The 228,336-nt window shown below is 64.1% G+C and carries 222 protein-coding genes, 1 tRNA gene and 6 pseudogenes; 110 read left to right on the top strand and 119 right to left on the bottom strand.

Annotation, left to right across the window (positions count from 1 at the left end):
• From IPF85_RS25625 to IPF85_RS25695, 15 genes and pseudogenes are all read left to right on the top strand, one after another.
• Nucleotides 1-536, top strand: a pseudogene (locus tag IPF85_RS25625) (hypothetical protein); the annotation flags it as partial.
• Nucleotides 537-564: 28 nt separating this feature from the next.
• The gene (locus IPF85_RS25630; RefSeq protein WP_343410888.1) at nt 565-1,350 is read left to right on the top strand and encodes a hypothetical protein; all 786 of its coding nucleotides are present in this window, start codon (nt 565-567) and stop codon (nt 1,348-1,350) included.
• 69 nt (nt 1,351-1,419) lie between these two features.
• Nucleotides 1,420-1,776 carry a hypothetical protein gene (locus tag IPF85_RS25635; RefSeq protein WP_343410889.1) on the top strand — a complete coding sequence of 119 codons (357 nt, stop codon included), beginning with the start codon at nt 1,420-1,422 and terminating at the stop codon, nt 1,774-1,776.
• A 505-nt stretch (nt 1,777-2,281) separates the two neighbouring features.
• Nucleotides 2,282-2,683 (top strand): hypothetical protein, encoded by a 402-nt coding sequence (locus IPF85_RS25640; protein WP_343410890.1) that lies wholly within the window; start codon nt 2,282-2,284, stop codon nt 2,681-2,683.
• 1,161 nt (nt 2,684-3,844) lie between these two features.
• Complete coding sequence (locus IPF85_RS25645) at nt 3,845-4,174, top strand: hypothetical protein (protein WP_343410891.1); 330 nt, start codon at nt 3,845-3,847, stop codon at nt 4,172-4,174.
• A gap of 11 nt (nt 4,175-4,185) precedes the next feature.
• Entirely contained in the window at nt 4,186-5,088 is a 903-nt protein-coding gene (locus IPF85_RS25650; protein WP_343410892.1) for a site-specific DNA-methyltransferase, read from the top strand.
• A gap of 747 nt (nt 5,089-5,835) precedes the next feature.
• On the top strand, nt 5,836-6,078 hold the full coding sequence (locus IPF85_RS25655) for a hypothetical protein (RefSeq protein WP_343410893.1): 243 nt from the start codon (nt 5,836-5,838) through the stop codon (nt 6,076-6,078).
• A gap of 47 nt (nt 6,079-6,125) precedes the next feature.
• The gene (locus tag IPF85_RS25660; protein ID WP_343410894.1) at nt 6,126-6,599 is read left to right on the top strand and encodes a hypothetical protein; all 474 of its coding nucleotides are present in this window, start codon (nt 6,126-6,128) and stop codon (nt 6,597-6,599) included.
• Nucleotides 6,600-6,713: 114 nt separating this feature from the next.
• Entirely contained in the window at nt 6,714-7,028 is a 315-nt protein-coding gene (locus tag IPF85_RS25665) for a hypothetical protein (RefSeq protein ID WP_343410895.1), read from the top strand.
• Between the two features lie 41 nt (nt 7,029-7,069).
• Nucleotides 7,070-7,990, top strand: coding sequence for a DEAD/DEAH box helicase family protein (locus IPF85_RS25670; RefSeq protein WP_343410896.1), 921 nt, complete (start codon nt 7,070-7,072; stop codon nt 7,988-7,990).
• Nucleotides 7,991-8,019: 29 nt separating this feature from the next.
• The gene (locus IPF85_RS25675; protein WP_343410897.1) at nt 8,020-8,877 is read left to right on the top strand and encodes a hypothetical protein; all 858 of its coding nucleotides are present in this window, start codon (nt 8,020-8,022) and stop codon (nt 8,875-8,877) included.
• Nucleotides 8,878-9,077: 200 nt separating this feature from the next.
• A complete protein-coding gene (locus tag IPF85_RS25680) occupies nt 9,078-10,013 on the top strand; it encodes a hypothetical protein (RefSeq protein WP_343410898.1) in 936 nt (311 codons plus the stop codon).
• Between the two features lie 324 nt (nt 10,014-10,337).
• The gene (locus IPF85_RS25685) at nt 10,338-11,462 is read left to right on the top strand and encodes an HNH endonuclease domain-containing protein (RefSeq protein ID WP_343410899.1); all 1,125 of its coding nucleotides are present in this window, start codon (nt 10,338-10,340) and stop codon (nt 11,460-11,462) included.
• Nucleotides 11,459-12,277: a bifunctional class I SAM-dependent methyltransferase/HIT family protein gene (locus IPF85_RS25690; RefSeq protein WP_343410900.1), complete on the top strand. Its 819-nt coding sequence runs from the start codon at nt 11,459-11,461 to the stop codon at nt 12,275-12,277. Before IPF85_RS25685 ends, IPF85_RS25690 begins: the two co-directional genes overlap by 4 nt.
• 164 nt (nt 12,278-12,441) lie before the next feature.
• Nucleotides 12,442-12,684, top strand: coding sequence for a hypothetical protein (locus IPF85_RS25695; RefSeq protein WP_343410901.1), 243 nt, complete (start codon nt 12,442-12,444; stop codon nt 12,682-12,684).
• Nucleotides 12,685-12,844: 160 nt separating this feature from the next.
• Here the strand turns inward: IPF85_RS25695 and IPF85_RS25700 are convergent, their stop codons facing one another.
• From IPF85_RS25700 to IPF85_RS25710, 3 genes are read right to left on the bottom strand one after another with little or no spacing between them, the layout of a single operon-like run.
• Nucleotides 12,845-13,225, bottom strand: a complete 381-nt coding sequence (locus tag IPF85_RS25700) for a hypothetical protein (RefSeq protein WP_343410902.1) — start codon at nt 13,223-13,225, stop codon at nt 12,845-12,847.
• A complete protein-coding gene (locus IPF85_RS25705) occupies nt 13,222-13,578 on the bottom strand; it encodes a hypothetical protein (RefSeq protein WP_343410903.1) in 357 nt (118 codons plus the stop codon). The genes IPF85_RS25700 and IPF85_RS25705 overlap by 4 nt, the downstream gene beginning before the upstream one ends.
• Complete coding sequence (locus tag IPF85_RS25710) at nt 13,511-14,536, bottom strand: TIGR04255 family protein (protein WP_343410904.1); 1,026 nt, start codon at nt 14,534-14,536, stop codon at nt 13,511-13,513. Before IPF85_RS25710 ends, IPF85_RS25705 begins: the two co-directional genes overlap by 68 nt.
• Before the next feature lie 244 nt (nt 14,537-14,780).
• On the opposite strand from IPF85_RS25710, the gene IPF85_RS25715 reads away from it, so the two are divergent.
• From IPF85_RS25715 to IPF85_RS25750, 8 genes are all read left to right on the top strand, one after another.
• The gene (locus IPF85_RS25715; protein ID WP_343410905.1) at nt 14,781-15,083 is read left to right on the top strand and encodes a hypothetical protein; all 303 of its coding nucleotides are present in this window, start codon (nt 14,781-14,783) and stop codon (nt 15,081-15,083) included.
• Nucleotides 15,084-15,141: 58 nt separating this feature from the next.
• Entirely contained in the window at nt 15,142-16,542 is a 1,401-nt protein-coding gene (locus IPF85_RS25720; protein WP_343410906.1) for an AAA family ATPase, read from the top strand.
• On the top strand, nt 16,529-17,242 hold the full coding sequence (locus IPF85_RS25725) for an HNH endonuclease signature motif containing protein (RefSeq protein ID WP_343410907.1): 714 nt from the start codon (nt 16,529-16,531) through the stop codon (nt 17,240-17,242). The genes IPF85_RS25720 and IPF85_RS25725 overlap by 14 nt, the downstream gene beginning before the upstream one ends.
• 351 nt (nt 17,243-17,593) lie before the next feature.
• Entirely contained in the window at nt 17,594-17,845 is a 252-nt protein-coding gene (locus IPF85_RS25730) for a hypothetical protein (RefSeq protein ID WP_343410908.1), read from the top strand.
• A 40-nt stretch (nt 17,846-17,885) separates the two neighbouring features.
• Nucleotides 17,886-18,113, top strand: a complete 228-nt coding sequence (locus tag IPF85_RS25735; RefSeq protein WP_343410909.1) for a hypothetical protein — start codon at nt 17,886-17,888, stop codon at nt 18,111-18,113.
• Between the two features lie 188 nt (nt 18,114-18,301).
• Nucleotides 18,302-19,573 carry an AAA family ATPase gene (locus IPF85_RS25740; protein WP_343410910.1) on the top strand — a complete coding sequence of 424 codons (1,272 nt, stop codon included), beginning with the start codon at nt 18,302-18,304 and terminating at the stop codon, nt 19,571-19,573.
• Nucleotides 19,574-19,688: 115 nt separating this feature from the next.
• Nucleotides 19,689-20,516, top strand: coding sequence for a ribonuclease III (gene rnc, locus IPF85_RS25745; protein ID WP_343410911.1), 828 nt, complete (start codon nt 19,689-19,691; stop codon nt 20,514-20,516).
• Between the two features lie 54 nt (nt 20,517-20,570).
• The gene (locus tag IPF85_RS25750) at nt 20,571-21,455 is read left to right on the top strand and encodes a sugar nucleotide-binding protein (RefSeq protein WP_343410912.1); all 885 of its coding nucleotides are present in this window, start codon (nt 20,571-20,573) and stop codon (nt 21,453-21,455) included.
• On the opposite strand, the gene IPF85_RS25755 is transcribed toward IPF85_RS25750, so the two are convergent.
• Together IPF85_RS25755 and IPF85_RS25760 are read right to left on the bottom strand one after the other, a co-directional pair.
• Nucleotides 21,443-22,027, bottom strand: coding sequence for a cytochrome c oxidase subunit 3 (locus IPF85_RS25755; protein WP_343410913.1), 585 nt, complete (start codon nt 22,025-22,027; stop codon nt 21,443-21,445). The two genes, IPF85_RS25750 and IPF85_RS25755, sit on opposite strands and share 13 nt — an antisense overlap.
• Before the next feature lie 1,407 nt (nt 22,028-23,434).
• A complete protein-coding gene (locus IPF85_RS25760; protein WP_343410914.1) occupies nt 23,435-23,965 on the bottom strand; it encodes a dihydrofolate reductase family protein in 531 nt (176 codons plus the stop codon).
• A 315-nt stretch (nt 23,966-24,280) separates the two neighbouring features.
• On the opposite strand from IPF85_RS25760, the gene IPF85_RS25765 reads away from it, so the two are divergent.
• Nucleotides 24,281-26,059 carry a glycerol-3-phosphate dehydrogenase/oxidase gene (locus IPF85_RS25765; protein WP_343410915.1) on the top strand — a complete coding sequence of 593 codons (1,779 nt, stop codon included), beginning with the start codon at nt 24,281-24,283 and terminating at the stop codon, nt 26,057-26,059.
• The gene (locus IPF85_RS25770; RefSeq protein WP_343410916.1) at nt 26,056-26,643 is read left to right on the top strand and encodes a nitroreductase family deazaflavin-dependent oxidoreductase; all 588 of its coding nucleotides are present in this window, start codon (nt 26,056-26,058) and stop codon (nt 26,641-26,643) included. Before IPF85_RS25765 ends, IPF85_RS25770 begins: the two co-directional genes overlap by 4 nt.
• 41 nt (nt 26,644-26,684) lie before the next feature.
• Here IPF85_RS25770 and IPF85_RS25775 read toward each other — a convergent pair whose 3' ends face one another.
• From IPF85_RS25775 to IPF85_RS25790, 4 genes are read right to left on the bottom strand one after another with little or no spacing between them, the layout of a single operon-like run.
• Nucleotides 26,685-28,073, bottom strand: a complete 1,389-nt coding sequence (locus IPF85_RS25775) for a glycerate kinase (protein WP_343410917.1) — start codon at nt 28,071-28,073, stop codon at nt 26,685-26,687.
• 41 nt (nt 28,074-28,114) lie between these two features.
• Nucleotides 28,115-31,207 carry an MBL fold metallo-hydrolase gene (locus IPF85_RS25780; protein WP_343410918.1) on the bottom strand — a complete coding sequence of 1,031 codons (3,093 nt, stop codon included), beginning with the start codon at nt 31,205-31,207 and terminating at the stop codon, nt 28,115-28,117.
• A gap of 4 nt (nt 31,208-31,211) precedes the next feature.
• A complete protein-coding gene (locus tag IPF85_RS25785) occupies nt 31,212-32,960 on the bottom strand; it encodes an alpha-amylase family glycosyl hydrolase (protein ID WP_343410919.1) in 1,749 nt (582 codons plus the stop codon).
• 23 nt (nt 32,961-32,983) lie between these two features.
• Nucleotides 32,984-33,652 (bottom strand): plasmid pRiA4b ORF-3 family protein, encoded by a 669-nt coding sequence (locus IPF85_RS25790; protein ID WP_343410920.1) that lies wholly within the window; start codon nt 33,650-33,652, stop codon nt 32,984-32,986.
• Nucleotides 33,653-33,856: 204 nt separating this feature from the next.
• Between IPF85_RS25790 and IPF85_RS25795 the strand changes: the two genes are divergently transcribed.
• Both IPF85_RS25795 and IPF85_RS25800 read left to right on the top strand, forming a co-directional pair.
• Nucleotides 33,857-34,882 carry a DUF2270 domain-containing protein gene (locus tag IPF85_RS25795; protein WP_343410921.1) on the top strand — a complete coding sequence of 342 codons (1,026 nt, stop codon included), beginning with the start codon at nt 33,857-33,859 and terminating at the stop codon, nt 34,880-34,882.
• Between the two features lie 105 nt (nt 34,883-34,987).
• Nucleotides 34,988-35,776, top strand: a complete 789-nt coding sequence (locus IPF85_RS25800; RefSeq protein WP_343410922.1) for a hypothetical protein — start codon at nt 34,988-34,990, stop codon at nt 35,774-35,776.
• A gap of 21 nt (nt 35,777-35,797) precedes the next feature.
• Here the strand turns inward: IPF85_RS25800 and IPF85_RS25805 are convergent, their stop codons facing one another.
• The 22 genes from IPF85_RS25805 to IPF85_RS25910 form a co-directional block, all read right to left on the bottom strand.
• Nucleotides 35,798-36,652 carry a deoxyribonuclease IV gene (locus tag IPF85_RS25805; RefSeq protein WP_343411100.1) on the bottom strand — a complete coding sequence of 285 codons (855 nt, stop codon included), beginning with the start codon at nt 36,650-36,652 and terminating at the stop codon, nt 35,798-35,800.
• A 56-nt stretch (nt 36,653-36,708) separates the two neighbouring features.
• Entirely contained in the window at nt 36,709-37,290 is a 582-nt protein-coding gene (locus IPF85_RS25810) for a cob(I)yrinic acid a,c-diamide adenosyltransferase (protein ID WP_343410923.1), read from the bottom strand.
• 22 nt (nt 37,291-37,312) lie between these two features.
• Nucleotides 37,313-37,762: a DUF2231 domain-containing protein gene (locus tag IPF85_RS25815; protein WP_343410924.1), complete on the bottom strand. Its 450-nt coding sequence runs from the start codon at nt 37,760-37,762 to the stop codon at nt 37,313-37,315.
• Between the two features lie 29 nt (nt 37,763-37,791).
• On the bottom strand, nt 37,792-39,318 hold the full coding sequence (locus tag IPF85_RS25820; RefSeq protein ID WP_343411101.1) for a GAF domain-containing SpoIIE family protein phosphatase: 1,527 nt from the start codon (nt 39,316-39,318) through the stop codon (nt 37,792-37,794).
• Complete coding sequence (locus tag IPF85_RS25825) at nt 39,213-40,136, bottom strand: GAF domain-containing protein (protein WP_343410925.1); 924 nt, start codon at nt 40,134-40,136, stop codon at nt 39,213-39,215. Before IPF85_RS25825 ends, IPF85_RS25820 begins: the two co-directional genes overlap by 106 nt.
• 3 nt (nt 40,137-40,139) lie before the next feature.
• Nucleotides 40,140-40,583: an ATP-binding protein gene (locus IPF85_RS25830; protein ID WP_343410926.1), complete on the bottom strand. Its 444-nt coding sequence runs from the start codon at nt 40,581-40,583 to the stop codon at nt 40,140-40,142.
• A gap of 78 nt (nt 40,584-40,661) precedes the next feature.
• A complete protein-coding gene (locus tag IPF85_RS25835) occupies nt 40,662-40,997 on the bottom strand; it encodes an STAS domain-containing protein (protein ID WP_343410927.1) in 336 nt (111 codons plus the stop codon).
• A 187-nt stretch (nt 40,998-41,184) separates the two neighbouring features.
• Complete coding sequence (locus tag IPF85_RS25840; protein WP_343410928.1) at nt 41,185-42,663, bottom strand: hypothetical protein; 1,479 nt, start codon at nt 42,661-42,663, stop codon at nt 41,185-41,187.
• Between the two features lie 128 nt (nt 42,664-42,791).
• A complete protein-coding gene (locus tag IPF85_RS25845) occupies nt 42,792-44,207 on the bottom strand; it encodes a sugar transferase (protein ID WP_343410929.1) in 1,416 nt (471 codons plus the stop codon).
• A gap of 48 nt (nt 44,208-44,255) precedes the next feature.
• On the bottom strand, nt 44,256-45,386 hold the full coding sequence (locus IPF85_RS25850) for a glycosyltransferase (protein WP_343410930.1): 1,131 nt from the start codon (nt 45,384-45,386) through the stop codon (nt 44,256-44,258).
• Nucleotides 45,387-45,486: 100 nt separating this feature from the next.
• On the bottom strand, nt 45,487-47,508 hold the full coding sequence (locus IPF85_RS25855; RefSeq protein ID WP_343410931.1) for a CehA/McbA family metallohydrolase: 2,022 nt from the start codon (nt 47,506-47,508) through the stop codon (nt 45,487-45,489).
• 6 nt (nt 47,509-47,514) lie between these two features.
• Complete coding sequence (locus IPF85_RS25860; protein ID WP_343410932.1) at nt 47,515-48,627, bottom strand: glycosyltransferase family 1 protein; 1,113 nt, start codon at nt 48,625-48,627, stop codon at nt 47,515-47,517.
• A 92-nt stretch (nt 48,628-48,719) separates the two neighbouring features.
• A complete protein-coding gene (locus IPF85_RS25865) occupies nt 48,720-50,405 on the bottom strand; it encodes an alkaline phosphatase family protein (RefSeq protein WP_343410933.1) in 1,686 nt (561 codons plus the stop codon).
• A gap of 144 nt (nt 50,406-50,549) precedes the next feature.
• Nucleotides 50,550-51,221: a Uma2 family endonuclease gene (locus IPF85_RS25870; protein ID WP_343411102.1), complete on the bottom strand. Its 672-nt coding sequence runs from the start codon at nt 51,219-51,221 to the stop codon at nt 50,550-50,552.
• Nucleotides 51,222-51,381: 160 nt separating this feature from the next.
• Complete coding sequence (locus IPF85_RS25875; RefSeq protein ID WP_343410934.1) at nt 51,382-52,284, bottom strand: glycosyltransferase family 2 protein; 903 nt, start codon at nt 52,282-52,284, stop codon at nt 51,382-51,384.
• A gap of 8 nt (nt 52,285-52,292) precedes the next feature.
• On the bottom strand, nt 52,293-53,852 hold the full coding sequence (locus tag IPF85_RS25880) for an O-antigen ligase family protein (protein ID WP_343410935.1): 1,560 nt from the start codon (nt 53,850-53,852) through the stop codon (nt 52,293-52,295).
• 61 nt (nt 53,853-53,913) lie between these two features.
• Nucleotides 53,914-55,662: an alkaline phosphatase family protein gene (locus IPF85_RS25885; RefSeq protein WP_343410936.1), complete on the bottom strand. Its 1,749-nt coding sequence runs from the start codon at nt 55,660-55,662 to the stop codon at nt 53,914-53,916.
• A 48-nt stretch (nt 55,663-55,710) separates the two neighbouring features.
• Entirely contained in the window at nt 55,711-56,031 is a 321-nt protein-coding gene (locus IPF85_RS25890) for a hypothetical protein (protein WP_343410937.1), read from the bottom strand.
• A gap of 34 nt (nt 56,032-56,065) precedes the next feature.
• The gene (locus IPF85_RS25895; RefSeq protein WP_343410938.1) at nt 56,066-56,455 is read right to left on the bottom strand and encodes a class I SAM-dependent methyltransferase; all 390 of its coding nucleotides are present in this window, start codon (nt 56,453-56,455) and stop codon (nt 56,066-56,068) included.
• Complete coding sequence (locus tag IPF85_RS25900; protein ID WP_343410939.1) at nt 56,442-56,777, bottom strand: DUF2442 domain-containing protein; 336 nt, start codon at nt 56,775-56,777, stop codon at nt 56,442-56,444. The genes IPF85_RS25895 and IPF85_RS25900 overlap by 14 nt, the downstream gene beginning before the upstream one ends.
• A gap of 14 nt (nt 56,778-56,791) precedes the next feature.
• Nucleotides 56,792-58,372, bottom strand: a complete 1,581-nt coding sequence (locus tag IPF85_RS25905; RefSeq protein WP_343410940.1) for an alkaline phosphatase family protein — start codon at nt 58,370-58,372, stop codon at nt 56,792-56,794.
• Nucleotides 58,314-59,765, bottom strand: coding sequence for a polysaccharide biosynthesis C-terminal domain-containing protein (locus IPF85_RS25910; RefSeq protein ID WP_343410941.1), 1,452 nt, complete (start codon nt 59,763-59,765; stop codon nt 58,314-58,316). The genes IPF85_RS25905 and IPF85_RS25910 overlap by 59 nt, the downstream gene beginning before the upstream one ends.
• Nucleotide 59,766: 1 nt before the next feature.
• Here IPF85_RS25910 and IPF85_RS25915 point away from each other — a divergent pair, with 1 nt between their 5' ends.
• Nucleotides 59,767-60,054 (top strand): hypothetical protein, encoded by a 288-nt coding sequence (locus IPF85_RS25915; protein ID WP_343410942.1) that lies wholly within the window; start codon nt 59,767-59,769, stop codon nt 60,052-60,054.
• Between the two features lie 93 nt (nt 60,055-60,147).
• Here IPF85_RS25915 and IPF85_RS25920 read toward each other — a convergent pair whose 3' ends face one another.
• The 3 genes from IPF85_RS25920 to IPF85_RS25930 form a co-directional block, all read right to left on the bottom strand.
• Nucleotides 60,148-61,932, bottom strand: a complete 1,785-nt coding sequence (locus IPF85_RS25920; protein WP_343410943.1) for a DUF2142 domain-containing protein — start codon at nt 61,930-61,932, stop codon at nt 60,148-60,150.
• On the bottom strand, nt 61,889-63,082 hold the full coding sequence (locus IPF85_RS25925; protein WP_343410944.1) for a Wzz/FepE/Etk N-terminal domain-containing protein: 1,194 nt from the start codon (nt 63,080-63,082) through the stop codon (nt 61,889-61,891). The genes IPF85_RS25920 and IPF85_RS25925 overlap by 44 nt, the downstream gene beginning before the upstream one ends.
• Nucleotides 63,083-63,379: 297 nt before the next feature.
• Nucleotides 63,380-63,991, bottom strand: coding sequence for a glycosyltransferase (locus tag IPF85_RS25930; protein ID WP_343410945.1), 612 nt, complete (start codon nt 63,989-63,991; stop codon nt 63,380-63,382).
• A 199-nt stretch (nt 63,992-64,190) separates the two neighbouring features.
• On the opposite strand from IPF85_RS25930, the gene IPF85_RS25935 reads away from it, so the two are divergent.
• The gene (locus IPF85_RS25935) at nt 64,191-64,694 is read left to right on the top strand and encodes a hypothetical protein (RefSeq protein ID WP_343410946.1); all 504 of its coding nucleotides are present in this window, start codon (nt 64,191-64,193) and stop codon (nt 64,692-64,694) included.
• 20 nt (nt 64,695-64,714) lie between these two features.
• On the opposite strand, the gene IPF85_RS25940 is transcribed toward IPF85_RS25935, so the two are convergent.
• From IPF85_RS25940 to IPF85_RS25965, 6 genes are all read right to left on the bottom strand, one after another.
• The gene (locus IPF85_RS25940; RefSeq protein ID WP_343410947.1) at nt 64,715-65,416 is read right to left on the bottom strand and encodes a glycosyltransferase family 2 protein; all 702 of its coding nucleotides are present in this window, start codon (nt 65,414-65,416) and stop codon (nt 64,715-64,717) included.
• Nucleotides 65,417-65,605: 189 nt separating this feature from the next.
• Complete coding sequence (locus tag IPF85_RS25945; RefSeq protein ID WP_343410948.1) at nt 65,606-66,571, bottom strand: prephenate dehydrogenase/arogenate dehydrogenase family protein; 966 nt, start codon at nt 66,569-66,571, stop codon at nt 65,606-65,608.
• A gap of 104 nt (nt 66,572-66,675) precedes the next feature.
• Entirely contained in the window at nt 66,676-67,284 is a 609-nt protein-coding gene (locus IPF85_RS25950) for a hypothetical protein (protein WP_343410949.1), read from the bottom strand.
• Complete coding sequence (locus tag IPF85_RS25955; RefSeq protein ID WP_343410950.1) at nt 67,262-67,951, bottom strand: site-2 protease family protein; 690 nt, start codon at nt 67,949-67,951, stop codon at nt 67,262-67,264. Before IPF85_RS25955 ends, IPF85_RS25950 begins: the two co-directional genes overlap by 23 nt.
• Nucleotides 67,952-67,996: 45 nt before the next feature.
• Nucleotides 67,997-68,503: a hypothetical protein gene (locus tag IPF85_RS25960; RefSeq protein WP_343410951.1), complete on the bottom strand. Its 507-nt coding sequence runs from the start codon at nt 68,501-68,503 to the stop codon at nt 67,997-67,999.
• A 62-nt stretch (nt 68,504-68,565) separates the two neighbouring features.
• On the bottom strand, nt 68,566-70,521 hold the full coding sequence (locus IPF85_RS25965) for a DUF4012 domain-containing protein (protein ID WP_343410952.1): 1,956 nt from the start codon (nt 70,519-70,521) through the stop codon (nt 68,566-68,568).
• A gap of 315 nt (nt 70,522-70,836) precedes the next feature.
• Here IPF85_RS25965 and IPF85_RS25970 point away from each other — a divergent pair, with 315 nt between their 5' ends.
• Entirely contained in the window at nt 70,837-72,477 is a 1,641-nt protein-coding gene (locus tag IPF85_RS25970) for an NAD(P)/FAD-dependent oxidoreductase (RefSeq protein WP_343410953.1), read from the top strand.
• Nucleotides 72,478-72,484: 7 nt separating this feature from the next.
• On the opposite strand, the gene IPF85_RS25975 is transcribed toward IPF85_RS25970, so the two are convergent.
• The 3 genes from IPF85_RS25975 to IPF85_RS25985 all read right to left on the bottom strand — a co-directional run bounded on the left by IPF85_RS25975 (nt 72,485) and on the right by IPF85_RS25985 (nt 76,760).
• Nucleotides 72,485-73,705: an AAA family ATPase gene (locus IPF85_RS25975; protein ID WP_343410954.1), complete on the bottom strand. Its 1,221-nt coding sequence runs from the start codon at nt 73,703-73,705 to the stop codon at nt 72,485-72,487.
• Between the two features lie 79 nt (nt 73,706-73,784).
• A complete protein-coding gene (locus IPF85_RS25980) occupies nt 73,785-76,088 on the bottom strand; it encodes an ExeM/NucH family extracellular endonuclease (protein ID WP_343411103.1) in 2,304 nt (767 codons plus the stop codon).
• Nucleotides 76,089-76,304: 216 nt separating this feature from the next.
• On the bottom strand, nt 76,305-76,760 hold the full coding sequence (locus IPF85_RS25985) for a lamin tail domain-containing protein (protein ID WP_343410955.1): 456 nt from the start codon (nt 76,758-76,760) through the stop codon (nt 76,305-76,307).
• A 201-nt stretch (nt 76,761-76,961) separates the two neighbouring features.
• Between IPF85_RS25985 and IPF85_RS25990 the strand changes: the two genes are divergently transcribed.
• Together IPF85_RS25990 and IPF85_RS25995 are read left to right on the top strand one after the other, a co-directional pair.
• Entirely contained in the window at nt 76,962-77,750 is a 789-nt protein-coding gene (locus IPF85_RS25990) for a helix-turn-helix domain-containing protein (RefSeq protein WP_343410956.1), read from the top strand.
• A 47-nt stretch (nt 77,751-77,797) separates the two neighbouring features.
• A complete protein-coding gene (locus tag IPF85_RS25995; RefSeq protein WP_343410957.1) occupies nt 77,798-78,514 on the top strand; it encodes a VIT1/CCC1 transporter family protein in 717 nt (238 codons plus the stop codon).
• A 160-nt stretch (nt 78,515-78,674) separates the two neighbouring features.
• On the opposite strand, the gene IPF85_RS26000 is transcribed toward IPF85_RS25995, so the two are convergent.
• From IPF85_RS26000 to IPF85_RS26015, 4 genes are all read right to left on the bottom strand, one after another.
• Nucleotides 78,675-79,343: a DUF5666 domain-containing protein gene (locus IPF85_RS26000; protein ID WP_343410958.1), complete on the bottom strand. Its 669-nt coding sequence runs from the start codon at nt 79,341-79,343 to the stop codon at nt 78,675-78,677.
• A gap of 337 nt (nt 79,344-79,680) precedes the next feature.
• On the bottom strand, nt 79,681-81,102 hold the full coding sequence (locus IPF85_RS26005) for a DUF5667 domain-containing protein (protein ID WP_343410959.1): 1,422 nt from the start codon (nt 81,100-81,102) through the stop codon (nt 79,681-79,683).
• Nucleotides 81,099-81,698, bottom strand: coding sequence for an RNA polymerase sigma factor (locus tag IPF85_RS26010; RefSeq protein WP_343410960.1), 600 nt, complete (start codon nt 81,696-81,698; stop codon nt 81,099-81,101). The genes IPF85_RS26005 and IPF85_RS26010 overlap by 4 nt, the downstream gene beginning before the upstream one ends.
• A gap of 122 nt (nt 81,699-81,820) precedes the next feature.
• Nucleotides 81,821-82,156, bottom strand: coding sequence for a DUF971 domain-containing protein (locus IPF85_RS26015; RefSeq protein WP_343410961.1), 336 nt, complete (start codon nt 82,154-82,156; stop codon nt 81,821-81,823).
• A gap of 86 nt (nt 82,157-82,242) precedes the next feature.
• On the opposite strand from IPF85_RS26015, the gene IPF85_RS26020 reads away from it, so the two are divergent.
• Nucleotides 82,243-83,286: a histone deacetylase gene (locus IPF85_RS26020; RefSeq protein WP_343410962.1), complete on the top strand. Its 1,044-nt coding sequence runs from the start codon at nt 82,243-82,245 to the stop codon at nt 83,284-83,286.
• A gap of 168 nt (nt 83,287-83,454) precedes the next feature.
• On the opposite strand, the gene IPF85_RS26025 is transcribed toward IPF85_RS26020, so the two are convergent.
• From IPF85_RS26025 to IPF85_RS26050, 6 genes are all read right to left on the bottom strand, one after another.
• Nucleotides 83,455-84,315, bottom strand: a complete 861-nt coding sequence (locus IPF85_RS26025; RefSeq protein ID WP_343410963.1) for a hypothetical protein — start codon at nt 84,313-84,315, stop codon at nt 83,455-83,457.
• Nucleotides 84,293-85,819, bottom strand: a complete 1,527-nt coding sequence (locus IPF85_RS26030) for an amidase (RefSeq protein WP_343410964.1) — start codon at nt 85,817-85,819, stop codon at nt 84,293-84,295. Before IPF85_RS26030 ends, IPF85_RS26025 begins: the two co-directional genes overlap by 23 nt.
• Nucleotides 85,820-85,836: 17 nt before the next feature.
• On the bottom strand, nt 85,837-87,222 hold the full coding sequence (locus IPF85_RS26035) for an ATP-binding protein (protein WP_343410965.1): 1,386 nt from the start codon (nt 87,220-87,222) through the stop codon (nt 85,837-85,839).
• 36 nt (nt 87,223-87,258) lie between these two features.
• Complete coding sequence (locus tag IPF85_RS26040) at nt 87,259-87,960, bottom strand: response regulator transcription factor (RefSeq protein ID WP_343410966.1); 702 nt, start codon at nt 87,958-87,960, stop codon at nt 87,259-87,261.
• A 346-nt stretch (nt 87,961-88,306) separates the two neighbouring features.
• Nucleotides 88,307-88,450 (bottom strand): hypothetical protein, encoded by a 144-nt coding sequence (locus IPF85_RS26045; protein ID WP_343410967.1) that lies wholly within the window; start codon nt 88,448-88,450, stop codon nt 88,307-88,309.
• Complete coding sequence (locus tag IPF85_RS26050; protein WP_343410968.1) at nt 88,434-88,871, bottom strand: hypothetical protein; 438 nt, start codon at nt 88,869-88,871, stop codon at nt 88,434-88,436. Before IPF85_RS26050 ends, IPF85_RS26045 begins: the two co-directional genes overlap by 17 nt.
• A 278-nt stretch (nt 88,872-89,149) precedes the next feature.
• On the opposite strand from IPF85_RS26050, the gene IPF85_RS26055 reads away from it, so the two are divergent.
• Nucleotides 89,150-91,444, top strand: a complete 2,295-nt coding sequence (locus tag IPF85_RS26055) for an AAA family ATPase (RefSeq protein ID WP_343410969.1) — start codon at nt 89,150-89,152, stop codon at nt 91,442-91,444.
• A 97-nt stretch (nt 91,445-91,541) separates the two neighbouring features.
• On the opposite strand, the gene IPF85_RS26060 is transcribed toward IPF85_RS26055, so the two are convergent.
• The 9 genes from IPF85_RS26060 to IPF85_RS26100 form a co-directional block, all read right to left on the bottom strand.
• Nucleotides 91,542-92,222 carry an NAD(P)/FAD-dependent oxidoreductase gene (locus tag IPF85_RS26060; protein ID WP_343410970.1) on the bottom strand — a complete coding sequence of 227 codons (681 nt, stop codon included), beginning with the start codon at nt 92,220-92,222 and terminating at the stop codon, nt 91,542-91,544.
• Nucleotides 92,223-92,290: 68 nt separating this feature from the next.
• On the bottom strand, nt 92,291-93,052 hold the full coding sequence (locus tag IPF85_RS26065; protein WP_343410971.1) for a hypothetical protein: 762 nt from the start codon (nt 93,050-93,052) through the stop codon (nt 92,291-92,293).
• Nucleotides 92,985-93,470: a hypothetical protein gene (locus IPF85_RS26070; RefSeq protein ID WP_343410972.1), complete on the bottom strand. Its 486-nt coding sequence runs from the start codon at nt 93,468-93,470 to the stop codon at nt 92,985-92,987. The genes IPF85_RS26065 and IPF85_RS26070 overlap by 68 nt, the downstream gene beginning before the upstream one ends.
• Nucleotides 93,471-93,505: 35 nt before the next feature.
• On the bottom strand, nt 93,506-93,859 hold the full coding sequence (locus IPF85_RS26075) for an STAS domain-containing protein (RefSeq protein ID WP_343410973.1): 354 nt from the start codon (nt 93,857-93,859) through the stop codon (nt 93,506-93,508).
• A gap of 113 nt (nt 93,860-93,972) precedes the next feature.
• Nucleotides 93,973-94,323, bottom strand: a complete 351-nt coding sequence (locus tag IPF85_RS26080) for an STAS domain-containing protein (RefSeq protein WP_343391767.1) — start codon at nt 94,321-94,323, stop codon at nt 93,973-93,975.
• On the bottom strand, nt 94,298-94,486 hold the full coding sequence (locus tag IPF85_RS26085) for a hypothetical protein (protein WP_343410974.1): 189 nt from the start codon (nt 94,484-94,486) through the stop codon (nt 94,298-94,300). Before IPF85_RS26085 ends, IPF85_RS26080 begins: the two co-directional genes overlap by 26 nt.
• Complete coding sequence (locus IPF85_RS26090; RefSeq protein ID WP_343410975.1) at nt 94,483-95,925, bottom strand: SpoIIE family protein phosphatase; 1,443 nt, start codon at nt 95,923-95,925, stop codon at nt 94,483-94,485. Before IPF85_RS26090 ends, IPF85_RS26085 begins: the two co-directional genes overlap by 4 nt.
• Before the next feature lie 22 nt (nt 95,926-95,947).
• Nucleotides 95,948-96,496 carry a VOC family protein gene (locus IPF85_RS26095; protein WP_343410976.1) on the bottom strand — a complete coding sequence of 183 codons (549 nt, stop codon included), beginning with the start codon at nt 96,494-96,496 and terminating at the stop codon, nt 95,948-95,950.
• Nucleotides 96,497-96,617: 121 nt separating this feature from the next.
• Nucleotides 96,618-96,938, bottom strand: coding sequence for a hypothetical protein (locus tag IPF85_RS26100; protein WP_343410977.1), 321 nt, complete (start codon nt 96,936-96,938; stop codon nt 96,618-96,620).
• Nucleotides 96,939-96,953: 15 nt separating this feature from the next.
• On the opposite strand from IPF85_RS26100, the gene IPF85_RS26105 reads away from it, so the two are divergent.
• On the top strand, nt 96,954-97,136 hold the full coding sequence (locus tag IPF85_RS26105) for a hypothetical protein (protein WP_343410978.1): 183 nt from the start codon (nt 96,954-96,956) through the stop codon (nt 97,134-97,136).
• Nucleotides 97,133-97,417, top strand: a complete 285-nt coding sequence (locus IPF85_RS26110) for a DUF5647 family protein (RefSeq protein WP_343410979.1) — start codon at nt 97,133-97,135, stop codon at nt 97,415-97,417. The genes IPF85_RS26105 and IPF85_RS26110 overlap by 4 nt, the downstream gene beginning before the upstream one ends.
• A gap of 40 nt (nt 97,418-97,457) precedes the next feature.
• Here IPF85_RS26110 and IPF85_RS26115 read toward each other — a convergent pair whose 3' ends face one another.
• The 5 genes from IPF85_RS26115 to IPF85_RS26135 are packed head-to-tail and all read right to left on the bottom strand — an operon-like array spanning nt 97,458 to nt 102,665.
• Nucleotides 97,458-98,669 carry a hypothetical protein gene (locus tag IPF85_RS26115; RefSeq protein WP_343410980.1) on the bottom strand — a complete coding sequence of 404 codons (1,212 nt, stop codon included), beginning with the start codon at nt 98,667-98,669 and terminating at the stop codon, nt 97,458-97,460.
• Nucleotides 98,670-98,671: 2 nt separating this feature from the next.
• The gene (locus IPF85_RS26120; protein WP_343410981.1) at nt 98,672-99,925 is read right to left on the bottom strand and encodes a hypothetical protein; all 1,254 of its coding nucleotides are present in this window, start codon (nt 99,923-99,925) and stop codon (nt 98,672-98,674) included.
• Complete coding sequence (locus tag IPF85_RS26125; protein ID WP_343410982.1) at nt 99,915-100,367, bottom strand: hypothetical protein; 453 nt, start codon at nt 100,365-100,367, stop codon at nt 99,915-99,917. Before IPF85_RS26125 ends, IPF85_RS26120 begins: the two co-directional genes overlap by 11 nt.
• Before the next feature lie 44 nt (nt 100,368-100,411).
• A complete protein-coding gene (locus IPF85_RS26130; protein ID WP_343410983.1) occupies nt 100,412-101,230 on the bottom strand; it encodes a hypothetical protein in 819 nt (272 codons plus the stop codon).
• Nucleotides 101,223-102,665, bottom strand: a complete 1,443-nt coding sequence (locus tag IPF85_RS26135) for a cytochrome P450 (RefSeq protein ID WP_343410984.1) — start codon at nt 102,663-102,665, stop codon at nt 101,223-101,225. The genes IPF85_RS26130 and IPF85_RS26135 overlap by 8 nt, the downstream gene beginning before the upstream one ends.
• Before the next feature lie 247 nt (nt 102,666-102,912).
• On the opposite strand from IPF85_RS26135, the gene IPF85_RS26140 reads away from it, so the two are divergent.
• The 3 genes from IPF85_RS26140 (at nt 102,913) to IPF85_RS26150 (ending at nt 104,261) form a co-directional block, all read left to right on the top strand.
• Complete coding sequence (locus IPF85_RS26140; RefSeq protein ID WP_343410985.1) at nt 102,913-103,167, top strand: hypothetical protein; 255 nt, start codon at nt 102,913-102,915, stop codon at nt 103,165-103,167.
• A complete protein-coding gene (locus IPF85_RS26145) occupies nt 103,148-103,651 on the top strand; it encodes a type II toxin-antitoxin system PemK/MazF family toxin (protein WP_343410986.1) in 504 nt (167 codons plus the stop codon). Before IPF85_RS26140 ends, IPF85_RS26145 begins: the two co-directional genes overlap by 20 nt.
• A 295-nt stretch (nt 103,652-103,946) precedes the next feature.
• Nucleotides 103,947-104,261 carry a hypothetical protein gene (locus IPF85_RS26150; RefSeq protein WP_343410987.1) on the top strand — a complete coding sequence of 105 codons (315 nt, stop codon included), beginning with the start codon at nt 103,947-103,949 and terminating at the stop codon, nt 104,259-104,261.
• Nucleotides 104,262-104,476: 215 nt separating this feature from the next.
• On the opposite strand, the gene IPF85_RS26155 is transcribed toward IPF85_RS26150, so the two are convergent.
• The 10 genes from IPF85_RS26155 to IPF85_RS26200 all read right to left on the bottom strand — a co-directional run bounded on the left by IPF85_RS26155 (nt 104,477) and on the right by IPF85_RS26200 (nt 112,443).
• A complete protein-coding gene (locus tag IPF85_RS26155; protein WP_343410988.1) occupies nt 104,477-105,079 on the bottom strand; it encodes a hypothetical protein in 603 nt (200 codons plus the stop codon).
• The gene (locus IPF85_RS26160) at nt 105,072-105,227 is read right to left on the bottom strand and encodes a hypothetical protein (protein WP_343410989.1); all 156 of its coding nucleotides are present in this window, start codon (nt 105,225-105,227) and stop codon (nt 105,072-105,074) included. Before IPF85_RS26160 ends, IPF85_RS26155 begins: the two co-directional genes overlap by 8 nt.
• 324 nt (nt 105,228-105,551) lie before the next feature.
• Nucleotides 105,552-105,923, bottom strand: a complete 372-nt coding sequence (locus tag IPF85_RS26165; protein ID WP_343410990.1) for a DUF5678 domain-containing protein — start codon at nt 105,921-105,923, stop codon at nt 105,552-105,554.
• 176 nt (nt 105,924-106,099) lie between these two features.
• Nucleotides 106,100-106,909 (bottom strand): class I SAM-dependent methyltransferase, encoded by an 810-nt coding sequence (locus tag IPF85_RS26170; RefSeq protein WP_343410991.1) that lies wholly within the window; start codon nt 106,907-106,909, stop codon nt 106,100-106,102.
• 17 nt (nt 106,910-106,926) lie between these two features.
• Nucleotides 106,927-107,535 (bottom strand): hypothetical protein, encoded by a 609-nt coding sequence (locus IPF85_RS26175; protein WP_343410992.1) that lies wholly within the window; start codon nt 107,533-107,535, stop codon nt 106,927-106,929.
• The gene (locus IPF85_RS26180) at nt 107,532-107,948 is read right to left on the bottom strand and encodes a hypothetical protein (protein ID WP_343410993.1); all 417 of its coding nucleotides are present in this window, start codon (nt 107,946-107,948) and stop codon (nt 107,532-107,534) included. The genes IPF85_RS26175 and IPF85_RS26180 overlap by 4 nt, the downstream gene beginning before the upstream one ends.
• A gap of 110 nt (nt 107,949-108,058) precedes the next feature.
• Nucleotides 108,059-108,466, bottom strand: coding sequence for a DUF6855 family protein (locus IPF85_RS26185; RefSeq protein ID WP_343410994.1), 408 nt, complete (start codon nt 108,464-108,466; stop codon nt 108,059-108,061).
• Nucleotides 108,467-108,543: 77 nt separating this feature from the next.
• Nucleotides 108,544-109,788 (bottom strand): hypothetical protein, encoded by a 1,245-nt coding sequence (locus IPF85_RS26190; RefSeq protein WP_343410995.1) that lies wholly within the window; start codon nt 109,786-109,788, stop codon nt 108,544-108,546.
• 150 nt (nt 109,789-109,938) lie between these two features.
• Nucleotides 109,939-111,444, bottom strand: coding sequence for a nucleoside hydrolase (locus IPF85_RS26195; protein ID WP_343410996.1), 1,506 nt, complete (start codon nt 111,442-111,444; stop codon nt 109,939-109,941).
• 453 nt (nt 111,445-111,897) lie between these two features.
• A complete protein-coding gene (locus tag IPF85_RS26200) occupies nt 111,898-112,443 on the bottom strand; it encodes a hypothetical protein (RefSeq protein WP_343410997.1) in 546 nt (181 codons plus the stop codon).
• A gap of 291 nt (nt 112,444-112,734) precedes the next feature.
• On the opposite strand from IPF85_RS26200, the gene IPF85_RS26205 reads away from it, so the two are divergent.
• Nucleotides 112,735-115,686: an AAA family ATPase gene (locus IPF85_RS26205; protein WP_343410998.1), complete on the top strand. Its 2,952-nt coding sequence runs from the start codon at nt 112,735-112,737 to the stop codon at nt 115,684-115,686.
• A gap of 30 nt (nt 115,687-115,716) precedes the next feature.
• Here IPF85_RS26205 and IPF85_RS26210 read toward each other — a convergent pair whose 3' ends face one another.
• Nucleotides 115,717-118,143: a DNA internalization-related competence protein ComEC/Rec2 gene (locus IPF85_RS26210; protein ID WP_343410999.1), complete on the bottom strand. Its 2,427-nt coding sequence runs from the start codon at nt 118,141-118,143 to the stop codon at nt 115,717-115,719.
• 641 nt (nt 118,144-118,784) lie between these two features.
• Here IPF85_RS26210 and IPF85_RS26215 point away from each other — a divergent pair.
• From IPF85_RS26215 to IPF85_RS26415, 41 genes are all read left to right on the top strand, one after another.
• A complete protein-coding gene (locus tag IPF85_RS26215) occupies nt 118,785-119,540 on the top strand; it encodes an acyltransferase (protein ID WP_343411000.1) in 756 nt (251 codons plus the stop codon).
• Between the two features lie 27 nt (nt 119,541-119,567).
• Nucleotides 119,568-120,791 (top strand): glycosyltransferase family 2 protein, encoded by a 1,224-nt coding sequence (locus IPF85_RS26220; RefSeq protein WP_343411001.1) that lies wholly within the window; start codon nt 119,568-119,570, stop codon nt 120,789-120,791.
• Nucleotides 120,792-120,813: 22 nt separating this feature from the next.
• A complete protein-coding gene (locus IPF85_RS26225) occupies nt 120,814-122,538 on the top strand; it encodes a radical SAM protein (RefSeq protein ID WP_343411002.1) in 1,725 nt (574 codons plus the stop codon).
• Between the two features lie 5 nt (nt 122,539-122,543).
• The gene (locus tag IPF85_RS26230) at nt 122,544-124,280 is read left to right on the top strand and encodes an O-antigen ligase family protein (RefSeq protein ID WP_343411003.1); all 1,737 of its coding nucleotides are present in this window, start codon (nt 122,544-122,546) and stop codon (nt 124,278-124,280) included.
• Nucleotides 124,281-124,483: 203 nt separating this feature from the next.
• The gene (locus IPF85_RS26235) at nt 124,484-125,710 is read left to right on the top strand and encodes a sialidase family protein (protein WP_343411004.1); all 1,227 of its coding nucleotides are present in this window, start codon (nt 124,484-124,486) and stop codon (nt 125,708-125,710) included.
• On the top strand, nt 125,685-125,915 hold the full coding sequence (locus IPF85_RS26240; RefSeq protein WP_343411005.1) for a hypothetical protein: 231 nt from the start codon (nt 125,685-125,687) through the stop codon (nt 125,913-125,915). Before IPF85_RS26235 ends, IPF85_RS26240 begins: the two co-directional genes overlap by 26 nt.
• A 16-nt stretch (nt 125,916-125,931) precedes the next feature.
• Nucleotides 125,932-126,843: an ABC transporter permease gene (locus IPF85_RS26245; protein WP_343411006.1), complete on the top strand. Its 912-nt coding sequence runs from the start codon at nt 125,932-125,934 to the stop codon at nt 126,841-126,843.
• A 228-nt stretch (nt 126,844-127,071) separates the two neighbouring features.
• The gene (locus IPF85_RS26250) at nt 127,072-128,739 is read left to right on the top strand and encodes a calcium-binding protein (protein WP_343411007.1); all 1,668 of its coding nucleotides are present in this window, start codon (nt 127,072-127,074) and stop codon (nt 128,737-128,739) included.
• Nucleotides 128,740-128,928: 189 nt separating this feature from the next.
• Complete coding sequence (locus tag IPF85_RS26255) at nt 128,929-130,230, top strand: ABC transporter ATP-binding protein (protein WP_343411008.1); 1,302 nt, start codon at nt 128,929-128,931, stop codon at nt 130,228-130,230.
• Nucleotides 130,227-131,075, top strand: a complete 849-nt coding sequence (locus tag IPF85_RS26260) for a sulfotransferase domain-containing protein (protein WP_343411009.1) — start codon at nt 130,227-130,229, stop codon at nt 131,073-131,075. Before IPF85_RS26255 ends, IPF85_RS26260 begins: the two co-directional genes overlap by 4 nt.
• Nucleotides 131,053-131,976, top strand: coding sequence for a hypothetical protein (locus IPF85_RS26265; RefSeq protein WP_343411010.1), 924 nt, complete (start codon nt 131,053-131,055; stop codon nt 131,974-131,976). The genes IPF85_RS26260 and IPF85_RS26265 overlap by 23 nt, the downstream gene beginning before the upstream one ends.
• Nucleotides 131,966-132,991, top strand: coding sequence for a sulfotransferase (locus IPF85_RS26270; RefSeq protein WP_343411011.1), 1,026 nt, complete (start codon nt 131,966-131,968; stop codon nt 132,989-132,991). Before IPF85_RS26265 ends, IPF85_RS26270 begins: the two co-directional genes overlap by 11 nt.
• 24 nt (nt 132,992-133,015) lie before the next feature.
• Nucleotides 133,016-134,212: a glycosyltransferase gene (locus IPF85_RS26275; protein WP_343411012.1), complete on the top strand. Its 1,197-nt coding sequence runs from the start codon at nt 133,016-133,018 to the stop codon at nt 134,210-134,212.
• Entirely contained in the window at nt 134,209-135,870 is a 1,662-nt protein-coding gene (locus IPF85_RS26280) for an alkaline phosphatase family protein (protein WP_343411013.1), read from the top strand. The genes IPF85_RS26275 and IPF85_RS26280 overlap by 4 nt, the downstream gene beginning before the upstream one ends.
• Nucleotides 135,871-135,872: 2 nt before the next feature.
• Entirely contained in the window at nt 135,873-137,645 is a 1,773-nt protein-coding gene (locus IPF85_RS26285) for a sulfotransferase domain-containing protein (protein WP_343411014.1), read from the top strand.
• On the top strand, nt 137,642-138,976 hold the full coding sequence (locus IPF85_RS26290; protein ID WP_343411015.1) for a glycosyltransferase family 4 protein: 1,335 nt from the start codon (nt 137,642-137,644) through the stop codon (nt 138,974-138,976). Before IPF85_RS26285 ends, IPF85_RS26290 begins: the two co-directional genes overlap by 4 nt.
• The gene (locus IPF85_RS26295; protein ID WP_343411016.1) at nt 138,973-139,998 is read left to right on the top strand and encodes a sulfatase; all 1,026 of its coding nucleotides are present in this window, start codon (nt 138,973-138,975) and stop codon (nt 139,996-139,998) included. Before IPF85_RS26290 ends, IPF85_RS26295 begins: the two co-directional genes overlap by 4 nt.
• Nucleotides 139,999-140,116: 118 nt before the next feature.
• The gene (locus tag IPF85_RS26300; RefSeq protein ID WP_343411017.1) at nt 140,117-140,431 is read left to right on the top strand and encodes a hypothetical protein; all 315 of its coding nucleotides are present in this window, start codon (nt 140,117-140,119) and stop codon (nt 140,429-140,431) included.
• 20 nt (nt 140,432-140,451) lie between these two features.
• Nucleotides 140,452-141,756, top strand: coding sequence for a glycosyltransferase (locus tag IPF85_RS26305; RefSeq protein WP_343411018.1), 1,305 nt, complete (start codon nt 140,452-140,454; stop codon nt 141,754-141,756).
• A complete protein-coding gene (locus tag IPF85_RS26310; protein WP_343411019.1) occupies nt 141,753-142,499 on the top strand; it encodes a sulfotransferase family 2 domain-containing protein in 747 nt (248 codons plus the stop codon). Before IPF85_RS26305 ends, IPF85_RS26310 begins: the two co-directional genes overlap by 4 nt.
• 4 nt (nt 142,500-142,503) lie before the next feature.
• Nucleotides 142,504-143,787, top strand: a complete 1,284-nt coding sequence (locus IPF85_RS26315) for a glycosyltransferase (protein ID WP_343411020.1) — start codon at nt 142,504-142,506, stop codon at nt 143,785-143,787.
• On the top strand, nt 143,784-144,668 hold the full coding sequence (locus IPF85_RS26320; RefSeq protein WP_343411021.1) for a glycosyltransferase: 885 nt from the start codon (nt 143,784-143,786) through the stop codon (nt 144,666-144,668). The genes IPF85_RS26315 and IPF85_RS26320 overlap by 4 nt, the downstream gene beginning before the upstream one ends.
• Nucleotides 144,669-144,672: 4 nt before the next feature.
• On the top strand, nt 144,673-145,437 hold the full coding sequence (locus IPF85_RS26325) for a hypothetical protein (RefSeq protein WP_343411022.1): 765 nt from the start codon (nt 144,673-144,675) through the stop codon (nt 145,435-145,437).
• A complete protein-coding gene (locus IPF85_RS26330) occupies nt 145,434-146,288 on the top strand; it encodes a sulfotransferase (RefSeq protein WP_343411023.1) in 855 nt (284 codons plus the stop codon). The genes IPF85_RS26325 and IPF85_RS26330 overlap by 4 nt, the downstream gene beginning before the upstream one ends.
• 9 nt (nt 146,289-146,297) lie before the next feature.
• Nucleotides 146,298-147,503 (top strand): glycosyltransferase family A protein, encoded by a 1,206-nt coding sequence (locus tag IPF85_RS26335; RefSeq protein WP_343411024.1) that lies wholly within the window; start codon nt 146,298-146,300, stop codon nt 147,501-147,503.
• Nucleotides 147,500-148,846 (top strand): glycosyltransferase family 4 protein, encoded by a 1,347-nt coding sequence (locus IPF85_RS26340; RefSeq protein WP_343411025.1) that lies wholly within the window; start codon nt 147,500-147,502, stop codon nt 148,844-148,846. The genes IPF85_RS26335 and IPF85_RS26340 overlap by 4 nt, the downstream gene beginning before the upstream one ends.
• Before the next feature lie 4 nt (nt 148,847-148,850).
• On the top strand, nt 148,851-149,771 hold the full coding sequence (locus IPF85_RS26345; protein ID WP_343411026.1) for a glycosyltransferase family 2 protein: 921 nt from the start codon (nt 148,851-148,853) through the stop codon (nt 149,769-149,771).
• Nucleotides 149,768-150,670 carry a sulfotransferase gene (locus tag IPF85_RS26350; RefSeq protein ID WP_343411027.1) on the top strand — a complete coding sequence of 301 codons (903 nt, stop codon included), beginning with the start codon at nt 149,768-149,770 and terminating at the stop codon, nt 150,668-150,670. The genes IPF85_RS26345 and IPF85_RS26350 overlap by 4 nt, the downstream gene beginning before the upstream one ends.
• Nucleotides 150,651-151,655 carry a glycosyltransferase family 2 protein gene (locus IPF85_RS26355; RefSeq protein ID WP_343411028.1) on the top strand — a complete coding sequence of 335 codons (1,005 nt, stop codon included), beginning with the start codon at nt 150,651-150,653 and terminating at the stop codon, nt 151,653-151,655. The genes IPF85_RS26350 and IPF85_RS26355 overlap by 20 nt, the downstream gene beginning before the upstream one ends.
• Complete coding sequence (locus IPF85_RS26360) at nt 151,652-153,088, top strand: O-antigen ligase family protein (protein ID WP_343411029.1); 1,437 nt, start codon at nt 151,652-151,654, stop codon at nt 153,086-153,088. Before IPF85_RS26355 ends, IPF85_RS26360 begins: the two co-directional genes overlap by 4 nt.
• Nucleotides 153,089-153,100: 12 nt before the next feature.
• Complete coding sequence (locus tag IPF85_RS26365) at nt 153,101-154,042, top strand: glycosyltransferase family 2 protein (RefSeq protein ID WP_343411030.1); 942 nt, start codon at nt 153,101-153,103, stop codon at nt 154,040-154,042.
• The gene (locus IPF85_RS26370) at nt 154,039-157,146 is read left to right on the top strand and encodes an AMP-binding protein (RefSeq protein ID WP_343411031.1); all 3,108 of its coding nucleotides are present in this window, start codon (nt 154,039-154,041) and stop codon (nt 157,144-157,146) included. Before IPF85_RS26365 ends, IPF85_RS26370 begins: the two co-directional genes overlap by 4 nt.
• 15 nt (nt 157,147-157,161) lie before the next feature.
• Nucleotides 157,162-158,106: a glycosyltransferase family 2 protein gene (locus IPF85_RS26375; RefSeq protein WP_343411032.1), complete on the top strand. Its 945-nt coding sequence runs from the start codon at nt 157,162-157,164 to the stop codon at nt 158,104-158,106.
• 58 nt (nt 158,107-158,164) lie between these two features.
• Nucleotides 158,165-159,193 carry a glycosyltransferase gene (locus IPF85_RS26380; RefSeq protein ID WP_343411033.1) on the top strand — a complete coding sequence of 343 codons (1,029 nt, stop codon included), beginning with the start codon at nt 158,165-158,167 and terminating at the stop codon, nt 159,191-159,193.
• A gap of 2 nt (nt 159,194-159,195) precedes the next feature.
• The gene (locus IPF85_RS26385; protein ID WP_343411034.1) at nt 159,196-160,431 is read left to right on the top strand and encodes a glycosyltransferase; all 1,236 of its coding nucleotides are present in this window, start codon (nt 159,196-159,198) and stop codon (nt 160,429-160,431) included.
• Nucleotides 160,432-160,631: 200 nt separating this feature from the next.
• Nucleotides 160,632-161,849 carry a glycosyltransferase family 39 protein gene (locus IPF85_RS26390; RefSeq protein WP_343411035.1) on the top strand — a complete coding sequence of 406 codons (1,218 nt, stop codon included), beginning with the start codon at nt 160,632-160,634 and terminating at the stop codon, nt 161,847-161,849.
• Nucleotides 161,846-163,093, top strand: coding sequence for a glycosyltransferase (locus IPF85_RS26395; protein ID WP_343411036.1), 1,248 nt, complete (start codon nt 161,846-161,848; stop codon nt 163,091-163,093). Before IPF85_RS26390 ends, IPF85_RS26395 begins: the two co-directional genes overlap by 4 nt.
• Nucleotides 163,094-163,147: 54 nt before the next feature.
• Entirely contained in the window at nt 163,148-164,641 is a 1,494-nt protein-coding gene (locus tag IPF85_RS26400; protein WP_343411037.1) for a sugar transferase, read from the top strand.
• A gap of 136 nt (nt 164,642-164,777) precedes the next feature.
• A complete protein-coding gene (locus tag IPF85_RS26405; RefSeq protein ID WP_343411038.1) occupies nt 164,778-166,874 on the top strand; it encodes a hypothetical protein in 2,097 nt (698 codons plus the stop codon).
• Nucleotides 166,875-166,986: 112 nt separating this feature from the next.
• A complete protein-coding gene (locus IPF85_RS26410) occupies nt 166,987-168,663 on the top strand; it encodes a polysaccharide biosynthesis tyrosine autokinase (RefSeq protein WP_343411039.1) in 1,677 nt (558 codons plus the stop codon).
• 432 nt (nt 168,664-169,095) lie between these two features.
• Complete coding sequence (locus IPF85_RS26415) at nt 169,096-169,491, top strand: DUF4332 domain-containing protein (protein WP_343411040.1); 396 nt, start codon at nt 169,096-169,098, stop codon at nt 169,489-169,491.
• A gap of 107 nt (nt 169,492-169,598) precedes the next feature.
• On the opposite strand, the gene IPF85_RS26420 is transcribed toward IPF85_RS26415, so the two are convergent.
• From IPF85_RS26420 to ugpC, 4 genes are read right to left on the bottom strand one after another with little or no spacing between them, the layout of a single operon-like run.
• The gene (locus IPF85_RS26420; protein WP_343411041.1) at nt 169,599-170,987 is read right to left on the bottom strand and encodes an undecaprenyl-phosphate glucose phosphotransferase; all 1,389 of its coding nucleotides are present in this window, start codon (nt 170,985-170,987) and stop codon (nt 169,599-169,601) included.
• A gap of 50 nt (nt 170,988-171,037) precedes the next feature.
• Complete coding sequence (locus tag IPF85_RS26425; protein ID WP_343411042.1) at nt 171,038-171,985, bottom strand: glycosyltransferase family 2 protein; 948 nt, start codon at nt 171,983-171,985, stop codon at nt 171,038-171,040.
• A gap of 44 nt (nt 171,986-172,029) precedes the next feature.
• Nucleotides 172,030-173,103, bottom strand: a complete 1,074-nt coding sequence (locus tag IPF85_RS26430) for a glycosyltransferase (RefSeq protein WP_343411043.1) — start codon at nt 173,101-173,103, stop codon at nt 172,030-172,032.
• Nucleotides 173,104-173,162: 59 nt separating this feature from the next.
• Nucleotides 173,163-174,263, bottom strand: coding sequence for a sn-glycerol-3-phosphate ABC transporter ATP-binding protein UgpC (ugpC, locus tag IPF85_RS26435; RefSeq protein WP_343411044.1), 1,101 nt, complete (start codon nt 174,261-174,263; stop codon nt 173,163-173,165).
• Between the two features lie 445 nt (nt 174,264-174,708).
• Between ugpC and IPF85_RS26440 the strand changes: the two genes are divergently transcribed.
• The 10 genes and pseudogenes from IPF85_RS26440 (at nt 174,709) to IPF85_RS26485 (ending at nt 186,978) form a co-directional block, all read left to right on the top strand.
• The gene (locus IPF85_RS26440; RefSeq protein ID WP_343411045.1) at nt 174,709-175,932 is read left to right on the top strand and encodes an HRDC domain-containing protein; all 1,224 of its coding nucleotides are present in this window, start codon (nt 174,709-174,711) and stop codon (nt 175,930-175,932) included.
• Between the two features lie 132 nt (nt 175,933-176,064).
• Nucleotides 176,065-177,471 carry an MBL fold metallo-hydrolase gene (locus tag IPF85_RS26445; protein WP_343411046.1) on the top strand — a complete coding sequence of 469 codons (1,407 nt, stop codon included), beginning with the start codon at nt 176,065-176,067 and terminating at the stop codon, nt 177,469-177,471.
• 113 nt (nt 177,472-177,584) lie between these two features.
• Complete coding sequence (locus IPF85_RS26450; protein ID WP_343411047.1) at nt 177,585-180,857, top strand: transglycosylase domain-containing protein; 3,273 nt, start codon at nt 177,585-177,587, stop codon at nt 180,855-180,857.
• Nucleotides 180,854-181,615, top strand: a complete 762-nt coding sequence (surE, locus tag IPF85_RS26455) for a 5'/3'-nucleotidase SurE (protein WP_343411048.1) — start codon at nt 180,854-180,856, stop codon at nt 181,613-181,615. Before IPF85_RS26450 ends, surE begins: the two co-directional genes overlap by 4 nt.
• A 74-nt stretch (nt 181,616-181,689) precedes the next feature.
• Complete coding sequence (locus IPF85_RS26460; RefSeq protein WP_343411049.1) at nt 181,690-182,604, top strand: branched-chain amino acid transaminase; 915 nt, start codon at nt 181,690-181,692, stop codon at nt 182,602-182,604.
• A 6-nt stretch (nt 182,605-182,610) separates the two neighbouring features.
• Nucleotides 182,611-183,519: a DUF1648 domain-containing protein gene (locus IPF85_RS26465; RefSeq protein WP_343411050.1), complete on the top strand. Its 909-nt coding sequence runs from the start codon at nt 182,611-182,613 to the stop codon at nt 183,517-183,519.
• Nucleotides 183,520-183,571: 52 nt separating this feature from the next.
• The gene (locus IPF85_RS26470; protein WP_343411051.1) at nt 183,572-184,342 is read left to right on the top strand and encodes a dolichyl-phosphate beta-glucosyltransferase; all 771 of its coding nucleotides are present in this window, start codon (nt 183,572-183,574) and stop codon (nt 184,340-184,342) included.
• A gap of 2 nt (nt 184,343-184,344) precedes the next feature.
• Nucleotides 184,345-185,348: pseudogene (locus IPF85_RS26475) on the top strand (ATP-binding cassette domain-containing protein).
• 7 nt (nt 185,349-185,355) lie between these two features.
• Nucleotides 185,356-186,180 (top strand): ABC-2 family transporter protein, encoded by an 825-nt coding sequence (locus IPF85_RS26480; RefSeq protein ID WP_343411052.1) that lies wholly within the window; start codon nt 185,356-185,358, stop codon nt 186,178-186,180.
• A 9-nt stretch (nt 186,181-186,189) separates the two neighbouring features.
• Nucleotides 186,190-186,978 carry an ABC-2 family transporter protein gene (locus IPF85_RS26485; protein WP_343411053.1) on the top strand — a complete coding sequence of 263 codons (789 nt, stop codon included), beginning with the start codon at nt 186,190-186,192 and terminating at the stop codon, nt 186,976-186,978.
• A gap of 142 nt (nt 186,979-187,120) precedes the next feature.
• On the opposite strand, the gene IPF85_RS26490 is transcribed toward IPF85_RS26485, so the two are convergent.
• Nucleotides 187,121-188,191, bottom strand: coding sequence for a polyprenyl synthetase family protein (locus tag IPF85_RS26490; RefSeq protein WP_343411054.1), 1,071 nt, complete (start codon nt 188,189-188,191; stop codon nt 187,121-187,123).
• Nucleotides 188,192-188,237: 46 nt separating this feature from the next.
• Nucleotides 188,238-189,281 carry a type 2 isopentenyl-diphosphate Delta-isomerase gene (gene fni / locus IPF85_RS26495; protein ID WP_343411104.1) on the bottom strand — a complete coding sequence of 348 codons (1,044 nt, stop codon included), beginning with the start codon at nt 189,279-189,281 and terminating at the stop codon, nt 188,238-188,240.
• 222 nt (nt 189,282-189,503) lie between these two features.
• Between fni and IPF85_RS26500 the strand changes: the two genes are divergently transcribed.
• The 9 genes from IPF85_RS26500 to IPF85_RS26540 all read left to right on the top strand — a co-directional run bounded on the left by IPF85_RS26500 (nt 189,504) and on the right by IPF85_RS26540 (nt 194,382).
• Nucleotides 189,504-189,737 carry an acyl carrier protein gene (locus IPF85_RS26500; protein ID WP_343411055.1) on the top strand — a complete coding sequence of 78 codons (234 nt, stop codon included), beginning with the start codon at nt 189,504-189,506 and terminating at the stop codon, nt 189,735-189,737.
• Nucleotides 189,738-189,913: 176 nt separating this feature from the next.
• Nucleotides 189,914-190,531, top strand: a complete 618-nt coding sequence (locus IPF85_RS26505) for a molybdenum cofactor guanylyltransferase (protein WP_343411056.1) — start codon at nt 189,914-189,916, stop codon at nt 190,529-190,531.
• A complete protein-coding gene (locus IPF85_RS26510; RefSeq protein ID WP_343411057.1) occupies nt 190,498-191,694 on the top strand; it encodes a nitrilase-related carbon-nitrogen hydrolase in 1,197 nt (398 codons plus the stop codon). The genes IPF85_RS26505 and IPF85_RS26510 overlap by 34 nt, the downstream gene beginning before the upstream one ends.
• Nucleotides 191,695-191,721: 27 nt before the next feature.
• Nucleotides 191,722-192,756 (top strand): low-specificity L-threonine aldolase, encoded by a 1,035-nt coding sequence (ltaE, locus tag IPF85_RS26515; protein WP_343411058.1) that lies wholly within the window; start codon nt 191,722-191,724, stop codon nt 192,754-192,756.
• 95 nt (nt 192,757-192,851) lie between these two features.
• Nucleotides 192,852-192,924 (top strand) — tRNA-Asp (locus IPF85_RS26520).
• A gap of 212 nt (nt 192,925-193,136) precedes the next feature.
• Entirely contained in the window at nt 193,137-193,403 is a 267-nt protein-coding gene (locus tag IPF85_RS26525; RefSeq protein ID WP_343411059.1) for an AbrB/MazE/SpoVT family DNA-binding domain-containing protein, read from the top strand.
• A complete protein-coding gene (locus IPF85_RS26530) occupies nt 193,391-193,729 on the top strand; it encodes a type II toxin-antitoxin system PemK/MazF family toxin (protein ID WP_343411060.1) in 339 nt (112 codons plus the stop codon). The genes IPF85_RS26525 and IPF85_RS26530 overlap by 13 nt, the downstream gene beginning before the upstream one ends.
• 76 nt (nt 193,730-193,805) lie before the next feature.
• Nucleotides 193,806-194,039, top strand: a complete 234-nt coding sequence (locus IPF85_RS26535; RefSeq protein ID WP_343411061.1) for a type II toxin-antitoxin system RelE/ParE family toxin — start codon at nt 193,806-193,808, stop codon at nt 194,037-194,039.
• A 40-nt stretch (nt 194,040-194,079) separates the two neighbouring features.
• On the top strand, nt 194,080-194,382 hold the full coding sequence (locus tag IPF85_RS26540; RefSeq protein WP_343411062.1) for a HigA family addiction module antitoxin: 303 nt from the start codon (nt 194,080-194,082) through the stop codon (nt 194,380-194,382).
• 27 nt (nt 194,383-194,409) lie between these two features.
• On the opposite strand, the gene IPF85_RS26545 is transcribed toward IPF85_RS26540, so the two are convergent.
• From IPF85_RS26545 to IPF85_RS26565, 5 genes are all read right to left on the bottom strand, one after another.
• A complete protein-coding gene (locus tag IPF85_RS26545) occupies nt 194,410-194,910 on the bottom strand; it encodes a hypothetical protein (RefSeq protein WP_343411063.1) in 501 nt (166 codons plus the stop codon).
• A gap of 59 nt (nt 194,911-194,969) precedes the next feature.
• Nucleotides 194,970-196,181 (bottom strand): hypothetical protein, encoded by a 1,212-nt coding sequence (locus tag IPF85_RS26550; protein WP_343411064.1) that lies wholly within the window; start codon nt 196,179-196,181, stop codon nt 194,970-194,972.
• The gene (locus tag IPF85_RS26555) at nt 196,178-196,417 is read right to left on the bottom strand and encodes a hypothetical protein (protein WP_343411065.1); all 240 of its coding nucleotides are present in this window, start codon (nt 196,415-196,417) and stop codon (nt 196,178-196,180) included. The genes IPF85_RS26550 and IPF85_RS26555 overlap by 4 nt, the downstream gene beginning before the upstream one ends.
• 28 nt (nt 196,418-196,445) lie before the next feature.
• The gene (locus IPF85_RS26560; protein WP_343411066.1) at nt 196,446-197,462 is read right to left on the bottom strand and encodes a methyltransferase; all 1,017 of its coding nucleotides are present in this window, start codon (nt 197,460-197,462) and stop codon (nt 196,446-196,448) included.
• A gap of 153 nt (nt 197,463-197,615) precedes the next feature.
• Nucleotides 197,616-197,864, bottom strand: a complete 249-nt coding sequence (locus IPF85_RS26565; protein ID WP_343411067.1) for a hypothetical protein — start codon at nt 197,862-197,864, stop codon at nt 197,616-197,618.
• A gap of 85 nt (nt 197,865-197,949) precedes the next feature.
• On the opposite strand from IPF85_RS26565, the gene IPF85_RS26570 reads away from it, so the two are divergent.
• The 3 genes from IPF85_RS26570 (at nt 197,950) to IPF85_RS26580 (ending at nt 200,703) form a co-directional block, all read left to right on the top strand.
• Nucleotides 197,950-198,636 (top strand): hypothetical protein, encoded by a 687-nt coding sequence (locus IPF85_RS26570; protein ID WP_343411068.1) that lies wholly within the window; start codon nt 197,950-197,952, stop codon nt 198,634-198,636.
• Nucleotides 198,637-198,839: 203 nt separating this feature from the next.
• Nucleotides 198,840-200,123, top strand: coding sequence for an AAA family ATPase (locus tag IPF85_RS26575; protein ID WP_343411069.1), 1,284 nt, complete (start codon nt 198,840-198,842; stop codon nt 200,121-200,123).
• A 1-nt stretch (nt 200,124) separates the two neighbouring features.
• Entirely contained in the window at nt 200,125-200,703 is a 579-nt protein-coding gene (locus IPF85_RS26580; protein ID WP_343411070.1) for a hypothetical protein, read from the top strand.
• Between the two features lie 98 nt (nt 200,704-200,801).
• Here IPF85_RS26580 and IPF85_RS26585 read toward each other — a convergent pair whose 3' ends face one another.
• Complete coding sequence (locus IPF85_RS26585; protein WP_343411071.1) at nt 200,802-202,322, bottom strand: WD40 repeat domain-containing protein; 1,521 nt, start codon at nt 202,320-202,322, stop codon at nt 200,802-200,804.
• Between the two features lie 211 nt (nt 202,323-202,533).
• Between IPF85_RS26585 and IPF85_RS26590 the strand changes: the two genes are divergently transcribed.
• Nucleotides 202,534-202,842 (top strand): hypothetical protein, encoded by a 309-nt coding sequence (locus IPF85_RS26590; protein WP_343411072.1) that lies wholly within the window; start codon nt 202,534-202,536, stop codon nt 202,840-202,842.
• 40 nt (nt 202,843-202,882) lie between these two features.
• Here the strand turns inward: IPF85_RS26590 and IPF85_RS26595 are convergent, their stop codons facing one another.
• The gene (locus IPF85_RS26595) at nt 202,883-203,998 is read right to left on the bottom strand and encodes an NB-ARC domain-containing protein (RefSeq protein ID WP_343411073.1); all 1,116 of its coding nucleotides are present in this window, start codon (nt 203,996-203,998) and stop codon (nt 202,883-202,885) included.
• 148 nt (nt 203,999-204,146) lie between these two features.
• Here IPF85_RS26595 and IPF85_RS26600 point away from each other — a divergent pair, with 148 nt between their 5' ends.
• Nucleotides 204,147-204,335 (top strand): hypothetical protein, encoded by a 189-nt coding sequence (locus IPF85_RS26600; protein WP_343411074.1) that lies wholly within the window; start codon nt 204,147-204,149, stop codon nt 204,333-204,335.
• Nucleotides 204,336-204,507: 172 nt separating this feature from the next.
• On the opposite strand, the pseudogene IPF85_RS26605 reads toward IPF85_RS26600, so the two are convergent.
• Nucleotides 204,508-204,827 (bottom strand): annotated as a pseudogene (locus tag IPF85_RS26605) (HigA family addiction module antitoxin).
• 146 nt (nt 204,828-204,973) lie between these two features.
• Between IPF85_RS26605 and IPF85_RS26610 the strand changes: the two are divergent.
• The gene (locus tag IPF85_RS26610; protein ID WP_343411075.1) at nt 204,974-205,267 is read left to right on the top strand and encodes a DUF3800 domain-containing protein; all 294 of its coding nucleotides are present in this window, start codon (nt 204,974-204,976) and stop codon (nt 205,265-205,267) included.
• 210 nt (nt 205,268-205,477) lie between these two features.
• Here the strand turns inward: IPF85_RS26610 and IPF85_RS26615 are convergent, their stop codons facing one another.
• From IPF85_RS26615 to IPF85_RS26670, 12 genes are all read right to left on the bottom strand, one after another.
• Entirely contained in the window at nt 205,478-205,735 is a 258-nt protein-coding gene (locus IPF85_RS26615; RefSeq protein WP_343411076.1) for a hypothetical protein, read from the bottom strand.
• A gap of 42 nt (nt 205,736-205,777) precedes the next feature.
• Nucleotides 205,778-206,284: a hypothetical protein gene (locus IPF85_RS26620; protein WP_343411077.1), complete on the bottom strand. Its 507-nt coding sequence runs from the start codon at nt 206,282-206,284 to the stop codon at nt 205,778-205,780.
• Nucleotides 206,281-207,063: an NAD(P)-binding domain-containing protein gene (locus tag IPF85_RS26625; protein ID WP_343411078.1), complete on the bottom strand. Its 783-nt coding sequence runs from the start codon at nt 207,061-207,063 to the stop codon at nt 206,281-206,283. Before IPF85_RS26625 ends, IPF85_RS26620 begins: the two co-directional genes overlap by 4 nt.
• A gap of 36 nt (nt 207,064-207,099) precedes the next feature.
• A complete protein-coding gene (locus tag IPF85_RS26630) occupies nt 207,100-207,372 on the bottom strand; it encodes a hypothetical protein (RefSeq protein ID WP_343411079.1) in 273 nt (90 codons plus the stop codon).
• A gap of 2 nt (nt 207,373-207,374) precedes the next feature.
• The gene (locus tag IPF85_RS26635; RefSeq protein WP_343411080.1) at nt 207,375-207,677 is read right to left on the bottom strand and encodes a hypothetical protein; all 303 of its coding nucleotides are present in this window, start codon (nt 207,675-207,677) and stop codon (nt 207,375-207,377) included.
• An 86-nt stretch (nt 207,678-207,763) separates the two neighbouring features.
• The gene (locus IPF85_RS26640; protein WP_343411081.1) at nt 207,764-208,141 is read right to left on the bottom strand and encodes a cupin domain-containing protein; all 378 of its coding nucleotides are present in this window, start codon (nt 208,139-208,141) and stop codon (nt 207,764-207,766) included.
• 613 nt (nt 208,142-208,754) lie between these two features.
• Entirely contained in the window at nt 208,755-209,096 is a 342-nt protein-coding gene (locus IPF85_RS26645) for an ester cyclase (RefSeq protein ID WP_343411082.1), read from the bottom strand.
• 207 nt (nt 209,097-209,303) lie between these two features.
• The gene (locus tag IPF85_RS26650) at nt 209,304-209,738 is read right to left on the bottom strand and encodes an ester cyclase (RefSeq protein WP_343411083.1); all 435 of its coding nucleotides are present in this window, start codon (nt 209,736-209,738) and stop codon (nt 209,304-209,306) included.
• Between the two features lie 204 nt (nt 209,739-209,942).
• On the bottom strand, nt 209,943-210,377 hold the full coding sequence (locus IPF85_RS26655) for an ester cyclase (RefSeq protein ID WP_343411084.1): 435 nt from the start codon (nt 210,375-210,377) through the stop codon (nt 209,943-209,945).
• Between the two features lie 19 nt (nt 210,378-210,396).
• Entirely contained in the window at nt 210,397-212,481 is a 2,085-nt protein-coding gene (locus tag IPF85_RS26660) for an ATP-binding protein (protein ID WP_343411085.1), read from the bottom strand.
• A gap of 136 nt (nt 212,482-212,617) precedes the next feature.
• Entirely contained in the window at nt 212,618-214,093 is a 1,476-nt protein-coding gene (locus IPF85_RS26665) for a radical SAM protein (protein ID WP_343411086.1), read from the bottom strand.
• Nucleotides 214,094-214,127: 34 nt separating this feature from the next.
• The gene (locus IPF85_RS26670) at nt 214,128-215,111 is read right to left on the bottom strand and encodes a lysylphosphatidylglycerol synthase transmembrane domain-containing protein (protein ID WP_343411087.1); all 984 of its coding nucleotides are present in this window, start codon (nt 215,109-215,111) and stop codon (nt 214,128-214,130) included.
• Nucleotides 215,112-215,648: 537 nt separating this feature from the next.
• On the opposite strand from IPF85_RS26670, the gene IPF85_RS26675 reads away from it, so the two are divergent.
• On the top strand, nt 215,649-216,143 hold the full coding sequence (locus tag IPF85_RS26675; protein WP_343411088.1) for a peroxiredoxin family protein: 495 nt from the start codon (nt 215,649-215,651) through the stop codon (nt 216,141-216,143).
• A gap of 127 nt (nt 216,144-216,270) precedes the next feature.
• Here IPF85_RS26675 and IPF85_RS26680 read toward each other — a convergent pair whose 3' ends face one another.
• From IPF85_RS26680 to IPF85_RS26705, 6 genes and pseudogenes are all read right to left on the bottom strand, one after another.
• Complete coding sequence (locus tag IPF85_RS26680; RefSeq protein WP_343411107.1) at nt 216,271-216,447, bottom strand: hypothetical protein; 177 nt, start codon at nt 216,445-216,447, stop codon at nt 216,271-216,273.
• 81 nt (nt 216,448-216,528) lie between these two features.
• Nucleotides 216,529-217,032, bottom strand: coding sequence for an FAD-dependent oxidoreductase (locus tag IPF85_RS26685; RefSeq protein WP_343411105.1), 504 nt, complete (start codon nt 217,030-217,032; stop codon nt 216,529-216,531).
• Nucleotides 217,007-217,261 (bottom strand): annotated as a pseudogene (locus IPF85_RS26690) (FAD-dependent oxidoreductase); the annotation flags it as partial. The pseudogene IPF85_RS26690 and the gene IPF85_RS26685, both read right to left, overlap by 26 nt.
• 1,634 nt (nt 217,262-218,895) lie before the next feature.
• On the bottom strand, nt 218,896-219,138 hold the full coding sequence (locus IPF85_RS26695) for a nucleotidyl transferase AbiEii/AbiGii toxin family protein (protein WP_343411089.1): 243 nt from the start codon (nt 219,136-219,138) through the stop codon (nt 218,896-218,898).
• Entirely contained in the window at nt 219,108-219,260 is a 153-nt protein-coding gene (locus IPF85_RS26700; protein WP_343411090.1) for a hypothetical protein, read from the bottom strand. Before IPF85_RS26700 ends, IPF85_RS26695 begins: the two co-directional genes overlap by 31 nt.
• Nucleotides 219,257-219,857: pseudogene (locus IPF85_RS26705) on the bottom strand (type IV toxin-antitoxin system AbiEi family antitoxin domain-containing protein). The gene IPF85_RS26700 and the pseudogene IPF85_RS26705 overlap by 4 nt, the downstream one beginning before the upstream one ends.
• A 119-nt stretch (nt 219,858-219,976) precedes the next feature.
• Here IPF85_RS26705 and IPF85_RS26710 point away from each other — a divergent pair.
• A pseudogene (locus IPF85_RS26710) lies at nt 219,977-220,075 on the top strand (deiodinase-related protein); the annotation flags it as partial.
• Nucleotides 220,076-220,082: 7 nt separating this feature from the next.
• Here IPF85_RS26710 and IPF85_RS26715 read toward each other — a convergent pair.
• From IPF85_RS26715 to IPF85_RS26725, 3 genes are all read right to left on the bottom strand, one after another.
• A complete protein-coding gene (locus IPF85_RS26715) occupies nt 220,083-220,769 on the bottom strand; it encodes an NAD(P)H-hydrate epimerase (RefSeq protein ID WP_343411091.1) in 687 nt (228 codons plus the stop codon).
• A 73-nt stretch (nt 220,770-220,842) separates the two neighbouring features.
• Complete coding sequence (locus IPF85_RS26720; protein WP_343410676.1) at nt 220,843-221,139, bottom strand: HigA family addiction module antitoxin; 297 nt, start codon at nt 221,137-221,139, stop codon at nt 220,843-220,845.
• A gap of 12 nt (nt 221,140-221,151) precedes the next feature.
• The gene (locus IPF85_RS26725; protein ID WP_343411092.1) at nt 221,152-221,433 is read right to left on the bottom strand and encodes a type II toxin-antitoxin system RelE/ParE family toxin; all 282 of its coding nucleotides are present in this window, start codon (nt 221,431-221,433) and stop codon (nt 221,152-221,154) included.
• A 300-nt stretch (nt 221,434-221,733) separates the two neighbouring features.
• On the opposite strand from IPF85_RS26725, the gene IPF85_RS26730 reads away from it, so the two are divergent.
• A complete protein-coding gene (locus IPF85_RS26730; RefSeq protein ID WP_343411093.1) occupies nt 221,734-222,330 on the top strand; it encodes a hypothetical protein in 597 nt (198 codons plus the stop codon).
• A 101-nt stretch (nt 222,331-222,431) separates the two neighbouring features.
• Here IPF85_RS26730 and IPF85_RS26735 read toward each other — a convergent pair whose 3' ends face one another.
• The 6 genes from IPF85_RS26735 to IPF85_RS26760 form a co-directional block, all read right to left on the bottom strand.
• The gene (locus IPF85_RS26735) at nt 222,432-222,986 is read right to left on the bottom strand and encodes a hypothetical protein (RefSeq protein WP_343411094.1); all 555 of its coding nucleotides are present in this window, start codon (nt 222,984-222,986) and stop codon (nt 222,432-222,434) included.
• A gap of 453 nt (nt 222,987-223,439) precedes the next feature.
• Nucleotides 223,440-224,159, bottom strand: a complete 720-nt coding sequence (locus tag IPF85_RS26740; RefSeq protein ID WP_343411106.1) for a phage Gp37/Gp68 family protein — start codon at nt 224,157-224,159, stop codon at nt 223,440-223,442.
• A gap of 211 nt (nt 224,160-224,370) precedes the next feature.
• Nucleotides 224,371-224,706 carry a hypothetical protein gene (locus IPF85_RS26745; protein ID WP_343411095.1) on the bottom strand — a complete coding sequence of 112 codons (336 nt, stop codon included), beginning with the start codon at nt 224,704-224,706 and terminating at the stop codon, nt 224,371-224,373.
• Nucleotides 224,707-225,857: 1,151 nt separating this feature from the next.
• Nucleotides 225,858-226,019 carry a hypothetical protein gene (locus tag IPF85_RS26750; RefSeq protein ID WP_343411096.1) on the bottom strand — a complete coding sequence of 54 codons (162 nt, stop codon included), beginning with the start codon at nt 226,017-226,019 and terminating at the stop codon, nt 225,858-225,860.
• A gap of 30 nt (nt 226,020-226,049) precedes the next feature.
• A complete protein-coding gene (locus IPF85_RS26755; protein ID WP_343411097.1) occupies nt 226,050-226,268 on the bottom strand; it encodes a hypothetical protein in 219 nt (72 codons plus the stop codon).
• Nucleotides 226,269-227,951: 1,683 nt separating this feature from the next.
• Nucleotides 227,952-228,149 (bottom strand): hypothetical protein, encoded by a 198-nt coding sequence (locus IPF85_RS26760; RefSeq protein ID WP_343411098.1) that lies wholly within the window; start codon nt 228,147-228,149, stop codon nt 227,952-227,954.
• A 28-nt stretch (nt 228,150-228,177) separates the two neighbouring features.
• Between IPF85_RS26760 and IPF85_RS26765 the strand changes: the two genes are divergently transcribed.
• Nucleotides 228,178-228,321, top strand: coding sequence for a hypothetical protein (locus IPF85_RS26765; protein ID WP_343411099.1), 144 nt, complete (start codon nt 228,178-228,180; stop codon nt 228,319-228,321).
• The last annotated feature ends 15 nt before the right edge of the window (nt 228,322-228,336 follow it).

Here is a 228,336-nt window from a genome sequence, read left to right on the forward strand (position 1 = left end):
TGCGGGAGGACGAGCGCGTGGTGATGTACGATATAAAGACGCACGAGACGGAGGCGATCCGGGCGAATATCGAGGACTACGAGCGGCAGTTGAACGTGTACGCGCATATCTGGCAGAACCTGCGGGGACAGCGGCTGGACGAGACGGCCGTGATCTGCACGCAACTGCCGGAGGCGCTGAAGCAGGCGGCCAACGTGCGGGATGAGCGCCGGATGGCGTATGAGTTGGGCCGCTGGGAGCCGGTGATCCCGATTCCGTTCGAGCCGGGGCACGTGGCGGAGACGGTGCGCGAGTTCGGGGAGACGGTGGATGAGATCGAGGACGGCTGCTTTGCGCCGCCGGACCTGACGACGCTGCAAGCTCGGCTGCCGGGGACAACGCACCTTTGCGACCGATATCTGTCGCTATTGCGACGCCCGCTTCTCGTGCGCGTCGTACCGGCAATGCGCACGCGGCGAGCCGTGGGGTCGAAGCACGCTTCCGGCAGTACTTCGATGATTTTGGCGACGAGACGACCCAGGCCGACCGCCTGGTGACCGGACTGACGGAATAGGGAGCGCCCGAATGGCGAACACCGCACCGACCAATCCCTTCTTCTACGGCGCCGCATCAGTGGACCCGCCGCGGTTCGTTGGCCGTACCCAAGATCCGTTTCATCATCCAGCGGATGTCCGGCGCGCAGATGACGAGCGTGGGCGTGGTGGGGCCGCCGCGCATCGGGAAGAGCTCGCTGCTCTACCACCTCTACCAGACTTACCCAGGCGGGTGCAGGCATCGCAGTGGTTCCTGGTGAGCTACGTGAGTCTGCAGGATGCACGGGTGCGCAACCTGGCCGGATTCTTGCAGACGGTGGGAAACGCACTCGCGACGGCCCGCAGATGGCACCCTAAAGGATCCCTGCTCCCAGCCTGGCCGACCCCGTGCCGCGACCTGCCGACGTTTCGCCAGGGCCTGCAGACGATGGCCGAGGCGGGGCTGCGCTGCGTCCTGTGTTTGGACGAGTTCGAGGCGCTCCTGGATGCACCGACCGAGTTCGACGACCACTTCTTCGACGCGTTGCGCGCGGCGATGGATGACCAGGTGCTGATGCTGATCATTGCCTCGGCCCGTCCCCTCAGCTTTTACGGCAGCCGGGTGCGCTCGGTTTCACGCTTCTTCAACCTGGGCAACACCCGTTACCTGGAAGAACTGTCCGAAGATGAGGCGAGTGCGCTGGTGCGTCTCCCCTCGACGGCGGTTGCGAGCCAACCTGCGTTGGGCGGCATGACCAGGCGTTGGCCCGCAAGCTTGGCGGTCGCCACCCATTTCTCCTGCAGATGGCCGCGTACACCGTTTTCGAGGCGCAGGTGAACGGGCCAGGATGAGGCATGGATCCGGACGCAGTTTGAGCGCGAGGCCGCGGGCTACCGCGGCGTCAGGGTGCGAGTCAGGCAGTGGCTTGCGCACTCCCTGTGGACGACGCCCGCGGCGGTGGGACGGCTGGCCGGCTGGCTCGGCGCGCGGCAGGATGAAGCGAGGAACTGGGTCGTGGGGATGGTGATCGTGCTCCTCGTGATCCTGGCGGTGACGGGCGTGCTCCCGGTGCGGGAGTTCTTGCGCTGGCTGATGGCGGTGTTGGGACTGGGCGGGGGCAACCGTGACGCCGTCACGCTGGTCCGAGTGGATCACCTGGTGGCGAAGTGGCTGCGCCCGCCTGCTGTACTGGACCTACTTCAAAGCCCTTTACGCTGGCCGACCACCTGCGACGGATCCATCCCGATCTGCGCTATATACTAATCCCTTCCATCTGCGCAAGGAGTTCGCGGCCAACGCCGCGCTGGCTCGCTATGCCTGCCAAACGATCTCCTTGTTGCAGATCATACCACTTCTCGCCGTACTGCTGGTTGGCGGCCTTGACCCTGATCAGCCAACCTTTCGTATGGGTGTATGTTCTTCCGTTTACCCTTCCGTTTGCCTTAGGCTTGCGGCTGAGCAACCCGACGCGATGATGGAACGCACCTAGTGCAACCGGTAACGTTGATAATGGTCCTATTCACCGCGTTCCTGATGTTCTTTCCGCTTTGAAACGCCTGGCACTAACATTATCGAGGGTGTCTTGTCGCGCCTGCCGTTTGATTTGGTTCCCTGGTTTCCTACTATGCAACGGGTGACGATCTGCGTGCTGCTCGGTAATCTTGTCGGTACGATATGGAGCATCGGCTCGGCGTGATGTCCGAGGTGGCGTAATATCTGTGACCGTGGTCGCCCAAGCCCCGGCATACCTGTCAACGTGGAGTTCGGCATGTTAGCCGTCTACATAGGCATGATGTTCGGCATGATGTTCGGCATGACGGTCGGCATTCCGTTCCGCATGGCATCCTACCGTATGCGCATGATAATGTCAATGATGCCCGTGGGGTTCGGCGTGGTGCTCGGCGCGGGGATCAGCGTTGCGTTCGGCGTAGGGTTCGGCGTGGCGTGGGTGGTGACATGGGCAGTGGTGATCCTGCGGCTCTTGGTTTGGCCGATCGAAGCATTGTGGATGTTGGTTCTGCAAAGAGTTGCACCAAGTGCGCGCAGGACAGGTGCTGCACTGGCTGCCGATCTACTACGACGAGGTCATTGTCCTGCCGCTGCCAGGTTTGGGCCGTTTCCTGGCCGATGCCTACCGTTACAACGAGGCGGGCGCGCGACAGGCAATTGACTACCTGACGACCCACTCGCCAGCAAGCAGCGGCGCAGCATGCGCAAACCCTCATTGCTGTGGATCGCCTCGCCCGCTGCGGAAACCGACGAGATTGCGGCAGCGCGTGACGAGCTGCGCTGGTTGAGCGAGCCACCTCCGCCAGCCCGCGGGCGCCACTCTGCCGGCGTTGCTCGATGTGAGCCAGGGTGTCCAAGCTGCACAGCAGGCATCCACGCGCTACCGGCAACAGGAGGACTGAACCGGCAGCGAGACCGCCTGCGCGACCTGCGGGAAGCGTTGGTTACCGGCGGAACCGAGGCCGGCCTCGCAGTTCGGACAGATCATTGACCAATGGCTGCGCGTGCTAACCGGCGCGCTACGGGCGATTGAAGCGCAGCACGGCACCGAAACGGAGATTGCACCGGTTTACCTGGCCGGACCACACCTACGTCCGATTGACGCTGGACGCCTCTTCAAAGGTCGCGACGACCTGTTCCGGGAGATTGAGACATCTCTACGCACACCGCGGCCGTTGATGCTCGTCCTGACCGGGCAGCGCCGCACGGGTAAGACATCGCTGATCGCCTACTTGCCCGTGCGCCTGCCAGCCGAGGTAGTGCCTCTGTCGGCCAACATGCAGGGCGTTGCAGCCGCTAAGACCGAAGCTGGCGTTGCCTACGGACTGATGCACGTTGTCACCAGCGCCCAGCTCCGGACGGAACCTGATCCTGTCGGGTCCTCGTTGGCGGATTTTCAGCCTGACCCGTGGGTAACGCTCGCCAGTGGCACGGACTGGTGGAACGCACCGCACCCAAACGGCGGTTTCTCCTGTGCCTGGACGAATTCCAACGGCTGGAGGAGGTTGTGGCTGGTACCGGGAGCAACGGCGCTGAATTTTTGCGCACGATCTGCTCGAACACAGCCAACGCTGGTCGCCTACTGCTGGCTCGGTCGGCTCCGGTGGAGAGATGGCTCGCTACTGGAGCGACTACTTGATCAATGCCCGCCGTCTGCTGATCAGCTACCTCGGGCGGACGAGGCGAAGGGACTCATCAAAGAACCCGCTGCCCGGTTTCGCGGAACAGATGCAGTATGAACGGGACCGCGGCATTGATCCTTGAACTCACGCACGGCCAACCATACCTGCCGTGCAACTGATCTGCGCCGGAACTGGTGGACTTGTTGAATCGTGAGCATCGCCGCGTCGCCACAAGAGCCGATGTAGAGGCCGTGGTTAGCCCAGCATTTGAACATGGCGGCAACTACTTCGATGAGTTATGGGAATATGCGTCCGTAGTAGAACGGAAGGTTCTTTCCCAAGTTGCAGCCGGCACATTGGAGACTAGCAACGAGCACGCTCTGGCCATTCTCTGCCGCCGCGAGCTACTGGAAGTGGTCAACGGCGTTCCCCGCTTCCAGGTGCCGCTGATCGCCCGTTGGGTACGCGAACGCTCGCCATTCTCCGCAGAACTGCGCGACGAGGACACCCGGTCCGGAAAAACTCTTTGAGGCAAGTGAAAATGACGATCACCAAACTGCGCCCTACCTTCACCTTCGACGAGGAACGCCTGGATGCGCTGGCTGCCATTGCACCTGAAGCCTTCGCCGACGGGAAGATTAACTGGGACGCGCTGCGCGAGGCGCTGGGCGACCACGTGGAAGAAGACGGTCGCGACGCCGAGCACTTCGGGCTGTTCTGGCCGGGAAAGCGGGCGGCTCGGCGGTTGGCGAGTACGCCGAGCGCAGGGACGCTGAAGCCGGCGCCCGGGGAAGGGGTGAACGAGGCGACGACGCGGCACCTCTTCATCGAAGGCGATAACCTGGAGGTGCTGAAGCTGCTGCAGAAGAGCTACGCCGGCCGCGTGAAGATGATCTATATTGATCCGCCGTACAACACCGGCAACGACTTCATCTACAGCGACAACTTCACCCAGCCACTGGACGAGTACCTGCGGGCGACCGGTCAGACCGACGAGGCCGGCCGCGTCCTTGTAACAAATACTCAAGCGGGTGGGCGGTATCACTCGAACTGGTTAAGTATGATGTACCCGCGGCTGAAGTTAGCGCGCACCTTGTTGCAGGACGATGGTGTGATCTTCGTGAGTATCGACGACAACGAGTTGTATCACCTGCGGATGCTGATGAACGAAGTGTTCGGAGAAGAGAGCTTCTTCGCCGCCGTGATCGTGCAATCGAACAAGCGTGGCCAGACCTACAAGCAAATCTCCAAGACCCACGAGTACGTGCTTGTTTACACCAACAACCCTGAGACAGAAATCAACGAGCTTGAGAAAGCAGGTGATAGCGACGATCTGAACTTGGCTGATGAGATCGGACGCTTCAATGTTCGAGAGTTTGCGGAATCGGAATCCCAAATTCGGAAGGTTCAACCGGCCCAACCTATTCTATCCCATCTACGTTGATCCTGCGGTAGTAGACAGAGATGGTTTTTGTCCGGTCTCACTGGAAAGAAAAAGTGATCCCGAGATTGAGGTCTTGCCCTTTGATAGCCGAGGCAGGGAGAGTTGCTGGAGGTGGGGGCAGAAACTAACGAGAGAGAACATCAAAACAACCACGTCTACCAGCAATGTGGTCGCGCGCCGAAAACAGAGCGGTGAGTACGGGATCTACGAGAAATATCGAAAAACCACTTTCAAGGCCAAGTCTATTTGGTTTGAGAACGAGGTCATATCCGAAAAAGGCACGGTTGAACTAGGAGAGCTAGGACTTTCAGAGTGCTTTGACTTTCCGAAACCCGCGTTTCTGGTGAAAAAGGTATTGCAGCTTGCCACCGATGGCACTGCAGAAGACACGATTGTAGATTTTTTTGCGGGATCATGCACTACTGCCCAAGCTGTCTTTGATCTGAACCGTGAAGACGGAGGCAATCGGCGCTTCATCATGGTGCAACTACCTGAACCTACACCTGATGAATCACCTGCACAACGCACTGGATTCGGAACCATTGCCGAAATCGGCAGGACAGATCCGCCGCGTCATCAAGCGTATGCAGACCGAAGGGGGCTGCAAGCTGCCGCTCGGCGAGACGCCGGAGGATCGGGTTTCAGGTCTTCAGGCTCGACCGCTCGAACTACAAGGCGTGGCGCGACTTCGAGGGCGGCGATGCGGCCGGGCTGCAGACGCTGTTCGACCGCTTCGAGTCGCCGCTGGTGGAGGGGTGGAAGGCGGAAGATGTCCTGGTGGAGGTGATGCTGATGGAGGGCTTCCCGCTCGACAGCACGACTGAGCCGCTGCCGGCGTTCACGCGCAACCACGTGCAGGTAGTGAGATCGGACCTGGTGGCGCATCGGCTCTTCGTGTGCCTGGATGCGGCGGTGAACGAGGAGACGATCGGCGCTGGCGATGGGCGAGGACGATGTCTTCATCTGCCTCGACGCCGCGCTGACGGATGAGGCGAAGGTGCGGCTCGAAGACGGCCGGCGGGTGAAGGTGATTTGAGATGGAGAACGAGCGAGGCCCAAGAACGATTCGCCTGCTTACCCTCAACCTGCGCCAGGGTGGCAGGAGCCGCATCGAGGGGGTCGTCCGGACGGTGCTCGGTCATCGCCCTGACATTGCCGTGTTGACCGAGTACCGCGCGACGCCCGGTCCCGCACTGGGCGCCCAATTGGCAGCGGGCGGGCTGGTTCACCAGGCTTCGAGCGAACCGGAGCGGCCGAAGAACGGGGTCTTTGTTGCGGCTCGCCTGCCCTTCAGGGTGTTCCCCGATGCATGCCACCCTTCGCCAAGCCCGCGGCACTGGCTCCAGGTGCGATTCGCGCATTTCGACCTGGGCGCCATCTACGCGGTCTATGGGGTGAGGAAATGCGGCGTTCGCGCAGTGGCTGGAAGGTGTGATGTTGCGGAACCGCCGGCGGAGCCTCATCCTGGCGGGCGATCTGAATTGGCTGGAGGTTGGCGACGGCGGGAATGAAAGCCCCGGGATGGGTCGAATGGCTGCGGGATCTGGGTTACAGCGATGCCTGGCGCAGGCTCAACCCGTCTGGGCGAGAGTACTCGTGGGCCAATCACAACGGCACGCACCCGCGTGGACTATGTGTTTCTTTCACGCCGTATCGCCCCGTACCTGACCGACGCCCGCTATGACCATGACAGACAGAATGGCAACGTGTCCGATCATGACCCGCTGATCGTGGAAATGATGGCGCCTGCACCCAGCCTCATGCACCGTGTCCTGCGCAGGTTAGGTTTCGCGAAATCAAACCGTTTCAACGGGTTTGGCGCATCAGACGTCGAATTCATTCGATGGCTCGGTGAGTGGTCTGGCGAGAACCCCATGAATGAATTCATGGTCTGGGCAAAGCAAACCTGCTATCAGATGCTCGACGATTCACCGTTTTAGCCGTCGCGAAGGTTGAGGTAACCTGTGCCTGCAAACTGCAATTGAAATTCGGCGCAAACCAGGAGCACCTGCTCCAGGCGGTGGAGAGCATCGTGCGCCTCTTCGAGGGGATGACGCGGTACGATGCGGGCTTCCAACTCGGTGATGAGATCGTTGCGAACCTGCCGCGGTATGAGGATCTGGCGGAGACGTGGCTGCGTGACAATCTGCACGCGGTGCAGGAGAAGAACGGCTTGCCCCAGTCCATGCTGCTCGACTGGGATACCGGCATCGGCCTCGAAGGGATCGCCGACGAGAGCCACCGCTTCCCCCATTTCACGATCGAGATGGAGACGGGCACGGGGAAGACCTACGTCTACCTGCGGACGATCTTCGAGCTGCGCCGGCGCTTCGGCTGGAGTAAGTTCGTGATCGTGGTGCCGGGTATCGCGATCTACGAAGGCGTGATGAAGAACGTGCAGGTGACGCGTAACCACTTCCGGGCGCTGTACGGGAATGAGCCGTTCGACCTGATCGCGTACGACGGGAGCCAGTTGAGCCGCTTGCGTCATTTCGCGACGGCCAATACGACGACGGTGCTGCTGATCACCCTGGACGCGTTCAATAAGGCGAGCAATAATCTCTACAAGGCGTCGGAGGAGCTGCCGGGCGAGCGCCGGCCTTTCCAGTTCATCCAGGAGACCCGCCCGATCCTGATCCTGGACGAGCCGCAGAATATGGAGAGCGAGAAGGCGAAGCAGGCGCTGCGCACACTGAAGCCGATCCTGGCCCTGCGCTTCCAGCGACGCACCGCACAAGCCCGAACCTGGTCTACCGCCTCACCCCCTTCGACGTACGCGCAGCCTGGTGAAACGCATCGAAGTGTACGGCGTGACCGAGCGCGACAACGCGAATATCGCGTTCCTGGCCCTGACGGAGATCACACCGCCGCCGCATCACGGCCAAAGTGCGCACACGGGTGAGCGACCGCGGCGGCACGCGGGAGGCCGAGGTGGTGCTGCATCAGGGCGACGATCTGAAGCAGAAGACGGGCCGGCCGGAGCACGACGGGTTCGTGGTGGAGAATATTGACTTGGGCGCGGGCTATGTCGAGTTCAGGAACGGCGAGCGTTTGTATCTGCTCGCGGGAATGGCGCCGTCACGTCCAGCCGTCTTTCGCGAGCAGATTCGGCAGACGATCCTGCGTCACATGCGCTGGCAGGCGGAGGTGGCCCCCCACGACGTGAAGGTGCTTTCGCTCTTCTTCATTGACCGTGTCGCGAACTATACGGCGAGCGATGGCCTGATCCGCCGTCTCTTCGACGAGGAGTTCGAACGCCTGAAGGACGACTATGGCGCGTTCAAGCACTTGACGGCCGCGCAGGTGCGCCAGGCCTACTTTGCGAAGAAGAAGCAGAAGGATGGCCGCGAAGAAGAAGTGGACACTGAAAGCCGCAACGCCGGCGAGCGTGAAATGGAGAAGCAGGCGTTCGCGCTGATCATGCGCGACAAAGAGCGCCTGCTCTCGTTCGACGAGCCGGTGAGCTTCATCTTTGCGCACTCGGCGCTGAAGGAGGGCTGGGATAACCCCAACGTCTTCCAGATATGCACCCTGAACCAGACCGTTTCCGAGATCAAGAAGCGGCAGGAGATCGGGCGCGGGCTGCGCCTGGCCGTGAATCAAGTGGGCGAGCGCGTCCACGACGAGGAAGTGAATGTCCTGACGGTGGTAGCGAACGAGCTATCAGAACTACGTCGGTCGCTTGCAGAGCGAGTACGTCGCGGACGGCGACGCGCCGCCGCCGGTGCCCACGAACGCCCATCTGAAACGGGATGCGATCCGCAACGACCGGATCTTCTTCCAGAATGAGCACTTCGAGGCGTTCTGGGGAAAGCTGAACCAGCGCCTGCGCTACCGAATGCATATCGAGACGCCGGCCCTGATCGAGGCGTGCGTGATGCGCCTGAACCGCCAGACTTTCCCCGGTCATGTGCTTGTGGTGGAGAGAGGAAAGGTGACGCTGGGCGTTCAGGATCAACGTCAAGCGCGTCACCGCGAACAAGGCCGAGGTGACGCTCAGTCTCTTCGACGCCGAGGGCGAGCCAGAGACGATCACCCGCACCTTCAAGCCAGGCGCCGATATCGCCAGGGAGACCCACAACGAGCACCTGCGCAACCTGGGCACGTTGGCGATCGAGCCGGACGGGAGTGCGTACCGCGTGATCTTCACGAACGTATCGTGGCGGCTGGCCGAAGGTGAGGAGGTGGAGTACACGCCCGTGGGATTCGGCGGTCGCGTCGCGGTGCGCGAGGTGCAAGTGCGCGCCGACCGTTACCCGGTCTTCAACCTGATGGACCGCGCCGTGAAGCAAACCGGCCTGACCCGGCCGACGATCAATGCCATCTTCCGAAGGATGCGCGACGACCAGAAGCAGCGTCTGCTCGAAAACCCGGAAGGCTTCGCGACCGTCTTTATTGGCGAGGTGCGCAGCGCCCTGGCCGATCACATCACCGCGCGCCTCGAGTTTCTGCCCGACGAGGGCGCGCCGCCGTACGATCTGGGCGAAATCTTCCCGCCGAAACGCAGCTTCCCGCAGAAAGAACTGCTGGAGGCTGGCCCGCGTGGTCTCTACAACCTGGTGCAGAAGGACTCCGACGTCGAGAAGCACTACGTCGACGCGATCCGGCAAGAAGGCGACGCGATCGTCTTCTACTTCAAGTTCCCACCTGGCTTCAAGGTGCATCTGCCGGCCATCATCGGCAACTATAATCCAGACTGGGGTGTTGCCCGCGTTGACCGCGCGGGCCGGACAGAAGTGCGGACGTTCGTGCATGAGACGAAGGGCACCACCGAACTGAGCAAGCTCCAGTTCCCGAACGAACGCCGCAAGATCCTGTGTGCGCAGAAGTTCTTCGCGGTGATCGGGGTGACTTACCTGACGATTGATCCGAAGAAGGTGAGCGGGTGGTGGGAGCCGGTGACCGAGCAGTCACAGATCGAATGATGAGGGCCGCGTCCCGGCCACGGATGGTCAGGACGATGCGCGACGCGCATACTGATTATTGCCAACTCCGTATTTGTGAGGTGTTATGACCACATCATTCAATTCCGCTGCGTTGCGTGAGCTGTTGCTCACGGCCTTGAGCGACGACCTGTGCAGATTGATGCTTCCAGTCTTGCCAACGTATCGAATCAGTGCGAGACGTATGACCGGATTGACTGGAAAACATGCCATGTCGGCCCTGGCTGCGCCTGCAATGGGTGAGAGAACTATGAGACATGTTCCATAACCCGCGTTGCGAATTTCCATCTTCACGCAAGGGCTAATATGATCAACTTGCCCGGTTCGAACAATCTGAATACTGCACCGCTGGCGGCCAGTTTCAGCCATGTCACCAATTCCTACAAGTTCTACTGGCTGCTCGCCATTTTGGAAAGCGTGAAGCTATTGCCAGGTGCGGTTATTCCTGTTGACGTCTTGTTGGCGCGTATGATCGCCGCGGTTTGGTATCCCCTGCACTATTTTCACCTTTCCTTGGGCAAACAGGATCGGCTGGAGGCAGTGGCGAGGCAGATCAAGGTCTATGACAGCCGGCTGCAGGCCAATGCCAGCCAGGCCGATGTGGTAGACGCGGTGGTCACGCACCTTTCCACCCAATCCCCGCTGGCTCAGGAAATTCGCACGATCGGCAATTATGTCCCGCAGCGTTTCTTGCGTCCGTTCTTTCAGCGCGAACTGAGCGGGATCGAGGATTGGAGAGTCAACGCAGCGATTGAAAGCCTGGCCGAGAGCGCCTTCCACGCACAGGTAGCGCCTTGCCTGTATCGTTTTGTCACCCTGCCTGAGCGCGGCATTGAAATTCAACCGGCCTGGTTGGAATACCTGCAGCAACACTTGTATATCCTGACGGGTTTTTGCCTCTGGCATTTGGTCAACTACATCCAGAAAAACAATCCCAACGCTCCGAACGTCACCGGCAAACTGTTTCGCCCCGAACAACGAGACTTGAAACAGGGCCACGCATTCTGGAAGCTTGTCATTGACGAAATCGGCCCGTTCCAGTGCATCTACTCACAGCAACTGATCTCCTCAGACGATTTTTCGCTGGATCATTTCCTGCCGTGGAGCTTCGTTGCCCATGATTTGCTCTGGAACCTTGTGCCGACGCCCAAAGCGGTCAACGCGCGCAAGGGTGATCAACTACCCGATATTTCACTTTATTTCGGCACATTCGCCCAGCTGCAATACGAGGCGGTGCAGGCCGTTGCCCGCTCAAACCATGCCAGACTGCTGGAAGACTACGCGCTGCTCTACAAGCAGGATTCTGTAACCGCTTTGCGAAGTCTACCCTTTGCGCACTTCCGCCAAATTCTGTTCGACACCATCACCCCGCAGGTCCAAATTGCCCGCAACATGGGCTTTGCAGCCAACTGGAGTTATCGTGCATCATGATTTTTCAATCTCCCAAGAACCCCAATAGCCATCTCACGGTCAAGGAGCGCCAGTGGCCCTCTTTCCCGACCAAACAACTGTTGGCGCGCCGTTTGATTACCGGCAAGGTGCTCGATTTTGGCGCTGGCCTCGGGGTTGACGGCAAATTCCTCCGCAGCAAGGGCCTGGATGTCACCGATTATGACCCCTATTACGCCCCGGCTTACCCTACTCAGCGATTCGACACGATCCTCTGCAATTACGTCTTGAACATCTTGCTGCCGGAGGAGCAGCCGTATGTATTGATGGCGGTCTCTGAACTGCTGCGGCCAACCGGAAGAGCCTTTTTCAGCGTGCGGCGCGACATCACGCAGAACGGGTTTCGCACCCATCTGAAACACGGTTGCCAGGTCTATCAGTGCAACGTGATTCTGCCCTATCGGAGCATTATCAAAGCCGAACATTGTGAAGTGTATGAGTATCGCCACTTCAACCAGATGAACCATGCATCCGTCTGTCCCTTGTGCGCGCCTGATCCCGCTGGTGAGCTAGTTACTGAATCGGCCACGATCTATGCGATGTTAGATACATCCGCCGGTCATCCTGGCCAGGCTCTGATTGTGCCAAAACAACACGTCGCCGACTATTTTGAACTGGCAGAGCGCAGCAAGCAGGCCTGTTGGCTGGTGGTAGATCGAGTGCAGAAGTTGCTGACTCAGCGATGGCAGCCTGATGGTTTCAACATTGGCGTCAACATCAACGCGGCCGCGGGTCAGACCGTGCCGCATGCTCACATTCACCTGATTTCGCGCTTTGTGGGCGACGCGGCCAATTAGGCGGGAGACGCACTGGTCGGATAGGATCGCGATGAACTATGGGACGAGGCGGCAACGCTGCCAGCAGTTCCGGCGGCCAGGAGGTCTAAACGATTTAGGTATTCGTACCACGTTACTGTACGGCAAAGCAAATCACGTATGACGTTGGCATCTGTCACACAGAAATGACAGCTCTAGTTGGCCTGGTGCCGTTGGCTCAGATCGCGTATGTCACCCACGGTCTGCCTGACGAGCAGCTAGGAGTGGCCTGGCCCTCCATGCGTGCGGACATCGCGTTGCCGCGGATCGCGCTGGGCATGCTGCTCGTGGCGTCCGCCAGAGGGTATCTCACTATGAGCTTCTCCAGCATTCGCATCATGGCGTGGCTGGGTGACGGCGGGCCGCTGGTCGCGAACTATGCGGCGTAGCTCTCTTCGGGCTAACCCCTGGCGCCGTCGTGGTGGGCGATCGCTCCGCTCGGCGCGGTCGTCTGCCGGAACGCGTGCTGCAGGAGGACGCCGATCTGCTGATGTACTACGATAACGCGATGCTGCGGATGGGGGTGGAGTAAGCGGAAGGTGAACCCGGCTACAGGGAACCGAGGGCGGTGAGGACGTTACGGGCGAGAGTCACTGAAGATTGAGCTGTGGCGGCTGGCCGACCACTGAGGACATCATCGTAGTCAGCCTTGTTCCGGTTGCCGCGCAAGCGGCTCAGACCCGCGCCGATCTTCTGCCGCGCCGGATCGGCCGCATACCGGAAATGGTTGATCACCAGCCCATGATCGCTCGCCAGTCCGGCCGGTACGAGCTCCCCGCGGCTGGCGGCCAGGTTCGAGGCGCTCCGGTAGGCGGCGTAGTATGCGCGGCTGATCGCGGTCCGCAACGACGCTTCTTCTGGCCCCGGAGAACTTGGGTCACGCGTGAGGGCTTCGGCCAGCTTCAAGTAATCGGCCCAATCGAAGCTCATACGAACTCCAGGTTGAAATTCAGACGGCCGCCAGCCCGAGTGAGTTGAGCCAGAAACCATTCGTCATCGAACTGGCTGAGTTGATCGAGCGCCTCCTCGACAGGTAAGGAGGTCCGAATGTTGCCGAACAACTCCTCCGAATCCCGTAGGCTTTCGGAGTCGGGATCGAAAGTAACTTCCAGTGCGGCACGTGTGTTTGATCCGAAGATCCTCTCGATGTGCGGACGTGCCTCGATCAGGACATCCGCGGCGTCGGGATACACCCGCAGGAAACGACGCACCTCATCAGCATTTACCAGGGTGTAGAACCCCTGAAGCAAGCGCAGCCTGGCTTCGTTCTCCTCGATAGGCAACCAGTTGGCGCCTGTCCGCCAGCCAAACAACCGCTGTGATGCCAGTGTGGTCAGAAAGATGGACGTATCCGCCGGCGTCGGCGCCGTTGTCGTGTAATCTCGTCCATGACGCCGCGGCGCAGGCATCCCGCCCGTCTGACCGGCCAGCAGCATGCGAACATCCCTCGGAGCGTACGAGTATGAAGACAGGCGCGACATGGCTCACCCCCGCTGCTAACTGAACAGGCTGCGCAGACCGTCCGTCAGACAGTTTTCGAACACGCTTTGGACTCTTGTGTGGGCACGTTCCAGCCAGTCGAAGGTCGTTTCGAGCGCGACACCTTCCGGGCTGAGCGAGATAGTAATCCATATCGAGGAGCAATGTGGAAGCGCCCGCTGCCTTCGCCTCGATGGTCGTAAGTTGCAGGCGCAGCATGTCTCGCTCCTCATCGTAAGGCGTCTGAATGCCCAAGATGAATCCATGGAAGAGTTGCGGCAGACCTGGCCCTACGAAAGGGCGAAAGTTCAGATACTGGTCGAGGTCAACTGACTCGCCAGGGATCTCGAGCTGGTTGATGTAGCGCAGCCCAATGCGATGCAAGCCCCTGGGTTGGGCCACCGCAGCATAAGCCCCCAACGCGTTCTGGACGAGCGGTAGGAAGCCTTCCCATGTCGGATACGGCGCAAGGTGGTTCACGGCCAGAAGATCAGGCCCCACCTGGACATAAGCCTTCTCGTCCTCGCGCAGGAACTGCATCCGGTCGGCCAGTCGAAACTCCTGGCGAATCCCGGTTGCTTCCGCCGCGGCTTCACCTTCCAAGACCTTGAGCAACCGCTTGCGGGGGAATTGCCCCCGAAGACGATCGTAGACGAGGCCGGGAACCGTCAGGTCCCATGGCTCAGCGGGCACGAAGCGGAACTCGGCGACCACCTCGACAATCGGCGGGTTGCCATATTTGATCTCGCGATAGGGATCCATGTTTCTCCCAGTGATGCCGGGTATGCGCAAGTGGTGCAGCAGGTAACTTCTGACGTATCCGAACTTCATTGTATACGGATCGCGACATACGTCAACTAAAGCAGCCGGCCTGTGATGATGGTCCGCTTTGCCGAAACAGCCGTTGACGGGTTACAATGGACACAACCGGCCTGGTCGTCAACATCCCGTCGTCAATCGGTGACCTGGCGCCTTCCGGGTTGCTCTGATATGGATCTCCATCGGCGTGGTTGTCTTCGGGCTAACCCCTGGCGCCGTCGTGGTGGGCGCTGGCTCCGCTCGGCGCGGTCGCCTGCCAATACGGGCGCTGCTCAACGCCCCGCCACGAGCGCGGGTCACGCACAAGTTCGCCTGGCCCGAGGCGGAGGCGTTGCAGCACATGCGGCTGGCGTTCTTCGATGAGTTGGCGGCGCCCGCGGAGGAAGATCCAGCCGTGCCCGGCTACATGCAAATGTCATTTGGAGTGAGACGCTGCGATGATGAGACAGCGGACGAAGGCGATCACTTCGCCGAAGCAACAGATGGATGATATAATAGGCCGCGTTGTCATCGGCTGCCAATACGGAACTTCCCAGGAGGCGACTTGCATGTATCTGAAAAGAGTGGTCATCGAGAATATCAAGTGCTTCGGCCGTGCCGAACTGAATCTGGTGCGCGACGATGGACAAGTCAAGCGCTGGAGCGTTATCCTGGGCGAGAACGGCACCGGCAAGAGCACGCTGCTTCAGGCAATCGCGATGGCGCTGATGGGACCTGATCCCTCCAATCGCCTGGCCCGGCTCGACGGCTGGGTCCGTTTCGGTCAAACCAAGGGCAGACTTGTTGCCGAAGTCATTGCTGGACAAAATGATCAGTTGACCGAAAGAGGTAGGCCACGCCGGGAGCCGTATACCGCCTCCTACGCCGTCACTGGTGACGCCGAAGTGAGCATTAGCGGCGTGCTTTACGACCGTCCTACGCTGGTCTTCGAGGGCACGAAGGATCAACTCAACGCCCTGAAACGCGGCCTGCTGTCTGAGAAGTCGGCCGGCTGGTTTGCGGCGGGATACGGGCCTTTTCGGCGCCTGCTCGGCGGCGCGCCGGACACCATCCGGCTCATGTACCCCGGACAGAAGGAAGCCCGGTTTATTACGCTGTTCAGGGAGGATGCAGCCCTGGAAGACCTGACCGACTGGCTCACACGACTGGATCATCGCAGCCGTGAGGATACCGAAGCCGGGCGGCGGGCCCAGCGTATCAAGGCCGTCGTCAAAGATGTGGTAGACCATTTGCTGCCTGCTGGCGTCACACTTTCCCGGATTGGCCCTGACGGCGCCTTCTTCGATACTCCCTATCGCACCGATACCGCGATGTCGGATCTCAGCGACGGCTATCGGAGCATGCTTGCTCTGGCCGCCGACCTGCTCCGACGTCTGGATGAAACATACGACAGGATCGAGGATTGGATCAGCGAGGACGGGAAGATCACGGTGGAAGGTGTCGTCCTGATAGACGAGCTGGATGCGCATCTACATCCTGTTTGGCAACGGCAGATCGGCTTCTGGTTGCCCACACAGTTCCCAGGGCTTCAGTTCATCGTTGCGACACACAGCCCTTTCATTCCACAGGCGGCCGACGAAAATGCAGTATTCGTCCTCCGCCCGGATGCCATGACACCAGACCGCGTGAGCGCTCATCAAGACCCGCCTTCGGTCAAGGGCTGGCGCGCGGACCAGATTCTTCACGTGCTGTTCAGCGTCTCTGACCTGCGCGATCCTGAAACCGAAGACAAAATCAGACGGCATGCGCAGCTCCAGGCACGAGCCAGCACTGACCAACTTGACCTCAAAGAGCGACCTGAATTGGATGACCTCAGCCGATGGTTGGATCAACACCTCTCACCGCCAGGAGATAGCGCCGACGAAATGAGCAGGTATGCGGCCATCAAGAACCAGGTAGATACATTCCTCCGTACCAAGAAAAAGCCAAAGAATTATGCTCAAGGTTGAATGTCCTCCGTTGCCGACCAATCTGCGGGCCTACCTTGATCGCCAGCAGGCCCGCGCGAACCCGTGGAAAAGCCTTGCCGGTTCAAAACCAGCGCGGGAAGTCAAGCACGCATTGGTGGAAGCTTTTCACCACAAGTGCGGCTACTGCGAGCGGATCGAGGCACAAACGGTGGATCATTTCGTCCCGCAGACGGATCTGCAGGCACGCTGGGACTGGGAGAACTTCGTCCTGGCCTGTGATGTGTGCCAATCGAAAAAGCTGGGGCGTCAACCTCAGGACGTCCAGGGACGACAGATGGTTAATCCTCGCCACGACGAGCCGCTCCATTTCCTCTATTTCGACTTTGAAACCGGCGCAGTCACGCCCATGCCCACTTCTGAGGAAACGCTGGCGCGCGGTAGGATCACCACCCAGTTGCTCGGCTTTGATCAACGTGCTGCACTGCAAGATGAACGGCGTCGTAGATTCTTGGAAGTCATCGGTTGCATCCTCCGCATCGTGCAGCCGCAGTCGCCACAAGATGCCGCGATTGCATGGGATCAGTTGGTGGATCATCTGAAGGCGGAAGCGCCTTATCTGGGCATGATTCGCCAGTTTGTCTTGAAACCCAACCGGTACACACCGCTCCTGGAAACCTTGCGGGAGGCACGACCCGACTTCGATGCCTTGATCGCCTATTGGTGCCTGCCTCTCGACTAGCGGAGAACGAGCCGTGTCTGTATCGCTCTTGCGCGACTACCCTTTCCGCATCTACTACGGCCCGGCGGACGATCCGCTGGCTAACTTCTACATCCCCGCGCTGTCAGCCAGGTCCTGTTGATCTACCTCGCGTTTTTCTCCCTCGGTCTGCCTGACGGGCTGCCGGGGATGGCATGACCCTCGATGCGCGCGGTCTTCGTACTGCCGCTGGATGCACTGGGCATGCTGCTCGTGGCATCCACCACCGGCTATCTCACCTCGAGCTAAGGTGGACGCCAGAGGAGGTGGCTGAGTGGCGCGAGGTGCCCAATGCATTTATCACCGCAGCCTTGAGCGAAGGGGTTGTCCTTTATGAACAATGAAAGTGAACTGAACGATGAATTGCGGCCCGAATACGATTTGCGTGCGCTTCTCAAGGGCGGCATTCGGGGCAAGTATGTGGCGCGCTATCGCGCGGGCGCCAACCTGGTGTTGCTCGATCCCGATGTCGCCAGGGCTTTTCCAGACGAAGCCGCGGTGAATGAGGCGCTGCGCCTGGTGATCCGTTTAGGCGAGATTCAGCACGGCCAAAAACGCGATGCGGCCAGAGCGCAAGTGAGCTGATCCAAAAATCACTCGGCACGCGCAAAGGAGTCAACCACCCATGACGATGACCAGCATCCCAAGCGGACTGCGTCTACACTTCCAGGAATACGATTTGCAGAACCTCGACCTGGACCGGGACGCTGATCTCATCATCCAACGCGCGCTCGAATACGGCGCCTGGGACGAAATCCGCTGGCTGGTTGTCAGCTATGGCGCTGATCACGTTCGAACCTTCGTGCGCGTGCGGGGTGAGCGCATGCTCTCACGTGTGACCTTCAATTATTAGCGCAAACTGCTGGGCATTCGTCGTTGGCGGCACTCGCCGTTCGCCAGAGAAGCGAGGAAAGTTTCGCGTCCTTGCGACTTTGCGTTGAATAACGATCTTTACACATGGTTGAACTGGTGCGGCGAAGTGTGGTACAATGCCACTTAAACTGGCCATCCTTAAGTGGCGCTCGGTGAAAGGACGTAGCTATGATTGCGCGTGTCGAAGCCCTCTCTTATCGATGCTTACGCTATGTGCGACAGCATCTCGGCCCATTTCAGGTGCTGATCGGCCCCAACGCCAGTGGCAAGTCCACGTTCCTGGATGTGATCGCCTTCCTGGCTGACGTGGTTCGAGAAAAGGAGGGGCTGGCGGCTGCCATCGCCAGCCGCGCACCCGACCTGCGTGACCTGTGCTGGATGCGTCGCAACGACGTGTTCGAACTTGCCATCGAGTCCGCCATTCCAGAGGCGCTGCGCGCGCGCAAGAACGGCAACTACTCCCATGTCCGCTATGAAGTACGCGTCGGATCACACCCAGAAACGCATGAAGTCAGCCTCCTGGCCGAAGCTTTGTGGCTCAAATCAGAGGCCGCCGCCGAGGAAAACGGTCACCTTAGGCAGCGAACCCTCTTTCCCGAGGATGTGACGCCCCCGGACTCCGTGGTAACCCCCACTCGCAAACACGCGCCAGCGGGTTGGCGTCGCGTGCTCAACAAAGTAACTGAATCAGGCAACGACTATTTTCGCTCTGAGACTTCCGAATGGAACAACCTGTTTCGCCTGGGCCCCCGGCGCTCGGCCCTGGCGAACCTGCCGGAAGACGAAGAGAAGTTCCCGGTTTCCATTTGGTTTCGGCGTTCGCTCCTGGAAGGTGTCCAACGGCTAGCGCTCAACAGCGAGTCATTGCGCCGGCCCAGCCGCCTCGGCAGCCCCCGGCACTTCCAGCCCGACGGCTCCAACCTGCCGTGGGTCGTCAACGATCTGCACGAACGCGCGCCCGATCGCCTCAAGGAATGGGTCGCCCATGTGCGCACTGCCCTGCCCGACCTGCGAGACATCCGGACGGTCGAGCGGTCGGAAGACCGTCACCGCTACATCGTGTTGGACTACGAATCCGGATTGCAGGCGCCTTCCTGGCTGGTGTCTGATGGCACGCTGCGTATGCTGGCGCTTACCATCCTGGCCTACATCCCGAGCCTGGAGGGCGTCTATCTGATCGAAGAACCGGAGAACGGCATCCACCCGCGCGCCGTGGAGACGGTGCTGCAATCGCTGTCTTCTGTTTACAGTGCGCAAGTCCTGCTGGCGACGCACTCACCCGTCATCTTGAGCCTGGTTCAGCCAGAACTGGTGTTGTGTTTCAGCAGGACATCCCAGGGCGCCACTGACATTGTGCTCGGCTCGGATCATCCGCGACTGCGCCAATGGCGCGGCGAGACCGATCTGGGCACGCTCTTTGCCAGCGGGGTGCTGGGATGAACGCAACGCCCGAACCTTTGCGCAAAGACCTCGTGGTTCTGGTTGCGGACAAGAACATGGAATTTGGCCCCTAACGGCCTCCACCCGGTTGCACAAAGGGCCAGCCGTTGGTATAATGCCCGGCGTGATGATTTCGGTTGGTGCCATGCCAGCACCCGCTCACGTCAACCTTTGCAGCCCCCGCACCGCCGCCGGTTACCACGAGATGCCTATGACAATGATGGATTTGATTACCGCCTTCGAAGCACAGATCGGCCTGGTGTTCCAGGACAAAACTTTATTGCATCGCGCCTTGACCCATCGTTCCTACCTGAACGAGTTCCCCGACTTTCCTCTCTCTGACAACGAACGCCTGGAGTTCCTGGGAGATGCCGTTCTCGGCTTCGTCGTTGGCGCCCTGCTCTATCATCGGTTTCCCGAACAGGCTGAGGGGTATCTGACCAATATCCGTGCCGCGCTGGTGCGTCGCGATACCCTGGCCGCTTTCGCACGCCAGTTGAACTTGGGACCGTTTCTCTTCATGGGGCATGGTGAGGCTGAATCGGGCGGACGCGAACGCTCGGCCACCTTGTGCGCTGCGTTCGAAGCCCTTATCGGCGCCGTCTACCTCGATGCCGGCCTCGCGGGCGTGGATCATCTCTTGCTGCCGCTGATCGCCCCCTTCCTCAACCAATTGCAACAAGAGGCCAATTACAAGGACGCCAAGAGCCTCTTGCAGGAGCGTGTACAGAGCACCCGGCAAATCACGCCGCGTTACCAAACGGTCAACACCGAAGGCCCTGACCATATGAAGAAATTCACGGTACAGGTCATTCTGGCAGACACGGTGTACGGCGTAGGCAGCGGCACCAACAAGCGCCAGGCTGAACAGATTGCCGCATTCATGGCGCTCGCACGGTTGGAGCAAGAGGAACTCGATGAGCTGCGTGGGCAGACCGGTTGACGCGGCGCGGCGCCAGGGCCAATGCCGCCTGGCAGCCACCAGAATGCGCTGCGCATGACCAGAATGGCACGACCTACCCTTCTCATCACCGGGCTGTCGGGCTACGTGGGGCAAGGACTGGCCCGCCATCCGGCCCTGGCAACTTGGGGGGGCCGCGTGGTCGGCACCTATCTCAACCAGCCGGTATCATTCCCCGGCCTGCCAACCTGCCGCCTGGACATAACCGATGCGCAGGCGGTGCGCGATCTCTGGGATGATCTGCACCCCGCTGTCGTTATCCACACCGCGGCCAACTTTGCGCAGCCGGCCCACCTGGCAGCCAGTATCGTGGCCGGCACGCAGCACGTGGTGACCGCCACGGCACAACACCATGCGCGCTTGATACACCTCTCGTCTGACGTCATTTTCGATGGCGAACACCCACCCTATGCCGAAGACGCGCCGCCCGCGCCGCTCACGCCTTACGCTCATGCCAAAGCGCAGGCGGAAGTGATCGTGCGCGCCGCAGGGCTGGCAGATTTCGTCATCGTGCGCACCTCACTGGTCACCGGCCTGGCCCCGGTTGACCCGCGCACGCGCTGGGTGTGGGACAGCGTGCGCCAGGGCCGGCCGATCACCCTCTTCACCGATGAATACCGCTGCCCGGTGTGGGTGGATGACCTGGCCGGCGCGCTGCTGGAACTGGCGTCGCTCGATTCTGATTTCAGGGGGAGCGTGCTGCACGTTGCCGGGCCGCAACGCCTCAGCCGCCACGCGTTCGGCGTCAAGCTCTGCACCTTTGCCGGTCTTGACCCCGCGGCCATCACCGCGGATGTGGTCGCGGCCAGCGGCCTGCTGCGCCCACGCGACTGCACGCTGGACATTCGCCTGGCGCAGGCCACGCTGCGCACGCGTCTGCGCAGCGTGGATGAGGGATTGCTATCTGCTCAGAGCAGATAGAGGACGATAAAAAAGGGCAGCCACATCAGATCGAGGAAATGCCAGACGGTGGCCGCCGCGGGCGTGGCGGAAAGCGTAGCGGCGCTGGCCGGCGCACGGCGCAGGTCATTCAGCAGGCGCACCAGCAGCGCGAGGCCAATGATGATATGCACAGCGTGGAAACCAGCCATCGTGAAGAAGACGGCGCCGTAGGCGCCGCTCTGAATCGTCATGCCGGCGGTGGCGAACTGGTAGATTTGACCGACCAAAAAGAGCAGGCCGAGCAACACGGTGACGAGTAACAGACGCTGGGCGCGTGGCTGGTTGCCCTGGCGGGCTGCGTGCAGCGTCACGTGCAGCGTCAAGCTGCTGACCAGCAGGATCAACGTGACCAGCGCGCCTTTCCAGAGCGCCAGCGGCGGCACCCCGGCCGGCGGCCAGTCAAAGCTGACGCGGCGCAGGTTGATGACGACGATCGCGAGGGTGACAAAGACGAGCGCATAGGAGCCAAGAAAGATGAACAGGGCAAAGCGGCTGTTGCCGGTTCCCCCTGGTTCCCGCCCGTTCGAACTGCGTATCACACGATTTTGCATAGCCATTTGTTCTCCTGACGCAATGAGTCTAACCTTGATGATACAACAGGTATGCCGTTTTTCCCAATAACAGCCTCTTCTTCTCGAAAGGGTCATCACACATGACCGATCACCGTGTCAACTGGCAAGAAGTGGCCGGGCTGACTTTTGCGCCGGCCACCGATCAACTCTGGCGGCAGACGCCCACACCCTTCGTCGCGCGTTATCAGCCGTTGGGGGTGCCGCTGGAGTTCGCCACCAATGCTTCTGTGCTGGCCGAGATGGCCGCCGACTCCTTTGGGCCGTGGGGCACGCCCGCCCCGCACGCGCCGGCCCTGCGCCTCAATTTCTTCCTGCATACCGCGCCGGCCGCGCCTGACGCCCCCGGGCGCCCAACACCCGTCTTTCGGGCGCAGGACGACTACTTCATGCTCAGCGTGGGCAGCAGCCTGGGCCTGGCCGACCGCGCCCGTGGCTTTGGCATGGCCTTCATCACCCCAGACCTGCTGGCCGACCGCCTCTTCGTGCAGGAAGGCTTCCTGGAATGCCTGGGCCTGTTCCTCACCACCCGTCACCGCCGCGCCGTGCTGCACGCGGCCGGTCTGATTCACAACGGGCGCGCGGTGCTGCTGACCGGTCACAGCGGCGCGGGCAAGTCCACCCTGGCCTTTGCCTGCCTGCGCGCCGGGTTTCAACTGCTGGCCGAAGACGTGATCTACCTGGATGAGACGAGCAGTCCGCTGCAAGCCTGGGGCGCACCCTGGCGCCTGCACCTCCTGCCCGACGGCGAGCGCTTCTTCCCCGAACTGGCCGCCTGGCCGCTGGTGACACAGTTGAATGGGGAGACCAAGCGTCGCGTCGAGGTCAATCAGCAGTGGCCTGGCGCGGCCGTGCCCCTCGCGCCGGTGATGGGCGTGATTGCGCTGGCGCGCGCGCCAGGCGTTGCCAGCGCGTGGCAGGCCGTTGATCCGGCCGCGCTGCGCAATTCCCTCATCGGCTTCGGCGATCAGATGGGCGCCGACTCCCTGACCGCCATGCACGCGGCCACCGATCGCCTGCTCGCCGGCCGCGTCGCAACCCTGGCCGTCGGCAGCGACCTGGCGCCGTCCGGAGGTAGGGAGGGGAGGGAGGGGAAGGGGAGAGGGGGGAGAAGGGGAGAAGGGGAGAAGGGGAGAAGGGGAGAAGGGGAGAAGGGGAGAAGGGGAGAAGGGGAGAAGGGGAGAAGGGAGAAGGGGAGAAGGGGAGAGGGGAGAAGGGGAGAAGGGGAGAAGGAGACCGGAGAAGGGGAGAAGGGGAGAAGGGGAGAAGGGGAGAAGGGGAGAAGGGGAGAAGGGGAGACCGGAGAAGGGGAGAAGGGGAGAAGGGGAGAAGGGGAGAAGGGGAGAAGCGGAGAAGGGGAGAAGGGGAGAAGGGGAGAAGGGGAGAAGGCTACGCGGGGCGGCGATAGCGGAGCTGCATCAGGCCGTTGGCGTAGGACTGGCTGCCGGTCAGTTGCAGGCGCTCTTCGCTCACGGCGCCCTGGAACAAGGGGATGCCGTCGCCCAGGATGAGCGGGATGATGGTGATGATGTATTCGTCAATCAGGTGTTGATCGGCAAACGCGGTCACCAACTGGCCGCCGCCCACCAGCCAGATGTCCTGGTCCGTCGTTTGTCGAATCTGCGCGACCAGGTCGGCCACGTCGCCGGCAAAGGTCTTGATGTTGGCGTCGGGTGGATTCTGCAAGGGCTGGGTCGTAACCACATAGGTGGTCTTGCCGGGATACGGCCATGTCCCAAAGCCCAGCACCTGCCGGTAGGTCTTGCCGCCCAGGATGACGGCGCCCAAGGACGCGTAGAACGCAGCATAACCATAGTCCTCATCCTTATCGTCGAAGGCGGTCAGCCAGGAGATGTCGTCATCGCGGCGTGCGATGAAGCCATCGAGACTGATGGCGATGTACAAGATGACGTTTCCCATCCGTGTTCTTTCCCTCACATCAGCGCAATTCAGTCTGCGGCGCTCACTCAGACGCCGCACTGACAACATCATACCCCGTTTGCCCAAACCATACAAGCCAGAATCAAATGCCTCACAATGTGGTCGCTGAAGACACCTGGAATGGAGGCTTTAGCCGGTTATTGGGCACTTGAGAACCCTGTGGCAGACCGGCTGAAGCCTCGACTCCGGGTACATTTGGAATTAGACCGGCTGAAGCCTCGACTCCGGGTACATTTGGAATTCCTGGTCTTGGCGTCTTTGTGTGAGAGTCTCTTGCTGTGCTAAAATACGGGTATGTGGACAAGCAACTGGCGTGAAGAAACCTGGGCGCACCTCGATCAGGCGTGGGATATCATCGTCGTCGGCGGCGGCATCACCGGCGCGGGCATCCTGCGCGAGGCCACGCGCCTGGGGCTGCGGGTGTTACTGCTGGAACAGCGCGACTTCGCCTGGGGCACCTCCAGCCGCTCGTCCAAGCTGGTGCATGGCGGTCTGCGCTATCTCAAAGAGGGCAAAATCGGCCTGACGCGGGCGTCGGTGCATGAGCGTGAGCGCCTGCTGGATGAAGGCCCTGGCCTGATTGACCCCCTGGGCTTCTTGCTCGCCACCTACCGCGGCGATCACCCCGGCCGCTGGATGTACCAGGCCGGGCTAACTGTCTACGACCTGTTGGCTTTGCAGTGGAGCCACCGGCGCTACAGTGCAGCCGACTTCCAAAAGCTGGCGCCGAACATCTTGCAGGAGGGGCTGAAGGGCGGTTTCCGCTACGGCGATGCCCAGACCGATGATGCCCGCCTGGTGCTGCGCGTCATTCGCGAGGCCGTCGCGGCCGGCGGCAGCGCGCTCAACTATGTGACCGTCGAGTCCCTGCTGCGCAACGACCGCCAGGTCTGTGGCGTGCAGGTGCGCGATGAGGTGACCGGCGCCACTGCCACCGTGACCGCGCGCGTTGTCATCAACGCCACCGGCGTCTGGGCCGACGTCCTGCGCGGCCAGGTCGGCGGCGTTCCGCGCATTCGCCCGCTGCGCGGCAGCCACCTGATCTTCTCCGCTCAACGCTTTCCCCTGGGACAGGCCGTCAGTTTCTTGCACCCGTTCGACCGCCGCCCTGTCTTCATCTTCCCCTGGGAAGGCGTCACCCTGGTTGGCACGACCGACGTGGATCATGACGAGGCGCTCACGCACCCCCTCGTTGAACCGGCCATCTCCGCGCACGAGGTGACTTATCTGATGGCGGCGGCCGCTGCGCAATTTCCCTCGCTGCGCCTGACGCTGGCGGATGTCATCGCCACCTATGCCGGGGTGCGGCCGGTCATCGGCACCGGTCAGGCCGATCCTTCCAAAGAAGCACGCGACCATGTGGTGTGGGAAGAAAGCGGCTTGCTGACCGTCACCGGGGGCAAGTTGACCACTTTTCGCCTGATTGCCCTGGACGCGCTGCGTGCGGTGCGCCATCGCCTGCCCGCCCTGCCCGTGCTGGACGAGCAGCAGCCGGTGTTGAACCCGGTTGACATGGACCTGCCGGCGGCGCTGAGCGAAACCCTGCGCCGGCGCCTGTTGGGTCGCTACGGCGCCGATGCCGTGGCCGTTGTCAAGGCCGCACAGCCCGGCGAATTGGAACCGTTGCCCGGCACGCTGACCGTGTGGGCGGAGCTGCGCTTTGCCGCGGCCAGCGAAGGGGTCATCCACCTGGACGATCTGCTGCTGCGTCGCGTGCGCGTGGGCCTGCTGCTGCCGCAGGGCGGCGCGGCCCTTCTGCCCCGGGTGCGCGCCATCTGCCAGCCTGAATTGGGCTGGGACGATGAACGCTGGCAGGCGGAAGAGCGGGCCTACCGGGCGCTCTGGCAACGCTGTTACAGCATTCCCGCGCCGGCCACGATCCCCGATTGGCGGCCACGGCTGCAGGCGGCTCATGCCCAACGCCTGCAGAGGATGGCTGCACGCCAGGAACGCCGGCGCCTGATAGGCCTCCTCGTCAGCATGGCGTTGAGCGTGACCGCAGTCGGCTTGCTCTGGCTGCTGCGCCGCAAGAAGGTGCGGCTTTCGTCTGCAAACAGGAGTAGAACAACATGACAACGACAAGTGTGTCAACAACCGAAGAAGCGCTGCGTCAGGCGTTCAAGGTCCTGAATCGGCGCTTGATGGTCCCGCTGTGGCGGCTGGGCCTGGGGCAGTGGCTCAACGCCTGGCCGACGATGAGCGGACGCATCATGGTGCTGGTCCACACCGGGCGCAAGAGCGGCCGGCGGCGCTTCACGCCGGTCAACTATGCGCAGGTGGATGGCGAGGTCTATTGTACGGCCGGCTTTGGCGCCGGCTCCGATTGGTACAAGAACATCATCGCCAACCCGGCGGTGGAGGTTTGGCTGCCGGACGGCTGGTGGGCCGGCGTTGCTGAAGACATCACCGGTGCGCCGACCGCGCTGCCCCTGCTGCGCAGCGTGCTCATCGCCAGCGGCGCTGTGGCTCCGCTGGCAGGGGTGGACCCCAGGAAGCTGAGCGATGCGGAGTTGGCCCAGGTGACGGCCCCCTACCGCCTGCTGCACATCAAACGCACCGAAGCGCGCACCGGCCCTGGCGGCCCTGGCGAGCTTGCCTGGGTCTGGCCGCTGACCACCCTGCTGCTGCTTCCACTGCTGTTACGCCGCAAGCGCTGAGATAACCAGGAACCCGTTTTCTCCAGGAAAACGGGTTCTTTTTACACGTTCGGCATGTCCCCGACCAGGATGAGCACCACGTCGTTGACATTGGTGCCGGTCGGCCCGGTGATAATCAGGTCGCCCAGGGCGGCAAAGAAGGGGTAGGCGTCATTGTTGGCCAGGGCTGCCAGCGGATCAAGCCCCAGGGCTTGGGCGCGGGCCACTGTGGTGTTGTCCACCCAGGCCCCCGCTGCATCCGTCGGGCCGTCAATGCCGTCAGTGCCAAAGCTGAGCAGACCCACCGGCCGGCCGGCGTCCCCAATTGAAAGCGCGGCGGCCAGCGCCAGTTCCTGGCTGCGCCCGCCGCGGCCGCGGCCGCGCACGGTGACGGTGGTCTCGCCGCCGGCCACCAGGCACGCGGGTTGGCGCTGCGGCCGCCCATGCCGGACCACCTCGCCCGCGATGGCCGCCAGCACGCGCCCCACCTCACGCGCCTCGCCTGCCAACTGGGTGGCAAGGATCAACGGCGCCAGGCCGCGGTCAGCCGCCGCTTGCGCCACCGCCTCCACGGCCAGACGGTTGGAGCCAATCACCTGGTGCTGTAAGGGCAGCGCACGCGCGGCTTCCGGCTTCAGCGTCTCCGGCAGCTCGCCGCGCCGGCCGGCTTGCAGACGCTGACGCACCGCCGCCGGAACCTGCGCCTCCCCCTGCACTCTTTCGATAACCGCCCAGGCATCAGCAAAGGTGCTGGGATCGGGCGCGGTCGGGCCGGAGGCGATCACATCCAACCGGTCGCCCGGCACATCCGACAGAATCAGGCTGCAGAGCCTGGCGTCACCAGCCGCCAGCGCCAGCCCTCCGCCCTTCACCTGGTCGAGATGCTTGCGCACCGCGTTGAGTTCGTGGATGGTGGCGCCGCCGCGCAGCAGAAGTTGAGTCGTGGCCTGCAGATCGGCCAGGCTGAGGCCAGGCGCCGGCGCAGTCAACAAGGCCGAGCCGCCGCCGCTGAGCAGACAGATGACCAGATCGGCCGGGGTCGCCTGTTGCAGCAGTTCCAGGGCTGCCTGGCCGGCCACCACACTGCCCGCCGAGGGCAGCGGATGCCCGGCGCCGATGATGCGCAAGTCGCTGGCTGCTGCCCCGCGCCAGGCCTGCGCCGCCCCGACCAGCGCCTCCGGCAGCACGATCAAGCCGCCGCCGAGTTTGCGCTGCGCCCACGGCCCCAGGCAGGTCAGCAGCGCCGCGGCCATGCCCAGGCTGGCCTTGCCGACGCTGAGCAGGAAAAGTCGTCCTGTGGTGCTGAGGTCGTAGCCCTGGTCGCCTACCGTCAGCAGCGGCCCGTCGCGCCGCACATGCCGCGCCACCGCACGTCCGGGATCGGCCGCCTGCAGCGCGGCCTGCTGTAGTTCAGCGGCGATCACACGGGCTGTTTTCCACCTGGTTGGCATCGCATCCTCGCTCTCGGCCGCGCTCAAGCCGGAGGCTTGAGTTACAGAGGGCCTTCGACAATTTCTACCGGCACCCGTGTCAACCCCAGGCTTTGCGCCGCGCGCAGGCGGTAGAGACCGTCCACCAGTGCATAGCCGAAGCGCGTGCGCCGCACTTGCAGCGGTGGTTGCACACCCTGGCGGCGGATACGTTCGATGATCCGGTTCAGCTTCTCAGGGTTCAGTATCACTCCCTGCTGGATGGCATTCAGGTGAATCAGTCCGGGCGCCAGTTGCAGCACGTTGGCGGCCGGCCGAACCTCTGGCGCAGGCCGAGGCTCAGGTCGCGGCATCTGCAGCCACAGGTGGAAGCCGGTTTCTCGCTCGAAGGTACTCAGCAGGCGCTGACGGTTCTCGTCGTCCAACGCGGCCGCCAGCGTCACGCGGACATCGTTGTGCCGGGGGTGAATGCTCGGCCCTTTTAGCATCGTCGCCCCTTCATGCGTCAGCAGCCGCCGCGCGATCTCCAGGATGGCGTCCTGGTTCGCTTGCGGGTTGATGACGAGCTGCCAGCCGCAGCGTTGCTCCAGTTCGCTGATCTGCGCCCGGTACCGTTCACCCACCGCCGCCGAAATGAAGGAGAGCATGATCCCATTGACTGCCTGATCGCGCAAACCCACCCGATACAGGGTGCTGTCGGCCAGCGCAGAGCGGATGGCCGCGTAGGTAGCATTGATCTCCAGCGGCTCTGATGCCTTCTCCCCGGGCTGACTGACCTGGAGCGCGGGGACACTGGCAGCCGGCGCCATCAGCGTTATCTCCAACGTATACCCGGTTGTCTCAGCATAACGGGCGCACAGCGCGGCCGTGGCGTCTGCGTCTGTCTCAGCATCAGACGTCACCGTCGCCGTTACGCGGCGCTGCTCGCGATGAATCGAAGGCCCCTTGCTCACCTTCCAGCCGGCCGGCAACACCTCACTCACCATCGTGCTCAGCGCTCCCTGGTTGGCTTCCGCCGCCACTTCAACCACCCAGCCGGACTTGTTCTCGATGTCCGTTATGATGCTGGCGAAGGCCACGCGCGCCACCTCAGGAAAATCGAACGTCAACACCAGCACCCGCTCCACCAGGCGATAGCCCGTCTTGCGCAAACGCGCCGCGGCCGGGAACTGCTGCCGGGCAAAGATCAAGGCTTGGTTCGATTCCATCGTCACCTCCTGCGCTGTGCGGGGCAGCTTATTCAACAACTGCGCAACCACGCCCGCCGGCGGCACAGGCTCCCTATCTCCATCACCAGGCCCCAGCAGGCCCAGCACATCCTCGGGCCAGGTCGTGTGCAGCTCGCTGTCATCGTTCCAGCGCGCCTGGTCCTCCGCCAGCGCGGCCACCTGCAGATGGTCCGCCGCACAGGCCAGGCAACGTACCACCGCGGCCTGCCCATCCGGCGCCTTGATCAGCAACCACTGATTGACTGCGTCCGCGTAGGTCGTCATCTGCTCACGTCGCCGCTCTTGCAGCTCTACCTGGCCGGCCGGGCGCACCCGGTAGACCTGCTCACGTTGCGCGTCAGCTACGAAATACAAACTGTCCTGCGTCAGGGCCATCGTCAGCGTCTGCAGATGCTGTGGCGCCGGATTTTCACCCCACCAGGCCTGCGCCAGCTCGTCCCGCGTCAGGTAAAATGGCGCATGAAGCGTCTCAGCGTCAGCGGCCTGCGTGATGGCTTCCCACAGCCGCCGCAGGTGCAGCGGGCGCTTCGCGCCGACGCCTCGCAGAGCCGCCGCAGTCGAAGCCGCGGCAAAACGCAACTCGTACGATTGGCCGGCGCGCGGTTGATGCACCAGGCGGCCGCGGCTGCGCAGCGCATTGGCCAGGCTCAGGCGTGCGCCTGCGCTGCCATGCACCAGGAAAATCTGCGCGGGGTCAAGGGCTTCCACCAGGCTCACCAACTGCCCTTCGTCGGCATGGGCCGAAAGCGCATAAGTTCCCAGGCGGCAATGAACAACCGCACGATCCTGATCCAATTGCAGCGAGCCGTGTCCACGTGCCGCAACTTCCTGTAAGCGGCGCCCCGGCGACTCCTCATCCTGGTAGCCGGTGAGCAGGATCGCATGCTGCGCATGAGTCATCAGGCCGCGCGCATAGTGCAGCGCAGGCCCCCCGGCCAACATGCCGGAACTCGCCACAATGACCAGCGGGTCCGGCTGCCACAGCAAATCGTTGCGTTGGGCCGCGCGTTCGATGGGGCGAATGGTGTCGTTGAAGAACTGCGCGTCGCGCGCCTGCAGCGCCACCGGCAGCGTTTCAGGGAAGCTGCTATAGGCCTGACAGACCGCGCGCACCATGCCGTCGGCCCAGATGGGGATGGGCGCCAGCTCCCCGCGGCGTTGAAATTCAGCCAGCGTCAGCAGAATCTCCTGCGCGCGACCGAGCGCAAAGGCCGGAATCAGCACCTTGCCCCCGGCCCCTGTCACCTCCGTGATGGTCGTGACCAGGCGACGTTCTTCCGCCGCCCGGTTCGCATGCAGCCGACCGCCATAAGTGCTTTCCATGATGACCACATCCGGCTTGAAGGCCGGCGGCCGCGCGCCGTCCACCGTGCGCTGCGCCGAGATGGAAACGTCGCCGGTAATCAGCACTCGGCCCTCGTCGCTCTCCAGGCCGATCATCGCCGCGCCCGCGATGTGGCCGGCCGGGAAGAACGTTGCGGCCAGACCTGGCGCCAGGCTCACGCGCTGGCGAAACGTGACCGGTACGAAGGACGCCAGCAAGCGGCCGACCGCCACCTCGTCGAACAGCGGCAGCTCGCCCTCTGCATCCCGCTTTGCCAGCATGATGCGCCGGGCATCCTCATGCAGCACCCGCGTCAGCGCGATAGTCACGCCCGTCGCGTAGATCGGCGCGTGTGGATAGCGCTCACAGACCAGCTCCAGCGCGCCCGTGTGATCGGTGTGCGCATGGGTGACCAGAATGGCGTCAATGCCGCCCGCATCGTCAATCAGGCTCAGGTCCGGCAACTGATCGCCCGCCAGCTCCCAATGCGTCTTGGGTGACGGGCGGATACCGGCATCAACCAGCAGCCGCCGGCCACCGATCTCGATCAGGATACTGCTGGCGCCCACTTCATCGGCGCCACCGAGAAATGATATTTTCATGGCCCTACCACCTAATGATGTATGCGGTTTGCGCCGCCAGTTCAGCCAACGGACGGTATTCGCTGACGCCGCCGGCCGGCTGCGGCAAGGGGAGTGGGGACAGCGGCGCCTGCGTGAGCAGTTCCACCGGAGCGCGCGCGCCAAGCAGATCACTCTGTTCCAGCATCAGCCGGTAATCGGTGATGGGGGTATCGCCCAGGACGATGAGCACGAGCACAGTTTCTTGGGCGCTGCGACGCCAGAACGCGTAGAGCTTGTTGTTACCCGCGTCGAGTTTGGTGTAATCGCCCACGCGCAGCGCCTCGTGCTCGTTGCGCAGGTGGATCAACGTGCGATAGTAGGTCAGCAGCGACGCGGGCGCGGCGCTCTCGGTTGCCACATTGCTGGTTGTGTAGTTGGGTTTGACCTCGATCCACGGCTTGCCCGTGCTGAAACCGGCGTTTTCTGCGTCCGCCCACTGCATGGGAGTGCGAATCTGCTCGTCGGGTTTGGCGCCGATCATGCCAATCTCTTCGCCGTAGTACAGGAAGGGTACGCCCGGCGCGGTCAACAACAGCGCGGCGGCCACGCGCGCCTTCGCCACGTCGTCGCCCAGGACGCTCATCACCCGATTTTGGTCGTGATTGGTCAGGAAGGTGGCAAACTGGTTGGGTGGGTACGATTTCCAGACAAAGTTCTGTATCGTGCCCACCGACATGCCAAAGCCGGTGCGAGCCGTATCCACCAGCGTGCTGGCCAGATCGAACTCGAAATTCATGTCGAGTTCGCCGTTCTTGACATACTCGGCCACCTCTTTGGTGCCGGTCCACACCTCACCCACCAGCAGCGCTTCCGGCTTGATCGCTTTCATCGCCGCGTCGTAGCGCTTCCACCACTGGTGGGTCTCCGGGGTACTGGCCTGTTCCTGTTCATTTTCCAGGAGGTAGCGCGCCGCGTCCAGCCGGAAGCCGTCCACGCCCATCTCCTGCAGCCAGAAGGCGCCGATCTTGTCCATCTCCGCAACCACCTCAGGGTTGCGGTAGTTGAGATCCGGCATGCCCTCCCAAAAGATGCCGTAGTAGTAGCGATCACCGAACCGGTGCCACACCGTCTGGCTCCACGGCCCCGCATAATTTGGCCGTTCGCTCGCCCAGATGTACCAGTTTTCACGCGGTGAAGCGGGCTTCTGCGCCTCCAGGAACCAGGGGTGCTCGTTGGACGTGTGGTTGAGGACCATGTCAATCACGATGCGGATGCCCCGCCGATGGGCCTCGGCCAACAGGCGTTTGAAGTCGTCGTTGCTGCCGTAAGCCGGGTTGACCTGGTAGTAATCGGTTACGTCATAGCCGTGGTAGCTGGGCGAAGCCATGATCGGCATCAACCACAGGCCCGTCACGCCCAGGTCACTGGTGGTGGCAGGATTGCCATCGTTGAGATAGTCCAACTTGGCGATGAGGCCGTTCAGGTCGCCAATGCCGTCGCCGTTGGCGTCATAGAAGGAGCGCACGAACAGTTCGTAGAACACCGTATTGTTCCACCAGCCCAGGCCGTCACTGGCCTGCGGCAGCCCGCTGATGGGCGCCACCGCCCCGCCGGGAGGCTCCGGGGTGGGCGTCGGTGCGACGGGGGTCTCCGTTAGCGGGGTCATGGTTGGCGCCGGCGCCGGCGTCTGCGTCTGACAGGCGCTCAGCCCAACGACCGCCAGCAGCAGGGCGCTGAACAGGATCAGCCTCGCAGCGCCGGGATGACAACACAGTCTGTTCTTGCTTTTCATGCCAACTTCTTTCTCAGTGCGACTCACCAATTCATGACCCGCAGTTGACGGTTGATTTCGACGCGATCGAAGGTGTCGGCGTCGAAATCATCCCCATACCATTCCAACATCTCTTCATATTCTGGATCTTCAGGATTAGCCATGATTTCCAGGAATCTGACATATCCCCACGGGCCGCCAATATCCTCCGGCGGGCAGGCGCGCCGGCCGGTGATGCAGACCGGGTGCCTGAATTCGGCGTCGGGCGGCAGCACTTTCTCCACCACAATGTCGTGCTCCCAGCTATCGCCAAAATCGTACTCGTATCTGATCTTGTCTTTCTCATTCGGCGCCACCTCAGTCAGGATGACGCCACGCGAATCTTGCATGTCGAGATCATCATTTTCATTTGGCAGACTGTAGCTGATGCCGTCCACCTCGAAGCAGTGCAGATGAGAATCGGTCCAGCCCATGACAACCTGAATCAGGGTATGCAGCTTGGCCAGGGTGATGTGGCCGGACACCTGCACGCGGCGCCAGATGGGGGGCTTGATGTGGCGCAGCGTGATCTTGAGTTGATAGATGGGGGCCGGCTCAGGCTGCGCACGCGGCCGGCCGCGCTGCAGCGCATGGGGCGCATAGATCTGCGCCATGTCGTCCAGGTGGGCTTGCAGGGTCGCAAAATCGAAACCTGCGTGTTGAGGCTTGACCATGTGAATACCTCTCGCAACATTTGATCGTCGCCACGGGAAAACAGGAAGGGGAATTTCTGCTCCCATTATGCCACAAGACAGCCTGACCTGAAAATAGCCGCGGTTGAGGTGATGCCGCGGCCTTGCCCTTTGGCTTACGCCGCATGATCGTGCTATGATGTGATCTGATCCTACACGCCAGGCGTCACAACAGGGAGGTTTACCATGAGCACAGAGGATGTTCCGCGGGAAGCACCGGCGTCGAGTACGGCTGGCGAGCACGACGCCTGGAGTTTTCGAGGCTACCACATGCGCGCCGGTGAATTTACGGCCGCCATGTCTCACTTCTATCGCGGCGAGTTGGGCCGTTCCAACACCTGGCGCTTACGCCTGGACACAACCACCAACTGGGCCGTGGTCACCACCGGCGCGACCCTGAGCCTGGCGTTTGGGGGAAGCGGGCTGCCCCATGCCGTCATTCTACTGGACATGATCCTGGTCGGGCTATTTTGGTGGATGGAAGCCCGCCGCTACCGCTATTATGAGCTGTGGGCGTCGCGGGTGCGCCTGATGGAGACCGACTTCTTCGCGGCGATGCTCATTCCGCCTTTTGCGCCTGGTCCCCATTGGGCCGACAAGTTAGCCAGCAGTCTGCTCACGCCTGAGTTTCCCATCACGATCCTGGAGGCGTTGGGGCGTCGCTTTCGGCGCAACTACCAGTGGATTTTCATCCTGCTGGGCCTGGCCTGGCTGGCCAATCTGGCCCTGTTTCCCGTGGCCGCAACCGATGCTGCCACCCTGGTGGCACGGGCAAGCATCGGCAGCGTGGACGGCAGCCTCGTCATGCTGAGCAGTGGACTGGCCTTTGTACTGATTTTCCTGGTGGGCTGGCTCACGCTGGGACTGCGCCAGACCACCAGCGAAGTGCTGCCGCACGGCGTTCCCCTGTTGGGCCTGGACAATGTGCCTCTGCGCCTGCACCGGCGCGAACGCCTGGCCATCATCATCACCAGTCAGGGCGATGCGGTGGCACGTGGCTTGATGGGCGATCTGCACCGCGGCGTCACCAGCCTGACGGGTACCGGCATGTTCACCGGCGAGGCGCGCCAGGTGCTCCTGTGCGCCCTCACCCCACGCCAGACCAACGAACTGCAACGCCTGGTGCGCCACATTGATCCCTCTGCCTTCATCATCATCAATCAAGTCCATGAGATCCTGGGCAAGGGTTTTGAGTCATTCACTAGAAAATAGACCATGGATCGTGCAATTCGTCAGCAGCGCGTCTATCGAGTATAATGCAGGACGATAGCGGCCAATAAGATCGGCAGGCAAGGCGCTGAGGTGGGACACAAAGACATGGATACGACGGGACACAAGACGAATGCGGTGACTCTCCAGCGCGTCCTGCGCCAGGTGGCGCATTTCTACGAAGCAGAGGTTGACTGGGAAACCCACATCGAGCGTCGCTATATCGAAGGCTTTCTGCAGATGCTGGCCAACCACGGCGCCGATGCTGAGGCGTTCGAAGCTCATTGGGAAACGATTCGGTTCCTGGTGTGGTATCTCGATCATCTTGGCCCGGAGATCAGCGGGCTGGAGACGCTGCGCGCCTATCATTTGAGCGAACTGGTCACCGATTTTACCGATCGCAAGGTGCTGGGCAGGATCGGCATCACCGAACGGGTGGCGATGGCTACGACGGTGCATGATTTCTTTGCCTACCTAACCCAAGTCGGCGGCCTGAGCGCTGCACAGGGCGCCCTGCTGATCGAGGCCCTCAGGGTCATGACCGCCACGCCAGGGCAGATCACGCGCATCGAACGGCCGGAGCCGGTGGGCGGCGAAACCTTTTCCGCGACCATCAATCGCGGCCAGGAGATCATCTACACCTACAACGATTACTGGCTCACCCTGGTCTGCCTGCGCGATTTCGACGGGCGCTGGGATGCGCTGAAAGAGGCTGCTGGGTCGGCGCCAGATCACTCCACCAAGCTGCACCTGATCGAGCGCCTGCTCAGCCTGGAACAACAGCGCGTGGAGGGTCTGCGTAATCTGCTTGCCCTGCGCCAACCCGCCCCCGCCGAACTACAGCGCGCGCGCCGTCTCTTCCGTAAGGATCATGTCAACCTGGACCGCGCCTGGTAATTGCCGATTTTCAATTTTCGCTTATTCCCTCTCAATCAACTCGCGCAGCCGCGCCAGGTTGATGACGTCATCGGCCATGTCCTCTTCCTTGGGCGTTTCCAGGATCATCGGCAGCGCCTGAAAACGCGCATCATTCACCAGCAGGCGAAACGGCGTCAATCCGAGGAAGCCTTCGCCGATGTGAGTGTGGCGATCCACGTGACTACCCAGGTCCTTCTTAGAATCATTGAGGTGAAAGACCTTGAGCCGCGCCAGCCCCAGGGTCTTGTCGAACGCATCCCACATGCGTTGATAATCGTCGGCCTGGCGGAACTCATAGCCGGCGGCCAGGGCGTGACAGGTGTCGAAACAGATGCCCACGCGGCCCGGCGCGTCGAGCGCGGCGATGATGGTGGCTAACTGCTCGAAGCGGTAGCCCAGGTGATTGCCCTGACCGGCCGTGATTTCCAGCAGGGTCAGCGTGCGCGCCGCGGGCGTGGCCGCGTGGACGCGATCCAGCCCCTGCGCGATGCGGCGCATACCAGTCTCCTCACCGGCGCCCATGTGCGAGCCTGGGTGCAGAACGACGCCCTCGATGTCCAACTGATCGGCGCGTTCGATTTCGATCCCAAAGGCCTCGACCGATTTTTCCCACAGGTCATCCGCGGACGTGCCGAGGTTGATGAGATAGGATGCGTGCGCCACCACCGGCTTGATGCCCGTGGTACGCGCCAGTTCCTGATAGCGTGCGATCTCCGCCGTCTCCAATGGCTTACATTTCCACTGGTTTTGATTGCGCGTGAAAATCTGCATGGACGTGCAGCCGATGGATTGGCCGCGTTCGAACGCCCGGCTCACGCCGCCGGCCACAGACATATGCGCGCCAAGATTCACCATCTCAAGCTCCATCTCAAGCTCCTTTTTGCTGCCCACGCGGGCGCTTGCTGCCAAACTCAACTGAGTCGGGCCAGGGTGAAGGTCTCCACACCGGCTGCCTTGTCCTCCAGGCGCGCCAGCAGAAAGAGCAGGCTGCTCAGCCGGTTGAGGTAGCGCAGCGGCTCATCGGTGCGCAGCTTGCCTTCGTGCAGCAGGCGTGCCACGATGCGCTCTGCCCGGCGGGTGATCGTGCGCGCCAGATCGAGGTGGGCGCCGGCCACGCTGTCGCCGGAAACGATGAACGCCGGCGGCAGGTCAACTGTGGATTCCAGGCGGGCGATCAAGGCTTCCAGGCATTCGGTGCTCTGCGCGTGCAGCCAGGGAGGGCGCGTGGTGGCTTCCGGCAGGGTTGCCAGGTCGGCCATCATGGCGTACAGGTCGCGTTGAATACCCAGAATCACCTCGGCGGTGTGCGGGTCTCCGACGGTGGCACGGGCCAGTCCCAGCGCGGCGGAGGCCTCATCTACGGTGCCATAGGCTTCAGGCCGAATGTCATATTTGGGCACTCGATCTCTCCCCAACAGGCCGGTATAACCTGCGTCGCCGACGCCGGTGTACAGTTTAGTGCGCGGTTTGCCCGCGGCCGTTTCTTTTTGCATCGTGATTCCTTTGTGAGCGGTTTCAACCGCCAGTGGCGCCCACGCCGAACTCGTACACCAGGCGGCCGCCCAATTCACCGGCGATCACCAGGGCTGCCAGCCCGATCAGGAGCAGGGCCAGGAGAACCCAGCGCGTCGGCGCCTGTTCCCATGGGCTGCGCGGGCGCAGCCGCAGGTAGATGGCTGCAGCAAACGCCACCGCGGTCACGAAAACTGCGCTGATGTGACTGTTGGACAGCGCCCGCGCGGGCGCATCGAGGGCAATGGCGTTCTGGTCGGCCAAACCGCTGACGACCGCCGGCAGGATGGTCAGCCAGCCGAGCAGAAGACAGGCCAGGCTGAGGCGTTCCCAGCGCATCCCTTGCCAGCCCTGCGGCCGCCAGCCGTGCAGCAGGTGCAGCGCCACGCCCAGCACCAAGAGCGCCACCGGAAAATGCACCAAACGGGGATGTAGGGGTAAAGCAAAGTTCATGGATCATCCGCGTCATCTGTAGTCTGTTGTCAAATCAGCCGCTTGACCACAATCAACGTCAAATCGTCAAACTGTGGCGCCGAACCGACGAACTCACGCACGGCAGCCTTGATGGCCTCGGCGATGGCGGCCGCGCTCTGCGTCTGGTGGGCCAGCACCACGTCTTGCAGACGGGTCATCTCGAACGACTCCTCGCCCAGGTTGATGGCGTCGGTGACGCCGTCGGTATACAAAATCAGGATATCACCGGGCGCCAGGGCCACACGGTCATCTTCCAGGGCCACGGCGGGGAGAATTCCCAGGATCAGGCCGTGCTTGCGCAGCAGGCGAATCTTGCCGGTGGCCGCGCTGAGCAGCAGGGGCGGGTTGTGGCCGGCATTGGCAAAGAGCAAATCGTGCTGCACGGGGTCCAGCACACCGTACCAAAGGGTGATGAACATGTCCGAGCGGCTGTTTTCCAGCAGCAGCTCGTTGACTCGCCGCAGCACGCGCGCCGGTGAGCGCCGGTCGGCCGCGATGACGCGCATCAGGATGCGGGCCAGGGCCATGAAGAGCGCGGCCGGCACGCCTTTGTCTGACACATCGGCAATGACTAGCCCCAAACGCCGCGCGGTCAGGGGAATGAAGTCAAAGAAATCGCCGGCCACTTCGCGTGCGGCCAGCCACACATGCGCAATGTCATAGCCTGGCAGTGACGGGCTGGCCTCCGGCAGGAAACTGGCCTGAATTTCGTGCGCGACGCGCAACTCTTCACCCATGCGCGCACGCTCGGTCTCTTGCAGGGCCAGGCGGGCGCTTTCGATGGCCACGGCCAACTGGCTGGCGACGCCGCGCACCATTTCTACCTGACGGCTGCTGAAAATGTGCGGCGCATCCACCTCATCCACCAGCAGGACGCCCAGGACTTCATTCTGTACGATGAGCGGAACGCCCAGGATGGCCTGCATGCCGTAGCGACGCACGATCTCCGGCGGCACCAGGTCGTCCGCGCTGACATCTTCCACCCACAAGGGCCGGCGCTCGCGACAGACTTGATCGAGCAGCGGAAAATCGCGCGCCGCCACCCGCAGCCCCGTTTGCACCGGCTTGACATGCCGGGCCGATGGCTGGCATTGGCTGGCAAGCACTTCATAGGTTGCCTGTTCATGGTCCCAAATCATCACTGTGCAGCGATCAACCCCGGCCAGCGATGGCGTCAGGCGGGCCACGGTATTGGCCATCTCCGGCACACGGTACGGTCGCGCCATCGCGTTGGCCACATCGAGCAGGGCGCTGGAAATGGCCGCTTCATCTTTGGCCGCCTGGTAAAGGCGTGTATCCTCAATCGCCACGGCGATTTGATCGGCCAGCGCCGTCAAGATGAACAAGTCTTCGGAGGTGAACGCGTTCAGTTCACGCGCCTGCACGTCGAGCACACCGAGCACTCGATCCTCGACCATCAACGGCACCCCTAATTCGGCCTGCGTATCAGGCAGGAGGCGCGGGTCGTCTGGAAAGTAGCGCGACTCCAGCGAGACATCGTTGCCAGCAAGGGTTGTCCATGCTGCGCCACCCAGCCGATGATGCCTTCGCTGCCGATGCGCACGAAACGGCCATGGCGCAGCCACATCTTGTTGAGGTTGTGACCGCTGCTGGCGCGGAAATAGGCGCGTCCGGTGCCCTGGGCCACCACGAAAATCTGGACGTGATAGTAGCCGAAGCGGTCACGAATCAGCTCCACGACCTGGTTGAGGAGCTGGTCCAGGTCGAGGATGGCGGCCACCTTGCGGCTGACTTGCGCCACGGTTTGCAGTTGGCGCGCCCGGCGTTCGACCACCTGGTAGAGCCGGGCATTGACCAGGGCCACGCCGGCCTGATTGGCGATGATGAAGAGGATGCGCAGGCCTTCTTCGCTGAAGGCGCCCGGTTCATCGCTCTGCACGGCCAAACTGCCAATGGCCTGTTCACCGGCAAGGATGGGGACAAAGACGGCCGAGCGCGGGGGGTGTTCATCGTCGTAGCGCGGGCGCGCGGGGAGGTCTTGCATCTCAGTCTCGAAATCGTGGACGAGCAGGGGCTGGCGGTTGCGACGCAGCCAACCCACGATGCCATCGTTGGCGCCGCCGACAAAGCGGGCGCCGGGCAGGCGTTGACCGTGGCGCATCCAGACCTTGATGACAAAGTCGTCCCTATCGAACAGGCCCAGGTGAAAGCTGGAGGCGTCCATCAGGCGGGTTGCATGTTGGAAGATCAACTCACACAGTTGGTCTTCGTCCATGCGCGCCTGCACGATGGCTTGACCGGCCTCGGCCAGGGCGCGCAATTCGTCGAGATGGAGAGGCGCCCGTCCCACAGGCGGCAAAGCATCGCGGTTGACCGATGGCATGTCGGCCATGTGCTAGGTGTCCTCGGGCGCAGAAATCGGTACCACCTGGCGTTTGATCATCGTCAGGTGGTTGCCAAACTGCGTATCGAAGCGGTATTCGACGACATCCATGAGCTTGCGCATGAGGTGGATACCCAGGCCACCGACAGGTGTGTTAGCCCGCCGGCGTAGATGATGGAGGGGGCGCGCAATGGGAGGCTCGAACGGGCGTCCCTGGTCTTGAATCTGGATGATGAAGTCTGCCTGGCGTACGGAACAGGCGATGTGCAGAGGACCGGCCGCGTCGCGATAGGCATGTTCGATCACGTTGTTGCACGCTTCGTCGCAGGCCAACTCGATGGCGAAGAGGGCGTCATCGTTCAGGCCGGCAGCGCGGCCAGCGTTACGCACAAACTGGGCGATCAGCGGCAGGTTATGCAGGTCGCTTGCAATCGTCAATTGCCAGTCATTGTTCATGGGCATCAGCGTTGCGGCAAAGGTCCGTGCGCCGAACGCGATGGCGCGCGGCGCACAGCACAGCAGGCTGTGGGCATATTAGAAGCTGCCAACCGCTTCGACGTTGCTGCTGAACTGGGCGAAGTGATCGTTCAGGCCGGTCAGGTCGAGCACCTCGCTGATGCGGGGCGGCACATTGGCCAGGCGCAGGTCGCCGCGGTTGAAACGGCGCACGGTTTTCCAGGTGCTGACCAGGACGCGGATGCCGGCGCTGCTCAAGAAGGTGACGCCGCCGATGTCCAGCACAAGACGATAGTGGCCTGAGTCCATGAGCGCTTTCAACGCCTGTTCCATTTCAGGCGCCGAACTACCATCAATCCGGCCGTTGATGTTGACAAGGACACAACGCTTTAATTCTGATGACGTGATTTCCATGGATACGCATCCTCCTGTGGCAAATGAGTACGGATCGAACGCGGAAATTATACCACAGGGTCAGGGTTCGCAAAAGTACCAGTTCGGAGAGCGTCACATCTGTTTGGCGTGCAGGCAAAAAAGAAAGAGCTGCCGATCAATCGGCAGCTCTTTTTCAATTAACGGAACAGGGGCTTCGGATCCAGGCTTAGCGGCTGTAGCCGTTGTAGGCAGCGAGCTTGCTCAGGCCCCACAGGTTTTCCACCACAACGGCCAGCGGCTGGTTGGAGCTGATATGCACACCGCCGGACCAGTTGCCACCGAGGTTGATGGGAGCGTCGGTGCGCAGGTTGAAGTTGTAGGACTTCTCACCGGCGATGCTGATGTTCTGCGTAGCCGCGTTGACGACGGTGCCGTCACGGTTGATGAAACGAACCTGCACGGTTGCGCTGTTGCCAGAAACGTTCTGCAGACGCAGCAGGGACCAGAGGGTGCGGGCATCGCCGCTGCCGCCAATCTGGTACACTTCGGGCAGGAAGGTGTTGCTGCCGGCGTTGGACGCATCGGCGCCGGTGTAGGCGCCCGCTTCGTTGTCACGTGGGCGGATGGAGTAGGAGATGGCCGCCACGTCCTGCGTGGTGGATTCGACGATGACCGAGCCGACCCAGGCAGCGCCCAGGGTGTTGTAAGTGGCGGCTGCGGTACAACCAGCGCCACCGGAACGGGTGTTACAACCGACGGCCACGCCAGGGCCGAGCGTGATCGGGCCAACCGTCAGGTCAATGTTCTGTGTGTCTTTGTTGACGTACTTGAGCGTCACGGCGGTGTTGGTGGAGCCCAGATTTTGGATGGTGGTAATGCTGAAGCCCAGCCAACCAGCATCGGTGTTCGGGTTGGTGTAGCGACGCTCAACCGAGGGCACGAACAGCTTGCGGGCGCCGCGGTTGGAGGCATTGTAGGCGATGCTGTAGCGAGGCCAGAAGTTGTTGGCCACGGCTGCAATCTTCTGGTCAGCGCTGGCTGTTTCGATCACAAGCGCGCCGGTCCAGTTGCCATTGGTCTGGAAGTAGGGGATATTGGCCCACACCGGAACCTTGGCGCCGGGCACGTGCAGGTCGTACATCTTCTGGCCGTTGGGCGGAATCGAATCGGTGATGGTGGCATCGAGATTGCCGGCGCGGTTGTAGTACTTCATGGTGATGTTGGCCGTCGTCGCGCTTTCGGTGTTCTGGATGGAGAAAACCGTGTACTGCGCGTTGGGCGCATACACGGCATACGGCACGTTCATGCGGACGGAGCCGCTGGCAAAACCGGAGTACGAGTCGGCCTCGACGCCGTCACCTGCGGAGCCACCGCTCCACTGAATGGTGGCCGTCGCGGCCAGTTCGGTGCTGGCCGAAAGAACCATGGCGCCCACCCAATTGTCCGGCAAGCCAGAGTCAGCGGCGCGGAACTGATAGGAACCGAGCGCATTGACATTTTGCTGCCGCGTGTTGGAAAGGGTGCCGGCCTGGCTGTAATACTGCGCCAGAACGGTGGCTGCACCGCCGCCCGCAGTGTCGGCGTTCATGACGGTGACGTCGGCGCTGCCCGAACCGGGGTTGGGATCGGCCGCAAAGGCTGGCGTCGCCACCAGGGCCAGGGTCAGAATCAGGCTAAAGAACATGAGCAATCGAGAGCGTTTCATTGATTATTTTCCTCCAGGACAACTATGTGCGCAACATGGTGAAAGGTCTTGCGCTTACAGTGTCCAAAATAACACAATCAGTCGGGGATAGCAATACTTCGTTTGGGTAGTCCTGCGGCACAAGCCCCTCAGTAGGCGCCGTGACCGCGCAAAATAACCCCAATGGTACGCCAGAGAATCTGCAAATCAAGCAATGGCGAGTAGTTGCGGATGTAGTACAGGTCGTCCTCCGTGTGCAGGTGCATCAGCTTGTCGCTGCGGCCGTTGATCTGCCACCAGCCGGTCATCCCCGGCGGGACGGCGAAGCGCTGGCGCTGCCAACGTTCATAGCGCTCCACCAGGAAGGGCAGTTCGGGGCGCGGGCCTACCAGGCTCATGTCGCCCTTGAGCACGTTGAACAACTGGGGCAGCTCGTCCAGACTGGTGCGGCGAATGAAGTGGCCCACACGCGTAATGCGTGGATCATCGGCGGTCTTGTGTAAGACGGCTCCGGCGTCCGTGGTTTTGAGCACTTCGGCCTGGCGTTTCTCAGCGTCCACGACCATCGAGCGGAATTTAATCATGGTGAACAGGCGCGCATTTTCGCCGACACGCGACTGCTTGAAGAAGACCGGACCAGGCGAATCGAGCTTGACAGCCACCGCCAGCAGCAGCATGAGCGGCCAGATGACCAGAAGGCCGAGCGTGGCGATCAGCAGGTCGAAGAAACGCTTGATCGTGCGGTTGTAGCCGTCAATGGCAGGGTCGCGCAGACCGATCAGCGGGATGCCGCCGAAGTCCTCGATAGTGGCGCGGAAAATCGCCAGGTCGAAGAAATCGGGCACCACGCGCACCCGCACCGGCAGCGTTTGCAGGGCCAGGACCAGGTCCTCCAACGGGCCGTGGGCGCGCAACGGCAGCGCGAGGATGACCTCATCAATGCGCTGACTCTGCACCAGGCGGTTAGCGGCCGTCAATGGCCCCAGCACCGGCGCGCCCTCACGCATGCTGACCTGCTTGGCCGGGTCGTCATCGAGATAGCCGATGAGGGTCAGGCCGGTCCAGCTTTGAGCCTGTATTTCTTGCGCCACCTGGCAGCCCACCTTGCCGGCGCCCACGATCAGCACGCGCACTTCCTGCATGCGCCGCGCCCCGGCCAGGCGAAAACCGACGCGTAAGGTGATGCGCAACATGAGCAGGAAGAAGACGTCGAGTACGACAAAGTAGACAAACAGCAGGCGTGGCACATCGCGATAGGTGAGGTAGAGCAGACCGGCCAGCACCAGGTTCGACATGGCGACAGCCGCGGTCACCATCTGGGCCTCGTCCAAGAAGCGCAGCAAACGCCGCCGGTCGTAGACAGAGAACAGCACAAAATTGATTCCCCAGATGATTACGGCAGCCGCGTAGACCAACAGAGGCAGCATGACCATTTTTTCGGTCAAGAGCACTCCGTAGGGTAGAATCAGGCGAGCCTGGCTGGCAAGAAACAACGAAATGCAGGTCAAAATCAGGTCCGCAGCGGCGAGGAACAGGACATAGTTCGATTGATAGTATCTACGCATAGTGTCTCCATGTAACAAACGGATTTGTGAAAAGCCTTTTGGCGATTACTATTCAGGACGACCGGCGACCGAGGTCGCAACCACAGGCCGGAGTCTCTTGAATAAGGCTTCGTAGTCGTCTGTCACCTTTTCCCAACTGTAATAGGCCGCAGCCCGCGCGGCGGCTTTCTGCCGATAGACTGCGACCAACGCCGGATCATCCAACAGTTGTTGCAGGCGCGGCGCCAACGCTGACGCGCCGCTGGCTCCATCGTAGACGATGCCGGCTTCGTCTATCGTCTCCTGGTTTTCCGCGGTGTCGTGGGCCACGACGCAGTTGCCAAAGGCCATGGCCTCCACCAACGCCGGATGGGTGCCGCCGACGCCGGAGGTCTCGACAAAGAGGTAGGCGTTGGACGTCAGTTCCCAATAGCCTTCACCAAAGCAGTAGCCGGTGAAAATGATGCGTGGGTCACGCACCGCCTTGAGGCGCGTAATGTACTCTGCGGCGTACGGTGCATCGCCCACGATGACGCACTTCATGTCGGTGTTCAGGGCCTGGAAGGCCTGCACCAGGTGATCGGCGCAGTTTTCTGGCACCAGACGGCCGACGAACAGCACATAACGCCGCGCCTCCAGACCCCACTGGGCCAACTGCGCCCCGGCCGGCCGGATGGGCAGCTCTGCGCCATAAGCAATGTAGGGCGAGTCGGCGTGATAGGTGTCGCGATAGAACTGCTGCACCACCCGGCTATCGGTCAGAAAGGCGTTGGGCAGCACGGTGGCCATGCGCTCAGCAAACTGGATATAGCGCTTGGCCAGCGGCGGCCATTTGGCGCGCTTCCAATCCAGGCCGTCCACGTTGAGAATGCTGGTCTGCCCGGCCAGGCGTGGAATCCAGGAGACCAGGCTGTTGCCGGCAATGAAGTAGAGCACGATGTCATACCCCTGTCCGAGCGCATGCAGGCTGGAAAGGAAGGAGTGGACGATCGTGTCCAGGTATTTGTTTTTGACGGTCGGCAACTTGACGAGACGCATGCCCTTGTAGGTCGGCTGGTCATAGGCCACATGATGGCTGCGGCAGTAGACCGTGACCTCATGGCCCCGTTCTACCAGGCGACTGCCAAGTTGCTCGACGCACGTCTCGAAGCCACTGTAGCTTGCCGGCACGCCGCGCGTGCCCAGCATAGCAATTTTCATGCCAACAACACCTTTTTCTCGTCCGGCAGCAGATGCCGGGTAATCGGTTGGACGGGTGAAAACACAGACGTCGCTATTTTGCCATTAGCTTGACACTTCGTCAAAGTCTGATACCGCGCCTGATCCAAATCGGCCCCGCCCAAGCCATATGACCATCTATTTGTGTCAACCGGACATAATAGGAGTGGGCGCTCCCCGTCGGTTCATCGTCCGCTGCTTCCAGCACGGCGCTCAGCGCGCCTTCCACCGCGGCTTCATGGATGGTGACGGCGTCGCGCAGCAGTTCGAAACGCGCCAACGGCGCCGTACCCCAGGCGCGGGCCACGAAACGCGGCGACGGGGCTGTAGCCAGGATGTCGAATTCCTCGCCCACCCCATGCCCGTCGGCCTGAAAATCGAGCACGATGCGCGGCCCGGTCGTGCCGATGACCCGCCGCGACTGCAAGGCTTCCCAGATCGCCGCGCGCGTATTGGCCCGCGCCAGGACGCCCAGCAGACCGGCCGGCTCGCCATGCGCTCCAGGCCCAAAGCCCGGATGCCCGCTGTGATCGTCACCAGAGGCCATCAGGCCGAGATGCAAGCCCTGACGCAGGGCATCCTGGACAAAACCCTTGCGCCCGATGAAATCCGGGCCGGCCAGTTCTTCATTTTCGCAGTGCCCATGAATCGAATAGGTCTCCACCAGGCGTTCCAGGTCAGGCGGCGGCGGGAACGCGTGCCAGTCAATCTCAGCCTGGCCGCCATTGAAGGCGCCGCGCAGGCCGCGCGTATGATGGGCGATGGTCATCACGGCCGCGCCGCTGCGCCGCAGCGCCGCCCACAGGCCGGCCGGGGTGTCCGTTGGCGGTGTGGTGCGCCGAAAAATGGGCGCGTCGTCGCCCGCGAAGTAGACACAGCGATGCCCATGAACCCAGTGCGTCCACTCGTAGGCCAGCAAGGTCGAAAAGCGCCCAGGTTCATCGAAGCTGTTGGTCACGCGCTTGGACTCAGCCCATTCGGCATCGTCCAGCATGTCGTCATGATCGGTCAAGGCGGCGAAGTCCAGGCCCGCTACGTCACGCGCGTAGCGATAATAAGCGGCCGGCACGCCGCCGCCATCCGAGCGGGCGGTGTGGCCGTGAATGTCGCCCCAGAGTAAGGTGAAGGCCGGCTTCTCATCATGTATCAGGGTCGGATTGCCTGCGCCGGCGAGCGCCGCGGCCGTTTGCGCGTCGAACGAAAGCACGCCGGCCTGACGCGGCGTCACGCTGAAGGTCTTGCTGCCGCCATCCGCCGGCGTCAGCGTGATGGTTGCCGGCGCCGTAACCTGCGGGCCGCGGCTGCGCAGCCTGATGGCGCCCTGAAAATCGCTGACCGCGTTCCTGTAGAAATCGAGCACGGCCACGCGCACGGTGAACGGCTGACCGGTGCGCGCCTGCGAAGGCGCGGCCAGGTAGATCTCGACCGGCGCGCCCGGCACGGTGGTGATGGTGGGTACGGCGCTGAGCAGGCGAAATTTATCGTTGCCATCCACATCGGACGCCACGTGGAAGGCCACGCCCGCGGCGGCTGTGCGCTGTACCCGCGCGCCCGGTGAACCGCGCCGCGTATCGCCGTAGGTCAGCGTGATCGTGTCGTTGGCTTGCAGCTCACCAGCAGCCAACAGGATGTGCAGCCCGCGTGAGATCTGTTCCAGTTTGACCCGCGCCGGCGCGTGGCTCTGCCAACTGACCGTCGTGAAGCCAGCCCCTTGCGGCTCGTTCACCTGCGGGGGTGACCACCAGGCATTGGCGGGCAAGCCAGGCGGGATGACGAAGCGAAAACGGCCCCCGGCTTTCATGCCGTGCGGCCCGATGATGAACGTGATGCGCAGGGTGTAGTGGTGCATGACTACCAGGCCCTGGTTTGGCTCGATCGTGATGCGACCCTCGCCATCGAAGTTGGGCAGCGGGGTAGGTGAGGGCGGCGGCGCGGGCGTGGGCGTGGGCGTGGCATCCAGCGGCAGCGCCAGCACGCGCGCGGCGGCAAACAGCCGCCCCAGCAGCAGGCTGTCCACCGCCACCACCGCGCCCAGCTTGAGAAAGTCACGCCGCGTCACGGCGGCCAGGCCACAGGCCGAATGTTGATTCCTGTCATCGTCCATGGTTCGTTAGCCCGTCCTGGCCCGCCGGTAGATTTCCAGCGTCTCCTGCGCGCAGCGGCGCCAGGTAAACTGCGCGGCGCGTGCGTGTCCCCGCTGGCGCAACTGCTGGCGCAGCTCAGGCGCACCGGCGACCTGGCGCAGCGCGTGCGCCAGCGCGCCCACATCCGTCGGGGGGACGGTCAGCGCGGCGTCGCCCACCACTTCGGGCAGCGAGGCCGCGTTGGCGCAGATGACCGGCGTGCCGCAGGCCATCGCTTCCAGGGGCGGCAGGCCAAAGCCTTCGTAGAGCGACGGATAGACGAAGGCCAGGGCGTCGCTGTAGAGCGCCGGTAGGTCGGCGTCATCCACATAGCCTGGAAAATGGACCGCGTCCGTCAGACCGGCCTGTTGCACGGTGGCGTAAATCTCCGATTCGCGCCAGAGCGCCTTGCCCGCGATCACCAGGCAGGTGGCGGCCAGTTCAGCGCTTTGGCGCGCCAGGGCAAAGGCTTCGAGCAGGCGGCCGATGTTCTTGCGCGGCTGCAAGTTGCCCAGGGCCAGGAAATAGGGCGCCTGGGCCGGCAGGCCGAGCCGTTGGCGCAGCGCCAGGCGCGCAGCCGCATCGGTCACAGGCCGGAACTGCTCGCCGGCCGCCTCGTAGGTGACGGCAATTTTGTCCGCGGGCAGGCCGTAGCGTGCCATGATCTCCTGCTTGGCGTGTTGCGACACGGTGATGATGGCCGCGGCGCGGCGCATCGTCAACGGCACCAGCGTCTTGAGCATCCAGCGGTCGCGCGGGGAGAAAAAGGCCGGGTAGAGGTCATACGAGATGTCATGCACGGTGACGACGTGTGGGCAGCTACCGACGGGCGGCGCGACGTAGTTGACGTGCAGCAGGCTCGCGCGGTCAGCCAGGGTGGCCGCGGGCATGGCGAAGGGAATGCGCAGCAGCGATGATGCGGGCCAGATGCGGCGAATCGGCGCGGCAGGGTTGGGATCCAGGCGCAGGCGCAGGCGCTCCGGTTGCGTCGCGTAGAGCACGAAATCCATCCCGCGGCGCTCTTCCGGCGGCAGGGCCAGCAGCGCCCGGATCAGGCTGAGGGTGTAGGTCTCATTGCCGGTCTCGCGCTCACCGACCATGTGCGCATCAATGGCGATGTCAGGGTGACCGGGGACCGGGGGCGGGGGGGGGGGGGGGGGGGGGGGGGGGGGGGGGGGGGGGGGGGGGGGGGTCATCCGATGTAACCCAGGCCGCGCAGACGGTCGGCGAGGGCTTCTTCGTCCTCGGCCGAAAGTTCAGCGGCGGCCGCGGGCGTCAGGCTGCCGGTGGCCGCGCCGTGCAGCACGGGATGGCCGGCGACGAAGTCTGGCTCGAACAGGTCGGTCAGGACGCGGCCGTCCATGTCCTCCGGCACGGGCAGGCCGCGCAGCCACAGAACCGTGGGCGCCAGGTCCATGATGCTCAGCCGCGGCAGGCGCACGCCTTGCCGCACGCCGGGGCCAAACGCGTAGAGAATGCCGTCGCGTGCGTGGTCGCCGGTCTGCCCGGCGTAGGCAAAGGCCGCGTCGGCCCACGGCTCGCCGGCGCTGAAATGGGTGCGCTTCTGCTCCGGGTACTCTTGCCAGATGACGCGCAGGTCCGGGCTCCAGTCCACATACGGGCCGCTGTAAATTTCTTCGCGCTTCCAGACTTCCGCCACGACCCGCTCGCCCGTCTGCGGTTCGCGCAGGGCCAGCAGCCGGGCCTTGATCTCCTCGCGCAGCGCCTCATATTCCGCGCCGGGCGCGACGATGCCGGCCGGCTCACGCCCGCGCACGTTGAGGGTGACGCCGTTGTCCGACGCCCAGAACGCGCGCGTCTGGCTCCAGTCCACGGAGCTGGTGAAGGCGAATTCGCGCAGTTTGCCGGCCGTGCCCCAACCGGGCAGCAGGCGGCGCAGGGTCTGGCGCGCCAGGTGGGCCAGGCCCAGCGACTTGAGCAGGCTGCGCACGCCGCGGATGGCCTGCGCGCCCGCGCTGCCGCGCCCGCCCTTGAGCGCCAGGTAGCCTTCCTGCTGCAGCCAGACGTTGGGATAGAAAAAGCGATGAACGCCGCCAAAGCCGTGATCGGACATGACGAAGAGGATGGTGTTGCCGTCAGGCTCCACGACATCACGCAGCAGGTCGCCCAGGATGGCGTCCGCCTGGCGGTAGTGGTGCTCGATCTCGCCGCCAAAGCGGCCGGCCAACGCGGGGTCGTGTCGGGGATGGCTGGAGTCCATGTCATCCCAGAGGTAGGTCATGATGCGATCGGTCTCGGAGTAGACCACGTGCATGAAGTCCCAATCCGGTACTTTTTCCATCAGGAAGCGCGTCGCCAGCGCACGGTTGGTGGTGCCCTGGCGCACATTGGCCGCGACCGTCGCTTTAGTCGCCACGCGGTCGGCGCTGGCCTCGGCCGATTCGATCAGATAGTCGGGCACGGCCGCGTACAGCTCCTCGCGCAACTCCGGCGGGTAGGTGAACTGGCTCTTGGGGCTGGGCGTCAGCATGTCGCCGACCAGCACACCGTTGACCGGTTTGGGTGGATAGGTTACCGGGCAGTTCATAACCGCCACGCGCTGACCGGCCTCACTCAGGAGCTGCCAGAGGGTGGGCGCCATGACATGGGCGGCGTTGACCAGTTCGACGCCATAGTCGCCGGGCTTGCGCCGCGCAAAATCGAAGTAGCCATGCTTGCCGGGGTTTTTGCCGGTGGCAAAGGAGACCCAGGCCGGCCCGCTGACGTAGGGGATGCTGGAACGCAGCTCCGCGCGTGCGCCTTGCGCCTGGATACGGGCCAGGGTGGGCAGCTTCTGCTCCTGCATCCAGGGGTCAATCAACCAGAATGTGGCCGCGTCGAGGCCGATGATCAGAATACGGTTTGGTGAAGATGACATGATTAGTTCATTGAACTCCGGCAAGGGTTCGTCGAAGGCAGGCGTGATAATGACTTTGCCCGCATCATTGCCAGTTGTACGACGTGTAGTGGTCATTGTTGTTTCTCGGGAGGAATACAGACTCAGTGCTGGAAAACTTGCAGATTATGGCCTGGGTTGGCGCGCACGCAGGCCGGCGACGTAACTTGCATGCTCCGGGGAAGCCAGGCCCTGCTGCACGACTGCCAGCATCGTCGCCAGGTCGCCGGCCCACAGCGCATCCGCGGGCAACCAGAGTCCTGGAAACACCTCGCTGCGCAGGATGCCATCGGCGTCGGGCTGCAACGGCTCGTAGACGCCTTCGCGCAATACGAACCAGTCTACACGCTGTTCGTAGGCCTGAGCCACCAGGTATTCGGGCACGGCGTTGGCCGCGTAGACGCGGTGTTTGTTGTGCAAATCGTACGAAGCGCTGCTGGCGGCAATCTCCACCACCAGTTCCGGGGGGCCGGCGAGATAGTCATCTTCGGTCACGTGCGAGCGGCCGCCCAGGGCCGACTCCAGGCGCAAGAGCGCGTCAGGCTGAACGACATTCTCGTAGTCCAGCCGCACCGTCGTATTGTCGGCGCCGACCACACCGGGGGTTGCGGCACAGTAGAGCGCCAGCCAGGCAATAATAGCCACATGGGGTTTGCCGTGTAGAGCGAAATGAACAGGCGATGGCATATGGACGACTCCTTCGATGAGTTCAGCCTTGTTGAGTTCGGGATGGGCCTGGTAACGGCGCTCGAATTCCGGTCGCGTCAAACGATCGCCGGCATTCAGCGGCGGTATCATTGCCGGCCCCCGCAAAGGGCGCAGGGGCGATGGGGAAGGTCGTGGTACGCGGTCAAGTGTTCGCACAGTCATGTCGAAATCTCCTGGAAGTACAGCCGATCAGCGTTTCTGGCTCGATTCTATCACCGCTCAAGAGAAGCGTCAAGCATTCCTTATTCCTTCATCCCCGCCCGAACGTCCCGCGCTGGAAGTCGCGCACGCCGCGGCCGATGGCCTGGGCAATGGCGGGGTTGCCAGCCAGGGCGAATTGGCCGGCCTTGAAAGCCCACAGCAGCGGCCAATAGCTGAAAAAGCGCAGTTTCTGCCCTGGCGTCGCGTGTTTGCTGACGGTCAGCAGGCGGTTGCGGGTCATGTGATACCAGATGAAGGGCTGGCCCTGGCGTGATGAACTGGCGCCAACCTGGTGTACGACGGTCGCGCCGGGCACGTAGCGCAGCGGACGCCCGGCCCGCGTCAGGCGCAGGCTGAGGTCCACATCCTCGCCCATGAAGAAATAGCGCTCATCGAACACGCCCGCTGGTTCGATGACCTCGCGGCGCAGGAGCAGCGCACAGCCCGGCGCAAAGTCAACCACACCCGCGGTGTCCGCCTGACCGTGGTCGGACGCGCCCTTGTGCTGATGCACGCCCGTGCCGATCCCCCAATCCATGTGACCGCCGGCATACCACAGGCGCCGGCCATCGCCAAAGTAGATCTTGGGCACGGCCGCGCCGGCCTGCGCATCGAGGGCCAGGGCCGCGTGCAGGCGCGGCAGCGTATCGGTGTTGATGAGGGCGTCGTTGTTGAGCAGGAAGATCAGTTCCGGCGCCAGGGTGCTCAGCGCATGACGCACGCCCAGGTTGTTGCCGCGGGCAAAGCCCAGGTTTTCGCCAGCGGCCAACACGGTCAGGCTGGGAAAGCGCGCCCGCAGCGCGGCCACCGAGTCATCGGTCGAGCCGTTGTCCACGACGATCACGCTGGCCGCCGACTGGCCGCAGTCGAGCAGGGTCTGCACGCAGGTCAGCGTGGTGTCACGGCCATTCCAGTTGAGAATGACGGTTGCGATCGCGCTCGTGTCAGGCATGGCCGCGCTCACCGTTCGCGCACCGCCACCAGCGGGATGGCGGCCACAATCCACAAATAGCCCATCAACTGCAGCTCCTGCATGAGGGGCAAGAAGGTGAAGGCCACCATCGCGCCCAGCCAGGTGGCCTGGCCGGCGATGCTGACCGCGGCGAAGAAGGGATCGAGCACCGGCGCCGTTGGGTCGCGGTTGTCCGCGGCAACGACAGCCGGATGGCTCATGCCAGGCAGCGCCCGCGCCAGGACTGACGAATCGTACGCGCCGCCCCAACGCCGGCGTTCGGCGCGCAGGGTCCAGACCATCATGAGATAGATGGTCAGGGTAAACAAGGCACCGGGAATGCCAATCTCCATCATCATCTGCAGCCATGAGCTTTCCACGTGCTCGATTTTGATCTTGTCCGAAAACTTGAGCGCGCGCGGGCCGGCCATGCCGGTGCCGATGCCGAGGGGATGATCGAGGATGAAGGGGATCGAAGCCTCGTACGAGGCCAGGTGGCCGACGGCTGAGGGGTCGTTCAGGTTGATGCCGCGGGTGATGCGCGCCGCCAAACCCACCCGTTCGGCGCCGATGACCAGGAGCGCCGCGAGGGCGATGAGCGCAAGGATCGTGCCAGGACTGCGCAAGGCATAGCGCAGCGCCGGCGCCAGGTTGCGCAGGCCGATTTCCAGCACGGCCAGCGCGGCCACCATGCTCAGCAGGCCCACCAGTGAACTGCGCGAGTAGGTGAGGAGCACCGCCACGCCGCAGACCGCGCTGATCGTCAGCAAGGCGGCGCGCTGCCACAGGGGGCGCTGCGACTGCAGGGCGAACACCAGGGCGAGGGCAATGGCCAGCACCAACATCAAGCCCAGCTCGTTGGGGCTGGTCACGGTGCCAATGGCGCGCAAGTGTGGCTGGCGTTCCACCTCGGCGGTATAGAACGCATTCGGGATGGTACCGTCGGCCTCGCGAAAGCCCCAGTTGTAAAGGTCATTGAAATTCCAGAAGGCCACCTGGTAGATGCCTACCAGCGCCATCACGACCAAGACAGCGAGCATCGCCAGCACCAGGAAGCGCAACTGCCGCGGGCTGACCGGCACGGTGCGCAGGAGATAGAAGATCACCAGCGGTTCCAGGTAGTTGCGGAAGCCATAGATGCCCACGTTCAAGAGCGGGCCGACCAGGATATACGCGCCCATCAGCAACGCAATGCACGCCAGGCCCAGATCGAACGGATAGAGCCTGACCTTGAAGCGATCCTGGCCGAACAGGCGCCGCAGGAGCAGGACGCCGATCAGCAGCGCCATCACGCCTTCTTTCCAGAAGGCGAACAGTTCCACGGCGCCCTGCGACACGTTGAACAAGCCGACCATTGCCCGGCTGGCGAAGACGTGAAACGGCAAGCCCAGGATCAGCAGCACCAGCAGATAGAACGGCCGCAGCCAGGCCAGCGTAATCATCAGCGCGGCAAACACCAACGCCAGCCCCGCGAACGGCGAAACCAGCATCAACCCTGCCAGCCCCATCGCCAGCACCAGCCCGCCAATGTAAAAGAGCGGCGCTTCAGATCGGTATGCTTTGATCACTCTTCATCCCTCACACCGGAGATTGGAGATTGGAGATTGGAGACCGGAGACCGGAGACCCCTCACAGATACCCCAATCCCGCCAGGCGGTCGGTCACTTCCTGGGCTTCGGCTTCGTCGTAGCCTTGCACTGCGCCGCCGGCGCCGTCAGCGGGGTTGACCGGCGGTGGCGCCTGTGGCCTGGTTTCGACCGGCTGCGCAGCCAGCGCTGCCGGCGTCAGCATCTCCGTCAGCACGCGGCCATCCATCCAGCCTGGCGCCGGCTCGCCCAGCAGGTAGAGCACGGTGGGCGCTACATCCAGGATGCTGGCCGGCGCCAGGGGCAGATCCGGTTGCACGGCCGGCCCGTGGGCAAAAAAGATGCCGTTGGCGCGGTGACAGCCGGTGATGCGCCGGCGGCTCATCTCCTCCACAGTCAGATGACGCACCGGTTCGCGGCCGGTATAGGCGCCGCGGGGACGGAACAGGTCAGGGTACGCGGCCTCCACCAGCAGGTCGGGCAGGCGTTCGCTGAACGGTCCGCTGAAGCGCTCCTCGCGGCGCCAGACGCGGTGTACCAGGCGCTGACCCGTGGTTGGATCGCGCAGGTCTTGCAGCTCGCTGATGATGCGCGAGCGCAGGGCCTCATACTCGGCGCCCGGCGTGACGACGCCCTGCGGATCACGCCCCTTGAGGTTGATCCAGATATTGCCGCGCACCTCTTCCGAATAGGCCAGCGTGTGCGCCCAGTCCACCCCAGGGAAAAACGACTCTTCGCCCAGCGTGACGCGCAGCTTGTCCGGCCACAGATGGCGCAGCCGGGACAAGGTGCTGAACGACACGCGGCCGTACAGCGCGTGTTTGCCACGATCCACCAACTTGGCGGCCAGCCATTTGAGCGTGCCGCCCGGCGAACGGTGGCTGCCCCGCGTGCGCAGCGTCAGCAAGCCCTGCTGCGCCAGCCACAGGTTCAGATGAATCTCGACATCCTCCAGCGCGCCCTCGCCGTGGTCGGAGACGACCAGCACATGCACATCGGGGGGCAGGGTTGCCAGGAATTCGCCCAGGCGTTGATCGGCGCGCTGGTAAACTTGCAGCAGCGGGTCTTCAGTGAACATCTGTGCGTTGACCGCCGGATCGTAGAGCGGATGGCTGGGGTCGTGGTATTTCCACAGGAAATGGGCCGCGCCATCGAGCGCGCTGACCACGAAGAAGGTCAAGTCCCACGGCTCACGCGCCATCAGGTTGGTGACAACGGTAAAGCGCACGTCAATCTCGCGCAGCAGCTCGGCCATGACCATGTCCCCGCGCTGAGCCGTGCTGTATTTCCAGTCGTCCGGCACGATCACGTAGGGCTGCCCGCCGGAAAGCGCGGGCAACTCGGCCTTGAGCGCCAACGGGTAGGTGAAGGCCGCGCCCATGCCCGGCGTATCCCAGCCGGAGACCAGCACGCCGTTGACCTTTTCCGGCGGATAGGTCATGGGCACGTTGAGCACGATGACTCGGCGCCCCGCCTGGCTGAGCAGCGTCCACAGCGCGGGCAAGGCGCGGAAGCTGGCATTGGTCAGGCGAAAGCCGTAGGTGCTGAAGTCGCGCTCCCAAAAATCAAAGATGCGATGCTTACCCTGGTTGGCGCCGGTGACCATCGAAGTCCAGGCCTGCGCGGTGAAAGGGTGCAGCACCGATTCCAGCGGCGCCCAGGCGCTTGTGCGCAGCAGTCGGGCCAACGTGGGCAAATGGCCTTGCGCGACCCAGGGTTGAATCAGATCAAAGGTGGCGCCGTCGAGTCCGATCACGACGACCCGACGGGCGCTGCTTGCAGTTGTTGACAAAGTTGAGCTATTCATCGTTTGCACAATCAAAGGTCAGCCGCCAGGCCATCAGCGGCCAGGCTGGCAGAAAACGATCTTCCGGTAGGTCGGCGCCTGATGCAGGCGCGACGCCAGCCAGGGATAAACTGGCTGCAAGGGCGCTGATAGACCTGGCAGCGCGCCAGGCCGAGGCCAGGCCTGGATGTTGACATTGGCAGCCGAGCCAGCGGCGGCGGCCTCTTCAACCAGCGCCTGCAAGTCGGCCGCAGACCACATGGCGTGCTCCAGGTGCTCGCCCAGCTTCGGATGAACGCGGCCGGTCTGGCGGGTGAATGCCAGCGCAATTTCCTCCTCGGCCGCGCGCGCCGCTTCGCCGCACGGCGCGCCCACGATCAGCAGGCCGTCCAGCCACCCGCCATCTCCATCACCACGCGGCGGGCGTCAGATGTTCCAGCGTATCCAGGCAAAGCACGACATCCAGGCTGTCATCGGCAAAAGGCAGGGCCGCGCCCGAAGCCACGACCGCGGTCAGCAGGGGGTGGTCTTGCAGGCGTTCGCGGTCGAAGGTGACATCCACGCCGAACGCCGGACGAGGTACATAGGACGTGACGCCGCCCTTGCTGCCGCAGCCGACATCCAGGATGCGCAGCCCCGCCGGCCGGTCAGCCAGCGCGTCGGCGATCGGCTGGTAGCGCAGGGCGATCTCCAGGCGCCAGGCCCAATTCCAGCGCTGGTAGCGCGCCAGCGGCCCGGCCAAGCGGCCCAGGCGGCGCAGGCGTCCGGTCTGCACACGCCCGGCATCAAGACGAAACATGTCGCTCATACTCAGCCCCACCCCCAGGCGGAGGCAATGAAAGTTCGATGGTTGCGTTATTTGCGGAGGCCATCTCCAGTAAATGGCTTATCTCAACGCCGTCATCCAGGTCTTCCCAATAAACAGCGAATCCTTGCGGCTCAATTGACCAGCGCTCTTGTTGATCGGGAGTGGCACCAGACAACCATTTCAACCAGGGCGCCTGGTCTATCCATACCTTCAACTCACGCCCGTCATTCAGGCCAATCCGTAGTAGATTGCCGGCAATACGAACACCTGTTGCCTGAGGAGTCACCTGACCGTTATCGCTTGAAGTACTCATACCACGCCTCCACATTAGTCCAGGTATCCTAGACTTTTTAGTTTTTCTGCGATCAGCGCTTCATCGTCTGTGGAGTAGACCTGCTGGCGCGGTTCGATCGCCGTCTCGGTCTCCGCGCCCAGGTTGATGGGATGTTCGGCCTGGTACGCCGCGGTGAAAATCTCCCTCACCACACGGCCATCCAGCCCCTGCGGCACGGGCAGGCCCAGGCTGTACAAAATGGTGGGCGTCAGGTCGGCCAGTCCCAGCTCAGGGCCTAGCCGCTGCGCTGCAATGTCCGGCCCCCAGGCCAGGAAGATGCCGTCCGGCTGGTGCATACCCTCGCCCTCGGCGGTCACGTCGGTGAAGAGGCGCCCCGGCGACACTTCCGACGTTGGCTCATAGCCGGGCGCCAGCTCGTAGACGATGTCCGGGGCCTGGTCGGTGAACGGCCCTTGATAGAACTCCTCGCGATCGTACACCGCCCGAACCACGCGCTGCCCCTGCCGCGGATCAACCAGCTCGAGCAGGCGCGCCTTGATCTCGCGGCGCAGGGCAGCCACATCGGCGTCGGCCACGATGCCGTAGGGTTCACGGTCGCGGCGGTTGATGTAGATAGCGTACTCGGAGGCGACGCCGGAGTAGGCCCGCGTGTGCGCCCAATCAATGATGCGGTTGACGGCAAACGCGCGGCGTCCGCGCAACAGCAGACCGCGCGGCAGAAAACGCTTGATCCAGCCCATGTACTGCTTCAGCCGCTTGCGCACATCGGCCTTGCCGGTGGCATAAGTCAGCCAGCCCTGGTTCGCCAGCCATTGATCCATATGCACACGGGTGTGACGCGAGCCAAAACCATGATCCGACAGCATGAAGACCCGCGTCTCCGGCCCGGCAGCCCTCGCCAGGGTGCGCCCAAGCGCGGCATCAACGGCCCGGTAAGCCTCCTCCACCGCGTCATGAATCGGCGTGCGCTCGAACGGTTGCGGCCCGGACAGGCTCAGCAGATCGTCAAGGTAGCGCCAGGTCCAATGCTGCAAGCGGTCTGGCGTCTCGTACACCACCATGATGAAATCGCCGCCCTGGGGCAGAAGCACCTCTTCCAGCGCAGCCTGACGATCCTCCAGCGTGCGGCGCAGGTCGTTGACCAGGGCCAGGCGCTGCTCTGGCGCCCGGTAATCTCGTTCCTGCTTGAGCACGCGCAGGTCAATGACATAATGGCGGGCGCGCAGCAGGGGCGCCAGCTCAGGCGGATAGGTAAAGTCGCTCTCTTCGGATGGCGTCATCATGCCGCTGACCAGCCAGCCGTTGACCGGGCGCACAGGGTAGGTCAGCGGCACGTTGAGCACGCCCACGCGCAGGCCGTGGCCGCTCAGTCGCTCCCACAGCAGCGGCGCCTGAATGGCGGTGGCGTTGACAAAAGTGCGCTCCAGGTCACGGTTGAGCGCGCGCTGAAAGGCAAAAACGCCATGCCGACCCGGATTCAGCCCGGTCATGAAACTGCTCCAGGCCGGCGCGGTCAACGGCGGCAGCGTAGACCGCAGCGGCGCGCTGGTTCCTTCAGCCACCAGCCGCGCCAGGTTCGGCAGCCACCCGGCCGCGATCATCGGATTGAGCAAATCCCAAGTCGCCCCGTCCAGGCCGATGACGAGGACGGAGACCGGAGATTGGGGACCGGAGACCGGAGATTGGGGACCGGAGACCGGAGATTGGGGACCGGAGACCGGAGACCGGAGATTGGAGACCGGAGACCGGAGATTGTTCGCCTTCCACGAACACCTGATCTCTGATCTCTGATCCCTGATCTCTGACCTCTCCCCCCTGCATCATCCCCTGCGCATCGAGCTTGAACAGCCGGCGGCGAATCCAGCGCAGGCGCTTGTGGAACGTCACCATGGCGACGGCGGCTTCCAGTTCCTGGGGGCTGAAGGTGCGCAGCACGAGTAGCGTCACGATGTAGACCAGCGCGCCGAGAGGAGCCGTGAAGAACATGGACCCGTGCTGGAAGAATGAGAGAGAAGCGCCGGTCATGGCGCCGGCCAGGGCGATCTTGAGCGTGACCAGGCCCATCTCACGCTTGTCCAGGTAAGGCAGCAGGGCGATCGTGCTGATGACGAAGACGACGCCTTCGGAGAGCATGATGCCGTAGGCCACGCCCACCGCGGCAAACATCGGCACCAGGTAGAACCAGGTGGCGGCGGCGCCCAGGGCAAAGCCGATGCCGAGGCCGATTGCCACCACCCACTGGCGGCCAACGGCTAACAGCGCGGCTTCGTAGAACTGATTGGAGAAGGTGAAAAGGATGATCCAGCCGAAGACGGCCAGAATGGCGGAGGCGCCGGCCAGACCGCGCCCCAACACCAGGTCGGTAATCTGCTGCGCCAGGGTGGTCATCAGCACCGCCAGCAAGAGACTGATCGCGATGAAGAGCTTGAGGCTCTGCGCGAGTGTCTTTCTAAACTTCTGCGGCTGCAGGCGCGCCTGCTGAGCAAAAACCGGTAGAATAGCGCCGATGAGGGCCGCCGGCACGATGCGCATCTGCTCCACCAGGCGAATCGGGCCATAGAGCAGGCCGGCAGCCAGATCGCCTTGCCCCGGCGCCTGCGCATTGAGGATGGTGGTCAGCATGACGATGCCGCCGCGCCAGATGAAACGACGCACGAACATGTTGATACCGAGCGGAAAAGACTCCTTCAGCAGATACCACATGCTGCGCCAGTCGGTACTGACCGCTTCTCTGATGAACCGCCTGCGGCTGAGATACCAGCCGGCCACCAGGCGCAGCAGGTTGGCGACAAGGCGCGCCCCAAACAACCCGGCCAATCCCCAGTCCAGCCCGATGGCGACGAAAGTAAAGAGCACGATGAGCGCCTGGCCAAAGATGACGGTGAAGGCCTGGTATTGCATCTGCTGGTAGGCGCGAAAGACGGCGGTGAACACCTCGGTCAGATTGGAGAAAACCTGGCCGACCGCAAAAAAAGAGAATGGCCCACCACAACTGGGGGTTCGCATAATGACCCTGCGCCGCGATCAGCACAGCAACGACCATCACCAGCGAAAGCACCCAGCGCAAGGTCCACACCCCGGCCAGGTGCTGGCGTGCGTGAGCCTGATCGCTGGCTATCTCGCGCACCAGCACACGCGAGTTGCTCAGCTCGGTGAGCATGATGAACAGTTCGATGAACGAGATGACGTAGCCGTAGCGACCAAACCCGGCCTGGCTCAGGTAGCGCGCGGCCAGCGAGAGAACGATGATGCTGAGCAAGGCCTCTACGATGTAGGCGATCAGCAGATAGCCTGAATTGACGGCAATGCGCCGCGGGCGTTGATCAATGACGGCCATGCTTAGCTCAGAACCTCATCCGGTAATAATGTCACAACAAACCTCAATTTGCTATAAATTGACCCACAGCGCCACCAGGTCGAGCAGGCCAAAACCGACCATGAACCACAGTCTGGCCCGCGGCAGACGCCAGCGCTGGCTCCAGAAGCGCAGGCCGCTGACCAGCAAGATCATCCAGGGCGCCAGCGCCGGCAGCAGATAGCGCCCCTGCGGCTGCCAGGCGAAGAACCACATCGGCGCGGTCGCCAGCGTAAACGACAAGATGACCGCCGCCGCGCTCCAGCCGATGGCCGCGGCGGCCAAACGATTGGTGCGGCGCTGCCGCCACAGGCCGCCCAGGCCCAAGAGCGCCAGCAGGCACACCAGCGCCAGGCCCACGTAAACCGGCAGCGGTAGCGGCGCCTGCAGCCAGCCAAAATTCCCCCAAAAGCCGGGGAAGAGCAGGGCCAGGTAGAGCGCGATCTGCGCCGCGCTGGCCGGGCCGGCGTCCGCACTGGTCGCCCAAACGCCTTGCAGCGGTCGCAGGAGCGGCTGCGCCAGCAGACTGCCCCAGGTGACGGCCTGCTCGAAATCGCCGTTGACCAGGCCCGGCGCGCCCTGCACGCCCGCGTCATCCACCCACAGCGTGCCGGTCTCGCTCGGCAACTCACCGGCGCCAGGCGCAATGCCCAGCAGCACCTGGGTCGTGGTGAGGCTGAGGGTACGCGTCACGACCAGCCAGGTCCACTCGGCGGTCACCGGCGCCACCAGCCGGTCGAGGCCCGCATCATCTTTGATGGTCAGGCGGGCCACCTGCCGGCCGTCGGGACTGCGCACCCAGGCGCCAAAGCCGATGGTTTGGCCGGCCAGGCCTCCGGTCATCTGCGCCTGGGTGAGACGGCCCCAACCCTGCGCCGTGTCGTCGCGCACGGCCATGCCCCAGCGCCCGCTGTGCGCCGCGGCCGGCGTCAGGCCCGCGCCCCAGGGCTGTCCGCGCCCGCCCCAGGCGGTTGGTTGCCGGCTGGGCAGCAGCGCCAGCAGACCAAGCAGCGCGGTCAGCCCGATCAAGGCGCTGCGCTGACGACGCGTGCCGCGCACGCCGCAACGCCAGGCGACGGCAATCAGCGCCAGGGGCAGTGCAAAGAGCGCTGTCTTCTTCACCCAGGCCGCGAACAACGCCGCGGCCAGCAGCGCCAGGGCCGGGCGCCATTCGGCGCGGGCAGGCAAGACCCAGCGCAGCAGGCTGCCGAACATCAACGTGCCGGCGAGCACGGCCAGGCTGTCGTTGTTGACGCCGCCGGCCAGGAAGGCCAGCATCGGCAGGCCGGCCACCGCAGCGGTCGCGGCCAGGCGGGCGCCGGGCGCCTGTCGCCAGAGCGGCCCGGTGGCCCACCACATCGCCAGCACGGCCATGACAAAAAATAGCCCCGACACCAGCCGCATCAGGCGAACCTGGACAGGCAGGGCCAGGGGCAGGCGGCAGATTAGCGCCGGCAGCCAATAGTAAATGGGGGATTCATCGCCCACCTGCCGACCGGCGTTGCGCAAGAATGGATCATCCGCAAAACGACTGGGCAGAGGGTCAGGCGTCGGCTGGCGTACCAGGCGCCAAAAATCGGCGTCCGCCAGCGCCGCAATCAAGCGCTGCTGCAGCCCAGGGTCCGCATCGCCGGCGCGCAGGTCGCTGCGCTGCGCCAGCAAACAGGCCATCTCCACATGGGCCGGTTCATCGGGCGCCTGCCACAACGGCGTCAGCAGACCGTAAGCCAGCGCGTGCAGGCCGGCCCAAATCAACAGCCAGCGCAGGCCCGGGCTAGCGCGCGGCGCGGGCACCCAGCGCCTGCGGTTGCCGCGCAAAGACAAAGTCCCACAGCAGCGCCAGCCAAACACCGGCAATCAGACCGGCCACAGCGGCGATGACCAGGCGCAGCAGGACAGACCAGGAACGGGAAGCGGTCTCGGCTGCGGCTTGCTCCAGGATTTCAACCGAAAGTGGATCAATGGGCGTCTGGTACTCGATCTCGTGCAGTTGACGCCGCACGGCCAGGTAGGGATCGGCCGCCAGGTTGCGCTGCTGCGTCAGCCAGTAGAGCTGCGAGTCCTCGGTCGCCAGCTTGGCTTGCAGCTTCAGGACATCGCTGTTGAACCAGTCCACCGATTCTTGCAGGGTGACGGCCTCGGCTTGCAGCCGGGTTTTCCACGCGGCCAGGTCGCTGAAAGCCGGCGGCGCGCCTTGCAGATCGGCGCGTGCCTGCATGATGCCGTTCGCCAACATTTCCCAGGCGATGGCGGTCGGCGCGCGTTGACCGGCCTGGGCTTCGTCAATCTGGGTCAACAGGCGGTTGGCGGCATCGAGCGCCACCCGGTAATCGGCCAGTAGGCCGGCACGGGCGTCGAGTTCCTTCTGGTCTGGCTCCAGGCCGCCCGCTTCGAACGTTTCGGCGCTGCCCACCCCCTGTCCTGTCTCGGCCTTGAACGCTTCAAGCGCCTGCTGGCTGCTGTCCATGCGGGTCTTGAATTCCTGGCCCAGATCGGCGATTTCCTGGTACATCAGCTCGGTGCCGTACTGTTCGGCCACCACCTTTTGCAAGGCATCGGCCCAGGCGTTCGCCAACTGTGCGGCGTCAGTGGCCGTCGGCCCGGAAGCGTCCAGCAGAATACTATCGGTGGATTCGGCGCGCAGGGTGACGCGTGCCAACAGGTCGCTGTTCACCGTCAGGTTCAGTCCGGCCACGGCGCGTTCGGCCACGGTTTTGGTCTGGCCGAGCAGCATGAACTCGCGGCGCCAATCGCGCTTCGTGTCAATGATGCGCTGCACCGCGGGGTCAATGTTCCATTGAAACTGCGGAACGCGCACCCGCAGCACGGCGCGTGCCTGGTAGGTGGGCGGCCGCAGCAGGCCGTAGAGCAATGTGGCGCCGACGGTTACCGATAGCACCAGGGCAATCAACAGCCAGCGACGGCTCAGGGTCTGCAAAAGATTCGCGAGATTCAGTTCTTGGGTCATGACTCACTCGATCGGGACATATCACCCGAGGGGTTGCGGTTCAGATTGGGCAGCCCAAAAGGGCTGCGGCACAACGGCGATTATAACACCCTGGCAGGGATGGCGCAAAGTGGAAAGTGGAAGGCGTTTGGAGCGCGAAGGCGTTTGGAGCGCGAAGGCGCAAAGAGCGCAAAGGCGCAGAGAGCGGAGATCAGAGAGCGGAGAAGGCGCAGTTCCAAAGGCACTTTGAACCGAAAGAGCACAGAGAACACAAAGAAACGGCAGATCAGACGCAAATCGGCACGCGCGCGGCCGTGGTTAAAACCAGGCATTTGGAACGGCTGGAGATCGGGCGTGACGATGTCGGCGAAAGAGATTGACCAACGGGGGGGGTCGTTTAGTTGTCTCCGGCGGCGGTTGAGCAGGAGGCGAGCTGACGCGGTGGTACACGTCTTCGATGGCGGCGGCGGCGTGGGGCCAGGTGTAGTGTTGCACGGCGCGGGCGCGCAGGGCTGCGCCGCGGGTGCGGGCGGCAAGTGGATCGTGCAGCGCTGCGGTCAGGGCCGCGGCCAAGGCGTGGCTGTCGGCAGGCGCTGCGTAGAAACCGAGATCACCCAGGTATTCGCGATGCACGGGAGTGTCGAACGCAACCACCGGCAGTGCGCTCGCCATGTAGGTCAACAGTTTTCCGCTGCCCTCCGTGGCCGAGAGCTTGGGCGCGACCGCGACATCGCCCAGGGCCACATGGCGCGGGGCGTCGGCAAAGGGCACCATGCCGGTGAAGAGCACGTCCGCGGCCAGGCCCAGGCGCTGCGCCAGGCGCCGGTAGTGCTCCACAAACGGGAAGCCCATGATGAGGAAGAATGGCCGGCCGGCTGCGGTTGGCGGGGAACGCTGCAGCGCCTCGCGCGGCCTGTAGGAGCAAGTCAATGCCCTGGTAAGGCGCCAGCAGACCGAGGTAGACGACCAGCGGACGGCCGGAGGGCAGGCCAAGCTGGGCGCGCAGCGCGGCCAACTCGTGCGCTGCAAACATGGATGCAGGGCGAAATTGGGCCGGATCCACACTGTCCGGCAGGGTGGTGACACGGGCGGCGGGTACGCCGAAGGTGGTCACAAGCAGGTCGTGGGCGTGCTGCGAACTGGCGAGAATGGCCGCGGGCTGCTGATCAATCCAGCGCTCCAGGCGTTGCCAGGCGGGCAGCAGCGGCGAGTGCGGCGCCAGGAAGCGATGATCGAGCATCTCGCCAACGAGACTGCCCTGGAAATCGAACACGAGCGGCAGGCGCTGACGGGCAGACAACAGGGCGCCGAGCAGGGCGCCTTCGTGCAGATAGGCATGAACCAGGTGCGGTTGCCAGCGCCGGGCCGTTTGCCAGACCGCGGAGGCCAGCAGCAGGTCGAGCGCAAGTTTGCGCCAGGAGGAACCGACCGGCATGTCGCGGCCGCGTGCGCCAGGGGGCCACGGCGGGCGCACGATGGTCAAGCCGGGCACCTCACGGCCACCAGGATAGGTGACGATGCGCACCTGGTGGCCACACGCCTGCAGCGCCTGCGCGTGGCCCTGGATGCGCACGTGACAGCCGTAGTCAGCAAAAAAGCCGGTGGGTGCAATCATCAACACCCGGTAGGATGATGGCGTGCCGCGTGCCGCGCTCAGGCCTCGCGCCACAGCTCACGGCGGAACTGCCACAGCTCGCGAAACGCGCGCAGGATGACGTGCAGTTTGGCGCCCGTGGGGTTGCCAGCCGTGCGTGGCAGGTGACTGACGGGTACCTCCTTGATGCGGAACCCGGCGCGCTTGGTGCGCACCAGGAATTCGGCGCTGAAGGTGGCGCCGCGCGATTGGATCTGGGGGCCAACCTTTTCGATCACCTCGCGGCGGAACAGCTTGAACGCGCAGTCAATGTCGCGCGCGGTGTAGCCGAAGAGGAGGGTCACCAGGGCGCTCCAACCCTTGCCAAACAGGACGCGCAGCGGTGGGTCACGTCGCGGTGCGCGGTAGCCGACGACCATGTCCGCACCGGCGATGTGCGGCAGCAGGCGGTCCAACTCCTCCAGCTTGAACTGGCGATCGGAGTCGGTGAAGAAAACCAGGTCTTTGCGCGCACTGGTGATCGCGGTGAAGACGGCGGCGCCGTAGCCGCGGTTGACCGGATGCTCCACGGGACGCAATTCAGGGTAGGTTTGCGCCAATTCCTGCAACACGGCGCCGGTGCGGTCCTTGCTGCCGTCGTTGGTGACGACGATTTCGAATTCATCCCCGCGGCCGCGCATCACACTGATGACATCCGCAATCATACCGGGCAGGTTTTGCTCTTCGTTATACGCAGGCATACAAACAGAAATACTAGGCACTGAATAAGAACTCCATTTTTTTGTAGGTCCGGCCTCCTGGCCGGACGGCGTTGGTGCAGGGAAGCATGATTTGGCGCGGACAGCGCCGTCACGCCGGAGGCGTGACCTACAGGTAGACGGCGCCTTCTCTAGCCCAAGAGCCTTTGCGCCCTGGCGTCTCTGCGTTGAAGCATCTCCAAATCAGCAGATCTAATCCTTTTGGGACGTCCTCTCATCTTCCCCGCGCAGTTGGCGGCCGCCCAGGCCCAACATGCGCATCCAGATATTGGGGTGCGCAGGCAACGCCGCTGTTTCCACACCGAGCGCGGGCCGGGTGCGGTCGAGCATCCAGTCCCCACGCACGGCCAATGCGCGGCTGAAGGCCTCTTCGAGCGCGGCGGTCTCACCACTGGAGACGAGGTCGCGCCAGGTGTCCAACTGCTGGCCCAGGGCGTTCAAGCAGGACAAGACGTTGTCACGGTTGCCGGCAGTGGCCTGCGCCAGCAGCGAGGCGCTTTCGGCGGTCAGCCGTGTCGAGGTTTCGAGCTGCGCGCCGGCCATTTTGATCTCCTCTTTCCAGGCGCCCTGGCGTGCGGTGGCCAATAGGGCCGCTGCCATGATCGCCGGCAGCGTCTCAACACCGGCCATCACGCCGTCGTGCTCGGCCGGGTCGAGGTAGAGGACCGCGGCGCCCAGGCGCTCCGCCAGATCGGAAACGACCTGGGCCGCTGCGGCCGCTGTCGCCGGCGCGATCGTCAGGCAGTAGGGGCGTTTGGCAAAGAGGGTGGCGGTGGCTTTGTAGAAACTGGTGTCGGCGGCGGTGATGACCGGGTGGCCGCCCACAAAGAATACGTGCACCGGCAGCAACTCGGCGGCCGCCTGCAGCACCGGTCGCTTGAGGTTGGCAGTATCGGTGACGACGCAGCCTGGTTTCAGTGCCGCGGCGATGGCGGCCAGCGTGGGCCGAATCTCCGGCAAGGGCAGGTCGAGGATGACCAGGTCGGCGGCCGCGATGGCGGATACCAGGTTCGAGTCGGTGCGATCAATCGCCTTGACCTTGCGTGCATACTCGGCCGCGGCGATGTTCTTGTCGTGGCCGACAATCAGAAAAGACTGTTGGCCTACGCTCTGCTTGAGGGCCAGGCCGATCGAAATGCCGATCAGTCCCAGGCCCACGATGGTGACCTGGGGCGAGGATGCCAATGGCGATGAAGCTGATGAAACTGATGAAACTGATGAAACTGATGAAGCTGATGAAGGCGAAGCGTTCGTTTGCTGAGTCATGATTCGTTATCTGCTTTCTGCAAAGCCAGCAGCCACGCGTCGTGTTGACTGCGCGCTGCCGCATGGGTGACCAGGGGCGCCTGGTGGTGTTCGATGAGCCAGGCCGTTGTGGTCGAACAGCCGGCGGCCAACACCTGTGCGGCGCCCAGCGCCGCATGGTGAACGATCACGTAAAAAGAGTAGCGCCAGTGAGCGGGCGCCGCGGGTCGCGCCAGCCAGCGCAAGAGGCGCCGCCCTGGCGGTGTCAGATTGAGCAGGACCAGCGCCACGCGATGCCACAAGCGCAAATGACCGGATTTGGCCGCATCGTGCAATAGGGCGGCCGCCAGTAAATCACGATCGGCCGGGGGACGATAGCCCTGGGCCTGCAAGGCAAGCATGACGTTCAGGCTGTGCCGTTGGTCCGGCCGCGGCATGGCGGCAAAGAGCGCCCACGCCGGCGCCGGCAAAATCCCGCGCGCCATGTCCAGCTCGGACGGCGTCACCTGGGCTTGCAGGGCCGACCGGAACTGGGCGATCCGATAGCGGGCGCGTGCCGCACGCCGCGGCCAACTGCCGGGCGCGGGGTCTGCACGATGGGGATCAGAAACCGAAGAGTAGTTCACTTAGAAAATTCACCGGTGGGTTGATGAGGCCCCAAAAAAGGTCGCCAGGCAGGATCAGCACTAGCAGGAGCAGCAGGGAGCCGTACTGTGATAGCACCATGAGCGGATTGCGCATGGACGTCGGCAGCAGGTTCGCCAGGATGTTGAAACCGTCCAGCGGCGGAATGGGCAGCAGGTTGAACACAAACAGGAACAGGTTGATGATGCCGAAGTAATAGAGAATCTCCCAGAACAGCGAGGCTGAGTAGATTTCGGCGCGAAACGGGATGGCAATCAACGCGGCCAGGAATAGATTGGACAATGGACCGGCCGCTGACACGATGATGGAGCCAACCTGGCGATTGCCGCGCAGCAGGTTTGGATTGACCGGCGTGGTGGCCCAGCCAAAGCCGAACAGGAGCATCAACAGGCTGCCCATGGGGTCAATGTGGGCCAGCGGGTTGAGGGTGATGCGTCCATACTGCCGCGGGGTGGGGTCGCCCAGGCGATCGGCCGCCACCGCATGCGCCAGTTCGTGCAGGGGAAAGGCAATCAGCACGATCAGCAGGCGCGCCATGATGGAGCGGGCTTCGATGGTTTCCGTATAGATGAGTGCCGCCAGCAGCAGAATGATGCCGGCCACGGCCAGCAATTTCTGCTGCTGCGTCCAGTTCGACCAGTTGATCATGGGTATTGTTTCCTCTTTTGTTCAGAATGAGGCTCGCCTGCCTGGCTAAACAGTGGCATCGTCGTGCGTCCGTCGGCGGCGGCTCAGGGCCATGCTGATGCCGAACAGGGCGATCACGGCCACGACGGCTCCTGCCCACACGGTGTAGCTGAGGCCCAAGAAACCCTGGGCGTACGCGGTGGCCTCCACGATGCGATCATAGGTGATGCGATTGCCGGTGCTCTCCAATTCTTCGAGTTTGTAATAATAGGTCTTCTCTGCTTCGACCTGCGCGTCGGTAAAGGCATAGCGGCCGCCCAGCAGCGGGTCAGGCGAACTGGGAATGAGTTGGTCGTTGATCTGGTCGTACTGACCGTCCCGGCTGTCGCTGCGGTAGACATTGAAGCCGGCGGTATTGACCTCAGTCTCTGTGGACCACTGAATGATGATCGGCGCGGCCTGCGCCGTGCAGCCGGCGAGCAACATGGTCAGCAGGAGCAGCACAAAAAAGAGAGGATATTTGGTTCTCCGTGCCGAATGCTGCGCCCAGCGCAGGGCGAAAATTCTGTTCATTCTGTTCATTCTGTTCATCCTGTTCAAGTTGGTGCGCAAGGCCTGCCGTTACAGAAGCCTTGTTAATTCACCACCAGCGACCGATCTTGCGCGAGGGTGGTTTGCCAGGTCACCAGGCCCGCTTGCACCTGTGCGTCGGTTGGGGTGGCCTGCCACGGACCGTCAGCGGGCAGCCTGACAGTCACTTGCAAAGGCCAGGCCCGCGTGCCAGGCTGCTTCTGAATTCGCAGGGTGTAGCCGCCCTGCTGGAACACCTGCTGCGGCAGATCGTACACAAAACGTACGGTATGGGTGCTGCCAGGGAGCATGACGAAGTAACCGTGCATCTCGGTAGTTCCCCGTTCGCCTGGCGCTGTGCCCAGCGTGCCCGACTCCAGACCATCGGCTGTGCGCAGTACGGCTCCTTCAGGCACCAACAGGCGCACATAGTTGAAATAGCAGCGATCCATCATGTCTTCGTAGGTGTTGCCGTAGCGCGCCTCGTGAATACACGACGTGAGCGCGGTCGTGGATGGGTGGTGATACTGCACCACCAGTTCGGCCTGGGCCGGACCGTTGGCCGGCAGGGTAACGGTGTAGGTCAGGGTTTGCTCCACGCGGCCATTGACCTTATTCCAACCCAGGTTGCTGTCTACCAGGGCGAGGAAGTCGCCGCTGCCGGGCTGCAAGGCGCCGTTCCAGCCGCTCTGATCGAGTAAGGCTTGCACACTCGGATCGTTGACCGAGATCAGCAGATGGCGCCGATCGAGGGCCTCTTTGATGGCGAAGAGCAGGGACCCCGGGCGAATGTCGCCGCCCTGGGCTTTATCCAGCGTGGCGCGCATCAGATCGCCCATGAAATCTTTGCGGTGCTTCCACCAATCGCTGCCACCGCCGCTGGTGGGCGTGACGGAAGCCTCCGAATCGAGCGGCTGCGCCCAGATGGTGCGCATGGCGGTGATGACGTTGCCGCCGGTCAGCGGTCGCTGATAGCCCGGCATGTTCAACGGCTCCAAGGCGCCAACCAGCGCCTGCACGAAGTTCAGGTCGAAGGCGATGACCCCATCGGCGGCCACGTTCTTGTTCAGTTGGTAAAGCCCCTGGATGACCCGCGCACTGGTGGGAAAATCGGGCGACCAGTTGGCATCGCGCAGCGCCAGCACATCGGCTTGCATGAAGCGCGCCAGCGGCGCGGGCGCGTCCGGGTGCGGAATCGCCCAGTTGTCCACACTGTACGCGTCTTGCAGATCGGCCGAGATTTGGCCCTTGTCGAGATGCAGAATGCCGATGCCGCTGATGAAGCCGCCGGTGGCGCGCAGTTCATCGTTGTTCTGCGCCACCAGGAGATAGCTGCGCGGCGCATCGGCGCCCAGCAGGGCGGGCGCCAGCGTTGCGCCGCGCACGAGTGTTTGCAGCAACGGCAGCGCGGCGTCGAAGCGGTCGAGCAGGCCCTGCGGCCGCGTTGAAAAGCCGGTTGTGTTGATCTGGCTGCGCGCGGCCGCCGCCTGCTGCAGCCGGGCTGCAACCTGTTCGAACTGGGGCGCGGCCGCGGCCAGCACCGGAATGATGCGCTCGGTCAGGCTGCCGGGCGCTTGTTTGTCCTGCCAGGCGCTGAGCACCGGCATCAGGCTGTCGAACGCCAAGCGCCCCGCTGCGCTGGTGTGGGTCGCCAGGTCGAGCAGGGGCCGCGCCTGCGTCGCTTCTGGCCCCACCCTGGGCAGCCAGCCTAGCGCGGGCGTGATGAACATGAACGGTCGTACCGTCCGCGCCAGTCCCTGGATGTCATCATCCAGCGCCGCGATCTGCGGCTGCAGGGCCAGGAGATCGGCCGGCTGAATGGTGTCAAGGGCATTGGGGGCAGCCAGGGCCTGCAGGCTGCTGACACTGGCCTGTAAACGGCGTGCATAGCCATAAACTTGCCAACCTGTCCATCCCAGCCAGAGGGCCAGGAGAGCCGCCAGGGTCAGCAGCAACAAACAACCAGGGCGCCGCCAACGCGCCGCGGCGGCTGACGCCGGTATCGGTGATTTATTGGTCACTACATCATCTCAGAAAATGCGCGGACTTGATCGAGCGGGCAGATTATAACATAGGTTGGACAGATTGACAGATTGACAGATTCGAGAGCGTCACAGGCTGGTTGTACTAGCGCTAGTTGATAATATCCGTCTCTTGTGGTATCTTGCATCTGAGCCAACCTTTCCTTGGTTGTGTTTCGTGCAAGGTACATTATGTACCAACTATCGCTAGGTTGGCTTATTTTATCCTTGTCCCCAACGTGTTGCGCTCACCCAGAAGTGACTCCAAGTGAAACCATGAGCATTGACAATGAGCATTGACAATGAACAACGACGATGAACAACGACTATGATGTAATTGTGATTGGTTCCGGCGCCGGGGGGCTGGCCGCGGCGCTGCCCCTGGCTCAGGCCGGGTTGAAGGTGCTGGTCTGCGAGCGGCACGAGGTGCCCGGCGGTTGGTGCCATTCGTTCACGCTGCAGGGCTATCGCTTCAGCCCCGGCGTACACTACCTCGGCGATTTGCAGCCGGGCGGCGGGCTGCGCCAGGTCTACCAGGGCTTGGGCGTCTCGCAAGACCTGGAGTTCTGTGAGCTCAACCCGGATGGCTACGACCACATCGTGGTGGGGGAGGAGCGGTTCGATATTCCCAAGGGCAAGGATCGCTTCGCCGAACGCCTCAAGCAGCGCTTCCCGCGCGAGGCGCGGGGCATCGAAGGCTACCTGAATGCCCTGCCCGCGCTCATGGACGATCTCGCCCGCCTGGGGCGGGTGCGCAGCGTGGGCAGCGCGCTGGCCGCGGCCGGGCCGGCGGCCTCGGTGCTGCAGTGGAGCCGGCGCAGCGGTCAGGATTTGATTGACCATTACGTGTCCGACCCTTTGCTCAAGGCGATCCTGGCCGGGCAGTCGGGCGATCACGGGCTGCCGCCTTCGCAGGTGTCGGCTTTTATCCATGCCGGCGTCGCCAGCCACTACCTGGACGGCGGCTACTATCCGCGCGGCGGTGGTTTTGCCATTCCCCGCGCCTTTGTGCGGGCCTTGAAGCGGGCCGGCGGCGAGATTCGCCTGAACACCGCGGTCAGTCGCATCCTGCTGGAGGGCCGCCGCGCGGTGGGCGTGAGGCTGGCCGATGGCACTGAGCTGCGCGCCCCCACCGTGATCAGCAACGCGGACCCCGAAGTGACCTTTGGCCAACTCGTGGGCCGGGAACACCTCAGCCGCGGCCTGCGCCGCAAACTCGACCGCGTCGTCTATTCCGGGTCGGCGCTGAGCCTCTTCTTTGCGGTGGACATGGATCTGGCCGCGGCCGGACTGGATTCGGGCAACTTCTGGTTCTACGATCATGCTGACGTGGATCGGCTCTATCGTCAGGGCCTGACCGCGGCGGTGTTGGAAGCGGAGACGCCCCCGGCCATGTTCCTCACCGTCACCACCTTGAAGGACCCCTCCAAGATGCACGGCGGCCATCACACCTGCGAGGCTTTCACTTTTGTGGGCTATGATGCGTTCAAGCAGTGGGCCGGCGACACCACGGGCCAGCGCTCCACGGATTACCTGGCGCTGAAGGAGGATTTTTCCTGGCGCATGATCCAGGGGTTGGAGCGGCGCATTCCCGGCCTGAGCAAGCATGTGGTCTACTGGAGCCTGGGCACGCCCCTGACCAACGAGCATTACATCAATGCCACGGCCGGCAATCTGTACGGCATCGCCAAGAGCCGCAGCCAGGTGGGCCCGGGCGCGTTTCCGATCCGCACCGAGATCGAGGGGCTGCTGATGGTGGGCGCAAGCACCTTGAGTCACGGCGTGGCGGGAGTCACCGCCAGCGGTCTGGCCGCGGCGCGCCGCCTTCTTCACTGCCGCACCGCGGACCTGCTGCGGATGAACGGGCCGGAGCTGCGCATCTACCCCTCGGAAGACCCCTCCCAATGGCCGCCGCACCTGCAGGAACGGATCGCCAGGGGGCGAGTCAGTTCATAGATAAGCCTCATGGCTTACACTCAACGCTCCTGCGCCTGGCCGAGGCGTCACCGTTGGCTGAGATATCGCGCGCGCAGCAATCAGCTCTTCGAATCAGGCCCTGGGCCTGCAGCAACTGCCCAGGGGCGAACAATTTCTGCTGGATGATCTGCTTTTGGTCTTCCGCCACCGGCCCGACGTGTGTGATGCCGTTGATTTTTTCTACGACTCGAATCTGGTCGGCTTCACACATGTCGAGCAGATCGGGGCTGTGCGTTGTCAGGACAACCTGCATTTGTCCATCACGCCGTCGAGTTGCCTCAAGAATCTCCTCCCACAACAGGCTCATCGCCCCAGGATGTATGGTTAGTTCCGGCTCCTCCAGTGCAATCAATCCCCGGGGGGGTGTTTGGTAGAGCGCCGACAAAATACCAAGCATACGCAAGGTGCCATCAGATTCTTGGGACAACTCGAACAACGGTTGCTGGTCTTTGCCTGCGCCGGTGTGACGCAGCTTCGTCACCAGGTACCCGCCCACCTGAGCGACTTGATAGCCCAGGACATCGCTCATGACGCTGTTCAAGGCGCTTTCAAGCTCTTTGGAAACGGTGGAGTGGCTCCGCCTCAGTTCTCTGAGTAGGCTGGCGAGGTTATCGCCACGTTCGGTCAAGGGGTGAACATTCGCTGGTTTTTGCGGCTCCGTCAAATCATTGGGTACGATGTTGTAGAAACTCATGCTCGTGAGCAGGTCATACACCTGCCGGAACGGCTCGAGTCCTGTCAGCAGCGGCAGCGCCAGCGCGGTTTGTTGAAGGGCTGGCGCAGTCTCTAGCGGTGACGCGCCCCACTCGCCATTGAGGGTTTCGAACTTGCTGATCAGCTTCGAGGACTGGCCGGATAGGTCGCGCACTTCACAGCGCTCGGACTTGACGCGGTACCCGCCCCGCAGTTCGCTGCCGAGTGTGAATTGGTAGTCGGCGGCTAAGGTTCCATTGCCGCTTACCGAAAGCCCGATCTCCACATCGTAAGGCCGGCCTTTGCCCGACCAACGACGCAGCGCGCTCATGCCATGACGCTTGATCACAGCGGAGTCCAGCCCATGCGTGAGCGCCTCGGAAACGAACCGCAGCACATCTACCAGGTTGCTTTTGCCGGAACCATTCAGCCCCACCAGAACGGTCAACACATCGAAGCTGACCGTGACATCGGCCAGGCTACGGTAGTTCTTGACTTTAAGTTGGCCAATCATTTGTGAGTCTCCTCCCGCCGTCAAGTGTACTATGTTCCCGACGTGCCGGTCGTCCAAGTAAGACCGTTGGAACTGCTGGTCATGAGCAGGTCGCGCTGGCGAAGCGGCTGGCGACGGCCTGAATGTCCAGGATGTTGACCATGCCATCGGGCGCGGGGAACGCGCCGGCCCCGCCGGCCACATCGTTGCGCGGAGCAAAGCCGCTGGTCTTGCCCCAGTCGTTGGCCGTGAAGATCACGTCGGTGATGTCGCTGGCGCCGCCGCAACTGCAGTTGGTATCGTACCACGCGCATGACTTGATGCCCACGACCACCGGGTCATGATCCGATGAGCGATAGGCGTCTGGTGCGTAGAGGCTGATGATCTGGCCGGGGGTCTTGAATTCCTGGTTGTAGTCGAGCGAACGCGGCTCGTCGGCGTTGATGTGCCACTCGTCTACAGCAGAGATCGCGGCGGCCAGGTGCGCGGTGGACAGCGCATGGTCCAGATAGCCGCTCTGCCCGTCGAACACGTAGGAATAGGCATGGGCGCCCAGGCCGCTCGCCACCAGGTTGGTGTAACCGGCGCCGGTGATGGCCGTGATGGGGTCCTCTTTGGTGTACGCGTTCAGGTCGCCCATGATGAGGAAGTCCTGATCGCCGCTGGCGGTGGGGTCGGTCGCCAGCCAGGCGGTCAATTCGTTGGCGGCCATCGTGCGGGTGATGTTGCAGTTACCCTGCCCGTCGCCGGTGTCCGGATCGGCCGGAAAGACGCCGACGGGTGTGTTGCAGGCGGAGCCTTTGGACTTGAGGTGATTGACGACGACGGTGAACTTCTCGCCATAGGTGGCATCCGCGAAGGTCTGCACCATCGGCTGGCGGTTGCGCCGCACAGCCGGGCTTTGATCGAACGCGCCGGTGCTCAGGGTGACGGCGGCGCCCGCCGGCGTGGCCTTTGCCGGACGGTAGATGATCCCAACCGCGATCTCGTCGCCGCCAAAGGTGGCGACGCCGGGGTTGATGAAGGCGTAGGCGCCGGGCGTCGTGGCCGCGTTCAGCCCGTTGACCAGATCTTGAATGGCGCTGGTGGCGCCGTAGCCGTCGTTTTCCATTTCCATCAGGCCGATGACATCCGCGTTCAGGCCCACGATGGCGGCGATGGTCTTGGCGCGCTGGCGGTTGAACTCCGCCAGGGTGTCGGCCCCGCGCGAGGTGGGGAAGCCGCCGCCCAGGCCGTCACCGTTGAAGTAGTTCAACACGTTGAAGCTGGCGACGCGCACGTTGCCGCCCACGGCCGCAGGGGCTGCGCTGCGCGGGTTGCTGTGCGTGATGCTCAGCGGCAGTGTCGGTTCGATCATGTACGCGGAACCGTAGTAAAACAGCACGCCGGTCAGGCCGCTCACGGTGTCGCCGGTGCGCAGCGTGTTCGCGGCCGTCAGCGCGGGTGGCGGGTAGACGATGGGGTCCCGGTTTTGCTGCAGGTTGGCGTCATCCAACTGGATGCGACTGCGATTGTTCAAGTCCTGCAGCAGGTCACGCGGGCTGCCGACACCGCCGGGCGCGACCAGCGCGGTCGGCTGATACAGGCGATCGCTGACCGAAAGCGATACCTGGCCGTATTGGCCCAGGTCGTAGTGCTCGGTGACGTAGAGGGTGGATGGAATTTGGACCGCCATGCCCTCGTTGCGCTCCCAGTCGGTCAGGCTGCTGACCGGCAGGGTGATTGCGGCCGGCGTGGTTGTGGGGCTGCCCGGACAAGGGCTGACCGCGCCGACCGCGTTCAACTCGGTCAGCGTGTAGTATTCGGCCACGGTTCCAGTCACGCGCACCACTTGACCGACGCTGACATCCACGCCAAAGCCGTTGTCGTAGACGAAGATGCCCTCAGACGTGGCCGGATTGCCGTCGCTTTCGCTGTCTTCCTCTTGCACGAAGAATCCGCTCAGCTCGGTCGTCGTAGACTGGAAATCACCCTTGACCACGCCCTCGATCGTCAGCGTTGTCCCCACGAGCGGGCTGGCCGTGCCGCTGCCCTGGATGGTGCTGATGAGGGTGGCCGGCGCGCCGCACACGGACACCGCGCCGCTCGTAAAGCTCCAGACATAGTTGCTCAGCATGGGGTTGCCGGCCAGGTCGGTGATGGCGGTGGTCAGCGTGGCGGTGAAAAGGGTGGTTGGCGCCAGCAGCGCGCCCGGCGTGAAGGTGCGGTTGGCGCCGCTGCCGCTGATTGTACCGGTGACCGGGCCGCCGGCGCTGACCACGGTGAAGGTGCTGCTGGTGACGTTGCTCACGGCTTCGCTGAACGTGACCTGCACCGTGCTGTTGAGCAGCACATTGGTGGCGTTGCTGATGGGGATCGTGCTGAGCACGGTGGGTGGTGTGGTGTCCGGCCCGCAGGTGTTGATGGGCGAGGCCGTGTTACGCGGGGTGGGCCGCCCACCGTAAAGTCGGCACTATTGTTGTCAGTATCCGTACAACCGTTGCCATTACGCAGGGCTGCGGTGGTATTGCTCAAGACCGCCGTCGGACCAGCCCCTTCGTAGCAGTTGGCCGTAGGACCGTAACCAACAAAGTCAATGATGCTGGCACCGGTTGGACAAGCGCCAGTGAGCGCCGTCGTGCTATTGACCAGGGCCACCTTGCCCGGTAGAGCCACTCATCGCAATCGTGCCGGTGGCGTCCGGCGTTGGCAAGGGCGTGGTGCCGCCGGCGCCTTGCGCTTCCTGGATCAGGTAGTAATGCCCTGCGACCAGGCTCCCGCTCAGGTTGGTGACCTGCCAGGATGTGCCGGTGGCCGAAGCGTACTGAACGCTCCAACCGCTCAGATTGATCGAGCCGGCGCCCGCATTGAACAACTCGATAAAATCGTTCGTATACGTGGCGCCGGCGTTGCCGCCGCCGCCGTAGACCTGGCTGACGCGCAGGTCGTTGGCCTCTGGAGCCTCGGTGTGGGCGTTGGCAGAAGCCAAAACGGCGGCGGCCAGGATGAGGAGACTGGCGGCAAGGACGCTGAGCAGAAGCGAGATGCTCCCACTGATGGTGCGGTGTCCTCGTGGTGCGAAGGCTCTGGTTTGCACGGTTGGTTCCTTTCGTTCAAGCTGATTCTTTGCTGCTGCAAGCGGCGTCTCTGCTGCTCGGCAGGATCATCCAAGGGGAACATCATGCGCAAGATCGCGCTTATTTTACTACCGATTGGTTGAACTGCCAACAGTTGACAATTCGCCCTGGGTATGAGATACTTGTAGTAGTTTGGAAGTGAACTACTATAGATGATGAACATGAGTGAGCGACTGCAGCGCCAGTTGGGCGCCCTGGGATTTACCGAATATGAAGCCCGCGTCTATCTGGCGCTGCTGCAACATCACGCGGCCAGCGGCTATCAGTTGAGCAAGGCGTCAGGCGTGCCGCGCAGCATGGCATACGAAGCGCTGGGACGCCTGGCGCAGCGCGGCGCCATCCTGACGCTGCCCGAGGACGCGAAAGGGGTGCGCTATGCGCCGCTGCCGCCGCACGAATTGGTGGCGCAGATGCGACAGCAGTTCGAGACCTGCGTGGATGGTCTGGCCGCGGACCTGACCGCCCTGGCCGTGCCGGCCGAGCCGGCCCAGATCTGGAACATCAGCGGCGATGCGCAGATCGTGCAGCGGGCGCAGGCCATGATTGATGCAGCCAGCGCCGAACTCTATGTCGGTTTGCACGATCGCACGCTGGCCCCGCTGCAGGGCGCCCTAACGGCCGCGCAGCAGCGGGGGGTTGCGGTTCATGCGTTGTTGTTTGGCGAAAATACGCTGACGGTCGGAGAGGTGCGCCATCACCCGCAGGCCGAGACCGCGGTGCATCGGGTGGGCCGCGGCATCGTCATCGTGGTGGCGGATCGGCAGGCCGCCTTGATCGGCGGTACGACAGAAGCAGCCAGCGCGGCCTGGACCACCAACCCCCACCTGGTGTTTGTGGCGCGCGAGTACATCTGGCAGGAACTGTTCACTCAGCGTCTGGGGCAGGAGTTGCCAGTAGAGATGCTGGCGCACCTGGCTCCACTCGATCGGGCAGTGCTGGGGCGTGAATGATGAAATTCTATTTCTATCCGTATTTGACCAGTTTGTAGGAGGTTGGTATGGCAGCAGCAGGCAGTGCGTTAGTCCCGGCACGTGAAAGTCACGGCCTGGGCGCGCGTTTGAGTGAGATTATTTTGGGGGGACAGGATGGCCTGGTCAACACGCTGGGCGTCATCCTGGGTGTTGCCGCCGCTTCGCAGGACATCCGCATCATCATTGCGGGCGGGTTGGCGGCTACTTTTGCGGAGTCCATCTCCATGGGCGCGGTCGCGTACACCTCGTCACTGGCCAATGCCGATTTCTATCATGCGCAGATGGCGCGCGAGCGGCGCGAGATCAAAGAAATGCCCGATCTGGAGCGCCAGGAGATTCGCGAGATTTTCCAGGGCTGGAGTTTCGAGGGCGAGCTGCTGGACAAAGTGGTGGAGCATGTCAGCCAGCATGAAGCACACTGGGTTGACATCATGATGGCGCACGAGCTGGAACTGCAGCCGGTGAAGAACAAGGGGCTGCTGAAGACCGCGCTGTGGGTCGGCTTCTCGGCCGTCATCGGCTCCCTGATCCCGCTCTCTCCCTTCTTTTTCCTGGCGCCGGCGCAGGGGATGATCGTTGCCCTCGTGCTGTCGGCGCTGGCGCTGTTTGCCGTAGGCTATTTCAAGGCCCGCATCACGGTAGGGGTGCCGGCCCGCAGCGGCCTGCAGATGATGGTGATCGGCATCGCGTCCGCGCTGGCCGGATACTTCATCGGCTCCCTCTTCGGCGCACCGGCCAGTTAGAACCCCAAGAAACAGATCGTCTTGGGTTTTCAGTCTCCCGAGATTCGGCCATTCACGCAGTATGCGGTGGCCTGAATGAGTGGGAGTCATGTAAGGCAGACAAAAACGGGCCGAGTTTCTGATGAAACCCGGCCCGTTTGTTTGTTCTGCGCGCAGCGGCTTACTGCGGCGGGGGCGGCAGTTTGGTCACCTGGCGGGCCAGGAAGGCGCTGTTCACCACCGCGCCGTTGGTCATGACATGGTCATCCACGGCCAGGTCGGCAAAGGTGATGGGCGTGCAGGGCTGCCCTTGCGTGGTGACGGCACAGAAGTGCGTGTTTTCGTCCGTGGTAATCACCACGCTGTCGCCGGGCAGGATGCCCAGGGAAGGCGGCATGGCGCGTACCACTTCCAGGGTCAGGGTGTGGGCCGTGCCGTCCAGCGCGGTGATTTTGCCGCCGATGGCGAAGAGCTGCGGCGGCAGCGGCGCGTTGATCAGAACCATCTGGGCATGGAAGTTGCCCTGGGCGCGCACGCCATTGACCATGAGCGTCTGGCCGACCGCCACATCGGCAAAGGCGCCGGGGACGTTGCCGGTGTCGGTGTGGATGGCAAAGCGGGTGCGCTGGTTGGTGTGCAGGGTGGCCGTGGTGGGCGGTGCGCCTCGACCGCCGCGATAGATCAGCACGTTGACACTGAAGGTGTGGTTGGTGGCGTCAACCGCGGTGACAGTGCCCCACAGAGTGAAGCGGGACGGCGGCATCGGCGGTGTCGGCTCCTCAGCCAGCGCCGGGATGGCGCTCAAGGCCAGGAGCAGAACCAGGAACAGGAATACAAACGTCTTTTTCATGTGCGAATCCTCCGAAAAATAGAAGTGGGGAAGCGGTTTTCGAAACAGCCTCGATTCGATCTGGCGACGCTGCGGGTCGAATCGGCGCAGAGGCGATGTTGGCGGCTTCTGGTCAGTATGACGATGCACTGGGCTGCGCGGTCAACCCGGTTTTTAGAATCGCACCAACGGGGGGGCCGGGGGGCAACAACGCAAGCCCCTGCCGGCGGGCCTTCGCAAGGTTGCGCGCCAACGCCCGCCCGTGAATGAATTCACGGGCTGAACCACCAGAATCTGTCAAGACGGGTTCCCACCGGCGCAACCCGCTTGAGCGGGTTTGATGTATCAGACACCGAATTCATTCGGTGGGCGTTGCGGCGCGACGGCTGGGCCGCGGGCGGGGCAGGGTGGTGGCGGCCGCGGCCGTCGGGGTAGGCGTGGACGGCGGCGCGGCTGTGTTCGCCGGCGTCACCTCTGCGGTCGGGGGCGCGGCCGTTGGCGTCTCCGTAGCGAGCTGCACGGGGGAAGCCGCCGGGGTGGCGGTAGAGCGCGGCGGTAGGCGCGGCGGCGTCCAGCGGGGCGGTGGTGGTCGCGGCGTACGCGTCGCCGGCGGTAGGGTGTGATTGCCCGTGGGGGTGGCGGTCGGGGCCGGACCGTCCGTGGCGGTGCCTGCCGGCGAAGCTGTCGCGGTGCGCTGCGGCGGTCGCGGTAATGTGGGCCGCGGCCGTGGCGTGCCGGAGGGCCGCGGCGGCAGGATGTGCGGCCGCGTTGGCGTAGCGGACGGCGTTGGCGATGGAGTGGCGCTGGGCGGCGGGGTCGCTGTTGGCGTGGCTGTCGGAGGCGCGCTGGGCGTGGCCGTGGGCGGCGCCGACGGCGTAGCCGTCGCGGCGGGCGGTGGGAGAGTTGTCGGCAGCGGGCTGGCGGTGGGCGTTGGGCTGCAGGCTGGAGGACAAACCGGGGCAGGCAAGTCGTGCGGGGCGGTGGTTGCCGCAGCACGCTGACCCGCGCTGCTCGTGGGCGTCGCTGTGGGTGCCGGCGTGGGCGTTTGGCGGAACTGCTCTGGCGCGGCCAGGCCCGCGGCAATCACCCGCTGTTGCTGGCGCAGGCTGGCGCGCAGCTCGGCCAGGTCATCCGGCGCCTGCTGCGGCCAGGCCTCCACCTGCGTGAGGGCGTCGCCGGTGAGGGTGTCGGCCTGCTGTAACAGGCGCACGGTGTCGGATAGCGGTGTGCGGCTTGTGCTGGCAAGAACCGAGGCCAACTGCTGCTGCAAGCGCGCCAGGGTCTGCTCGGAAGGCAGGCGTCCTTGCGCCACCAGCAGGTTGATCTCGTCCAGGCGCGTGCGGGCGCGGGCCAGTTGCCATTCCGCCTGCCCGGTCGCGTCCCAAATGAGCCAGCCGCGGGCCTGTTCGCCCGCCAGTTTGAGTGGGTAGAGCGGCATGTCTGGCAGACTCTGGCCGGCGACCGCGCCGGTGCTGCCGATCAGAGCGGCGATGACGATCACGATGACCAGCCAGGCCATCTGCGGGCGCCAATACCAGCCGGCCGAGGTGCGGGAAGCGATGGGGCGGCCAGCGTATAGCCGCCGGCGCAGGGCGGCATCCTGCGCGGGCGTACTGCGCAGCAGTGGCAGAGTTTGCAGCAGCGCGTCGACGCGCTGCGCCTGCGTCAGAGCCAGCGCGCAGGGTGTGCAGTCGGCCACATGCTCTTGCACATGGCGGCGCTCGGCTACCGTGAGTTCGCGGTAGACGGTCACCATTTCCAACACGTGGTGGGCATTCACGGCTGGACCTCCTCTCTGATCAGGCTTTCCCTGGTATAGTGCTCCCCAAATAGCTGGCGCGCTCGCTGCAGCCGCATCTTGACCGCCGAACGTGAAATCTGCATGATCTCGGCGATTTCGGCCGTGTTCAGCCCCTGGTAGCTGTAGAGCAGCAGAGGCGTCCGCAGGTCCGTCGGCAGACGGTTCAGCGCGGCCTGAACGTCGAGGTGCTGTTCCAACTGCGCCATCTCATTGGCCGCCTCAGGTAGCCCGACTTCGCGGCGCTCATAGCCGTCATCCTCATCGGCCTGACGCAGCAGGGGCAGCCAGCGGATCAAGCGCCGGCGCCGCAGGGCGTCGTAGGCCGCGTTGGTGGCAATACGGTAGACCCAGGCGCGTGCGTTGGCATCGGCCGGCAGACCGGACAGCGCACGATAGATTTTCACGAACGAATCCTGGGAGACATCCTCGGCTTGCTCGGCGTCGCCCAGCAGGCGAAAAAGATAGTTCAGCACCGGCTGGCGCAGGTCGCGAAACAACGCCTCGAAGCGCTGATCGAGGTCGCTGCTGGAACTGAGCGCCTGGGCTTGGGTAAGCTGGCCTGATCTACCTGGCATGGACACGGCCTTCACGGTTGTTGCTCATGCACCTCTCACCGAGTATGACGAGCGAGGGAGGGCAGCGGTCAAGGTGAGGGCGGGCCATCTGCGCCGCGGGCATGAGCTTGCGGCTCGCGCCCCTAATCACACGCTGCACAGGGGCACAAACTGCGCAGCAGACTCCAGGTGTAGATGCCGGTGTTGTGGCCGTCGGCCCAGGTAAAGCTGATGGCGTAGGCGCCGACGAACTCAGCGCCTTGCACCTCGCTGGAGCCGTTGGGCTGAGCAAACAACTGGGCACGGGCGATTGGCTTAGCCATCTCGGCATGGCCGCCGCGGCACGAGACGCACGGACAGACCGCCCGGATGCCGCTGAGGGGATACTCGCTGTGATGACTGTCCTGCCAGTCAATCACCAGCAGACCTGCCTGGCGGTTGACGGTGACGGTGCGTGGTTTTTCGACAGATTGAAACATGGGTTCTCCATTTTTCCTGGAATAAAGAGTTGTGCTAAAGTTCAGGCAGCCAATGAATTTGCCCCCTGCGATGCGGACGGGAGACTATGCCAACCACAGCCTATTGTTACGACGCGGCCGAACGCAGCCATGATTTGCCGGGGCACCCCGAAAATCGTCATCGTCTGGAGAGCACACTGGCCCTGCTGACGCAGACCGGCTGTTTGCGTCAGGTGCAGGCCGTGCCCTGCACACCGTTGAGTGACGAGCGCCTGCTGCGCGTTCATCCACAGCAGCATGTACAGCGCATCGAGACCCTGGCCCAGCAAGGCGGCGGTTATCTCGATCCAGACACCTACGTGCGCCCTGGCTCCGCCCTGGCCGCTCGATTGGCGGCCGGCGGTTTAGTCAATCTGACCCTGGCCGTGCTCGATGGTCAGGCCGGCAACGGCTTTGCCTTGCTGCGACCGCCGGGGCATCATGCCACCGCCGCGGAGGCCATGGGCTTTTGTCTCTACAGCAACGTGGCCCTGGCCGCGGCCACGGCGCAGGTGGAGCGCAACCTGAGTCGTATCCTGATTGTGGACTTCGACGTGCATCATGGCAATGGTACGCAGGATATTTTTTACCACGATGCAGGCGTCCTCTTCTTCTCCACGCATCAGTACCCGTACTATCCCGGCAGCGGCGCCATCAATGAGACAGGCGCTGGCGCCGGCATAGGTACGACCGCCAACGTGCCGCTGCCGCCAGGCGTGGGCGACCAGGGCTACGCCGCGATCTACGCGCAGATTCTGTGGCCGCTGGCGCGACGTTTCCAGCCGCAGCTCATCCTGGTGTCGGCCGGCTACGATGCGCATTGGGACGATCCGCTGGCCGGCATGACCTTATCCCTGACCGGTTACGCGCACCTGGTCAGCGAACTGCTGGACATGGCCGCTGAACTGTGCGCAGGCAAGATCGTCTTTGCTCTTGAAGGCGGCTACAACCTGGACGTACTTGCACATGGCGTCAACAACACCCTCTGGCTGCTGCAGGATCGCCAGGCGGTCATTCAGGACCTGTTTGGCCCGGCGCCCCGCCCCGAGCGCGATATCAGCGCCTTGCTGCAGCGCGTGGCCGCGCTGCATGGACTGGCCGCCGCAGCTTGAACCGTAGGTCACGTCTCCGGCGTGACGCCGCCGTCTATCGCGTGACAAGCTCCAGCCGTAGGTCACGCCTCCGGCGTGACGATGCCGTCTGTTGCAGAGCTTGCTTTCCTCTTCCAGCGCCGTCCGGCCAGGAGGCCGGACCTACAGGCTCGCAAGGTTGCACACCAATCAGGCGTAATTCCAGAACCAGTACGCCAGGCCCTTCCACTCACCCCAGGTCGCAAAGGCCGCTTCCACTTGGGGCCGGCCGATGGGCTGACCGTTGTGCCATTCCTTCGACACCACCTTCAACGCCCACGAATCCACGGGGATGAAATCGCCGCGCCCCAGGATCATGAGCAGATTGGCGGCCGCGTAGTCGCCGATGCCCTTGATGGCGAGCAACTGCTTGCGCACCTCCAGCGTTGACGCGGGAGAGTGCTTGAGCGTCTCCAGGTCAACGTCGCCCGCGGCTGCCGCCCGCGCCAGCCCCAGCACGTAGGGCGCGCGGAAGCCCAGTCTGGCGTCGGCGCGTAACTCTTGCTCGCTGGCCGCGGCCAACCGCGCCGCGCTGGGAAAAGCCCGCTGCGCGGCGCCGGCCAGCGTCGCGCCGTAGTTCTCCACCAGGCCGCGCACCATGCGCTTCGTGCCGCCCCAGGTGGTGTTGACCGTACACATCGTCTTGATGGCATCCTCGAACAGCGTCGCCGAACGCAGGATGCGCCCTCGCCCCTCCGCGGCGACGTGCGCCAGCTTCGGCTCCAAGCGCGCCCGTTCGTAGAACGGCGTCAGGTCCTGATCCAGCCCCAACATCCAGGTGACGCGGCCGGTCAGGTCCTCCTGCTCAACCTGCGTCAGCGTGGCCGAGGTGTCCACTTGCACATCGCTCGCGCCCGCCGGCCGGACGCACAGATCAATCGCCCGGCCGCTGCTCAGTTCCAGCACATAATCGAAGCCGTCCGATTCCTTGTCATGGCTGAACGGCGCCAATTGCACCCAACCGTGCGAATTGACCACCGCCGCCAGGCTAAAGGGCGGACGGGCAGACAACACAAACCTCATCAATCTTACTCCAATCTCCAATCTCCGGCCTCCTCCGCGCCAACGTCGCCTGCTCGAAGGCGTAGGCCAGGCGGATCAGGGTCGGCTCCTGATACGCGCCGCCAAAGAACGAGAGGCCAATCGGCAGGCCGCTGATCAGCCCGGCCGGCACGGTGATGTGCGGATACCCGGCCACGGCTGCCGGCGACGTGCAACTGCCCTGGTAATGATCGCCATTGATCGGGTCGGTGAGCCAGGCCAACGTGCAGGTGGCGGCCACGATGGCATCCAGGCGATGCGTGCGCAGGGTGGCATCAATGCCCTCGTCACGCGCCATCTGTTGATTGATCGCCAGGGCCTGTTGGTAGGTATGACCTGTCAACGGCCCTTGCGCTTGCGCTCTGTGCAGCAAATCCTGCCCGAAAAAGGGCATGGTCTGCTCCGCGTGGCGTTCGTTGAACTCGATGATCTCGGCCAGCGATTGCACGGGCGTCGTCGGGCCGCGCTGCGCGAGGTAGGCGTTCAAATCGGCCTTGAACTCGACCAGGAGCACCAGCGCTTCGCTTTCCTCGAACTGGCCGGCCGTCAACACCGGCGCGGGGTCCACCACCTCGGCGCCCTGGTGGCGCAGCACCTCCAGGCAGGTCTCCAGCAGGCGATCCACCCGTTCATTGAAGCCGAAGAAGTTGCGCGCCACGCCAATGCGCGCGCCGGCCAGACCGCCGCGGTCCAGAAACGGCGTGTAGTCCTGGAAGACGGGGCCGGCGCGGTCGAGCGTGGCGGGGTCCCCAGGATCGGGGGCGGTCAGGCTGCCCAACAGGATGGCCGCGTCGGCCACGCAGCGCGCCAGGGGGCCGGCCGTGTCCTGGCTGTGCGCAATGGGGATGATGCCGCGGCGGCTGACCAGCCCCACGGTGGGCTTGATGCCTACCACGCCGTTGACCGACGCGGGCGAGGTGATCGAGCCGTCTGTTTCGGTGCCCACGGCCACCGCGCACAGGTTGGCCGTCACCGCCACGGCTGAGCCGGAACTGGAGCCGGAGGGGTTGCGATCCAATGCGTAGGGATTACGCGTCTGCCCGCCGCGGCTGCTCCAGCCGCTGGTGGAGTGGGACGAGCGGAAGTTGGCCCATTCGCTCAGGTTGGTCTTGCCCAGGATGACCGCGCCGGCCTGGCGCAGTTGGCTGACGAGAGGGGCGTCGGCCGGTGCGGGCGGACCGACCAGCGCCAACGAGCCGGCCGTGGTCTGCATCTGATCGCCTGTGTCAATGTTGTCCTTGAGCAGGATGGGGATGCCGTGCAGCGGGCCGCGGGCGCCGCTTTGCCTGCGTTCAGCGTCCAGCGCGGCCGCGATGGCCAGGGCGTCCGGGTTGATCTCGATGATCGCGTTCAGGGTTGGCCCCTGGCGGTCAATGGCCGCGATGCGCGCCAGGTACATCTCCACCAGGCCGCGGCTTGTGAGCGTCCCTGCCGCCATGCGCGCCTGTAGTTCTTGAATCGTCATCTCGTGCATTGTGATCGGCAACCTCCCTAACTCGCCAGCGGAATGGTCAGATGAAAAGCGGCGCCGCCGACGGCGCTCAGCGGGCTTTCGGCCACCAGTTCGCCGCCATGACCCCGGGCCAGATGGCGGGCAATGGTCAGGCCCAGCCCGCTGCCGCCGCTGTCCCGGCTGCGGGAGTGGTCGCTGCGGTAGAAACGTTCGAACAGGTGGGGCAAATCTTCTGCCGCGATGCCAGGGCCGCTGTCCACGACCGAAAGCATGACCGCGGCGGTCGGCGCAGCCACGGGACGCACGCGCACGGTGATGGCGCCGCCGGCCGGCGTGTGGCGCAGGGCGTTGCTGAGCAAGTTAAGAATGACCTGGCGCAAGCGCTGGGCGTCGCCGGCGATGAGCGGCAGCGCCGGCGCGACATCCATGCGCAGCACGATGCCTGCGGCGGCAGCCTGCGCTTGCAGACCGCCAACGACGTCAGCGGCCAGTTCCTCGAGGGCCAGCGGCTGCCGATCGAGCGGCAGTTGACCGGCTTCAGCGCTGGCCAGGGTATGCAGGTCTTCTACCAGGCGGGTCAGCAGGTGCGTGTTGGTCTCGATGGGCGTCAGGGCGGCGAGGGTGAGGGGAAAGACGCCATCTTGCAGCGCTTCCACCTGGCCCTGAATGACGCTCAACGGGGTGCGTAACTCATGCGCGACATCGCTCACCAGGTTGCGGCGCAGGGTTTCCTGGGTTTGCAGGCTTTCGGCCATGCGATTGAACGCGGCCCCGACTTGCGCCAGTTCATCGTCACCATGCACGGGCACGCGGGCGCCGAGGTCGCCCTGGGCCACAGACTGAGAGGCGGCAGCCAATTGATTGAGCGGCCGTGTGATTTGGCGCACGAAGAGCAGGCTGAGCAAGAGCGCCGCCAGCCCCGCGAACAGGGCTGCGACGAGCACGCCTTGCCTGACCCGACTCACCACGTTGGCATCGGGCGTGCCCGGCATCGGCATGGACATTACCCCCTCGATGAGCAACGTGCCGACGACGCGACCATCCACCTGCAACGGCAGCCCCAAGCGTAGGGCGCCCAGGGCCGGCGATTGGCCGATCGTTTCCCCCAGGCTGTCGCCCACGATGAGGCCGCTGGTGCTGTCCACGACCCGCACGCGTGAGTTGCCCATTAGGCCCATGTGCCCCCCCGCCGCGCTGCTGCCTTCGGCGATGACCAGGGCTTGTACACCGTCCCAGGAGCCGATGTGTTGGTAGTGGCTGCTGAGGAGGGTCTGAATCTCGGCCGGCGTGACCATCTGCCCGCGAAAAAGCAGGTGTTCGAACTCGCGCTGCGTTACCCGGTTGGCAGTGATGGTCACTGCGGTCAGGCTGAGGACGATCACGGCCATGAAGGTCAGCAGGAGTTTGGTTGCCAGTGAATGCATTGTCAGAATTGACCCCATGCGGAAGGCGCTAAACCGTCAGTGATCGGCAAATTTATAGCCGTAGTTGAGTATGGTCAGCAAAAAGCGGGGATTGCGGCTGGCGTCGCCCAGTTTACGGCGCAGGTTCTTGACGTGTACGTCAATTGTGCGCTCGTAGCCCTCGTACGCGTCCCCTTGCAGTTTCTCCAGCAACTCCATGCGTGTGAAGGGTCGCCCGGCATCATTCATCAGCAGGTAGAGCAGATCGAATTCAGTGGGGGTCAATTCGACGGCGGCGCCGGCCACGCTCACATCACGGCGGGTGGGATCCAGGCGCACGTCGCCGATGACCAGGGGGCGAGCCGGCGCGGCGTCTGGCCGGGGCTGGGTGCGACGCAAAATCGTGCGCACACGGGCGACGACTTCACGCGGGCTGAAGGGCTTGCTGACGTAATCATCGGCGCCCAGTTCCAGGCCAATCAGGCGGTCCGTTTCTTCGACGCGCGCGGTCAGGATCAAAATGGCGGTCTCGCTGATGGCAGGATCAGGGTCGCGACGCAAGGCGCGGCAGATATCCAGGCCATCCAGGCCCGGCAACATCAGGTCAAGAATGACCAGCGCGGGCTTCTCCCGTCGCGTCAGGTCAAGCCCCAGGCGCCCATCGTGCGCAACCAGGGCGCGGAAACCGGCCTGGGTCAGATAGCTGCGCAGGACATGGGCAATGTCACGTTCGTCTTCGATGATGACAATCGTTTGCATGAGTTAGGAGCCGTCATGAAACACCGGGGGGGAAAAAAGGGGCGCCCCCCACCACCGCCGGGGGGGGCGCAGGTGTAACACTTGTTTCGTGACGGCTCCTTAGTCGAGCGGCATGGCAGCGCGCCCATTGTTTACTGCAAGCGGGCACGAGCTGCGCCTGTTTCTTTCGGCGGAGGAGTGAAGTCAGTTCCCGCTTGCAGTATAGCACAGCAGGGGAGTGGATTACAAACAAGAACCGGGTTTCAACACCGTAGCGGCCTGCCCGAACCGCAATCCGGTTCGGTGGCGACGGTGGTGAAACCCGGTTTCATGCCTGCACCAGCAGGACACAGGGGTGAGTGCGCTGTTACTTAGCGGTTGACTCGGCAGGGGCCAGGTTTTGCATGGCGGCCAGGCACTGCGCATGCACTTCGGCCGGCGCCACATCAGGATTGGCGGCCATGAAGTCCTGGCAAGCCTGGGGATCGAAACCGTCAGGCCCATGCATCATGCTGCATCATCTGGGGATTGGCCATGTGCTCCTGCATAAGCGCCTGATGCTCAGGGTCGTTCATCATCTCGGTACAGTCCGCCGGCATGGCCCCGCCATTCTGCATTTGCGCATGCATGGCCGACATGGCCTCGCCATTCTGCATTTGCGCATGCATGGCCTGCATGGCTTCGGCATTGACCGTGCCGTCCTGGTTCCACATCTGCCCCATCATCGCGTTCATGCCGGCGGGCATGGCGCCGTTGGGGTGCATCTGGGCAAACATGGCCTGCATAGATTCGGCATCAACCGCGCCGCCCATCACGCCCCGCATCATATTCCACACCGTTCCGCTTTGCGCCAGCGCGCCGGTGGCAAAGACGGCCACCAGGCTCAGGGCCAACACCACGGCGATCATTGTCATTACTCGTTTGCTTTTCATACAAGCCCATTCCTTTCGACATCGTTGCGATTCTGTTTCGCCTGGCGAGATTGGCGCTCTGAGCCAGATCAATGCCTCGGCACGCCTATTATGCCCTAGCCAAATGAAGGCCGTGTGAAGCCCATGTGTGAGGCGCGTGGTTAATCGCATCCTTGTCCTGGCGCAAATCTCAGTCAAGAGATGCGACGCGCCTGGTTCGCGCTTGGCGCGCGGGCGGCTTTGCGCTACAATGAGCGGCGCCCCGTGACATTACGTTTTTTTTTCGACCAGAGGCTGTCATGCCCGCATCAACCACCAGCACGACCCTGTTCGATCTGCGCCGGCAGCAGGCGACTGATGCCGAGGCGCCGCTGGCCGCGCGCATGCGCCCGCGCACGCTGGACGAGTTCATCGGCCAGGAGCATATCGTGGGGCCGGGCCGGCTGCTGCGCCGCGCGATTCAGGCCGACCAGTTGTCGTCGGTCATCTTTTGGGGACCGCCCGGCAGCGGCAAGACCACCCTCGCGCGCATCATCGCCAACACCACGCGCGCCCATTTCATCGCCATCAACGCGGTGCTGGCCGGGGTCAAGGACATTCGCGACGCGGTGGCGGTGGCGCAGGAGCGCCGCGGGCTGCATGGTCAGAAGACGATCCTGTTCGTGGACGAAGTTCACCGCTTCAACAAGGCGCAGCAGGACGCGCTCCTGCCCTGGGTGGAGAACGGCACCGTCATCCTGATCGGCGCGACCACGGAAAATCCCTACTTCGAGGTCAACAAGGCGCTGGTCAGCCGCAGCCGCATCTTCCAACTGCGCAGCCTGACGGAGGACGATCTGCGCGCGGTCGCGCGGCAGGCGCTGGCCGATCCGGTGCGGGGCTACGGCGCGCTGGGCGTGCTGCTCGATGACGACGCGCTCGATCACCTGGTCAGCGTGGCCAATGGCGATGCGCGCAGCGTGCTCAACGCGCTGGAGTTGGCCGTGGAAACCACCCAGCCCGGCGCCGAGGCGGCGCCGGACACCGAGCGGCCGTTGATCCACATCACACGTGACATCGCCGCAGAGTCCATTCAGCGCCGCGCGGTGCTCTACGACAAGGATGGCGACGCCCATTTCGACACGATCAGCGCGTTCATCAAGTCCTTGCGCGGGTCCGATGCGGACGCGGCGCTCTACTGGATGGCGAAGATGGTCTATGCGGGCGAAGACCCGCGCTTCATCTTTCGGCGCATGTTGATCTTTGCCGGCGAAGATGTGGGCCTGGCCGATCCGCACGCCTTGCAGGTGGTGGTGGCCGCGGCGCAGGCGTTCGATTACGTGGGACTGCCGGAGGGGCGCTTTCACCTGGCGACCGCCTGCCTTTACCTGGCGACCGCGCCCAAGAGCAACAGCGCCTTCGCCTTCTTCGATGCGCTGGGCGTGGTGGAGGGGGAGCGGGAGGCCGAGGCGCCCGATCATCTCAAGGACGCCAGCCGCGACGCCGAAGACATGGGGCATGGCAAGGGCTATCTCTATCCGCACGCTTACCGCGATCATTGGGTCGCGCAGCAGTATCTGCCGACCAGCCTGCAAGGCCGCGTCTTCTACCAGCCGGGCAGCCTGGGCTATGAGCGCCAGATTCGGGATGACGTGGCGCGCCGCCGCGAGGCGCAGTTGGCCGCCATGCTCGAAGGCGAGGAGGCCGCGCCGGCGTCAGGCCGCGACACCTGGGGCGGAGATCGGACTTACCAGGGACCGCCCGCGTCCAACCTGTGGCTGCAGCGCACCCTGAGCAACCTGGGCGAGCAGTTGGCACGGCTGCGTGAGCGCGTGATGGCGCTGGCGCAGATCGAACGGCACAGCCTGGTGTTGGACCTCAACGCGGGCAATGGCCTGCTCACCTGGGAGGCCGTGCGCCGCGCGCCGGTGGGCGGCGTGTGGGCGCTGGCCGCAACGGCACGCGAGGCCCAGGCCCTGCAGCAGATGGCAACCCAACTCGATCAGGCAGAACGGCCGGTGATCCTGACCGGCGCAGTCAACGATCTGCCGGCGTTGGTGGCGACGGTGGATGCCGCCACGCGCTTCGACGTGATTGTGGGGCGCAGCGCGCTGACCGCGCAGCCTGACAAGACGGCCGTGTTCCACAGCCTGCTGGCGTTCCTGCGGCCCGGCGGTCGCCTGGCCCTGGCGCAGACCGTGCCCGCGGCCACGCAGCGCATCTACGCGCTGCTGGACCGCAGCGGCCTGCCCGGTGACCTCGCGCAGGCCTGGCAGGCCGCGGAAGAGGCGATCTACGCGGATGCGGACGATGCCCTGGTCAACTGGCAGGCGGAGGATTTGCGGCACATGGCGCTGGCGGCCGGCCTGTACGAGGTGAGCGTGGAGACGGTCGCCGAAACGAGCGCGGTGCGCATCACCCCCGCGCTGCTGGCGCATTGGTTTGCCGAGAGCGAGGATGGCGGGCGCCCCAGCTACATGCAGCGCCTGGCGCAGCAGATGGATGGCGACGCGTTGGCCTACGTGCGCGCCCTGATCGAGCGACAGTTGTTGGGGCAGACCGTGTCATGGGGCAGCGTGGTGGCGTTTGTGAGGGGGGGACGTGGTCCGGACTGACGCTTCCCGATTAGCTTGTTCCGGGGAAGTCGTTCACGTGCGCGCTGAATCGCCTCACGAATCTCTTGAACCCTGATCATGCTATTCCCTCACTTGGTTACCTGGTTCTGAGCGCGGCCTGCGCGGCAAAGTAGCCGCACATGCCATGCACGCCGCCGCCGGGTGGGGTGGACGAGGAACAGAGGTAGATGCCGCTGGCCGGTGTCGTGTAGGGATTCAGGCTGGCTACGGGCCGCGTGAAGAGCTGGCGCAGGTCCTGCACGCCGCCGTTGATGTCGCCGCCGATGTAGTTGGGGTTGTACGCGGCCATCTCCGCGGCGTTGCGCGTGCTGCGGGCCAGGATGCGGTCCCGAAAGCCGGGCGCAAAGCGTTCGATCTGCGCCTCGATCGCGCCGGTCATGTCCACGGTTGAGCCATGCGGCACGTGACAGTAGGCCCAGGCTGTGTGCTTGCCCGCGGGGGCGCGCGTCGGATCGAAGGGGGTCTGCTGCACGAAGAGGACATAGGGATGGGCGGCGTGTTCCCCGCGCCAGATCGCGCGTTCGGACGCGGCGATCTCGTCCAGCGTGCCGCCGAGGTGAACGGTGCCGGCCCGCAGACATTCTGCTGCCTGCCACGGCGCCGGCCCGTCGAGCGCATAGTCCACCTTGAAGACGCCTGGACCATAACGGTAGCCACGGAGCTTGCGCCGGTAGGACGCAGGCAGGCGGTCGCCCGCGATGCCTCCAGTTGGCGCGGCGTGACGTCGAAGAGGGCGCGGCCGCAGGCGGCAAGTCATCCATGCGCGCCACCCACTGCCCCGTCACGATCTCCCCCCCCAGGCTGCGCAGGTGCGCGGCCAGCGCATCAGCAATCCGCTGTGATCCGCCGCGGGCCAGGGGCCAACCGACCGCGTGCGCCAGGGTGCCCAGCATCAGCCCGAACGCAGCGGTCGCCGGCCATTCCAGCGGCATGATCGGTGCGCGGCCATCCCCGCGAACAGGGCGCGCGGGCGACGCTCCCGCGGAACAACAGCCGGGTCAGGCTTGCGGCGGGCAACAGGGCCGGCAGGCCGAAGCGCACGAGGCTGATCGGATGCCGCGGGAAGCGCAGTGGGCCGAGCATCTCTGCCAGCACGTTGCGCCAGTCCGCGGCCAGCGGCCCCATCAGCCGCCGATAGGCGCCCGCATCGGGGCCGAGCTGCGCGGCGGTGGTCTCGACCGACCGTTCGACCAGGACCGCGCTACCGTCATCCAGGGGATGTGCGATGGCCGCAGGCGGGAAAACCCATGCCAGGCCGTGTTTTGCCAGCGGCAGATCGCGGAAAAACGGTGAAGCCACGCCCAGCGGATGGATCGCGGAACAGACGTCATGCATCAGGTCAGGCTCCTCACCGTGTACGCCGAAAAAGTCGGCCAGCGCAGTGAGCGTGTACTTCCAGAAGATGTCCTCCTCCTTCAGCAGCCCCAGGCGAAACCCGATCTCATAGAGGGGATCGCTGGCGCGCACCAGGGCTTGCACTTGAGCGCAGGTGGTCAGGGCGGTCTGCTCGGCTTCGCTGTCAGGATTTGTCTCCCGCTCCGCGCTGAACGTGATCATGCCGGCGAACATGTGACCCTGCGGCGTCATGAACGAGAAGGACTCGTCGTCGGCGTAGATGACCATGATGCCGGTGGAGATGAGCGGCCCGCCGCCGGGCGCGTTCACCCGCCGGGCCGGCAAGGTTGAGCACAGCCACCTGGCCAGGCTCGATCCCCACACCGCCGAAGAAGCGGTTGCCCTTGGGCCAGAACGTGGCGAAGTTCTCCTTCCAGAGCTTGATGACCTGCTCAGGCGTGACGTCCGCGCCGCTGAGGCGGATGCGATAGGTCTTCTGCCACATCTGGCCGAATCCCGCGAGGGGGCCGGAGAGCTGCTTGCCCTCGACGTTCAGATTGGTGGCTTCCGGCGAAATGTCGCCGACCCGAAGCCCGTCTACCGGCTTGGCCCAGTTGGCCGCGTCGCGGGACGGCAGTTGGGCGGCTGGTTGGTTAGTTGATTCGGACATGTGATCTCCTTAGTGTATTGCGCACTGCGTACCTGTCATCCGGCGGCGGCCAGCGCGGCGGCTTCTGTCGGGTGGATGCCGATGGCCTTGTCGAGTTGGGTCAGGTCGAAGATCTGCCGGTAGTGGTCGCTCAACCCGAAGGCGAGCAGTCGCTGCTTCTGGCGCTGGATGCGGATCAGCAGCGTCACGAGCAGGCCGATGCCGGAGCTGTTCATGTACTCCAGCCCGTCGAAGTTCAAGATGACCGCGTGGGCGCCGGCCGCCGTGGCCCGCGTGTAGGCCTCCATCAGGATGCTCTCGGCCGTGCCGGTGACCTCGCCCCGGATGTCCAGGATGCTGGTCTTGGTATTGATCTTGCGAGTTGTGATATCGAGTTTAATGAGAGACATGGGACCTCCTCGTGTTGCGTGTGGCGTATTTCGCAATTTGCTATTCGTTGATTCGCTCATTCGCCGATCTGCTATCTGCTATTTACTATCTGCTATTTACTATTTGCTATCTGCTATCTGCCCCCGGCGAGCGCGCTGGCCTCGTCCTGGAAGACCGTCATGAAATCGGCCAGGCGGGTGATCTGGAAGATCTCCTGGTAGTGCGGGCTGAGGCCGAAGACGAGCAGGCGGCGCTTGGCTTTGCGGGCACGGGCCAGCAGGCCGACGATCAGCGCGATGCCCGTGCTGTTGATGTAGCTGACCTCGCCGAAGTTCAGCACGATGGTTGGCGGGTTGCGGCCTTCGGCCTCGGTGTAGGCGGCGCTCAGGCCCGCTTCGGCCGCGGCGTTGATCTCCCCGCGCAGGTCAATGATCTCTGCATCGGGCTGGTGTCGGGTACTAGCTTGAAATGGTTTGGCTGGCATTGCGATCTCCTTTCGCTCCCAGGTTCATGATCAGTTCGACGGTGTGATGGACGCCGTCCTCGGTGACGCGCATGTCGTCCACCATGCTGCGGATGAGGAAGAGACCCCAGCCGCGCGGTGATTGCAGCCCCGCCAGCTTGGCCTCCAGGTCGGGGCGTGTCAATCTCGGGGATCGGCTGGCCGCCGGCGTAATCGCTGATGCTGACGATCAGCGCGTCGGCATCGGCGCTCCCGAATAGCGACCGGTTTCTCCGGGTCGTAACGGTTGCCGTGCTCCATGGCGTTCATCGTCGCCTCGCCCACCGCGGTCTTGAGCCGCTCCAGCCGATCCGCGGACAAGCCCAGCCCTGCGACTGCGGCTACGACCCGTTCCATCGCCTCGCGTTCGTTGTCGGTTGTGCTGGGCACGGTGAAGTCGGCGAGGACCTCACCCCCCGGCCCCCTCTCCCTGCAAGGGAGAGGGGGGGAGGTGCGCTCCAGCGTCACGAACGTCACGTCGTCCTCCTGCTCCCAGCCCGGCCCGACGAAATCGGCCAGGGCGCCGCGCAACTGCTCGATGAGGTCAGCGCCGCTGCCCAGACCGCCAGCCAGGGTGCGCAGCCGCGGGAAGCTGAACATCTCGCCCTGCGGGTTGTGCGCCTCGACCAGGCCATCGGAGTAAATCAGGATCATCTCGCCAGGCGCCAACAGCGCCTCGTGCTCGTCATAGGTCATGTCTGGCAGCAGCCCCAGCGGCATACCCGTGGCGCGCAGTTCAAGGACTGCCTCCGCAGTGCGCTTGGTGGGCAGGTTGTGGCCGGCGTTGGCGAAAACGAAGCGCCCAGTCGCGGGGTTGAGCACGCCGTAGAGGCACGTCACGAACATGCTGGGCGGGAGGTCGGGGCAGAGCAGGTCGTTGACGTGCGCCAGGACTTTGCCGGGAGAGGTGGGATCCTGTTCGGCCGCGACGCGCAGAATACCGCGCGTGGCCGCCATGACGAGCGCCGCGGGCACGCCCTTGCCAGTCACGTCGGCCTCGACCACGCCCAGGTTGCCGTCGGGCAAGGCGATGAAGTCATAGAAATCGCCGCTGACCGCCTGGGCCGGCTGCCAGTAGGCCGCCACCTGCCAGCCATCCAGCTCGGGCAGTTCCTTCGGGAGAAGGGTCTGCTGGACGACGCGGGCGACGCGCAGCTCCTGTTCCAGCCGCTCACGGGCCTGCGTCTCGATCTGCTGCTGGCGGACGAGCTGGGCCACGCGCACGGCCGGCGCGGCCTGGGTCGCCAGGTCGGCGAGGAGCTGACGGTCGTCGGCCGTGTACTCCTGCTCGCTGCGCCGCGGCCCCAGGTTCAGCAGGCCGATCAACTCACCCTGGCCGGCCAGCGGCGCGATCAGCCTGACCCCGGCCTCGCGCAGCGCACGCAGCGCGGGCGAGTCCAGCTTAAGCCGATCGAGGTCCACCGCGCCGCCGGTGCTCAGCAAGTACGCGCTGAGTGGGTCGTTGGGCGCGAAATCCAGCGGAAGGATTTGGGCTGCCACCGCGGCCGGCTCGACCAGCGCCTCGGCGGGGGTGGGCAAGGTCGCCTCTTTCTGAGACTGTTTGCGAAATAGATTGCGCATCATTGCTCCGTCTTCCCTCGGTAGGTTAATCGCCGAGACGACCGTGACGAATGAGCTCCTGCACCGCTGGCGTCGGGTTGGGATCACTGAATAGATCGGAATGGCTGTAATTTATCGGCATCGCAAACGTATCGAATGGCGTCCAGTTTGCCTCGATGAGGATGCCGTTATTGTCCGTAAAGTAGAACAACCGGATTGGCCCCTCGCTTGTCACATCCGTAACGGTCACGCCTGCAGCGGAGAGGCGTGTGTGAAGATCCAACAAGGCCGTTTCATCTGCCAGTTCCACGGCCACATGCTGGTACGTGCCTGGAAGGAAGGCGACACCGTGCTTTTCCCAGCCGGCGGGCGGCGTGGGGATTTCAGCATCCGGTTGCTCGAAGAAATGCATGATGAAATGCCCAGCCTTGAAGAGGTAGTGGCGACCATGGTTCTGCCTCGGCCCCATCGCCCCAAAGAGCGGCATCCCCAGCAACCCGTGATAGAAACGTACAGTTGCGTCCAAATCGCGCGTGACGAGCGAGAGATGGTGAGCGCCTCGCCAGGGGGATTGCTCGTTTGCAGTATGGTTCATATTTCTCCTTCTCCGGTTTGTCTTTGAGTTGGTTTGCGATATGCGTTGCTCAATATTGCTCCGTTTCCTTATGACGCCATCAGTGTACCAGGGTACCGTCCAGAGATCGTTACGGCAAGCGTTACGAAGTCCGGTCTTTTCTTTCCTGCAACCACACGCTCACCCCTTCCGGCTGCAGCGTCTCCTGCACCACGCGGGCCAGTTCCCCCGTCAACGCGTCCAGGTTGGCCTCGTCGCGGGCCGTGACGGCGGAACCCCGATTCCCCGGCCGAGGTTTGAGCGTCTTGGTGATTACCGCGCGCTGTAGTACAATTTTCACATTATGGACGAACGCGAGTTCTTCATTCCCTTGCCCGACGCCACAGCGCCGCGCGTCCGGTACCTGAAAGATCGTGGCCGGATCTTGCGGTTCGCTGTGCAGTTGGAGACGCTGATCGGTCAAGACTGGACTCCGATCGTGCGCTATGACAATGCGCATCAATTTGTGCATCGGGATGATCTTAAGCCCGATGGCTCTCAGGTCAAGACGCCGCCCATGATGTTCGCCGACAACGAAGAAGCGGTCAACTTTGCGCTGCGGGATCTCCGAACGAACTACCGCTTCTACATGCAAAGGTATTGGCAATGGAAAACAGAATGAACGCTCAAACAATGGCTGACAAGATCTTCGAGTTGAGCGAACAGTTCAACCGATACGTTTTCGATCACCCCGAAATCCTCGACAGGATTCCGGACAAAGCGGCGCTGGTCCTGCTCGATGTGGATGATCCGGAATTCAACAAAGCCAACCTGGCTCTGGCGGAGGCCACGCCGTTGCCGCCTGGCAGTGAACGCATCCACATCAAGATGCAGAAACGGGTGCGCATCGTACAGCAGATTCACTGGGACGCCGACATCCGGCAGGTTCCACAGTTGGCCTGATCGTGCAAACTGATCATGCTACTTCTCAGCCCGAATGGCTTCAACCAGCCTTCGGGCTTTTTGTTTCTCTCAGCCAAACGCTCACCCGCTCCGGCTGCAACGTCTCCTGCACCACCCGCGTCAACTCCCCCGTCAACGCGTCGAGATCGGTCTCATCGCGCGCCGTTTGAGCGAATTGCGCCAGCACCCGCTGGCTGTCGTACTTCTTGCGGAAGAAGCGCCGGTCAATCGCGTCCTGAATGCGGCGGCGCAGGGGCGTAAACAGCGCGGCGATCGCGAGCGTCGAGACCACCACCGCCAGCGGCGATTGTTCGACGCTCGTCAGCGTCCCGACCAGCCGCTGGAGGAGCACCACGCTGCCGAAGTAAACCAGCGCCAGCAGCGCCGTCAACACTGCGTAGACCAGCGTTTTTCGGATGACGACGTCAACTCCCCACAGGTTGTGGCGCAGAACGGCTATACCGATCCCTAAGGCCAGGAAGGACTGCCAGAAGATATAGGTGATCAGAATTACCCAGTAGGCAACTTGCGGCCCGAACAATCTCTCGAACGGGATAACACCAAGCAGGATGCCTACTCCAAGTAACCAGCCTAGCCAACGGATCTGCAGCCGCAGGCGCTCGTCGCCGGAGCGATAGCGCAAGAGCAGGGTGACCAGAGCGATGGTCATTACCGCCAGATACGCCACCAGGTAAATCATTAGCCCTGTGCCCCTCAGCGAGGGGATGTAGAGAAGATTGGGAATGTTGCCCGGCGAGTCTGGTTTATAATAGCCAAACAAGTAAAATATGCCGGCTACGACCACCAGACCGGTCATGAGTGGAAGCCAGCGTGCCAGCCGTGACGGGTATGGTTTGCCATCGGGAAACAACAATAGCAACAAGATAGCCGCCGGGCAGGAGATGCAGAAGAAGATTATTCCAAAGGCCGTGGATGCCAGGGTTCCAACCTGCACATTCACCCATTCCGAGCGCAACGACCAGCCGGTCGCACCAACTCCCCACAAAAGCAGCAAGGGACCTACCAGGTTGCCTGGCACGCGCCGCATCACAAAAAGAGCTGTCAGGACGGTGGTGATACCGGTCAGTGCCGAGAGCCAGCGAAAACCAGGACCACCCGCATTGGGCCCCGCGGTAACGGGGTGAGTGACCAGGTCAAACAACATCCAAAGCCAATACGCCAACATTAGCCCAAGCACGAGTTTGCCGAGGATGCGGTCAGTGTCTCGACGGCCCGGTATTCGGTTCATCATCGTTACACCGTCTCCGATTTATGACCAGAAGGAGTCAACCACACGCTCACCCGCTCCGGCTGCAACGTCTCCTGCACCACCCGCGTCAGCTCCCCCGTCAGCGCGTCGAGATCGGTCTCATCGCGCGCCGTCTGAGCGAATTGCGCCAGCACCCTCTGGCTGTCGTACTTCTTGCGGAAGAAGCGGCGGTCGATGAAGTCCTGCACGCGATGGCGGAGGGGGGTGAACAACGCGGCAATCCCCAGCGTGGTGATCACGGTGACGATGGGAGAACTCGCGGACCCCGTCAAGGGGCCGAGAATTCCCTGGAGGATCACGATCCCCCCGAAATACACAAGCGCCAACAGGCCGGTCAGCAGGGTGTATTGCAAGGTGCGGCGGATGAGGATGTCAATGTCCCACAAACGCGAGCGCAAAATCCCAATCCCGATAAAAATGGGAATCATCAAAGGCGAGAGACTATAACCAATACCCTGCACGATGTCGCAATAGAGTTTGGGTCCACCAAGAGGATCACAAGAAATTGGCCCATTTGCCACAAGCGCTAGGGTCGTTGCGATGCCTGCCATCGCCAGCACAATGCCGAATATCACCCATTTCGTCTGCTGGCGTTCGTTGAATGTCATCACCCGCCGGTAGCGATAGACGGGCACGACGATGCAAGAAACCACAAAAGACAAACCGAAGATGAAGTTATAGGCAATTGGAAAATTAGAATTCGTGAATGGGATGGGAATAAAAAGAACACACAATAAGCCCAAAAGCCAGGCCAGGCCGCGTGGCTTGAAAGCGGTATTGGGGAAAAGATAGATCAAGCTGACCAAACAAGGGAAACTTGCATAGTTGAAGATGTTATTCACCCAAACCCATGCAGGAATGTGATCGGCCAGGAGGCCCATGGTTCCCCCAAAACTGGCCCCGATGATGATCAACAGCACAGAGAACAGTAAAGCACGCCGGTCATTGGATTTGACCAGGAAAATCACTGTCCCCATCCCCATCCACCCCAGAAAAACTATTATATTAGGGATGATCTGGAAAATTACCCACTGTTCCACGCTGATTCCGCTGGCCTGCAAAGTTTCCGCATAAACGGGAGTCATCCGGCACGTTTCGCAAACCATATTTAATAGCCGGACGTAAGGTGGCCAGCTTGCCATCACAACGCCAAACATCGCCAGCGCAATCACCATCCAGGTCAAGCGTGCCCAGGCGAGTTGGTTGCCCTTCAAAATGTAAGGAGCATTATTCTCCATAGTTGTTTCTCCGGGGTTTTTCTGTCGGTTGCAACCACAAACTGACCTTCTCCGGTTGCATCGTCTCCTGCACCACGCGTGTCAATTCGGCCGTGAGCGCTTCTAACGACACCTCGTCGCGGGCGGTGAGCGCGAACTGCGCCAGCACCTGCTGCGCATCGTACTTCTTGCGGAAGAAGCGCCGGTCAATGCCATCCTGGATGCGCCGGCGCAGTGGGGTGAAGAGCGCGGCGATGGCCAGCGTCGAGACCACCACCGCCAGCGGCGATTGCTCTACGCCCGTCAGCGCGCCGAACAGCCGCTGCAACAGGACCACGCTGCCGAAGTAGACCAGCGCCAGCAGCGCGGACAGCACGGCGTAGACCAGCGTCTTGCGGATGATGACGTCAATGTCCCAAAGGCGATAGCGCAGGATGGCGATGCCGATCGAAATTGGGATCACCAGAAGCCCAAGGCCGAAGAGATCTTGAACATAGAGGCTAGCCTTCATCCATGGGGGGCGACAGCGAAGATGACAAGCTCAACCAAGAGCAGCGCCATTGCGAAAACGAACCACTTCACCTGCTGCTTTTCCACTGCCGAGTATACGCGTCGATAGCGGTAGGCTTGAGCGTAAAGGACGAGCGCAACGGTGGTAAGCGCGATTGGAAGCCCCAGGACGAATTGCAGATTGGCGGGATCGGGCGCCAGCACGCCCCACGCAGCCAGAAAACCTCGTACATCTAGGGCGAGGAAGATCGCTTGCAGGACTGCTACCAACCGCCATGCCCAGCGGGGGATCGCTCCACCGCCCGGGAACAGGAAGAACCAGATAAACATAGGGGGCCACACAACCCAGCTCACCAGGTCAACCAACATCACAACCAGGCCGGGCGGCTGTGCAACGTAAAGGACTTCCTGTACATTAACGGCGCCCAATCCGGCCAGGACCAAGGCTGTTAACCAGCCGAACCACTCGCCCTGCGCCCGCCAGAGAATGAGGCCGGCCACAAGCCAGAACGGAGCCATCAGCAGCACAGTCAGGGCAATCTCATAAAGGGCATAGGCAGCCAACGATAACCCGCGCGCCTCAGCTTGCGCCTGTACCAGCTCGTTGCTGGTGATGACCCTGCCCGCTTGCGAGTAGGTTTCCACCGTAAGCGTCGTGATGCGCGTGAAATACTCTGGCAGGCTGACGAGCCACAGCACGAAGAGGCTCACGAGCGCGAAGGCCAGCAAGGCACGGGCAGCGGACAGCAAGCGCCACGGGTGCTTGCTGTCCGGCAGTGGGTTACTTGTCTGAGACGACGAGGGCAGTTCAGTCACGTGCTGATGTTCTGACAAGATCCAGGCCAGCCCGCGCGTCCAACAGCATCGGTAGTCCGCCGGCCGTCCGCAGGGTCGCTTTCGGTTGGGGCGTCACCACCGCGCCGGTTGGCAGGCGCAGGCGGTAGCGCTGGGCCACGGTGGCCAGGAGCAGCGTCGCTTCCATCAGCGCAAAGCTGTTGCCGATGCACTGGTGCGGGCCGCCGCCGAAGGGCATGTACGCAAAGCGCGGTCGCTCGTGCACCGCATCGGGCGCAAAGCGCTGCGGGTCGAAGCGCTCTGGATCGGGCCAGTAGGCCGGTAAGTGGTGCATGACATACGGGCTGATGCCTACGACGGCGCCGGCCGGAATGTGGTAACCGCAGACGTCGTCCGCGGCCACAGCTTGCCGATTGGTGATCCAGGCCGGCGGGTAGAGCCGCAGCGTCTCGTCAATCACCATACGGGCGGTGTGCAGGTTTGGCACATCGGCCACGCCAGGTGTGTGGCCGCCTAATACCTCGGTCAACTCGGCATGCAGTCTGGTCTCCACGTCGGGGTGCTGGGATAACAGGTAAAACACCCAGGTCAACAGCACCGCGGTGGTCTCATGGCCGGCCAGGAAGATGGTGACCACCTCGTCGCGCAACTGCTTGTCGCTCATAGCCTGTCCTGTCCCTTCATCACGCGCCTCCATCAGCATGCCCAGCAGATCGTCTCGCTCCTCGCCGCTGCGGCGCCGCTGCCCGACGATGCCTAGCACCACGTCGTCCACGGTGCGCATGGCGGCCAGCGCCCGCCGGTTGCGCGGGGTGGGCCAGCGCAGGGAGGGGTAGAAGGGCACCTGGAAGCGAAAGTTGACGTCGGCCAGAATCACACCGATGGCCTGGCTGACAGCCCGGCGGCGCAGCTGCGCCGCCGGGGTGTCAGCCGGCAAGCGGGCGCCGAACATGGTCTCGCTGATGATGGCCATGGTCAGGCCGGTCAGCTCCTCGGCGACGTCGAGCGGCTGGCCGGGATCGGCGCGTTGTTCCCACTGCGCCAGCATGTCCAGCGTGCGGCCGGTCATGATCTCGCCAAAGCCGGCGATGCGGCGGCGGTGAAAGGCCGGCAGCATGAGGCGTCGCTGGCGCTGCCATAGTGCCCCCTCGCTCGTGAAGAGGCCGTCGCCCGCCACCCGGCGGATGATGTCGAACAGGTCGCCTTTGACATAGTTGTGGTGGTTGTCCTGCAACACGCGCTGCACGCCGTCCGGGTGGTTGATTTGGTAGAAGGTGATGTTGCCCAGCCGGTAGCGGGCCACGTCGCCGTAGTCGGCCGCGGTGCGCATCAGGAATCCCAGCGGGTCGCGCTGGAACTGCAGCGTGTTCCCGATCACGGGCATGCCAGCCGGGCCAGATACATCCAGGCCACGACCAGGCGTTGGTTGAACCGATAGTCGAGTTATGGTGCTCATGATTTATCTCCTGGGCTACAGGATACCACCCGACCGTCCGCCATTCGTTACGATCAGCGTTACGAAGCTGGTGAACATAAGGTTCCAGCCATTTCGCACGCCCAGAACTGACCTATGGCGACCACCTTGCGGAGTTTGCGGCGTTTCCATGCCCTGGGCATCCATGCTATAATCCGATCATTGTAGGTAACGTGCCGAAGCACTCAGCCAACTCCAGGGCGGCTTTGACAAAGGAGAGGTCGTAGTCATGACAATGGCTCAGGTAGAGTTTTCACTGGCTTTAACACGAACTACGGCGCGCCAGCTACGCCAATTAGCGCAGACATACGGCGTCACCGACGCCGCGGTCGTGGAACAGGCGCTGGCGCTGTTGTTCGAACGAGATGATGGTGCGCTGCGCCAAGATTACTGGCTGTCGGTAGCCTCCATGCAAGAAGACTGGCAGGCCATGCCTGATGACTGGATAGCAGATGAGGTACGCGATGCCATATCGTCGTGGTGACATCATTGCCGTGCCCTATGAGTACAGCGATCTGACGGGCGGCAAGGTGCGACCTGCGTTGATCGTGAGTAGTGATTCCTACAATCTGGCCCGACCAGACGTGGTTGCTGCCGGAATCACCTCGCAGATAGGCAACGTGGGACCGTACGATCATGTCTTGGCGGATTGGGCGGCGGCAGGACTTCGCTATCCATCGCTGGTGCGCGGACGGTTGCTGACCATCGAGCAAACGCTGATTCGGCGTTCAGTGGGACGGTTGAGCTATCGGGATTGGGAAAAGGTTGAGGATAGGCTGGTATCTTTCCTCTTGAGCGATCAGGGTGCTATTCGCTTCCTGCTGAACCACGTTACGCTGTCATCCTTGCCCGGAGCGCTGGTGCAAGCGTTAGGCGAGAAATCAATCCACGCGGGCCTGCACCTGGCCAGCCGCGACGATCGAGCTATTGATCTTGCTCGTTGGCGTTCTCTCCTCTCACCACAGTAGGTCCCCTCAGCCACACACTCACCCCCTCCGGCTGCAGCGTCTCCTGCACCACCCGCGCCAGCTCGCCGGTCAGCGCGTCCAGGTCGGTCTCGTCGCGCGCCGTGAGGGCGAACTGCGCCAGTCGAAGCGCCTTTCCGCAGTTGACAGACCCGTTGAGCGTTGTGAAGTGCGAGTCGTTGTAGTCATAGCGTTGGCCGCCCTGGGAACTGCCGGCTGCTTTTCACAGTCGGCGCACCCATGCTATAATAACACTGTGATTGTACGAACCCGCAGTGCGAGAAAGGAGTGAGATCGCATGTCCTATCGTTACCAGCCAGACGTTCGGTTGGATACTGCCAACGCCCGACGGCCACAGTTGGTCGTGGCTGTGCCACCCGATCAAGAAGACATCGTCCGTCAATCCCTGGCAAAGCTGGCAAGTAGCACGGCGCCGGGCGCTTCCGCCCAGGAAGTGATCCTGGATGCCCTGCGCATGGCAGCCGAGCAGACCTATTTCTGGACACCGGAGTGGCAGGAAAAGGAGCGCGCCGCAAACCTGGCCATCGCCGGGGGCCGCGTGCAGACCTTCGATCGGATGGACGACATGATTGCTTTTCTGGACCAGCAATGAAGTTCCGTCCTGCCCAAACCTTCTGGGAGCGTATGCTGCGTCCCGCGAAGCAAGCGTTCCGCTTCCGGTGGCGCGCGCTTGCGTCGCAAGCAAGGGCATTCGGACATTTGGGAAGGCCACATTACACTCCAGTACGTCTTCACTTTCCACATCGAACAAGATCCTCAGACCGGGGAACTCATCTACGTCTTTCGCAACATCGGCACACACGACATTTATCGTCGTCCCTGAACCGGGGCCGACTCCTTCAACCACACGCTCACCCCCTCCGGCTGCAACGTCTCCTGCACCACGCGGGCCAGCTCTGTGGTCAGCGCGTCGAGGTCGGTCTCGTCGCGCGCGGTTTGAGCGAACTGCGCCAGCACCTGCTGGCTGTCGTACTTCTTGCGGAAGAAGCGCCGGTCAATGACGTCCTGGATACGGCCGCGCAAGGGCGCGAACAGGATGAAGATCGCCAGCGTCGAGACCACCACCGCCAGCGGCGACTGCGCCGCGTCCGTCAGCGTCCCGACCAGCCGCTGCAAGAGCACCACGCCCCCGAAGTAAACCAGCGCCAGCAGCGCCGTCAGTACACCGTAGACCAGCGTCTTGCGGATGATGACGTCAATGTCCCAAATGGCCTCGCCCGCCTGTGAGTAGGTTTCCACTGTAAGCGTCGTGATGCGCGTGAAATACTCTGGCAGGCTGACGAGCCACAGCACGAAGAGGCTCACGAGCGCGAAGGCCAGCAAGCCACGAGCAACGGTCAGCAAGCGTCCGTGACGCTTGCTGACCGGCAGTGAGTTTCTTGTCTGGGGCGAGGATGGCATTTCAGTCATGCTGTGATGGTCTTCCAACATCTAAGCCAGCCCGCGCGTCCAGCAGCATCGGTAGCCCGCCGGCCGTCCGCAGGGTCGCTTTCGGTTGGGGCGTCACCACCGCGCCGGGCCGCGCTTCCTGTCGTGATGTCAGAGTTGTTGTGCTCATGGTTTATCTCCTGGACTACAGGATACCACCCGGCCGTCCAAGAATCGTTACGAAAAGCGTTACGATAGCATTGTACGCAAAAAAAGCCGGCCATCGCTTTCATCATGACCGGTGGTGTGACTTGTGCAGATAGCGCGTGCGGTTCGCTAGACGACAACCTCGGTCGCTGCCGCAGGGCCGTTGAGCGTCACCACCAGGAACTGCAGGACATTCCGCCCGAGAATAGCCTCACTGCCTTCATGAACTGCCACAACTCGCACTGCGTTGAGCACGTGAGAACCAATGTGCAATGTCGCCAGGTACATGCTGGATAGGTCAGCACTCTCATGACGCGCCTTCCAACGTGGGCGAACGAAACGTATACTCTTCTTCAGGATTGGCCAGCACCTGTTTGATCAGCACAGGGGTGTTGCGATAGCGCCGGTCAACCCGTTGATAAAGCGCAAGCTGATCGGAGTCGTGATCAACCAGCTTGCCCTGGTGGATCGCCACATATTGGCCGGAATAATCCTCTAGCAGTCGCGCGTGGAGCTGGAAAAACGTATTCATCTCGCGTTGCATAGTCCGGCGCGCCTCGCTGCGCAGGAACTCACGAATAGCCTGCTCGGCCAGCCGTTGCGGTGTCGTGTTCTTTTCGCGAGCGACGTGTTCCAACTGGGCAACGGTTAACTCGTTCACAGCAAGCTGCATCACCATGGTGTCCTCCATTCCAAATCCGATCAACCTCAGACATCATTATAGCGGCGTCATCATTGGCGAGCAAAGTGAAGGTAGCAACGTTGCTGTGGCGAACGTGCTTCATTGCCCTTGTTGCCGGTCGCTAGGCTTGAGCCACACACTCACCCCCTCCGGCTGCAGCGTCGCCTGCACTACTAACCCGCGCGATCTGGCTTCCGGCAGATGAAGACTATCGTACCCGTGTGCTGCGGGCCGAAGTCCTCGTCGGTGTAATCGCCCTTGACCTGCACGTCCGCAAAACCGGCCAGGCGCAGCATCAGCAGCAACTCCTTCTTGAAGTACCAATGGTTCTGGCCGGCGTGAACCTCCTCCTGCAACAACTGCTCGCCGTCGTAGAGCCGATAACGTCGCTGCTCGCTGCTGATCTGCTCGACGGGATCCACGCCGGTCCAGCGACGTTCGACCACCAGGCGCCGCCCGCCGCCGAACTCTTTGATGACGTGCGGCTTCCACTCTGACGGATAGGCGCGTTCACCCTCCGGCTTGTTGTAGTCGTAATCACCCCAATCGCCGAAATAGGCGTTGAAGGCCAGCACACCGCCGGGCAGCAGGTGGCGGTGGAAGCGCCGCAACGCCTCGAGTGCATTCTCCTGGCCGATGACGCAGGTGAAGCTGCCGCAAGGAACGTAGATGCACGCGTAGCGCTTGGGCAGATCGAGCGTCTGCATCGGCTGGCAATACAGCACCGGCGATAGGCCGTCGGCCTCGGCCTTCTGCCGGCAGACCGCCAGCATGTCGGCCGAGCTGTCCACCCCCTCGACCGCCAGCCCCGCCTGCAGATACCGGCGCAGCAGCCGCCCCGCGCCGCAGGCCACGTCCAACGCCAGCCCGCCGGCCTGCTCCACGATGCGCTTGTAGAAGTCGTGATCCCAGGTCGGTTCGTCATAGGCCGACCAGTGCAGCGCCGCCAGGCCGGAATACATGTCAATTTCGTCGAAAGTCATTGGGTATCCTCCTTACATCACTTTTTGCGCAGCCACACGCTCACCCGCTCCGGCTGCAGCGTCTCCTGCACCACGCGGGCCAGCTCGCCGGTCAGCGCGTCCAGGTCGGTCTCGTCGCGCGCCGTGACGGCGAATTGCGCCAGCACCCGCTGCGCATCGTACTTCTTGCGGAAGAAGCGCCGGTCAATGCCATCCTGGATGCGGCGGCGCAGCGGCGTGAAGAGCGCGGCGATCGCCAGCGTCGAGACCACCACGGCCAGCGGCGATTGCGCGACGCCCGTCAGCGCGCCGAACAGCCGCTGCAAGAGCACCACGCCCCCGAAGTAGACCAACGCCAGCAGTGCGGTCACGGCGGTGTAGACCAGTGTCTTGCGGATGATAACGTCAATGTCCCACAGCCGGTAGCGCAGCACGCCGACACCGATGCCCAGCGGGATCGCCATAAAGGCTATCACCTCGACCTCGGTGGGCAGGGTCACGAACAGCCCGGCGACCAGGGGAAACCCCACGGCCACGACCAGGCCGAACAAGAACCACTTCGTTTGGTCTCGGTCAACTCTGCCGGACACCCGCAGATAGCGATAGATTTGCGAACTAAGGACCAGGAAGAAAAGCGGGACAATCAAGACCGCTCCGAACCGAGCGGAACCGGCGAAATCATGGCCGTGCGGACGACGTTGCTCTGGACGTTGGAACCACCGACCGACAGCACCATCGCCGTGAGCCAGCCGAACCAGGTGCGCAGCCGCCATGCCACCAACGCGGCCGTCAGTGTGAACACGACGGCGCTCAGGATGTTGATCAGGGTGTTGAGCACGGCCCAGGCGGGAACGGACACCCCCCAGACGGCCGCGGCGGCCGCAAAGAGTTCGGGCGACACCTGTACACCGCCGCTGGTCACCACCGTCGGAATGGCGCCCGCGTTCACCAACGCGAAGAAGCGGGGCATGCTGGCGATCCAGTAGACCCACTTGAACAACAGGAATGCAAGCCAGAATGCGCGGGCGAACGTCAGAAGATGGCTTTGGAAACGATTCATTTTACGGCTCTCTCCTTCAGTCGCGCCGCCGCAGCGCCACCGAATGAATTCGGTGGCTGATAAGGCGAAAGTGTGCTGAAGCACACTCGATTGCAGACAAGTCAGGTGTCTTACCTGGCACGCATGCGATTGTTCTTCGGGTTGTGCTCAAGATCGCACAGGCCGAGCGCTTCCATGAGCGGCGGCAGGTAGACGCCAAAACGGCCGCGCAGCCCCTTCTTAAGCCCGTACCAGCCGCCAACCGGATTGTCTTCCGACCGCCCCCAGGCTTCGACAGTCCCCGCCTTCGCGGGTTTCTGCTCGTCCGCTCCGCCAAGCTCGACCCAGCCACCGGCGGCTTTGAGCATGGCGTGCAAGTCATCAACGCAGCGGGCATCGTAAAGGAGCACGGTGCTCCCCACCGTGCAGACCAGAACCTTCTTGCCATCCTTTTCGTCCACGTGCATCGTGTACTCGGACGTTCCCGATGGCGTCTTGAGCTGCCACGGGTCCTCTTTGGTGCGATTCAACATGGCCATGATTCACCTCTCATTTCACTCCTCATTTCACCCCTTATATGGAAGATGTATTTTTCGGGTCCACTTGTTCAATGTGTTCATTTCCGCTCCTTATTCAACCACACGCTCACCCGCTCCGGCTGCAGTGTCTCCTGCACCACGCGGGCCAGCTCCCCTGTCAGTGCGTCCAGGTCGGTCTCGTCGCGCGCCGTTTGAGCGAACTGCGCCAGCACCCGCTGCGCATCGTACTTCTTGCGGAAGAAGCGCCGGTCAATGGCGTCCTGGATACGGCGGCGCAGCGGCGCGGACAGCGCGGCGATCGCCAGGGTCGAGATCACGATGGCCAGGGACGACTCCTGGCGCGTGAGCGCACGAAACAAGTACTGGAGAATCAGGATGCTGAACAGATACGCCGCCAGCAGCGTGCCGGTGAGCGCACCGTAGATCAGCGTGCGCCGGATGACGACGTCAACGTCCCACAGATGATAGCGCAGCATCGAGATGCCGATGGTGACCGGGATCAGCGCAAAAATGGTGATCTGCAGCGACCCGCCCACAAACTGAAACCAGGCTGGATCGGCGCTCAGGAATTGGCCGATGAACATAGCCGAAAATCCCGTCAACGGCGCGCTGAGGCCGAACAGCACCCATTTGATCTGCTGCCGCGCCGCCGGTGCCAGGCGGCGGTAGCGGTAGGCCTGAGTCGCCAAACCGCTAAGCCACAACGTGAACAGTGCAACCATGAGGATGCCCCAGCCAGCCTCCGAGATCCACAGATCCGAAATTCCCAGGGGCGCCCGCAAAACATACAGGACGACCGCGGCCACCACTGGCGCCGCCAGCCATCGCACCCACGGGAAGGCGAGTCGCCCGTCCGGAAAAAGGTAAATGAACAACACCAGCCCCACCACGAAGAGCGCCGCATATACCGGCAGGAGAACCGCCGGCAGGCCCAGCCAGGCCGGGAAGCGCCAGACATCTATGTTACCGCTGAGCATGAACGGACTCATGGTCAGCAAGATCGCGCTGGTGAGCAAGCCCATGCGGTCGGCCGGCCGCAGCGCAGCCACCAGCAGCCCCATGCCCAACGCCACGGCCGCAGTTAGCGTCTCCAACGCCACGAGGATGCCGACGAACGTGTTGTAGGAGACGAAGACCTCTGCCGCCGGCCTGGCCACCTCCACGGCCCACTCAATCCGGGTCAGCCGGTAGTTTGCAGGGACCAGGTAGACCAGGAGGGCCAGCGTGAGCAGGGTGACGACCGCCCAAGCCAGCCAGGCCAGGAACAGCCACCAACCTGTCAGTCGAGTGTCCACGCGGCCAGCGTCACTTCTAACCGTCATCCGTCCGCCTCCATAACCCAAGAGTACCGCAAACTGGCGGTACACAGCCGTCTGTGCTCAAGATGTACCGCAAGCCGCCGGCTTGCGCGTGTGGCGCAGGGTGGGGAAATCCGCTGAATTGCCCCACAGATTTGTCTTCAGGACAACTTGTCAGCGGTTGAGCGTGCGCAGGAACAGCTCCTCGAAGCGTGCCCCGTCCGCCCAGGTCGCCACGCGGACTGGGGCGCCGTCCGCGGCCGCTACTGTGCGCCCGCTTTCCGGCCCCTCGTCTTGCACGACCGTCAGGCGCATCGGTTGATAGCGGGCGAGACCCTCGTCCGCCAGCAGCGCCGCAGTCAGCACATCCCAGAACTGGTAGCCGCCCGAGCGGATGAACGCCTCGTTGGCGGCCAGCAGCCGATAGGCCAGCTCAGCGGCCGGGGTGCGACGATCGGCCTCCAACCGCTGCAGGAACCCTATCGTGACCGGTACATGCCGGGTGGCGTCCAACGGCACCAGCACGAGCGGGATGCCCGACCGCAGCACGATCTGCGCAGCTTCGGGATCAGCCCAGATATTCCACTCGGCGGTCCGATTGGTGAGTCCCATGCCGCTGCCGGCGATGTTGCCCTCAACCCGGACGGCGCCGCCCATCACGAACACGGCTTGTATTTTGTCTGCAATGGCCGGGTCGGTCTGTAGGGACTCCGCCAGGTTGGTCAAGGGGCCGAGGGTCAGCACCACTGTCCTTTCGTTCGAGGCCCGCACGGTCGCCAGCAGGAGCTCCGAGGCAGACAACTCCGACGGCTGGGACTGCGCCGGGGGGAGGTACACCCCGTACAGGTTGTCCGCGCTCGCCCGCCAGTCATCGGGGAAAGCGTTCGTCCCGCTCAACGGCGTCTCGCGGCCGCAGGCAACCGGAATGTCGGCCCGGCCGACAGCGTTCAGCACAGCCAGCGCATTGCGGACCCCGGCGGCGCAGTGGGCTTCTCCTGTGCCGGACACCGTGACCCCTCGCACGTCAACACCTGTCTGCTGCACCACCAGCAGCAGCGCCAGGATATCATCGTGGGCCAGGTCGGCGTCCACGATCAGTGGCACGGGCCGCATCGCTGGCAGCATGGTAGCCACAGCACTGGCTCGCGCCGTCCATGCCGACAGGCCGAATGGCAGACCGACGATCACCAGAACAGCCAGTCCCACCGCGACGGCGACCAAACGCAGGCTTCGGCGGTGTGGGCGCTCCTCGCCGCCCCATAAGTCGTGCCGCAGCACCGCCCACGCCAGCGCGAGCGCGAGAAACCCCGGAGGAACAAGCTGGAGATGCAGGTTGGCCAACGCGCCGTGCCCGGCGAAGCGAGAACCATCCAGCACTATGCCTGAAACAATCCCCAGCACAAAGACGATCGGCAGGGCCACCACGGCCATCACGACCGGCCTGGCCTGCGCCCGCAGACTTGCATCGGCGCGCCGAAAGCGCTGGGTCTGCCCGGCGCCGCCGACCAACAAGGTGAAGACCATGCCGGCCATCATAACGGCCCAACCATCGTCGCCTGCTAGTAACCCGACCACCATGAGCGTGACGCCCAGCCCGGCGTGCAGCCACAGCCAGCGCGGACTGAAGCGACCGTCCGGGAACAGATAGACCAGGAGCAGCAGGGAGCAGAGACCGATCAAGCCCAGAGCCGCCTGGGCAGTGCCCAGGATGCCGTCCCAGGGAGCGGGGTACGGCCAGGCCTCGACATAGCCGCCCAGGTTGAAGGCAAACGGCAGCAGCGCGCATGCCAGCGCCGCCAGCAGCGCCATCGGCCGGCCGGGCCGGCGCCAGAGCAGCAGCCCGGCCGACGCCGAAGCAAATCGCGATCACCAGGTAACGGAGGCAGAGCACATAGGTTGCGAAGGCCTGCGGTGAGATGACAGAGCCAACCGCTTTCAGGCTGGCGACGACCTGCCAGTCCGTGCGGATACCCGCCACATGGATCGGCGCCGATGCTGCCAGCACGAGCAGCGCGGCGGCAAGTGCGAGCGCGGTCGCGGCTTGTGCCAACCCAGGAAACATTCTGGTTGTTGTGTTCGGAAGTCTGGTCCGTAAGCTCATACGATTACCCTTTCGATCAAACAGAACTGCACCTACTCTGGAACTGACCCTACTGCGTCGGATTGGAGGCTTCGGCCGGTTCCTGCATAAGATACCCGCCCAGCATGACACAGTCTGGTCAACTCCGGCCGACCAGCCAGCCGGTGACCGCGCCGTAGACGAGATGCGCCACGGCGAAATGCAGCGCAGGAATCTCCTGCAGAACTGAGCCGGCAGGGGTCGCGGCCAGCCCCTGCGCCACCAGGGCCAGCAGCTGCCCCGTAGACCATGCCGAGGATGACGCCAGCCGGCCGGCCAGCCAGTCGCCCGCGGCGCACCAGCCGGTAGATCACCCCGAACAGCAGGCCGTACACGGCTGACACCGCCAGGTGGATCAGGCCGCCGGTCAGCGGCGAAGCCGATCCCGCCGGGCTGAAGCGGGCCAGCGTAGACGCCGGCCCTGCGCCGGCCAACAACCCGCTGGCGACCAGGACGGCGGCCATCGCGACCCCTCCCGCGGCCCCGGCCAGCAGCCCATCCACCGCCGCGTCGCCGGCCGTGTGCCGGCGCTCGGAAACCATTTTCTCAGTGCGAACCATTTTTGTGCCTCCTGGCATCTGCCCTCTCCATAACTCAATTTCAATACGCTGTCATCATGCCCCGCCGCCGTCCATAAATCGTTACGGCAACCGTTACGGCGCGGCAGTTCGTTGCGTTTTTTGGCTTTTGGCGCTACAATCGGAATCGAGGCTCTAGCCGGTCACGTGCGCAGCGCAACAAACCTGCAATCGGAATCGAGGCTTTAGCCGGTCACGTGCGCAGCGCAACAAACCGCCTAAAGGCTCGATTCCGGAGCGGCAGGACGCCGTTTCGAGCCGAGAGAAAAACCCATGACCCAACTCACCATCCGCCTCCTGGGCGCGCCGGGCATCGCACGCGACGGTGCGCCGGTTGCCGTAGACACACGCAAGGCGACCGCGCTGCTGGCTTATCTGGCGGTCAGCGGGCGCAGCCACGCGCGCGAAGCGTTGGCCGGTCTGCTTTGGCCCGAGTACGACGACGAGCACGCACGGGCGGCCCTGCGGCGCACGCTCTCCACGCTGCGCACCGCCCTGGGCGAAGAACACCTGGCTATTGATCGGGAGACGGTCGCCCTGATTCCCAGCGCGAACCTCTGGGTGGACGTGACTGAGTTCCGCGCGCGTCTGGCCGCCTGCGGGAAGCACGGCCACCCCGCGGCCGACACCTGCCCCGCGTGCCTGCCACTCCTGGTCGAAGCCGCGGCGCTCTACGGCGACGACTTCCTGGCCGGCTTCAGCCTGCGCGACAGCGCCGAGTTCGACGACTGGCAGTTCATGCAGGTCGAAACGCTGCGCGGGGAGCTGGCCGAGGTGCTGGAGCGGCTGGCGGCCGGCCAGAGCGCCGCGGGAGATTTGGCCGCCGCCCTGGCATCAGCCCGGCGCTGGCTGACGTTGGATCCCTTGCGCGAGGAAGCGCACCGCCAGGTCATGCGGCTCTATGCCTGGGCCGATCAGCGCAACGCGGCCCTCCATCAGTACCGCGAATGCGTTCGCATCCTGGAGCAGGAGTTGGGCGTTGCGCCGCTGGCTGAGACCACCGAACTGTACGAGGCAATCAAGGGCAACCGCCTATCGCCGCCAGACCTGACAGGTCTCGAAAGACCTGACAGGCCTCAACCCGCGCCCGCGGCAGACCTGACAGGTTTCGGAAAACCTGTCAGGTCTCTCCTCCCACTGGTGGGCCGCGGCGCCGAATTGACGGCGTTGGTGCATGTGTACGAGCGCCGTGCGACCAGCGGCGCCTTTGTGGCCGTCGCAGGGGAGGCGGGCATCGGCAAGACGCGGCTGGCGGAGGAATTTTTGGCCCGAGTCCGCGGCCAGGGCGCGATGATCGTCACGGTGCGCTGTTACGAGGGTGAAGCGGACGTGGCCTACGGCCCGGTGGCCGATGGCCTGCGCGGCGCGTTGGCCCAGTCAGGCTGCGCCGACCGGCTGGGCGCGCTCCCTGCTCACTGGCTGGCCGAAGCCGCCCGCCTGCTGCCCGAGTTGAGCGTACACCGCCCCGGCCTGCCGCCGCCGCCGCCGCTGGACGCGCCCGGCGGGCAGAGCCGCTTCTTCGAGGGGTTGCGGCAGGTGCTCAGCGCCATTTGCCAGGGTTCCGCGCCGAACGTGCTCTTCTTCGATGACATGCAGTGGGCGGATGCCGCCTCACTCGATCTGCTGGCCTACCTGGTGCGCCGGCTGGCCGGACAGCCGCTCTTCATCCTGGCCGCCTGGCGCAGCGACGAAGGCCCGACAGTCTCACGCCTGCGCGGCCTGGCCGCCGACGCGCAGCGCGCAGGCCTGGGCACGGTGTTCACACTCAAGCGCCTGGCGCTGGCCGATGTGCTCGATATGGTGCGCAGCCTGTCCACCGCCGGCGCCAACTTGCCGGATGGCATCGGCGGCCGGCTGTACCGCGAGACGGAGGGGCTGCCGCTCTTCCTGGCCGCTTACGCCGCTTACATGGAGGTTCTGGCGCAGGAGCATGAGGGGGGCGACGGTGGAGAGTGGCCCGTGCCCCGCGGCGTGGCCGATTTGCTGCGCGCGCGGCTGGATGCTGTGGGGGAGGCGACGCGGCAAGCGCTACAGACCGCGGCGGTGATTGGTCGCTCCTTCGACCTGGAGGCGCTGCTGGCGACCAGCGGCCGCAGCGACGAAGAGGTGATCTCAGCGCTGGAAGCGCTGGCGCAGCGCGGGATCATCCGCGAGATGGCCGAGGATGCCGGCGCGACCCCGCGCTACGACTTCACGCATGAGAAGCTGCGCGACCTGGCCTACACCGAGACGAGTTTCGCCCGCCGCCGGCTGCTGCACGGCCGCGCGGCCAGGGCGCTGGCGGAGCGGGCGCGGCTGCGGCACGACCTGGCCGCGCAGGCCGCGACGATCGGCAGGCATTTCCGGCTGGCCGGGCAGGACGCCGACGCCGCGGCCAGTTTCGCCCTGGCCGGCGATCACGCCCGCAGCCTGTATGCCAATGCTGAGGCGCTGGCTCACTACCAGGCTGCACTGGCCCTGGGCCACCCCGAGACGCGCCACCTGCACGAGGCGAGCGGCGATATGCACGTGCTCTTGGGGACCTACACCGCGGCGCTGGCGAGCTACGAGGCGGCCGCGGCGTTGTGTGATCCGGCCAGCGCGGCCCTGGCTGCGGTTGAATACAAACTGGGAAAGGTCCATGCCCGCCGCGGGGCGTGGCCGTCAGCCGAGGCACACTTCGCGGCTGCGTTGGACATGGCAGGCGGCGCGACCGGGCGCACTGCGACCGGCCGCATTCTGGCCGACTGGAGCCTGGCCGCCCACGCGCAGGGGCAGGCGGAGCGAGCATCGGCGCTGGCCCGCGACGCGCTGGCCGCGGCCGAATCGGCCGATGACCGTCGCGGCACGGCCCAGGCGCACAACATCCTGGGCATCCTGGCGCGCAGCCGGGGCGATCACGCCGCCGCGGCCGCGCACCTCGAACGCGGCCTGGCCGTCGCCGAGACCCTGCCCGACCCTAGCAGCCGCATCGCCGCGCTCAATAACCTGGCCCTGGCCTGCGCCGACAGCGGCGATCTGGCGCGGGCTACCGCCCTGGCCGAGCAGGCGCTGGCGCTGGGCATCGCCCTGGGCGACCGCCACCGCGAGGCTGCGCTGCGCAACAACCTGGCCGACCTGCTCCATGCAGCCGGACGCGGCGAAGAGGCGATGGCGCAGCTCAAGCAGGCCGTGGTGATTTTTGCCGAGATCGGTGTGGAGGCTGGCGACGCGCAGCCGGAGATCTGGAAACTGACGGAATGGTAGTGATCCCTGATCGTTCACGACTTGGCGAAGTCAGCGGGCGCTGACGATCCAGAATCGGCGCCCGTCGCTGCTCACTTCGATCGTGCCACTGAGGTCCGTGCGCAGCACCGGGATGCCCAGGTCACGATAGCGGGCCAGAATCTCCGGCTTGGGATGGCCGAAGGTGTTGTCTTTGCCAACCTCGATGACCGCCAACTGCGGGTGGACGACCTGCAACCAGTCCGCCGTGGATGACGTATTCGAGCCGTGGTGCGGCACCTTGAGGACGGTGGCTTGCAGCCAGGCCCCTTGCCGTTGCAGATCCTCCTCCATCACCGCCTCGATATCACCGGGCAGCAGCACAGAAAAACGGCCGTAGCGCAGGCGCAGCACCACGGAGTTGTTGTTGCTGTCGGCGCTGGTGCCGGTGACCCACTGGGCGCCGGGCGAAAGCACATCGAGCCAGACCCCATCGCCCAGGTGAATCTGGCCGCCCGCCTGGCCGCGCAACACCGGAATCCCGGTCATACCCAGGTTCGCCTGCCATTGCGCATATTCGGGCGTGTGGGCCTCCAGGCCGTTGACCACCACCTGCCCCACCTGGTAGCGGGTGATGATGGGCACCAGGCCGCCGAGGTGATCCAGGTCGTCGTGCGTGCTGACCACCAGGTCGAGGCGTCGCGCCCAGAACGGTAGGGCTTCGCCCAGCGCGGCGAAGAGGGCGCTGGGCGCAGGGCCGCCATCCACCAGGGCCGTATTGCCGCTGGGCGTTTCGATCAGGATGGCGTCACCCTGCCCGATGTCCAGAAAGGTGACGTGCAGGCGCCCATCAGGCATCTGCGTCAGGGCCAGGCCGGTAATCGCCAGCGCGCCGGTCAGCGCCAGCAGGGTCGTCTTGGCCGGTAGCTGTGTCGCCAGGGCGCGCAACCAGCCGGCGCGGCGTGCGCCCGCCTGCTGACTCCACCACAGCAGGCCGAAAATGAGCGCGTAGCTGGCCCACATCCAGGCCGCGCTGAAATGGGGCAGCTCCAGCGAGGCGCCGGGCAGCGCGCTGGTCCAACGGACCACCGCGATGGTGTAGCTGAGGCAGAGCCAGGGCACCAGCGCCAGCAGGCGAGCCAGCGGCAGCAGGGGCGAGATCAAGCCGAGCAGCAGCGCGCCGCCGCCCCACAGCATGATCGGCGGCTGCGCGGGCAGAATCAACATATTGGTCAGCAGGGAGATGACCGGCAGGCGGTGAAAGGTGTAAACGATCAGCGGCAGGGTGGTGACATTGGCGGCCAGCGTGACCAGCAGCGCGTCGTTGAGCAGGCCTATCGCCTGGCGTGCTCGTGTGGAGGGCAGGATGCGCAGGAGAAAGCGCTCGGCGCTCTCCTGCAGCGGCGTGGAAAAGAGGATCAGCCCCAGGGTGGCCAGGCTGCTCAGTTGCAGGCCGACATTCCACAGGTCGAGCGGGTTGATGAGCGTCATCACGAACACCGCGACAGCCAATGAGGTGAGGGCTTCGCTCTGGCGCCCCAGGTAGAGCGCCATCACCGCCAGCGCGCCCATGAGACCGGCGCGCACCACCGCGGGATCGGCGCCGACCAGGAGGACATAGACCGTCAGGCCGCTCAGCACCAGCCACACGGCGCGGCGCTTCCCGAACAGACGCGTGGCGGCCGAGGCCAGCATGGCGACGACCAGGCTGATGTTGGAGCCGGAGATAACGATGATGTGCGAGGTGCCAGTCAGGTTGAAGCGTTCGTAGAGGTCCCTGGGAATCTCACGATCAATGCCCAGCAAGATGCCCTGCGCCAGCCCCGCGGCCGGCGCAGGCATCAGTTGCGTGATGATCTCCGCACTGCGGCCCCGCACGGCGTAGAGTGCCGCCCACACCCGGCTGCCCTGCCCGGCGGCCAGACGTTCGAGGCGCGCCTGGCGCAGCAGAGCATAGACTCCTTTGCGGGCCAGGTAGGCCTGGTAGTCGAAATCGTCGAGTTGGGGCGGTGTTTGCAGCTTGCCGCTGATGCGCACCTGGTCGCCATAGGCAAAGAGGGGATAGCGCGGGCCTTGCACCAATACCAGGCCATGAACCTGGTGTTCTTCCTCGCCCACCAGCAGGCTCTGCGCACGCACGCGGTACTGTGTCTGGCGGTCGCGGGGATCAGGATCGTCGTCAATGACCCCTGTGAGCGTGACCGTGGCTGGCTGTTCGTCGCTGCCATTGTAGGTGGCTACATCGGTCGGCCCCAGGCAGGGCGTCAGGGGAGTTGCCTGGTAGCGTGTCAGGCCCAGTAGGATCATCACCCCCAGGGCCGCGGCCAGCCTGAGTGTAGGAAGGCGGCCGGCGCGCGCGCTGATGATGACACCCAATCCGGCGGCCGCCGGCCAGATCCAAAGCGGTGTGCCACAAGCGATGAGGTGATGCTGCCAGAGCCAGTCGCCCAGGGCAATGCCGACCAGCCAGGCGAGAGTGAGATGAACCAGGCGTATCATCATTGCCTCCCGCAAGTGAGGAGTGCGCGTGCGCGTTTGGCGGGTACCAACGAATCAAATCCGGGCGATTTCGCGGCAGCAGCGCCCAAAGAAAAAACGATCTGATGATTTGCGTTTGCTCTGTTGATATGCTACACTGGCAAACGTGAGGGTAGAATCCCGCCGTCGAGGCCCGCAAGGCTCTCCGGAAGGTCTCTCCCGGAAGGTCAAAAAGGTCAAATATCGGAATGGCATAACGCGTGATGGGTGTTGCACAGGCATGGCAAAGAAGCCGGCTTGGCCCTGACCATCCCAAATCACTCCCGCTACACCCAGTCGAACCTCGGTTGTCATCACCGCTCCCAGGAAAACGTCAGCGATCACGGTGCGCCGCTACGCTGATTGTTGGTTGCATGAGAGCCTGATTCGCAGTGCCAGGCTCGTCCAAGCCACCCTTTACCCGTGCCATTCGATCTTGATTGTTCTTGTGTGACGTGAAACCGCGCGTCTGTCGTAGCCTTTGCTCCAACGCGTCGCATGGCTGTGTGCCCAGGTCGCTGCCCAGGTGGGCGGCGACCTGGCGGCGCATGGGACGGCGTTCTTGCACAAAATCGCCGCCTCTGCGCCTGAGGTCAGGCGACGCCCAGGAATTTTTTGTAACCATGACCAAATCGGCGCCTGGCGGCGTGACCGCCGGCCTACTGCTCTATATCTCACGCCAGGCCAGTAATGCCTGGCGTTATGTTGTCGAACAAACGCTGTTTGCGCTGCTCGGCTGGGCGCCGACCGTGGTCGGAATCGGCCTGCGCGGCCTGGCTTACCGCTTGATCCTGCACATGGATGGTCTGGCGGCCATCGAGAGCCAGGTGCGCCTGCGCTTCGCGGATCAGATCCACCTGGGGCGCGGGGTCTATCTCGATCAGGGTGTTTATCTGCACGCCTGCCCCGCCGGCATTCGCATCGGCGACAACACTTTCATCATGCACGGCGCGGTGCTGCACGTGTACAACTTCCGCCAGTTACCGCATGCCTTCATTCATATCGGGCGCGACAGCCTGATCGGCGAGATGAATGTGCTGCGCGGCCAGGGCGGCATCACCATCGGCGACCGTGTCTACACCGCGCCCCTCGTGCAGATTCTGGCCGTCAATCATGTCTTCAACGACCCGACGCGACCGCTGATCGAACAGGGGATCACGGCCGAGGGAATCGTCATCGAAGATGATGTCTGGATCGGCGCCGGCGCCATTGTCACCGACGGCGTGCGCATTGGCAAAGGGGCGGTGGTGGCGGCCGGCGCGGTGGTCACCAGCGATGTACCTCCCCACACGGTGGCAGGCGGTGTGCCGGCCCGCATCCTGACCGACCTGGAAACCGCCAACCTGCCGCTGCCGAAGGGGCCGATCTATCATGTGTAAAGTCTTTGCCCAGGGATTCTGACCTTCATGACCACGCTTTCCATCGTGATTCCCGCCTTCAACGAAGAAAACGCCATTCAGGCCGTGATGCAGCGCGTCTTGGACGCACGCCCGGCCCTGGCCGCCGCCGGCGTACCCCAGGTGGAACTGATTGTCGTGGATGACGGCTCGGCCGATCGCACGGCCGCGTTGGTTGAGGCCACCCCTGGCGCGCGCCTGATTCGCCATGCGCATAACGGCGGCTACGGCGCCGCGTTGAAGACCGGTTTTGCCGCGGCCAGCGGTGAATGGATCGGCTTTCTGGATGCCGACGGCACCTACCCGCCGGAGCATTTTCCCCAGCTCTACCGCGCAGCCCTGGCGCAACAGGCCGATATCGTCATCGCCTCGCGCATGGCGGGCGCGGCCAGCGAGATGCCGGCGGTGCGCCGGCTGGGCAACATCCTCTTCGCCCAACTGGTCAGCCTGGTCAGCGGCCAGCGCATCAGCGACTCGGCCAGCGGCATGCGCCTGTTCAAGAAGTCCATCCTGGCTCAAATCTATCCCCTGCCCGACGGCCTCAACCTCACGCCGGTGATGAGCACGCGCGCGCTGCACGAGCACCTGCGCATGGTCGAAGTGCCGATCCCCTACGCCGAACGGGTGGGGCGGTCGAAGCTGAACGTGGCGCGCGACGGCGCACGCTTCGCCCAGTCCATCGTCTGGACCGCGCTGACCTACAACCCGGTGCGCCTCCTCGGGCTGATCAGCCTGGCCGCGCTGAGCGTGACGGGACTGGTGGGCGCGGCGATGCTGGTGCAGCGCACTCAAGGCGTCACCGAACTGAGCGCCTGGGGGGTGTTCGGTCTCTTCTCGGCCCTGGTGTTGGCCGTGGCCGGCGTCAGCCTTTTCGCGCTGGGCGCCATGTTCAATTACCTGGTGGCAATTTTTTACGAGCGCCCCATTCGCCAGGGGCTGTTTGGCCGGCCGCTCTTCAACCCGCCGCTAGACCGCCAGTTCTGGTGGATCGGGCTGCTGGGGCTGGGCGCCGGCCTGGCGCTGGGGCTGGCCAGCCTTTTCCTCAGCCTCGATGGCTGGCCGCTGGCACGGCTGTGGTTCTGGCAGCTCCTCGCGGCCCTGAGTACGCTGGTGGGCCTGCAACTGGTCATCAGTTGGTTCATCATGCGCGCCCTGGAGGAACTGAGCCAACGCAAGGCGCGGGTCGCCAGTGACCTGGAAGGGCATCCGACGCTGGATGCGCCGGTAAAATGAAAATGATGCAAAGGAAATACCCATGGCTGATAACTTGACAGAAGTATCTCCTGACTTACGCGCCAACCTGGGCAGGCATCGCGTGCCGCCGGTGTCCATGTCTCAATTTCCTGACGCGGGCGCGGCCGTGCAGACGCTCACCTCATCCACGCGGCCGTCCGGCAGCGTGGATGTCTTGCTGGTCAACCCACCCTCGCCCGATGGCGGCATCTGGATTCGCAGTCAACACCGGGTGGGCCGCCGCAGCCGCGAGAACATGATCTGGCCCCAGGTCAGCCTGGCGCAGTTGGCGGCCATCCTGGCGCCGGAATACACGGTCAAGGTGGTAGACTGCATCGCCACGCGCATGAGCTGGCCGGAGTTCGAAAAACTGCTGGACGAGATTCGCCCGCGCTATTACGTGACCCAGGTCACCGCGCCCACCCTGCGCAACGACATGTACGGCGTTTTCCTGGCGAAATCGGTCGGCGCGCAGACAATGGCCTTCGGCACACATGTGACGCCGATGACCCTGGAGACGATGCGACCGTTTCCCGCGCTCGATTACGTGCTGCGCGGCGAGCCGGAGATGACGCTGCGCGAACTGCTCGATCGGCAGGAGGAAAGGACACCCAGCAACCCCGCTGTGGCCAAGATGCTGGCCGCCACCAGTGGACTGGCGGCGATGGCCGGACAGCGCCTGGGCCGCGTGCGCATCCAGGAGCCAGGCGGGGCTGAGGCGGTCGCGCCGATCACCCTGGCCCTCAGCGCCGATCCGCCGCCCGCGTCCGATTCGCCGCTGGCGACCGTGCGCGGTCTGGCCTGGCGCAAGGACACCGAGATCATCATCAACCCGGATCGGCCCTTCATCCCCAGCCTGGATGACCTGCCCATGCCGTTGCATGAGCTGCTGCCGCTCGATCGGCAGCGCATGCCGATGATCAAGGGGCCGTTTACCTTCATCGTCACCAGCCGCGGCTGCCCGGCCGGCTGCAAATACTGCATCAAACATGTCAGCTACCAGAACAGCGTGCGCCTGCGTGCGCCGGAGAAAATCCTGGAGGAGCTGCAGTACCTGGCAACGTTGGGCATTCACAACGTTCACATGTACGCGGATCTGTTCACCGTCAACCGGGAGCAGGTGGTGAGGCTGTGTCAGTTGATCATCGAGACGGGCCTCAAGGTGCGCTGGACGTGCAACAGCCGCGTGGATTACGTGGACGAGGAGATGCTGCGCCTGATGGGGCGCGCCGGTTGTTGGTACATCTCCTGGGGCATCGAGAGCGCCAACGAGCAGATTCTGAAGCGGGCGCGCAAGGGCTATCGCAAGGAACAGGCCTTCAAGGCGCTGACCTGGTCGAAGGCGGCGGGCATCAACAACTGGGGCTATTTCATCATCGGCCTGCCCGGCGAAACCGAGACGACGATTCAGGAAACGATCACTTACGCCAAAGAACTGCCGCTGGACATCGCCCTCTTTCACATTGCGGCGCCCTACCCTGGCACCCCTTTCTTCTACGAGGTGGTGGAGAACAACTGGTTCCGCGCCGGCACCAAGTGGGAAGAGGTGGACATGGATCAATCCACGGTGCTCGACTACCCCACGCTGCCGGCTGAACGGTTGGAATACTGGCAGAAGCGGGCGACGCGCGAATGGTCGCTGCGCCCCGCCCCCATCCTGACCTTCGTGCGGGGCCTGAACACCTGGGAAGGCTTCAAGAGCGCGGTCAGCGTGGGCTGGCAAACGCTCAAGTTCGTGCGCAGTTAGGCCGCGTGGCGCTCGTTAATCTGGCGGCCAGCGGCCTGGCCGGGGTGCTCTGGTACCTCTGGCCGCAGCTTGGCCCCTGGCCGCTCCTGCTGGTCCTGGCGGGCCAGGCGTCACGGGTTCTCAGCAGCGGGCAGTGGCTGCCCCGCACCCGGTTCGATGCGCCGCTGCTGCTCTTCTTTGTCACCGCGCTGCTGGCCGCGACCCTGGCCTACAATCCAACCCTGGCCTGGGCCAAGTTCTGGGTCATCGTGGCCGGCCTGGCGCTCTACGCCGCGCTGGCGACCACGCCCGAAGAGGTCACGCTGCCGCGGGTGGGCGTCATCGCCCCGCGGCGCCTGCTGGTGGGCAGCCTTGCCAGCCTGGTCGCCCTCTATTTCCTGCTGACCAACGACTGGCTGCGCTGGCAGGGCAAGCTGTCGGGCCTCGACCCGCTGCTGTCCTGGCTTGCCGCCTGGCAGCCGGCCCTGCCCGGTCATCGCTTGCATCCGAACGTGGCCGGCGGCCTGATCGCGGCGCTGCTGCCCTTGCAGGCGGTCGCGCTGCCGCGCAACCGGGCGCGGCTGTCCCTGCTGGCGATTTCCAGTGCTGGCCTGCTGCTCACCCTGTCACGCGGCGCGTGGATGGCCCTGCTGATCTCCGTGGGCGTCTGGTGGGGATGGCAGCATGGCCGCCGCTGGTTGGCCCGCCGCGCCGCTGATCGGTCCACCCGCACCTGGCTGCTGGCCGGGCTGAGCATGATCCTGCTGGCGCTGCTGCTGATGGGCGCCGGCCGCGGTTGGTATCCCCTGCCCGCGGCGGTCAGCGGCCGCCTGCTGATCTGGCGCCACAGCCTTGACCTGATCGGCGATTACGCCTTCACCGGCCTGGGGCTGGACAATTTCGAGATGGCCTACTCCAGCTACGTCATGCTGCTGCACGTGGGCTACCAGGTTCACAGCCACAACATCTTGCTCAACGTGTGGCTGGAGCAGGGGCTGCTGGGGCTGGCGGCCTTCGCCTGGCTTGTGCTGGCCCTCCTGCGCCGGCCGGCCGCGCCATCCTTTTGGCGTGCAGCCGCGCTGATCGCGGTGGGCGTCATTCTCCTGCACGGTCAGGTGGACGATGCCTTCTACGGCAGCCGCGGGGTACTCATCCTGTTCCTACCGTGGGCGCTGGTGGCTTCGCCGGCGCGCGGCGCGGCCGCACCCGCTCGCGCCAGCGCAGGCTGGGCCGCGGCGCGGCCGTTCGTGTGGGCTGCGGTCGGTCTGCTGGCGGGCGTGATCCTGCTGCTGCCAGGCACGCGTGCCCGTTTCCAGGCCAACCTGGGCGCGCTGCGCCAGACACAGGCCGAATTGGCCGTCTACACCTGGCCGCAATGGCCGCTGCAGGACGAACTGCGGCGCAGCGGCGCGATCAACCTGGCGCCGGCCCTGGCCCACTTCGAGGCCGCCCTGGCGCTCGACGCGACCAATGCCACGGCCAATCGGCGTCTTGGACAAATCGAACTTTCTCTGGGACAATATGAAGCGGCGCGACGTCACCTGGAGGCCGCCTACGCCTCTGCTCCTGGTCAGCGCGCCACAGTCCAACTGCTGGGCGAGAGCTATGCCATTGACAGCCAGCTTGACCGCGCCGCGGGCCTGTGGCGAACGGTGGATCTGAGCCAGGGCCAGATTGCTCTGCGCACCTGGTGGTATGATCACATCGAAGAGACAGGACGTGCGGCGCTGCTTGGACAAGCGGCGAACCAAAGTAGGAGATAGGAAGTAGGAGATAGGAAGTAGGAGATAGGAAGTAGGAGATAGGAAGTAGGAGATAGGAAGTAGGAGATAGGAAGTAGGAGTAGGAAGTAGGAAGTAGGAAGTAGGAGTGAGGAAGTAGGAAGTAGGAGTGAGGAAGTAGGAGTGAGGAGTGAATGGCAGGAGAGAGAGGGCGTGGGGCTGATTCGTTGGAACGAGGCAGGCGCGTGAAATGCGTGAAATTGAGATGGCAGGGACGTTGGGGGCTGGCGCTGGTGGTTGTAGTGACCGCGGTGGCGCTGATCTGGCAGAGCAGCCGGCCCGCGGCCGCGCAAGGCGGCGCCTGGTCACAGCCCAGGCTGGTCTTCGAGACCGACGGGACGATCAACTACCCCACGGTGGTGACTGACGCGTTCGGACAGGTGCATGCCTTCTGGGTTGTGCTGCCCAATGAGGTTGATCCCGGTCCGAATCAACTCTATTACACGCGGCTCGATCGCCCGGACTGGAAGCCGGTTGATATTTTCGTCTCCAATGAGTCGTTTACCGAACTGGCGGGCATCGCCAACACGCAGCGCATCGCGCTGTTCTGGCATGGCGACACCTACACGTGGGCAGGCGTCTCGCCCTCAGCTTCGGCGCAGGACTGGCAGCCCCCGACCGCCCTGCACGATGCGCTGCCCGGCGCTGGGCTGGCGCTTGCGCCCGATGGCGCCGTGTGGATGGCCTACGCGGTACCGAGCATCCAGGCCATGTATGTGCGCCGTCTCGACCCGGCCAGCGCGCAGTGGGAAGATCCGCACTGGGTGGCGAATGTCACGCGTGTGCAGCGCGTCCCCAACGCGGTGCGCGTGGCCGTGGGGGCCGACAACAGCCTGCACGTGGTGTGGGCAGAGTATCAGGCGCCGGACGGGTGGCCGCCGCTGGGCCTGTATTACACCAACTCCACCGACCAGGGCCTGACCTGGCTCCCACCGCAGCAGGCAGCCGACACCGGTTTCAACCAACCGAACGTGGCGACCGGCCCCAATGCTCAGGTCTACCTGACCTGGGTCGGCATGGTGGGCGTCGGCGGCAAATACTTCCAGGAATCTGGCGACGCCGGGCGCACCTGGGGACGGGTGGAGCAGATCTCCCTCTCGGAGACGCTGGGCGGTTCTCGAAGGCGCGCCGCATATCCTGGTGGACGCGGTCGGAGACTTGCACGTTGTGTATGCGCAGAGCAAGTGCGTCTGGTATACGTCACGTCAGGGCGGAAGCTGGACCTGGCCCCTCTGCATTTCGGCCAATGTCCCTGGCGAGATCTCGAATATCGAGTCGCCGAGCATGGCCCTGGGATTGGGCAACCAGTTGCACGTGCTGTTCTGGTTCAACAAGAAGCAGCTCTGGTATACCAGCCGCACCCTGACCATCGAGGGCCAGGCGCCGTTGCCGATCCCCACACCCACTGCTGACCCCGCGCGGTTGGCCCCCACGCCGACGCGGTCGCCAACCGCGACGCCGACCGTGATTCCGGTGTACGAGTTCGACCGTCGCGCGCCGCCGCCGCCCAAGGGCTGGCAGCAGTCCGGGGCGACCGGACTGGTGTTTGGCATGGTACCGGTCCTGATTCTCCTGGTCGCGATGGTTCAGGTGCAACGGATGCGCCGCCGTCACTAGAGTGAAAAAGAACGACATGAGTGAATTTACCGAATCCACGTTGCCGCCGCAGGCAACGAAAAAAACAACGCCTGGCCTGGCCGGCAAGAACCAGAAAACCGCGGCCGCGGTACCGACGGTGATCATCGAGCCGGTGCGCGGCTGGAGCCGCCTGGAGCTTGGGCAGATCTGGGAATACCGTGACCTGCTGATGGCCTTCTTCTGGCGTGAGGTGCAAGGCCGCTACCGCCAGATGGCGTTCGGCCCGCTGTGGATCATCCTGCAGCCGGTTATCAACATGGTGGTGATGAGCTTTGTCTTTGGTCGCCTGGCCAGGCTGCCATCTGAAGGCATTCCCTACCCGCTGTTCGTCTACAGTGCGCTGTTGCCCTGGCAGTTTTTTGCCAACAGCGCGCGTAACTCATCCCAGAGCCTGCTCACGCAGCGTGCCATTATCGCCAAGATCTACTTTCCGCGCCTGTTGGTTCCATTGGCGACCGTCATGGCGGCCCTGGTGGATTACCTGGCCGCTTTGCTCGTCCTGATCGGCCTGTTGATCTATTATCATGTGACCATCACCTGGGCCGTGCTCACCCTTCCCCTATTCTTGCTCCTGGCAGCCGCGGTCGGCCTGGCTGTGGGCTTTTGGTTGGCCGGCCTGGCCATCAAGTTCCATGATGTGACCATTGGCCTCGGTTTTGCCATCACCATCTGGCAGTACCTGACGCCGGTGGCCTACTCCGCGAGCTTGATCCCCGAAAATTGGCAATTGATCTACCAACTCAACCCGATGGCCATGGTCATTCAAGGTTCGCGTTGGGCGCTGCTCGGCGCTGAGTGGCAACCAACCTGGCTCAATGGCCTGGTGGTGTTGGCGGTGCTTATTTTGCTCGTGGCCGGCGCCTTCTACTTCCGCCGCGTCGAGCAGAATATCGTAGATTCGATTTGAGTGTTGGTTGACATGCGGGTGACTGTGTGATACACTTTCTACTCAAGTAGTCCTCCACACCCACATGAGCCACGTTCACCAAGGAGGTATGTCTATTGACAAGAATCCTGACACTTACCGATTTTTGTTCCCCGTTCCCGTGCGTTTGATCCCTTTCTCCCCCTCATCAGTGATTGAGTCAACTTCGATGTGGCTCAAGCCGTTTCTTGTGTCTGCAGGAGAAAACAAATGAACTGGTTTACGCATTTACCCGCTGTCTTTCGTCAGCGTCGCGCGCGCTCGGTTGCCACATTGTTGGTCATTGTCTTGATCGTCACCACCGCGTGGGTTGCTGCACAGCCATCCTCGGATGCTCTCGCGGGTGGTAGTTTTATCGCCAATGGGAACACTGTCACCCTCAACTTCGGCAAGGCCGCCCCCAATGCGACCGTGACTTTCTTCCAGTCCGCCGATCGTCGGGCCGATGCCCGCGATGTGGTCCTGGGTACGGCGGTGATGGCCAATGCCGCAACCCCGCAGAGCTTCGTTCTCGGCACGGACCTGAACCTGCCGAACGATGCCGGCGACGCGGCCGACGCTGAGTATGATTACTACATTCTGGCTAAGTCATCTGCAGGCACATTGGCCCTGGTTGGCTTGTACCAGTACAACGGCGGCTCCATCTTCGTGCATGGCAGCAGCGGCGCGGATGTGGTGACTGCACGGGACAGCGGCGACGCCGTGGTGATGACCTTCGACGGCGCCCTCCACAGCTATGCTTCGTCGAGTTTCAAGGGCTTCGCCATTCGCACCCATGACGGTAACGACCGCATTGACCTGTCGGGCGTGGTGGGGCATCGCGGCCCTACGGATGCCTGGGCTGAGGCCACCCTGCGCGGCCTGAATGATACGCGCATCAACGCAATGTTGGATGCCAAGGATTCACCGATGTCCATTGGCCAGGCCCTGGTGGAGCGTGCCTACGCCATCAATGGCGAATTGGCAGACACCATCGCCGAGACCATCGGTGTGGACAACTACAAGGCCCTGGAATATGTAGACTGCTCTCTGTTCGCCAACGGGGGCGCGCAGAACGGTGGCCCCGGAAACGACATCTTGACTGGCACCGCCGATAACGACAGACTGTTTGGCAACGGCGGCGATGACACCCTGTCCGGCCTCGGCGGCTGTGACAAACTCAACGGCGGCGCCAACAATGACAGCCTCGATGGCGGCGCCGACAAAGACTGGGCCATGTACAACGATTCACCGACCCGCGTCGTGGTTGACCTCACCGGTGCGTTGGCAACCACGGACGGCTGGGGCGGTACGGACACCATCGTTCTCGCCACTCTGGAGAACGTCTGGGGTTCGGCCTTCAACGACCGTATCATCGGCGACACCGCAGACAACCGTCTGCTGGGCGATGCCGGCAACGACACGATCCTCGGCAACGTCGGCGATGGTTGGATCGAGGGCGGCTTCGGCAACGACAACCTGCGCGGCAACGACGGCAACGACCTGATCGAGGCCGGCGATGGCGATGACATCATTCAGGGTCAGAACGACAACGACACCATCACCGGCGGCTATGGCAACGACAATATGATCGGCGGTGCTGGCTATGATGACATGATGGGCGGCGTCGGCGCTGACTTCATGAACGGTCACTTCAACGATGACATCATGAGCGGCGGCTACGGCGACGACGTCATGTGGGGCCAGGCTGGGACCGATCGCCTCGATGGCAATGAGGACAATGACACCCTCTACGGAGCGGATGATACCTGCACTGATGATCTCGCCATTGACCGCCTGCACGGCAACGTCGGTACGGATACGGCCTATGCCGCGGTCGCCAGCGCCTTCCCCGACGATGTGCTGACCAGCGTCGAAACGACCATTCCTTGCCCCTGAGCACCTCATCCTGACACCCGGTTTCTCCCAGAAACCGGACGCCTAACGCATCAACCTATCAGAAACCCGGTTTCTCCCAGAAACCGGGTTTCTCGTCGCATCAGAAACCCGGTTTCAGGCCGCACTCTACTCAGTGTACCCATCATCCTTATGAACGACCCAGTCATTCGCGCCGAACATCTCGGCAAAATGTATCGTATTGGCCTCCCTCCGTCGCGTCCGGCCAACGCCTGGCAGGCTGCACGTCAGGTTGCCCTGGCGCCCTTTGCCTACATCCGTGAAATCGGCCGACCGCCGAGCGAGGCGGAGACGCTGTGGGCGATGCGTGACATCTCCTTCGCGGTCAACCAGGGTGAAATCGTCGGCGTCGTCGGCAGTAATGGCGCCGGCAAGTCCACGCTGCTCAAGGTGCTGTGTCGCATCACCAAACCCTCCGAGGGCCGCGCCCAGATCTATGGGCGCATTGGCTCGCTGCTCGAAGTGGGCACCGGTTTTCATCCCGAATTGACCGGCCGTGAAAACATCTACCTCAACGGCAATATCCTGGGCATGAAGAACGCCGAGGTTCGCCGCAAGTTCGATGAGATCGTGGCCTTTTCCGAGGTGGAGCAATTCCTCGATACCCCGGTCAAACGCTACTCCAGCGGCATGCACGTGCGCCTGGCCTTTGCCGTCGCGGCCCATCTCGATCCGGAGATCCTGCTCATTGACGAGGTTTTGGCCGTGGGCGATGCCGCGTTCCAGCGCAAATGCCTGGGCAAGATGAGCGACATCGCTAACGACGGCCGCACTATCCTCTTTGTCAGTCACAACATGGCGGCCGTGGCCAACCTGTGTACGCGCGCCATCCTGCTGCAAAAGGGGCGCCTGCTGATGGAAGGCACGCCGGACGATGTCATTCGCACCTACCTGGCGCAGGGCGAAAGCGGTGGCTGCTGGCACGTGGACACCAACAAACTGGGCGGCGATGGCCCCGTGCGCATTGACCACATCGAAGTGCTCGATGCGCACGACCAGATCCTGCAGGACCTGCCGGTCGGCGGCAGCCTGAAGTTGCGTCTGCACTACAGTGTGGCGGACGGCAAGACCATGCCGTCGGTGCGCCTGGGCATTCGCGTCAAGTCACAGATGGGCATGGAGGTCCTGCGCTTGTCCAACGACCCGACGAGCGGATTCCCCTTGCACGACCTGAGCGGCCGCGGCACGTTGGACGTTGTGCTGCCCATCTTGCCCCTCCTGGCCGGCGATTACTGGGTTGACATTGCGGTCGCCCGCCTGCGTCAGGGTCGCTATCTGGAATTGAACGATGTGTTGTCCTTCTCGGTGCGCAATCATGATATTTATGCCAGCGGCTCCTTCCCCGGCCGCGGCATGATCGTGGTTCCTCATCGCTGGATTCATCGCCGCGAACAGGGCGCGGTCGAGGACAGCGGCTGGGTTGGCCCGGCTCTGTTTGGCCCAGCGCAGCCCCTGATAGAACCTGCCTCATGAACCTTCTCGACCGTCTGTGCCCGCCCGCAGGTCCCCGGCCGACCCTGCTCAACAGCCTGCCCAAGTCCGGCACTCACCTCTTGTCGAAAGCGATGGATCTGCTGCCGGGAATACAGCGCGCCCCCGTTCATTTTGGTCAAACCAGCGCCGCGCGTTTCGAGCAGGCCGCGTCCGAAACGGCCACCCTGGTCCCGATCGGGATTGACTGGCCGCACCTGGTGGTGCTCGCCTCGCTGCACGAGGCTCTGAAGCAGGTGAAACCCGGCCATTACGTGACCGGGCATATTCCCTTCTCTGAGGCCCTGGCCGCGCTGCTGACTCGAATGGAGATGAAATCGCTGCTGATGATTCGTGATCCGCGCGACATCGTCGTGTCCCATGCGCGCCACGTCTCCAAGACGACCAAACATTTCTTGTCTGACCTCTATCGCCCGCTGTCGCCGGCCGAGCGCATCACCGTTTCGATTCGCGGCGTCGAGCCGGTTGGCGACGACGGCCCGCGCCTGCTGGACATCGCCCAGCGCTGCCGCAGTGTGATGCCGTGGATGGCGCAGTCGTTCAACTATACGACCGCGTTCGAGAAATTGGTGGGGCCGCAGGGCGGTGGGTCGCGGACCAGCCAACGCCAGGAGTTGGAGGCCATTACCAACCATATTGGCCTGCACCTGTCGGCCGCGGAGATCGAGCAGGCAGCCGCCCAGGTCTTCGGGGGCACCAACACCTTCGACCGCGGGGCCATTGGCAGTTGGCGCAAGGAGTTCAGCCCGGCTCACAGGGCGCTGTTCAAAGAGCTGGCCGGCCAGTCCCTGATCGAGTGGGGGTATGAGCAAGACCTGGATTGGTGACGGGCGGCGTGCGGTGATAAAGGCGATAAAGGCGATAAATTGGCTCAACAGTGCGCGCGGTCGGCCGGCCGCCGCGGCGTCCTTCCTATTGAACAGCGTGCCCAAAGCCGGCACCAACCTGCTCTCCAAGGCGATCAGCCTGCTGCCTGGCGTGCAACCGCGGCATGTCTCCTTCTTGCCGGAGGATGTGCGGCGCCAGCAGCCGCCCGTTGATGGCGATCCCCTGGTGATGGTGGGCGTGGGCGCCGACGCCTGGCTGAGCCTGGCCGCAGTCGAGACCTTCTTGCGATCCACGTTGCTGGCGCAGGCAGCCGCCCCAACACCCTACGCACGCGGGCACATCCCTTTTTCGCCTGAACTCAGCGCCCTGCTCCGGCGCCTGGGCCTGCGCAGCGTCCTCATCCTGCGCGATCCGCGCGACACCGCGCTCTCGCATGTCACCTACGTGATGACCAACCCGGCGCATCGCCTGCACGCGCATTACCAGGGCCTGCCGGAGGCTGAGCGCCTGGGCGCGACCCTGCGGGGCATTCCGGCCGCAGCGCCCGGCGAGCCTTTTCTGCTGGGCATCGGCGAGCGCTACCGTCTGTTCCTGCCCTGGCTGCAGGATGCCAACACCTGCATCACCCGCTTCGAGGCGCTGGTTGGCCCGCGGGGCGGGGGCAGCGAGGCGGCCCAGATCGCAGAATTGACCGCCATCGTGCGCCACCTCGGCATCCCCTGTGATGAAGCGACCCTGCGCCGCGTGGCCGGCGACCTGTTTGGCGGCACGCGCAACTTTCGCCAGGGCGCCAGCGGCGCCTGGCGGCAGGCCTTCGACGCGGAGCACAAACAGTTGTGCAAAGCAATCGCGGGCGATATCCTGATCGCCCTGGGCTATGAGGCCGACGATGCCTGGTGAGTTCCTGGGTGAGGGCTTGATCTTCATCATTTCGCAGCCGCGCGCCGGCTCCACCCTGCTGCAGCGTATGCTCAGCGGCCATCCTGACATAGCCACCGCGGCCGAACCCTGGCTGCTCCTGCACCCGCTCTACGGCTTGCGTCAGCATGGCATTCAGGCCGAATACAACAGTCAGTGGGCCTTCAAGGCGGTGCGTGCCTTTCTGGCCGAGCACGCGGACGGCGCAGAGACCTATCGAGACGGCCTGCGTGCATTTGCGGCTACAGTTTACGGCGCGGCGCTGGCCCGGCAGGGCAAGCGCATCTTCCTGGACAAGACGCCGCGCTACTATTTCATCATCCCGGAACTGCGCGCCCTTTTCCCGCAGGCGTCCGTCATCCTGCTCCTGCGCAATCCGCTGGCGGTGCTGCATTCTATTCTGACCACCTGGGTGAAGGGCGATTGGCCGCGGCTGGCTCAGCACGCGGCCGATCTGCGCGTGGCGCCTGTGCGCATCGCGGACGCGATACAGACGCAGGGCGACGCCGCGATCGTGGTGCGCTATGAGGACCTGGCGACCGAGCCGCAGGCGTGCCTGGCTGGTCTATGCGAGCGCTTGGGCCTGGCGCCGCACGCGGAGATGCTGACCTACGGTCAACGCGCCGCGCCGTCGGGGCGCCTGGGCGATCAGATCGGCATTCAACAGCATGACCGCCCGGTGCCGGATCATTTGACCGAGTGGCAGGCCCTGGCAGGCGACGCGCAGATGCGTCATTTTGCCCAGGCCTACCTGGATGAGCTGGGCGAGGCCACCCTCAACCGCCTGGGATATCCGCAGGATGAACTGGCCGCGGCCCTGACCGGCAGAGACCAGGTTTCCTGGCTCTCTCCCCTTGCGCCGTGGAATGTCGTTTTGCGCCCGGCCAGCACCTGGACGCGCCGCGAACGCTGGCAGGTGGCCCGCGCCCAGGCCGTGCAGGCCGCCGGCCCCTGGCGCGGCGCCTGGAACTTCCTGCGCAGTCGCGTCCCTGTGTGAAAATTTCAATGGTGGGACCGTATCATGCCGACTCTCGCTGAATTACCGCCGCCGACCTGCCAACAGGGCTGGCCCTGGACCGACGCCCCGACGCCCGACCTGGCGCCTGACATGACCTGGCCGCTCGTCAGCATCGTCACTCCATCCTTTCAACAGGCCGCGTTCCTGGAAGAGGCGCTGCGCTCCGTGCTGCTGCAGGGCTACCCCAACCTGGAGGTCATCGTCATGGACGGCGGCAGCCGCGATGGCAGCGTGGAGATCATCCAACGCTATGCGCCCTGGCTGACGCATTGGGTCAGCGCGCCGGACCACGGACAGACCGACGCCATCAACCAGGGGTTCCGCCGCGCCCGCGGGGAGTTCGTGGGGTGGCTCAACTCCGACGATCTGCTGCTGCCGGGCGCGCTGATCCGCGCGGTGACGACGCTGCTGGCGCATCCGCACGCGGTGCTCGTGCATGGCAACTGTGACTACATTGACAGCGCGGGCCGCAAGGTCAAGAGTTCGACCGGCCGCATCGAGGCGCAGCCGCCGCTCAGCACGCTGCTGGGGCGCGGGGGCGTGATTCGCCAACCGACGGTGCTGCTGCGGCACAGCGCGCTGCGGCAGGTGGGCTACCTGGATGGGTCGCTGCACTATGGCATGGACTACGACCTGTGGATTCGCCTGCGCCAGGTGGGCGATTTTGTCTTCCTTGCCGATGCGCCGCTGGCTCTCTTTCGCCTGCAGCCGCAGGCCAAGACCCACGCGCTGCCGCTGGCGATGATCGGCGAAATTTACAGCATTGCCCAGCGGCACGGCGGCGATGGCGTGGCCGCGGCGCGGCGTCCGTTGGGTCTGCGCTGGGAAGCGCTGGCGCGGGGTCGGCCCGCGGAATGGCCCGCCTGCTTCGCGGCTGAGCTGGCCGACCCCGCCTGCACCGCGCTGCCCGGCCCGCTGACCCGCGCGGTGCAGCCGTTCGTCACCGAACTGCTGCTCAGCCAGGGCCTGCGCCTGGCCGACCAGCAGCCCGATCAGGCCGCGGCCTGCCTGCGTTGGGCCGTGCGCCGCCAACCGCGGCTCCTCGCCAACCGCGGGGTGCGTTCTATCTTGCTGCAAGCCTTGCTGCGTCGCGCGTTCGGCCCCGCGCTCATCGCCCGCTGGCGCGCCGGGCGATTTTCTGCGGGACCGCCGGGGCGACAGCCCGGTCAGCCAACTGACCCCCGCGGAGAGCAATCATGAGCGGACGCCGCCTGCCGCTGCTCGTGGCCGGATTCGACGCCGCGTGCTGGGAATACATGACGCCCTGGCTGCAGGACGGCCTGCTGCCCAACGTGCAGCGCCTGATAGCCGAGGGGCGCTCTGGCGTGCTCCATTCCACCATGCCCGCGCTGACGCCCGTGGCCTGGTCAACCCTGGCGACCGGCGCGAATCCCGGCAAGCACGGCGTCTTCGAATGGAACCGGCTGGTGCGCGACGCCGATCCCCCGCATCTGCAACTGCACACCTCCGCCACGGTGCATGGCGTCCCTTTCTGGCGCCAGCTCAACGCCCGCGGCTGCGGGGTGGGCCTGGTCAACATCCCGCTCACCTTTCCAGCCCAGCCGCTGGACGGTTTCGTGTTGTGCGGCTATCCGCTGATTGACCCGCTGCGCCGCTACCTCTACCCGCCCAACCTCCTGCCCGGGCTGGAGGCGGAGTTGGGGCCTTACGAGCCGGGCCACCTGGAAGGCATGTTGGCGAACGGCGAGGGCTGGTACGCGGCCGATGAGCGGACGCAGGCGTTTCAGGTGGCCGCGGCCATTCGCCTGACCGCGCAGCTCGAACTCGATGTCCTCGTCATCAATCTGATGCTGCCCGATCACGCCAATCACCTGGCGCCCGACATGGCCGGTGTGCAGCGAGCCTACGCGGACAGCGACCGCCACCTGGGCCAACTGCTCGACGCGCTGCAGCCGCTCAACGTCATGCTCATTTCGGACCACGGCTCGCGGCGCATCCAGGGCAAGTTCTACATCAACCAGTGGCTCTATGACCAGGGCCTGCTCACCTGGGCGCCGCGCACGCCCACGGACCCGGCCGGCGACCTGAACTGGCTGCTCGTGCAGGCCGGTCAACAGGCGGGACTGCGTGGGCCGCTGGAACGAGTGGTGCGCAATGGGCTGCGCCGGGCGCTGAGAGCCGGAAACGGGCCGCTACCGGCCTGGCTGGCGCGCCGCCTGGAGCAGCTTGCGCCCGCCGCGTATCGCGCCTACGCGTTCGACGGCCAGGCCGACTGGGGACGTTCACAGTTCATGTCGTTCGGCTCGCTCATCTACGCCAACCCCGCCGCGGCCGCCGACGCCGCGGCCGATGTGCAGGCGCGGCTGTTGGCCCTGACCGACCCCGGCGGCAAGCCGGTCTTCCAGGCCGTGCTGCCCGCCGGCCAGTTGTACCACGGCCCGCAGATGGCGCAGGCCCCGGCCCTCATCCTGGACACCTTCAGCTCGGATTGGAGCCTGGCGTTCGGCCCCAACTACCGCAGCGCGTCCTACTTCGAGCGCGGCAGCGGCGCGTGGAACGGCGAACACAGCCGCGACGGCATCTTCGTCTTCTCGGGCGCGGACTTCAGCCCCGGCGAGAACATGCTGGCCGCGGACCTGGCCGACATTCCCGCCACCGTGCTCTACCTGATGGACGCGGCCCGGCCGGCCGACTACGATGGCCGCGTGCTGCAGGAGTTCCTGGCGCCCGCGCTGCTGGCGCAGCGTCCGCCGTCCGCTCAGCCCACCGCGGCCACCCCCGCCGAAAAGCAGGGCGACCCCGCCGCGCCGCCGGATGCCGATGCCTCTGCCGACCTCACGCCGGAGCAAGAGGCGTTGATGGCCCAGCAACTGCGCGCGCTCGGTTACGTGGATTAGCCGTGCCCGTTCGTCTGTCTGTCGTCCTGGTGGTCACGGCCGCGCCGCGACGCTGGCTGGCGGCCACCCTGGCGCACGTGCAGGCCAGCGCGGGTGTGCAGTGGATGGCCGTCAACGGCGGCGCCGACCCTGAGCATTGGGCGCTGGTGGAGCAGCACGCCGGCCATCTCACCGTGTTGGACGCGCCGCCCACCGCTGACCCCAGCGCGGCGCTGGCGCACGGGGTGGCGCAGGCGCAGGGCGATTTCATCGCCTGGCTGCTGCCCGGCGAGGCGCTGACCGCCGCCGCGGCGCTGGCCGGCCTGGCCGCCGACGCGGAGATGGTGTGTGGCGCGTACGTGCTGGCCGCCGAAGGCAGCGAGGAGGCCGCCGGCCTGTCCGGCGATATTGATTTTGCGCTGCCCACCGCCTGGCCGCTGCTGCTGGTGCGCCGCAGCCTGCTGGCGCAGCACGGCCCGCCCGATCTGTCACGAGCCAGCCAGCACGAGTACTGGCTGCGCGTACAGGGCCAGGCGCGCTGGCAGGCCCTGGGCGATCGCCCGCTGGGCATCAGTTGGCGTCACAGCCTGGGCGCGGTCGTGATGCCCTCACTGGCGGCCATCGGCGACATCCAGGCCGCGTTTGCCCGCCATGGCCAGGCCGCGACGCCGCTGCTGAGCCGCCTGTTCGAACAGCGCTGGCTTGGCTTGCAGCGCCAGTATTGGGCCATCCCGCAGTTGACGAGCCGGGCGCTCTTGAACGAGCTGGCGGCCCTGCCGGCCCCGCTGCGTCCGGCCGCGGGTCTGGCGCTGGCGTCATGGCGCAGCCGTCAGCCGCACTTCTGGGGCCAGGCCTGTTTCGACGCCCTGGCCCGCTTCGATACCAGCACGGCCCGCCGCACCCTGCCGCACGCCGTCCGTGAGCAGCCGGCCCTGCTGCGCAATCGTGGGTTTTACGTGTCGTTCCTGCGCACCTGGTTGACCCGGCGCCTGACGTCGCGCCTGCGCCGCCTGCCCGATTTCCTGATCATCGGCGCGCAGCGCGGGGGCACCACCTCGCTCTTTAATTATCTGGCCGGGCATCCCGCGGTGGCGGCCGTGCGCGACAAGGAGCTGCACTACTTCGACCTGAACCTGAGCGCCGGCCGCGGCTGGTACCAGGCCCATTTTCCCCTGCGCCTGGCCCGCGCTCAGCGTGTGGGCGAGGCGACGCCGATGTACCTCTTTCACCCGGCCGCGCCGCAGGCCGTGCAGGCGCTGTTGCCGCGGGTCAAGCTCATTGCCCTGCTGCGCAACCCGGTGGACCGCGCTTACTCGCACTACCAGTTGGAGCGCCGCTCCGGCCGCCAGGGCATCGAGTCCCTTTCGTTTGCTGACGCCGTGGCCGCGGAGCAGGAGCGCCTGGCCGGAGACATGGACAGACTGCAGACCGACCCGGCTTCCCCCGGTTTTGCCCCCATGCACTTCTCCTACCTGGCCCGCGGCCTCTACGTGGATCAACTGCAGGCCTGGCGCCGCTTCTTCCCGGCCGGGCAGATGCTCATCCTGCGCAGCGAGGACTTCTACGAGCAGCCCGCGCTCATCTTCCGCCAGGTGCTCGACTTCCTGGAACTGCCGGCCTGGGAACCGACCGCGTACCGGCCCTTCAATCAGACTGGGGGCCAGATTTCGGGCCAAATTTCGGATTTCTCCGAGAAACCCGCGGTCTTCGGCGAACTCGCCGCCTTCTTCCGGCCGCACAACCGGCGGTTGACCGACTTCCTGGGCCGTGATTTCGGCTGGGACGATCCGGCATGAGAGTCTACCTCCTGGCGCCTGACCTGCGCACGCGCGGCGGGTTCGAGGCGCAGATGTCGGCCCTGGCCGCGGGCCTGGCCGCCGAAGGGGTGCAGGTGTTCGTCGCCATCCGCGAGGCGGTCGCGCCAGATCACCCCTACTGGCAGCGCATGCAGCAGGCAGGCGTGACCCTCTCCGCGCCGCCGGCCTGGCTGGCCCGTCTGCTCGACCCACCCCTGGCCTGGCGCCAGGCTTCGATGCGCCTGCTGCTGGCGCTGTGCGTCCCCCTGCTCCTGCTCGCGGCCCTGGCCGACCGCCTGCGTCGCGGCCGATCCTGGGCGCGCAGTTGGCAGGGCGCGGTTGGCTGGCTGCACGGCCGCTTCGGGCGCTGGCTCTTCGCCGATGGCCTGAGTTGGTGGCTGTGGCGTCGCCTGGATCGCGCCCGCCGGCGTTGGCCGCCCGATCTGGTGGATGTGCAGCACTCCATGCTGCCGGGCGGTCTGGTCTACGCGGACGATCGCGGCCTGCCGCTGATCTACACCGAATATGGCGCGCCCGATGAGGGGCTGGCGTCGGTCTGGGCGGGCCTGTGTCCGGTCATCGGCCGGGCCGATGCCATCATCGGCCGTGCGCAGGCCAGCCTGGACGGGCTGCAGCGCCTGTGCGGCCCCATTCCGCCAGGCGTGGTCGTGCCCAATGCCGTGACCAGCGCGCCCGCCGACGACGCGCTGCGCCCTACTCACCCGGCCGGCCCCGCGCCCGGCCCGGTCATCGTCACCGCGGTGGGGCGCCTGGCGCCGGAGAAAGGGCCAGACCTGCTGCTGGCCGCACTGCGCATCCTGCACGAGCAAGAAATGGCGGGCGAAAGTCCGGCGGGCGCGCTGCGGGTCGTTTTTGCCGGCGATGGCCCTTTGCGCAGCGGCCTGCAGGCGCAGGCCGCTGCCTGGGGCCTGGCGCCTTATGTCGAATTTAGCGGCGCCTTTGCTGACCTGGCGCCCATCATGCAGCGCACCGACATCGTCGCCCACCCCACGCGCAACGATGGCCGCTCCGTCAGCGTGCTCGAAGCGATGGCCTGGGCCAAACCGGTCGTCGCCACGCGCGTCGGCGGCCTGCCGGAGCTGATCGAAGAGGGGGTCAACGGCCTGCTGACGCCGCCGGACGACCCCGCCGCCCTGGCCGCCGCGCTGCACCGCCTGGCCCAGGACCCCGATCTGCGCCGGCGCATGGGTCAGGCCGGCCGTGCCCGCTTCCTGGCCGGCGACTTCACCGTCGCGGCCATGGTCAAGGCCACCCTGGCCGTCTACCGCCAGATCATCGTCCAGAAATCCGCCGTCGGGTCTCATCCATGATCTCACCGCCTCACCTGGTTCTGCTGGTGCTCGACTCTGTGCGCGCGGCCAACACCACCTTTCACGGCTATGACCGCCCCACCACGCCGTTCCTGGCGCAGTTGGCCGCCCGCCACCGGGTTTTCCGCAATGCCTACGCGCCCGGCAACTGGTCCGTGCCGTCGCACACCTCGATGTTCACCGGCCTCTATTCCAGTGAGCATGGCCTCAGCTTCGATCCGCGCCACGCTGACCGGCAGTTGGCGCCGGAGGTGGCCCAACTGCCCACCCTGCTGGCCGCGGCCGGCTACACCACCCACGCCTTCACGCAAAACGTGCTGGTCAGCCGTGAAACCGGCCTGCTCGACGCGTTTGGCCGCCAGGTGGACTACTGGGATGGCAGTTGGCGCCCCCGCTACCGCCGCACCCTCCTCAACCGGGCCTGGAACTTCTGGGTAGATCGCGTCCGCCGCCAGCCCTTCCCCTACCAGCGCGGCTGGAGCACGCGCAGCGGGGACACCCTGGCCGACATCCGGCGCACGCTGACTGAGGCCACGCAGCCGGCCTTCGTCTTCGCCAACCTGATGGACGCGCACATGCCCTACACCGCGCCGCTCTCCATCGTACGCCGCTTCGTCGCCGGCGATCCCTGGCAGCACAGCAATCGCTACCGCGACATCCAGCCGCTGGAGCACAACCGCCTGCTGCTCACCGTGGATCCGGAGGATCAGCGCCAGAAGATGGCGCTCTACGACGCGGCCATCTGTCACCTGGACTCCTGCCTGCGCCGCTTCGTCGGCGACCTGCAGCGCAGCGGCCTGCTCGACCGCACCGTGCTCATCATCACGGCCGATCACGGCGAGATGTTCGGCGAGCATGACAACATCGTCGGGCATGGGCCGCGGCTCTACCAGGAGCTGATCCATGTGCCGCTGATCCTCGTTCACCCCGACCTCACCACCCCCGCAGTCGTGACGCGCCCGGTCAGCCTGGTGGACATCCCCCCCACCCTGCTGGCGGCCGCTGGCGGCCGCGGGCGCTGAGGGGACGCCGCGGGCCGCGGCGCTCTCCTCCGGCCTCAGCCTGCTGGCGACCGCCGCGGACCGGCCCGCGGTCATCAGCGAGTACGCGGGCCAGTCGGACGCAGAGGCCGCTCAGCGTGTGGCCGACAGCCCGGCCCTGCACGACCGCAGCCATACCGGCAGCCAGACCGCCATCGTCAGCGAAACGACCAAGCTCATCGTCTGGCAGGGGCGCCCCAGCCGCCTGTTCGACCTGGCGCGTGATCCCAGGGAAACGACCGATGTCAGCGCAGAACCGGCCTACCAGGGGGTCCGCCTGCGCTTTGAAGCCTTCTACAGCCAGTGGCAGGCCAACCGCCGGCATTACCCACCCGCCCCGCGCACCGCCGCCCTGAGCGCCGCCGAGGCCGAAATCGTCCAGCGCCGCCTGCGCGAACTGGGATACGTTGATTGACATGAGATCCCGTTTGGTCCATGTTTGACATCACCATGCTGATGACCGTGCTGGCGCCCATCGGCGGCATCGAATCCGCGCTGGTGCCGCTGGCCCGTGAATTGCAGGCGCAGGGACACCGGGTGCGCATCTACGTGGTGCGGCGTCCCACCCTGCCCAACCAGAATGTTGCCAGTCTGACCGCGGCCGGCATCCCCATCCTCAGCGCGCCACCCTGGCTCGTTCGCCTGACCGACCTGGTGCGGGGCCGACGCCTGGCGTTGATCGCGGCCGGCCTGACTCTGCTCAGCCCGCTGCTGGCCCTGCTGGCCCTGGCCGATGCGCTGCGCCGCGGCCGCGCCTGGCAGCGTTCCTGGCAGGGCGCCCAGGGAGTTGGCCGTGAGCGCCTGGCGCGCCTGCTGGCCGTCGAACACTGGTATTACCGCCACTTGCAGTCCGCCTGGCGCCGATCCCCGCCCGCGGCGCCGGCCATCGTGCATGTGCATGGCTGGGGCTGCGGTGAAGACCCGCCGGGCGCGCTGGCCTGGCTGCGCCGCTTTGATTATCCCGTCGTCTACACCGAGCACAACAGCCCCGACCCCGCCCTGCACGAGCCGCTCGTCGCCGCGCCGCTCCTGAATGCCGACCTGCTGATTGCCGTTTCCGCGGCCGGCCGCGATGGCCTGATTGGGATTGGCGGCGCGGTTCAGCCCATTGCCGTCATTCCTTACCCGGTCACGCCGCTGCCGGCCCGGCCATCTACGGCCAGCGGCCCGTGTACCATCATCTGCGTGGCCCGCCTGATGCCGCAGAAGGGGCACCGCGACCTCCTGCACGCGGTGGCCCAGGTCATCGCCGCCGGTGTGCAGGTGCGCCTGCTGCTGGCCGGCGACGGCCCCCTGCGCGCTGAGCTGCAGGCGCTGGCCGCTGAGCTACACCTGGGCGCGCAGGTCCGCTTCCTGGGCATCGTCACCCATGCCGACTTGCCCGACCTGTTGGCCGCCAGCGACGCGGTCGTGCTGCCCTCGTACTGGGAGGGCCTGCCTGTGGCGCTGATCGAAGCCCTGGCCGCGGGCAAACCCATCGTTGCCACCCGCGTGGGCGGAAACCCGGAGCTGGTGGTTGACGGCGAAAATGGCTGGCTGGTCGCGCCGGGCGATGTCCCCGCACTGGCTGCCGCCCTGACCGACCTGGCGCAGCGGCCGCGTCACGAACTGCACGCGCTGGGCGAAGCCAGCCGCCGCCGTTTCCAGGCCGGCGGCTTCGAGCCGGCCGCAGTGGCCGCCCGCACCGTCGCCGCCTATCATTGGGCGCAGCAAGCATCACGGAGCCGAATCAACGCATGATTTCAGAGCAACGCAACTTCCTCTTCGTTCACATCCCCAAGACGGCCGGCAATTCGATCCAGAACATCTTGCTGCCCTTTGCCGATGACCAACTCATCAAGGCGTTTCCGCAGGAAATCGCCCCCCCGCCGGCGCAATCGCAGGGCGACGCGCTGCCGGCCTATGCGCAAAAATTTGCCGCGCGCCCCATGGAGGAGCTGGACGGCTTCGATCGCTTTGGCCTGGTGCATCCGGTCTACAACCTGCGCAAACATTCGCCCCTGCGCGACTACCAGCGCGAACTGCCCGCTGCGCTTTTCCAGCGCCTGTTCAAGACCACCTGTGTGCGCAACCCGTGGGAGCGCCTGATCTCCATGTACTTTTCGCCCCATCGCGGGCCGGTGACCTGGGACCGCGCGCGCTTCTTGAAGATGGCAAACAAGATCGCGTCGGCCGCCAGTTTCGTTGAACTTCCCGACGACCCGCCCGGGCAGGCGCCGTTCAGCCATGTCAACCTGGTGATGCGCCAGGAGCGCCTGGACGCCGACTTCCGCCAGTTGTGCGAGCGCCTGGACATCCCCTATCAGGAGCTGCCGGTGCGCAACAAGTCCAGCCACGAGCATTATTCTGTCTATTACGACGACGAACTCGTCGCCCTCGTCCGTGACCGCTTCCGCGCCGATGTCGAGGCGTTCGGCTACGAGTTCGAGCGACCGGCCCGGCGCTCGTTCCTGGCGCGCTGGCTGCCGTTCGGCCGGCGCTGAGATCATGCTGCGCATCTCCGTCGTCATTCCCACTTACAACCGGGCCGCGTTCCTGCCCGCGGCCGTCGCCAGCGCCCTGGCGCAGACCACCCCGGCCCGTTCGACCGTCGCAGCGCCAGGCCCAGCGAACCAGAGCCTGACCGCTGACCCGCCCGCCCTCGCCGCGGAGGACATCGAAGTCATCGTCGTGGACGATGGCTCCACCGACGACACGGCCGCGTGCCTGGCCGGCTGGGCCAACGACCCCCGCGTGCGTGTCGTTCAGCAGGCCAATCAGGGCCGTTCGGCCGCGCGCAACCACGGCGCCCGGTTGGCCCGCGGCGAATTTCTCGCTTTTCTCGATTCGGATGATCTCTACGCGCCGGGCGCGCTGGCCGCCCATCTGGCTACCTTCGCCCGCCGCCCTGACCTGGGCCTGGCGATTGGCGGCTATGCGCTCATCAACGACCAGGGCGCGGACCTCGGCGCTCGCTTGCCCTGGCGGTCCCATGCTGATTTGCGCCCGGCCGCCTGGCTGTTCGACTGCGTCGCCATGCCCGGCTCGGTGCTCTTGCGCCGCAGTTGGTGGGAAACCGTGGGCGAATTCGACCGCACGTGCGAGATTGCCGAGGACTGGGATTTCTTTCTGCGCCTGGCCGCGGCCGGCTGCCCCATGGACTGGACGCGGCAGATCGTCTGCCACTATCGCCAGCACGCGGGCAGCTCCATCCGTGAAATTCACCGCATGCATGACGGCGTGACCGCCCTGCTGACCAAGTTCTTTGCCCGGCTCGACCTGCCGCCCGACCTGGCGGCCCGGCAAGGCGCGGCGCGGGCCTGGGCCGAGGTGGCGCTGGTCAAGAAAGCCCTGGCCGCCGGGCAGACCGCCACCGCAGACGCCGCGCTGATCGCGGCCGTGGGCTACGACCCCACCCTGCTCACCGCTGGCCGCCTGGCCCTGCTCGAATACCTGCTCACGCCAGCGGGGGGCGAAGCACAGCCCCTGGCCGCCTGGGCCGGCCGCGTCCGCGCCTGGCTGCCGCAGGATGGGACAGCGGGACCCTCACAGGGTCCGGATGGCTCGCACGGCCCGCATTTCTCGCGCCGCGAGCTGCGCCAGGCGCTGGCCCGTGTTCACATGGGCCGCTTCTTCGCGGCTGCGGCGGCCGGCGAAACCGACCCGGCGCGCCGGCATCTCTGGCAGGGCGTGAGCGCGGACCCCACCTGGCTGCGCAATCGCGGGGTGTTGGCCTTCCTGGCCGGGCGGTCTGGCCGGGGATCGCCCGCGGCAGAGGACCGGTCGCCATGACTCCGCCCTCCTCACCGCTCGTCAGCATCGTCCTGCCCACGCTCAACGGCAGCCGCTTCATCGCCTCATCCATCGCAAGCTGCCTGGCGCAGACCTACCCCCATTTCGAGCTGATCGTGGTGGACGGCGGCTCGCGCGACGGCACGCTCGCCATCGTGGCCGGCTTCGACGACCCGCGCATCCGCGTCGTCCATCAGGGCGACAACCAGGACAAGCTGCCGGGCGCGCTCAACATCGGCTTCGACGCCAGCCAGGGCGAATACCTGACCTGGACGCAGGACGATGATCTCTACGCGCCCGAAGCCCTGGCGGTCATGGTGTCGCACCTGCAAGCGCACCCCGAGGTTGGCCTGGTCTACACCGGCTACTGGCGCATGGACGCGGCCGGCCGCATCACCGGCGAATCGGAACAGCACCCGCCGGACGCTCTCTGGTACACCAACGCCGTCGGTCACTGCTTTCTCTACCGTCGCGACCTGGCCGCCCAGGCCGGCGCGTACGACGCGGCCTATTACATGGCCGAAGACCTGCAATACTGGCTGCGCCTCTACCGCCTGGCGTCCGTGGCCCAAGTGCCCGGCTGCTTTTTCTACCACCGCCTGCACGAGGACAGCCTGACCATGAAGCAGTACGGTCGCTACTTCGCCTTGCGCGTGGCCGCACGGGCGCGGCGCCGTGTGTTGGGACTGAGTTGGCGGCGCTACCAGGCGCAGGTGGCCGCCGCCTTCATCGAAGAGGCCTTTGCCGCGCACGCCGGCCATGACAGCCCGCGCGTGCGGCGCTGCCTGCTGAACGGCCTGCTGCGCAACCCCGCCTGGCTGCGCAATCGCGGGGTGTGGGCCATTGGCTTCACCCATCTGACATCCTGGGGGAGGTCTTGATCCAGTGACATTCTGGCGTACCCAAGTTCGACGTTTCGTCCTGCTCTTCGAAGGGCGCACCGGCAGCACCTACCTGATGGAAGGCCTGGCCCAACATCCGCACATCGAAGCGCGCGGCGAGATGCTCGACCCCCTGCTGGCGCGGGGCGCGGCCGCGCAGCTTGCCTGGACCCGCCGCTACCTGACCCCGCCCTGGCGCGGTCCGTACAAGGCGATCGGTTTCAAGACCAAGCTGCGCGCCATCCTCGATCCGGCCGGCTTTGCCGCCATTCTGCGGACGAGTCCGGTTTCGATCATCCACATGCAGCGGCGCAATCGCATCAAATCGGTCGTTTCGACCTTCAAGGTCATGCAACTCAACACGATCAAGGTTGGCGAACCGAGCGCGGCGCGCTTCAACATCTACGCCGAGGATCAGCGGCCGCCGCCGCCGGTCATTGATGTGGCGAAGTTCCGCGAGATCTTGCAGCAGCGTGTGCAGCGTGAAGAGGCCCTGGCCGCCTACATCGCAGACATGCAGCGGCCAACCCTCAACCTGTTCTACGAAGACCTGCTGCTCGATCGGCCCCGCGTCTTTCACGAGGTTTTCGACTTCCTCGGCGTGGGGGACTACCCGGTCAGCGGCCAGGCCATCAAGCTGACCAGCGACGATCTGCGCCAGGCCATCCTCAACTTCGATGAGCTGCGCGCCGCCTTCGTCGGCACCCCCTACCTCCCCATGTTCGATGAAGTGCTGACGCCCCCTGTGTCCACCGAGGGAGCTGAGTGACAGGCGCGGCCAGCCCGGTTTGGTGGGCGCGCTGGGGACCGCTCAGCGCGTGGCTGGCCGCAAGCCGGCCGCCCCTCTCGCCGCCCATCCTGCTCCTCTCCTTCCCCCGCAGCGGCTCCAGTTGGCTGGGCGAGACCCTGGGCCAGGCCGCCAACGCGCTCTATCTGCGCGAACCGATCAACCTGAGCTACCAGGCGGACGGCGGCCGCGGCACCGTGGTGGAAATTGACCCGGCCCGCCCGCTGCCGGCCTATCGCCTTGCCGCCACCCGCGCCTTTCACGGCATCCCCGCGTTCAAGCCCGGCATCGTGCAATGGCCCGACCAATGGCGCCTGGCCCAACGGTCACAGCGACGGGTCGTGATCAAAGAGGTCAACCCGCGGGCCTGCCCCTGGTTCCTGGCCGCGTTCCGGCCGCGCGTCGTCTTCCTGGTGCGCCATCCCGCCGCGGTCTGTTTGAGCTACCGCCGCATGGGTTGGTGGCAGGGAACCACGCCTGAGCAGTGGGAGGGGCACGGCGCTCGTCAGGCCGGCGCCTTGCGCGTGGCATTGGACGCGCTGCGTGAATACCCCGACCAGCGCATCGTGACCTACGAAGACCTCTGCGCTGAACCCATGACGGCTTTTCGTTCGCTGTTCGCCTTCTGCGCCCTGACATGGGACGCGGGCAGTGAGGCGTTCATCCAGGGGCACACCACGCAGGGAGACGATGCGCCGGGCAGCACAAGCCGTCACAGCCAGGCCATGCCCGACGCCTGGCGCGGCCGCGTCAGCGCCGCGGAGTTGACGGCCCTGCGCCGCGGTTTCGCCGCCGCGTCCCTGCCCTGGTACAACCATGACGACGATTGGTAACATCCAACCATGACTACTGTGAGCGTCATCATTCCGGCCTTCAACCAGGCCGCCTATCTGCTCGAAGCCGTGGCTAGCGCACAGGCGCAAACCCTGCCGCCCGCGCAAATCATCGTCATTGACGACGGCTCCACTGACGCCACGCCGAAGATTCTGGCTGATTTGTGCGCGGACGATGCCGATGGGTATCAACTTTGCATGGTTCGCCAGGAAAATCAGGGCCTGGCCCGCGCGCGCAACCGCGGCCTGCAGATGGCGCAGGGCGAGTTGATCGCCTTCCTCGACGCGGACGACCGCTGGCAGCCGGAATACCTGGCCGCCATGACCGCGCTGCTGGCTCAGCACCCAACCGCGGTGGCCGCCTACGCCGCCTGGCAGTACATGGACGCGGCCGGCGCGCTGCTGCCGCAGATCATCATTCCTTACGAGGGCGCGGCGCTGACCCTGGACAGCGACATCACCTGGCGCAATGCGCTGGTGCCCTCCGGCGTGGTGGTGCGTCGCGCCGCGCTCGCCCGCAGCGGGGACTTCGATCCTGCCTTCTCCGGCTGTGCGGATTGGGACCTCTGGCTGCGCCTGCTGGCCCAGGGACCGTTCGTCGGCGCCCCCGCCGTCCTGGTGCATTACCGCACACATGGCGACAACATGTCCGACAACGTCGAGCGCATGGAGGATGAACGCCTGCGCGTGTACCACAAGTTCTTGCAGCGGCCGGCCGCTGAGCCTATCGCCCCGGCCGCCTGGCCGCAGCCGGGGCCGCAGTGGGCCGGCTACACCTACTTCCTCTCCGCGCTCGCCTACCTGCGCCAGGGCGACTCCGCACGCGGCGCGGAGCGCATCGAGGCCGCGGCGGCGCTGTGGCCGGGGCTGCTCGATCAGGACGAGTTCTATTACGAACTGGCCTGCTGTCGCCAGCCGCGCGGTTTCAGCGGCGCGGCGCAGGGCCTCGATCTGGCGGAGAGCGGGGCGCGCATCCAGCGCCTGTTGGACGCCGATTTGCCCGCGCTCAGCGCCGATCAGGCCAGACAGGCCTGGGGCCGGGCCGGGCTGGCCCTGGCTCAACTGGGCGCAGTGACCGGCGACCGCCCCGCGCAGCGGCGCTTTGCCTGGCAAGCCCTGCGTTTTGGCGCGCCGGTCGTGCGTCGCCTGGCCGGCCGGCGCCTGCTGCGCAGTTTCGTGCCCGACGCCTGGCGCCGCAAGCGCAGTCGGCCATGAACCTGGTCTTCCTGAGCAACGGCTTTCCCCCGCGCCACACGGCCGGCACCGAAAACTACACCGCGGGTATCGCCAGCGCCCTGGCCCAGGCCGGCCACCGCGTGAGCGTCATCTGCGTGGGCGAGTGGGACAGCGGCCCGCAGCCGGTCAACGGCGTGACGCGTGACACTTACCAGGGCGTGGCGGTGGCGCGTCTCGACGCCAACTGGACGGCCGGGCCGGACCCCAACCGCTACCTGTACGATAACCCGGTCATAGCCGACCGGGTGGCCGCCCTGCTCGACGAGATGCAGCCGGACCTGGTTCACATCACCTCCTGCGCCACCCTGTCGGCCAGCGTCATCCGCGTGGTCAAGCAGCGCGGCCTGCCCCTGGTCATCACCCTGACCGATTACTGGTTCATCTGCCCGCGCATCTCGCTCCTGCACGCGGATGGGCATGTCTGCGACGGGCAAACGAGCGCCTGGGAGTGCCTGACCTGTCTGCTGTGGGGGGCCAAAGCCTACCGCCTGCCGGCCCGCGTGCTGCCTGCGCCGGTCTTGCGCCCGCTGCTGCAAGGGGTCAGCCGCCAGCCGTGGTTGTCGCGGCGGCCCGGCCTGCGCGGCATGGCGCTTGACATGGCCGATCGCAAGGCGCGCCTGCTGCCGCTGCTGGCCCAGGCCGACCGCCTGATCTCTCCGTCGCGCTTCCTGGCTGCCATGCACACCGCCTGCGGGGTGACTCAGCCCATTCACGTGCTGGAACACGGTCATGACCTGGGCTGGGCCGACCAGGTTGGCCCTCGCCCGGTCAATCGTCCGCGGTTGGTGATTGGCTACGTCGGCCAGATTGGCGAGATCAAGGGCGTTCACATTCTGTTGGCCGCCATCGCCCGGCTCGATCCGCAGCAGGAGGCGGTGGAGGTGCAGATTTGGGGCGACCCGGACAAATCGCCGGCGTACAGCGCGCGGCTGCGCGCTCAGGCCGCAGCCCTGCCGCACGTGCAGTTCTGCGGGCGTTTCAGCCGCGAGCAGTTGGCCGCGGTCTACGGCGGCTTCGATGTCCTGGTGGTTCCTTCCCTCTGGGTTGAGAACAACCCGCTGGTGATCCAGGAGGCCTTCGCGGCCGGCGTACCGGTGATCGCCAGCAACCAGGGCGGCATGGCCGAATTCGTCACGCATGAGCAGAACGGCCTGCTCTTCACGCCCGGCGATGCGGACAGCCTGGCCGCCGCGCTGCGCCGCCTGCTGCTGGAGCCAGACCTGCTGCCGCGCCTGCGCCGCCAGGCTCCTGCCGTCAAGACCGTGCAGGCCGAACTGGCCGAACTGCTGCACATCTACGACGAACTGCACTCCCCGGGGTGAGAGGGTGACTCTACCACACGTTTCTATCATCATCCTCACCTGGAACAGCCGCGCCGAAGTGCCTGCTGCGCTCGAAGCGGCGCTGGCTTCGGACTATCCGTCGTTCGATGTCATCGTTGTGGACAACGGCTCCACCGATGGCACGCCGGCCTTGATTCGCGAGCGCTGGCCGGGCCTGACGGTGCTGGAGAATGGGCGCAACCTCGGTTTCTGCGGGGGCAACAACTCGGGCATGCGCCATGCGCTGGCCGCGGGTGCGGACGCGGTGCTGCTGCTCAACGATGATGCCGTCGTCGCGCCCGACATGCTCCGGCTGCTGGTGGTCGCCGGTCAGCAGACGGCGCGGGGCGGGCTGTTCGGCCCCACCGTGCTGATCGCGCAGGCGCCGCAGGTCATCCTCTCCGCGGGCGGCTTTCTGCGCCAGGGCTGGCAGGCCTTGCCGCGCGGCCTGGGCGAAACCGATCAGGGTCAGTACGATGCCCCGCCGCCGCTGGCTGGCAGCACGCCGGGGATTGACTTCCTCTCCGGCTGCGCGCTGCTTGCCACCGCCAACCTGCTGACTACGATCGGCCTGCTCGACGAGGCGTTCTTCGCCTATTACGAAGATGTCGAATGGTGCTGGCGGGCGCGGCAGGCCGGTTTTGCCGTGCAGCTCGTGCCTGGCGCCCGCGCCTGGCATCCTGACACGCGCACGCGGTCCGACGGCCCCGCGCTCAGCTACTACCTCACGCGCAACAGCCTGCTGTTTGCCAGAAAGCGCGGTCTCGGCTATGCTGTGCAGACTATGATCCTGCTAGGCTACCTGCGCACCGTATCGAGTTGGACCGTGCGCCCGCGCTGGCGCAGCCGCCGACCGCAGCGAGATGCTGTGCTTTTTGGAATTCGGGATTTCCTGGCCGGTCGCGGCGGAGCCTGGCAGCCATGAGGCGGCGTCAACCGATCCTGATTACCGGGTCGCATCGGGCCGGGACCACCTGGGTGGGGCAGATGCTGACGCAGTTCCCCTCCACCTGCTACATCGGCGAAGTGTTCAACCCCACCAGCGGGCTGCTGCCAGGCCATCTGCTGCGGCACTGGTTCACCTACGTCAATGCGGCCAATGCGCCGCTGTACGTGGAGCCGCTCAACCGCATCTTGAGCTATCGCTTCGACTGGCCGCAGCGCCAGGGAGCGCGGCGATATCTGCCGGGGCGGCTGCTGGCTTATCGTCTCCTGCGGCGCACCATCGGGCTGCCGCGACCGATCCTGAAAGATCCGATTGCGGTGATGTCCGCGGGTTGGTTGGACGCCACGTTCGACATGGATGTCGTTTGCCTGGTGCGCCATCCGGCTGCGTTCGTTGCCAGCCTGCGCCAGGTCGGTTGGCGCTTTGGTTTCAAATCGTTCAACGAACAGCCGGCGCTGCTGGCCGACTGGCTGCAGCCCTTTGCCGAGCAGATTGCGCAGCCGCCGCCCACCTTCGTGGGCAAGGCGGCCCTGCTCTGGCTGTGCGTCTATCACGTAGTCACTCTCGCGGCGGCGCAGCATCCCGACTGGATTTGCCTGCGCCTGGAAGACATCGCCGCGGCGCCGCAGGAAGCCTTCGCCGATCTGTACCGGCGCCTTGACCTGCCCTGGAGCGAACGCAGCCAGCGCCGGGTGGCGCTCCACTCGAACGAGCAAAATCCGGTGGGGGCGCCCAGGGAGGACCCCCATGCCATCGTGCGTCACAGCCAGGCGGCGGCGCAGGCGTGGCGTCAGAAATTGAGTGCAGAGGAGATCAGCCAGATTCGGCGCCTGACCGAACCGGTGGCGCAGCACTACTATGCCGATCATGACTGGTGATGTGAATGGCCGCGCGGCGGCCGATCAACCCGAACTGAGTGTCATCATCCCGACTTTCAACCGCCGGGCGGCTGTGGCGCGCCTGCTGACCAGCCTGGGCCAGCAAACGCACAGCCATTTTGAAGTTATTCTGGTGGACGATGGCTCCACCGACGAGACGCCGTCACTGGCCGCCAGCCCGCAGCCCTTTCGGTTCACCTATCTGCGCCAGGCCAACCAGGGGCCGACCGCGGCGCGCAATCGCGGCGCGGCCGTAGCGCAGGGCGAAGTGCTGATCTTCGTGGACGACGATATGGTGCTGCATCCCCACGCGCTGGCTGTGCTGGCCGCGCGTTGTCAGCAGCGGTCCGGCATTCTCTGGATGGGGACCCTGATCGGCCCAGGCGAGCTGAGCACCAGCAGCGCCAGTGCTGCGGCCGATCATCCGGTGGACTTCACCCTGTGCAAGACCGGGCTGCTGGCCATGCTGCGCGCCGATTTCTACGACATCGGTCAGTTTCAGGACCCGACCGGCGGCTGGCCGAATTGGGACGATGTGGATTTTGGCTACCGGGCGCACCTGGCCGGTTACGCCATCTGGCAGTGCCGGGCGGCCCTGGCTGAACATTGGGACTACGCCGGGCAAGACCTGGCCGCGGCCTGCGCCCGCTGGCAGCGGGCCAGCCAGGCCGCGGTGCGCCTGTTCGAGCGCTATCCGGCGCTGCAGTCACGCCTGCCCATGTTTGCTGACAAAACGCCCATCGCCTGGCGGCAAGACCCCCCGCGCCTGGTGGCGCGCAAATGGGTGCGGCGGCTGATGTCCGGCGGCATGGCCTTGCACGGCCTGGAAACTATGCAGCGCCGGGCCGCGGCCGCCCGCTGGCCGTCATCCGTGCAAGTCGCGCTACAGCGCTGGATTGTCGGCGGCTATATTTACCGCGGTTTTCAGAAAGGACTGCAACAGGCCCGCACAGCGATCGTCGAGCGGGCAACGGTGCAACCATGAACCTTTCTCTTCCACGCCTGCGCTTGCCTGTGCTTCCTTCCCGCCGGGAGTTATGGCGAACCTGGCACGACCGCCAGTTCTGGCTGCGTGTCGTCGTTGTCCTGCTCGTGTTGAGCAGCAGCGCACTGCTGGCCCCGCGGGCGCCGTTGCTGCTGTTGATCGCGGTTGCCGGCGCTGCCGGTTTCATCCTGCTCCTGCGCTGGCCCGGCCTCGGCCTGGTGGGGCTGATTGCGGCTGCCATGATCGTTCCATTCGAGATCGGCACCGGCTCCGAGAGCAGCCTCAATGCGCCGCTCATTATGGCGCCCGCGTTGGTGGGCATCTGGCTGCTGACCACGCTGGTACGCCGCCGCCAGGTACGCATTCTGGCGTCGCGCGCAGTGCTGGCTGCGCTGGCGCTGGCGGCCAGCGCAGTTCTGGCCTTTGGGGTGGGTCAGCTCAACTGGGTGGCGCTGGCACAACCGGCGCCGCTCACCGCGCAGATCGGTGGCCTTGCTCTGTTCATCGTTTCGGCCGCGGCCTTCGTGCTGGCGGCGTACCAGGTCAAAGAGATGCAGACGCTGCAATGGATGACCTGGCTGTTCCTGGCGCTTGCCGCCCTCTATATCACCTTCCGCGTCGCTCCACCCGTGGCCCGTTTGATTCCTATCCGCCTGGCTGAAGGCGCCACCGGCTCTCTCTTTTATGTGTGGCTCACCGTTCTGGCCGCATCCCAGGCCCTCTTCAATTCGACCCTGCGTTGGTGGGCGCGTGTCGGCTGCGGCATCCTGGCTGCGCTCACGTTGGCCGTTGGGTTGATCTTGGGGCGTAGTTGGTCTTCGGGTTGGCTGCCGCCGCTGGTCGCGCTGACGGTGATGATCTGGGTCGCCCGCCCGCGCATCGGCACCATCATTGCCATTCCGGTAGCCATCGTGGGCTTCTACTTCTACACCGATGTCAGCAGCGTCTTGTTGAAGGGCAATGAATACAGCCTGCTGACGCGCATGGAAGCCTGGAGCATCCTGGTCGAACTGATTTCGGTCAACCCGGTCACCGGCTTAGGCCCGGCCAACTACTACTGGTACACGCCGCTGTATGCCATCCTTGGCTATTTCGTGCAGTTCAACAGCCACAACAATTACATTGACATCATCGCTCAGTCTGGCCTGCTGGGGTTTGGGTGTTTTGTCTGGCTGGTGTTCGAGTTATTCGTTCTCGGCTGGCGTTTGCGCACCACGGTCGCGGCCGGATTTGCACGCGCCTATGTCTATGCAGCCCTGGGCGGGCTGGCGGGCATGCTGGCCGCGGGCATGTTGGGCGACTGGATCATCCCTTTCGTCTACAACATCGGCTTCACCGGCTTTCGCAGCAGCGTCCTCGGCTGGATTTTCCTGGGCGGGTTGGTGGCCCTCGATTTCATGACGCAGCGCAAGATGCGTCTGTCCTCAGACTAGGCGGCCGGGCCGATGCTTTCGATTGTCATCATCTCCTGGAACACGCGCGATCTCTTGGCCGCCTGCCTGACCTCTCTGCGCACCTATCCGCCAGACGGAGACCACGAGATCGTGGTGGTTGACAACGCCTCCCGCGACGACAGCACGGCGATGGTGCGTCGCGATTTTCCCCACGTCCACCTGATCGAGAACCAGACCAATGTGGGCTTTGCCGCGGCCAACAATCAGGCGCTGGCCCTGTGCCGCGGACGTTACGTGCTTCTGCTCAACAGCGACACCGAAGTGACCCCTGGCGCACTCAGCGCACTGGTCAGTTTCATGGAACAACATCCGCAGGCCGGGGTGGTGGCCCCGACCCTGGTCAACCCGGATGGCAGCTTCCAGGCCTCCTACGCCCGCTTCCCCACCTTCGTCAGTGAATTTCTTCTCATCACCCGCCTGGCGCGCTGGCTCAGCGGCCCCTACGCGCCCAGCCCGCGGCCGCGGATCAACGAACCCAGCCACCCGGTGGATTGGGTGGCCGGCGCGGCGCTCCTCGTCCGCCGCGCGGCCATTGACCAGGTGGGCGGGCTGGACGCTGGTTATTTCATGTACAGCGAAGAGACCGACTGGTGCTGGCGCCTGTGGCGGCACAACTGGCAGGTCTGGTACCTGCCCGCGGTGAAGGTCATTCATCACGGCGGCGCCAGCAGCCGTCAGCGCGGCGCGGCGAGCTACGCGCAACTGTACGCCAGCAAGGTGCGCTTCTTCGAACGCGCCTACGGGCCGGCCGCGGCCGGCCGTTTGCGCACCCTGTTCCGCCTGGTGGCCGCTGCTCGCGGCCTGGCCTGGCGCATCCTGCGCTTTGTAACTCGCTCCCCCGCCGGGCGCGTGCGTTTGCAGCAGCGCCTGGCCCGCGAACAGCAGTTAGCGGAGCAACTGTCCCATGATCCCTCCCTGGAATTTTCAACATGAAGACCGACCTCGAAGCACCGATCTCTGCCGGACACGGCGCGGCTGCGGCCCTGCCCACCCTCGTGGACATCCTGCAGCAGCGCGCAGCGCAGGAGCCGGCGCGCGTGACCTACACCTTCTTGCATGAAGGGGAAAGGCCGACCGTCACCCTCACCTGTCATCAACTCGACGCATCGGCGCGGGCCATTGCGGCCCATCTGCGCCGCACGCTGCCGGCCGGCGCGCGTGTCCTGTTGCTCTACCCGGCCGGTCTGGAGTTCATCAGCGCGTTCTTTGGCTGCCTCTACGCCGGTGTCATTGCCGTGCCCGCGCCTCTGCTCGGCACGCTGACCCTGAAGAACTCGCTGGCGCGCTTGCAGTCCATCGTGGACGATGCCCAGGCGTCGGCCGTGCTGACCCTGACGAACATCGTGTCGCAGATCGAAGGCACGGCCCACGAGCTGCCCGCACTGCGCACGATTCCCTGGCTGGCCACCGATGCGCTGGGCGCGGACGAGCCAGGCGATGCCGCGAACATCAGGGTGGCGCCCGACGCGCTGGCCTATCTGCAATACACCTCCGGCTCCACGGCCAGCCCCAAAGGGGTGATGATGACCCATGCCAACCTCGCGCACCAATGCGATTACATCGGGCGCATCGGTGGTTATGGGCAGGACAGCGTTGTCGTGAGCTGGCTGCCGCATCATCATGATTTTGGCCTGGTCAACGGCCTGCTGCAGCCGCTGTACTCAGGCGGAGTCTGCTACCTGATGTCTTCCACGGCGTTTCTCAAGCGACCGCTGCGCTGGCTGCAGGCCATTACCCGCTACGGAGGGACGCACAGCGGCGCGCCCAACTTTGCCTACGAACTGCTGACCAAAAAGGCGACCGAAGGGCCTCTTCCCGCACTCGATCTGAAAACCTGGTGTTTTGCTTCTTGCGGCGCGGAGCCAATCCGCTGGGAAACGCTGACCAATTTTGCCGGGGCCTTTGCGCCTTGCGGCTTCGATTTCGATTCCTTCTATTCCGCTTATGGCATGGCTGAGGCGACCCTGGCTACCACGGTTCGCCGTGCAAGCGATGTTCCCCGCTATCTGGCGGTGGATGGGGAGGCGCTGAGCCGCGGTCAGGTGGTGGTGAGCCAGGCGGCCGACGCGCTCAAGCTGGTCAGTTGCGGCCGCGTCTCGGATGATGTGTGCGCCGAGATCGTGAACCCGGCCAACGCCACGCGCTGCGCCGCGGATGAGGTCGGCGAGATCTGGATTGCAGGGGGCAGCGTGGCGGCCGGCTACTGGCAGCGACCGCAGGAAACCGAAGTGACCTTCCGCGCCTACCTGGCCGACACTCACGAAGGCCCGTTCCTGCGCGGCGGCGACCTGGGCTTTGTGTGGGAGGGCGAGGTGTATATCGCCGGCCGCATCAAGGACATCATCATCATCCGCGGGCAGAACTACTACCCGCAGGACATCGAATGGACCGTGCAGCGCAGCCATCCCAAGCTGCGCACCGATGGCGGCGCGGCCATTGCGGTGAACGTGGACGGCAGCGAGCAGTTGGTGGTGGTGCAGGAGGTGGAGCGCGGCTTCGACCCGGCGACCGACCAGGACGAGGCGCTGGATGCCATCCGCCGCGCCATTGCGGAACAGCACGGCGTTGCGGTGCATGGCATCCAACTGGTGAAGCGGGGCATGGTGCCCAAGACTTCCAGCGGTAAGCTGCAGCGCCAGGCCACGCGCGCCGCCTACCTGGCCGCTGAGTTCGAGGCCGTGGCCGATTGGAAGCTGGATGCGGAGGCGGAGGAAGCCGCGTCTGCCCCGGCCGATGAACTGGAAGCGCAGTTGGTCGCCATCTTCCGCCAGGTGCTGAAGACGCCGACGGTGGGAGTAGGGGACAATTTCTTTGCGCGGGGCGGCGATTCGCTGGGTGTGGTCGAGCTGAATCTGCTCATCGAAGAACAGTTCGGTCAAACCGACGCGGTCAGCGCACAGGTTGATAACCTGACGGTGGCCGCGCTGGCCGCCTCGTTGCGCGCCAGCCTGGCGCCAACGGTTACGCCGTCTTCTCCGGCGTCCGCGTCGCCGCAACCGGCTGCGCCCCCCGGCCTGACTCCCGCCCAGCCTTTGCACAAAACGGCGTCTCCCCTCGCCTGGGGAACAGGTCAGATCAGGCGGAGCAGCCAACTGCTCAAGCGCAGTCTCCGGCGCGGCGGTCGGCGCCTGGCCGGCGCGACGCTGCCCTACAGCCAGGGCAGCGCGTTTCTGGCCTGGTTCTGCGGCCAGGGCTGGGCGCAGCGGGCCTTCTACTGGCCGCAGGTGCGCCTGGTGCAGCAGACGCTGGCCGCGATGGGGCAGCCGGCGTCTATCGCGGCCATTGTGCGCCACAGCCTGATCTGCAACACCTGGTCGCACTGGCGGCTGAGCACGCTGCTCGCCGCGCCGGCCCCTGAATTCGACCGCTGGGTGTCGGTGCGCGGTTTGGAGCATCTGACCCAGGCCTACGCCGCGCGGCGCGGCGTCATACTCCTGCACTCCCATTCGATCTACAACGCGCTGCCCATGGCCCTGCTCGAACGCCAGGGCATCACCGACATGATGCTCGTTGGCGGCAAGCGCCGCCTGCTGGAGGTGGGGCTGACCAGTTTTGCCGACCGCCTGCAACTCGGCGGAGCGATTTCCCCTGAAAACGCCGAGGATGGCGCGCGGGGAACGCAGAGCACACGCTTCGCGCGACAGTTGTTGGAGGCGCAACGCATCCTCAAACAGGGCGGCGTCTTTCATGTGGCGGCCGACGGCTATCAGACCCCGCGCCACGTCGTCGTGCCTTTTCATGGCCGTCAGCGCAGCTTTGGTATTGGCTTCGCGGAGATGGCGCTCAACACGGGCGCGGCCGCCATTCCGGTGTTCGTTTCACTGCAGCCGGGCGGCCAGGTGACGATTGATTTTCGTCCGCCGCTGGTAGCCGGCGCGGGCGCGCGCAGCGCGCAGGTTGAATCGCTCGTGCGCCAGTATGTCGGGCAATTTGCCGCGGTCTGGGCGGCCGACCTGGGCAATATCCGTTGGCGTCACCTGGCGAAGTATCTGCGTTTACCCGCCTGGGATCCGGCGCTGGAAGGCATCGAGGTTTGAGTCGGAGTTCGAGTCATGGCGGCTGACCTGGCGATCATCATCGTGGGCTGGAACGCGCGCGACTGGCTGCTGCGCTGTCTGGCCAGCCTGCCGGCCGGCGCGGCGGGGCTGGACGTGGAAACCTGGGTGGTGGACAATGCCTCGACCGATGGCACGGTGGAGGCGGTGGCCCGCGCCTTTCCGCAGGTGCATCTGATTGCCAACACCGCCAACCTGGGCTTTGCCGCGGCCAACAACCAGGCGGCCGGCCAGACCGACAGCCGTTACCTCCTGCTGCTGAACCCGGACACCGAGGTTCCGCCGGACATGCTGCGGCGCCTGGTGGCCTACGCGGATGAGCATCCTGCGGTGGGCGCGCTGGGGCCGCAGTTGCGCAACCTGGACGGCAGCCCGCAGCGCTCCTGCTGGCGCGGCTACCCTGACCTGGGCATGGCCCTCACCGACGCGCTCTACCTGTGGAAGCTGCCGTGGCTGCCCCTGGCTCAGCGCAGCGAATTTCAGGCCGCCGAACTGGGCGCGCCGCGGTCGGTGGATCATCTCCTGGGCGCCTGCCTCCTCATCCGCGGCCGCGCCTGGGAGCAGGTGGGGCCGCTCGATGCCGGCTACTTTCTCTTCCTGGAGGAAACCGATTGGTGCCGCCGTGCGCAGCGGGCCGGCTGGGACATCGTCTATCACCCGCAGCTTTGGATCACGCACGCGGGTCAGCACAGCATGCGCCAGGCGCCGGCGCGCAACCTGCCCCATCTCTACCGCAGCTACACCCGCTTTTATAGAAACGGGCGGCAGCACACCGGCGGCCGCGGGCGGGTGCTGCTGCTCAAGCTGATCTTCGCCCTGGCGATCCTGGTGCGCCTCGGCCTCTGGAGCCTGCGCTGGCTGCGCAATCCGGCCGAGCGATCGCAGGCCCGCCCGATGCTGCATGGTTACGGCCAGGTGCTGCGCCTGTTGCCCGGCCTTTGATTCCCATGATTCCTACGATTCCTACGCCTTACCGCTGTCGCACCTCGAATCAGGCGGCATGACCATCTCGGTGATCGTGCCTGCGCACAACGCGGCCGGCTATTTGCGTCACAGCCTGCCTGCCCTGCAGCGCTCCACCTACCCCGCCTTCGAGTGCATCGTGGTGGATGACGCCTCCACCGATGACACCGCGGCTGTCTGCCAGGCCTTCGCGGTGCAACGGGTGGGCCTGACGGGCGCGGCGCACGGCCCGGCGACGGCGCGTAACCGCGGCGCGGCCGTCAGCCAGGGCGACATTTTGCTCTTTCTGGACGCCGATGTGGTTGTGCGACCGGAGACCCTGTCACGCCTGGCCGCCACGTTTCAGAACGAAACGACGGTCGCGGCCATCTTTGGCTCATACGACGATCGTCCCCTGGCCGCCAACTTCGTGTCGCAGGCCAAGAACCTGCTGCACCACTTCACCCATCAGCAAGCCAGGCCTGACGCCACGACCTTTTGGGCCGGCTGCGGCGCCATCCGCCGGTCGGCCTGGCAGGCGGTCGGCGGGTTCGACGAGCAGCGCTATCGGCGGCCCAGCATCGAGGACATCGAGCTGGGCTATCGCTTGACTGCGGCCGGCTACCCGATTCGCCTGGACAAAGGGCTGCTGGTCACGCACATCAAGCGCTGGACGCTGCTCTCCCTGCTGCGGTCCGATGTGCGTGACCGCGCCTGGCCGTGGGCCTGGCTCGCTTTGGAGCGGCGGCGGCTGCCCAACGACCTCAATGGTCACACGTCGCAACGTGTCAGCGCGCTGCTGACCTGGGGCATCGTTGGCAGCGTGGCCGGGGCGTGGCTGCACGCCCGCCGCCGGCCCGCGTCCCCACCGGCGTTTGTGCAGCAAATCGCACCGCCGGCGGGGCTGACCGGCTTGGGCGCCTTCGCCGGCGTGCTCTGGCTCAACCGGTCGCTCTATCGCTTCCTGTGGCGTCAGCGCGGCTTCGGCTTTGTCCTGGCCTTTGTGCCGCTGCATCTGCTCTACTACCTCTACAGCACGACCGCCTTTGGCTTGGCTGCTTTGGCCTGGCGCGCGCAGAAACACTAAGAATGCACATTCTTTTCCTGACGCAAATTCTGCCCTATCCCCTGGACTCTGGCGCGAAGGTGCGCGCCTATTTCGTGCTGCGTTACCTGGCGGCGCGTCACCGCGTGACCCTCGTCTCCTTCAGCCGTGCCAGCGATCCGCCGGCCGCGCTGGCCCATCTACGCACGGTTTGCCACGCGGTCCACACTGTGCCGATGACGCGCAGCCTGGCCGGCGAAGCCCGCAGCCTGGCGCGCAGCCTGGTCAGTGGGCAGCCCTACACCCTGCTGCGCGATGAGCGCCGCGCCATGCATCAGCTCTTGCAGCAACTGGTGCAGGCAGAGCCGTTCGATGCGATTCACGCCGACCAACTGGCTATGGCCGACTATGCCTGGCAGGCGAGCCGCGTCGCGCATGCGAGTGCGCCGCGTCTGGTCCTGGATGCCCACAACGCCTACTATCTGATCCCTCAGCGCATGGCCGCGGCAACCCGCAACCCGGCCCTGCGCCTTTTTTTGCGCCGTGAGGCCCGCCTGATGGCGCGGGCCGAAGGTGAATGCTATCGCCGCTTCGATCATCTCCTGACCGTTACGCCAGAAGATCGGGCCGCCATCGAGACCCTTCTGCCGTCCGACCCGGCGGCGCCGCCGCAGCGCTGGACCATGCCCATCTGCGTGGACTCCGCCGCGCCGCCCTTGAAGCGCCAGCCGGCCGCGCGAGGATTACTCCTGCTCGGCGGTTTGCATTGGCCGCCCAACGCCGATGGGGCGCGCTGGTTTCTGCGCGAAGTCTGGCCGCTGGTGCGCCAACAGGCGCCGCAAGCCCAGCTCTTCATTGTGGGCGCACGGCCCCCGGCCGACCTGCAGGCGGCGGCCAGCGCCCGCGATTCGGCTACCGCTCCGGACGGCGCCGTCATCGTGCCCGGCTACGTGACCGACCCGCAGCCCTTCCTGGCCGCCAGCGCCGCGCTGATCGTGCCGTTGCGCTCCGGCGGCGGCATGCGGGTCAAGATCGTGGAGGCGCTGCAATGGGGCCTGCCGGTGATCTCGACCACGATCGGCTGCGAAGGCATCGAGGTGACGCCGGGCCGTGACCTGCTGGTGGCCGACACGCCCGCCGCCCTGGCCGCGGCCGCCGTGCAGCTCTTGCAAGACCCGGCGCAGGGCGATGCCCTGGCCGCCAACGGCCGTCGTCTCCTGGCTGCCCGCTACGACTGGCGCCGCGAATACACCCTGCTGGACGCCATCTACCCAGCGTGACTTTTTCAACGCAAGGACGCAGAGACGCAAGGACGCAGGGATCGAACTCGCTACCATGAACCAACAATCTCCACTCTCTCCAATCCCCAATCTCCAATCCCCAATCCCCAATCTCCAATCTCCGATCTCCGATCTCCACCCGCCTCTTCCTCTTCGTCCTGCTCGCCTCGCTGGCGCTGCGCCTGGCCGCGGTGCTGGTCATGGGCAACCGGGTCGAAGGGCTGCCGGGCATCGTGGACCAGATTTCGTATCACACCCTGGCGCAGCGCGTGCTCGACGGCCACGGCTTCACCATGCCCACCGACTGGTGGCCGGTGACCCGCGCCAACGAACCGACGGCCCATTGGTCCTACCTGTACACCCTCTATCTGGCCGCGGTCTACGCCGTGTTTGGCGTCAAGCCACTGGCGGCGCGCCTCATTCAGGCCCTCATCGTCGGCCTGCTGTGGCCCTGGTTGACCTTCCGGGTTGGGCGACGCGTTGGCGGCGCCGCCGTGGGCTTGGCGGCGGCCGCCTGGTCGGCCGTTTATGGCTATTTTGCCTACTACAGCGCTGCGCTGATGACCGAGTCGTTCTACATCACCGCCATCCTGTGGACGCTCGATCGTGGCCTGACCCTGGCGCATGGCGATTGGCGCAAGCGGCAGTGGGCGCTGCTGGGGCTGGCCGTGGGCGTGACCGTGCTCTTGCGCCAGGTTTTCCTGGTCTTCGTCCCCGTCCTGTTTCTGTGGCTTTGGCTGGCGCCGGGCCGCCGCGGCTTTGTTCCAGCGGAAGTCGCGGCGCCGCCCGGCCTCGGCGCCCGTTTGCGCGGTAGCCTGCTGGCGCTGGCGGTCGTGCTGCTGCTCATCCTGCCGTGGACCGTGCGCAACTATCGGGCGTTTGGTCATTTCGTCCCCCTGAACACCAACGCCGGTTACGCCTTCTTCTGGGCCAATCATCCCATCTACGGCACGCAGTTTGTCGCCATCCTGCCCGGTAAGGCGCCCTATGAGCGTCTGATTCCGGCAGAGCTGCGTCAACTCGATGAAGCCGCCCTCGACTCGGCTCTCTTGCGCCGCGGCCTGGGCTTTGTCGTGCAAGACCCCGGGCGCTATATACTCCTTTCGCTGAGTCGTTTGCGCACATTTTTCATGTTCTGGCCTGAATCTGAATCTAGCTTGCTGAGTAATCTTGTACGTGTGCTATCATTTGGTCTGGCGCTTCCTTTCATCAGCGTCGGTCTTTGGTTGACCGCCCGTGATTGGCGACGCTGGTCTCTATTGTGGCTATTTGTGGGGGTGTACACCGTGGTACACTTGCTCTCCTGGGCGTTAGTACGCTACCGCCTGCCCGTGGATGGGGTCCTGCTCATCTTCGCCAGCCCAGCCCTGTTACGCTTGCAGTCGCTGATCGCGCGTCGTTCCCAATCCAGGCCATGATGCACATCCTTTACATCCTTTACATCGTTCCTTACACACCGACGCCGATCCGCACGCGGCCCTATCATCTGCTCCGCGGCCTCGTCGCCCGCGGCCACCGTGTCACCCTGGCGACACTGTGGGAATCGGAAGGGGAACGGGCTGCGTTGGCCGACTGGCAGCAGCTTGGCGTCGAGGTGATGGCGGCGCCGCTGTCGAAGACGCGGGCCGCGTGGAATAGCCTGCTGGCCGTCCCCACCGGCATCCCGATGCAGGCCAGCTACTGCTGGCAGCCGCAGTTGGCCCAGGCGCTGCGGGCGCACATGGCAACAGCCAAGACCGATGTCATTCACAGCGAACACCTGCGCGGCGCCCGCTATGGACTTTCGCTCAGGCCCCTGGCCGCAGATCAGGCCGGGACGCCGTTGGTCTGGGATGCCGTAGACAGTATCGCGCATCTCTTTCAGCAGGCCAGCCAGCACAGCCGCAGTCGTCGAAGCCGTTGGTTGACACGCTTGGAATTGGGGCGCACCCGTCGCTATGAGGGCTGGCTCGTGCGCCAATTCCAGCGAGTGCTGGTCACTTCCCCGGTGGATCGGCAGGCTTTCGCCGAGCTGGCCGGATTGACATCATCCGACCCTGCCAACCCGCTGACTGTTCTCCCGAATGGCGTTGATCTGGCCTATTTTCGCCCGGATGAGGTAAAGCGCGACGCCGCTACCGTCGTCCTGTCGGGCAAGATGAGCTATCATGCCAATGTGACCGCGGCTCTGCATCTGTTGCAGGACATCATGCCCCTGGTGTGGCGCCGGCGGCCAGACACGATGGTGTGGATTGTAGGCAAAGACCCGCCTTCCCGTTTATGCCAGTTGGCGGCTGCGAACCCTGCGCACATCACCGTGACCGGCGAAGTCCCCGATGTACGGCCCTACTTGCAGCGCGCAACCCTGGCGGTCGCGCCGGTGCTGTATGGGGCCGGTATTCAGAACAAAGTATTGGAGGCGCTGGCTTGCGGCGCCCCGGTGATTGCCAGCCGCCAGGCCGTCTCGGCGTTGGCAGGTCAACCGGCGCAAGCCCTCATCGTGGCCGATTCTGCTCCCGACATGGCCGCGGCCATTGTGGCCCTGCTCGCTGATCCGGCCCGCCAGGCCGAGTTGGCACAGGCGGGGCGCGCCTATGTCGAACAATATCATGACTGGAGCGACGTGGCCGCGCAGCTTGAGGCGATTTACGCCGAGCTGATCCGCCAACGGCGCCGCGATTGAAGCTGCCGCCCCTTCGGTCGCCCGGCATATCCCCGTGTCATCGAGGAGCGTTCTATGACTCGTGTAACGTCAACCCTGTCGTCCGCTTTGACCATCTCCCACGTGCGACGCCCGTTGGCTCGTTCGTTGTTTCGCATGACCCTGGTCGCGGCCGACGCCCTGATGCTGGCCCTGGCCTTCTACCTGGCGTATATTGTCCGTTTCGATCTGCATATTACCCTGGCGCCGGAGATCATGCCGGCGCAGTCCTTCTACACGCGCCTGGTGCTGATCCTGATCCCCATCTGGCTTGCGATCTTCGCCCTGTCGAGACTGTACGATTTTCATTTTCTGCTTGGCGGCACGGCGGAATATGCGCATGCCTTCAATGCGTGTACCATCGGCGTCATGACGATCGTGCTCTTTAGTTTTTTCGAGCCTAAGTTCGTTGTGGCCCGCGCCTGGCTGCTGGCGGCCTGGCTCCTCTCTTTCCTCCTGGTCTGCGCCGCGCGCTTTGCCTTGCGTCGGGTGGCCTATGGACTGCGGCATTGGGGGTTCTTCGTCTCGCCCGCCATCATCGTCGGCATCAACAGCGAAGCACTGGCCCTGGGCCAGACCCTGCGCCACAGCGCCAGTTCGGGTGTCCAGATCGTTGGCTTCGTTGACAGCGACGTGGCGCGTGATGGCGAGAACCGGCAGCGTGAGTGCTCCCAGATTGCCCCTCTGCTCGGCAGCATTGATGAGCTTGCGGACATTGCCCGGCGCCTGGACATCCAGGAAGTGATCGTCGCCACCACCGCGCTGCACCGTGAGCAACTGCTCGACCTGCACGAGGACCTGGCTACCTTACCCCACACCGAGCTACACCTGTCGTCCGGCCTCTTCGAGGTGTTGACCACGGGCGTCAAGGTTCGCACCTGGGGTTTCGTCCCTCTCATCAGTCTCAATCGCCTGCGTCTGGATCCAGTCGAGGTCATCATCAAGACGGCGCTCGACTACGTCCTGGCACTCATCACGATGCTGGCGGCGGCGCCGGTGATGGCTGTCCTGGCGTTGGCTATCAAACTCGATTCCCCTGGCCCGGTGCTGCACCGGCGTCGTGTCCTGGGCGTGGGTGGCAAAGCGTTCGATGCCTTCAAGTTCCGTACCATGGTTGTGAATGGGGAGGAGGTTCTGGCGCGCTATCCTCAACTGGCTGCCGAGTTGAAGGCCAAGCACAAACTCAAGCACGATCCACGCATCACGCGGGTGGGACGTTGGTTACGCCGTTTCAGCCTCGATGAACTCCCGCAGTTGTTCAACGTTCTGCTGGGGCAGATGAGCCTGGTCGGCCCCCGTATGATCACGGCGGAGGAGGGCGACGAATATGGCCGCCTCAAGCTCAACCTGCTGACCGTCAAACCGGGCATCACCGGCCTGTGGCAGGTATCCGGGCGTTCAGACGTGTCGTACGAAGAACGCGTGCGCCTGGATATGCACTACATTCGCACCTATTCTATCTGGCGCGATCTGCAGATTCTCTTCGTGCAGACGCCGCCCGCCGTGCTGCGCAGTCGCGGCGCCTACTGAGCATGAAAACAGCGGCTGCCCCCCACCGCCGGCGCCCTCGTCAGGCGTCACTGCCGGTTTGGCGTATCCACTGTTTTTTAGTATACTCACACGAAACGCTCGAAATGCGTTATCCACTTCAATTGACAAGATTTTTATGACCAATAGACCTTTTCCTGCGCGTACCTTCTTGCTGGCCGCCATTGCGGTGGTCGTGTTGGCTGTTGCGGGCGTATACGTTCGAGACTCGCTCTTTCCAAACGCAACGCCCACGGCGGTTGTTGTGATTGCAAGCACGGAGCCGACCCGTGAGACGACCGCGGCCGTCGCACCGACGGCAACGCCCGCCCCGGCCGCGGCAACGCCGGCGGCCGACCGTGCGACCCCCACCCGTTTCTTTACGCCAACGCCCGAAGCGGGGGGCCAGGTGCTGACCATACCGGCGCAGCCTGGTGAGGCCGGCTGGTGGGTGAGCAGCGAAGAACGGGGCAACCACCTCGGCGATTCGTTCCTCTATGCAGGCTTCTTCGATAGCCAGGTCTTCATCGCGGCCATCCGCTTCGACCTGACGCGCATGCCCCGCGGCGCACCCATTCGCCAGGCCACTCTGCGCCTCGTTGGGTTGAATGAACAGCGCTTCGACGCCACAGCGGGCGGCGCCTGGTCGGTACAACTTCTGAGCGGAGACACCATTCGTGACCTGCCGCGTGCCGATTTTCAGACTATTTTCAATGCATCTGCACCTGTGAGCCTGTTTCCTACCCTCGATGCCGCCGACCTGAAAACCGCCCAAGTCAACAGTTGGGAACTGGATAGCGGCGCCCAGACCTGGTTGAGCCAGCAGGTCATCAATGGCACCACATCGGTCATTGTGCGCATCCTGGGGCCGGCCGGCGGCGCCAACTCTCTCTTTGCCTGGGATTCAGGCAGCGGCCCTGCCTCAACCGGCAACGGCCCGCAGATGGTGCTCAGCCTGGCCTCGGCGCCGGCCACGCCGCCGCCCGCCGCCACGCGCAACTTCATCGTCGTGACCCTGCCGCCCACGCCGGCCAACATCTTCACGGTGGCGGCCAATGCCCTCACCGCCACCTATGTGGCGACCACGGTGGGCACGAACACCCCGACCCCCTACAATTTGGTGACGCCCACGCCTACGCCGCGCAACCAGGCCACCGCCCAGGCGCAGGCTGCCCTGCAAGGCTTGCCGCCGGTTGTCATCAGCACATCGGTCGCGGCCAACGGCGCCACCGCCACCTATCAGGCCGCCTATGCCACCGCGGTGACCATCATCACCGGTACTCTGACGCCGATTCCGACCAACGCCATTACCCCCATCATCGTGCGGCCTACCGTGGTTCCTGAAAACGTCCTCACGGCCGCCGCGCAAATCGTGGCGGCCACGGCCAACGCACGCGCCAACGGCACCCCCACTCCGTTCCCGTACAGTGTGGTCCTTGCCACCATTACCCCGTTCACCCCGCAGCCGCTGATCGCCACCTCAACCGGCACGCCAATCAACGGCGCGACTGCTGTCTACCGGGCGGCCCAGGCGACTGCGGTCGCGGTGACCACCGGCACCTACACCCCCCTGCCCTACATTCCGATCACGCCGACGCCGCTGCCACTGTTGGTTTACCTTGATCGCGTGACGCCCACCCCTCAGGCCACGGCGACTCCTACGGCGCCGGCTACATTGCCTCGCGCGATGATTGGCAACATCCTCTTCCGCAGCGATCGCCAGGAGGTCACCGAGTACTATATGATTGACCTCTCGGTGAACCGCCTGGTCTGGGTGACCCAGGGCTGGCCCTTCAACGCGGCTCAACGTAACGAAATGCGCTCGGTCAGCGGCCGCTACCGGGCTTTCGTACAGAACGATACGGTGGGCGTGCCGCAGGTCCATGTGCAGGACAACGAGTTCAACACGACACGTCAAATTACCAACGGCAGCGGTTGGAGCTTCGATCCGGCCTTTTCCCCACGTGGCGATCGGCTTGCGTTCGTCTCGCAGAATCCGGGCAATGACGAAATTTTCGTCATCAATGTGGATGGCACCGACCTGAAGCGGCTGACCATCAACAGTTGGGAATGGGACAAGCACCCGTCGTGGTCGCCTGATGGCAACCAAATCGTCTTCTGGTCGAATCGCGACACGGGGCGGCGCCAGTTGTGGATCATGAACGCCGACGGCAGCAATCAACGAGTTATGATTAGCTCTCCCTACCAGGATTGGGACCCAATTTGGCTCAAGTAATCCTGTCAGCAATGGCACAAATGCCGGGCGTCGCAATGGCCACCGTGGTTTTTTGCTGCTGGCGCGCTATTCGATAGTTAATCCCCATCTGTTTTGGCTGTGAGGCATCATTGTGGAACTGAAAGAGTACCTGCTCCCCTTGCGTCGCTGGTGGTGGCTGTTGTTGGCAGCGACGGTGATTGCCGTTGCTGCCAGCTATCTGATCACCAGCCGCCAGGCGCCGATTTATCAGGCACGGGTCACGTTGCTCGTTGGTCGCGCCATCGAGAACCCAAACCCGAGCGGCAACGAGTTTTTCCTGACGCAGCAACTGGCTACGACATACACGGATATTGCCAAGCGCAGCACGGTACGCCGCGCAACGGCCAAGGCCCTCAACATCAAGTCGGTCCCCGACTACGGGGTGCGTGTGGTTCCCAACACACAGCTCATGGAGATTGTGGTCACAGACTCCAACCCCGAACGGGCCGCGGCCGTCGCCAATGAATTGGCCAAGCAACTGATTTTGCAGACACCCACAGCCTCTGATCAAACGACACAGGACCGCCAGGCTTTCATCAACAATCAGTTGGATGACCTCCAGGTCAAGATCACCGATACGCAGCAGGATGTTGCCAAGAAGCAAGAAGAACTGGGCGGCCTCTTCAGCGCCCGTCAGATTGCTGACACCCAGGCCCAGATCACGGGCCTGCAGCAGAAACTCAATTCGTTGCAGTCCAACTACGCCGCGCTGTTGGCCAACACCCAGCGCGGTGCGCTCAACCAACTGAGCGTGATCGAGGCGGCCCAGCCCCCGAACTTACCGATCGGGCCTGATCGCCTCATCATCATCCTCTTGGCCGCCGCCGTTGGCTTTGTGATGGCTGCCGCTGCCGCCTACCTGCTCGAATACCTGGATGACACCTTCAAAAGCCCGGATATGGTGCAGAAGACCCTGGGGCTAACCACGCTAGGCGCGGTGCCAGTCATGGATGAGGTTACTCCCGGCAATGAATTGGCTCCCCTCATCAACGATCATTCCGCCACCACCGAGGCCTACCGTGTGCTGCGCACCAACCTGCAATTCGCCTCCGTGGACCGCCCGCTGCACACCCTGATGGTCACCAGCCCGGCGCCGTCCGAAGGCAAATCCATGACCTCGGCCAACCTGGCCGCGGCCGTGGCCCGTGCCGGGCGACAGGTCATCCTGGTGGATGCCGACCTGCACCGCCCTCGGCTGCATCGCGTGTTCAATCTCACCAACAACGTGGGTGTGACCAGCGCCCTGCTGGCCGATCACCCCTCTGTCGAAGGTTTGCTGCAAGAGACCCAGATTCCCGGGTTGCGCGTTTTGACGGCCGGCCCGCTACCGCCCAATCCGGCGGAATTGCTGGGATCATCACGCATGAAGGACCTGATCGCCGCCTTGAATGCACATGCCGACATGGTTATTCTGGACACGCCGCCGGTGGTTGCCCTGGCCGACGCCGCCATCCTCTCGACCCACACCGACGGCGTGCTGTTGGTTCTGGATGCGGCGCACACGCGACGCGAGGTGGCGCGGCGTGCCCTGGCCAGCCTGGGACAGGTCAAAGCACGGGTCATCGGCGTGCTGCTCAACCGCGTACCCACCCGTGGGGCCGGCTACTACTACTACAACTATTACTACTATGGCCGCTACACCAACGGTCGCGATGGCGACAGTGCGGGACAGAGTGGGCGCCGGCGTAATCGGCGCCGCTTTGGCCGCGGGCGGGCGGCAGCGCCCGTGAGCACGTCATCAGCCTCACGTTCAGCGTCACAGCCCTGAGGGTTCGTAGGAGCAACATCTCTGGCCCGGGAGTCAGTAGGGGCGCACCCTTGCGGTCGCCCACGCGGGCAGGCGCAAGGCCATGCCCCTACCCCGGATTATTGAAAAGATACCCGCAAAACGACCAGCGATGCGCGCATCCATCTGCAGCATGAAGATGCCCCCTATCGGATGTAATATGGATTGAAAGGTGCTTTGGCTATCATCGTGCAACGCCCAGCAGTTGGGAGCAAACCTTGAAACGGTAAAGAAACCAACAAACATGGGTGAGTTGATGGACCTGGTGACGCAGAATTCGGCTTCTCATCACCAGTGAGCGTGAAGAACCAGGGTGAGCGAGACGACGCCCAACGCGATGCCGTCCCCAAACTGGCCGCTGCTGCCTCACCCATAAACTGACAGACGGGAGGAAATGAGACAATGAAAGTGCGCATGACAGAGTTACGTGGTATTACGACTGACCTGCATAGCAGCCTGCGTGAGCATGGAATGAAGGATAGTGACCAACTGCTGGATGTTGGTCGTACGCTGGTCGGCCGCAAGGAATTGGCCAGCAAGACCGGTGCGGATCCCAAGTATATTTTGGAATTGGTGAATCGCGCGGACCTGGCTCGTATCCGGGGTATTGGCTCTGCCTACTCCAATTTGCTCGAAGAGGCTGGTGTGGACACCGTCAAAGAACTGGCTACTCGTCGAGCAGACAACCTGTTTGCCAAGCTGCTGGAAGTGAACGCGGCCAAGAAATTGGTGGGTCGCACTCCCACCCAGCAGATGGTACAAGACTGGGTCAACCAGGCTAAGGAACTGCCCAAGTTCGTCGAGTATTGAGCATTTACCGACCTGAGACAACGTCGAGCGAGCCGCTTCATCAACTCAAAGAGCGAGGCGCACCCAAATCGGTGCGCCTCGCTTTTTATTTTGGTCGCGTTCCAGGCTCAATAGGCGTTGTTGTTGCGACGCGCGGCGTTGAGAACCGTCTGGATCATGATCTTGAAGTCCAACGCCAGTGACCAATTTTCGATATACCAGACGTCGTACTTGGTGCGCTCCACCACGGACGTATCCCCGCGCAGGCCGTTGACTTGCGCCCAACCGGTGAGGCCGGCCTTCTCACGGTGGCGGTCCATGTAGCGCGGGATGCGCTGACGGAACTGCTCCACATACACCGGCCGCTCCGGTCGTGGACCAACCAGGCTCATGTCGCCGACCAGGACATTGATGAACTGCGGCAGCTCATCGAGCGAGATGCGCCGGATGATCGCCCCAAAGCGGGTGCGACGCGGGTCGTTCTTCACCGTCCACCCTGGGCCATTGGTCTCGGCATCGGCGCGCATGGAGCGGAACTTGAGCATGGGGAACGGTTTGGCATCCAGGCCCATGCGCTCCTGCACATAGAACACCGGGCCGGGCGATTCCAGCTTGATGAGCAGAGCGGTCAACATCATCACGGGCGAAATAAAGAGCAACGTCAAGCTGGCGCCGACAACGTCAACCGTGCGTTTGAGCGCCAATTTCCAACCGCGCAGCGCCACATCGCGCACGGTCAAGAGCGGCAGGCCACCAAAGTCGCTGATACTGACCTCATTGGCCATGATCTGGAAGACATCGGGGAAGACCCGAATACTCACTTTTTCGCGCTCACACATCGAGACAATGCCCAGGATTTCCTGATGACTGGCTTCGGGCAACGCCACAATCACCTCATCCACGCGATAGTCTTCGATGATCTGTGGAATGTCGGCCGGTGTGCCCAACAGCGGCACTGCCTCCACGGGCGCGGCGCTGACGTTGGAATCCACCACGCCGACGATGTGATAGCCCAGGTTGGGCGTGTGTAGAATCTTCTGCAGGATCATGCGCCCCGCATCCCCGGTTCCGATCAGGAGGACCCGGCCTTGACCGATGCCACGCGCCTGCAATAGGCGCAGGGCGCGTGTCACCAGGATGCGGCCCAGGGTGACGAGGAGCAGGGTCAAAGCCCACAGGTAGATCATCATCCAGCGATGGTAGTCAATCTGATCGCGGAAGAGGAGCGAGGTAAACGCGACGCTCATCAGCGTCGCAATGGAAACGGCGCCAAAGAGGGTGTAGAATTCGTCCAGGTAAGGCGCGTTGTGACGCCGGTAGTAGAGCCGCTGCATGAGAAAAACGATCAGGATGCTGGCGACTTGCAGTGGCAGGATGGGCAGATAGTTGACCACGGGGCCGACGCTATCCCCCGCGATGGCCATGCGCAGACGGTGGGCCAACAAGAAGGCCACTATGGTCATTAAGGTGTCCATGGTGATCATCACCACGACCAGCGTGAACTGTGAACGCTTCATTGTGTTCCTGATGCTCCCAACGTTCCTGATGCTCCTAGCGCTCCCACCTGTTATGCTCCTGCCTGTTCCGACGTGCGGGCCGCGTGTGGGCGACGTTGGCGCCAGGCCTTGAATCTGCGTCCGGCCATAGCTAGGGCGCCACGCAGCGTTATTCCCCCGAGCACCAGGATATGTATGGGCCAGGCGGTCTGCGCCGCATAGTGCTTGCGGTAGAAGATGGCCATGGCGCGATAAAATTCATGGCGTGCCTTGTCGCTGTGTTGGCTGGCTGCTTCTTTGTAGTGCAGGACGGTCACCGCCGGATTGTACCACACCTTCCAACCCGCCTCTTTGATCCGAAAGGCCCAGTCAAGGTCCTCGCCATACATGAAAAACGTTTCGTCCAGCAGGCCCACCTGGGCGATCGCCGCGCCGCGCACCAGCATGAACGCGCCCACGACAGAATCAAGCTCGGTGACGACATCCGGGCTGAGGTAGGTCAGGTTGTAGCGGCCAAAGTGCGGGCTGCGAGGGAAGAGTTTGCTGAGGCCCACCATGCGATAGAACGAAACGGCCGGTGTGGGGAACGAGCGCCGGCAGGCCAGGTCAAGGCTGCCATCCGGCCGCAGGAGTTTTGGCCCGGCCACGCCACAGTCAGGCCGCGCCTCGCAAAAGGCCAGCATGTCAGCCAGCGCAGTTGGCGGGACGATGGTGTCAGGGTTGAGCAGAAGAGCAAAGCGTGGCGCCATGCTGACGCCGTCGGTTGCCTGGTCATGAAACCCCAGGTGACGCAGGCCGACGTTGTTGCCGTAGGGATAGCCGCCATTCACCGGGCTGGCGATCAGATCAACCTGCGGGAACTCGCGGCGCACCATGTCCACACTGCCATCCGCTGACGCGTTGTCAACCACGCACACCCGGTATGAAGTATCGCCCTCGCTGGCAAAGACGGAGTTCAGGCAGTCACGTAGCAGCGCGCATGTATTGTAGTTGACGATGATGATGGCTAAATCGAGCATGGTTCCTCGTGCGACTCGAATTCTAGCACGACGCGTGAGGGCGGTCAAAACCGGCGATCGTGACGCCAGCGGACGCCAACGGGATAACCGATCATTTTGGCCACATCGCCCACAATCCGAATCACCGGCACAAGCGCCAGCGTCAGCAGACGCTGCGGCCATGTGAGCGGTTCCCACGCGACGCGCAGGCGCTGCCAGGGGCGGCGGTGATAGGCCACAAAGCCGAGCAGCAGGCCCAACCAGCCGGCGCCGCGCGCGGTGCGTCCCCACAGGGCATGGCCGAGCAGGACTGGCAGCGCGATCAGGTAGGTGGCGTAGCGGATGGCATGGCGCCGGCGCCAAAGGTCGGCCTTGCCATCCCCGCGGGCATAGCGGTAGTACTGCCTGAAGAAAGCCGTCAAGGTGCTGCGTGGCCGAAAGTGCGCCACGGCCTGCGGCGCCCAGGCAAAGGGGCCAGCCACCTCACGCAGGCGAAAGTCGAAAATCAGGTCCTCGCAGTAGTCCAGCCATTCAGGATAACCGCCGGCTCGCTGCCAGGCTGCCCGCGTGAACGCGACCGAACGGCTGGAAGGCAGGAAGGTGGCCGGGGCGATGTCGGCCAGCGCAGGAAGGACGGTGGCGCCCAGGGCAATTTCGAAGGGTGTCGTGGCGTCGGGTTGGAAAAAACCGGCCACCACCTCCACGGGCGCTCCATCTGCGGCGCCAGGTTGGGTAAAGGGAGCCAGGAGGGCGGCCAGCCAGCCCGCTTCCAGCCAGACCCCGGCATCGGTGGAGGCGATGATCTCATGGCGGGCCGCGGCAATGGCACGGTTGCGCCCCTGGCTGATGTTGCAGCCCGGCTCCACCAGGATGCGCAGCGGCAGGCGATCCTGGTAGGCGCGCAGAATGGCGACGGTGTTGTCCTGCGAACCGCCGTCCACGATGATGATTTCATCGGCCGGATGGGTTTGCGCCAGGAGACTGTCGAGCAAGCGGCGAACCGCGTCGCCTTCGTTGAGCACGGTGGCAATGACGCTGACGAGTTGTTGGGTCACAAAGGTGTCCAGGAAATCAAAGAGGCCAGATGCCCGTCCCCTCGCGGTGGCGGCGGGAACGGCGATCTGACCTCTGTTGCGCATTGACGATGCTGTCCTGGCTCGGTCAGGAGATCGGCCAGGACAGGTGTTGGGACAGGTTGTTAGCGCAGCGCGAGTTCCGTCTTGGGATTGAAGAAATGTGCGTTGTCCATGTTGAAGACAACGTCAATCTTGTCACCGGCCACGGTATGGGTGCGCGGGTCTACGCGGGCGACGAATTGCTTCTTGCCTGAGAGCAGGTAAAGGAAAATTTCGTTGCCCATCAGTTCGGTAACATCCACATCGGCCTGCAGCGGCGCCGGGCTGATATCCTGCGGCTGATAGCCGCGGGCGTGAATGTCCTCCGGGCGGATGCCGAAGATCACCTGTTGGCCTTTATGCTTGCGCATGTCTTCGCCGCGAGTGCCTGGAATATCCAGGCGGAAGGTGCCGCCATCCACGACCATCTTACCATCGGTTTCCACCAGCGTGGTCTCGAAGAAGTTCATGGAGGGGCTGCCGATGAAGCCGGCCACGAAGACATTGGACGGTCGGTCGTACAGATTCTGCGGTGAGTCAATCTGCAGCAGCAGCCCATCCTTCATGACCGCGATGCGGCTGGCCATCGTCATGGCCTCGACCTGGTCGTGGGTCACATAGATGAAGGTGGTGCCCAACTGGCGATGCAGCTTGCTGATCTGGGCACGGGTTTGCACGCGCAGCTTGGCATCCAGGTTGGAGAGCGGCTCATCGAAGAGGAAGACCTTTGGCTCACGCACGATGGCGCGACCAACGGCCACACGCTGACGCTGACCGCCGGAGAGTTGCTTGGGTTTGCGGTCGAGCAGTTGCAGAATGCCCAGGATGTCTGCCGCGTTCTTGACACGCTTGTCAATTTCGGTCTTGGGCATCTTGCGCAGTTTGAGGCCAAAGGCCATATTGTCGTAGACGCTCATGTGGGGATAGAGCGCGTAGCTCTGGAACACCATGGCGATGTCGCGGTCTTTGGGTGGCACATCGTTGACGACGCGCTCACCGATCTTGATCGTGCCATCGCTGATCTCTTCCAGACCGGCGAGCAGGCGCAATGAGGTTGTCTTGCCACAGCCCGAAGGGCCAACGAAGACGAGGAATTCCTTGTCTTCGACGCTGATGCTCAGGTCGTTGACCGCGGTGACATCACCCCATCGTTTGTAAACATGTTCGAACGTTACACTAGCCATTGAAATGCAGCTCCTTGCGAATTGAGATTGAGTTGCGAATTGTGGTGCGGACGTCAGACAGAACTATGCGGTCGCCACTGCCGGAGACATCCGTTGCCGATGCTGCTCGGATGCGCGGCGCAAAAATAATCAGGCTGCAACAACGGGCCAGAGGGTGAAGGCTAGAAATCACCGTGGATTCCGTGTTTCCTGGCAGGGCAGGGCTAAGAGCCAAAACCGTTCCAACGTCCTTACCGGTTAGGTACGAGAGTCAGATGATGAGAGTCGGATGATGAGAATCTTCCTGGGGCGCCTCCTATCTGTTGGCAAAGCATTGCAGCACAGGGGGAACTGCAAGAAGTATACCACATTATTCTGAGTTGGCAAGCCAACAACTTTGACATCCTGCTCAAATCTGCGATAATGACGACTATTGCCTGGGAAAAAATCTGTCGAAGGAATCGCCATGTCACGCCGTTTTGTCGGCTCTGTGCAGCCGGCGCCTCAATCAGCACAACTTAGCCTGCCGCCGCCGATCGTCATTCACACCACAGCCCAACTCGATACCTTGCTGCCACAGCTATTGGCTGCCGAGGCGGTGGCAGTTGACACCGAGGCCAACAGCCTCTTCGCTTATTTTCATAAGGTGTGCTTGATTCAACTGTCGGTGCGGCAGCCACAGGGGATCAATGGGCATGACATCGGCGATTATATCATTGACCCGCTCGCCATCGAGTTAGATCTGCGCCCGCTCGCGGCGCTGTTTGCGGCCCCGCAGGTGTTGAAGATTTTTCACGCCGCGGAGAACGATGTTCTCATGCTGAAGCGTGATTATGGGTTTGCGTTCGTGAATATCTTCGACACCTTATGGGCCGCCCGCATCCTCGGCTGGCCCGAAGTGGGACTGGGCGCTATCCTGGAAAAACAGTTCGACGTGATCATGGACAAGCGCATGCAGCGCGCCAACTGGGGCAAGCGTCCCCTGACGCGTGCCCAATTGGCCTATGCGCGCCTGGACACCCACTACCTGCTCGATTTGCGCGTGCGCCTGGAGCAGGAATTGAGCCAGCGCGGGCGCCTGGCCGAAGCACAGGATGCCTTTGCCAGCGTCACCTCTATCGAATATGTGCATCGTCCTTTCGACCCTGACGGCTTTTGGCGGCTGCGCGATGCGCGTAGTTTGGACGGCGGCCGGCTGGCGGCCCTGCGCGTGGCCTACCTGTGGCGTGAGGAGAAGGCGCGCATGCTCGATCAGCCACCATTCAAGGTGCTGTCCGACCAGACGCTGATCAACCTGGCCGAACGCCTGCCCGCCTCACTCAACGAACTGTTGACGATGTCCGGCTTCAACGAAGGCTTCATGCGCCGTTTTGGCGCCGATCTGGTGCAGGCCATGCAGAAGGCTGCGGCCGGCCCCGCGCCGGTGGCGCCCAAGCGTGCCCATCAGCACCTGGTGCGGCCAGACGAAAGCGCCGCCGCCCGCTACGAGGCGTTGCGCGCCTGGCGCACCGCACGCGCAGCCGCGCGTGGCGTGGATGCCGATGTGGTCATGACCAACGAGATGCTGATGGTGATTGCCCGCCATGCCCCGACTACCCTGGCCGACCTGGCCGCGTGTGACGGTTTTGGTCCCGCCAAACAAGATCTGTACGGACCCGAAATTCTGACCGTGCTCAGCCATGTGCCCTGAGCCCCCTCACGCTCGACATCCGTCGCTGAACGAGACCGCTATACTGCAAGTGGGCACGAATTGCGCCTGTTTCCTTAGGCGGAAAAGTGAAGTCTATTCCCGCTTGCAGCATAGTATCAAGAAGGATTCCCAATGCGAGTGACATTCCACGGCGCCGCGCAAACGGTGACCGGTTCTATGCACCTGATCGAGGTCAATGGCCAACGTTTGCTGTTGGACTGCGGACTTTACCAGGGGGCGCGCGCCGAAACTTACGCGCGCAACCTGCATTTCCCTTTCGACCCAGCCACGATTGACGCCGTCATCCTGTCGCATGCGCACATTGACCATGCCGGCAACCTGCCCAACCTGGTCAAGCAGGGTTTTCGCGGCGCAATCTGGGCCACGCCTGCGACGCGCGACCTGTCTGTTTCCATGCTGCAAGACAGCGGCCACATTCAGGAGAGCGACGTGGAGTTTGTCAATAAACGTCGCGCCCGCGAGGGGCAACCGCCGGTGGAACCGCTCTACACACGCGCCGACGCCCTGGCCACCCTCAAGTATTTCATGACGGCCGATTACGAGCGCCCAACCCAGCTGTTACCCGGCGTCATCTTCACATTCTTCGACGCCGGGCACATCCTTGGCTCGGCCATGGTGCAGTTGGACTGCCAGGAAGCCGGCCGCACCTCGCGCCTGGTCTTCTCCGGCGACCTCGGCCGCAAGGGCCTCGCCATTTTGCGTGATCCCGCGCGGCTGACGACGGCTGACTATGTGATTATGGAAAGCACGTATGGCGACCGTCTGCACGAAACGCCGGTCGAGGCCCAGGACCACCTGGCTACCATTATCAAGCAGACGTTTCGGCGGCGCGGCAAGATCATCGTGCCCGCGTTTGCCGTGGGCCGCACACAGGAACTGCTCTATGCGCTCTACGCACTGACCGAAGAGGCTGAGATTCCCAATCTGCCAGTGTACATTGACAGCCCGCTGGCTACGAACATCACGGAGGTCTTCCGGTTGCACCCGGAGTGCTACGACGCCGAAACGCGGCAATTGCTCGATCAGGCCGAGGGGCGCGGCGGCCCCTTTGGCTTCAAGAACCTGCACTACGTACGTGAGGTCAAGGACTCCAAGGCGCTCAATTTCCTGCGTGAATCGGCCATCATCATCAGCGCGTCGGGCATGGCAGAAACGGGCCGCATCCTGCACCATTTGCGCAACAACATCGGCGACCCCAACAGCACCATTCTCTTTGTGGGTTTTCAGGCTGAGAACACCCTCGGCCGGCGCCTGTTGGATGGCGTCTCGCCGGTGCGCATTTTTGGCGAGGCCCACACGGTGCGCGCCACCATCGAACGTGTCGAGGGCTTCAGTGCGCATGGCGACCGGCGTGATCTGCTGGAGTGGGTTGGCCGCATGGAACGGCCGCGCCTGCGCCAGGTCTTCCTCGTGCATGGTGAACCGGAGTCGGCCAATGCCCTGGCCGATGGCATCCGCCAACTGGGTATCGCCAACGTCGCTGTGCCGGCCTTGCACGAAGGCTTCGAGCTGACATGATGTGCATGGGCGGGTTGGCCGGGGGGCCTGGAACCGGCGTTGGCTGTCCTGCGTTACACCGGCGGGCGTATGCCTGCTTTTCCCCTGGTTTACCTGACTGACTTGATCGAATTATGACAAATCGCACGCAACAAATCATCCTTTGGCGCCAGAAACGGCGCCGCCATGACCGCCAGCGACCGCGCCCCTGGCGCTGGTTGTTCCAATTCAGCCTGAGCGGGCTGGCTATCTTCTTCCTGATCTTTGGCGGCGGCGCTCTGACCGCCACTGCCGCCGCGGCCGGCGTCTATGTGTACTTTGCGCAGAACTTGCCGGACGCGGCGGCCATCGAGACCGAGCAGGAAGACTTTGCCACGGTCAAGATCTTTGACCGCACGGGCCAGCATCTGCTGTACGAGTCCATTGACCCACGGCCCTTTCGTGGCGACCGCACCTACCTGCCGCTCAATGAGATGTCGCCCTGGCTGGCGAAAGCCACGATTGCCCTGGAGGATCGCAGCTTCTATGAAAATCCAGGCATCAACCTGCGCGGCCTGGGGCGCGCTTTTGTCTCCAACCTGCAGGGTAACTCTGTGCAGGGCGCCAGTTCCATCACCCAGCAACTGGTGAAAAATGTGCTCATCCCGCCCGAGGAACGGGTGCAGCGCAGCTACACGCGTAAGATCAAAGAGGCCATCATGGCCGTCGAGGTGACGCGACGCTACCCCAAGGACCAGATCCTGGAGTGGTACCTCAACTATAACTTCTACGGCAATGCCGCCTACGGCGTCGAGGCCGCGGCGCGCATCTATTTCGACAAATCAGCGGCCGATGTCACCCTGGCCGAGGCTGCCATGCTCAGCGCCCTGCCGCAGTATCCCGGCCTGAACCCCATTCAGTCCCCGGAGGATGCCTATCGCCGCCAGCGCAAGGTGGTGGATGCCCTGGCCGAGGCCGGCTACATCAGCGCAGCCGAGGCGGAGGAGGCCAAGGCTTATGCGGACACCAAGCCGCTGGCGGTGCGCCTACGCGCAGCCGAGCGCTTCGAGTATCTCGACGCACCGCATTTTTCGCTCTACGTGCTGGATGAACTGCGCCGCGCGTACAACACAGCCGATGATCCTTACTTCATCTGGCGCAACGGCCTGCAAGTCTACACGACGCTCGATTTGGATCTGCAAAAGAAGGCTGAAGAGGTGGCGCGCGCCCAGGTGGCGAAGGTGCGCGAGAAGAACAACGTGCATAACGCCAGCGTTGTGGCCCTGCGCCCCACCACCGGCGAGATCGTGGCAATGGTGGGCAGCCTGGATTACAACGATGAGGAGAATGACGGCGAAGTCAACGTCGCCATCTCCAATCGCCAGCCCGGCTCGTCGTTCAAGCTCTTCACTTATCTGACGGCGTTGCAGCAGGGCTACACCCCGGCCAGCATGATCGTGGACGTGCGCACCGTTTTTCCTGACGCCGAGGCCCCCTATGTGCCAGAGAATTACGACCGCAAATATCACGGGCCACAGTTCCTGCGCGATGCCCTGGCGCGCTCGTACAACATCCCGGCCGTCTGGATGTTGAGCAAGGTCGGCGTCAAAAACGTGATCAACACCGCGCACAAGATGGGTATCACCACCTTGCGCGACGATTACTACGGTCTGGCCTTGACCCTGGGCGGCGGCGAAGTCAAGCTGCTCGATATGGTCTATGCATTCAGCCTGCTGGCCAATGGGGGTGTCATGGCCGGAGATGCGGTGCCCGCAGAGCGCCAGGCCGAAGGCCTGCGCACGCTTGACCCCGTGTCCATCCTGCAAGTGCGTGACAAGAACGGCCTGATCATCTATGAGTACAAGGAGCCGAAGCTGGCGCAGGTGGTTTCGCCGCAAGTCGCGTACGTGATGTCCAACATCCTGTCCGACACGGCGGCCCGCTGGGCAGCCTTTGGGCGCCCCAACGACCTGGAAATCCCAGGGCACACCGTGGCCGCGAAGACCGGCACCACCAATAACTGGCATGACAACTGGACGGTGGGTTATACGCCACAACTCGCCGTGGGCGTTTGGGTGGGCAATACCGACAACGAGCCGATGGACAAGATCAGCGGGTTGACCGGCGCTGCGCCCATCTGGAACCAGGTGATGACGTATGGCCTGGACAACATGCCTGATGTGCCTTTTGCGCAACCTCCTGGTATCAGGAAGATGACCGTTTGCTACCCGTCTGGCCTGCTGCCGACGGCCGAATGCCAACAGAAACGCACCGAGATTTTCATCGAGGGCAGTGAGCCAAAGACCTATGACACAGTCTGGCGCGCGTTCGAGGTCAACCGCGAGACGGGCAAACTGTCCACACCCTATACGCCGCCAGAGTTGATCGAACGCCGCATCTATCAGATTCTGCCGCCGGAAGCGGCCGACTGGGTGGTGGAGAGCGCCATCCCGCAACCGCCCTCGGAGTATGACACAGCCTATGGGCAAGGGCCGGTCAATGACGAGGTGGCGATCATTTCTCCAGGAACCTACAACTACGTCAAGGGGCTGGTGCCCATCACCGGCAACGCGCGGGCGGGCGATTTCCGTAACTATCGCGTGGAGTTTGGGGAGGGCCTGAACCCCGGCGCCTGGACGCAAATTGGGCCGGAGCATGGCGATCAGAAGCAGAATGACACCCTGGAGTTCTGGGACACAACCGCGCTGGACGGCCTCTACACGGTGCGCCTGAGCGTGACCGAAGGCAGCGGCAATGCGCGTACGGCCGCCACCCAGGTGACGGTGGACAACACCGCGCCGCGGGTCGAGATCGAGCATCCCTTCACCGGCAAGCTCTACGTGATGGAAGATGACGAGTGGGTCAGCATCACGGCCAATGCACGTGACAACTGGTCCATGGATCGCGCGGACTTCTACCTGGACCAGCAGAAAATTGGCTCCAGCACTGTGGCGCCGTTCAACATCAAATGGACGATCAAGATGCTGGACCTGAAGCCGGTACCCGGTTCGCCGCCGGTCATGGGCACGGAGGTCATCACCAATACCGACGGCACGACCACCACGCAGGAGATTGTGGTCAGCGAGGTGGTGGTTGATCCGCAAGGGCGCATTATTCAGCGTTTTCACAGCGGCATGAGCGCCATCGTGGCCGCAGGTAAATACACGGAGACCCATCAGATCTACATCGAAGCCTTCGATTCGGCCGGCAACAGCACCAAGACTGACCCCATCACCATCCTGGTGACGCACAAGGCGAAGAAGAAGGCGACGGCCGCGCCGTTGTCATGGCTGCTGCCGGTCCGGCTGGGCGCGGCAGACGAAAAACCGGCGCCGGCCGAGCTGGGGGTGGCCGCGTTGGCCTGGCTGCGCCCAGTTGACGGCGCTCCCAACTTGGCCGATAATAGGCGCCCCAGGGGCACGATGTGAAACGAATTCTAATTACCAACGACGATGGCGTGCAATCGCTGGGGCTGCTGGCGTTGAAACAGGCACTGGCGCCCCTGGCTGAGATTATCGTCTTCGCGCCTGATCGCAACTGGAGCGCGGCCGGCCACACGAAAACCATGCACAAGCCGCTGCGTGTCAGCCAGGTGACGCTGGCCGATGGGTCGCCGGCCTTTGCCACCACCGGCGCGCCGTCCGACTGCGTGAGCCTGGCGCTGCTGGGTCTCGTGCCACAGGCGCCTGACCTGATCGTCTCTGGCATCAACCAGGGCGCCAATGTCGGCCATGACATCACCTATTCGGGCACCGTGGCCGGCGCGATGGAAGGGGTGGTGGCCGGTCTGCCGGCGATTGCCGTTTCGGTGGAATGGAGCGCAACCATTGATTATGAACCGGCCGCCGCGGCAACGGCCCAATTGGTGCGCCAGATCTTTGCGCATGGGCTTCCCCCCAATAGTTTCTTGAACGTGAACGCGCCGGCGCTGCCGCGTGACGCGATCCGTGGCTTGCGACGTACCCGGTTGGGGCAGCGCGTCTATCATGACAAGCTCATCGAGCGCCATGATCCACGCGGGCGGCCGTACTATTGGATTGGCGGCGACCCACCGGGCGGCATTCCCGACGAGGCCGGCCAGACCGACGTGGGCGCGTTGGCGTTGGGTTTCATTTCGGTGACGCCGCTGACGCTGGACATGACCGACCAGGCCCTGCTGGGGGCGTTGGCGGCGTGGGGATTGTAAGGCCGATACCCCGATGGCGGAGGACAACCTGCGCGGGGGATTCTGAGACGATTAGCATTAGGTGGGAGGACTGAATGACGAAGTACGCGTTTTTTGAAGGCGCCGTCGTGCCGTTGGAGCAGGCTACGGTCAGCGTCATGACGCATGCCTTGCACTATGGCACGGCCTGTTTTGGCGGGATTCGCGGCTACTGGAACCCTGAGCACCAGAATCTGTATATCTTCCGCCTGCGTGACCATTGCGAGCGTTTCCTGATGTCCACGCGACTGCTGCTGATGAAGCTGCCTTTCAGCGCGGATGATTTGATGAACATCACGCTTGATCTGGTGCGACGTGAGGAGATGCGCCAGGACATCTACATCCGACCCCTGGCGTACAAGGCGGAAAAGATCATCGGTGTGCGCTTGCACGATCTGCGTGACGAAGTGACGATCTATGCGGTGCCTTTTGGACGCTACATCGAGTCAGAAGAAGGCGCCCATGTCTGCACCTCCTCCTGGCGACGGGTGGACGACACTTCGATCCCGGCCCGTGGCAAGCTGGCCGGCGCCTATGTCAACTCGGCATTCATCAAAAGTGAAGCGCTGATGAACGGCTTCGATGAGGCCATTGTGCTCAACCAGGACGGCCATGTGTCAGAAGGCAGTGCCGAGAACATCTTCATCGTGCGCAACCGCACGCTGATCACCCCGCCGGTCAGCGACAACATCCTGGAAGGCATTACCCGGCGCACGTTGATTGATCTGGCTACCACCCAACTTGGCCTGCCGGTGGTCGAGCGCAGTATTGACCGCACCGAGCTGTACGTAGCCGATGAGGCTTTCTTCTGCGGCACGGGCGTGCAGGTGGCGGCGATTGCGTCGGTGGATCGGCGCCCGGTCGGCAGCGGCAAAATGGGGCCGATCACCAATGAACTGCGCGACCTGTACTTCGAGGTCGTGCGCGGCAACGTGCCACAGTACAGCGACTGGTGTACGCCGGTCTTTTGAGGCGCCATGAGCTTTAAGTCCGCCTCGACGCCAGAGGCCTGGCGCGGCGTGCTGGCGTGCGCCGGGGTTATGCTTCTCGCCGCGCTACTCCTGCGCCGGCTGGTTAGCCTGCCCATTTCGGGTTGGGTCTTCGCCCTTGGGCTGCTCGTCCTGGCCTGCCTGCCCGTCTTGATCTACCTGGGGTATCGCACGTGGAGCACCCTGTCGCTGGAATACTGGGTGGATCGCGACGCGGTGACGATTGCGTGGGGGCCACTGCGTGAGGTGATTCCGTTAGGCGCGATTCAGCACATGCAGCGGGGCGGCTTTGCCAATGTCCGGGGACGCTGGTGGGAATGGCCCAACCCATTTCTCACGCGCGGCGACGTCAGCGGGGTGGGACACATCGTCAGCCTGGCGACACGCCCGGCGCCGGAGCAGGTGGTGCTCTTTACGGAGCAGCATGACCGGGAACGAACTCATACAGTCGGCTATGCGTTGTCCCCCAGCGCGCCGGCGGCCTTGATCGAAGCCATCCAGGCACGCTACGAATTAGGGCCAAACCGCCTGCGTCGCCTGGGCCGCAAGGTGCCTGCTGTCTGGCAATGGGACATCTGGCGCGACCGCATCGGCCTGGGCATGGTGGGGATCACACTGCTGCTCAACCTGGCGCTCTTTGGCTATCTGTGCATGCGTTTCCCCAGCCTGCCAGCCGCGCTGCCCTTACATTTCGATGCCGCCGGCCAGCCCGATCGTCTGGGCGCACCGGCCTCGTTGTTTGTGCTTCCGGTCATCGGCCTCGCCACCCTGATCTTGAACGGGGTCTGGGGGAGCCTTCTCTATTCTCGCCAACGCCCCGGAGCCTACCTGCTGTGGGCCGGGGCGCTCTTGGTTCAATTCCTTGCCGGCTTTGCCCTGCTCAATCTCATTGGCTAGGGCACAACTGGCGTCAGATTCTTTTACTCGGGAAATGTAGATGCAACCCGCTATGACGCAATCACGGACTGATATCGCCACGCCGCCTACGGCGCCGGCCAGCGGGGCTGTCCCGCTGCTCACGATCGTCATCCCTGCGTACAATGAGGAGTCTCGCCTGCCGAGCTCGCTCTCCAAGATTGACGCCTTCTTGCGCCAGCAGCCCTATCAGGCCGAAGTGCTCGTGGTGGAAAACGGCAGCCGGGACGATACCAGCGGCATTGTCGAGCGTTTCTGCGCCGATCATCCCTATGTGCGCCTGCTCCATTCGGTCAAGGGCAAGGGCGCTGCGGTGCAGGTGGGCATGCTGGCCGCGGCCGGGGACTATGCGCTCATCTGCGATGCCGACCTGGCCATGCCGATCGCAGAAACGGCCAAGCTCCTCAGCGCGGTGCAGAACGGCTTCGACGTAGCGATTGCCTCACGCGAAGGCGAAGGGGCGGTACGCTTCGCTGAACCATACTATCGTCACCTCATGGGGCGCGTCTTCAATACGTTGGTGCGCATCTTAGCCATTCCGAGCCTGCAAGATACGCAGTGCGGTTTCAAGCTGTTTCGCCGCGCTGTTGCGCACGATGTCTTCGCGCGCCAAACCATGGGCGGCTGGGCTTTCGATGTCGAAGTGCTGGCCATCGCCCTACGCCGCGGCTACAAGGTGGTGGAGGTGCCCATTCACTGGTATTTCATGACCGAAAGCAAGATCAGCGCCCTGCGCGACACCGTCTCCATGGTGCGCGAGGTGTTCAAGGTGCGGCTCAATGTGCGCCGCGGGTTGTATGATTAGCCATGAATAGCATCGAGGTCAAAGACCTGACCAAGGTCTACCGCATCAACCAAAAGGATCCCGGTGTGCGCGGCGCGGTCAAGGCGCTTTTTCGGCCGCGACATCAGGACAAGGTCGCCGTAGATCACATCAACTTCCGGGTGACACCAGGCGAAGTGGTCGGCTATATCGGCGTCAACGGCGCCGGCAAGTCCACCACAATCAAAATGCTGACCGGCATCCTGGCGCGACGAGCGGCGCCGTGCAGGTGATGGGGCGTGACCCGCATCGCCAGCGCGTGGCCAATGCACGTGAGATTGGCGTCGTCTTTGGGCAACGCAGCCAGCTCTGGTGGGATCTGGCGCTGATCGAATCGCTCAATCTGATCGGCCAGATCTACGAAGTCAAGCCTGCTCGTTTTCAGGAGCGCCTGGCACAGTTTTCTGACATCCTGGAGTTGAAGCCGCTGCTCTCGGTTCCCATTCGCAACATGTCCCTGGGTCAGAAGATGCGCGCCGAGCTGGCCGCGACGCTGATCCATGATCCGCGCATCGTTTACCTCGACGAGCCGACCATTGGCTTGGACTTGATCGTCAAAGAGCGCATCCGTGAGTTCATCCGCCAGGAGAATCGTGAAAACGGCACGACCGTCATCCTGACCACGCACGACCTGGGCGACATCGAGGAACTGTGCCAGCGCATCATCATCATTGACAGTGGCAAGCTGATCTATGATGGGCCGCTGAGCACCATCCGGGATCGCTTTGGTAAGTTCCGGGTGATCACGTTCGAGATGGCTGCTGACGTGGGACCGCTGACCGCGCCGCCGGGCGCCGAGGTGATGCCCGTACCAGCCGATGATGCGGCGGCCGGCCGCAAGCTGGTGCTGCGCTTCGACCGGCTGCGCACCACGGCCAGCCAGGTGGCCGCGGCCATCATGAATCAGGCCGACGTGGTAGATTTTTCACTGGCCGAGCCAGACCTGCCGAGCATCATCAAGCAGATCTACAGCGGCGCGTTGGACTGAAGCAGCCATGCCCAGCTCTACCTGGCAGTTTCTGAAATCGAAATGGCGGGTTTACGGCGCCTTAGCCGCCATGGAGCCGAAACTCTTCCTGGCCTATCGCATCTGGGTCTGGATGGAGTTCATCGTGCAGATCGTCGCCATGACGATCTTCGTCTACTTCTGGCGCGCGGTGTATCAGAACGCCAACACCCTCAGCGGCCTCAGCCTGACACAGACCCTCAACTACGTGCTGCTGGCGCAAATTCTCGCGCCGGTCATGGCCACGCGTCTCATCTTTACGATGGGTTATGGGATGCGCGAAGGCATGATCGGCATCGAACTGCTGCGCCCGGTGGACTTTCAGGCGCGCTACTACGTTGAATCGCTGACCGATGTCGTGGTGGCGCTCATCACCAAGCTGCCCCTCCTGCTGCTGGGGGTGCTGATCTTTGGCATCCGCCTGCCGGCCGACGCGGCTACCTGGGCCGTGTTCGCGATCTCGCTCTTCCTCGGCTTTACTGTCATCTTCTTCTTCGATTGGATTCTGGCCTGTCTGGCCTTCTACACCACCGAGGTGTGGGGATGGAGCTATCTGCGCTACGGCCTGGGCCTTTTTTTCAGCGGTGCGCTGGTGCCGCTCGACATGATGCCCGACTGGCTGCGCAGCCTGACCCTGGCGCTCCCCTTTGCGCAGTCGCTCTACGTGCCGGTTTCACTGCTCAGCGGCATCACGCCCCTCGCCGGCGCGCCGCGGCTGTGGCTGGTGCAGATCCTCTGGCTGGTGGGGATGGCCGTGGCCTCCCGGCTCGTCTTTCAGCGCGCCATTCGTGCGGTCACGGTGCAAGGGGGTTGAATGGGACAGGTGCGACGCTATAGCCGCCTGTACTGGTTGTTCCTGCTGCAGCGGTTGAAAATCCTGATGGAATACCGGGCCAATTTCCTGATCGGCGCGTCCTCCACGGTGTCAGAGCAGGCTGCCGGTCTGCTGATGGTGTGGGTGGTGATGCGCCAGATTCCCAACCTGGCCGGCTGGAGTTTTTACGAAATCCTTCTGGTTTACGGCCTGGTGGTGCTGGCAAAGTCCATCAATCACATGTTTGCCGACAACTTGTGGACCATTGGGCATGACTATATCCGCAGCGGCGGCTTCGACCGCTTCCTGGTGCGGCCGATCAACCCGCTCTTTCACCTGCTGGCCGACCGCTTCTGCCATGATGGCGTCGGCAATTTTGCCGTCGGCCTGACGCTGACCGTCACCGCGCTGCGCACGCTCGACGTTGTGGTGACGCCGCTGACGGTGCTCTACCTGGTCGTTGTGGTGCTCAGCGGCGGCGTTATTTTCATTTCCCTAAACCTCATCACCTGCACCACTGCGTTCTGGATCGTGGAATCCATTCCGGTCACGCGCATGGTGTTCGAACTGCACGAGTTCGCTAAGTACCCGCTGACCATCTATCAGCGCGGCATCGGCTTGCTGCTGACCTGGCTGATCCCCTATGGCTTCGCTTCGTACTACCCGGCTTCGTATCTGCTGGGGCGTGATGTCAGCCTGCTGGCCTGGCTCAGCCCGCTGGTAGCCGCCACCCTGCTCATCATCGCCTATCGGGTCTGGCTTTTCGGCTTGGATCACTACGCAGGAACAGGATCGTAGCCCGCCGAATGAATTCGGGGCGAAGGGGCCCGCCGAATGAATTCGGGGCGAAGGGGCCCGCCGAATGAATTCGGGGCGAAGGGGCGTTCCGCCGCCAGGTCGGCCTGCGCCGACCGGATTTGCGTCCACGACGCCTCACGCATTACGCCTGGCGGTCGAGCAGATGCAGGGCCAGGTCGCGCAGATGATCGCCGGCCGGGGCTGTCAGCCGCGCCGCTTGCAGCGCCTGCAGCGCGGCCGTGCTGTAGGTTTCTACCAGCGCCGCGGCGTGGGCGCGGGCGCCGGCCGCCTCCAGCAGTTCCAGGACCGCAGGCACCTCGTCAACGGTCAGGCGGGGGCGGGCGTAAAGGCTGCGCAGCGCGGCGCCCTGCGGGCCATTGAGCGCCGACAGCACTGGCAGCGACTTCTTGCGCGTCAGGATGTCGCTGGCTGCCGATTTGCCGGTCTTCTGTTCATCGCCCCAGATGCCGAGAATGTCATCCTGAATCTGGAACGCGAGACCGAGCGACTCACCGAAGTGATGCAGCGCGCTCAGTTGCTGCGTTTGTGCGCCCCCCAGCCCCGCGCCCATCTCCACACTGGCCGCCAGCAGCGCGGCCGTCTTGCCACGAATCATCTGTAGATAGTCATCCGTGGTGACATCCAGGCGGGCCTCGAAGCCCATGTCCAGGTGCTGACCTTCGGTGAGGGCGATGCAGGCATGGACGAAACGCTGCACCGTCTCCATGACCTGCACAGCCGGCACGACGGGCGCCAGGTTGAGCAGGCTCTGAAACGCGTGGGCAAAGAGGGCATCTCCGACATTGATGGCCTGCGGTCGCCCCCACAGCGCCCAGACCGTAGGGCGATGGCGGCGCGTCGGGCTGTTGTCTTCCACATCGTCGTGTACCAGGGAAAAATTGTGCAGCAGCTCCAGCGCGGCCGCGGCCGGTAGAGCGATGACCGGATCGCCGCCGACGGCCGCGCAGCTCAGCAGGCAGAGCAGCGGGCGGATACCCTTGCCCGTGTTAGCCTGCACAGGGCGAAACTCCTCATTCAGCCAGCCCATATGATAGCGCATCATCGCATAGTGCGTCCCTTCGGCCAGGCGCGGCGAGGCCAGGGTCTGGCGCAGGGTCAGTTCAACGCGCGGCAGGTAGGCGGATGCAAAAGAAGAAAATGAAGAAAATGAAGAAAAGGAAGAGAAAGAAGAAGAAGCGGGAAAAGAAGGCATGGACTGTCATACTCCTTGCTGTATGGCGCGCCGCGGTGGCAACACCTCAGGCGACGCGCACCAAGCGGCCCGGCGCGCGCAGCTGTTCCAAGTTGCGCGCCCCGGCACAGAACATGCCAATGCGCATCTCTTCGACCAGGGTGTCAATCGTATCGAGGACCGCTTCGGTCGAGACCGCGGCGGCTTTGAGGAACGGCCCGGCCAGGCCCACCGCGTCAGCGCCCAGGGCCACACACTTGAGCACGTCCAGGCCGCTGCGGATGCCCCCGCTGGCGATCAGAGGCACGCCCGGCAGCGCAGCGCGACATTCGGCCAGGGCCGTCGCGGTGGGCAGACCCCAATCGGCAAAGGCGCGGGCCAGGCGGCGCAGGCGCTCGGTGGGCGCCCGGAAAAGCTCCACCTGACTCCAGGAGGTGCCGCCTGCGCCGGCCACATCAATGGCCGCAACTCCGGCATCGCACAACTGCCGCGCCAGGTCACCGCCGATGCCCCAACCAACCTCTTTGGCAATGACCGGTACGGGTAACTCGCGACAGACCTGCGCGATCTTAAGTAACAGGCCGGACCAATCCCAGTTGCCGTCGGTTTGCAGTGCTTCTTGCAGCGGATTCAGATGCAAAATGAGCGCATCGGCCTCGATCATCTCCACCGCCCGGCGGCAGTGATCCACGGTGTAACCGTAATTCAACTGCACCGCGCCCAGGTTGGCCAGGAGAAGGATGTCGGGCGCCACGTGGCGCACCTGGAACGTGACGGCTGTCTCAGGCGCCTCCAGCGCCGTGCGCTGCGAACCGACACCCAGGGCCAGGCCGCGGGCCTGTGCCGCCTCCGCCAGGCGTTGATTGATCTCCTGTGCGCGTGCGGTGCCGCCTGTCATGGATGAAATCAGAAGCGGCGCTGACAGGCGTTTGCCCAGCAGAGAGTGCTGCAACTCAACAGCGCCTAAATCAAGCTCCGGCAGCGCCTGGTGACGCAGGCGGTAAGACTCCAGTCCGGTGGTCAGGTTGGGGAAAGTGACATCTTCTTCCAGGTTGATGCGAATGTGGTCGGCCTTGCGCTCCTTGTGGGGCTGGCCGCGATCTGCCTGCATGGCGTGTCTGTATCCTTCCGTAACTTTGTTTGTCATCTGGTGTTCCAGACGTGAGGCGAATGAAGTTCGTCACCATCTTACCAAGTGGTCATAGCCTTGTCAAGTGCCTGAATTGACAGTGCCTAGTAACCCTGCTAGAATAGTCAAAAGGTTAAGTTGAGTAGCCCCGCTGTGACTCTCAAGCTATCATTGGCGAGCAAGACGTAAAGGAGGAATTCTCACGTGAACGACACTTACGATCGGATCAAGGCGATCATCGTCGAACAGTTGGGCGTGGACGAAAGTCGCGTCACGATGGATGCCAGCTTTCGCAAGGACCTGGAGGCCGATTCACTCGACCTGGTTGAGTTGATTATGGCCTTCGAAGAGGAGTTTGGCGGCGAGATCAGCGACGAAGAAGCTCAGACGATTACCACCGTGGGCGAAGCCGTGGCGTACATGGACGCGCATGCGTAGGTAGGGGCATGCGCTGAGGGACATACCGGGGTTGCCTGGCAATCGCCGGTTTTTTGTGCCCAAATGTCTGACAAAGGCCCGCTGACAAGGGGGAGTGACTCACGCCTGACTCGAGCGCCAGGCGCGCAGTTACAGGCCAATCGGTCAAGCGGGCTTTTGTTTGGGAGCGGTTAACGATGACTGGCATCTCGGCAATCATCCTGGCCGGCGGTGAAAGCCGGCGCATGGGCAGCAACAAGGCGCTGCTGTCCCTGGACGGGCAGCCGCTGATTGCGCGTACGGCCGCATGCCTGCGCCCGCTGGCCGATGACCTGATTGTCGTGACCAACACCCCTGAGGCTTATCAGTTCCTGGTGGCCGATTTTGCTGCCCGATTGATACCTGACGCCCTGCCCGCGCGCAGCGCCCTGGTGGGGCTTTACTCCGGCCTGCGCATGGCCCGCGGCGACCTGGCACTGGCGGTGGCCTGCGACATGCCCTTTCTGAACCCGGCACTGCTGGGCTTCATGTTGACGCTGGCGCAGGCGGGGTACGATGTGGTGGTGCCGCAGGTGAACGACCTGCTGGAGCCGCTGCACGCCGTCTATCGGCCGGCCAGTTGTACGCCGGCTGTCGAACGCCATCTGCTGGCGGGTGACCGGCGCATGATCTCTTTTTATGCGGCTGTGCAGGTGTGCCAGGTGACAGCCGCGGACGTGGCGCGCTTCGACCCTGGGCGCCTGTCCTTTGTCAATGTCAACACGCCAGAGGAGTGGAAGCGATGGCAAATGTTTTCGAGCGCGTCAAAGTCCTGACCCGACTGATTCCACGCGGCCGCGCGGTCACCTATGGCCAGGTGGCGGCCTGGATGGGCGAGCCACGCGCCGCGCGCACGGTGGGCTGGGCCTTGCACGGCTTGACACACGAAGAGGCCGCTGGCGCCGTGCCCTGGCATCGGGTGCTGGGCAAAGTTGGCCCGCACTATGCTCGCGTCACCACCAGTTGTGAAACGCACAGCGCCGAGCTCCAGCGCCAATTGCTTGAGGACGAAGGTGTCGAGTTCGATCAGCACGACCGCATTGACCTGACCCGCTTCGGCTGGGACGGCCCCACCTGGCCCGTCCTGGAACAAGATCTTGTAACCCATCGAGGAGAAAGATTCATGCGAGAAATTACCATTGCCGTGGTGCAGTTCCAACCAACTCTGAACGAGCCTGATGAGAACATCCGCCGCATGTCCGATTTTATCAACAAAATTTGCACCGAGCAGCCGGTTGACCTGGTGGTTTTCCCAGAGCTGACCACCACCGGCCATGAGTGCGGCCTGCGCTTCACCGACTATGCCGAAACCGTGCCTGGCCCCACCGTCAGCCGCATCGCCAAGGATGCCGCGCAATACAACACCCATGTCGTCTTCGGCATGGTGTCCAAGGCCAAAGTAGAGAGTGTGCTCTACAACACCGCGGTGGTTATCGGGCCGGATGGGGAACTGATCGGCAGCTATGGCAAAGTTCACCTCAAGGGTGAAGAACGCCTGGCCTTCCGCAACGGCTTCCGCTTCCCGGTCTTCGAGACGGAATGGGGCAACCTGGGCGTGCTGGTCGGCTGGGACATGGCCTTTCCCGAAGCGGCGCAGCCTGGCCCTGGATGGCGCGGACGTGGTGGCGGTGTGCGCCAACTGGGAGCTGCCGCATCAGGACGAATGGCGCGCCTACTGCGTGGCCCGCGCGTGCGAAAACTCGGTCTTCGTCGCGGCGGCCAACCGCGTGGGCGAGGAGCCGAGCTACCAGTTCTTTGGCGACTCCATGGTGCTCAGCCCGCGCGGCGAACGCTACACCGGCCTGGAAGACAACGCCGAAGGCTACGGCATTGCGCGCATCAACCTGGACCTGGTGCGCCAGGCGCGCGAGGAGTTTCAGCTCTTCCAGTGCCGCCAGCCGCTGGCCTATCGGAATGTGGTGAGGAAGTTAGAAGCTGAAGCGAATCTGACAAGCTGAGATGAGTGATGAAGATCATTGATTTACGTTCGGATACGATTACGCGGCCGACGCTGGCGATGCGGCTGGCGATGGCGAACGCGGTGGTGGGCGATGATGTGCTGGGCGATGACCCAACGGTGCAGCGGCTGGAAGCGCTGGCCGCGGCGCGGCTGGGCAAGGAAGCGGCCCTGTTCGTCGCCAGCGGTCATATGGGCAACCTGGTCTCCCTGCTGACGCACTGCGGCCGCGGGGATGAGATCATCGTGGGCGATCAGGCGCACATTTTCTATTATGAACAGGGCAGCGCGGCCGTGGTGGGCGGTATCCATCCGCGCACGGTGCCCAATCAGACGGACGGCACGTTGGCTCTCGATCAGATCGAGGCAGCGATTCGGGGCGATAATGTGCATTTTCCGCGCACGCGCCTGATCTGCCTGGAGAACACGCACAACCGCTGCGGCGGCGCGGTGCTCGACGTGGCTTATGTGCAAGCTGTCGGCGCCCTGGCGCGGCGCCATCAGCTCAAGCTGCACGTGGACGGCGCGCGCGTGTTCAACGCCGCGGCGGCGCTGGGCGTGGAGGTCAGGGAATTGGCAGCCGACGCTGATTCAGTTTCCTTCTGCCTGTCGAAGGGCCTGGCCGCGCCGATCGGTTCCGTGGTATGCGGTTCGGCCGCGTTCATTCAGCAGGCGCGGCGCAACCGCAAGCTGCTGGGCGGCGGTATGCGTCAGGCCGGCGTGATTGCCGCGGCCGGCATCGTGGCCCTGGAACAGATGGTGGAGCGGCTGGTGGACGATCATGCCAACGCGCAACGCCTGTCCGCGGGCCTGAGTCAGATTCCCGGCCTGGCCGCCGACCCCGCGCGTACTCAGACCAACATCGTGATGTTCGAGCTGACTCGCCCGGACATGACCCCCGCGCACCTGCAGAGCGCCCTGGAGGCGGCGGGCGTGCGCCTGTTCACCGTCGGCGGCCGGCGGCTGCGCGCCGTGACTCACTACGAAGTCAGCGCGGAGGACATCAGCGAGGCGCTGGAACGGATCGCGGGCGTCATGGCTTGATGTGACCGCGTCCTTTGCCGCCTGAAAACTTGACGAAAGCCCCCGTGCATGGTAAGATGCCGTTCGTCAGGTTGAACACAGTTCAGCTCGACAAGGGGGGCGTGGTGTAGCGGTTAACATGTCGGCCTGTCAAGCCGAAGACCGCGGGTTCAAATCCCGTCGCTCCCGCTCGAACAAAGGCGTCTGTGCATTTATTGCACAGGCGCTTTTGTTTTGCCGGCTGGACGCAGGGTTATTGAGCCGTAACCGTTGTTTCCGCAAAGAGTTCTCTGTCATGCCGATCCTTACCTTATTGCGTAGAGGAAATGTCCCGCCCTGACGGTTTGACACCCGTCATTGATGTAATTATAATGTAATTACATCTGTTGAGGAGGAAAGCTATGACAGTCGCGATACAGACGCGTATCGTGCGCATCGGCAACTCACAGGGGATTCGCATCCCCAAGCCGCTGTTAGAGCAGGCTGGGATTGGCGACAGCGTAGAGCTAGAAGTACACGACGGACAGATCTCCATCCGGCCGGCGCGCCGCGTCCGCGCGGGCTGGGCCAAAGGGTTTGTTGCGATGGCGATGGCAGGCGATGATCCACTGCTGGATGGCGCGCAGCTTACGGCCACAACCTGGGACGAGGAGGAATGGGAATGGTAACTGGCCCGGTGGATCGGTTCGATGTCTACCTGGTTCTTCTCGACCCGACCCTGGGCAGCGAGATACAGAAAACGCGGCCGTGTCTGGTCGTATCGCCAAACGAGATGAACCACCACATCGCGACAGTAATCGTGGCGCCCATGACCACGAAAGGCCGGCCTTACCCAACCCGGGTTCCCTGTACCTTCGAGGGCAAAGAGGGACAGGTGGTACTCGACCAATTGCGCACCGTTGACAAGCTCCGGTTAGTGCGCCGGCTGGGCCGCATCGCGGAAGAGGTCCAGGAAACGGTGTTGATGACGCTGGCCGAGATGTTTGCGTCTTGAACGCCTGCTGCCTGTCAGATCGAGTTTTTGGATCGGTCCATGATATCATGGGCCGGCGGCCGCGCTGCGCAGCAACATGGACGCGGCCGAGTACAAGCACGTCCGCAGGGAAATCCTCTTCATTGATGCCCGCAAGCTGGGCGCGATGACTGCGCTCGCTGACCTGACGCTGTTTCCAGGCTGGCGACTCGAACAGCTCAAGGAGGACAGAACCGGCCAGTACAGCATTCGCATCAACGACCAGTACCGGATTTGCTTCCAATGGAACGGGATCGACGTCCTGAATGTCGAAATTACCGACTGCCACTAAGCGCCGCAGCGAAAATCATGGCGCTGACATCGAGGCTAGTATGACGATTACACCACGACGAGCGATCGCAGTGCATCCTGGCGAGATCCTGCAAGAGATTCTCGACCAGAACCAGATCACCCAATCCCTGGTCGCTGAGCGCCTGGGCATGGCGCAATCCAAGATCAGCGACATCTGCCGCGGCAAGCGGGGTATGACGCCTGACATGGCTATGCGGCTGGGCAGACTGTTCGGGCAGAATCCCCGCTTCTGGCTCAACATGCAGGAGAACTGGGAGCTTAGCCAACTGAACGAGGCAGCCTATGCCGGAATCGAGCCGATTCATCTGCAGACGGCAGTCTAGCGGCCGAGCAAGCCGCAGTTGTCACTCTTACAAATACCGCGCCACGGCCATCAGCGCCAGCGCCGCGGTGGCCAGGATGGTGCTCCATTGGCTGCTGGAGGCCAGCTTGGCCTGCAAGCGTCCCATCTCCGCCAGTTGTTCCGGCTGGGGCGGGCTGCCCGCGACCTGCATCTGGCCGCCCAGCGCGGCGAGCTTGCCCGCTGTGGGGGCGGTGGAGAAGGTGCCGAGCAGGAAGGCCCCGATCCCGGCCAGGGAGCCGAGGGTGAGGCCGATGCCCAGGGGGCTGCTGATCCAGGCCCAGGAGAAGCCGGAGAGCAGCCAGTAGAGCAGCAGGCCGGCGGCAGTGGTCAGCATGGAAGCGATGCCCATGGCCTGGGAAATGGCAGCCATAGGCAAGTGCCGTTCGCTGCCCGGCCCGGCCTTGCGCGCCCCCGGCAGGATGACCAGGGCCAGCATTAGGGCGCTGCCCGCCCAGAATGTGCCGGCAGCGATGTGAATCAAGCGCAAGATGATCAAGATGAGTTGCATGAGACCTTATCTCCTTACATGAAATGATTGGAATGGGTTCAACCTGACTCCGCAGGCGGTTACGTCGCCGTTCCCGGCGCGGCGCGCAGGCGCAGCAGATAGGTGATGATGGCAATCAGGATCGCCGTGCCCATGATCGGTGCGAAGACCTGCTTGACCGGCGCGGACTGCAGCATCAACCCCACGACGAAGCCGACCAGGCCCACGTTCATCCCCCAGAAGATGACGTGATCGGCCCACGGCCACAGCGAATGCCGCCCGCTCGCCAGCTCCGCCGCCAGGCCCAACAGCCCGTTGGTCATCACGCCGATGAACATGGCGTGATCCATGGCAAAGACCATCCAGAAGGGGATCTTGGAGAAGTCCGGCGGGTCGCCGTAGGCGCCGGTGATGAAGCTGACGATCATGGTGGTGATCAGGGCCAAGTTGGCGATGAGGAAGAAGGCGCTGATGGCATAGTGCCGGGCGGGGCCGCCCGCCAGCCAGCGCACGGCCAGCATCTTCGGCCCCAGCCGCACCAGGTAGATGATGATGCCGATGACCTGGAAGGGGATGTACAGGCCGATCAGTATAGGGTCGTTGGCCAGGGCGCCGAAGGTGATGATCACCCCGCCGATGAAGGGCAGGATCACCTGCGCCCAGCCGGCTTTGCTGGCCCGCTTCTGCGCCGACTCCGGGTCGAGCCGCCATTCGCTGAGGGCCATGCCTGCCAACACCAGGTAGCCCACCACCATTGTGGTCGGGTGGGTGAGGAACAGGCTATCGGACAGCGAGGGCAGCCAGCCTTTGAGCCAGATGCCCATCAACACGCCCAGGATGGCGCCGATGGTCAGGGTGGTGGCGGCGGCGGCCATGCCCAGCCGAGGCGTGCTCAGGGGCGCGCCCCGCAGCATCGCCACGATCCAGGCGTAGAAGCCCAGGAGGGCCGCCAGGGTGAGGCTGCCTCCGGCCAGGCGCAGATCCAGGTTGCCGGTGTAAAAGGCGTAAGCGTAGAAGAGGATGGACAGGATGGCGACCACCCCCAGCCAGCGCGGGGCGGATGCCCGCCAGCCGCTGACCGTTCGCCCCTCACAGAAGATCCACAGGCAGGCGGCGATGAAGCCGAGAGTGATCCAGCCCAGCGTGCCGGCGTGGACGTGCGCCATCAGCATCGGGCGGGCGAACTCCATCGCATCGAGGCCGTTGAGGATGCCGACGACGACGGTGAAGGAAAAGATCAACAGCCCGGCTTGCAGGAGCAGCTTGATCTCGCGGCGGAATTGGGTGTTCATGCCGTCCCTCCTTTGCGAGCCATCAGATACGCGGCCTCGCCGGCCAGGAAGCCGGAGCCGCAGCAGTTTTCCATCAGCTTCTCGATGTAAAAATGGGGGCCGAAGTCCGCTTCTACCTCACCGGGCTGCATCGGCCCGAAGCCGAACAGCGCCCAGATCAGCCGGTCGTACCAGCGCAGCGGCCACTGGTGGACATAGAGAATGAACTGGCTATCCGCGTGGGTCAGGGGCAGCACTTGCCCTGAGCCTTTGGCGAGCGCCCGGCTACAGCGCCGCCTCCACTAAACGCAGCGGGAACATCGGCGATTCGGTCGGGACGATGATGCGCTGCATCTGCAGGCCGGCGTTTGCCAGCAGCGCGCGGAACTCCTCGGCCGTGCGCTCCCGTCCGCCGATCTGCACCAGCATGTGCAAGTCGTAGAACGCGCTCATCGCGTCCACCGGCTCAGCGATCACCCGGTCAATGATGAGCAATTTCGAACCGGGCTGCATGGCTTGCCGGCAGCGTTCGAGGATGACCGCACACTTCGCATCGGACCAGTCGTGCAGCACGGCTTTCAAAATCAGCAGGTCGGCCGAGGGCACGCGCTCGAAGAAGCTGCCGGCCACCACCTCGGCCCGGTCATCGATCTCGCCCAGCACATGGTTCGCAACCACGCCCGGCATATCGTAGAGGATGCCGCGCAGATGCGGGTTGGCTTCCATGACCCGCTTGAGGAAGGCGCCCTGGCCGCCGCCGACGTCGCAGACAGTGCGGAACGGGGAGAAGTCATACGCCGGCACGAGAGCGGGGTCGGTCATCTGGGCATAGATCGCCATTTGCTGCTGGAAGGGCAGGCCCAGTTCCGGGTACTGCTCCAGATAGTCGAAAAAGGGCATACCCATCACATGCGTGAAGGCGCTCTCACCGGTGGCCAGGCTGTAGGCAAAGTTCTGCCAGGGGCGCTGGTAGCCTTCTGTGCCCATCATCTGAATGCCGTTGACCATGCTGCCGGGCGTGTCCTTGAGCATCATCCGGCCCAGGTTGGTGAGCGCGTAGCGGTCGCCCTCGCGGGCGGTGATGTCGAGGGTGGTCGTCATGCGCAGGGCGCGGTAGAGCGTGTCCCGGTGCAGGCCGCACGCGTCGGCGATCTCATCCACGGTGCGGGGTTGGCCGGCCATCTGCTCGATCACGCCGGTCTTGACGAGGCTGTGGCAGAGCATCAGGCTCGCCCAGCCCTGCACCCACTGGAAGAAGCGGGCCTGAGGCGGGACGGCGGGCGGGGTGTTAGGTGTGGTCATCTGTTCATCTCCTTTGGCAAATTGCCATTCATCTTGATCGTCCCGCAGGGGGTTAGCCAGCCTGCGGGACAACCTCATTTCCTACTCTGTCTTCGCCTGCCGCAGGAACGGCAGCCCTGTGACACCGATGGTGATGTGGCTGTACACAACCGATTACTGTTCGATGTTGTCCGATAGTTCGCGTTCGATGTGTTGTTCTGTTGGCTCACCTCCCTTCATCCAGGCCGTCAGGTGCGCGCTGAGCTGGTCCAGGGAGGTGAAGCCGGTCCGCCGGCCCGTTTGCGGGTCTTCCAGGCTGATGCGCCGGTCCGCCGGTCCGCCGGGGACGCTGCTGGCCGCCTCCCACAGGCTGAGCACGAAGATGCGATAGCGGCCTGGCCGGCTCTTGGAATGCTGAGGCATGTGTGCTGGCTTACCTCTCGAATTCGTGCTACACTTGCCCCATCATAGCACGGCATCGTTTAGAGATCGTTTATTGGGGGACTCCATGATGCAAGAGCTCAAAATCCATCTCTTCGGTGGCGTGGAGATCGCGCTGAACGATGTTCCCCTTGGCTCCTTCTCTCAGGCACAGATGGTCCCAAAACGCAGTTCGGTAAATTCTTTCAGGCGCACGAACTCCTGTTGGTTCTCGACAATCTCGAACACCTGCTCGACTTCGCCGACATCCTGGTTGAATTCCTGCGAGATCGCCCGCAGCCTGGATTTTCTTGCCACGTTCCAACGCGACATTCCCGAACGACAAAGAAGCCTGCGCGCGGTTTTCGATTCCTCCTGGGCGCGCCTCACGACGGAAGAGCAAAACGCCTTCCTGCGCCTTTCGACGTTTCTCGGCGGGTTTACCCTCCCCGCCGCGCAGGCCGTGGCGGACTGCCCGTCTTCCCTGCTGGCATCGTTGACCGACCGCTCTTTCGTGCAACGCGACCCGGAAGGGCGCTACTCCATCCACGAAGTGTTGCGCCAGTATGCAGACGAAAAACTTCGCGCCGCCCCGCAAGATTTCACGGAAACCCAGGACAAGCACAGCGCATATTACACCGGCTGGCTGGCGCAGGTGGAACCATCCCTGGCCGGCGCAAAGGAAAAGGAAATACTCTGTGGTGAAAAATGCGGTTACGTTTGGTATTGCCGGCCGCGCCTGGTTTGGATTGACATTCAAGGCAACGCCCGCTAAACTAGTGCAGTTAGGTGTAAGTGATCCGCTGCTTCGTAGTAGCGACTTCAGTCGCTCTGTGGTCGCAGAAACGACTAAAGTCTTCACTACAAACTGCCTGGCAACTTACGCCGCCGCCCACTTGGTCGAAAGCGACTACGGGATAGAACAAGCAGCGGCAGAGTGACCACGTTGGGATTGTTCGGATCTCAGGAGAGAGAAGGATGTTGACACGTTTACGCCTGGAACGATTCAAAAATTTCAAGGATGCGGAACTGAGGCTTGGACCATTCACCGTGCTGATGGGAACCAACGCCTCCGGCAAGAGCAACGTGCGTGACGCGTTCCGTTTTCTGCACGGCATTGCACGGGGCTATACACTGGCCGATACCATCGGTGAAAAATGGGGCGAAGGCGGCGTGCTGCAGTGGCGCGGCATTCGTGGGGGATCGGTAGAAGCCGCCTACCAGGGCGCTGCAACGTTCGCACTCACGGCTGACTTCGAATCCACCAACGGGCAAGGCAACCTGATCCCCGCCTCAGCAACCTACGCCATCGAGGTCGAGCCTGGGCGCAACGGCAAGCCGCGTACCGTCCACGAGTCGCTCTACGCGGATACAACCATGCTGTTCGACTCCCACCCGCGCAGTGATCCTTTGTCGCAGGGTGATCCCCAACATCTCACTGTGCGCGTCCTGCCGGGCGGCCAATATCGCAGAGGCCACGTTGAAACCTTCATCGCCAGCCAGCCCGTCTTGTCGCAGATTGGCGAGCGCATCGCGCATCGCAAGGACGAGCGGGCGGCCGAAGTACGGCAATGGGTCAGAACAGCGCTGGCCTCATTCAACTCCATGCGTTTCCTGGATCTGAACCTCGATGCCATGCGCCTGCCCTCGCTCCCTGGTCAGACAATCTTGGGCGACCGCGGGGAGAATCTTTCGTCGGTTCTCCAGGCCATCTACGAAGACGAAAATCGTCGGCAGGCGCTCATCGGCTGGATTCAGGAACTCACGCCGATGGATGTTGTTGACTTTGCGTTTCCGCCGGACCAGACTGGGCGCGTCCTCGTCAGTCTGATCGAGGAGAATGAGCGAAAGACCTCGGCGTACAGCGCTTCCGATGGCACATTGCGCTTTCTGGCCGTACTCGCTGCTTTGCTAGGCCCAGAACCGGCGCATCTGTACTTTTTTGAGGAATTGGAGAACGGCCTGCACCCGGCGCGCCTGCACCTATTGGTAGATCTCATCGAGCAACGGGTGGCAAAACGCGATCTTCAGGTCATTGCCACCACCCATTCGCCTCAACTGCTACGCCTCCTCAGCCCAGAAAACCGTCAGGTGGCTGCGTTGGTTTACCGGTTAGCGGGCCATCCGGACGCGCGTATCCTCCGCATCGGCAGCCTGCCGGAAGAAGCCCGTCGAGTCATCGAGCAGAAGGACGTGGGCCAACTGTTGACCGCGGGCTGGTTCGAGAACATCATGTCCTTCATGGCTGACGAGGAGGTTTGATATGAACGTCCTTGTCATCCCGGAAGATTTCCGCAAGGATCAATACGTCTTGAAGCCGATCATCGCGGCCATGCTCGACGCCGTAGGCCGGCCGGCGCGGGTGGAAGTCTGCCAGGACCCTCTGTTGGGAGGCGTCGAGCAGGCGCTCAATTGGCAGCGCATCCGGGATATCATCGAGCAGTATGATTGGAAAGTTCAGCTATTCCTGCTCTGCGTGGATCGCGACGGCAAAGAAGGTCGCCGCGCGGCGCTCGATCAACTGGAACAAAAAGCCGCCGCACTGTTGCCGGTCGGTCGTGTTCTGTTGGGCGAGAACGCCTGGCAAGAAGTGGAAGTTTGGGTGCTGGCCGGACACGATCTCCCAGGAGACTGGAATTGGTCGGACATCCGGGCCGACCTTGATGCCAAAGAGACCTTCTTTTTGCCCTACGTCAGGCAACGTGGACTGCTGGAGGCCCCTGGTGAAGGGCGCAAGAAGCTGAGCGCAGAAGCCGCCCGTCGCTACACAAGAATCCGCCAACTTTGCCCGGAGGACATCGGCGCGCTGGAGGAGCGCATCAGGCTCTGGTTGGCAAAGTAGTAGCCACGAGGCCTTCTTCATCGAGATGCGCCTGCGCGACATTCCCTGCAAGCGTCAGGTGAGCGTTGCTGTGACCCGCAAAGGCCACCGTGGCCTACCTACCGCTCCACTGCGCCCAACTGCTTCAGCATCCGCACCTCCGCGTCGGTCAGGCCGGCGACGCCGGTGATGTCGAGGCCGTCGTAGGGCCGCGGGCTGTGGATCTCCTGGACGACTGCGCCGGTCGCGACGTCCCAGATACGCACCAGCTCGGTGTGGCTGCCGCCGGCCAGCAGGCGACCATCCGGGCTGAAGGCGATGGCCGGCACGCGGGTCTCGCCGTGCAGCACGCGGCCGGCCGCGCCGGTCCCGGCATCCCACAATCGCGCGGTGGCGTCGTAGCTGGCGCTGGCGAGGAGTCCGCCGTCCGGATGATAGGCCAGGTCCGCGATCATCTCGGTGTGCGCGTCCCACGACCGGATGCAGGCCCCGCTCTCCACCTCCCACAGCCGAATCACGCCGTCATGGCTGCCGCGGGCCAGGCGACCGCCGCGCGGGTCGAACGCCAGCGCCCACGTGGCCGCGCCCACCATCCACGAGCGCGCCACTGCCCGCGTTGCCATGTCCCACAGCCGGATCACGCCATCGTCGTCGCAACTGGCGAGCCAACGGCTATCGGCCGAGAAGGCCAGCCCGCGCACCGAGTTGGGGTGCTCCGGCAGAGCGACCAGTTCACCCGTCTCCGGTTGCCAGAGACAGACGGTCGAGTCCTCGCTGCCGCTGGCCACCAGGCGTCCATCGGGGCTCCAGGCGACGATCACGACGGGCAGGCTGTGGCGGCGATGCGAGGCCAGGGGCCGGCCGTCCGCCGTGTCCCACAGGCGCACCGTCTTGTCGCTGCCGCAACTGACCAGGCGCCCGCCGTCGGGGCTGAAGGCGATCATCTGCACCCAAGCCGTGTGGCCGGGCAGATCGAGGCGGCACGCCCCGCTCGCCAGGTCCCAGACCCGAATGCGGCCATCGCTGCCCGCGGTGGCCAGCCAGGCGCGCTGCGGGTGCCAGGCCACGGTCCACGTGCGGTCGCTGCGTCCTTGCAGGGTCTGCACGCGCTGCGGGCCGCGGATGTCCCAGACGTGGATCGTCTGATCGTGGCTGCCCACGTAGAGCAGGGGCGCATCGGCGCCGGGCGCGAAGGCCAGCGCCTCGATCGCGTCGTGATGCCCCTCGAAGAGACGGTACGGCGAACCATCGGCCACGCAGCGGACGCGCACGCGGTGGTCGTGGCCGCCGCTGGCCAGCCAGGCGCCGTCCGGGCTGAAGGTCACGCTGCGCACCATGTCCCCGTGGTCGGCGAAGACGTGCAGGCAGGCGCCGTCGCGGGCGTCCCACAGCCGCACCGTCCGGTCGTCGCTGCCGCTGGCCAGCAGGTGGTCGTGGATCGGGTGAAAGGCCAGGGCCAGGACCGCGTCCGCGTGCCCCGTCCAGGACGCGCAGCGGCTCGCCGGTCTGCCCGTCCCACAGCCGGATCGTCCTGTCGTAACTGCTGCTCGCCAGCCAGCGGCCGGTCGCGCTGAACCCGCGGCCCAGGCCACCTCCGCGTGACCGGTCAGGGTGTGCAAGGAGCCGGCCGTCCGCCACACGCCACAGGCGCACTGTCCTGTCGCTGGGCGCGCTGGCCAGGAGCGTTCCGTCCGGGCTGAAGACGGCCGCGCGCACGCGGTTTTCGTGGCCGGCCAGGCTGCGCAGGCAGTCGCCGGTGAGCACGTCCCACAGGCGGATCGTCTTGTCGCTGGAGGCGCTGGCCAGCAGCCGGCCGTCGGGGCTGAACGCGACCGAGCGCACCCAGTCGTTGTGCCCCTTGAGCGTGAACAGCCGCTTGAAGTCCCGGCAGCGCCAGAGGTAGATCTCGCCGCTGTCCGCGCCGGCCGCCAGCAGCGCGCCGTCTTGACTCAGCCCCAGCGCGGCCACACTGGCAAACGCTTCGGTGAAGACGGTCTCGCGCAGGTCGGCGCGGGCCAGGTTGACCCGGTGCAGGTCGAGGCCCCGCAGGAAGGCCCGCCAGATGCTCACGCCGGAGAAGTCAGCGCCGGTCAGGTCGGCCTGGGCGTGGCGCAGAAGGTTCAGGGCGTTGCCGGCCGTGTAGCCGGGGGGCCGGGCTAACCGCTCCGCTGCCGCCAGGTGGCCCAGCCGTTGGCGCAGCTCAGCCGTCGCCGGCCAGACCTGGCGCAGGCGCTCGACCAGGGGCGCGGCGAGAAACCGTTCCTGGCCCAGCCGCCGGTGCTCGGCCGCAACCGGGTTGAGCAGCGGCAACCCGGCGGAAGAGGTCGGGCTGCCCGGCCATCAGCTCGTCGGCCATGCGCGCCACCAGGCGGTCCGTCACGTACTCCAGCACGATGTCCTGCAGAAAGAAGCCGGCCGCGTCGCGATCGGTCAAGTGGCGGCGCAGGAGGGATGCCAGGGTGGACCGCACGTCGCCCACGGGCCGGCGGGGCAGCAGGTGCTCGACCAGGTCGGTCACGGCGAGGGCTGTGCGCTCGACCGCCAGCCAGTGCATGATGTCCTGCTCGCCGGTTGCCAGGCGGCCGAAATGCTCGTCCAGCAGGTCGTTGACATCGCCGAAGGCGAAGCGCTCCTCGGCCAGGAACGCGTCCAGCCGGCCGGCGTAGAGGTCACGGATGGGCGCGGCCGCCAGTTGCAGCATCAGCGGGTTGCCGGCGTAGTGGGCCACCAGCGCCGCCCACTCCTCGGGGGCGCCGGCGATGCGGGCGTCCTGCAGGATGGCCTGCGCCGCGGGGACGTCCATGCCGCGCAGGTGGAGGGAGGCGGCCCGTAGCGACTGAACCTCCCAGCGCGCCATGTCATGCGGCTGTTCGCGGCCGATCACCACCAGGCAGCTTCGATGCTCGGTCTCGGCCGCGGTCCCGAGCAGGTCGCCGTAGGCCTCGTAGCCGGCGCGGAAGTGGCCGGCCGACCGGCCGGGCTGCATGATCGCCTCGAGCTTGTCCAGGATCAACAGGCAGCGCGCCTGGCGGAAGTAGGCCAGCAGCCGGTCGAGGCGGCCGGCCGTGGACGGGGGCAGGTCGGTGTCGCGGTAGCCGGAGAAGAAGTGGATGCACTCGGCCAGCACCTCGTCTGGCGGCGGGCCGTCCTGCAGGAGAACCCACTTCACCGCTGTGAACCCGGGCGCGGCGTCGAGCGCGGCGCGCCGGGTCAGGAAGGTCTTGCCGATGCCGCCCAGGCCGAACACGCCGAGCAGGCGGCGGCGATCCTGGAGCAGCCAGCGGTCGAGCTGCGCCAGCTCCGGCGCGCGGCCCACGAAGCGGGAGACGTCCGGCGCACGGCCCCAATCGGCCCGGCCTGCGGGCTGCGCAGGGGCCGTAGGGCGCCTGGAGGGGCGGCACAGGCTGAGCCTGCACAGCCAGCACCGCGTCGGGGTGCGGATGGCCGGCCAGGGTCAGTAGCGTGTGCAGATCGGCCCGGAATTGCGCCGGGGGCAGGCCGGCGTTCTGCGCGAAGACAGCCAGGGTCTGCGCCAGCGTTTCAATGTCCTGCCGGCGGGCGACCGGCAGCCCTTGGCGCCACTTGGCCACCAGATCGCCGCCCCGCTTGCCCATTCTGTGGCCGATATCCAACTGCATGCCCGCGATCGTTAGGCCGCCGACATCCTTGATACGGTAAAGGAGAGCGGTCAACAGATCGGCGAACTTGTTCCAATCGGCGAGCATTGGAGGCTCCGTGTGCAAATTTCTAGGGATTTTTTCCATGTGGAGTTCTTCGAGAGCGGCGCCAGGGGAGTACACCGCGTGCGCCCAGAGGTGTTGCTGGCTAGGCAGGAACCGCTAACGGTTGGATGCGCATCAGGTCCGCCTGGCTACGCCGCGCCAACTCCCAGAGGTCCCGGGCCTGTTGGGCGTTGAGCCAAAACGCAGCGGAGTTGCCGAAAGGCCGGGGCCAGGCGCAGCGCCATCAACGGCGTGATCGCCCGCTCCTCGCGCAACAGCTCGTGAATGGTCTGGCGCGATACGCCCTAACGCCGCAGCCAGTCCGCTGGCAGTCAATCCGTAGTCTGGCATAAAATCCTCGCGCAGCATCTCGCCGGGATGCGTGGGTGGAGTCTGCCGTTGATCTGTGTTCGCGATTGCCATCGTTCTTACACCTCAATGATAGTCCGCAATCTCAACTTCGTAGGCATCACCGACGGCAAACGTTCTGATCATGTGTGGATTGTAACGCTTCACGTGACAACTGTCAAGGTAAGATATCGGCCCGGCTGGACTTCTACCTCTACTTCGTGACTGAGCTGATCCGGCTGATTCCCCAGGACAAACGTGAAGGCGCAACCTTGATTCTGGACGAATTCGGCTCAGCCGCCACACAGCGGACGGAACTACGCCGGTTCATGACGGCCAGAAGCATCCCGCGTAGCTTCAAGCGCATCCTGGTCAAGCGCTCCCGGAGCGAACCGTTGATCCAGGTTGCCGATCTCATAGCAGGGGCGGTCCTACGGCGCGATGCCGAGGCGGACGCCGAAGCCTACGAATACGTGACAGGGAAACTCAGGCAAGTTTGGGAGTATCGAGGATAACAGACAATAACCCGCCCCGCTAGCCCGATCCTTCACGCAGAAGGGGGCAGGCCGCCATCCTGGCGATTGCGGCGATTCTGTTCGCCCCGCTGCTGATGGCAGAGCGCGCCGCCCAGGGCCGGCTACAGGGGCACCTCATGGTTGTGGGATGCAAACGGAACTACGCCACGATGTTGTAGAACTCCCGCCGGCCCGACTCGACCAGCGGCATCATGCGGGCGAACCAATCGCCGAACTCCGGCATCGCGAACTCCTCGGCGATGAACTGCTGCCACGCCGCGAATCAGGCCACTTCGATTTCGGTGACGACCGTGAAGAAGGGCCGCTCGCATCGGTCAGAGTGCGGTTGCCGCGCAACTCAATACTGTGCTGGCCATGTCGCCAATGCTCGGCGATCTCCCCGAAGAGGGCGACCAGTTCATCGCCCCGACCGTACTTTGCCTGGAAAACATCACGTACCAGTAACATCGTGTACTCTCCTGTTCTTAATGGATTGCTCATTCTGATTGCTCATTCTGATTGCTCATTCTGATTGCTCATTCTGTTGCCATATTGCTCTTCTGATTGCTCATCCCCTGCGATATGCCCGGCGATGAACGCGGCATCGTCGCCCACGCCCAACAGCAGGCCGGATTTTTGCGTGTGCAGCCAGGGCATGCCGACGAAATAGAGGCCGGAGTAGGCTGTGACTCCGCGCTGTTGCAGCGGAAAGCCGTCGCTGTCAGTCACGGCCAGTTTGACCAGGCTGAAGTCGAAGTTGTAGCCCGCCGCCCAGATCACCGTCGTGATTCCAGCCTCTTGCACGTCCAGTTCTGTGATGATCGGCTGGTCGTAGCCGTCGCGCCGCGCCGGCAGCCGCGCTGGTGGCGCATCCAGCCCATTGTGGGCGATATGGCTGTCAATCAGGCCGAGCACACGGGCCTCGAACTGGTCAGACTTGGTCAGCGATTCGTGCAGATCGGGCGCCATGCCGAGCCGGCCATCGCTTGCGCCCGTCAGGTGGCCTAACAGCGTCACGCCAGCGCGGGCGAACTGGTGTAGGTTGAGATCGTGCCCGCCGCCCGCGCCGGAGACGTGCGGATTAGCTGCGAACCGCGGCAGGGCGAGGGGAGCATGTCGGGCGTGCGGTCGAAGAAGCCAGCCAGGGTCAGCCACTCGTAGGTATCCTTGCCGCGATAGCGCCGCGGCGCACGGCCGGCGCCGCCCACGCTGTGGAAGACCCGCCGGCCGGCGCCGTGCAGCTCCTCGGCGATCTGGCAGCCCGACTGGCCGCTGCCGACCACGAGCACGGCCCCGGGCGGGAGGGCGGCGGGATTGCGATATTGTTCGGAGTGTAGTTGCAGCACATCTGTCGACAGTCCGGCCGCAAACGCGGGGATCTTGGCGCGCTGGAAGAGGCCAGTGGCCACCACCACGTTTTGCGCCTCGAAGTCGCCTGCGGTCGTGCGCACCCGATAGCCGGGACGATCGGTCAGTGGCTCGACCGCGGTCACGTCCACACCGAACGACACCGGCAGAGCGTGGCCGGCCACATAGCGTTCAAAGGTGGCCACGATCTCGTCGCGCGGCTTGAATCCACCTGGATCGGCACCGTCGTACTCCGCACCGGGCAGCCGAAACATCCAATTGGGCGTTACCAGGGTGAAGCTGTCCCAGCGCTGGCGCCAGGCATGGCCAGGCCGCTCGGCCCTTTCCAGCACCACGTGCTCGCGGCCATGCTGCTTGAGCCAATAGCTGGTTGATAGCCCGGCCTGCCCGCCGCCGACAATCACGGTCTCGACGCGTTTTGTGGTCATCTCAATCCCCAATTGAATGCCCATACGACAGGTGCGTCACCGCAGGCTGCCATACGCCTCACGGAGGTGCGCCTCGACCTGCCGCCAATCGGTCGCGACATCGGTCGAATAGCCGCCGGTGATGCGATCCACGGTCGCGGCGGCCTGCGCTCGCAGCTCCGCCGACCGGCGGATCGCCTCCGATTGCCCATCGAACAGCGCGGCGTGCAGCCGCGCGAGTGACGCGACCATCGGTTCGATGTCGCCTGTGTGGTTCGGCGCTTGCTTGCGTTCGAGCGCCAGCCGGCGATGGACAACCCAATAGTCCATCTCTAGTTTCGCCAGAGTCTCGCGTCGGCCCGCAGACCGGCAGAGCCTCGCGCCTTGTCGTAGAAGCGGCGCAGGTGCGCGGTGGCCCCTGGCGCGTCGTTGTCTACCGGCGCAAAGGCGACGCTGGCCCGCAAGATATCAACCGCTGCAGCGATCGCGGTCGGCAGCGACATGCGAAACTCCTCCCGGTTCAACTGCACCATCAGCCAGAAGACCCGGGGCCAGTTGCGGTCGTAGTAGGCTCGCCAGCCAGCACTCTCGAAGTAGGCGACGCGGTCGGGGTCGCGCACGGAATCCTTAGACATAGCTGCGGTCTCCTGGGCTGGTAAGGTGGCTGCGGCCCAGGTCGCCAAAATCACAGGGACGAGCGTGACCTGGGCCACTGAGACCGTTATTGTTCGGGCGCCATGGCCTGCATGTTGCGCCCAACGACCTCCATTGTCTGCGCCCACGGCCCAATCGGGCTGAACTCGACATACTCGCAGCCGGCCTCCAAGACCGGCCGATGGCCTGGCGGGGCGTAGTAGGCATCGCCCGCGCTGTAGCCCTCCTCCCGGTCGGCAAACCGAAAACGCATGCGGCCCTTCACGACATAACCCCAGTGCGGACACTGGCAGCGGTCGTCCGGCAGGCCGGCGAACAGCGGCCCTGGGTCGGCCTCCTGCCGTGTCTCGCCACGTTCAATGATCATGCCACCCCATTCGACATGGCGGATCGTCACAGATGGGATCTCAACGTCAATCGGGAAATCATTCAGTGTGCCACGCATCGTTTGCCTCCAGTAGTATGAGTCGAACTCTCAGAACGGGTAGGCCGTTGCGTCGTCAAGGCCGATGTAGTCGACAACTTTCTCGTTGCGCAACGTCCAGATGTGCACCAAGAGGACATCAAAAGGGTCTCCCGGTCTGCCTGACCAGGCCGTTCCACTTGATGAGCACGACCACTTTGCTGTCTTGTGCAACAATTTCGGAAGGGTTGAACCCGCTTACCTCTACGGCTTCATTGAGGGCCCTAAAGAACTCCACGATCTCCGCATGACCTCGGCAGGGTTTGCCCCATTGACCGGGAAAACGGCCTTGCCCATACGGATTGATCAGGTGGCATTCTCGTCGACATAGGCGAGAACGGCTGGAACGTCGCCGCTTCCAAACGCTTCGTAGACCTTCTGAATGACCTGCACGTTCGTCTCGACTGTTGACATAGGAATTGTTCTCCTTTCCTAGAGTTGGTAGCTGACAGATTGGTAGATTGGCAAAATGGTCAGAGCCATTGTCGGCCGATTGCCCGCAGGAGGCCCGCCACATCCCAGATGAAGTCCGCTTTTGTGATCTGGCCATCGTGCAGGGTGAAAGTTGAGACCCCGCGCACCATCACGCGGACTGCTACCCCGGGATGAGCCCGAGCTGCTGGAGCATGCCGAGCATGTCGCTGACTTCCCGGCGCTCCGCAATTTTTCCGTTCACCACGGTGTCAATCACGATGGACTCGTTTTGGAAGGACCGTCCCGTGGGCGGAATGCCGTTGAGCGTCCCTGTGTGCGTTCCGCTCCATGCCACCCGACTCACGACCTTATTGCCGTCCTCGAACTGCTCCAGGACGGTCTCCGTGAAGGTCGGCAAACCCGGCAGAAGGCAGAGCCGAGCTGTTTGTAGCCCGCGAGATCCAGCGGCCCTGGCGCACTGGTCGTGTAGACGACAAGATCCTCGCTGAAGAGTGGCATACACCCCTCCACATCGTGTTGATTGCCATACGTTTCGAAGAACTTGAGCGAGACGGATTTGTTGGACATGGAATGCCTCCTGAATTGGTAACTTGGTAACTTGGTGGATCGGTAACGGTCACTGATGTGCTGGCCGATCGCTCAGACACCTTAGTCTACTGCTTCCGGCTGGTCAATCACCAGACCGAAAGCTGCTCACTTTTTGCTCACTTCACAGCTCTGGCAGCAGGCCAATGGCCCGCAGGAGGCCTGCCACATCCCAGATGAAGTCCGCTTTTGTGATCTGGCCCTCTTGCAGGGTGAAGGTTGAGACCCCGCGCACCGTCACGTGGCGGCCGCTGGCCGGGATGTTCATCAGCGTGCCCAGATGGGTTCCTCGCGCAGTCCAGAGCGCCACGGCGCGTTCCCCCGCGACGATCAGGTCACTCAGCGTGAAGGTCACATCGGGGATCGCCTGGAAGTAACCCGCCAGCGCCCGGCGGATGCCTGCGCGACCCTGCTGCGGCTGGGCCAGGGCCACATCGTTATTCACACAATCGGGGGCGAAGAAGGCCGCAGCCAGATCGAGATCATGGGTGTTCCAGGCCGCGATGAGGTCTGTCACTAAACGCTCGCCCGGCATGGTCGCGCTTGCCTGGACCGACATGTAGACGCTCCCTGAATGAGATCATCGAGCCGCGCTCGGCAGCGATGGACTGATCTTACGCCCGAACGTTGCTCATTCACCAGATCATTTTTTGTTCACTTGGCGCTCATTTGCGCGCCCCGGCCGGCCGCCGAATGGGGAAACAAAAGTGCGGCTGCCATCAACGGCAACCGCACTTTGCGAAGGGGCCTTCTGAACAGGGGGTTAGAGTTCCGGCAATAGCCCGATCTCCCGCAGCAGCCCGGCCACATCCCAGATGTAGGTCGCTCGCAAGAGCTTGCCCGTTCGGAACGTCAGGAGTGAGGCGCCGCGCACGGCGATGCGCCGTCCCGTGCTGGGGATGTTCATCAACGGGCCGCTATGGGTGGCGTGCGCCCGCCATACCTGGACGACGCGCTCGCCCTGAATGACGGCATCCTCCACCGTGAAATGGATGTCGGGGAACGCCGCCAGGTAGGCCGCCACCGAGGCGGCCATCCCCTCCGGCCCGCGGTGCGGCGCGGCTTCACCGATGTTCTCCCCCTCGTAATCCGCCGCGCAAAGCGCCGCCACGCGCTGGGGATCGTGCGAATTCCAGGCGTCGGTCAATTGCGCGGCCAGACGCGCAAGCGTTTCATGGCGGTCGTCCTGATCCGGCATCGAATCCTCCTTTGTCCTTTCACCCGCCCACTTCCCGTTGCCACAACACCGCCGTCACCTGGGCGATGCCGGCCATCAGGTGGCGGCGATAGGTGCTGAAGGGTAAATCCAGCAATTCGGCCGCGCGTTCCTGGGTCGGCGCGGGTTGAAAATAGGTGTGATGCAGCGCCCGGTGGAGTTTGAGATCCCGGGGTGAGGCCTGCAGCGCGTCAGCGGCCTCCTTGATGAGCGCCTGCAAAGCCACTGCCCGGTCGGCCGGCGCAGCATGGCGGACCGCGTCGAGCACCAGCCGCGAGCGCATCAGCGGGTTCCCGCGCAACACGTCGGGCCGCACGAAGTCGCGCAAGGCATCCCGCACCGCGACGGCGAAATCGGACTGGCTGAGCACGACGATCGGCTCAGCGAATTTCGCCGCTGCAACGGCCGTCGCAGGCGCGCCCACTTCCCGCTCACCCAGCAACATCAGCCAGGCGGCCGGCGGCACAACCCGCCAGTCGTGCCCATACACACCGTAAGCCCGCTCCCCCATGACAAACCCCGCCTCGGGCAGCCGGGTCAGGTCGGCATAGGCCAACACCATCTCCCAGAAATCAGCCTGCGCGCAGGGAAAGAAGGTGTAGGCGAGGCCGGGCGTGGTGAGGTAGTGGCTGACCGCCTGGATGAAAACCAGGCTTTGCACGGGTGAGACCGCCTGATAGGTCTCTTCGCCCATCCAGAAACGGAAATGGGTGGCCCTTTCGCCGGGCCGCAGCGCCGCGTGTCTGTTCAGGTAGGTCCACGCCGCCTGCGCCGCGGGATCGGCCTGGAGATCCTGGGGAGCGGCGCGCTCCAGCGCGATCATCGCCATGAAACCGATCGGCGCCTGATGCGCGTCACGAAATACCAGGAAGCTCTCGGGCTGCCGCGCCAGCCAATGGGCGGCCAGGCGTGCCGACTCCGCGCCTTCATGTTTGCTGACCATCGCGGCCAGCGCCGGCCAATCGGCTGCGCGTGCGGCATCCGGCAGGATGCTGCCCCCCTCGGCCCACTCGAAGAAGGGCCGGACGGCCGGGTTTTCACGATGCAGAAAGACGAGATCGAACAGCAGCCGCTGCTGCGCATCGCGCTGCTCGGCGCCCAGCCGGCCGACGTAGAAGCTGCGCGCTCGCCGGTGCAGTTCTTTGTACCAATCGGGATGCCGCCAGCGCAGGTCGGTCACCAGCGCCTCGCGGGCCAGATCGTGCGGAAAGAGGCCCAACGGCCCCGACTCGATGAATGACAGGCCGCGCAGCCAATCGAACAACTCGTGGGGATCGGGCAAGGCCAGCATCTCCGCCAGCAGCGGCTCGCTGATCAGCCGCACCAACGCGCAGGCTTCGAGCGCGGCGCGATGGGCGGGGCCGGGCACTTTCTGCACGAACTGTTCCAACAGGGTCTTGATGATGTCGGGCGCAGCTTCCGGCTGAAAGATGACCGCCGGGCGCTGGGCGAACGTTTCTGCCACCAATGACAGGGCCAGGGGATGTCCGTGGGTGAAGGTCAGGACGGCCTGACATTGATCTTCGGGGACGTTGCGTTGCCGCAGATACGCGCGGCTCTCTTCGGAGCTGAGATTGCGCAGCGGCAAGACCCGCAGCAACGTCTGCCAGCCTGGATCGGCTCGCCAGGCCGGCGCGGGCGGGTTGCGGCCGGCCAGCACGACCAGCACGTTCTCCGGCAGTTGCGGCAGGAACACCTCGCGCAGCCAGTTGTCCAGCGGCGCCAGCAGCTCATACGTGTCTACCAGGATCACCTGTCGCCCCCCGCCAACAGTCGGAAAGGGCGCCGATGTCTCGTTGGGCATGATGGGCAGAGTCGCCCGCAACGCGTTCAGAAACGCTTCCGGCGCTGGCTCGAAGTTGCGTGCGTCCAGGTAGCAGGCTGGGACCTGGGTCTCCGTGGCGATGCTGCTGAACTCGCGCAGGAGCGAGGACTTGCCCATGCCACCCGACCCCAAGACATACAGCACGAGGAACGGCAAGTCAGCCGCGGCCAATGCCGTCCGGAAAAGCTCGCGCTCGGCTATGCGACCGACGAAATAGCGTCGCCGCGCAGCCAGCAGCCGATCCGCCAGACGGAATGACATCGCTCACCTCACGTGGATACAAAAAGCACAGAACAACGGCGCAATTGTACCATAAATATGGACTGGTCGTAACTGCTCAGGCGGCCCCTCCGGGCGCTATCGAGACCATTCTCACTGCCTGGCTGAGCAGTTACCCCTAGCCTCGCAGTCGAATATAGTGCCTGGTCAGCTTGAACAACTCGGTCGGGTGCATTCTGATCGGATGCACGCGGCGGTAGATCGCGTAGCCCTTATGCAGCTTGTGGACCCACCAGAAGAGGGTATCGGTCACGAGGTTGTGCGGCAGATTGATGAGCCGGCGGATGAGCGGCTCCAGCCGCGGCCATTCGACGCCGATGCCGAACAACCGCTGCAAGTGCTCGACGCGCGTCTTGGCCTCCTTGCTCTCGAAGGTCAGGATGGAGCGTTCCCAGGCGACCTCGCTAAAATCGTCCAGCGTGCCGGGCACCAGCCCCTTGTCGCGGGCAAATTTACCCAGTTCCGTGCCCGGATAGGGCTGGAAGAGAAACGCGTGGGCGTAGCTGATCTGCGCCTCTCTGTTGAGGTGCATCGTCGCGAAGTCATCTTCGAGCGTGCTGGTGGGTAGCCCCAGGATATTGGTGGCGGTGACGTGCATTCCGGTCTCGCGCACCAGGCGGCCGGCGGTCACGATCTCCTCGCGGGTCATCCGCCGGTGGAGCAGTTCGGTGCGGATGCGGTCGTCGGCCGACTCGATGCCCATGCTCACGGTATGGCAGCCGGCCTGCCTGAGCAAGGTCAGCAGTTCGGGCTGTTTGACCACCAGGCTGGCCTGCACGTTGCAGAAAAAGGGCAGGCCGACGGCAGCCGGCCATTTTTCAGCCAACTCCTTGAGCCAGACTTTGTCCACGATGAAGAGATCATCCACGAACACCACATGTTCCAGCGGCCACCGGGCACGCACCGTCTGCACCTCACCGATCACATCGTCTACCGTGCGGCGGTAGTGCCGGCGCTCACGCGGATACAGTTCGTGGAGCGCGTGGTTGAAACAATAGCTACAGTTGAACGGGCAGCCGCGCGAGGTGATGAAGTGCTTGATGGCGCTCTGCGCGAGCTGGGGATGGCGATCATAAACCAGGGCGCGATCGGGGGTGGGCAGGGTCGAAAGCTCGCGCACCAACGGCCGCACCGGCGATTTGACGATATGCCCGTCCAGCTTGAACCACCAGTTCGACATCTCGGGGCCGAGCGCGCCCTGGGCCAGGCAGTCGGCCAGATCGAGCAGCGCGCCCTCACCCTCGCCGCGGCAGACGCCATCCACCCCCGGCTCTTCGATCATCTGGGAGAAGAAGGTGGGGTGCGGGCCGCCGAAAGCCGAGAAGATCGGCTGCTTGCCCGCGGCGCTGCGGATCGGGGCGAGCGCGGCGCGCAACTGCTGGTTCAACGCCAGATACCCCGCCTGCGAGCCGGTCATCACGCTGTAGGCCAGGATATCGGGCTGGTAGCTGACGGCCCGCGCCACCGGGTCTTCCTCGGTCGCCACGGTGAGCGCCACCTCATGCCCGGCCTGCTTCAGCACCGCCGAGAGCGACATGATGCCCTGGGGCTCGTAACTCAGTTCCTGGGAGACAAATAGAATCCGTGAAGTCATTCTCTGTAATCCTCTTTCTTCCATACACACGTCGCTAAATTCCCGATACAGAAGGGCCAGAGGCTCTTGTGGCGCGCCGGGTGCGTAACCAGAAGAGACCACCGGGCAGGCTGGCGAGCAGCTGCGTCAATTGCATGAGCAGCGAGACAGCCAGCGCGTGGTCGGCGCTCACCCCTATCGGGACATAGAAGAAGGGATAGGCCGCCTGGCTGACGCCGAGGCCGCCGATGGAGATCGGGAGCGTCATGACCAGCGCGATCAACGGGTTGAACAAGAAGATGGCAAGCAGCGGCATCTGGCCACCCATGGCCTGCGAGACGAGCCAGTTGACCAGTGCCGTGCATAGGAGGCCGAGGACGGCAATCCCGAACGCGATCCCCACGGCCCGCAAGCGGAAGCGGTAAGCGTCCAGGGCCTGCGAAACGTGGCCCCATGTCCGCGCCAATGGCGCGAGAGGGCGCCAGCCGAAAAGCCGCGTGATGAGTGCGCGCAGCCGCCGGCTGAGCAGCATCGCCAGCACCAGCGCGGACGCTAACGCCGCCAGGAGGGCTACCCCTTCCATCTGGCGCAGATCCTGGCGCCCGACCAGGTTCACGGCAATGATGCCGGCGATGGCAGCTGAACTCATATAGGCCAGGAAACCCACGATGCGGTCCACCAGCACGGAGATCGCCGCGTCAGCCGGGCGGTCAGTGAGACGGGCTAACCCATACCCGCGCATGACGTCACCGCCGAGGTTGGCTGAGGGCAGGAAGTTGTTGAAGAAGAAACCGATGAATTGGAACTCGAGCAGCCTTGCAAAGGGGATGACGACCCCCTGGGCTCGCAACAGCACGTGCCATTTCGCGCCGTTGACGATCATGGCTAACACGAAGACCAGCAGCGCGGCCAGGAGGTACCCGGGGCGCGCCGAAGCAAGCTGGCTGCCCACCTCAGCGAGCGGCACGCGGCTGAATGTCCACGCGATCAACCCAACGCTGATCACGATTTTCAGTACGGTGATGGCCGTGGTTCTCATCTCTCACATCCATGAAGAATCGGGGGATCTCTACTGACGCCCTCACTTCGACCGGCTGTCTACAGCCAGCGCCCATCGGTGTCAAACACGTGCCGGCGCGCGATTGACACGGCGCGCTTCTGCGACCAAGCCATGTCCCACACTGCGTGGCGATCGTGCCTGATAGCGTAATCGTACCAGCCCAAGAGACGCGACCACGCTTCCAACACTGCCAATAGCGCGAGCACACCATCACGCGTCTCTTGAATAATAGCTGTTCCGGCATTGTACCATGCCTTGCGCCATCGAGACAATTCGGCTGGCTGAACCGGGGTATCAATTTCTGGTCTCGAAACGCAGTCCGCCGAATTGCTCGGCCGTGTACGAAATCAAACAAATCCGTTCTTCTTGATCCGGGGCAATGCCCGACGACGGGCTTTCTGTCTGCCGGCGCAGATACTGGAGCAGTGCTCTCCTCCATTGCCTGGGGTGACCGGCCACGCTCGCGCGCCGTCCAACGAGCGTAGATAAGACAACCTTCAATTCAGGAGTATGAAAATGTCACGTGTCTCCCTCAACCAGGTCGCGCCCGACTTCAGCCTGGCCGACTTTCGCGGCAACACCGTCCGTCTGGCCGATTTCCGCGGTTACAAGAACGTCTTGCTGGTCTTCAATCGCACCTTCACTTGACCGTTCTGCCGCGCGCACATGGCGCAGTTGCGCCAGGATTACAGCCAGTTTGTTGCGCGCGACATCGAAGTCGTCGTGGTTGGCCCCGAAGACGCCAGGACGTTTGCGGCCTACTTCGCCGAACATTCGCTGCCGTTCATCGGCCTGCCCGACCCGAACGCGAGTGTGCTGAAGCTTTACGGGCAGGAAGTGAACCTGTTCAAGTTGGGCCGGATGCCGGCCCAGGTGTTGATTGACAAGGCCGGTGTGGCGCGCTACGTTCACTACGGCCACAACATGAGCGACATTCCCGCCAACGAGGAGCTGCTGGCCCTGGGAGATGAGATCAACGCCGCGGAGGCGCCTGTTCTGCCTGCGCCTTGAGCGCCTGCGGCTCGCCGTGGAGCGCTCCACGGCGAGCGTCAGCGTCATTTATCAGTATACATCGGGAATAGGAGCGGCGCGGGCGGGATGTCCGCGCTCAGCGGCCGAACGAGGTGTGTGAGCGCGATTACGCGCTCTTGAGATGCTCGCGAATCAACAGCGCAGCCGTGGCCCCTTCGCCGGCCGCGGAGGCGACCTGCTTGGTGCTGCCGGCGCGCATATCTCCGCCGCGAAGATGCCGGGCGCTGGTCTCCAGAATGCCCGGCTCACGCGCTCTCGAAGCCGGTCGGTCGCTCGCCGCCATGCACCAGGTCGTGCCCGGTGACGACGAAGCCCCAGCGGTCGAGGCGAATTCGATCAGGGTTCAGGAAGCCGGTGTTTGGCGTCAGACCGATGAAGACGAACACGCCAGCGGGGTGGATGACCTCGGTGCTGGCAGACTGAAGGTCCCGGATTGTGACCGCCTTGAGCTTGCCGCCCGCGCCGTCGAAGCGCACAACCTCGGTGTGGAAGCGTACCTCGATCTTGGGATGGCGCAGCGTTTTTCTCCTGGATGACCTGGCTGGCCTTGAGTTGATCCGCGCACGAGCAGCGTCACCTTCTCGGTCAGGCTGGCCAGGAAGATGCTCTCCTCGGCCGCACTGTTGCCGCCGCCGATGACCGCGACCGGCAGACCCTTGTAGAACGGCCCGTCGCAGGTGGCGCAGAAGTGGATGCCCGCGCCGATGAAGTCGTTCTCGCCCGGCGCTTCCAGGCGACGGTAGCGGCTGCCCGTGGTCAACAGGAGCGCACGCGCTGTACTCGCTGCCGTCAGCGGTAGCCACGCAGTGGTAGTTGTGATGACTGCGGACGCCCGCCACGTCTTGCGCTTGCAACATCTCGACGCCAAAGCGTGCCGCTTGCTGGCGCAACTGGTCGGCGAACTTGGCGCCCTCGATCCCTTCGGCGAACCCCGGCATGTTGTCCAGGCGCTCGGTGGCCGCGGCCTGGCCGCCCAGCGCGGCGCGCTCGATCACCAGTGTTGAAATGCCCTCGCGTGCTGCGTACAGCGCCGCGGTCAGCCCGGCCGGCCCACCGCCGACCACGATCAGGTCGTAATGGCTGCGTTCGGCCTTCATTTTCAGACCCAGTTTCGCCGCCAACGCCGCGTTGGATGGCTCCACCAGGAGCGCGCCGTCCGCGAACTCGATGGTTGGGATGATGCGCTTGCCGGCGTTCTTCGCCAGGACGTAGGCCTCGCCGGCCTTGTCCTGCTCGATATCCACCCAGCGGTAGGGGGATTTGGTGCTCGCCCAGGAACTGTTTGCTGCGGCGACAATCCCGGACACCAGTAGGCGCCGTAGACGGTGATGGTTGGTTCGGTCATTTTTTTACCTCTCTTCAGCCCTCAGGGCAGCCAGAAGCGTCTCGAACTCCTCCCGGCAATCCCCGCAGCGCTCCAAGTGATCCTGCACCAGCGGCATGGCTTCGGCTGCCTTTCTGTCTTGATGGATCATCTTGGGCAGCACGACTATAGCACAAACCCGGGTTTGCTACAAACCATTCCTGTGAATCGGGGACCTCATGGGCCTCGATTCGCATCGCGATGTCGTCCTCGGACACAATACCATAGACGCCTTGCACGTGCCCCGTCTTACCCCACGACTGCAACCGCGACCCGTTCGCCCCACGCAATATCCGCCGGGGGTGGAATGCGCCGCGCACGCATCGTCAAGGCGACGGGGGGAGGGGGCGGGGCCCGCCGGCCCCCCGGGGGAGCGGGGGGTCGGCCGGGGGGCGGCGGGGGGGGGACGGGCGGGCGCCCCGAGGTTCGGGGGAGGACGCCGAGACCCCCCGAGGGGCGGGGAACCGGAGAAAGGAAACCCCCGGCCCCGGGATGGGGGGGGGGGGGCGGGCGCCCGAAGCGTCGGCCCGGGGGAGCGGGGAAGCGCCCTCCAAGTGGAAACGGAGGGGGCACGCCAGAACCCCCAGAGCGGGGCAAGGGGGGGGCGGCCGAAAGGGGGGGGGGCGCCGGGGGGGCGGGGGGGGGGGGGGGGGGGCCCGCGGGGGGCCGGGGCGGGCCCGTTCATCCGCCGAGCCTCTGTCCGACCGGGTGAGCTCCAGGTCTTGCGCCTGGCGGGCGGCGGCCCGGCGCCACGTGAACGTAGAGATCGCGGCCCGCCTATTCATCACCCCGGCACGGTCAAGAACCACCTCACCAGTATTCTGAGCAAGCTGGGCGTGCGCGATCACCCAGGCCGCGCTCAAGGCCAAGAATTGCGTCTCGGTCGTACAGCAAATGGCGCTTGAGGATCGAGAACGGCGGTGCAGGCAGCCCGGGCCGTGCATGACCTGGCAGAAGATGCGGCCGGCTGGCGCTGGCTCACGCCGGTCTACAGGCCAAAGTCGTCCAGTTGGCCGCCTACGACATGGTAACAGAGCCGACTGAAAGGATGCGGCTGCGCCGTGACATCCTCAAATCCATGCTGGCGGCCGGCGATACCGATCCTGCCAACTGCCCAAACAACCGCGACTGGCTAGCCAGCGGGCTGGGCGGCCCCGCGGGGCGGGCGGGGGGAGACATTGATCTGGCCGGGGCCCGGGCCCGCCGTCCAGGGAGCGCTGCGACGTGGAGTGACCGCACAAGAACAACCGCGGGCGACGGCCTACTGAAACCGCGTCGTGCTGCGCCCGGCATGCCCGCCAGGCGCCCACGTCGCGGCAAACACTCGCCCCTGGGCAGTGGCCTGCGCCGGTGGGAGAAGAAATACACTCAGAAATGGCACAACGTCGCGCCATCGAAGATGGAACGCTGCGCCAGCATCCAGAGATCGTAGAAGTCCTTCATCCGACTGTTGGCCATGCCCAGGTTCACCAGCGCCTCGAACTTCTCGGCGACAACCACTGACTTGGGATAGGCCAGCACGTGGGGCGCCGGGAAGTCGAGCAACGTCGGGAAGTCTAGCTCCTCGGCTGGCGGTGTGATCACGTCACCGAAGCCGACGTCGACCTGCATCGGTAAAGCAGGCGTTCCAGCGCATAGCGTACGAGCACCAAATCGTACGGCAGTTGGGTGCGGTGCGCCAGGTTCAGCAGCCGATCATGCACCGAGTGGCTCAGGTTACGAATTTCTTTCATACCAGACTCTCCAGGTAAGCCTGCATCACATTGGTCATACGGCAGATGGTCGCGTAGCGCCAGAGTTGATCCAGGTGAAGCGTCGCTCTCGCCAACTGCGCGCAGCGCCTCCAGCGCAACCTCCAGCCCGATTTTATTGCGGAACTTGAAGCAATCCACCACGGTCTTGGCCGGATCGTAGACACGCACCGGAACTCCCTCGATCAGGTGCTCTTCGACCCCTGCCGCCAACGCGGCCGCAGAAAAACGTACGATGCGCAGCGGCAGCAAATCAGTCTTGGGCGCGCGGGCCGAATTGCCGAGCGCCAACCAGACCTCAGCCGGCGACTGGGTGGTCAGGTTATGGTAGCGGAGCGCAGACAGCAGGCAAACCATGCCCTGGGGGACGCGGCGACACACCTCGGCAAGCGTATGCTGCTCGGTGATCTCAACGCTGCGGCTTCTGTATACGCCGCGACCGATGCGTTCAACGAGTCCTTCCTGCACAAGACGCCCCAGGTAGGCGCCGGGTAGGCCACGCGCGACCAGGTCGCACGGGCGCAGCACGCCTTGCTGGCGGGTCAGCGCTCGAGCCTGTTCCATCTGGCTGCCGGACATGATGACCTCATTTTGTATTATAATACGCATGTAAATACAGATAAATACATGCGTATTATAACAGTGTGTCCTAACTTGTCAAGATTCACACCCTGTGAATAGGAACCATGACTGAACTACAGATGGACTATCGCGACCATGACCGGGCCGCGTTCTACCGCGGGCTGGAACGCAACGGCCCCCAGGCGGTCGCCGACTTTCGCGCCGCGTTCGGATAAGCACGGTTCAGACGCCTGCCCCGGCCTGGCACCCCAGTCGCACCCAGTATGCGCGGCCGAAGAACGGCGCCAGCGCGATCCCCAACTGGACGTAGACCTCCGGTGGAATGCCGATGTCGGCCAGATAGAGGTCGCCGGGCACACGAGCCAGTCCGGTCTTGGGCAGCGCCAGCGTGAGCGTCCGATCCGGCCGGATCACCGCCCCCGGCGCCTCGCCGGTGGTCGCGTTCAACCCCGACGGCACATCAAGTGAAAGCACGCGGCGGGCCGATGTATTGCACAGCTCAATCAGCTCGGCGGTGCGGCCGCGCGGCGCGCCAGCCAGGCTGTAGCCGATCAGCGCGTCCACCACCAGGCCGGGCGCTTCGCCAGGGTCGGCAGGCGCCAGCTCCGCCGCAGCCAGGATGGCGAGTTGGGCTGCCGGTGCGCCGGTCAAGGCCGCCGCCGCCCGGTCGAGCACGATGGCGACATCGAAGCCGCGATTGTGCAGGTGCCGCGCGCAGGCGATCCCGCCGCCGCCGTTGCCGCCCGCGCCGGCCAGCACCACGACACGTCCCGCCATACCCGGATGAACGAGCTGCCCAGCTCGTAGGCCTGGTAGGTGGCGCTCCCGGTCGAGCAGCAGCGGGAAGGGGGAGCCGGTCTCCTGCAACCAGGCGCTTCCAGTGCTCCGCGCCGAATGAGATGCGCCCATCAGGCACGATTTCAATCGCTTCGCCTACGGCGGTACGCCGCCTGAGCAGTGACCGAATTATCTGACCGGCGCTTCAGGCCGGCGCCAGCGCGCCGACGGCATCCAACTGCGCGCCGATGGCTGTCTCAGCCTTTTTCAGGTCGTAGGCCGCCTGAAGATTGAGCCAGTATTGGGGCGACTGGCGCAAGGCGCGCCCGAACAACAGGGCCAGGTCTGCCGTGACCGGGCGCGTGCCCTTGACTACGTGCGAAATGCGCATGGGCGACACCCCAATGGCGCGGGCGAATTGCGCCTGGGAAATGCCTAGCTCGCTCAGCGTCTCGAGGAGGAACTCGCCCGGATGGATGGCTGGTAAACGACTCTGGATCATGGTAACCTCGTCTCAGTGATAATCAACAATCTCGACGTCCAGGGCGTCGCGGCGCTCGAAGCGGAAGCAAATCCGCCACTGCTGATTGATACGGATACTCCATTGCCCGCTGCAATCATGTCGCAACGCCTCCAGCCGGTTTGACGGCGGTAAGCGCAGATCCTCGATGGTTGTGGCCGCATCCAACTGCGTCAGTCGTATCGCGGCGCGCCGCTGGATGTCGGCAGGCAGACGGCGCGACTTGCCGGTTGCGTAGAAGCGTTCCGTCTCATCATCGGCAAACGAGCGTATCATGGGTTGATTATAAACAAAAGTTTTTACAGGTGTCCCCCCCCCGGCCCCGGCCCAAATGGGGGGCGGGGCGGCCCCCCGGCCCGCGGGGGGGGGGAAGGCCGGCCCCGGCCCGCCCCACAACCGTCAACCCATTGAACTTGTCGCGTACAGCGGAGCAACCATGACCTTATTCGAGACTGCTGAAGGCCGGCGCCTGGCCGATTCCGAAGCACGGCGGGCCGACTGGAAGCACTGGGGCCCCTACGTCAGCGACCGCGCCTGGGGCACGGTGCGCGAGGATTACAGCGCGGGCGGCGCGGCGTGGGAGTATTTCCCCACGACCACGCCCGCTCGCGGGCCTATCGCTGGAACGAGGACGGCCTGGGCGGCTTCAGCAACCGCTTCCAGAACCTGGCACTGGCCGTGGGCCTCTGGAACGAGCGCGACCCGGAGTTCGAGCTGATAGATGCGCTGCGCGAGACCTTCGAACAGGGCCGTTACTTCGATGTCTTCATCGAGTACGCCAAGGCGGGCGAAGAGGATATCCTGTGCCGCATCACCGCGGTCAACCGCGGGCCAGACCCGGCGCCCATCCACATCCTGCCCCACCTGTGGTTCCGCAACACCTGGTCATGGCGGCCAGATAAGGCGCGGCCTGAGCTGCGCGCCATCGCCGAAAATGCAGTCCTGGCGGTGGATCCCCACTTGGGGGAACGCTGGTGGTACGTCGACGGTGACGGGCCCCTGCGGTTCACCGAAAACGAGACCAACGCGGCGCGCCTGTTCGGTGACGCCTCCTGGCCCAATCTGGCCGTGAAGGCCGTGGCGAGCAGGCGCTACTCCGTGCCCGCGCTGAACCGTCAGCGGCGCACCCGCGCACGGCTGGCGACACAGACGCGACCGCAGGAACGCGCGTGAAACCGGCAAATAAGCTGGCCCGGCGCATGCGCCGGGCCAGCTTGGTGTCAGTCAGAGGACTGACGTATTTGCCACGAACTACTCGAACACCACGAAGATGGTCACTCGACGACCTCCCAGTGGCCGCCTTTGTCCGGGCCGATGCGCCGGATGCGCCCTTGTGCCTTGAGCTTCTCGATCTGTTTCTTGATAGCTCGGTCTGTAATGCCTACGCTGCGCACAAGGTCCGCAATGGTGATCGCCGGATCAATCTGCATGAGTTCCGTGATTTTCTGTGAACTTTTCTGTGAACTTTTCGGTGAACTTTCTGTCGTTTCCTCATCAATTTCGGGTTCCACCGAACTAATCAATGCTTTTCGGTGAACCGTAGCGGTAAACAAGCACCCGTCGTAATCATCGCTGAATTCGATCTCCGGCCAGTCTTCCAGTGCCCGCTTGATGCCGGAGCCGAGGCCGCGATAGGGCAGCAGGCCCTTGGCGATATACGACACCAGGATCGGATTGCGGATGATGGAGTTAGCAAACGCCGCCATCTTTGCCGTCAGGCCGTCGGCGTTGGTCACGTCCTGCTTGAATTGGCGGCGGTTGTCCTCGCCGCGGGCGATTGGGGATTTCAGGTCGTTCAGGTTTCCTGCGCAGACTCGGCATGCCTGCACTCAACCCGTCGCCAGCAACGGTTTGGCGCCCGCTGAGGCGTAGGCGTCCGATGTCTCGCGTGGCACCACGACCACGTCCAGACTGGCGCCGAGGGCTTCGACAAGCGGCGCAGCGCGCTACTTGCGTCGGGGCCTTCCAGAATGCATCGATGCGGGTCAGCACCGGCTGCGCTTTTTCGACGCCCACCTGATGGATGACGCCGGCGCAGGGCGACCAGGAGATGGGCATTGACTTGGGGCTGTCGCCGCCGTCTTCGATCTGCATTTCCAGGGCGTTGAGGATGCCGTTCAGCTTGCGCAACCGGATCGGCGGCAGGCCCAACTGCTCGATGGCAGCGGATCGGCTTGAGATGGGCGGCGCAGGCGGCGTCGTAGCGGTTGGGGATGTTGGTGGGAGGCATGGTGCGGTTTGTCCTTTGATGGTTGTAGTTGCGGACCAGGATCGAGACTGCCTCAGGTGGTGAGCGCCAGGGCCGGCATCTCATCCCAGGTGCGGCCGTCGAGCAGCCGCCCGGTCTGTTTTTTGCGCACGCCGCCCCACTGTTTGAAGAAGAAGGGCACGCGCTGGCTTTGGCACTGGCGGCGAATGCTCTGCACCCACTCCTCTTTCACGGGCCTGGCCTTTGGTCCTGACTCTCCGCCGACGATCACCCAATGGATGCCGCTCAAATCCAGGGTGAGCGGCCCTAGCAGCGGTTCCAAAGAGAGAAAGTGGGTTTTGGCATGGGTTGAGCGCAAGTGCTCAATCCGAAAGGTGTAGTCCTGAGTTTCAACGCTGACGCCCATCCACACGTTATCGGGCCAGTTGATGGTTGGATCCAGTTCCAGCAGACGTTCAGAGCGTTTGGTCAGCACTTGAAAAGTGTGCCAATGCGCCTCGCGCATGACGCCGAACACACGCTGGATGAAAACTTCAGGCACGTCCTTGTGGAACAGATCGCTCATAGGATTGACGAAGATCATCTCCGGCTTTTTCCGGCCCAGCGGCGCGGCCAGCGCGTGTTCGTGCAGCGTCAGGCGGAAGCCGTTGGCGTAGTTGGGCTGGCCCATGGCCTGGAGCCGCCTCGCCATGCGCTCGGCATAGCAATGCTGGCACCCAGGACTGATCTTGGTGCAGCCGGTCAGCGGGTTCCAGGTGGATTCGGTCCATTCGATGGCGGTGTTGGCGCACATGGCGGTGCTCAAGGCGCCGGGCACTTGGGTCGAGCGGTTATGAAATTCCCGACGCACCGACTGGCTCACTGCGAATGCCCAATTGCCCGACACCTGCCTCTCCAGCTCTCCATATCGATGGGACAGCGCGATTCTCATTTACAATCCCACGATCCCCTGAGTTTTTGCCGCATTAGCTCACGCCGAGCCTCGTAGAAGTCACCAAAACTGGTCAGCGATGGTTTGACATCGGGAATGTAATGCTGTTGCACGTGCGCTCCACGCTCATCCTCCAACGGAAATTGCTCATCGAGCCATTCGGCAAAAGACTTATTCGCTTTCTCGATATTGGGCATTCCCTGGAGTAGTTGAAGATTCGGAATAGATCGTACTTTTCCTGAAAGTCAGCAATCGTCTGGAGATCTGTGATACCTCTTCGTGTCAGTTGCGATCGCGTGAAGTGGCCCACCAGCACATCGAAGTACTGGACATGGGCTAGTGTGCTCTTGAACCGATCCAGCAGGCTGGCGCCCGGTTCATTGGTGAAGAAAGTCAGGTCGTTGGACATTGCGTAGCTCGATTCGGTAGGCGAGATGGCACAAAATACCAGTTGGCGATCATTTTACCCCAAAACAGCACTGCAGGCCATTCGACCAGCAGTTCCAAATGTAGCCTGGTTTTTACCACAGAGATCACAAAGAACGCAGAGAAGTTGCCGATTTGCGTCTGATCTGCCGTTTCTTTGTGTTCTCTGCGTTCTTTGCGGTTGAATGTGTGCTACATTTGGAACTGCCATTCGACCGGCCCACAGCAGAACACGCTAGAGCGCTGCGAGTGGCAAGGCGAGGACGCCATCCCCAGGGGGCAGCGTGGATGGGCCAGGTAGATGAAAGCCACGCGGCGCGGTCGCCGAAATCACGCCGGAAGGCCCGGATTCCTTTGCCATCTCAGGCCGTGCGGTGCTTGAGCGAAATTCGTCTGAATCTGGGGTAAGAGATCATTGGAATCTGCCATCACGAGCAGGCTATTGAAGTCGCCTATGCCATCCAGGCCTTGCGCGGGTTGGCCGGGAGTGCAGCAGCTCTGCCTGATCGAGCCACCACAGCAGTTCCCCCCACTCCTGGGTTGATGCGTTGGGCGAAGCAGCGGCGTGGTCGCGTGGGACGGTCAGCGTCACGGCACTGCATCGACTTATCCCTACCGGCGTGACCAGGAAGGCCACGGCGACGCCGCGTTCAAGACCTGCAGCGTAAAGCGTCACCCGTTGCGCAGGTCGTCCTCGTAGTCGGCCGTCACGGCAAGGGGGCGCTCTGATGCCGTGGGCAAGGGCCGAGCCCGGGAAAGAGCGATGCTGTGCGGGTACCGGTGGCGCCCGCTAGGAAGACCAATCGAAGCGGGCCAGCCTCGCCTGAGTTGGCGGACTCACGCAGTTGGCGGACGTAATCTTCCGCGGCTGCGCTTGGTTCCCATTCGCCGCGCGATGGATGTTTTCTGCCGGCGCCCGGAGACCTGATCGCTATACCGCCGCGCCCACGTAGTTGTTTTTGCGGGTGATCCAAGGCACGGAGCGCCTGTCACCCCAGTGTTAGCGCATCGGCGGGGTCACGGCAATTTTTCCCGGTACGGCGGTTGCGCCAGCAGCTCAGCAATGCCTGTGGTAAAGCAGCACCGCCAGCAACGCCACGGCGCGTAGCAGCTGGCAAAGGGGATCAGTTTCCATCAACCGCCCGCAACAGAACTGCGCGGCGACGTTGTCCCGATGAGCGCGGAAAGCGGGAAACCCGAAAAATCCTGATCCTCGCCTCGGGCATGATAGCCCTCCGGCTTGTGCTCATGCGATGCGGCACGAATAAGGCCGCCTGGGGATTTGCGGATCGCCATGCATTTTTCCCGGCACCGGGTTGGCAGCTTTCACAAATGCCCTTTGTCGGTGAACGCCCGATTAAAGGTCATGTCTTCAAGAAGCGCAGCGGGCAGCATGCGGTAAATCCGCCGCCTGTGCAGATGCCGCCGGTCGCCAGCACCCGCAAGGCCAGATTGCCCGCTTGGGCTGCTGTGATGTCCCGGAAGAGCTCCAAGGCCGCTGGCAGATTGCGGCCTGCCCTCGACGTCCGCATCGATGGGAATCATCAGCCCCTGATCCGGCGCCCATTGTTAGCTCGGCGGCCAGCCAGTCCGGCTTCGTACCCCCCGCTGACAGTGAAAACCGTACAGGGTAGGCGGTCTGGCGTTCGAACACACTTCTGTCGCAACCGATTTGACCGGGGCGGGGCCGCAGATACGCCAGGAGTTCGGCGCCCAGCGGTGTGTTGGGCGCAAAGCCGGCATGGCTGCCTTCCGAGGCGAAGGGGCGGTAGGCGTTACAGGCCCAGGCAGCGAGAACGCCTTCCCAGGCCGGTGCCGGGGCGATAACGCCCAACGCCGCTTCAGACGCCGGCCCGCCCCGGGCGAGCGTTTCCTGATCCTCAGCGCAGGCTGGGGGGCGTCGGCGATGGCAGCCGTGCTCGTTGAGCAGGCGCGCTGGCGCGTTCAGCCACGTGCCAGCTCCGGGCCTGTTCCGCGATCACCCACGGGTGCTTGGTAGCCTCGACGCTGCCGGCGTGACGACCGGCCCGGCGATCCCGGAAGCTGGCAAGTGGCGGATCGCCACGTCCTGCCCTCGCGGGAACTGGCGGCGACGATGGCCTCTAACGAAACGTAATCCGCGCTGGGGAACGCGTCGCCTTCGCAACGGGTGTGCGTAAGTGGTCCAGCCTCCATGGGGAGTAGGAGCGTCAGGGTAATAAAGATGCTGCTTGATGTCATCACTGAGCTCACAAAGCCCTGTCCTGCCTGGGCCAGCTTTCTGTTGATGGATCATGCCCTTTTCCCTTGCAGTATCAGCTCAGGCGGCCCCCTGCCCCCAATTTTGGGGGTTTCGCATTCAGTTTCCCCAGGATTGGGGGCAGGGGGCCGCCTGCCTTCTTTCTCTAAAGCTGCTGTGACCTTTCTGACCGCTGCCTCATACGTCTAGCGAGCCTGGCACCGCAATGCATAGTCTGTGTTCTGCTTCAACACGCCTGATGTTCCTATCCTCAATGGACCCACTGCACACGATCTTTCGCCATCGGAAATCTCCTTTCTGATCACGGCGAAATGCTTGATTGTTATTCTACTTGATTTGGCGGCGCGTAGCGCTAAATTGACGATGGCGGGGGGCGTACTTCACTGGTCGCCCGATCCGCCAACACCGTTGTGACCGAGACGCTCAGGATTGCCGCCGCTTTGCGTCTGGACTTGGCATTTCCACCTTCGGCTACCAGGCGGCGGACGGCTTCGGTGGGCGTCAAGATCGTGGGAAGTGATCAAACGGAGCGATCAATATGGTTGAAGCACTCGATCGGCCGTCGGCCTTCACGCGACGATGCCATATCGCCTACCAGACGGTCAGACCGAGATAGATGCGCTTGCCGAGAACAGCGCACGGTGGGCGGTTGAGGTCAAGTGTGGGCAGAAGCGAGTCGGGCTGCAGTGAGTTGGAGCAGTTTCGGGCGGCCGCCGCCGCGCCTGAACGCGCGTGCCTGGTGCGTCTCGCAGGCTGGCTTCACACCCGACGCCCCGGCGTCTGCCGCCAACACCGCTATCTTGCTGGAGTAACGCCGTAGATTTGGCTGCGCTGGCGGAAGCTGGCGCGGGGATCTGAAACAGTCATCAAGACCCGTAATTTGATTGAGTGCTCTCAAACACCAAGGCCTGACTTTACCCAGAGCAGCGAACGAGGGATGGTGGGGATCAAAGGCGCTTGGTATTCTTTGTTCCGCGCCGCGCTTGGTGCTATACTTCCGCGGCATGTGATGGAAACCCATGCACGGTCGCCGGGTTCTTTTCCTTTTTCTTTACCGCCGCGCTGTGGAGCACCAGCGGCCTGCTCATCAAGCTGCTGACCGGGGAGTCAATGGGTATCATTCTGGCAAGCAGCATCGTTGACGGCATCGTGATCTGGTTTCGGGGGCGTCGGCGCGTGATGTCCATGTGACCCGCTTCCACCCGCCGCGCGTAAGTGGCGGGCGCGCTGAGTTACGTCGGCACGCAGCTCGCGTTCATCACCGCCACCAAGCTTTCGACGACGGCGGCCAACGCCATCTTCCCGCAATACACTGCGCCGATCTACGTCCTGCTGTTAGGTTGGTGGGTTGTTTCATGAGCGTCTCCCGCCGCG

Origin of the sequence: Candidatus Amarolinea dominans (assembly GCF_016704685.1) — a bacterium.
Classification (GTDB): domain Bacteria; phylum Chloroflexota; class Anaerolineae; order SSC4; family Amarolineaceae; genus Amarolinea; species Amarolinea dominans.

Coding starts and splice junctions, on each gene's coding strand:
- IPF85_RS25630 (WP_343410888.1), top strand. CDS start 565: ATGGCGAACACCGCACCGACCAATCCCTTCTTCTACGGCGCCGCATCA.
- IPF85_RS25640 (WP_343410890.1), top strand. CDS start 2,282: ATGTTAGCCGTCTACATAGGCATGATGTTCGGCATGATGTTCGGCATG.
- IPF85_RS25650 (WP_343410892.1), top strand. CDS start 4,186: ATGACGATCACCAAACTGCGCCCTACCTTCACCTTCGACGAGGAACGC.
- IPF85_RS25660 (WP_343410894.1), top strand. CDS start 6,126: ATGGAGAACGAGCGAGGCCCAAGAACGATTCGCCTGCTTACCCTCAAC.
- IPF85_RS25685 (WP_343410899.1), top strand. CDS start 10,338: ATGATCAACTTGCCCGGTTCGAACAATCTGAATACTGCACCGCTGGCG.
- IPF85_RS25690 (WP_343410900.1), top strand. CDS start 11,459: ATGATTTTTCAATCTCCCAAGAACCCCAATAGCCATCTCACGGTCAAG.
- IPF85_RS25695 (WP_343410901.1), top strand. CDS start 12,442: ATGACAGCTCTAGTTGGCCTGGTGCCGTTGGCTCAGATCGCGTATGTC.
- IPF85_RS25700 (WP_343410902.1), bottom strand. CDS start 13,225: ATGAGCTTCGATTGGGCCGATTACTTGAAGCTGGCCGAAGCCCTCACG.
- IPF85_RS25710 (WP_343410904.1), bottom strand. CDS start 14,536: ATGGATCCCTATCGCGAGATCAAATATGGCAACCCGCCGATTGTCGAG.
- IPF85_RS25720 (WP_343410906.1), top strand. CDS start 15,142: ATGTATCTGAAAAGAGTGGTCATCGAGAATATCAAGTGCTTCGGCCGT.
- IPF85_RS25725 (WP_343410907.1), top strand. CDS start 16,529: ATGCTCAAGGTTGAATGTCCTCCGTTGCCGACCAATCTGCGGGCCTAC.
- IPF85_RS25730 (WP_343410908.1), top strand. CDS start 17,594: ATGAACAATGAAAGTGAACTGAACGATGAATTGCGGCCCGAATACGAT.
- IPF85_RS25735 (WP_343410909.1), top strand. CDS start 17,886: ATGACGATGACCAGCATCCCAAGCGGACTGCGTCTACACTTCCAGGAA.
- IPF85_RS25740 (WP_343410910.1), top strand. CDS start 18,302: ATGATTGCGCGTGTCGAAGCCCTCTCTTATCGATGCTTACGCTATGTG.
- rnc (WP_343410911.1), top strand. CDS start 19,689: ATGCCCGGCGTGATGATTTCGGTTGGTGCCATGCCAGCACCCGCTCAC.
- IPF85_RS25750 (WP_343410912.1), top strand. CDS start 20,571: ATGACCAGAATGGCACGACCTACCCTTCTCATCACCGGGCTGTCGGGC.
- IPF85_RS25755 (WP_343410913.1), bottom strand. CDS start 22,027: ATGCAAAATCGTGTGATACGCAGTTCGAACGGGCGGGAACCAGGGGGA.
- IPF85_RS25760 (WP_343410914.1), bottom strand. CDS start 23,965: ATGGGAAACGTCATCTTGTACATCGCCATCAGTCTCGATGGCTTCATC.
- IPF85_RS25765 (WP_343410915.1), top strand. CDS start 24,281: ATGTGGACAAGCAACTGGCGTGAAGAAACCTGGGCGCACCTCGATCAG.
- IPF85_RS25770 (WP_343410916.1), top strand. CDS start 26,056: ATGACAACGACAAGTGTGTCAACAACCGAAGAAGCGCTGCGTCAGGCG.
- IPF85_RS25775 (WP_343410917.1), bottom strand. CDS start 28,073: ATGCCAACCAGGTGGAAAACAGCCCGTGTGATCGCCGCTGAACTACAG.
- IPF85_RS25780 (WP_343410918.1), bottom strand. CDS start 31,207: ATGAAAATATCATTTCTCGGTGGCGCCGATGAAGTGGGCGCCAGCAGT.
- IPF85_RS25785 (WP_343410919.1), bottom strand. CDS start 32,960: ATGAAAAGCAAGAACAGACTGTGTTGTCATCCCGGCGCTGCGAGGCTG.
- IPF85_RS25790 (WP_343410920.1), bottom strand. CDS start 33,652: ATGGTCAAGCCTCAACACGCAGGTTTCGATTTTGCGACCCTGCAAGCC.
- IPF85_RS25795 (WP_343410921.1), top strand. CDS start 33,857: ATGAGCACAGAGGATGTTCCGCGGGAAGCACCGGCGTCGAGTACGGCT.
- IPF85_RS25800 (WP_343410922.1), top strand. CDS start 34,988: ATGGATACGACGGGACACAAGACGAATGCGGTGACTCTCCAGCGCGTC.
- IPF85_RS25805 (WP_343411100.1), bottom strand. CDS start 36,652: ATGGTGAATCTTGGCGCGCATATGTCTGTGGCCGGCGGCGTGAGCCGG.
- IPF85_RS25810 (WP_343410923.1), bottom strand. CDS start 37,290: ATGCAAAAAGAAACGGCCGCGGGCAAACCGCGCACTAAACTGTACACC.
- IPF85_RS25815 (WP_343410924.1), bottom strand. CDS start 37,762: ATGAACTTTGCTTTACCCCTACATCCCCGTTTGGTGCATTTTCCGGTG.
- IPF85_RS25825 (WP_343410925.1), bottom strand. CDS start 40,136: ATGGCCGACATGCCATCGGTCAACCGCGATGCTTTGCCGCCTGTGGGA.
- IPF85_RS25830 (WP_343410926.1), bottom strand. CDS start 40,583: ATGAACAATGACTGGCAATTGACGATTGCAAGCGACCTGCATAACCTG.
- IPF85_RS25835 (WP_343410927.1), bottom strand. CDS start 40,997: ATGGAAATCACGTCATCAGAATTAAAGCGTTGTGTCCTTGTCAACATC.
- IPF85_RS25840 (WP_343410928.1), bottom strand. CDS start 42,663: ATGAAACGCTCTCGATTGCTCATGTTCTTTAGCCTGATTCTGACCCTG.
- IPF85_RS25845 (WP_343410929.1), bottom strand. CDS start 44,207: ATGCGTAGATACTATCAATCGAACTATGTCCTGTTCCTCGCCGCTGCG.
- IPF85_RS25850 (WP_343410930.1), bottom strand. CDS start 45,386: ATGAAAATTGCTATGCTGGGCACGCGCGGCGTGCCGGCAAGCTACAGT.
- IPF85_RS25855 (WP_343410931.1), bottom strand. CDS start 47,508: ATGGACGATGACAGGAATCAACATTCGGCCTGTGGCCTGGCCGCCGTG.
- IPF85_RS25860 (WP_343410932.1), bottom strand. CDS start 48,627: ATGGTCGGTGAGCGCGAGACCGGCAATGAGACCTACACCCTCAGCCTG.
- IPF85_RS25865 (WP_343410933.1), bottom strand. CDS start 50,405: ATGTCATCTTCACCAAACCGTATTCTGATCATCGGCCTCGACGCGGCC.
- IPF85_RS25870 (WP_343411102.1), bottom strand. CDS start 51,221: ATGATACCGCCGCTGAATGCCGGCGATCGTTTGACGCGACCGGAATTC.
- IPF85_RS25875 (WP_343410934.1), bottom strand. CDS start 52,284: ATGCCTGACACGAGCGCGATCGCAACCGTCATTCTCAACTGGAATGGC.
- IPF85_RS25895 (WP_343410938.1), bottom strand. CDS start 56,455: ATGTTTCGTCTTGATGCCGGGCGTGTGCAGACCGGACGCCTGCGCCGC.
- IPF85_RS25900 (WP_343410939.1), bottom strand. CDS start 56,777: ATGAGTACTTCAAGCGATAACGGTCAGGTGACTCCTCAGGCAACAGGT.
- IPF85_RS25910 (WP_343410941.1), bottom strand. CDS start 59,765: ATGCGAACCCCCAGTTGTGGTGGGCCATTCTCTTTTTTTGCGGTCGGC.
- IPF85_RS25915 (WP_343410942.1), top strand. CDS start 59,767: ATGACCCTGCGCCGCGATCAGCACAGCAACGACCATCACCAGCGAAAG.
- IPF85_RS25925 (WP_343410944.1), bottom strand. CDS start 63,082: ATGACCCAAGAACTGAATCTCGCGAATCTTTTGCAGACCCTGAGCCGT.
- IPF85_RS25955 (WP_343410950.1), bottom strand. CDS start 67,951: ATGATCAACTGGTCGAACTGGACGCAGCAGCAGAAATTGCTGGCCGTG.
- IPF85_RS25960 (WP_343410951.1), bottom strand. CDS start 68,503: ATGAACAGAATTTTCGCCCTGCGCTGGGCGCAGCATTCGGCACGGAGA.
- IPF85_RS25970 (WP_343410953.1), top strand. CDS start 70,837: ATGAACAACGACTATGATGTAATTGTGATTGGTTCCGGCGCCGGGGGG.
- IPF85_RS25975 (WP_343410954.1), bottom strand. CDS start 73,705: ATGATTGGCCAACTTAAAGTCAAGAACTACCGTAGCCTGGCCGATGTC.
- IPF85_RS25990 (WP_343410956.1), top strand. CDS start 76,962: ATGAGTGAGCGACTGCAGCGCCAGTTGGGCGCCCTGGGATTTACCGAA.
- IPF85_RS25995 (WP_343410957.1), top strand. CDS start 77,798: ATGGCAGCAGCAGGCAGTGCGTTAGTCCCGGCACGTGAAAGTCACGGC.
- IPF85_RS26000 (WP_343410958.1), bottom strand. CDS start 79,343: ATGAAAAAGACGTTTGTATTCCTGTTCCTGGTTCTGCTCCTGGCCTTG.
- IPF85_RS26010 (WP_343410960.1), bottom strand. CDS start 81,698: ATGCCAGGTAGATCAGGCCAGCTTACCCAAGCCCAGGCGCTCAGTTCC.
- IPF85_RS26015 (WP_343410961.1), bottom strand. CDS start 82,156: ATGTTTCAATCTGTCGAAAAACCACGCACCGTCACCGTCAACCGCCAG.
- IPF85_RS26020 (WP_343410962.1), top strand. CDS start 82,243: ATGCCAACCACAGCCTATTGTTACGACGCGGCCGAACGCAGCCATGAT.
- IPF85_RS26030 (WP_343410964.1), bottom strand. CDS start 85,819: ATGCACGAGATGACGATTCAAGAACTACAGGCGCGCATGGCGGCAGGG.
- IPF85_RS26035 (WP_343410965.1), bottom strand. CDS start 87,222: ATGCATTCACTGGCAACCAAACTCCTGCTGACCTTCATGGCCGTGATC.
- IPF85_RS26040 (WP_343410966.1), bottom strand. CDS start 87,960: ATGCAAACGATTGTCATCATCGAAGACGAACGTGACATTGCCCATGTC.
- IPF85_RS26045 (WP_343410967.1), bottom strand. CDS start 88,450: ATGATGCATGGGCCTGACGGTTTCGATCCCCAGGCTTGCCAGGACTTC.
- IPF85_RS26050 (WP_343410968.1), bottom strand. CDS start 88,871: ATGAAAAGCAAACGAGTAATGACAATGATCGCCGTGGTGTTGGCCCTG.
- IPF85_RS26055 (WP_343410969.1), top strand. CDS start 89,150: ATGCCCGCATCAACCACCAGCACGACCCTGTTCGATCTGCGCCGGCAG.
- IPF85_RS26060 (WP_343410970.1), bottom strand. CDS start 92,222: ATGACTTGCCGCCTGCGGCCGCGCCCTCTTCGACGTCACGCCGCGCCA.
- IPF85_RS26065 (WP_343410971.1), bottom strand. CDS start 93,052: ATGACGCCGCAGGGTCACATGTTCGCCGGCATGATCACGTTCAGCGCG.
- IPF85_RS26070 (WP_343410972.1), bottom strand. CDS start 93,470: ATGTCCGAATCAACTAACCAACCAGCCGCCCAACTGCCGTCCCGCGAC.
- IPF85_RS26075 (WP_343410973.1), bottom strand. CDS start 93,859: ATGTCTCTCATTAAACTCGATATCACAACTCGCAAGATCAATACCAAG.
- IPF85_RS26080 (WP_343391767.1), bottom strand. CDS start 94,323: ATGCCAGCCAAACCATTTCAAGCTAGTACCCGACACCAGCCCGATGCA.
- IPF85_RS26090 (WP_343410975.1), bottom strand. CDS start 95,925: ATGATGCGCAATCTATTTCGCAAACAGTCTCAGAAAGAGGCGACCTTG.
- IPF85_RS26095 (WP_343410976.1), bottom strand. CDS start 96,496: ATGAACCATACTGCAAACGAGCAATCCCCCTGGCGAGGCGCTCACCAT.
- IPF85_RS26110 (WP_343410979.1), top strand. CDS start 97,133: ATGAACGCTCAAACAATGGCTGACAAGATCTTCGAGTTGAGCGAACAG.
- IPF85_RS26115 (WP_343410980.1), bottom strand. CDS start 98,669: ATGATGAACCGAATACCGGGCCGTCGAGACACTGACCGCATCCTCGGC.
- IPF85_RS26120 (WP_343410981.1), bottom strand. CDS start 99,925: ATGGAGAATAATGCTCCTTACATTTTGAAGGGCAACCAACTCGCCTGG.
- IPF85_RS26135 (WP_343410984.1), bottom strand. CDS start 102,665: ATGAGCACCATAACTCGACTATCGGTTCAACCAACGCCTGGTCGTGGC.
- IPF85_RS26140 (WP_343410985.1), top strand. CDS start 102,913: ATGACAATGGCTCAGGTAGAGTTTTCACTGGCTTTAACACGAACTACG.
- IPF85_RS26145 (WP_343410986.1), top strand. CDS start 103,148: ATGCCATATCGTCGTGGTGACATCATTGCCGTGCCCTATGAGTACAGC.
- IPF85_RS26150 (WP_343410987.1), top strand. CDS start 103,947: ATGTCCTATCGTTACCAGCCAGACGTTCGGTTGGATACTGCCAACGCC.
- IPF85_RS26155 (WP_343410988.1), bottom strand. CDS start 105,079: ATGACTGAAATGCCATCCTCGCCCCAGACAAGAAACTCACTGCCGGTC.
- IPF85_RS26160 (WP_343410989.1), bottom strand. CDS start 105,227: ATGAGCACAACAACTCTGACATCACGACAGGAAGCGCGGCCCGGCGCG.
- IPF85_RS26165 (WP_343410990.1), bottom strand. CDS start 105,923: ATGGTGATGCAGCTTGCTGTGAACGAGTTAACCGTTGCCCAGTTGGAA.
- IPF85_RS26170 (WP_343410991.1), bottom strand. CDS start 106,909: ATGACTTTCGACGAAATTGACATGTATTCCGGCCTGGCGGCGCTGCAC.
- IPF85_RS26180 (WP_343410993.1), bottom strand. CDS start 107,948: ATGAATCGTTTCCAAAGCCATCTTCTGACGTTCGCCCGCGCATTCTGG.
- IPF85_RS26185 (WP_343410994.1), bottom strand. CDS start 108,466: ATGGCCATGTTGAATCGCACCAAAGAGGACCCGTGGCAGCTCAAGACG.
- IPF85_RS26190 (WP_343410995.1), bottom strand. CDS start 109,788: ATGACGGTTAGAAGTGACGCTGGCCGCGTGGACACTCGACTGACAGGT.
- IPF85_RS26200 (WP_343410997.1), bottom strand. CDS start 112,443: ATGGTTCGCACTGAGAAAATGGTTTCCGAGCGCCGGCACACGGCCGGC.
- IPF85_RS26205 (WP_343410998.1), top strand. CDS start 112,735: ATGACCCAACTCACCATCCGCCTCCTGGGCGCGCCGGGCATCGCACGC.
- IPF85_RS26210 (WP_343410999.1), bottom strand. CDS start 118,143: ATGATACGCCTGGTTCATCTCACTCTCGCCTGGCTGGTCGGCATTGCC.
- IPF85_RS26215 (WP_343411000.1), top strand. CDS start 118,785: ATGACCAAATCGGCGCCTGGCGGCGTGACCGCCGGCCTACTGCTCTAT.
- IPF85_RS26220 (WP_343411001.1), top strand. CDS start 119,568: ATGACCACGCTTTCCATCGTGATTCCCGCCTTCAACGAAGAAAACGCC.
- IPF85_RS26225 (WP_343411002.1), top strand. CDS start 120,814: ATGGCTGATAACTTGACAGAAGTATCTCCTGACTTACGCGCCAACCTG.
- IPF85_RS26245 (WP_343411006.1), top strand. CDS start 125,932: ATGAGTGAATTTACCGAATCCACGTTGCCGCCGCAGGCAACGAAAAAA.
- IPF85_RS26250 (WP_343411007.1), top strand. CDS start 127,072: ATGAACTGGTTTACGCATTTACCCGCTGTCTTTCGTCAGCGTCGCGCG.
- IPF85_RS26255 (WP_343411008.1), top strand. CDS start 128,929: ATGTATCGTATTGGCCTCCCTCCGTCGCGTCCGGCCAACGCCTGGCAG.
- IPF85_RS26260 (WP_343411009.1), top strand. CDS start 130,227: ATGAACCTTCTCGACCGTCTGTGCCCGCCCGCAGGTCCCCGGCCGACC.
- IPF85_RS26265 (WP_343411010.1), top strand. CDS start 131,053: ATGAGCAAGACCTGGATTGGTGACGGGCGGCGTGCGGTGATAAAGGCG.
- IPF85_RS26270 (WP_343411011.1), top strand. CDS start 131,966: ATGCCTGGTGAGTTCCTGGGTGAGGGCTTGATCTTCATCATTTCGCAG.
- IPF85_RS26275 (WP_343411012.1), top strand. CDS start 133,016: ATGCCGACTCTCGCTGAATTACCGCCGCCGACCTGCCAACAGGGCTGG.
- IPF85_RS26280 (WP_343411013.1), top strand. CDS start 134,209: ATGAGCGGACGCCGCCTGCCGCTGCTCGTGGCCGGATTCGACGCCGCG.
- IPF85_RS26290 (WP_343411015.1), top strand. CDS start 137,642: ATGAGAGTCTACCTCCTGGCGCCTGACCTGCGCACGCGCGGCGGGTTC.
- IPF85_RS26295 (WP_343411016.1), top strand. CDS start 138,973: ATGATCTCACCGCCTCACCTGGTTCTGCTGGTGCTCGACTCTGTGCGC.
- IPF85_RS26305 (WP_343411018.1), top strand. CDS start 140,452: ATGTTTGACATCACCATGCTGATGACCGTGCTGGCGCCCATCGGCGGC.
- IPF85_RS26310 (WP_343411019.1), top strand. CDS start 141,753: ATGATTTCAGAGCAACGCAACTTCCTCTTCGTTCACATCCCCAAGACG.
- IPF85_RS26315 (WP_343411020.1), top strand. CDS start 142,504: ATGCTGCGCATCTCCGTCGTCATTCCCACTTACAACCGGGCCGCGTTC.
- IPF85_RS26320 (WP_343411021.1), top strand. CDS start 143,784: ATGACTCCGCCCTCCTCACCGCTCGTCAGCATCGTCCTGCCCACGCTC.
- IPF85_RS26335 (WP_343411024.1), top strand. CDS start 146,298: ATGACTACTGTGAGCGTCATCATTCCGGCCTTCAACCAGGCCGCCTAT.
- IPF85_RS26340 (WP_343411025.1), top strand. CDS start 147,500: ATGAACCTGGTCTTCCTGAGCAACGGCTTTCCCCCGCGCCACACGGCC.
- IPF85_RS26350 (WP_343411027.1), top strand. CDS start 149,768: ATGAGGCGGCGTCAACCGATCCTGATTACCGGGTCGCATCGGGCCGGG.
- IPF85_RS26355 (WP_343411028.1), top strand. CDS start 150,651: ATGCCGATCATGACTGGTGATGTGAATGGCCGCGCGGCGGCCGATCAA.
- IPF85_RS26360 (WP_343411029.1), top strand. CDS start 151,652: ATGAACCTTTCTCTTCCACGCCTGCGCTTGCCTGTGCTTCCTTCCCGC.
- IPF85_RS26365 (WP_343411030.1), top strand. CDS start 153,101: ATGCTTTCGATTGTCATCATCTCCTGGAACACGCGCGATCTCTTGGCC.
- IPF85_RS26370 (WP_343411031.1), top strand. CDS start 154,039: ATGAAGACCGACCTCGAAGCACCGATCTCTGCCGGACACGGCGCGGCT.
- IPF85_RS26375 (WP_343411032.1), top strand. CDS start 157,162: ATGGCGGCTGACCTGGCGATCATCATCGTGGGCTGGAACGCGCGCGAC.
- IPF85_RS26380 (WP_343411033.1), top strand. CDS start 158,165: ATGACCATCTCGGTGATCGTGCCTGCGCACAACGCGGCCGGCTATTTG.
- IPF85_RS26385 (WP_343411034.1), top strand. CDS start 159,196: ATGCACATTCTTTTCCTGACGCAAATTCTGCCCTATCCCCTGGACTCT.
- IPF85_RS26390 (WP_343411035.1), top strand. CDS start 160,632: ATGGGCAACCGGGTCGAAGGGCTGCCGGGCATCGTGGACCAGATTTCG.
- IPF85_RS26395 (WP_343411036.1), top strand. CDS start 161,846: ATGATGCACATCCTTTACATCCTTTACATCGTTCCTTACACACCGACG.
- IPF85_RS26400 (WP_343411037.1), top strand. CDS start 163,148: ATGACTCGTGTAACGTCAACCCTGTCGTCCGCTTTGACCATCTCCCAC.
- IPF85_RS26405 (WP_343411038.1), top strand. CDS start 164,778: ATGACCAATAGACCTTTTCCTGCGCGTACCTTCTTGCTGGCCGCCATT.
- IPF85_RS26415 (WP_343411040.1), top strand. CDS start 169,096: ATGACAGAGTTACGTGGTATTACGACTGACCTGCATAGCAGCCTGCGT.
- IPF85_RS26420 (WP_343411041.1), bottom strand. CDS start 170,987: ATGAAGCGTTCACAGTTCACGCTGGTCGTGGTGATGATCACCATGGAC.
- IPF85_RS26425 (WP_343411042.1), bottom strand. CDS start 171,985: ATGCTCGATTTAGCCATCATCATCGTCAACTACAATACATGCGCGCTG.
- IPF85_RS26430 (WP_343411043.1), bottom strand. CDS start 173,103: ATGCGCAACAGAGGTCAGATCGCCGTTCCCGCCGCCACCGCGAGGGGA.
- ugpC (WP_343411044.1), bottom strand. CDS start 174,263: ATGGCTAGTGTAACGTTCGAACATGTTTACAAACGATGGGGTGATGTC.
- IPF85_RS26440 (WP_343411045.1), top strand. CDS start 174,709: ATGTCACGCCGTTTTGTCGGCTCTGTGCAGCCGGCGCCTCAATCAGCA.
- IPF85_RS26445 (WP_343411046.1), top strand. CDS start 176,065: ATGCGAGTGACATTCCACGGCGCCGCGCAAACGGTGACCGGTTCTATG.
- IPF85_RS26450 (WP_343411047.1), top strand. CDS start 177,585: ATGACAAATCGCACGCAACAAATCATCCTTTGGCGCCAGAAACGGCGC.
- IPF85_RS26460 (WP_343411049.1), top strand. CDS start 181,690: ATGACGAAGTACGCGTTTTTTGAAGGCGCCGTCGTGCCGTTGGAGCAG.
- IPF85_RS26465 (WP_343411050.1), top strand. CDS start 182,611: ATGAGCTTTAAGTCCGCCTCGACGCCAGAGGCCTGGCGCGGCGTGCTG.
- IPF85_RS26470 (WP_343411051.1), top strand. CDS start 183,572: ATGACGCAATCACGGACTGATATCGCCACGCCGCCTACGGCGCCGGCC.
- IPF85_RS26480 (WP_343411052.1), top strand. CDS start 185,356: ATGCCCAGCTCTACCTGGCAGTTTCTGAAATCGAAATGGCGGGTTTAC.
- IPF85_RS26490 (WP_343411054.1), bottom strand. CDS start 188,191: ATGCCTTCTTTTCCCGCTTCTTCTTCTTTCTCTTCCTTTTCTTCATTT.
- fni (WP_343411104.1), bottom strand. CDS start 189,281: ATGCAGGCAGATCGCGGCCAGCCCCACAAGGAGCGCAAGGCCGACCAC.
- IPF85_RS26505 (WP_343411056.1), top strand. CDS start 189,914: ATGACTGGCATCTCGGCAATCATCCTGGCCGGCGGTGAAAGCCGGCGC.
- IPF85_RS26510 (WP_343411057.1), top strand. CDS start 190,498: ATGGCAAATGTTTTCGAGCGCGTCAAAGTCCTGACCCGACTGATTCCA.
- ltaE (WP_343411058.1), top strand. CDS start 191,722: ATGAAGATCATTGATTTACGTTCGGATACGATTACGCGGCCGACGCTG.
- IPF85_RS26525 (WP_343411059.1), top strand. CDS start 193,137: ATGACAGTCGCGATACAGACGCGTATCGTGCGCATCGGCAACTCACAG.
- IPF85_RS26530 (WP_343411060.1), top strand. CDS start 193,391: ATGGGAATGGTAACTGGCCCGGTGGATCGGTTCGATGTCTACCTGGTT.
- IPF85_RS26535 (WP_343411061.1), top strand. CDS start 193,806: ATGGACGCGGCCGAGTACAAGCACGTCCGCAGGGAAATCCTCTTCATT.
- IPF85_RS26540 (WP_343411062.1), top strand. CDS start 194,080: ATGACGATTACACCACGACGAGCGATCGCAGTGCATCCTGGCGAGATC.
- IPF85_RS26545 (WP_343411063.1), bottom strand. CDS start 194,910: ATGCAACTCATCTTGATCATCTTGCGCTTGATTCACATCGCTGCCGGC.
- IPF85_RS26550 (WP_343411064.1), bottom strand. CDS start 196,181: ATGAACACCCAATTCCGCCGCGAGATCAAGCTGCTCCTGCAAGCCGGG.
- IPF85_RS26560 (WP_343411066.1), bottom strand. CDS start 197,462: ATGACCACACCTAACACCCCGCCCGCCGTCCCGCCTCAGGCCCGCTTC.
- IPF85_RS26565 (WP_343411067.1), bottom strand. CDS start 197,864: ATGCCTCAGCATTCCAAGAGCCGGCCAGGCCGCTATCGCATCTTCGTG.
- IPF85_RS26570 (WP_343411068.1), top strand. CDS start 197,950: ATGATGCAAGAGCTCAAAATCCATCTCTTCGGTGGCGTGGAGATCGCG.
- IPF85_RS26575 (WP_343411069.1), top strand. CDS start 198,840: ATGTTGACACGTTTACGCCTGGAACGATTCAAAAATTTCAAGGATGCG.
- IPF85_RS26580 (WP_343411070.1), top strand. CDS start 200,125: ATGAACGTCCTTGTCATCCCGGAAGATTTCCGCAAGGATCAATACGTC.
- IPF85_RS26615 (WP_343411076.1), bottom strand. CDS start 205,735: ATGTTACTGGTACGTGATGTTTTCCAGGCAAAGTACGGTCGGGGCGAT.
- IPF85_RS26625 (WP_343411078.1), bottom strand. CDS start 207,063: ATGACCACAAAACGCGTCGAGACCGTGATTGTCGGCGGCGGGCAGGCC.
- IPF85_RS26630 (WP_343411079.1), bottom strand. CDS start 207,372: ATGGACTATTGGGTTGTCCATCGCCGGCTGGCGCTCGAACGCAAGCAA.
- IPF85_RS26635 (WP_343411080.1), bottom strand. CDS start 207,677: ATGTCTAAGGATTCCGTGCGCGACCCCGACCGCGTCGCCTACTTCGAG.
- IPF85_RS26640 (WP_343411081.1), bottom strand. CDS start 208,141: ATGCGTGGCACACTGAATGATTTCCCGATTGACGTTGAGATCCCATCT.
- IPF85_RS26650 (WP_343411083.1), bottom strand. CDS start 209,738: ATGTCGGTCCAGGCAAGCGCGACCATGCCGGGCGAGCGTTTAGTGACA.
- IPF85_RS26655 (WP_343411084.1), bottom strand. CDS start 210,377: ATGCCGGATCAGGACGACCGCCATGAAACGCTTGCGCGTCTGGCCGCG.
- IPF85_RS26660 (WP_343411085.1), bottom strand. CDS start 212,481: ATGTCATTCCGTCTGGCGGATCGGCTGCTGGCTGCGCGGCGACGCTAT.
- IPF85_RS26665 (WP_343411086.1), bottom strand. CDS start 214,093: ATGACTTCACGGATTCTATTTGTCTCCCAGGAACTGAGTTACGAGCCC.
- IPF85_RS26670 (WP_343411087.1), bottom strand. CDS start 215,111: ATGAGAACCACGGCCATCACCGTACTGAAAATCGTGATCAGCGTTGGG.
- IPF85_RS26680 (WP_343411107.1), bottom strand. CDS start 216,447: ATGGCGGCGAGCGACCGACCGGCTTCGAGAGCGCGTGAGCCGGGCATT.
- IPF85_RS26695 (WP_343411089.1), bottom strand. CDS start 219,138: ATGCAGGTCGACGTCGGCTTCGGTGACGTGATCACACCGCCAGCCGAG.
- IPF85_RS26700 (WP_343411090.1), bottom strand. CDS start 219,260: ATGAAAGAAATTCGTAACCTGAGCCACTCGGTGCATGATCGGCTGCTG.
- IPF85_RS26715 (WP_343411091.1), bottom strand. CDS start 220,769: ATGGGCGCATCTCATTCGGCGCGGAGCACTGGAAGCGCCTGGTTGCAG.
- IPF85_RS26720 (WP_343410676.1), bottom strand. CDS start 221,139: ATGATCCAGAGTCGTTTACCAGCCATCCATCCGGGCGAGTTCCTCCTC.
- IPF85_RS26725 (WP_343411092.1), bottom strand. CDS start 221,433: ATGATACGCTCGTTTGCCGATGATGAGACGGAACGCTTCTACGCAACC.
- IPF85_RS26740 (WP_343411106.1), bottom strand. CDS start 224,159: ATGTGCGCCAACACCGCCATCGAATGGACCGAATCCACCTGGAACCCG.
- IPF85_RS26745 (WP_343411095.1), bottom strand. CDS start 224,706: ATGTCCAACGACCTGACTTTCTTCACCAATGAACCGGGCGCCAGCCTG.
- IPF85_RS26750 (WP_343411096.1), bottom strand. CDS start 226,019: ATGGCGATCCGCAAATCCCCAGGCGGCCTTATTCGTGCCGCATCGCAT.
- IPF85_RS26755 (WP_343411097.1), bottom strand. CDS start 226,268: ATGATTCCCATCGATGCGGACGTCGAGGGCAGGCCGCAATCTGCCAGC.
- IPF85_RS26760 (WP_343411098.1), bottom strand. CDS start 228,149: ATGGACATCACGCGCCGACGCCCCCGAAACCAGATCACGATGCCGTCA.